At 63.1% G+C, this 191,494-nt stretch carries 207 protein-coding genes, 1 tRNA gene and 3 pseudogenes; 117 read left to right on the forward strand and 94 right to left on the reverse strand.

What is annotated here, in order from left to right; all coding sequences use genetic code 11:
* Window positions 1-176: 176 nt before the first annotated feature.
* Both dgcA and AC2FMM_RS09930 read left to right on the forward strand, forming a co-directional pair.
* Window positions 177-1,142: an N-acetyl-D-Glu racemase DgcA gene (gene dgcA, locus AC2FMM_RS09925; protein ID WP_496796473.1), complete on the forward strand. Its 966-nt coding sequence runs from the start codon at window positions 177-179 to the stop codon at window positions 1,140-1,142.
* 49 nt (window positions 1,143-1,191) lie between these two features.
* Window positions 1,192-2,052, forward strand: coding sequence for a D-amino-acid transaminase (locus AC2FMM_RS09930; RefSeq protein ID WP_496679448.1), 861 nt, complete (start codon window positions 1,192-1,194; stop codon window positions 2,050-2,052).
* Between the two features lie 43 nt (window positions 2,053-2,095).
* Here the strand turns inward: AC2FMM_RS09930 and AC2FMM_RS09935 are convergent, their stop codons facing one another.
* The 3 genes from AC2FMM_RS09935 to AC2FMM_RS09945 form a co-directional block, all read right to left on the reverse strand.
* A complete protein-coding gene (locus tag AC2FMM_RS09935) occupies window positions 2,096-2,410 on the reverse strand; it encodes a DUF1244 domain-containing protein (protein ID WP_496679446.1) in 315 nt (104 codons plus the stop codon).
* A 71-nt stretch (window positions 2,411-2,481) separates the two neighbouring features.
* Window positions 2,482-2,721 carry a DUF6868 family protein gene (locus tag AC2FMM_RS09940; protein ID WP_496796474.1) on the reverse strand — a complete coding sequence of 80 codons (240 nt, stop codon included), beginning with the start codon at window positions 2,719-2,721 and terminating at the stop codon, window positions 2,482-2,484.
* An 87-nt stretch (window positions 2,722-2,808) separates the two neighbouring features.
* Window positions 2,809-3,546, reverse strand: a complete 738-nt coding sequence (locus AC2FMM_RS09945) for an N-formylglutamate amidohydrolase (protein ID WP_496796475.1) — start codon at window positions 3,544-3,546, stop codon at window positions 2,809-2,811.
* Between the two features lie 117 nt (window positions 3,547-3,663).
* Here AC2FMM_RS09945 and pyk point away from each other — a divergent pair, with 117 nt between their 5' ends.
* Window positions 3,664-5,109, forward strand: a complete 1,446-nt coding sequence (gene pyk / locus AC2FMM_RS09950) for a pyruvate kinase (protein ID WP_496679439.1) — start codon at window positions 3,664-3,666, stop codon at window positions 5,107-5,109.
* Window positions 5,110-5,116: 7 nt separating this feature from the next.
* On the opposite strand, the gene AC2FMM_RS09955 is transcribed toward pyk, so the two are convergent.
* Complete coding sequence (locus AC2FMM_RS09955; protein WP_496688703.1) at window positions 5,117-5,590, reverse strand: Lrp/AsnC family transcriptional regulator; 474 nt, start codon at window positions 5,588-5,590, stop codon at window positions 5,117-5,119.
* A 189-nt stretch (window positions 5,591-5,779) separates the two neighbouring features.
* On the opposite strand from AC2FMM_RS09955, the gene AC2FMM_RS09960 reads away from it, so the two are divergent.
* The 8 genes from AC2FMM_RS09960 to AC2FMM_RS09995 all read left to right on the forward strand — a co-directional run bounded on the left by AC2FMM_RS09960 (window position 5,780) and on the right by AC2FMM_RS09995 (window position 13,572).
* Window positions 5,780-6,217: a universal stress protein gene (locus AC2FMM_RS09960; RefSeq protein ID WP_496679434.1), complete on the forward strand. Its 438-nt coding sequence runs from the start codon at window positions 5,780-5,782 to the stop codon at window positions 6,215-6,217.
* Window positions 6,218-6,231: 14 nt separating this feature from the next.
* A complete protein-coding gene (locus tag AC2FMM_RS09965; RefSeq protein ID WP_496679432.1) occupies window positions 6,232-7,785 on the forward strand; it encodes an alanine/glycine:cation symporter family protein in 1,554 nt (517 codons plus the stop codon).
* 181 nt (window positions 7,786-7,966) lie between these two features.
* Window positions 7,967-8,167, forward strand: coding sequence for a 50S ribosomal protein L35 (rpmI, locus tag AC2FMM_RS09970; protein ID WP_039523697.1), 201 nt, complete (start codon window positions 7,967-7,969; stop codon window positions 8,165-8,167).
* Window positions 8,168-8,181: 14 nt separating this feature from the next.
* Window positions 8,182-8,547: a 50S ribosomal protein L20 gene (gene rplT, locus AC2FMM_RS09975; RefSeq protein WP_093965154.1), complete on the forward strand. Its 366-nt coding sequence runs from the start codon at window positions 8,182-8,184 to the stop codon at window positions 8,545-8,547.
* Between the two features lie 328 nt (window positions 8,548-8,875).
* Window positions 8,876-9,826 (forward strand): ABC transporter substrate-binding protein, encoded by a 951-nt coding sequence (locus AC2FMM_RS09980; RefSeq protein WP_496679430.1) that lies wholly within the window; start codon window positions 8,876-8,878, stop codon window positions 9,824-9,826.
* An 84-nt stretch (window positions 9,827-9,910) separates the two neighbouring features.
* Entirely contained in the window at window positions 9,911-10,948 is a 1,038-nt protein-coding gene (locus AC2FMM_RS09985; protein ID WP_496679427.1) for a quaternary amine ABC transporter ATP-binding protein, read from the forward strand.
* Window positions 10,941-12,530, forward strand: a complete 1,590-nt coding sequence (locus AC2FMM_RS09990) for an ABC transporter permease (RefSeq protein WP_496796476.1) — start codon at window positions 10,941-10,943, stop codon at window positions 12,528-12,530. The genes AC2FMM_RS09985 and AC2FMM_RS09990 overlap by 8 nt, the downstream gene beginning before the upstream one ends.
* A gap of 61 nt (window positions 12,531-12,591) precedes the next feature.
* Complete coding sequence (locus AC2FMM_RS09995) at window positions 12,592-13,572, forward strand: arginase family protein (protein WP_496796477.1); 981 nt, start codon at window positions 12,592-12,594, stop codon at window positions 13,570-13,572.
* Here the strand turns inward: AC2FMM_RS09995 and AC2FMM_RS10000 are convergent.
* Window positions 13,569-14,537: an agmatinase gene (locus tag AC2FMM_RS10000; protein WP_496796478.1), complete on the reverse strand. Its 969-nt coding sequence runs from the start codon at window positions 14,535-14,537 to the stop codon at window positions 13,569-13,571. The genes AC2FMM_RS09995 and AC2FMM_RS10000 overlap by 4 nt on opposite strands.
* Window positions 14,538-14,620: 83 nt before the next feature.
* The gene (locus AC2FMM_RS10005) at window positions 14,621-16,138 is read right to left on the reverse strand and encodes a trimethylamine methyltransferase family protein (protein ID WP_496796479.1); all 1,518 of its coding nucleotides are present in this window, start codon (window positions 16,136-16,138) and stop codon (window positions 14,621-14,623) included.
* A gap of 185 nt (window positions 16,139-16,323) precedes the next feature.
* Between AC2FMM_RS10005 and AC2FMM_RS10010 the strand changes: the two genes are divergently transcribed.
* Together AC2FMM_RS10010 and AC2FMM_RS10015 are read left to right on the forward strand one after the other, a co-directional pair.
* Window positions 16,324-18,759, forward strand: coding sequence for a GcvT family protein (locus tag AC2FMM_RS10010; RefSeq protein ID WP_496796480.1), 2,436 nt, complete (start codon window positions 16,324-16,326; stop codon window positions 18,757-18,759).
* A gap of 90 nt (window positions 18,760-18,849) precedes the next feature.
* The gene (locus AC2FMM_RS10015; RefSeq protein WP_496679415.1) at window positions 18,850-19,821 is read left to right on the forward strand and encodes a LysR family transcriptional regulator; all 972 of its coding nucleotides are present in this window, start codon (window positions 18,850-18,852) and stop codon (window positions 19,819-19,821) included.
* A 14-nt stretch (window positions 19,822-19,835) separates the two neighbouring features.
* Here the strand turns inward: AC2FMM_RS10015 and AC2FMM_RS10020 are convergent, their stop codons facing one another.
* Window positions 19,836-20,861 carry a LacI family DNA-binding transcriptional regulator gene (locus AC2FMM_RS10020; protein ID WP_496679413.1) on the reverse strand — a complete coding sequence of 342 codons (1,026 nt, stop codon included), beginning with the start codon at window positions 20,859-20,861 and terminating at the stop codon, window positions 19,836-19,838.
* 135 nt (window positions 20,862-20,996) lie between these two features.
* Here AC2FMM_RS10020 and AC2FMM_RS10025 point away from each other — a divergent pair, with 135 nt between their 5' ends.
* The 11 genes from AC2FMM_RS10025 to AC2FMM_RS10075 all read left to right on the forward strand — a co-directional run bounded on the left by AC2FMM_RS10025 (window position 20,997) and on the right by AC2FMM_RS10075 (window position 30,001).
* Window positions 20,997-21,179, forward strand: coding sequence for a hypothetical protein (locus AC2FMM_RS10025; RefSeq protein ID WP_170365134.1), 183 nt, complete (start codon window positions 20,997-20,999; stop codon window positions 21,177-21,179).
* Window positions 21,180-21,203: 24 nt separating this feature from the next.
* Window positions 21,204-22,349 (forward strand): TRAP transporter substrate-binding protein, encoded by a 1,146-nt coding sequence (locus AC2FMM_RS10030; protein ID WP_496796481.1) that lies wholly within the window; start codon window positions 21,204-21,206, stop codon window positions 22,347-22,349.
* Window positions 22,350-22,445: 96 nt separating this feature from the next.
* A complete protein-coding gene (locus AC2FMM_RS10035; protein WP_496679409.1) occupies window positions 22,446-22,958 on the forward strand; it encodes a TRAP transporter small permease in 513 nt (170 codons plus the stop codon).
* An 11-nt stretch (window positions 22,959-22,969) separates the two neighbouring features.
* Window positions 22,970-24,298, forward strand: coding sequence for a TRAP transporter large permease (locus AC2FMM_RS10040; protein WP_496796482.1), 1,329 nt, complete (start codon window positions 22,970-22,972; stop codon window positions 24,296-24,298).
* Window positions 24,299-24,310: 12 nt separating this feature from the next.
* The gene (hisD, locus tag AC2FMM_RS10045) at window positions 24,311-25,618 is read left to right on the forward strand and encodes a histidinol dehydrogenase (protein WP_496688714.1); all 1,308 of its coding nucleotides are present in this window, start codon (window positions 24,311-24,313) and stop codon (window positions 25,616-25,618) included.
* A complete protein-coding gene (locus AC2FMM_RS10050; RefSeq protein WP_496796483.1) occupies window positions 25,611-26,372 on the forward strand; it encodes an SDR family NAD(P)-dependent oxidoreductase in 762 nt (253 codons plus the stop codon). Before hisD ends, AC2FMM_RS10050 begins: the two co-directional genes overlap by 8 nt.
* A complete protein-coding gene (locus AC2FMM_RS10055; RefSeq protein ID WP_496796484.1) occupies window positions 26,369-27,349 on the forward strand; it encodes a zinc-dependent alcohol dehydrogenase in 981 nt (326 codons plus the stop codon). Before AC2FMM_RS10050 ends, AC2FMM_RS10055 begins: the two co-directional genes overlap by 4 nt.
* 22 nt (window positions 27,350-27,371) lie before the next feature.
* Window positions 27,372-27,782: a universal stress protein gene (locus AC2FMM_RS10060; protein WP_149776325.1), complete on the forward strand. Its 411-nt coding sequence runs from the start codon at window positions 27,372-27,374 to the stop codon at window positions 27,780-27,782.
* A gap of 49 nt (window positions 27,783-27,831) precedes the next feature.
* On the forward strand, window positions 27,832-28,338 hold the full coding sequence (gene comD, locus AC2FMM_RS10065; protein WP_496679396.1) for a sulfopyruvate decarboxylase subunit alpha: 507 nt from the start codon (window positions 27,832-27,834) through the stop codon (window positions 28,336-28,338).
* Window positions 28,335-28,889 carry a sulfopyruvate decarboxylase subunit beta gene (gene comE, locus AC2FMM_RS10070; RefSeq protein WP_005981189.1) on the forward strand — a complete coding sequence of 185 codons (555 nt, stop codon included), beginning with the start codon at window positions 28,335-28,337 and terminating at the stop codon, window positions 28,887-28,889. The genes comD and comE overlap by 4 nt, the downstream gene beginning before the upstream one ends.
* A complete protein-coding gene (locus tag AC2FMM_RS10075; protein ID WP_496796485.1) occupies window positions 28,889-30,001 on the forward strand; it encodes an alpha-hydroxy acid oxidase in 1,113 nt (370 codons plus the stop codon). The genes comE and AC2FMM_RS10075 overlap by 1 nt, the downstream gene beginning before the upstream one ends.
* A gap of 42 nt (window positions 30,002-30,043) precedes the next feature.
* Here AC2FMM_RS10075 and AC2FMM_RS10080 read toward each other — a convergent pair whose 3' ends face one another.
* Entirely contained in the window at window positions 30,044-31,435 is a 1,392-nt protein-coding gene (locus AC2FMM_RS10080; RefSeq protein WP_496688722.1) for an aminotransferase family protein, read from the reverse strand.
* A gap of 222 nt (window positions 31,436-31,657) precedes the next feature.
* Here AC2FMM_RS10080 and AC2FMM_RS10085 point away from each other — a divergent pair, with 222 nt between their 5' ends.
* Window positions 31,658-33,286 (forward strand): acyl-CoA synthetase, encoded by a 1,629-nt coding sequence (locus AC2FMM_RS10085; protein WP_496796486.1) that lies wholly within the window; start codon window positions 31,658-31,660, stop codon window positions 33,284-33,286.
* On the opposite strand, the gene AC2FMM_RS10090 is transcribed toward AC2FMM_RS10085, so the two are convergent.
* The 7 genes from AC2FMM_RS10090 to hmgA all read right to left on the reverse strand — a co-directional run bounded on the left by AC2FMM_RS10090 (window position 33,283) and on the right by hmgA (window position 39,907).
* Window positions 33,283-33,624 carry a DOPA 4,5-dioxygenase family protein gene (locus tag AC2FMM_RS10090; RefSeq protein WP_496711192.1) on the reverse strand — a complete coding sequence of 114 codons (342 nt, stop codon included), beginning with the start codon at window positions 33,622-33,624 and terminating at the stop codon, window positions 33,283-33,285. The two genes, AC2FMM_RS10085 and AC2FMM_RS10090, sit on opposite strands and share 4 nt — an antisense overlap.
* Before the next feature lie 90 nt (window positions 33,625-33,714).
* A complete protein-coding gene (gene maiA, locus AC2FMM_RS10095) occupies window positions 33,715-34,353 on the reverse strand; it encodes a maleylacetoacetate isomerase (protein WP_496796487.1) in 639 nt (212 codons plus the stop codon).
* Window positions 34,350-34,541 carry a DUF2783 domain-containing protein gene (locus tag AC2FMM_RS10100; protein ID WP_149776332.1) on the reverse strand — a complete coding sequence of 64 codons (192 nt, stop codon included), beginning with the start codon at window positions 34,539-34,541 and terminating at the stop codon, window positions 34,350-34,352. The genes maiA and AC2FMM_RS10100 overlap by 4 nt, the downstream gene beginning before the upstream one ends.
* A 5-nt stretch (window positions 34,542-34,546) precedes the next feature.
* The gene (locus AC2FMM_RS10105) at window positions 34,547-36,157 is read right to left on the reverse strand and encodes an FAD-dependent oxidoreductase (protein ID WP_496796488.1); all 1,611 of its coding nucleotides are present in this window, start codon (window positions 36,155-36,157) and stop codon (window positions 34,547-34,549) included.
* 134 nt (window positions 36,158-36,291) lie between these two features.
* A complete protein-coding gene (locus tag AC2FMM_RS10110; RefSeq protein ID WP_496796489.1) occupies window positions 36,292-37,242 on the reverse strand; it encodes an MBL fold metallo-hydrolase in 951 nt (316 codons plus the stop codon).
* A gap of 10 nt (window positions 37,243-37,252) precedes the next feature.
* Window positions 37,253-38,509 (reverse strand): fumarylacetoacetase, encoded by a 1,257-nt coding sequence (gene fahA / locus AC2FMM_RS10115; protein ID WP_496796490.1) that lies wholly within the window; start codon window positions 38,507-38,509, stop codon window positions 37,253-37,255.
* Window positions 38,510-38,551: 42 nt separating this feature from the next.
* Window positions 38,552-39,907: a homogentisate 1,2-dioxygenase gene (gene hmgA / locus AC2FMM_RS10120; RefSeq protein ID WP_149776335.1), complete on the reverse strand. Its 1,356-nt coding sequence runs from the start codon at window positions 39,905-39,907 to the stop codon at window positions 38,552-38,554.
* Window positions 39,908-39,963: 56 nt separating this feature from the next.
* On the opposite strand from hmgA, the gene AC2FMM_RS10125 reads away from it, so the two are divergent.
* Both AC2FMM_RS10125 and AC2FMM_RS10130 read left to right on the forward strand, forming a co-directional pair.
* Window positions 39,964-40,416, forward strand: coding sequence for a MarR family winged helix-turn-helix transcriptional regulator (locus tag AC2FMM_RS10125; RefSeq protein ID WP_496679380.1), 453 nt, complete (start codon window positions 39,964-39,966; stop codon window positions 40,414-40,416).
* A gap of 60 nt (window positions 40,417-40,476) precedes the next feature.
* Window positions 40,477-41,709 carry an adenylate/guanylate cyclase domain-containing protein gene (locus AC2FMM_RS10130; protein ID WP_496679378.1) on the forward strand — a complete coding sequence of 411 codons (1,233 nt, stop codon included), beginning with the start codon at window positions 40,477-40,479 and terminating at the stop codon, window positions 41,707-41,709.
* On the opposite strand, the gene AC2FMM_RS10135 is transcribed toward AC2FMM_RS10130, so the two are convergent.
* Complete coding sequence (locus tag AC2FMM_RS10135) at window positions 41,706-42,515, reverse strand: division plane positioning ATPase MipZ (protein ID WP_496679377.1); 810 nt, start codon at window positions 42,513-42,515, stop codon at window positions 41,706-41,708. The genes AC2FMM_RS10130 and AC2FMM_RS10135 overlap by 4 nt on opposite strands.
* Before the next feature lie 188 nt (window positions 42,516-42,703).
* Here AC2FMM_RS10135 and AC2FMM_RS10140 point away from each other — a divergent pair, with 188 nt between their 5' ends.
* Window positions 42,704-43,021: a Dabb family protein gene (locus AC2FMM_RS10140; RefSeq protein WP_496711198.1), complete on the forward strand. Its 318-nt coding sequence runs from the start codon at window positions 42,704-42,706 to the stop codon at window positions 43,019-43,021.
* Window positions 43,022-43,080: 59 nt separating this feature from the next.
* On the opposite strand, the gene rpmE is transcribed toward AC2FMM_RS10140, so the two are convergent.
* Window positions 43,081-43,302, reverse strand: a complete 222-nt coding sequence (rpmE, locus tag AC2FMM_RS10145; protein WP_496679373.1) for a 50S ribosomal protein L31 — start codon at window positions 43,300-43,302, stop codon at window positions 43,081-43,083.
* Window positions 43,303-43,313: 11 nt separating this feature from the next.
* Window positions 43,314-43,703 carry a 50S ribosomal protein L19 gene (gene rplS, locus AC2FMM_RS10150; RefSeq protein WP_496679371.1) on the reverse strand — a complete coding sequence of 130 codons (390 nt, stop codon included), beginning with the start codon at window positions 43,701-43,703 and terminating at the stop codon, window positions 43,314-43,316.
* A gap of 380 nt (window positions 43,704-44,083) precedes the next feature.
* Here rplS and AC2FMM_RS10155 point away from each other — a divergent pair, with 380 nt between their 5' ends.
* Window positions 44,084-44,887, forward strand: a complete 804-nt coding sequence (locus AC2FMM_RS10155) for a glycoside hydrolase family 25 protein (RefSeq protein ID WP_496796564.1) — start codon at window positions 44,084-44,086, stop codon at window positions 44,885-44,887.
* On the opposite strand, the gene trmD is transcribed toward AC2FMM_RS10155, so the two are convergent.
* The 10 genes from trmD to ffh all read right to left on the reverse strand — a co-directional run bounded on the left by trmD (window position 44,884) and on the right by ffh (window position 51,205).
* A complete protein-coding gene (gene trmD / locus AC2FMM_RS10160) occupies window positions 44,884-45,687 on the reverse strand; it encodes a tRNA (guanosine(37)-N1)-methyltransferase TrmD (RefSeq protein ID WP_496796491.1) in 804 nt (267 codons plus the stop codon). The two genes, AC2FMM_RS10155 and trmD, sit on opposite strands and share 4 nt — an antisense overlap.
* Complete coding sequence (locus tag AC2FMM_RS10165) at window positions 45,684-46,499, reverse strand: hypothetical protein (protein WP_496796492.1); 816 nt, start codon at window positions 46,497-46,499, stop codon at window positions 45,684-45,686. The genes trmD and AC2FMM_RS10165 overlap by 4 nt, the downstream gene beginning before the upstream one ends.
* The gene (gene rimM / locus AC2FMM_RS10170; RefSeq protein WP_496679364.1) at window positions 46,499-47,002 is read right to left on the reverse strand and encodes a ribosome maturation factor RimM; all 504 of its coding nucleotides are present in this window, start codon (window positions 47,000-47,002) and stop codon (window positions 46,499-46,501) included. The genes AC2FMM_RS10165 and rimM overlap by 1 nt, the downstream gene beginning before the upstream one ends.
* Window positions 46,995-47,144: a hypothetical protein gene (locus AC2FMM_RS10175; protein WP_496679363.1), complete on the reverse strand. Its 150-nt coding sequence runs from the start codon at window positions 47,142-47,144 to the stop codon at window positions 46,995-46,997. Before AC2FMM_RS10175 ends, rimM begins: the two co-directional genes overlap by 8 nt.
* Before the next feature lie 6 nt (window positions 47,145-47,150).
* The gene (gene bluB / locus AC2FMM_RS10180) at window positions 47,151-47,786 is read right to left on the reverse strand and encodes a 5,6-dimethylbenzimidazole synthase (protein WP_496711202.1); all 636 of its coding nucleotides are present in this window, start codon (window positions 47,784-47,786) and stop codon (window positions 47,151-47,153) included.
* A gap of 12 nt (window positions 47,787-47,798) precedes the next feature.
* Window positions 47,799-48,176, reverse strand: coding sequence for a 30S ribosomal protein S16 (gene rpsP, locus AC2FMM_RS10185; protein ID WP_496679359.1), 378 nt, complete (start codon window positions 48,174-48,176; stop codon window positions 47,799-47,801).
* A gap of 70 nt (window positions 48,177-48,246) precedes the next feature.
* Window positions 48,247-48,543 (reverse strand): chorismate mutase, encoded by a 297-nt coding sequence (locus AC2FMM_RS10190; protein WP_005981236.1) that lies wholly within the window; start codon window positions 48,541-48,543, stop codon window positions 48,247-48,249.
* Complete coding sequence (locus tag AC2FMM_RS10195) at window positions 48,540-49,091, reverse strand: GNAT family N-acetyltransferase (protein ID WP_496741999.1); 552 nt, start codon at window positions 49,089-49,091, stop codon at window positions 48,540-48,542. Before AC2FMM_RS10195 ends, AC2FMM_RS10190 begins: the two co-directional genes overlap by 4 nt.
* Window positions 49,088-49,696: a GNAT family N-acetyltransferase gene (locus tag AC2FMM_RS10200; protein ID WP_496796493.1), complete on the reverse strand. Its 609-nt coding sequence runs from the start codon at window positions 49,694-49,696 to the stop codon at window positions 49,088-49,090. The genes AC2FMM_RS10195 and AC2FMM_RS10200 overlap by 4 nt, the downstream gene beginning before the upstream one ends.
* Window positions 49,697-51,205 carry a signal recognition particle protein gene (gene ffh, locus AC2FMM_RS10205; RefSeq protein ID WP_496796494.1) on the reverse strand — a complete coding sequence of 503 codons (1,509 nt, stop codon included), beginning with the start codon at window positions 51,203-51,205 and terminating at the stop codon, window positions 49,697-49,699.
* Window positions 51,206-51,463: 258 nt separating this feature from the next.
* Here ffh and AC2FMM_RS10210 point away from each other — a divergent pair, with 258 nt between their 5' ends.
* On the forward strand, window positions 51,464-51,994 hold the full coding sequence (locus AC2FMM_RS10210) for a prolyl-tRNA synthetase associated domain-containing protein (RefSeq protein WP_496711206.1): 531 nt from the start codon (window positions 51,464-51,466) through the stop codon (window positions 51,992-51,994).
* Between the two features lie 70 nt (window positions 51,995-52,064).
* Here AC2FMM_RS10210 and AC2FMM_RS10215 read toward each other — a convergent pair whose 3' ends face one another.
* Window positions 52,065-52,646, reverse strand: coding sequence for an FMN-dependent NADH-azoreductase (locus tag AC2FMM_RS10215; RefSeq protein WP_496741993.1), 582 nt, complete (start codon window positions 52,644-52,646; stop codon window positions 52,065-52,067).
* A 121-nt stretch (window positions 52,647-52,767) separates the two neighbouring features.
* Between AC2FMM_RS10215 and AC2FMM_RS10220 the strand changes: the two genes are divergently transcribed.
* The 3 genes from AC2FMM_RS10220 to AC2FMM_RS10230 all read left to right on the forward strand — a co-directional run bounded on the left by AC2FMM_RS10220 (window position 52,768) and on the right by AC2FMM_RS10230 (window position 55,047).
* Entirely contained in the window at window positions 52,768-53,646 is an 879-nt protein-coding gene (locus AC2FMM_RS10220) for a LysR family transcriptional regulator (protein WP_496796495.1), read from the forward strand.
* Window positions 53,643-54,557 (forward strand): DMT family transporter, encoded by a 915-nt coding sequence (locus tag AC2FMM_RS10225; protein ID WP_496688758.1) that lies wholly within the window; start codon window positions 53,643-53,645, stop codon window positions 54,555-54,557. The genes AC2FMM_RS10220 and AC2FMM_RS10225 overlap by 4 nt, the downstream gene beginning before the upstream one ends.
* A 76-nt stretch (window positions 54,558-54,633) precedes the next feature.
* On the forward strand, window positions 54,634-55,047 hold the full coding sequence (locus AC2FMM_RS10230; RefSeq protein WP_496688760.1) for a universal stress protein: 414 nt from the start codon (window positions 54,634-54,636) through the stop codon (window positions 55,045-55,047).
* Here the strand turns inward: AC2FMM_RS10230 and AC2FMM_RS10235 are convergent.
* Complete coding sequence (locus AC2FMM_RS10235) at window positions 55,044-55,379, reverse strand: ArsR/SmtB family transcription factor (protein WP_496679344.1); 336 nt, start codon at window positions 55,377-55,379, stop codon at window positions 55,044-55,046. The genes AC2FMM_RS10230 and AC2FMM_RS10235 overlap by 4 nt on opposite strands.
* A gap of 231 nt (window positions 55,380-55,610) precedes the next feature.
* Here AC2FMM_RS10235 and AC2FMM_RS10240 point away from each other — a divergent pair, with 231 nt between their 5' ends.
* The 6 genes from AC2FMM_RS10240 to AC2FMM_RS10265 all read left to right on the forward strand — a co-directional run bounded on the left by AC2FMM_RS10240 (window position 55,611) and on the right by AC2FMM_RS10265 (window position 59,256).
* Complete coding sequence (locus AC2FMM_RS10240; protein WP_490359927.1) at window positions 55,611-55,943, forward strand: AtpZ/AtpI family protein; 333 nt, start codon at window positions 55,611-55,613, stop codon at window positions 55,941-55,943.
* A 2-nt stretch (window positions 55,944-55,945) separates the two neighbouring features.
* The gene (locus AC2FMM_RS10245; RefSeq protein WP_496679342.1) at window positions 55,946-56,734 is read left to right on the forward strand and encodes a F0F1 ATP synthase subunit A; all 789 of its coding nucleotides are present in this window, start codon (window positions 55,946-55,948) and stop codon (window positions 56,732-56,734) included.
* 69 nt (window positions 56,735-56,803) lie between these two features.
* A complete protein-coding gene (locus tag AC2FMM_RS10250) occupies window positions 56,804-57,028 on the forward strand; it encodes a F0F1 ATP synthase subunit C (protein WP_005981269.1) in 225 nt (74 codons plus the stop codon).
* An 86-nt stretch (window positions 57,029-57,114) separates the two neighbouring features.
* Complete coding sequence (locus AC2FMM_RS10255; protein ID WP_496688764.1) at window positions 57,115-57,660, forward strand: F0F1 ATP synthase subunit B'; 546 nt, start codon at window positions 57,115-57,117, stop codon at window positions 57,658-57,660.
* Between the two features lie 5 nt (window positions 57,661-57,665).
* Window positions 57,666-58,226 carry a F0F1 ATP synthase subunit B gene (locus AC2FMM_RS10260; protein WP_496796496.1) on the forward strand — a complete coding sequence of 187 codons (561 nt, stop codon included), beginning with the start codon at window positions 57,666-57,668 and terminating at the stop codon, window positions 58,224-58,226.
* Between the two features lie 169 nt (window positions 58,227-58,395).
* The gene (locus AC2FMM_RS10265; RefSeq protein WP_496711207.1) at window positions 58,396-59,256 is read left to right on the forward strand and encodes a glycosyltransferase family 2 protein; all 861 of its coding nucleotides are present in this window, start codon (window positions 58,396-58,398) and stop codon (window positions 59,254-59,256) included.
* A gap of 10 nt (window positions 59,257-59,266) precedes the next feature.
* On the opposite strand, the gene AC2FMM_RS10270 is transcribed toward AC2FMM_RS10265, so the two are convergent.
* Window positions 59,267-60,037, reverse strand: a complete 771-nt coding sequence (locus AC2FMM_RS10270; protein WP_496711208.1) for an FCD domain-containing protein — start codon at window positions 60,035-60,037, stop codon at window positions 59,267-59,269.
* A 159-nt stretch (window positions 60,038-60,196) separates the two neighbouring features.
* Between AC2FMM_RS10270 and AC2FMM_RS10275 the strand changes: the two genes are divergently transcribed.
* The 4 genes from AC2FMM_RS10275 to AC2FMM_RS10290 all read left to right on the forward strand — a co-directional run bounded on the left by AC2FMM_RS10275 (window position 60,197) and on the right by AC2FMM_RS10290 (window position 65,846).
* A complete protein-coding gene (locus tag AC2FMM_RS10275) occupies window positions 60,197-61,390 on the forward strand; it encodes an aminotransferase-like domain-containing protein (RefSeq protein WP_496796497.1) in 1,194 nt (397 codons plus the stop codon).
* A gap of 44 nt (window positions 61,391-61,434) precedes the next feature.
* Window positions 61,435-61,839, forward strand: a complete 405-nt coding sequence (locus AC2FMM_RS10280) for a hypothetical protein (protein WP_496796498.1) — start codon at window positions 61,435-61,437, stop codon at window positions 61,837-61,839.
* A 137-nt stretch (window positions 61,840-61,976) separates the two neighbouring features.
* Window positions 61,977-65,432 (forward strand): chromosome segregation SMC family protein, encoded by a 3,456-nt coding sequence (locus AC2FMM_RS10285; protein WP_496796499.1) that lies wholly within the window; start codon window positions 61,977-61,979, stop codon window positions 65,430-65,432.
* 54 nt (window positions 65,433-65,486) lie between these two features.
* Window positions 65,487-65,846, forward strand: coding sequence for a hypothetical protein (locus AC2FMM_RS10290; RefSeq protein ID WP_496796500.1), 360 nt, complete (start codon window positions 65,487-65,489; stop codon window positions 65,844-65,846).
* A gap of 73 nt (window positions 65,847-65,919) precedes the next feature.
* On the opposite strand, the gene AC2FMM_RS10295 is transcribed toward AC2FMM_RS10290, so the two are convergent.
* From AC2FMM_RS10295 to AC2FMM_RS10310, 4 genes are all read right to left on the reverse strand, one after another.
* A complete protein-coding gene (locus AC2FMM_RS10295; RefSeq protein WP_496679326.1) occupies window positions 65,920-66,453 on the reverse strand; it encodes an extensin-like domain-containing protein in 534 nt (177 codons plus the stop codon).
* 470 nt (window positions 66,454-66,923) lie between these two features.
* Entirely contained in the window at window positions 66,924-68,087 is a 1,164-nt protein-coding gene (locus AC2FMM_RS10300; protein ID WP_496796501.1) for a lytic murein transglycosylase, read from the reverse strand.
* A 14-nt stretch (window positions 68,088-68,101) separates the two neighbouring features.
* Window positions 68,102-69,022, reverse strand: coding sequence for an adenosylcobinamide-phosphate synthase CbiB (gene cbiB, locus AC2FMM_RS10305; RefSeq protein WP_496796502.1), 921 nt, complete (start codon window positions 69,020-69,022; stop codon window positions 68,102-68,104).
* The gene (locus tag AC2FMM_RS10310) at window positions 69,019-69,984 is read right to left on the reverse strand and encodes a threonine-phosphate decarboxylase (RefSeq protein ID WP_496796503.1); all 966 of its coding nucleotides are present in this window, start codon (window positions 69,982-69,984) and stop codon (window positions 69,019-69,021) included. Before AC2FMM_RS10310 ends, cbiB begins: the two co-directional genes overlap by 4 nt.
* A gap of 181 nt (window positions 69,985-70,165) precedes the next feature.
* Between AC2FMM_RS10310 and AC2FMM_RS10315 the strand changes: the two genes are divergently transcribed.
* Complete coding sequence (locus AC2FMM_RS10315) at window positions 70,166-70,528, forward strand: response regulator (RefSeq protein ID WP_490359939.1); 363 nt, start codon at window positions 70,166-70,168, stop codon at window positions 70,526-70,528.
* Here the strand turns inward: AC2FMM_RS10315 and AC2FMM_RS10320 are convergent.
* Window positions 70,510-71,499: a glutathione S-transferase family protein gene (locus tag AC2FMM_RS10320; RefSeq protein WP_496679321.1), complete on the reverse strand. Its 990-nt coding sequence runs from the start codon at window positions 71,497-71,499 to the stop codon at window positions 70,510-70,512. The two genes, AC2FMM_RS10315 and AC2FMM_RS10320, sit on opposite strands and share 19 nt — an antisense overlap.
* Before the next feature lie 181 nt (window positions 71,500-71,680).
* Here AC2FMM_RS10320 and AC2FMM_RS10325 point away from each other — a divergent pair, with 181 nt between their 5' ends.
* Window positions 71,681-72,034 carry a hypothetical protein gene (locus tag AC2FMM_RS10325; protein ID WP_496679319.1) on the forward strand — a complete coding sequence of 118 codons (354 nt, stop codon included), beginning with the start codon at window positions 71,681-71,683 and terminating at the stop codon, window positions 72,032-72,034.
* Between the two features lie 11 nt (window positions 72,035-72,045).
* Here the strand turns inward: AC2FMM_RS10325 and AC2FMM_RS10330 are convergent, their stop codons facing one another.
* Window positions 72,046-73,218, reverse strand: coding sequence for a MalY/PatB family protein (locus tag AC2FMM_RS10330; RefSeq protein ID WP_496796504.1), 1,173 nt, complete (start codon window positions 73,216-73,218; stop codon window positions 72,046-72,048).
* 94 nt (window positions 73,219-73,312) lie between these two features.
* Between AC2FMM_RS10330 and def (AC2FMM_RS10335) the strand changes: the two genes are divergently transcribed.
* Genes def (AC2FMM_RS10335) through AC2FMM_RS10355 form a run of 5 tightly spaced genes read left to right on the forward strand, consistent with a single transcriptional unit; the run spans window position 73,313 to window position 75,723 of the window.
* Window positions 73,313-73,831, forward strand: a complete 519-nt coding sequence (gene def / locus AC2FMM_RS10335; RefSeq protein WP_005981311.1) for a peptide deformylase — start codon at window positions 73,313-73,315, stop codon at window positions 73,829-73,831.
* The gene (def, locus tag AC2FMM_RS10340; protein WP_496796505.1) at window positions 73,828-74,322 is read left to right on the forward strand and encodes a peptide deformylase; all 495 of its coding nucleotides are present in this window, start codon (window positions 73,828-73,830) and stop codon (window positions 74,320-74,322) included. The genes def (AC2FMM_RS10335) and def (AC2FMM_RS10340) overlap by 4 nt, the downstream gene beginning before the upstream one ends.
* A gap of 6 nt (window positions 74,323-74,328) precedes the next feature.
* Window positions 74,329-75,249: a methionyl-tRNA formyltransferase gene (gene fmt, locus AC2FMM_RS10345; RefSeq protein WP_496796506.1), complete on the forward strand. Its 921-nt coding sequence runs from the start codon at window positions 74,329-74,331 to the stop codon at window positions 75,247-75,249.
* Window positions 75,249-75,485, forward strand: coding sequence for a hypothetical protein (locus tag AC2FMM_RS10350; protein ID WP_005981317.1), 237 nt, complete (start codon window positions 75,249-75,251; stop codon window positions 75,483-75,485). Before fmt ends, AC2FMM_RS10350 begins: the two co-directional genes overlap by 1 nt.
* A gap of 1 nt (window position 75,486) precedes the next feature.
* Entirely contained in the window at window positions 75,487-75,723 is a 237-nt protein-coding gene (locus AC2FMM_RS10355) for a GlsB/YeaQ/YmgE family stress response membrane protein (protein WP_149776373.1), read from the forward strand.
* Window positions 75,724-75,732: 9 nt separating this feature from the next.
* Here AC2FMM_RS10355 and AC2FMM_RS10360 read toward each other — a convergent pair whose 3' ends face one another.
* From AC2FMM_RS10360 to AC2FMM_RS10395, 8 genes are all read right to left on the reverse strand, one after another.
* Window positions 75,733-76,149: a hypothetical protein gene (locus AC2FMM_RS10360; RefSeq protein ID WP_496796507.1), complete on the reverse strand. Its 417-nt coding sequence runs from the start codon at window positions 76,147-76,149 to the stop codon at window positions 75,733-75,735.
* The gene (locus tag AC2FMM_RS10365; protein WP_496679304.1) at window positions 76,121-76,324 is read right to left on the reverse strand and encodes a hypothetical protein; all 204 of its coding nucleotides are present in this window, start codon (window positions 76,322-76,324) and stop codon (window positions 76,121-76,123) included. The genes AC2FMM_RS10360 and AC2FMM_RS10365 overlap by 29 nt, the downstream gene beginning before the upstream one ends.
* Before the next feature lie 40 nt (window positions 76,325-76,364).
* The gene (locus AC2FMM_RS10370; RefSeq protein WP_496796508.1) at window positions 76,365-76,988 is read right to left on the reverse strand and encodes a trimeric intracellular cation channel family protein; all 624 of its coding nucleotides are present in this window, start codon (window positions 76,986-76,988) and stop codon (window positions 76,365-76,367) included.
* Window positions 76,985-77,452, reverse strand: coding sequence for a ribonuclease HI (rnhA, locus tag AC2FMM_RS10375; RefSeq protein ID WP_496711219.1), 468 nt, complete (start codon window positions 77,450-77,452; stop codon window positions 76,985-76,987). Before rnhA ends, AC2FMM_RS10370 begins: the two co-directional genes overlap by 4 nt.
* Window positions 77,445-78,029 carry a class I SAM-dependent methyltransferase gene (locus tag AC2FMM_RS10380; protein ID WP_496796509.1) on the reverse strand — a complete coding sequence of 195 codons (585 nt, stop codon included), beginning with the start codon at window positions 78,027-78,029 and terminating at the stop codon, window positions 77,445-77,447. The genes rnhA and AC2FMM_RS10380 overlap by 8 nt, the downstream gene beginning before the upstream one ends.
* Window positions 78,026-78,478 carry a DUF3429 domain-containing protein gene (locus AC2FMM_RS10385; protein WP_496679296.1) on the reverse strand — a complete coding sequence of 151 codons (453 nt, stop codon included), beginning with the start codon at window positions 78,476-78,478 and terminating at the stop codon, window positions 78,026-78,028. The genes AC2FMM_RS10380 and AC2FMM_RS10385 overlap by 4 nt, the downstream gene beginning before the upstream one ends.
* Window positions 78,475-79,425, reverse strand: a complete 951-nt coding sequence (gene ispH / locus AC2FMM_RS10390) for a 4-hydroxy-3-methylbut-2-enyl diphosphate reductase (protein ID WP_496741957.1) — start codon at window positions 79,423-79,425, stop codon at window positions 78,475-78,477. Before ispH ends, AC2FMM_RS10385 begins: the two co-directional genes overlap by 4 nt.
* A gap of 192 nt (window positions 79,426-79,617) precedes the next feature.
* Window positions 79,618-80,190, reverse strand: coding sequence for a LabA-like NYN domain-containing protein (locus tag AC2FMM_RS10395; protein ID WP_496679293.1), 573 nt, complete (start codon window positions 80,188-80,190; stop codon window positions 79,618-79,620).
* Window positions 80,191-80,326: 136 nt separating this feature from the next.
* Here AC2FMM_RS10395 and folK point away from each other — a divergent pair, with 136 nt between their 5' ends.
* The 10 genes from folK to AC2FMM_RS10445 all read left to right on the forward strand — a co-directional run bounded on the left by folK (window position 80,327) and on the right by AC2FMM_RS10445 (window position 88,346).
* Window positions 80,327-80,905 (forward strand): 2-amino-4-hydroxy-6-hydroxymethyldihydropteridine diphosphokinase, encoded by a 579-nt coding sequence (gene folK, locus AC2FMM_RS10400; RefSeq protein ID WP_496796510.1) that lies wholly within the window; start codon window positions 80,327-80,329, stop codon window positions 80,903-80,905.
* 86 nt (window positions 80,906-80,991) lie between these two features.
* Window positions 80,992-81,345: a DNA-directed RNA polymerase subunit omega gene (gene rpoZ, locus AC2FMM_RS10405; protein WP_496679290.1), complete on the forward strand. Its 354-nt coding sequence runs from the start codon at window positions 80,992-80,994 to the stop codon at window positions 81,343-81,345.
* Between the two features lie 26 nt (window positions 81,346-81,371).
* Window positions 81,372-83,504, forward strand: coding sequence for a RelA/SpoT family protein (locus AC2FMM_RS10410; protein ID WP_496796511.1), 2,133 nt, complete (start codon window positions 81,372-81,374; stop codon window positions 83,502-83,504).
* A 16-nt stretch (window positions 83,505-83,520) separates the two neighbouring features.
* Window positions 83,521-84,219, forward strand: a complete 699-nt coding sequence (locus AC2FMM_RS10415) for a DUF2062 domain-containing protein (RefSeq protein WP_496688802.1) — start codon at window positions 83,521-83,523, stop codon at window positions 84,217-84,219.
* Window positions 84,212-84,985 (forward strand): pyridoxine 5'-phosphate synthase, encoded by a 774-nt coding sequence (locus tag AC2FMM_RS10420; RefSeq protein ID WP_496679286.1) that lies wholly within the window; start codon window positions 84,212-84,214, stop codon window positions 84,983-84,985. Before AC2FMM_RS10415 ends, AC2FMM_RS10420 begins: the two co-directional genes overlap by 8 nt.
* Window position 84,986: 1 nt before the next feature.
* A complete protein-coding gene (acpS, locus tag AC2FMM_RS10425) occupies window positions 84,987-85,430 on the forward strand; it encodes a holo-ACP synthase (protein WP_496679283.1) in 444 nt (147 codons plus the stop codon).
* Window positions 85,431-85,459: 29 nt separating this feature from the next.
* Window positions 85,460-86,296, forward strand: coding sequence for a signal peptidase I (gene lepB, locus AC2FMM_RS10430; protein WP_496679280.1), 837 nt, complete (start codon window positions 85,460-85,462; stop codon window positions 86,294-86,296).
* Window positions 86,293-86,973 (forward strand): ribonuclease III, encoded by a 681-nt coding sequence (rnc, locus tag AC2FMM_RS10435; protein WP_496796512.1) that lies wholly within the window; start codon window positions 86,293-86,295, stop codon window positions 86,971-86,973. Before lepB ends, rnc begins: the two co-directional genes overlap by 4 nt.
* 138 nt (window positions 86,974-87,111) lie before the next feature.
* The gene (era, locus tag AC2FMM_RS10440; protein ID WP_496688806.1) at window positions 87,112-88,020 is read left to right on the forward strand and encodes a GTPase Era; all 909 of its coding nucleotides are present in this window, start codon (window positions 87,112-87,114) and stop codon (window positions 88,018-88,020) included.
* Window positions 88,017-88,346: a DUF1491 family protein gene (locus AC2FMM_RS10445; protein ID WP_496711224.1), complete on the forward strand. Its 330-nt coding sequence runs from the start codon at window positions 88,017-88,019 to the stop codon at window positions 88,344-88,346. Before era ends, AC2FMM_RS10445 begins: the two co-directional genes overlap by 4 nt.
* Window positions 88,347-88,358: 12 nt before the next feature.
* Here the strand turns inward: AC2FMM_RS10445 and AC2FMM_RS10450 are convergent, their stop codons facing one another.
* Both AC2FMM_RS10450 and trhA read right to left on the reverse strand, forming a co-directional pair.
* Complete coding sequence (locus AC2FMM_RS10450; protein WP_496796513.1) at window positions 88,359-89,132, reverse strand: FkbM family methyltransferase; 774 nt, start codon at window positions 89,130-89,132, stop codon at window positions 88,359-88,361.
* 98 nt (window positions 89,133-89,230) lie between these two features.
* Window positions 89,231-89,893 (reverse strand): PAQR family membrane homeostasis protein TrhA, encoded by a 663-nt coding sequence (gene trhA, locus AC2FMM_RS10455; protein WP_496796514.1) that lies wholly within the window; start codon window positions 89,891-89,893, stop codon window positions 89,231-89,233.
* A gap of 159 nt (window positions 89,894-90,052) precedes the next feature.
* On the opposite strand from trhA, the gene recO reads away from it, so the two are divergent.
* Complete coding sequence (gene recO / locus AC2FMM_RS10460; RefSeq protein WP_496796515.1) at window positions 90,053-90,778, forward strand: DNA repair protein RecO; 726 nt, start codon at window positions 90,053-90,055, stop codon at window positions 90,776-90,778.
* Here recO and AC2FMM_RS10465 read toward each other — a convergent pair.
* The 3 genes from AC2FMM_RS10465 to AC2FMM_RS10475 all read right to left on the reverse strand — a co-directional run bounded on the left by AC2FMM_RS10465 (window position 90,762) and on the right by AC2FMM_RS10475 (window position 93,645).
* Window positions 90,762-91,154, reverse strand: coding sequence for an META domain-containing protein (locus AC2FMM_RS10465; RefSeq protein WP_496679269.1), 393 nt, complete (start codon window positions 91,152-91,154; stop codon window positions 90,762-90,764). The two genes, recO and AC2FMM_RS10465, sit on opposite strands and share 17 nt — an antisense overlap.
* A gap of 25 nt (window positions 91,155-91,179) precedes the next feature.
* Window positions 91,180-91,707, reverse strand: coding sequence for a hypothetical protein (locus tag AC2FMM_RS10470; RefSeq protein WP_496688815.1), 528 nt, complete (start codon window positions 91,705-91,707; stop codon window positions 91,180-91,182).
* Between the two features lie 246 nt (window positions 91,708-91,953).
* Entirely contained in the window at window positions 91,954-93,645 is a 1,692-nt protein-coding gene (locus AC2FMM_RS10475) for an acyl-CoA dehydrogenase family protein (RefSeq protein WP_496796516.1), read from the reverse strand.
* A 143-nt stretch (window positions 93,646-93,788) separates the two neighbouring features.
* On the opposite strand from AC2FMM_RS10475, the gene AC2FMM_RS10480 reads away from it, so the two are divergent.
* Entirely contained in the window at window positions 93,789-94,553 is a 765-nt protein-coding gene (locus tag AC2FMM_RS10480; protein WP_496796517.1) for a sulfite exporter TauE/SafE family protein, read from the forward strand.
* Between the two features lie 4 nt (window positions 94,554-94,557).
* On the opposite strand, the gene AC2FMM_RS10485 is transcribed toward AC2FMM_RS10480, so the two are convergent.
* The 3 genes from AC2FMM_RS10485 to AC2FMM_RS10495 form a co-directional block, all read right to left on the reverse strand.
* A complete protein-coding gene (locus AC2FMM_RS10485) occupies window positions 94,558-95,100 on the reverse strand; it encodes a hypothetical protein (RefSeq protein WP_496679263.1) in 543 nt (180 codons plus the stop codon).
* Window positions 95,101-95,130: 30 nt separating this feature from the next.
* Complete coding sequence (locus AC2FMM_RS10490) at window positions 95,131-95,421, reverse strand: hypothetical protein (RefSeq protein WP_496679261.1); 291 nt, start codon at window positions 95,419-95,421, stop codon at window positions 95,131-95,133.
* Between the two features lie 404 nt (window positions 95,422-95,825).
* Window positions 95,826-97,424, reverse strand: a complete 1,599-nt coding sequence (locus tag AC2FMM_RS10495) for a phosphoenolpyruvate carboxykinase (protein WP_496688821.1) — start codon at window positions 97,422-97,424, stop codon at window positions 95,826-95,828.
* Between the two features lie 339 nt (window positions 97,425-97,763).
* On the opposite strand from AC2FMM_RS10495, the gene AC2FMM_RS10500 reads away from it, so the two are divergent.
* From AC2FMM_RS10500 to AC2FMM_RS10530, 7 genes are all read left to right on the forward strand, one after another.
* Window positions 97,764-98,468 carry a response regulator gene (locus tag AC2FMM_RS10500; protein ID WP_496679258.1) on the forward strand — a complete coding sequence of 235 codons (705 nt, stop codon included), beginning with the start codon at window positions 97,764-97,766 and terminating at the stop codon, window positions 98,466-98,468.
* A gap of 61 nt (window positions 98,469-98,529) precedes the next feature.
* Window positions 98,530-100,215, forward strand: coding sequence for an ATP-binding protein (locus AC2FMM_RS10505; protein ID WP_496688838.1), 1,686 nt, complete (start codon window positions 98,530-98,532; stop codon window positions 100,213-100,215).
* A gap of 3 nt (window positions 100,216-100,218) precedes the next feature.
* On the forward strand, window positions 100,219-100,689 hold the full coding sequence (locus AC2FMM_RS10510; protein WP_496796518.1) for an HPr kinase/phosphorylase: 471 nt from the start codon (window positions 100,219-100,221) through the stop codon (window positions 100,687-100,689).
* Window positions 100,674-101,567: an RNase adapter RapZ gene (gene rapZ, locus AC2FMM_RS10515; RefSeq protein WP_496796519.1), complete on the forward strand. Its 894-nt coding sequence runs from the start codon at window positions 100,674-100,676 to the stop codon at window positions 101,565-101,567. The genes AC2FMM_RS10510 and rapZ overlap by 16 nt, the downstream gene beginning before the upstream one ends.
* On the forward strand, window positions 101,564-101,956 hold the full coding sequence (locus AC2FMM_RS10520; protein WP_496679251.1) for a PTS sugar transporter subunit IIA: 393 nt from the start codon (window positions 101,564-101,566) through the stop codon (window positions 101,954-101,956). The genes rapZ and AC2FMM_RS10520 overlap by 4 nt, the downstream gene beginning before the upstream one ends.
* A 17-nt stretch (window positions 101,957-101,973) precedes the next feature.
* On the forward strand, window positions 101,974-102,243 hold the full coding sequence (locus AC2FMM_RS10525) for an HPr family phosphocarrier protein (protein WP_040634596.1): 270 nt from the start codon (window positions 101,974-101,976) through the stop codon (window positions 102,241-102,243).
* A gap of 37 nt (window positions 102,244-102,280) precedes the next feature.
* Complete coding sequence (locus tag AC2FMM_RS10530; protein WP_496688827.1) at window positions 102,281-103,180, forward strand: lysophospholipid acyltransferase family protein; 900 nt, start codon at window positions 102,281-102,283, stop codon at window positions 103,178-103,180.
* A gap of 81 nt (window positions 103,181-103,261) precedes the next feature.
* On the opposite strand, the gene AC2FMM_RS10535 is transcribed toward AC2FMM_RS10530, so the two are convergent.
* The gene (locus tag AC2FMM_RS10535; protein ID WP_496711233.1) at window positions 103,262-104,137 is read right to left on the reverse strand and encodes a 3-hydroxybutyryl-CoA dehydrogenase; all 876 of its coding nucleotides are present in this window, start codon (window positions 104,135-104,137) and stop codon (window positions 103,262-103,264) included.
* A gap of 166 nt (window positions 104,138-104,303) precedes the next feature.
* Between AC2FMM_RS10535 and AC2FMM_RS10540 the strand changes: the two genes are divergently transcribed.
* Complete coding sequence (locus AC2FMM_RS10540) at window positions 104,304-105,125, forward strand: DUF6473 family protein (protein WP_496796520.1); 822 nt, start codon at window positions 104,304-104,306, stop codon at window positions 105,123-105,125.
* Between the two features lie 49 nt (window positions 105,126-105,174).
* Here AC2FMM_RS10540 and AC2FMM_RS10545 read toward each other — a convergent pair whose 3' ends face one another.
* From AC2FMM_RS10545 to AC2FMM_RS10570, 6 genes are all read right to left on the reverse strand, one after another.
* Complete coding sequence (locus AC2FMM_RS10545; protein ID WP_496679245.1) at window positions 105,175-106,104, reverse strand: electron transfer flavoprotein subunit alpha/FixB family protein; 930 nt, start codon at window positions 106,102-106,104, stop codon at window positions 105,175-105,177.
* On the reverse strand, window positions 106,104-106,862 hold the full coding sequence (locus AC2FMM_RS10550; protein ID WP_496679244.1) for an electron transfer flavoprotein subunit beta/FixA family protein: 759 nt from the start codon (window positions 106,860-106,862) through the stop codon (window positions 106,104-106,106). Before AC2FMM_RS10550 ends, AC2FMM_RS10545 begins: the two co-directional genes overlap by 1 nt.
* Window positions 106,863-107,173: 311 nt before the next feature.
* The gene (locus AC2FMM_RS10555; protein ID WP_496688832.1) at window positions 107,174-107,746 is read right to left on the reverse strand and encodes a cob(I)yrinic acid a,c-diamide adenosyltransferase; all 573 of its coding nucleotides are present in this window, start codon (window positions 107,744-107,746) and stop codon (window positions 107,174-107,176) included.
* Window positions 107,747-107,950: a twin transmembrane helix small protein gene (locus AC2FMM_RS10560; protein ID WP_040634599.1), complete on the reverse strand. Its 204-nt coding sequence runs from the start codon at window positions 107,948-107,950 to the stop codon at window positions 107,747-107,749.
* Between the two features lie 79 nt (window positions 107,951-108,029).
* Window positions 108,030-108,857, reverse strand: a complete 828-nt coding sequence (locus tag AC2FMM_RS10565; RefSeq protein ID WP_496796565.1) for an SDR family NAD(P)-dependent oxidoreductase — start codon at window positions 108,855-108,857, stop codon at window positions 108,030-108,032.
* Window positions 108,858-108,926: 69 nt separating this feature from the next.
* On the reverse strand, window positions 108,927-109,544 hold the full coding sequence (locus AC2FMM_RS10570; protein WP_496796521.1) for an SH3 domain-containing protein: 618 nt from the start codon (window positions 109,542-109,544) through the stop codon (window positions 108,927-108,929).
* Between the two features lie 200 nt (window positions 109,545-109,744).
* On the opposite strand from AC2FMM_RS10570, the gene AC2FMM_RS10575 reads away from it, so the two are divergent.
* From AC2FMM_RS10575 to tuf, 3 genes are all read left to right on the forward strand, one after another.
* A complete protein-coding gene (locus AC2FMM_RS10575; RefSeq protein WP_496796522.1) occupies window positions 109,745-112,093 on the forward strand; it encodes a DNA topoisomerase IV subunit A in 2,349 nt (782 codons plus the stop codon).
* Between the two features lie 99 nt (window positions 112,094-112,192).
* Complete coding sequence (locus AC2FMM_RS10580; RefSeq protein ID WP_496688836.1) at window positions 112,193-112,783, forward strand: hypothetical protein; 591 nt, start codon at window positions 112,193-112,195, stop codon at window positions 112,781-112,783.
* Between the two features lie 112 nt (window positions 112,784-112,895).
* Window positions 112,896-114,071, forward strand: coding sequence for an elongation factor Tu (gene tuf, locus AC2FMM_RS10585; protein WP_496796523.1), 1,176 nt, complete (start codon window positions 112,896-112,898; stop codon window positions 114,069-114,071).
* Window positions 114,072-114,547: 476 nt separating this feature from the next.
* Here the strand turns inward: tuf and AC2FMM_RS10590 are convergent, their stop codons facing one another.
* On the reverse strand, window positions 114,548-114,844 hold the full coding sequence (locus AC2FMM_RS10590) for a hypothetical protein (RefSeq protein ID WP_496796524.1): 297 nt from the start codon (window positions 114,842-114,844) through the stop codon (window positions 114,548-114,550).
* A 419-nt stretch (window positions 114,845-115,263) separates the two neighbouring features.
* On the reverse strand, window positions 115,264-115,965 hold the full coding sequence (locus tag AC2FMM_RS10595; RefSeq protein WP_496711311.1) for a lysophospholipid acyltransferase family protein: 702 nt from the start codon (window positions 115,963-115,965) through the stop codon (window positions 115,264-115,266).
* Between the two features lie 142 nt (window positions 115,966-116,107).
* On the opposite strand from AC2FMM_RS10595, the gene AC2FMM_RS10600 reads away from it, so the two are divergent.
* The 3 genes from AC2FMM_RS10600 to AC2FMM_RS10610 all read left to right on the forward strand — a co-directional run bounded on the left by AC2FMM_RS10600 (window position 116,108) and on the right by AC2FMM_RS10610 (window position 118,123).
* A tRNA-Trp gene (locus AC2FMM_RS10600) sits at window positions 116,108-116,183 on the forward strand.
* A 127-nt stretch (window positions 116,184-116,310) separates the two neighbouring features.
* Window positions 116,311-117,450, forward strand: coding sequence for an LPS export ABC transporter permease LptF (lptF, locus tag AC2FMM_RS10605; RefSeq protein WP_496711310.1), 1,140 nt, complete (start codon window positions 116,311-116,313; stop codon window positions 117,448-117,450).
* Between the two features lie 82 nt (window positions 117,451-117,532).
* Window positions 117,533-118,123 carry an HD domain-containing protein gene (locus tag AC2FMM_RS10610; RefSeq protein WP_496796525.1) on the forward strand — a complete coding sequence of 197 codons (591 nt, stop codon included), beginning with the start codon at window positions 117,533-117,535 and terminating at the stop codon, window positions 118,121-118,123.
* Here AC2FMM_RS10610 and speB (AC2FMM_RS10615) read toward each other — a convergent pair.
* From speB (AC2FMM_RS10615) to AC2FMM_RS10655, 9 genes and pseudogenes are all read right to left on the reverse strand, one after another.
* Window positions 118,120-118,962 carry an agmatinase gene (gene speB, locus AC2FMM_RS10615; protein ID WP_496796526.1) on the reverse strand — a complete coding sequence of 281 codons (843 nt, stop codon included), beginning with the start codon at window positions 118,960-118,962 and terminating at the stop codon, window positions 118,120-118,122. The genes AC2FMM_RS10610 and speB (AC2FMM_RS10615) overlap by 4 nt on opposite strands.
* On the reverse strand, window positions 118,959-120,128 hold the full coding sequence (gene nspC, locus AC2FMM_RS10620) for a carboxynorspermidine decarboxylase (protein ID WP_496796527.1): 1,170 nt from the start codon (window positions 120,126-120,128) through the stop codon (window positions 118,959-118,961). Before nspC ends, speB (AC2FMM_RS10615) begins: the two co-directional genes overlap by 4 nt.
* A 105-nt stretch (window positions 120,129-120,233) precedes the next feature.
* Window positions 120,234-121,445, reverse strand: a complete 1,212-nt coding sequence (locus AC2FMM_RS10625; protein ID WP_496796528.1) for a saccharopine dehydrogenase family protein — start codon at window positions 121,443-121,445, stop codon at window positions 120,234-120,236.
* 23 nt (window positions 121,446-121,468) lie between these two features.
* Window positions 121,469-123,358, reverse strand: a complete 1,890-nt coding sequence (gene speA, locus AC2FMM_RS10630; RefSeq protein WP_496683395.1) for a biosynthetic arginine decarboxylase — start codon at window positions 123,356-123,358, stop codon at window positions 121,469-121,471.
* 99 nt (window positions 123,359-123,457) lie between these two features.
* Entirely contained in the window at window positions 123,458-124,546 is a 1,089-nt protein-coding gene (locus AC2FMM_RS10635; protein WP_496796529.1) for a DUF1513 domain-containing protein, read from the reverse strand.
* A 3-nt stretch (window positions 124,547-124,549) separates the two neighbouring features.
* The gene (locus AC2FMM_RS10640; RefSeq protein WP_496796530.1) at window positions 124,550-125,560 is read right to left on the reverse strand and encodes an imelysin family protein; all 1,011 of its coding nucleotides are present in this window, start codon (window positions 125,558-125,560) and stop codon (window positions 124,550-124,552) included.
* A gap of 3 nt (window positions 125,561-125,563) precedes the next feature.
* The gene (locus tag AC2FMM_RS10645; protein WP_496796531.1) at window positions 125,564-127,054 is read right to left on the reverse strand and encodes a di-heme oxidoreductase family protein; all 1,491 of its coding nucleotides are present in this window, start codon (window positions 127,052-127,054) and stop codon (window positions 125,564-125,566) included.
* 16 nt (window positions 127,055-127,070) lie between these two features.
* Window positions 127,071-127,556 (reverse strand): annotated as a pseudogene (bfr, locus tag AC2FMM_RS10650) (bacterioferritin).
* A gap of 193 nt (window positions 127,557-127,749) precedes the next feature.
* Entirely contained in the window at window positions 127,750-129,021 is a 1,272-nt protein-coding gene (locus tag AC2FMM_RS10655; protein WP_496796532.1) for an imelysin family protein, read from the reverse strand.
* 255 nt (window positions 129,022-129,276) lie between these two features.
* On the opposite strand from AC2FMM_RS10655, the gene AC2FMM_RS10660 reads away from it, so the two are divergent.
* The gene (locus AC2FMM_RS10660) at window positions 129,277-129,789 is read left to right on the forward strand and encodes a ZrgA family zinc uptake protein (RefSeq protein ID WP_496796533.1); all 513 of its coding nucleotides are present in this window, start codon (window positions 129,277-129,279) and stop codon (window positions 129,787-129,789) included.
* Between the two features lie 17 nt (window positions 129,790-129,806).
* On the opposite strand, the gene speB (AC2FMM_RS10665) is transcribed toward AC2FMM_RS10660, so the two are convergent.
* The gene (speB, locus tag AC2FMM_RS10665) at window positions 129,807-130,772 is read right to left on the reverse strand and encodes an agmatinase (protein WP_496683415.1); all 966 of its coding nucleotides are present in this window, start codon (window positions 130,770-130,772) and stop codon (window positions 129,807-129,809) included.
* Window positions 130,773-131,083: 311 nt separating this feature from the next.
* On the opposite strand from speB (AC2FMM_RS10665), the gene AC2FMM_RS10670 reads away from it, so the two are divergent.
* Window positions 131,084-134,743 (forward strand): flavoprotein, encoded by a 3,660-nt coding sequence (locus AC2FMM_RS10670; RefSeq protein WP_496711299.1) that lies wholly within the window; start codon window positions 131,084-131,086, stop codon window positions 134,741-134,743.
* Here AC2FMM_RS10670 and AC2FMM_RS10675 read toward each other — a convergent pair.
* Both AC2FMM_RS10675 and AC2FMM_RS10680 read right to left on the reverse strand, forming a co-directional pair.
* Window positions 134,740-135,912 (reverse strand): hypothetical protein, encoded by a 1,173-nt coding sequence (locus AC2FMM_RS10675; protein WP_496796534.1) that lies wholly within the window; start codon window positions 135,910-135,912, stop codon window positions 134,740-134,742. The genes AC2FMM_RS10670 and AC2FMM_RS10675 overlap by 4 nt on opposite strands.
* 27 nt (window positions 135,913-135,939) lie before the next feature.
* Complete coding sequence (locus AC2FMM_RS10680; protein ID WP_496796535.1) at window positions 135,940-139,227, reverse strand: adenylate/guanylate cyclase domain-containing protein; 3,288 nt, start codon at window positions 139,225-139,227, stop codon at window positions 135,940-135,942.
* Window positions 139,228-139,820: 593 nt separating this feature from the next.
* On the opposite strand from AC2FMM_RS10680, the gene AC2FMM_RS10685 reads away from it, so the two are divergent.
* From AC2FMM_RS10685 to AC2FMM_RS10725, 9 genes and pseudogenes are all read left to right on the forward strand, one after another.
* On the forward strand, window positions 139,821-140,036 hold the full coding sequence (locus tag AC2FMM_RS10685; protein WP_496683424.1) for a 4Fe-4S binding protein: 216 nt from the start codon (window positions 139,821-139,823) through the stop codon (window positions 140,034-140,036).
* Complete coding sequence (locus AC2FMM_RS10690) at window positions 140,033-140,320, forward strand: chaperone NapD (protein ID WP_496796536.1); 288 nt, start codon at window positions 140,033-140,035, stop codon at window positions 140,318-140,320. Before AC2FMM_RS10685 ends, AC2FMM_RS10690 begins: the two co-directional genes overlap by 4 nt.
* Window positions 140,317-142,550, forward strand: a pseudogene (locus AC2FMM_RS10695) (molybdopterin-dependent oxidoreductase). The gene AC2FMM_RS10690 and the pseudogene AC2FMM_RS10695 overlap by 4 nt, the downstream one beginning before the upstream one ends.
* 27 nt (window positions 142,551-142,577) lie before the next feature.
* Entirely contained in the window at window positions 142,578-142,997 is a 420-nt protein-coding gene (locus tag AC2FMM_RS10700; protein ID WP_496796537.1) for a hypothetical protein, read from the forward strand.
* Window positions 142,994-143,242 carry a hypothetical protein gene (locus AC2FMM_RS10705; RefSeq protein WP_496796538.1) on the forward strand — a complete coding sequence of 83 codons (249 nt, stop codon included), beginning with the start codon at window positions 142,994-142,996 and terminating at the stop codon, window positions 143,240-143,242. Before AC2FMM_RS10700 ends, AC2FMM_RS10705 begins: the two co-directional genes overlap by 4 nt.
* Before the next feature lie 20 nt (window positions 143,243-143,262).
* Window positions 143,263-143,898, forward strand: coding sequence for a quinol dehydrogenase ferredoxin subunit NapH (napH, locus tag AC2FMM_RS10710; protein ID WP_496796539.1), 636 nt, complete (start codon window positions 143,263-143,265; stop codon window positions 143,896-143,898).
* A gap of 53 nt (window positions 143,899-143,951) precedes the next feature.
* Window positions 143,952-144,125, forward strand: coding sequence for a nitrate reductase cytochrome c-type subunit (locus tag AC2FMM_RS10715; protein ID WP_496796540.1), 174 nt, complete (start codon window positions 143,952-143,954; stop codon window positions 144,123-144,125).
* Window positions 144,126-144,152: 27 nt separating this feature from the next.
* The gene (locus AC2FMM_RS10720; protein WP_496796566.1) at window positions 144,153-144,347 is read left to right on the forward strand and encodes a nitrate reductase cytochrome c-type subunit; all 195 of its coding nucleotides are present in this window, start codon (window positions 144,153-144,155) and stop codon (window positions 144,345-144,347) included.
* A gap of 30 nt (window positions 144,348-144,377) precedes the next feature.
* A pseudogene (locus AC2FMM_RS10725) lies at window positions 144,378-144,964 on the forward strand (NapC/NirT family cytochrome c).
* An 81-nt stretch (window positions 144,965-145,045) separates the two neighbouring features.
* On the opposite strand, the gene AC2FMM_RS10730 reads toward AC2FMM_RS10725, so the two are convergent.
* Together AC2FMM_RS10730 and AC2FMM_RS10735 are read right to left on the reverse strand one after the other, a co-directional pair.
* Window positions 145,046-145,846 carry a hypothetical protein gene (locus AC2FMM_RS10730; protein ID WP_496796541.1) on the reverse strand — a complete coding sequence of 267 codons (801 nt, stop codon included), beginning with the start codon at window positions 145,844-145,846 and terminating at the stop codon, window positions 145,046-145,048.
* Window positions 145,847-145,849: 3 nt separating this feature from the next.
* Window positions 145,850-145,981: a hypothetical protein gene (locus tag AC2FMM_RS10735; protein ID WP_496678654.1), complete on the reverse strand. Its 132-nt coding sequence runs from the start codon at window positions 145,979-145,981 to the stop codon at window positions 145,850-145,852.
* A 483-nt stretch (window positions 145,982-146,464) separates the two neighbouring features.
* On the opposite strand from AC2FMM_RS10735, the gene AC2FMM_RS10740 reads away from it, so the two are divergent.
* The 4 genes from AC2FMM_RS10740 (at window position 146,465) to AC2FMM_RS10755 (ending at window position 148,387) form a co-directional block, all read left to right on the forward strand.
* Window positions 146,465-146,866, forward strand: coding sequence for a hypothetical protein (locus AC2FMM_RS10740; RefSeq protein ID WP_496796542.1), 402 nt, complete (start codon window positions 146,465-146,467; stop codon window positions 146,864-146,866).
* Between the two features lie 227 nt (window positions 146,867-147,093).
* Window positions 147,094-147,714, forward strand: a complete 621-nt coding sequence (gene rpsD, locus AC2FMM_RS10745) for a 30S ribosomal protein S4 (protein WP_005981478.1) — start codon at window positions 147,094-147,096, stop codon at window positions 147,712-147,714.
* Window positions 147,715-147,813: 99 nt separating this feature from the next.
* Window positions 147,814-148,065, forward strand: coding sequence for a YqhA family protein (locus tag AC2FMM_RS10750; protein WP_496678650.1), 252 nt, complete (start codon window positions 147,814-147,816; stop codon window positions 148,063-148,065).
* Window positions 148,066-148,144: 79 nt separating this feature from the next.
* Window positions 148,145-148,387, forward strand: a complete 243-nt coding sequence (locus AC2FMM_RS10755) for a hypothetical protein (RefSeq protein WP_496711282.1) — start codon at window positions 148,145-148,147, stop codon at window positions 148,385-148,387.
* A 55-nt stretch (window positions 148,388-148,442) separates the two neighbouring features.
* Here the strand turns inward: AC2FMM_RS10755 and AC2FMM_RS10760 are convergent, their stop codons facing one another.
* Window positions 148,443-148,904: an Lrp/AsnC family transcriptional regulator gene (locus tag AC2FMM_RS10760; RefSeq protein WP_496687204.1), complete on the reverse strand. Its 462-nt coding sequence runs from the start codon at window positions 148,902-148,904 to the stop codon at window positions 148,443-148,445.
* Window positions 148,905-149,007: 103 nt separating this feature from the next.
* Between AC2FMM_RS10760 and AC2FMM_RS10765 the strand changes: the two genes are divergently transcribed.
* The 4 genes from AC2FMM_RS10765 to AC2FMM_RS10780 all read left to right on the forward strand — a co-directional run bounded on the left by AC2FMM_RS10765 (window position 149,008) and on the right by AC2FMM_RS10780 (window position 153,344).
* Window positions 149,008-150,423, forward strand: coding sequence for an aminotransferase class V-fold PLP-dependent enzyme (locus tag AC2FMM_RS10765; protein ID WP_496796543.1), 1,416 nt, complete (start codon window positions 149,008-149,010; stop codon window positions 150,421-150,423).
* 64 nt (window positions 150,424-150,487) lie between these two features.
* Complete coding sequence (hisC, locus tag AC2FMM_RS10770; protein WP_496678645.1) at window positions 150,488-151,573, forward strand: histidinol-phosphate transaminase; 1,086 nt, start codon at window positions 150,488-150,490, stop codon at window positions 151,571-151,573.
* On the forward strand, window positions 151,570-152,490 hold the full coding sequence (locus AC2FMM_RS10775) for a prephenate/arogenate dehydrogenase family protein (protein ID WP_496711279.1): 921 nt from the start codon (window positions 151,570-151,572) through the stop codon (window positions 152,488-152,490). Before hisC ends, AC2FMM_RS10775 begins: the two co-directional genes overlap by 4 nt.
* Window positions 152,487-153,344 (forward strand): extensin-like domain-containing protein, encoded by an 858-nt coding sequence (locus AC2FMM_RS10780; protein WP_496796544.1) that lies wholly within the window; start codon window positions 152,487-152,489, stop codon window positions 153,342-153,344. Before AC2FMM_RS10775 ends, AC2FMM_RS10780 begins: the two co-directional genes overlap by 4 nt.
* Here the strand turns inward: AC2FMM_RS10780 and AC2FMM_RS10785 are convergent.
* Window positions 153,341-154,342: a DUF2125 domain-containing protein gene (locus AC2FMM_RS10785; RefSeq protein ID WP_496796545.1), complete on the reverse strand. Its 1,002-nt coding sequence runs from the start codon at window positions 154,340-154,342 to the stop codon at window positions 153,341-153,343. The genes AC2FMM_RS10780 and AC2FMM_RS10785 overlap by 4 nt on opposite strands.
* A 67-nt stretch (window positions 154,343-154,409) precedes the next feature.
* On the opposite strand from AC2FMM_RS10785, the gene AC2FMM_RS10790 reads away from it, so the two are divergent.
* The 3 genes from AC2FMM_RS10790 (at window position 154,410) to AC2FMM_RS10800 (ending at window position 157,934) form a co-directional block, all read left to right on the forward strand.
* Window positions 154,410-154,940, forward strand: a complete 531-nt coding sequence (locus AC2FMM_RS10790; RefSeq protein ID WP_496796546.1) for a gamma-glutamylcyclotransferase — start codon at window positions 154,410-154,412, stop codon at window positions 154,938-154,940.
* 69 nt (window positions 154,941-155,009) lie between these two features.
* Window positions 155,010-156,188: a biopolymer transporter ExbB gene (locus AC2FMM_RS10795; protein WP_496743465.1), complete on the forward strand. Its 1,179-nt coding sequence runs from the start codon at window positions 155,010-155,012 to the stop codon at window positions 156,186-156,188.
* Between the two features lie 3 nt (window positions 156,189-156,191).
* Window positions 156,192-157,934, forward strand: coding sequence for a peptidoglycan -binding protein (locus tag AC2FMM_RS10800; protein ID WP_496796547.1), 1,743 nt, complete (start codon window positions 156,192-156,194; stop codon window positions 157,932-157,934).
* Window positions 157,935-158,255: 321 nt separating this feature from the next.
* Here the strand turns inward: AC2FMM_RS10800 and clpA are convergent, their stop codons facing one another.
* The gene (clpA, locus tag AC2FMM_RS10805; RefSeq protein ID WP_496678633.1) at window positions 158,256-160,580 is read right to left on the reverse strand and encodes an ATP-dependent Clp protease ATP-binding subunit ClpA; all 2,325 of its coding nucleotides are present in this window, start codon (window positions 160,578-160,580) and stop codon (window positions 158,256-158,258) included.
* A gap of 177 nt (window positions 160,581-160,757) precedes the next feature.
* Window positions 160,758-161,525 carry a hydroxyacylglutathione hydrolase gene (gloB, locus tag AC2FMM_RS10810; protein ID WP_496796548.1) on the reverse strand — a complete coding sequence of 256 codons (768 nt, stop codon included), beginning with the start codon at window positions 161,523-161,525 and terminating at the stop codon, window positions 160,758-160,760.
* 61 nt (window positions 161,526-161,586) lie between these two features.
* On the opposite strand from gloB, the gene AC2FMM_RS10815 reads away from it, so the two are divergent.
* From AC2FMM_RS10815 to AC2FMM_RS10845, 7 genes are all read left to right on the forward strand, one after another.
* Window positions 161,587-162,321, forward strand: a complete 735-nt coding sequence (locus AC2FMM_RS10815; RefSeq protein WP_496678630.1) for a class I SAM-dependent methyltransferase — start codon at window positions 161,587-161,589, stop codon at window positions 162,319-162,321.
* 314 nt (window positions 162,322-162,635) lie between these two features.
* Entirely contained in the window at window positions 162,636-163,196 is a 561-nt protein-coding gene (locus AC2FMM_RS10820; protein WP_496796549.1) for a F0F1 ATP synthase subunit delta, read from the forward strand.
* Entirely contained in the window at window positions 163,197-164,735 is a 1,539-nt protein-coding gene (atpA, locus tag AC2FMM_RS10825; RefSeq protein WP_496678627.1) for a F0F1 ATP synthase subunit alpha, read from the forward strand.
* 12 nt (window positions 164,736-164,747) lie between these two features.
* On the forward strand, window positions 164,748-165,623 hold the full coding sequence (locus AC2FMM_RS10830; RefSeq protein WP_496743473.1) for a F0F1 ATP synthase subunit gamma: 876 nt from the start codon (window positions 164,748-164,750) through the stop codon (window positions 165,621-165,623).
* A gap of 20 nt (window positions 165,624-165,643) precedes the next feature.
* On the forward strand, window positions 165,644-167,068 hold the full coding sequence (gene atpD, locus AC2FMM_RS10835; protein ID WP_490359724.1) for a F0F1 ATP synthase subunit beta: 1,425 nt from the start codon (window positions 165,644-165,646) through the stop codon (window positions 167,066-167,068).
* Window positions 167,069-167,080: 12 nt separating this feature from the next.
* Window positions 167,081-167,491, forward strand: coding sequence for a F0F1 ATP synthase subunit epsilon (locus tag AC2FMM_RS10840; RefSeq protein WP_170365421.1), 411 nt, complete (start codon window positions 167,081-167,083; stop codon window positions 167,489-167,491).
* A 113-nt stretch (window positions 167,492-167,604) separates the two neighbouring features.
* Window positions 167,605-167,955: an H-type lectin domain-containing protein gene (locus AC2FMM_RS10845; RefSeq protein ID WP_496678624.1), complete on the forward strand. Its 351-nt coding sequence runs from the start codon at window positions 167,605-167,607 to the stop codon at window positions 167,953-167,955.
* 85 nt (window positions 167,956-168,040) lie between these two features.
* Here AC2FMM_RS10845 and AC2FMM_RS10850 read toward each other — a convergent pair whose 3' ends face one another.
* Window positions 168,041-169,060 carry a ribose-phosphate pyrophosphokinase gene (locus AC2FMM_RS10850; protein ID WP_496678622.1) on the reverse strand — a complete coding sequence of 340 codons (1,020 nt, stop codon included), beginning with the start codon at window positions 169,058-169,060 and terminating at the stop codon, window positions 168,041-168,043.
* A gap of 107 nt (window positions 169,061-169,167) precedes the next feature.
* On the opposite strand from AC2FMM_RS10850, the gene AC2FMM_RS10855 reads away from it, so the two are divergent.
* Together AC2FMM_RS10855 and AC2FMM_RS10860 are read left to right on the forward strand one after the other, a co-directional pair.
* Complete coding sequence (locus AC2FMM_RS10855; RefSeq protein ID WP_496678620.1) at window positions 169,168-169,770, forward strand: 2-hydroxychromene-2-carboxylate isomerase; 603 nt, start codon at window positions 169,168-169,170, stop codon at window positions 169,768-169,770.
* On the forward strand, window positions 169,767-170,579 hold the full coding sequence (locus AC2FMM_RS10860) for an alpha/beta fold hydrolase (protein ID WP_496796550.1): 813 nt from the start codon (window positions 169,767-169,769) through the stop codon (window positions 170,577-170,579). Before AC2FMM_RS10855 ends, AC2FMM_RS10860 begins: the two co-directional genes overlap by 4 nt.
* Here AC2FMM_RS10860 and AC2FMM_RS10865 read toward each other — a convergent pair.
* The 7 genes from AC2FMM_RS10865 to AC2FMM_RS10895 all read right to left on the reverse strand — a co-directional run bounded on the left by AC2FMM_RS10865 (window position 170,576) and on the right by AC2FMM_RS10895 (window position 176,762).
* A complete protein-coding gene (locus AC2FMM_RS10865) occupies window positions 170,576-171,610 on the reverse strand; it encodes a threonine aldolase family protein (RefSeq protein ID WP_496796551.1) in 1,035 nt (344 codons plus the stop codon). The genes AC2FMM_RS10860 and AC2FMM_RS10865 overlap by 4 nt on opposite strands.
* Window positions 171,610-172,083 (reverse strand): YcgN family cysteine cluster protein, encoded by a 474-nt coding sequence (locus AC2FMM_RS10870; RefSeq protein WP_496796552.1) that lies wholly within the window; start codon window positions 172,081-172,083, stop codon window positions 171,610-171,612. The genes AC2FMM_RS10865 and AC2FMM_RS10870 overlap by 1 nt, the downstream gene beginning before the upstream one ends.
* A complete protein-coding gene (locus AC2FMM_RS10875; RefSeq protein ID WP_496678612.1) occupies window positions 172,080-173,012 on the reverse strand; it encodes a bifunctional riboflavin kinase/FAD synthetase in 933 nt (310 codons plus the stop codon). Before AC2FMM_RS10875 ends, AC2FMM_RS10870 begins: the two co-directional genes overlap by 4 nt.
* Window positions 173,013-173,092: 80 nt before the next feature.
* Complete coding sequence (locus AC2FMM_RS10880; protein WP_496796553.1) at window positions 173,093-173,536, reverse strand: MaoC family dehydratase; 444 nt, start codon at window positions 173,534-173,536, stop codon at window positions 173,093-173,095.
* Between the two features lie 101 nt (window positions 173,537-173,637).
* Window positions 173,638-174,513 carry a TIGR01459 family HAD-type hydrolase gene (locus AC2FMM_RS10885; protein WP_496796554.1) on the reverse strand — a complete coding sequence of 292 codons (876 nt, stop codon included), beginning with the start codon at window positions 174,511-174,513 and terminating at the stop codon, window positions 173,638-173,640.
* Window positions 174,514-174,751: 238 nt separating this feature from the next.
* Window positions 174,752-175,672: a manganese-dependent inorganic pyrophosphatase gene (locus AC2FMM_RS10890; protein ID WP_496795217.1), complete on the reverse strand. Its 921-nt coding sequence runs from the start codon at window positions 175,670-175,672 to the stop codon at window positions 174,752-174,754.
* 109 nt (window positions 175,673-175,781) lie between these two features.
* Window positions 175,782-176,762, reverse strand: coding sequence for a TraB/GumN family protein (locus tag AC2FMM_RS10895; protein ID WP_496796555.1), 981 nt, complete (start codon window positions 176,760-176,762; stop codon window positions 175,782-175,784).
* Window positions 176,763-176,867: 105 nt separating this feature from the next.
* Here AC2FMM_RS10895 and AC2FMM_RS10900 point away from each other — a divergent pair, with 105 nt between their 5' ends.
* The 6 genes from AC2FMM_RS10900 to AC2FMM_RS10925 all read left to right on the forward strand — a co-directional run bounded on the left by AC2FMM_RS10900 (window position 176,868) and on the right by AC2FMM_RS10925 (window position 182,716).
* On the forward strand, window positions 176,868-177,542 hold the full coding sequence (locus AC2FMM_RS10900) for a DUF2161 domain-containing phosphodiesterase (protein WP_496796556.1): 675 nt from the start codon (window positions 176,868-176,870) through the stop codon (window positions 177,540-177,542).
* A gap of 162 nt (window positions 177,543-177,704) precedes the next feature.
* Window positions 177,705-178,016 carry a co-chaperone GroES gene (locus tag AC2FMM_RS10905; protein WP_496678603.1) on the forward strand — a complete coding sequence of 104 codons (312 nt, stop codon included), beginning with the start codon at window positions 177,705-177,707 and terminating at the stop codon, window positions 178,014-178,016.
* Between the two features lie 51 nt (window positions 178,017-178,067).
* Entirely contained in the window at window positions 178,068-179,711 is a 1,644-nt protein-coding gene (gene groL, locus AC2FMM_RS10910; RefSeq protein WP_496678602.1) for a chaperonin GroEL, read from the forward strand.
* A gap of 193 nt (window positions 179,712-179,904) precedes the next feature.
* On the forward strand, window positions 179,905-180,768 hold the full coding sequence (locus tag AC2FMM_RS10915) for a DMT family transporter (RefSeq protein WP_496796557.1): 864 nt from the start codon (window positions 179,905-179,907) through the stop codon (window positions 180,766-180,768).
* A gap of 17 nt (window positions 180,769-180,785) precedes the next feature.
* On the forward strand, window positions 180,786-181,559 hold the full coding sequence (locus AC2FMM_RS10920) for an alpha/beta fold hydrolase (RefSeq protein ID WP_496796558.1): 774 nt from the start codon (window positions 180,786-180,788) through the stop codon (window positions 181,557-181,559).
* Window positions 181,556-182,716 (forward strand): alpha-D-ribose 1-methylphosphonate 5-triphosphate diphosphatase, encoded by a 1,161-nt coding sequence (locus AC2FMM_RS10925; protein ID WP_496796559.1) that lies wholly within the window; start codon window positions 181,556-181,558, stop codon window positions 182,714-182,716. The genes AC2FMM_RS10920 and AC2FMM_RS10925 overlap by 4 nt, the downstream gene beginning before the upstream one ends.
* Here AC2FMM_RS10925 and AC2FMM_RS10930 read toward each other — a convergent pair.
* The 3 genes from AC2FMM_RS10930 to AC2FMM_RS10940 all read right to left on the reverse strand — a co-directional run bounded on the left by AC2FMM_RS10930 (window position 182,713) and on the right by AC2FMM_RS10940 (window position 184,567).
* Window positions 182,713-183,780 carry a 5-(carboxyamino)imidazole ribonucleotide synthase gene (locus AC2FMM_RS10930; RefSeq protein ID WP_496796560.1) on the reverse strand — a complete coding sequence of 356 codons (1,068 nt, stop codon included), beginning with the start codon at window positions 183,778-183,780 and terminating at the stop codon, window positions 182,713-182,715. The genes AC2FMM_RS10925 and AC2FMM_RS10930 overlap by 4 nt on opposite strands.
* Window positions 183,773-184,261 (reverse strand): 5-(carboxyamino)imidazole ribonucleotide mutase, encoded by a 489-nt coding sequence (gene purE, locus AC2FMM_RS10935; RefSeq protein WP_496796561.1) that lies wholly within the window; start codon window positions 184,259-184,261, stop codon window positions 183,773-183,775. Before purE ends, AC2FMM_RS10930 begins: the two co-directional genes overlap by 8 nt.
* 81 nt (window positions 184,262-184,342) lie before the next feature.
* Entirely contained in the window at window positions 184,343-184,567 is a 225-nt protein-coding gene (locus AC2FMM_RS10940; protein ID WP_005981552.1) for a YdcH family protein, read from the reverse strand.
* Between the two features lie 165 nt (window positions 184,568-184,732).
* On the opposite strand from AC2FMM_RS10940, the gene AC2FMM_RS10945 reads away from it, so the two are divergent.
* The 4 genes from AC2FMM_RS10945 (at window position 184,733) to AC2FMM_RS10960 (ending at window position 187,221) form a co-directional block, all read left to right on the forward strand.
* On the forward strand, window positions 184,733-185,146 hold the full coding sequence (locus AC2FMM_RS10945) for an Hsp20 family protein (RefSeq protein WP_149776452.1): 414 nt from the start codon (window positions 184,733-184,735) through the stop codon (window positions 185,144-185,146).
* Window positions 185,147-185,149: 3 nt separating this feature from the next.
* Window positions 185,150-185,374, forward strand: a complete 225-nt coding sequence (locus tag AC2FMM_RS10950) for a DUF1150 family protein (RefSeq protein WP_496678593.1) — start codon at window positions 185,150-185,152, stop codon at window positions 185,372-185,374.
* A gap of 96 nt (window positions 185,375-185,470) precedes the next feature.
* Complete coding sequence (locus AC2FMM_RS10955) at window positions 185,471-186,358, forward strand: PhzF family phenazine biosynthesis protein (RefSeq protein ID WP_496711259.1); 888 nt, start codon at window positions 185,471-185,473, stop codon at window positions 186,356-186,358.
* Window positions 186,355-187,221, forward strand: a complete 867-nt coding sequence (locus AC2FMM_RS10960; protein ID WP_496678591.1) for a hypothetical protein — start codon at window positions 186,355-186,357, stop codon at window positions 187,219-187,221. The genes AC2FMM_RS10955 and AC2FMM_RS10960 overlap by 4 nt, the downstream gene beginning before the upstream one ends.
* A gap of 75 nt (window positions 187,222-187,296) precedes the next feature.
* Here AC2FMM_RS10960 and AC2FMM_RS10965 read toward each other — a convergent pair whose 3' ends face one another.
* From AC2FMM_RS10965 to AC2FMM_RS10975, 3 genes are all read right to left on the reverse strand, one after another.
* Entirely contained in the window at window positions 187,297-189,015 is a 1,719-nt protein-coding gene (locus tag AC2FMM_RS10965; RefSeq protein ID WP_496711258.1) for a bifunctional sulfate adenylyltransferase/adenylylsulfate kinase, read from the reverse strand.
* Window positions 189,016-189,212: 197 nt separating this feature from the next.
* On the reverse strand, window positions 189,213-190,904 hold the full coding sequence (locus AC2FMM_RS10970; RefSeq protein ID WP_496796562.1) for an adenylate/guanylate cyclase domain-containing protein: 1,692 nt from the start codon (window positions 190,902-190,904) through the stop codon (window positions 189,213-189,215).
* A 114-nt stretch (window positions 190,905-191,018) separates the two neighbouring features.
* Window positions 191,019-191,494: NAD(P)/FAD-dependent oxidoreductase (locus AC2FMM_RS10975; protein WP_496796563.1), on the reverse strand; the 476-nt coding region annotated here is incomplete at its 5' end.

Raw genomic sequence — 191,494 nt, forward strand, 5'->3', positions numbered from 1 at the left:
CGAAAGCCTACATCGCCAAGGTCGAGGCCGAGATGGGCCTGCCGGCTACGGATCCGTACCGGTTCGGCGCGGGCAAGCTGGTGGACGCGCTGGCCGCGATGTGATCCAACCGGGGCGCCGATGGCGGGCGTACCCGCCTCCGGCGCTGGAAACTGCAAAGACAAAGGAGTGGGCGCGTGCAGATCGACGTCTCTCGTGATGTGTTCCAGTTGGCGCAGGTGTTCACCATCTCGCGCGGGTCGCGGACCGAGGCAAAGGTATTGACGGTGCGCCTGACGGATGGGGCGCATCAAGGCTGGGGCGAATGTGTGCCTTATGCCCGGTATGACGAAACGCTGGAGTCGGTCGAGGCCGAGATCCGCGGTTTGCCCGACACGTTCACGCGCCAGTCGCTGATGGACCTGCTGCCCGCCGGTGCCGCGCGCAATGCGGTCGATTGCGCTCTGTGGGACCTTGATGCCAAGCGGGCGGGCAAGCGCGCTTGGGAACTGGCCGGCCTGCCCGCGCCCAAGCCCGAGATCACCGCCTATACTCTTTCGCTGGACACGCCCGACGCGATGCGGGCGCAGGCGGCGAAGAATGCGCATCGTCCGCTGTTGAAGATCAAGCTGGGCACGCCCGACGACATGCCGCGGCTCGAGGCCGTGCGAGCCGGGGCGCCTGATGCCCGGATCATCGTGGATGCCAACGAGGGCTGGTCGGCCGAGGTCTATGCCGATCTGGCACCGCATCTGGTGCGTTTGGGCGTCGCGCTGGTCGAACAGCCGCTGCCCGCTGGCGATGACGAGGCGCTGATCGGGCTGGAGCGCCCGGTTCCGGTCTGCGCCGACGAGAGCTGCCACGATCGCGCCAGCCTGCCCGGGTTGAAGGGCAAATATGACGTGATCAACATCAAGCTGGACAAGACCGGCGGTCTGACCGAGGCGCTGGAACTGCGCCGCGCGGCGCAGGCCGAGGGTTATGGCATCATGGTGGGCTGCATGGTCGGCAGCTCTCTGGCGATGGCGCCTGCGACACTGCTGGCGCAGGGAGCGCTGGTGACGGACCTTGACGGCCCGCTTCTGTTGGCCGAAGACCGCGATACTCCGCTGGTTTTCGACGAGGCCGGCGTACACCCGCCGCAGGCGGCGCTCTGGGGGTGACGCGCTGTGGCGAGGAATGGGCGCAGCCCAAGGACGAGAAGGATATGACATGACCCGCACCGTTTACGTGAACGGCGAATACCTGCCCGAGACCGAAGCCAAGGTCTCGATCTTCGACCGAGGCTTTCTGATGGCGGATGCCGTCTATGAGGTGACCAGCGTGCTGGATGGCAAGCTGATCGATTTCGAGGGTCACGCGGTGCGCCTGAAGCGGTCGCTGGACGAATTGCAGATGGCCGAACCCTGCAGCAAGGACGAACTGCTCGAAATCCATCGCAAGCTGGTCGAGCTGAACGGCATCAACGAGGGGCTGGTCTATCTGCAGGTCACCCGAGGCAGCGACGGCGACCGCGATTTCGTCTTCCCCTCGGCCGACACCAAGCCGACGCTGGTGCTGTTCACTCAGAACAAGCCCGGTCTGGCTGACAACCCCGCGGCCAGGAAAGGGGCTAAGATCATCTCGATCGAGGATATCCGCTGGGGCCGCCGCGACATTAAAACGGTGCAACTGTTGTACCCGTCTATGGGCAAGATGATGGCCAAGGCCGCTGGGTGTGACGATGCCTGGATGATCGAAGACGGGTATGTCACCGAAGGCACCAGCAACAACGCCTATATCGTCAAGAACGGCAAGATCGTCACCCGCCCGCTGTCGAACGACATCCTGCACGGGATTACCCGCAAGGCCGTACTGCGCATGGCGGCCGAGGCGCAGATGGAAGTCGAGGAGCGCCTGTTCACCATTGACGAAGCAAAAGAGGCCGATGAGGCTTTTACCACTTCGGCCAGCGCTTTCGTAATGCCTGTGGTCGAGATCGACGGCGTTGCGCTGGGCGACGGCACACCCGGCCCGATCGCCACGCGGCTGCGCGAGATTTATCTGGACGAAAGCCGCAAAGCAGCGATCTGAACACCAAGGCCCGCCGATCTGGCGGGCCTTTTTTGTTTTGGCTTCAGTCTTTTTTGCCGACGTTTTCCTCGAACGCGACCTTGAAGGCGGCCTGTTTTTCGGGGCTGGCCTCGGTCTGGTATTTGGATTTCCACTCATCCATAGTCATGCCATAGAAAATCTTGCGGGCTTCGTCCTTGCCCATTTCGATGCCTTTTTCATTGGCGGCCTCCTGATACCACCGCGCCAGGCAGTTTCGGCAGAACCCGGCCAGGTTCATCATGTCGATGTTCTGAACGTCGGTGCGGTCCTGCATCAGGTGTTTTTGCAGGCGGCGGAAAGCGGCGGCCTGCAGTTCGATCTCGGTCTTGGGGTCCATGGTCGGGCTCCGGTTTGAGGGATTTGATCCAGACCTAGCAAGCCCGTGACCATTGCACAACGCGCGCCGGTTCAGACCAGCTTGAGGGCAATCCAGGGCATCAGGCAGAAGATCAGGGTCAGGATCTTGTAGTTCGCAAGATACTTGAAATAGGCCTTTCTGACCTCGGCCTTGTCCATCTGGAACATGCGGCTGTGAATGGCGGCAATGCGGTCCTGTAGGGCCCCCACCATCAGGGTCGACAGCAGCAGGACCGCAAAGTTCAGAACGGTCATCCAGCCGAAAAAGGCTGTCAGGGTTTCAGGTGTCATGACGGCCTCCTTTCACCCCAAAAAATGGGGATTGCCCGCGCGCCGCGCAAGAGAGCGGGCGTCGTTTGGTCGCGGATTTTACGAGCGTTACAGACCGCTTGCGGCCAGCGCGTCCTGCAGGATCGGTGCCAGCCGCTCGGCCCAGGCGCGTTGCCCGGCATGATCGGCGATCAGGTCGTTGCGCAGCTCGATCAGTGCGTTGGGGCGGCCAAAGGCGGTGGCGTGCCGGTCGATCGCATCCCCCGGCAGCACGCCGGTATAGGGTTCGTTGACGCCGACGCACAGATCCCCCTCGGCCCGCAGCCGGTCGATCAGCGGGGCCGAGAACCGCTCGTCCGCGGTGTGCAGGATGCCGACATGCCACGGGCGCGGCGGGCGGCCCCGCAACTGGCGCGTGAAGGAATGCATCGAGACGATCACGGCGTGGGGCAGGGCGGCCATCTTGGCCAGCGCCTCGTGATAAGGACGATAGCACAGGTTCAGGCGCCGTTTGCGCTCGGCGGCGTCGGCATGACGGTTGGCCGGAATGATCGACCCGTCATACAGCTTCATCAACAGGGTCGGGTCGTCCTCGCCCCGGTTCGGGTCGATCACCAGCCGCGAGAAATTGGCCGCGATCACCGGCGCGTTCAGGATCTCGCCCAGATGTTTCGACACCTCGTAGGCGCCCACGTCATAGGCGATGTGGCGCTCCATGTCCTCACGCGGAAGGCCGAGGTCGCCGCCGTTGATCTGCGGTGGTACGGTGTTGGTGGCGTGGTCGCACGTGATCAGCCAGCGGGACGGGCGATCCGCCCCGTGCACGTAAAACGGAGTGTATGTCATGAGCCTGTCATCTTGTTTGTCGCAGGTGTAGGGCAGTTGCCTCGGAAAGGGAATTGCGCAATAAGCGACCCGAACACTGTTTGCGGTAACATTTGGCCATCAAGGAGAGCAAGCGCGATGCGACGCCTGAGAAATGTGAAAATCGTGGCGACGCTGGGCCCGGCGTCCAACGACTATGATACGATCCGCGCGCTGCACGAGGCCGGCGCCGACGTGTTCCGCCTGAACATGAGCCATGGCAGTCATGACGAGATTCGCGAACGCCACCGGATCATCCGGCAGGTGGAAAAGGATGTGGACCGCCCGATCGCCATTCTGGCCGACCTGCAGGGACCCAAGCTGCGCGTGGGCGTTTTTGCCAATGGCGCCGAGGAATTGGTCGAAGGTGCGCCGTTCCGCCTTGATCTGGATGATGCGCCGGGGGACGCCACCCGCGTCTGCCTACCGCATCCCGAGATCTTCCAGGCGCTCGAGCCCGGCGCGCATCTGCTGGTCAATGACGGCAAGATCCGCCTGATCGTCGAGAAATGCGGCGCCGATTTTGCCGACTGCAAGGTCGAGATCGGCGGCACGATCTCGAACCGCAAAGGCGTGAACGTGCCCGACGTGGTGCTGCCGCTGGCGGCCCTGTCGGAAAAGGACCGGGATGATCTGGAATTCGTCTGCCAACTTGGCGTCGACTGGCTGGCGCTCAGCTTCGTGCAGCGTGCCAAGGACGTGTTCGAGGCCCGCACCCTTGCCGATGGACGCGCCGCCATCCTGTCCAAGATCGAAAAGCCCGCCGCGGTCGAGGCCTTTGAGGAAATCCTGGATGCCTCGGACGGGATCATGGTGGCGCGCGGCGATCTGGGGGTCGAACTGCCGGTCTCGGCCGTGCCGCCGATCCAGAAGCGCCTGGTGCGCCGCTGCCGTGCGGCGGCCAAGCCGGTGATCGTGGCGACGCAGATGCTGGAGAGCATGATCGAAAGCCCGATGCCCACGCGCGCCGAAGTCTCCGACGTGGCGACCGCGATTTATGAGGGCGCCGACGCCATCATGCTAAGTGCCGAATCCGCCGCGGGCGCCTATCCGATCGAGGCGGTCAAGACCATGAACCAGGTCGCCATCGAGGTCGAAGCCGACCCGACCTATGCCGAGATCATCGCCGCCTCGCGCGCCACCAAGGGCACGACCGTGGCCGATGGCATCGTCGCCGCAGCGCGTGAGATCGCCGAGAAGACCGACATCAAGGCGATCTGCTGCTTTACCCAAAGCGGCACCACCGCCCTGCTGACCGCCCGCGAACGACCGCATGTGCCGATCATCGCCATGACCTCGCTGCGGGGCACGGCGCGGCGGCTGTGCCTGTCCTGGGGGTGTCACTGCGTGATGACGCCGGAACTGGAACGCTTCAAGGGGGCGGTGGTCAATGCCGCCCGCGCGGCGCGCGCCAGCGGCTTTGCCAGCCAGTCCGACCAGATCGTCGTGACCGCCGGCGTGCCGTTCAACGTACCCGGCTCGACCAACATCCTGCGCGTCGCGCCCTGTGACGAACGCCTGATCTACGCCACCGACCCGGAATGATGCGCCTTTAGGCGGTACGTGTCTTTGACCCGACGGGTTCCTTCACAGTCTCCATGACCGTGAAGGAACTTGTCTGGTGAATTCCCGGCAACTTGTTGATCTTCTCGCCCAGCACCATGCGGAAATGGGCGATGTCGCGTGTACGCACCGTCAGAAGATAGTCGAATGAGCCCGCCACCATCAGGCAGGTCTCGATCTCGGGCACCCGGCGTACCGCGTCGTTGAACCGGTCCAGAGAGTGATCGGCCGTGGCGGCCAGTGACACCTGAACCACAGTCAGGTGCGCCAGCCCCAGCCTCTCTTTGTCGATCACCGCGCTGTAGCCAGTGATATAGCCGTTTTTCTCAAGCCGTTTCACCCGTTCAGAACAGGGCGTGTTGGTCAGGTTTACACGCGCTGCCAGTTCGACTATGGGCAGGCGGCCATTGGCCTCCAGCTCGGCCAATATGCGTTGGTCGATCTTGTCCAAATCCCTATCCATCAGTCAAATTCCCTGCAATTTTTAGGTGAAGCGGCATTTTTTCCTGAGATTAGACCAAAATCATCCCCTTTCCCTAGTGATTATTCCTGATACTTGACCACAGGGCAGTCTCGACGATGAGTTCCAGGTTCCGGCTGCCCTGCCGGGGGCACGGGCCTCGGCCAAATCAACAAAAAACGGAGGAACGAGATGACAACGAAAATTGTCATAGGACTGGACGGGACAGAGACCGGCGAACGTGCTCTCGAATTTGCCAAGACCCTGGCAAAGCGGATCGGCGAGTGCGAGTTGATTGTCGCCTATGTCATCGAATGGTCGCCCTACACATTCCAGACGCCCGAGGAAAACGCCCTGCGGCACAAGCGGCGCGAGGAAGAGATCGCCCTTGCCAACAGCCGCGTGGTCGAACCCGCAGTGGCAGCGCTGAAGGCCGAAGGCTTCAACGCACACGGCGTCGTCCGGCATGGTGACGTGGCCGAAACGCTGAACGCGATCACCGTCAAGAACGGCGCATCGCAGATCGTTGTCGGCCGGTCATCCGCCGACGGGTTCAAGAAACGCATCTTCGGCAGCTCGACCCAGAATCTGGTCATGCATGCCGACGTCCCGGTCACGGTCGTAAACTGAGGGGAGGAGCAGACATGAAATCGATCAAAACTCTGGGCCTGTCCGGTGCGGCCGCGGCCCTGCTGGCCAACCCCGCACTTGCGCAGGAGGCCCCCGGTCTGGACGAAAAGATCAACCAGACCTTCTCAAATCTGACGGGCCCCTTCGTCAGCTTCATCTTCGCGCCGCTTCCGGGCACGAGCTTCCCGTGGATCGTGCTGTGGCTGGTCGTGGCCGCAACGGTGTTCACGCTGTACTTCGCCTTTGTGCAGATGCGGTTCTTCGGCCATGCGATCAGCCTTGTCAAAGGTGACTATTCCGACCCCAACGATGCGGGCGAGGTCAGTCACTTCCAGGCGCTGGCAACGGCGCTGTCGGGTACGGTCGGCTTGGGCAACATCGCGGGCGTCGCGGTGGCGATCGGCATCGGCGGACCCGGAGCGACCTTCTGGATGATCCTCGCCGGCCTTCTGGGCATGGCGTCGAAATTCACCGAATGTACGCTGGGCGTGAAGTACCGCAACGAGTACGAGGACGGCACCGTTTCGGGCGGCCCGATGTACTACATGTCCAAGGGCTTTGCCGAGCTGGGGCTGCCCGGGGGCAAGATCCTGGCGGTCCTGTTCTCGATCTTCTGTATCCTTGGCGCGCTGGGCGGGGGCAACATGTTCCAGGCCAACCAGGCGCACCAGCAGATCGCGGGTATCGTCGGCGACTATCCCGGCTGGATCACCGGCCTGGTCTTTGCGACCGTTGTCTTCATGGTCATCGTGGGCGGCCTGAAGTCGATCGCTCGCGTGACCGAGAAGGTCGTGCCGTTCATGGGCATCCTGTATGTTGTGACCGCGCTGGTCATCATCGGCATGAATGCCGACAAGATCGGCTGGGCCTTCGGTCAAATCTTCGCCGGTGCCTTCACCGGTCTGGGCGTGGCCGGCGGCATGGTCGGCGCCCTGATCCAAGGCTTCAAACGCGCCGCCTTCTCGAACGAGGCAGGAGTGGGTTCGGCGGCCATCGCGCACTCGGCCGTCCGCACCAAGGAGCCGATCACCGAAGGCTTCGTCTCGCTGCTCGAGCCGTTCATCGACACGGTGGTGATCTGTACCATGACCGCGCTGGTGATCATCATCACCCAGCAGCTGGTGATCGATCCGGCAACCGGCCTGTACATGCTGAACGAAGAGGGCACGGCGATCGCAACCGTGGATGGAAACGCGGGCGTCAGCCTGACCTCGGCCGCCTTCGGCAGCGCCTTCAGCTGGTTCCCCTACATCCTGGCCGTCGCGGTGATCCTGTTCGCCTTCTCGACCATGATCAGCTGGTCCTACTATGGCCTCAAGGCCTGGACCTATCTGTTCGGCGAAGGCCACACCAAGGAACTGGTGTTCAAGATCATCTTCTGCATCTTCGTAGTGATCGGGGCGGCGGCCAACCTGACGCCGGTCATCGACTTCTCGGATGCGGCGATCTTTGCAATGGCCGTGGTTAACGTCTTTGCACTCTACTTCCTGATGAAAGTGGTGCGCCAGGAACTGGCCTCGTACAGTGCGCGGCTGAAAAGCGGCGAAATCCGCAAGTTCGCCGACTGATGATACCAACCGGGGCGGCCCTGCCGCCCCGGTTCCCGACACCGGTGCGAAAAGGGAAAAACCGGGTCAAAAACCCCTTGCCAGCATGACCGAACTTGCGTAAACGGCGCATCTGATCGCGCGACCGGCCGATGTGGCATGCCGAGTCGCGTTTCGGACCGAACCCTGAAAGGAGACGGAAATGCCCAAGATGAAGACCAAATCGAGCGCCAAGAAGCGCTTCAAGGTGACCGCGACCGGTAAGGTCATGTCGGCTCAGGCCGGCAAGCGGCACGGCATGATCAAGCGGACCAAGAAGTTCATCCGCGACGCCCGTGGCACCACCACCCTGTCCGCCCCCGACGCCAAGATCGTCAAGGGCTACATGCCCTACGACCGCTAAGAGGAGATACCGATATGTCCCGCGTTAAAGGTGGAACCGTAACTCACGCCCGTCACAAGAAGGTCATCAAGGCCGCCAAAGGTTACTATGGCCGCCGCAAGAACACCTTCAAGGTTGCCCGTCAGGCCGTCGACAAGGCCAACCAGTACGCAACCCGCGACCGCAAGAACCGCAAGCGCAACTTCCGCGCTCTGTGGATCCAGCGCATCAACGCCGCTGTTCGTTCGCATGACGAAGCTCTGACCTATTCCCGCTTCATCAACGGCCTGAACCTGGCCGGCATCGAAGTGGACCGCAAAGTCCTGGCCGACCTGGCCGTGCACGAACCGGAAGCGTTCGGCGCGATCGTTGCCAAGGCACAGGCCGCTCTGGCTGCCTGATCTTCTTTCGAGAGACAGTGAAAGAAAGGCCGTCCCGCATGGGGCGGCCTTTTTCGTTGGCGCAACCGGCCAGACTGCCGGCGTCAAAATCGGCCGGGCATCATTTCGAAAAAGTCGGAACAGGCATTAGATAAAGTCGCACATGTGACCGCATCAGATCGTGGCGCTTGAAAGGGTTCGGGCCCGCGTGCTTCATTTTTCATGCGGCGGTCCTTTGAATGGCCGTGCGCGAAAACAACCGAGATGCTGGCATGCGCGCGGCGGTCCCAACCGGGCTGGGGGCGTAATGCAAGACCAGCACCGCAGATGACCAACACGGAGAAATGCCATGAAGAAATTGACCATGCTGCTTGGGGGCGCATCGATGGCGATTGCCATGCCTGCGGTTGCCGCGGATATCGTGATCGGCGTACCGAACTGGGCGTCGGTGAATGCCACCGCGCACATTCTTGAAGTTGTCATCGAAGACAACCTCGGCCTCGATGTCGAATTACAGAACGGCACCAACCCCATCGTGTTCGAAGCGATGGATTCGGGTGCGATGCACGTCCACCCCGAAGTCTGGATGCCAAACCAGCAGAACCTGCACGACACCTATGTCAAAGAAAAAGGCACCGTCGTGATGAACGAGAACCCGGTCCAGGCCGAGCAGGGTATGTGCGTTCCGACCTACATTGCCGAGGAATATGACATCAAATCCATCGACGACCTGAGCGATCCGGACAAGATGGCGATCTTTGACACTGACGGAAACGGCACTCCCGAGGTTTGGATCGGCGCGCCCGGCTGGGCGTCGACCGTGGTCGAGAAGATCCGCGCCAAATCCTACGGCTATGACCAGATCTTTGAGCTGACCGAGTACGAGGAAACCATCGCCTATGCCAACCTGGCAAACGCGACCAAGGCCGGTGATCCGTGGATCGGGTTCTGCTACAGCCCGCACTACATCTTTGTGACGCAGGAACTGACCGTGCTAGAAGAGCCACCGCATGATCCGGCCACCTGGACGATCGTTCAGCCCACCGATGACCCGGATTGGCTGGACAAGTCCGAGGCCTCGACCGCGTGGAACGGGGCAACTCTGCACCTGCACTACGCCAAAGAGCTTGAGGAAAGCCACCCCGAGGTCGCGGCCCTGTTCCGCAACTACCAGATGCAGGGTGACGATCTGAGCGCGATGGGAAAGGCGCTGGCCGTGGACAACGTGGAAGCAGCCGATTTCGCCCGCCAGTGGGTGGCTGAAAACGAAGACACCGTTATCGGCTGGCTGACGAACTAAATCAGAAACGCAGGGGGCCGTCGCGACTGATCGCGGCGGCCCTTTGCCTGTTTGCCGGGATGCAACCCCGTAGATGAGGGGCAAATGGACGAACCTGTCGTAAAACTAGAAAATGTCTGGAAAATTTTCGGCGCACGGGCCGAAGAAGCCATGGCCGCAGTCCGAAATGAAGGTATTGGAAAACCTGAAGTTCTTGAAAGATTCAATTGCGTGGTCGGCGTTCAAGGCGCCACGTTCGAAGTGCCACGTGGCGAGATTTTTTGCATCATGGGCCTGTCGGGTTCGGGCAAATCGACCCTTGTGCGCCATGTCAATCGCCTGATCGAGCCCACGGCCGGAAAGATCGAGATCATGGGGCAGGACGTGTCCAAGATCTCCGAGTCCGAACTGCGCCGCATCCGCGCCCAGCAGATCGGGATGGTGTTCCAGCACATGGCGCTGATGCCGCACCGCTCGGTGCGCGACAACGTGGCCTATCCGCTGGAGATCCGCAAAGTCTCGAAATCCAAGCGTTGGGCAGTGTCCGATCACGCGCTGGGCCTGGTGGATCTGACCGGCTATGAGGACCGGCTGCCCAAGGAACTGTCGGGCGGGATGCAGCAGCGCGTGGGCATCGCGCGCGCGCTGGCCTCGGACCCGGAAATCCTGCTGATGGACGAACCGTTCTCAGCACTGGACCCGCTGATCCGGCTGCAGTTGCAGGACCAGTTCAAGGCTCTGGTTGCGCAGCTGAAAAAGACCACGCTGTTCATCACCCATGACTTGGACGAGGCGATCCGAATCGGTCATCGCATCGCCATCATGAAGGACGGTGTGATCGTCCAGATCGGCACGCCCGAGGACATCGTGATGAACCCGGCCGATGACTATGTGCGCGAGTTCGTGCAGGGCATATCCAAGCTCAAACTGGTCAAGGCGCATTCGATCATGGAGTCGTTGGACAGTTACTCCGGCCCGCTGGATGGCGCGCCGCGCGCGGATGAGGGCGCAGACCTAGACCAACTGATCGATCTGGCCGTGAACACCGAGCTTCCGGTGGTGATCACCGACGGCGGTCAGGATGTGGGCGTCGTGACCAAACCACGCCTGCTGCGCGGAATTCAGGGGGGCAAAAATGACTGATGTAACCACGGAATTGAAAGTCACGGCCGCCTCCGACATCGAGGTGGACCGCGAGGCGCTGGATCGGTCGATCCTCGAATTCGCAGGCCCTAATGGTGACTACTACGTCAAAGCCTTTCACAAGATCCATGATGCGACCAGTCCGATCCCGAACACGTTCAACTTGTGGGCGGCGGTGCTGGGGCCGTTCTGGTCCGCCTCGCGGGCGATCTGGGGGATGTTCTGGACCTTCCTGATCCTTGAGATCATCGCTTGGGTGCAGATCGGTCGCGGCGCTTGGGGCAACCCGGGGGCAGATCTGGCCGAACGCGCGGCCCGTCAGCAGGAACGCGCAAACGAGTTGCTGGCTCGCGCGGCGGATGCAACCGAGAAGGCAGACATCGACCGATTCAACAAACTGGCCGCAAATATCCAGAAAGCGGCGGACAGCAGCCTTGAGAAAGCGCAACTGGCGCAGTCCGAAGCCTTGGGGATCATGGTCACCGGTCTTCTGATGCTGCTGGTTTTCAAGCTGGTGCAGGGGTTCTACGCTGACCGGGTGTACGAAAAACAGTATTCGAACTGGCGGATCGACCCCGAAAGCACCGAAAGCGGCCGCTCGACCCGGAACACGGTTCTAGGCGCGGTTCTGGTGGCAGCGATCGGCCCGCTGATCGTGTACAAATTCACTGTGAACGCATCGCTGCCTCTGTTGGACGCTTTCCCTGAAAAGGCAGTGTCGGAAATGATCCTCGGGCCTGATCAGGGCACGCTGTTCTCGGCCCTAGCCAGTTGGATGGAGGCCCGGATCGACGCTGCAGCTGCCGCAGGCGGAGACATTTTCGACGGGATCGTTGCCGGTGTACGCTCGGTTCTGGACGGGTTGACGGTGGCCCTGATCGGGTCGCCCTGGCCGGTGGTCATGCTGGTGATCTGCGTGACCGCGTGGCGCGCGGCGGGACCGCGCGTGGCGATCTTCACTGCCGCGTCGTTGGCCTATATCGCGCTGCTGGGTTATTGGGGCGTGGCGATGGAGACGGTGGCTTTGGTGGGCGCGGCCGTGCTGCTGTGCGTCACCTTCGGTATTCCGCTGGGCATCTGGTTTGGCAAATCAAAACGCGCCTATCGCGCGGCCGAGCCGGTGCTGGACCTGATGCAGACCCTGCCGGCCTTCGTGTATCTGATCCCGATCATCGCCTTCTTTGGCACCGGTAACCCGCCGGGCATCCTGGCTACGATCATCTTTGGTATGCCGCCGGTGATCCGCCTGACGGCGCTGGGCATGCGCGGGGTGCCTGAAAGCATCAAAGAGGCCGCCGTGGCCTTTGGTGCCTCGAAATGGCAGTTGCTGAAGGACGTGGAAATCCCGCTGGCGCTGCCTTCGATCATGACCGGCGTGAACCAGACCATCCTGATGTGCCTGTCGATGGTCGTGATCATCTCGCTGATCGGCGGCGGGGGGCTGGGCAAGGAAATCCTTGAGGCGCTGCAATACGCGGCCAAGGGGCCGGGCCTGCTGGGCGGTTTTGCGATCCTGTTCCTGGCCATGGTCATGGACCGCATCGTTCAGGGCGCCTTCCGACGCGAAGACGAAAAGATCTGACGCGACAGCCGCCCCCCGGGTCACCAGTGGGGGCGGTTTCATTTCAGGGCGGGGAGACACGATGGCGGACCGCTACGAACAATCCATGATGGACAATCTGTACTGGTGGGGCGTGCCCACCCTGTTCCGGTGCCCCCATGTGGGGCCGCAGGATCAGGATATCGCTCTTGTGGGCGTGCCGCATTCCGCCGGCAACGGCACCACCGAGCGCGACCAGCATCTGGGCCCGCGTGCGCTGCGTCATGTCTCGGCCGTGCAGCGCCGGGTGCATTCGTTGTTCCAGATCGATCCGTGGTCAAACGCGCGCATTGCCGATGTGGGCGACGTGCCGTTTCCGCGCGCCAACGACAACGAGGACTGCATCGAGCGCATCACCGCCTTCTACCGTGGCATCGACGCCGCCGGGGCGCGGCCCGTTTCGGTGGGCGGCGATCACTCGATTACGGGTGGGATCGTACAGGCGCTGGGCCGAGGCAAACTGGCGGGCGGGCAACCAGTCAGCTTTCTGCATCTGGACGCGCATACGGATGTGTTCACCAAAGTCGATCATTTCCTGGGGGCCAAGAAGTCGGCTGCGCATTGGGGAGCTTACCTGGCCGATCAGGGGCAGGTGGACCCGACCCGGTCGATGCAGATCGGATTGAGGGGGCATCCGCGCAGCCTGGACTGGCTACAACCCTCGTATGACTATGGCTACAACATCGTCACCATACGCGAGTTCCGCCAGCGTGGCTTGGCCGATGTGGTGGCCCAAACGCGGGATGTTCTGGGCGACCGGCCGGTCTACATCACCTTCGATCTCGACTGCCTTGACCCGACCATCGCGCCGGGGGTGTCGAACCTGGAACCCGGCGAAAAGGGTTTTGACGTCGACGAGGCCGTGGGCATTCTGCATGCCGCGCGGGGGCTGAACATCGTCGGCGGCGATGTGGTCTGCATGATGCCGACCAAGGATAGCCCCAACAACATCACCGCGCTGACGGCGGCTGCGGTGATGTTCGAGATGATCTCGATGATCGCCGAGAACGTCGCCCGGGCCTAGCGCCGCGCGTCGATCGCCTCGGCCAGCACGCACAGCAGTTCGAACATCAGCGAAATGCCCAGCCATGCGGTGCCGCCCGATGGGTCGAAGGGCGGCGAGACCTCGACCAGATCCGCGCCCACAAGGTTCATCCCTTCCAGCTTGCGGATGACCTGCTGGGCCTGAAAGCTGCTGGGGCCGCCGATCTCGGGCGTGCCGGTGCCGGGGGCATGGGTGGGGTCCACGAAATCGATGTCATAGGTGCAATAGCAGGGCGCGTCACCGACGATGGAGCGGACCTCGGCCATGACATCGTCGATGCCGCGGTCGAACAGCTCTTCGATGCGGATGATGCGGATGCCCTGCGCCTCGCCCCATTCGATATCCTCGGTGTTGTAGGCGGTGCCGCGAATGCCCACCTGCACGAAGCGTTCGGGATCGACCAGCCCTTCCTCGACTGCGCGGCGGAACGGGGTGCCGTGGGTATACTTATGCCCGCCGAAATAGCTGTCGAACAGGTCGGTATGGCTGTCGAACTGGATCAGTCCCAGCGGGCCCTCGCTGGCCAGCGCCCGCAGGACGGGCAGGGTGGTCAGGTGATCACCGCCCGCCGTCAGGGGTACTATGCCACGCAGCATCAGGTCGGTGTAGAAGCGGGTGATGCGGTCCAACGTATCCTCGATATCCACTGGGTTGGGGGGCACGTCGCCCAGATCGGCACAGTTGACCAGTTCGAACGGGGCAACCCCGGTCACCGGGTTCATGGCGCGGATCATGGTGGACTGGTCGCGTAACTGCCGTGGCCCGTGCCGCGCGCCGGGCCGGTTGGTGGTGCCCCCGTCCCAGGGGATGCCGACCAGCCCAAGCTCGACCAGATCCATCCGGTCGTCGTCCGGGGTCAGGGCCGGCAGGCGCATGAAAGTGGGGACACCGGCAAAGCGCGCCAGCTCCATCGCCGAGACGGGTTGAAAGAACGCATTTGCCATGGGGCCCCCTGTGTCGTCGTTTGCCCGAGCCTAGCGTCAAGCCCGCGTCAAAAACACCCGGTCCGCGACACAACGGCGTCGGATCAGGACAGAATCCGGAAATTGCTTCGGATCTCGGCCTCCTGTTCGGGGCTGAGGTATTGCGGGTGATGCGTGCGCAGGATTTCACGCGCGCGGTCGCGGGCGTTGGACCAGGCATCGCGTGCGCCGCTGTCCTGCCAGCTGCGCGGCTCGGCCCGATCGGCAAGGGCGGGGTAGAAATAGTCGCGCTCCATCGCTGCATGGGTGTGGGCACTGCCCAGGAAATGGCCCTCGCCCAGAACCGACTGGCAGATCGCGTCAAAGCCCAGGTTTTCTTCGGTCACCTCGATCCCGCGCAGGGCGCGATAGGTGTGCGAATGCATCTCGTCATCCAGCACGAACCCCTCGAAGCTGACCCCCAGCAGCGAGGCCGTCATGCCCGAGCTTTCGTAGATCAAATTGCCGCCGGCCAGTGCGGCGGCCAGCGAGGTGATGCCTTTTTCGGCGCCGTATTGCGCGTCGATTGCCTTGGCATCGGTCATCGAACAGGTCACGCCCGAGGGCAGCCCCAGCCAGTTGGTGATCTGGGCCGAGGCCGCGTTCAACACGGCGGTTTCGCCACTGCCGCCCGAAAAGGCGCCGGTGCGCAGATCGATGATGAACGGCCAGTTCGAAAACACCATGGGAAAGCCCGGCCGGATCGCGTTGACCATGACCAGGCTGGCCAGGGTTTCGGCCAGCGACTGGGCCAGAAAACCGGCCATGGTGGCGGGCGCGGTCGCCCCGGCCTGGGCTGCTGTGATGCAGGACATGGGGATGTTGTGCGCGATGCATTCATAGACCACGTCTACCGCATCTTCGCCGTACCGCAAGGGCGAGATCACCGGGCTGATATGCGCCTTCAAAAACGGGCGTTCCGCAAAGGCGTCTTGGCCTCCGGCGGCGATGTCCAGCATCCGCACGATGGGCGCGACATGTTCGGCCAGCGTGAACGAGGTCGCCACCGGTTTGGTGGTATTCCGGATCAGCGCATAGGCGGTATTCACGTCCAGATCGAAATTGTCCGGCACGTCGGTGGCGACACAGCATCGGGTGAACCAGCTGACATTGGCCAGCGTGTCCTGAAGGCGGGTGAAATCATGCAGGTCGGCCAGGGTCGACGGGCGATAAAGCCCGCTGTCCAGGTCCAGCGTCTGGACCGCCGCTCCGCCGGTGCCGAAATGCACGCGGTCGCCGCCCACCTTGATCGACCGGGCCGGGTCGCGCCCGTGCAGGGTAAAGCGTTTGGCGGCCTGCCGGACCGCGCCTTCGACCATCGTGCGAGGAAAGACCAGTCGCCCCGGCGGGCCTGGCTGCGCACCTGCGGCGATCAGGTCTTGTGCCAGGCGGTCGGGCACCTCGCCCATGCCCAGCGTTTCCAGCAGGCGCAGGGCGGTGTCGTGGATCGCCGCGATCTCGGGCAAGGTCAGGGGTTTGTACTGCCCGCCGATCTGGCCGGGCGCGCAGGGGTCAAAGGCCGGTTTGGCCGCCCGTTGCGCCAGCCTCGCCCGCCGCCCGCCGCGTTTGCCCTGTTCTGGCATCTCCGAAGGCTCCTGATCCGATCCTGCCCTGCAGGTTACGCGGCAACGCGGGGTGCGGCCAAAGCGGAAATGCCGTTTTGAGAAATCTCAATCCCCGTTTCGATTTTTCGGGACCGGTGACTGCACCATTGCCCGCCCGCCGCGCCGTTCGGCAGGGTTTGGGGAACGTCAGAAGGAGCACACCCATGAAATCGCGCACGAAGGTCGTGGTGATCGGCGGCGGAATCGCCGGCTGTTCAACCCTGTATCACCTGACGCAGGAAGGCTGGAGCGACGTGGTTCTGGTAGAGCGCAACGAGCTGACATCCGGCACCACATGGCATTCGGCCGCACAGGTGACGAATTTCGGAATGAACCAGACGATGGTGGGGCTCAAGTCGCATTCAATCCGCCTGTACAAGGAACTGGCCGAGGACCCGGACTACCCGATCAACTACCACCATGGCGACGGCGGCATCCGGCTGGCCAACACCGAGGCGCAGATGCAGGGCTATCGCCATTTCGCTTCGATGGCGCGGGGGATGGACGTGCATTTCGAGGTGATCGACGCGCAGGAATGCGCCCGTCGCCACCCGCTCATTTCCACCGACAATCTGCTGGGCGGGTTGTGGGATCCGCTGGACGGGGACATCGACCCCGCCCAGCTGTGTCAGGCGCTGGCGCGGCGGGCGCGCAAGGCCGGGGCCGAAGTCTATCGCAACACGCCAGTCACGGCCCTGACCCAGCACAAAGACGACACCTGGACCGTTCATACCGAGCACGGCGACATCGACTGCGACATCGTGGTGAATGCCTGTGGCTACCGCGTGAACGAGGTTGGCGCGATGATGGGCGTGCACCATCCCGTGGCCTCGATGGAGCACCAGTATTTCCTGACCGAGGAAATCCCCGCGATCCGCGATGCCGGCCACCGCATGCCGCTGCTGCGTTGCCCAATCAGCGACTATTACTGCCGGCAGGAAAAAAACGGGCTGCTGCTGGGCTTCTACGAACAGGACTGCAAGACCTGGGGCATGGACGGGATCGACCCGAACTTCGTCAACGCGCTGTGCCCGGACGATCTGGACCGGGTGACCGATGTATTGGAAGGCGCGTTTGCCCGCATGCCCGCGCTGATGGAGGTCGGGATCCACACGGTCGTGAACGGCCCGATCACCTATACGATCGACGGTGCGCCCCTGGTGGGACCGATCCCCGGCAAGCGTAACGCATTCTGCATCATCGGCCTGCGGGCCGGGCTAGGCGAGGGGGGCGGCCACGGCTGGCTGCTGGCCCAGCAGATCGTGCATGGCGAGGCCTGTTATGACACTTGGTGCCTCGACCCGCGCCGGTTCGCCGGGCACGCCAATGTCGAGCTGACCGCGCTGAAGGCGATCGAGGACTACCAGAACGAATTCCGCTTTCACTTTCCGCACGAACACCGTCCCGCCGGGCGGCCCGCCAAGACAACGCCGTTGACCCCGGTTCTGGCCGCCGAGGGCGCGGCGTTTACCGTGGTGAATGGTTGGGAGCGAGTCGAGTACATCAAGCCCACGCCCGATTTCACGCCGACGCTCAGTTTCGATTTTGACGAAACATTCGACGTGATCGCCGCCGAGGTCGCCAATGTGCAGCAAAATGTCGGGCTGGCCGAGGTCAACGGGTTCAACCGGATCGAGATTACCGGTGCCGACCGGCATGCGTTCCTCGACCGGATGATCTGCGGCGCGCTGCCCCGTCGACCAGGGCGGGTGGGATTGGCCTATCTGCTGAACCAGAAGGGCATGGTCAAGGCCGAGGCGACCATCGCCAATCTGCCCGCAAGCGATCGGGGGCCGGATCGCGTCTGGTACGGCTCGGCCGCCGCGGCCGAGCTGCATGACATGGATTGGCTGTCCCGACACATCGCCCCCGACGAGGACGTGCAACTACGAAGCCTGACCAACGACCAGACCATCCTGGTCCTGGCCGGACCACGGGCGCGTGACGTGTTGTCGGCCTGCTCGCGCGGGGATTGGTCGCGGGACGCCTTCCCGTGGCTCAGCGTACGCGAGTGCTTTGTCGGGATCGCGCCCGCCACCGTAATGGGCGTCAGTTTCTCGGGTGAGCTGGCCTATGAGATCCATGTACCCAACGCCTCGCTCTACGCGGCCTATCTTGCGCTGCGACAGGCCGGACAGGCCTTTGGCCTGCAATTGTTCGGCGCGCGGGCGGTCGAGTCGATGCGGATGGAGAAGACTTTCCTGCATTGGAAGGCGGATCTGATCACGGAGTTCGATCCGTTTGAAACCGGGCTGAACCGCTTTGTCCGGCTGGACAAGCCGGAGTTCATCGGGCGCGCGGCGCTGATCGAACGGCAGGCCAACGGGCCGTCGCGCAAGTTGGTTGCGCTGCAAGTGCAGGCCACGCACGCGCCCGCGCATCCCGGCGCGTCGCTGATGACCGGGGATCGGGCGGTTGGAACGGTGACCTCGGGCGACTGGGGGCATCGCACCGGGCTGAACCTGGCACATGCCTTTGTCGAGCCGCACCTGTCCACCGAAGGCAGCGAGATGATGCTGGACCTGTGTGGTGACAGGGTTCCGGCGCGGGTGATCCCTGCCTGCCCCTACGATCCCGACTTCACCCACATGCGCAGCTAAAGCGGGTGGCCAACATTCACCATTGCCCGAAAGCCAAAACTCTGTTTCGCTAGTTTCGATGAAATCGAAATTGCGGGAGGGTTTTGCCCCGTGTCCAAACCGCTGAGCCTGCGTTGGCTGGAGGTGTTTCGCCTGGTAGCCAAGTCTGGGTCGATTCAACAGGTGGCCTCGGAAACTGGCCTGTCGATCAGCACCGTGTCCAACCATCTGCGCAGTCTCGAAGACGCTTTGGGCGTCGGCCTCGTCGATCACGGTCGCCGTCCGATGAGCCTGACACCGGCTGGCGAGGTATTTTCGCGTTATGTACGGGATGGCCTGACCGTGTTGAAGCGGGGCGAGGCCGAGATCCGGTCTGGCAACTGGCGCCACGCCACCGATCTGCGGCTGGCCCTGGTGGATGATTTCGACAACCAGATCGCGCCCGAACTGATCCGGTTCCTGGCCCATGCGCTGCCGCGCTGCAATTTCCGGCATTTCACACGGCCCAGCCACGAGATCATCGAGAAATTGCAGGAACACAAGCTGGACGCAGGTGTGGCGACCCGACCGCCGGGCGGCACGCAGGGGCTGATCGAGTACCCACTTCTGCGTGATCCGTTCATCGTGATCGTGCCCGAGAAGTTCAAGGGAGACATTCAGGACCTGTTCTCGCCCCATTCCGACCTGCCGCTGCTGCGGTATTCGCGTGACTACACGATCGGCAAGCAGATCGAGATCCAGCTGACGCGCAACAAGTACAACCTGCCCAACCGGTTCGAGTTGGAATGCAACCAGTCGATCATGGGGCTGGTGGCAGAAGGCAGCGGATGGGCGATCACCACCGCTGGATGCTTCCACCGGGCGCATCGCTATCATGACTCGGTCCGGGCAACGCCTTTTCCGGGTCGAAACTTTGTCAGGATCGTTTCCCTGTTCACGACCGAGGTCTATCCGGACACCACCTCAAAACTGATCCACAAGGCCCTCAGCAGCTTGATCCGGCAGTATTTTACCGAGCCGATGTGCAAACGGCATTTGTGGCTGAAGGGTGATTTCCGGACGATGGAAGACCAGGCCGCCTGATCCAGTCACACGGATCACACCGAGTTGGCAGGACCCAGGGACTGCCGTTTGACGATATGCGTGTACAGGTGTTCACCGGCAGCGGGGGCCCTTTTTTCAACCATTTCGATCAATGCCTTGGCGGCCTTTCCACCCATTTCCCGATGCGGCACATGCACGGTCGTCAGCGCCGGGCGCAGGATCCGGGCCAGTTCGATGTCATCGAACCCGGTGATCGAGACATCCTGCGGCACTTTCAGCCCCATATCCTGAGCCCTGAGCATGGCGCCAGCGGCCAGAACATCGTTGCCGCACATGACAGCAGTCGGTGGCATGTCTTGCGACATGAGATCCGCGAACGCTTCGGCGCCGTTTTCGATCTCGTACGGGGTCTCGATGACCTGAAGCACCTGCGGGTCAAGCCCGTGCTGCCGAACAGCGTCGCGCACCCCGTCCAGTCGAAGGCGCGCGCGGTCGTTGCCGTGAGTGATGCCGGATATCACCGCAAGCCGAATGTGCCCGAGGTCGAGGACCCTTTTCGCCAGCTCGTACATGGCCGCCCGGTTGTCGAAACCGATGGAGGGCAGACGCCCGTCCGGGGAAAACGACCACGCAACCAGCGCCGGAATATCGCGGCGTTGAAGGAATTCGTAAATGTGCGGCGCCCGGTCGTGACCGATCAGCAGCAGGCCATCGGCGCCGCGGGCGACCAGAGTTCGGATCTGCTCTTCTTCGGTTGCCGGTTTGTAGGCCGAACTTGACACCAGAAGCGTATATCCATGTTGGTGCAGCTCTTCCTGAAAGGCCTGCAGACCGCGCGCAAAGATGGCGTTTTCCATCGTCGGGATGATCGCGCCGATGGTAAACGTGCGCTTGGCTGCCATGACCCGAGCCGCGAAATTCGGTGTATAGCCCAGGGCCTCGATCGCCGACTGCACGCGTTTGCGGGTCGCTTCGACCACCCTGTCCGGGGTGTTGATGCAACGCGAAACCGTAGCCGTGGAAACGCCCGCCTTTCTGGCAACGTCATCCAATGTCGGGGCGGCTTTCTGCTTTGGCATTTCCGAACCTGATCTTCGTTTTATTCAATTCTATCCGGTTCCATTTGGGGTTGAAAGTCGAAATGTAATCGCTTGCATTTTTCATGTAAGCGCTTACAAATGTAGCCAGAGCCGATTCCATTCAAGGTCCCGAACATGTTTCTTGCCGCTTCCGCCATCGTATTCGTCGTCTATTTCGCGAACGTGGCGCTGGGTGCGTTTGCAGGCCGCGCGTTTCTTGGGGATGTGGGTGAGATGTTGGTTCTGTTCGCGGCGTCGATCCTGTTCGTTGTCGCAATTCTGAAAAAAGAGGCCGAACGCGAGGAGAACGGCGGCTGAATTTTTCCAATGGGAGGGCAACCAATGAACAAAGATCAAATGGAACTGGCGTCAGCTGAACGCCGCAATTTCCTGAAACTCAGTGCCAGTGGCGCGTTCACGGCCGCACTGGTGGCGGGCGCAAGCGGCGTGTTGTGGTCATCCGAGGCTGCGGCGCAGACCGCGAAGGAGGAAAAGGAGCGCGAACAAGCTGCCGAGCATGTGATGACGGTGGCCACGGCCTATGTTCTGGGTGCCTCGCGCAGCTATCCGATCATGCAGCTGGATCTGAAGGAGAACATCCAGAACGCAACCAACGGCAAAGTCTATGTCAAGCTGGCCCCGGGCGGGCAGCTGGGCGCGGGCGGCGCGTTGGTGCAGAAGGTGCAGGGCGGAACCATCCAGGCCGCGCAGCATTCGCTGTCGAACTTCGCACCCTTCGCTTCGACCGTGGACCTGATCAACATGCCGTATCTGTGCGGCTCGAATCAGCGGTTCACCAATCTGGTGCATTCCGACACCTGGAAGAACGAAGTGCACCCCAAGGTCGAGGCCGCAGGCTTCAAGGCGCTGTTCTATGTCGTGATCGACCCGCGCGTTGTGGCTGTACGCCAGGGCGGAAATGCCATCATTACCCCCTCGGACATGAGCGGCGTGAAATTCCGCGTGCCCGGGTCCAAGATGCTGCAGCAGTATTATCGCATGGTCGGTGCCAACCCGACGCCCGTTGCCTGGGGTGAGACCCCCTCAGCCATCAAGCAGGGTGTGGCGGATGCGCTCGACCCGTCGGTCGGTGCGCTCTATGTGTTTGGCTTCAAGGACATTCTGTCTCACGTCACCTTCACCCAGGCGGTGCCGGACAGCCAAGTCTATTCCTGCAACCTGGAATGGTTCAACTCGATGCCGGCCGATGTGCAAGAGGGCATCATGTGGGGCTCGGAGATGACCAGCCATCAGAACCTTGCCAAGGTCCCCTCGGCCCGCGCCTATGCCATGGCCGAGCTGAACAAGGCCGGGGTCGAGTTCCATTCTTTGACCGACGATCAACTGGCCGAGTGGCAGGAGGCCGGCGGTTATCAGCGGTCGGAATGGGACCCCTTCAAGACCGAGTTGGCCGGATCGATGGACGCCTTCGAAAAGCTGGTCGAAGCGGCCGGCACCCAAGTTAAATACTACGTCCACGACGCCTGATACGGACCGGGTGGGCGCCGGACGTGCGCCCGCCTTTTCCAGACCTGCACGGCCTGATCCTTCAGGCCCATCCCCCCAGCCTTGCCGAGGGAAGCGATGTCGTTACTCAAAACCATAGACCGCAACGCCGAACGCTGGCTGCTGCTGGTGTTCTACGTGATGCTCGTCATCACGATGGCAATCGAGGTGCTGCGGCGCGAGATCTTCGCCTATTCCTCGATCTGGGGCGAGGAGATCGTCCGCTATTCCTTCATCTATCTGGCCTGGGTCGGCGCTGCGGCGGCGGTCAAGGAACGCGCCCATATCCGGATCGACGTGATCATGCATTACCTCGGCCCGCGGCCCAAGGCGGTGCTGTATATCTTCGGTGATCTGGTGATGTTCGCGGTGGCGGTCATCGCGCTCTACTGGTCCTACGAGGCGGTGCATGTCTCGGCCAAGTTCGGCTCGGTCACTGACGGGCTGCGGGTGTCGAAGGTTTGGTTCCTAATGGCGGTGCCTATGGGCTTTGCCCTGATGATCTGGCGCCTGATCCAATCGTTGATGAACGACATCAAAAGCCTTCGTGACGGCACGCCCGTCTTTGAAGGCGATAAGCTGTTTGACTGAGGAGAAACCGGATGCTGTGGAGTTCTCTCAACCAAACAGTCGAACTGGGCTGGGATTTCTACCTGCCCGTGATTCTGTTCGTTGGCCTGATCGCGCTGGCGGTTCCGGTCTGGGCCGCGATCGGCTCGGCCGCGATCGTGATGCTGGTCATGTCGGGGGACCTGCCGCTGAGCCTTGTGGGCGAAAGCCTGTTCACCGGTATCGACGCCTTTGCGCTGACCGCGGTGCCGCTGTTCATCCTGACCGGTGACGTGCTGGTGCGCACAGGGCTGTCTCGCAAGTTTCTGGACGTGGCCGAGGCGCTGACCTGTTTTGCCAAGGGCGGGTTCGGTTCGGCCACGGTTCTGGTCTGCGGCATGTTCGCGGCCATTTCGGGGTCTGACGCGGCGGGGGCGGCGGCAGTGGGTCGGATGACGATCAACCGACTGGTCGAAAGCGGCTATCCGCGCCCCTATGCCTGTGCGCTGGTGGCGGCGGGGGCCTGTACCGGGATCCTGATCCCGCCCTCGATCGCCTATATCATCATCGGGCTCGTGCTGGGCATCTCGGCCTCGACCCTGTTCCTGGCCGCTCTGATCCCGGGGCTGGCGATCCTGATCTCGATCCTCGTGACCAACATCATCATGAACCGTCTCTATGGCTATGAGGGCGGCGGCTTGATGACCATGGGCGAATGGCTGGCCAATCTGGGCAAGGCGCTGAAATCGGGCTGGTATGCCTTCATCGTGCCGGGCATCATCTTCTATGGCATCTTCTCGGGTCGCCTGACCCCGACCGAGGCGGGCGCGACTGCCGTTGTCGTCACCATCATCATGGGGTTCATCCTGCGGACGCTGACGCTGGCGGACTTCCCGTCGATGCTGGTCAGCTCGGCCAAGGTGAACGGGGTGATCCTGCCGATCATCGCTTTCTCGGCCCCGCTCGCCGAGGCGTTGGCGATCATGGGCGTGCCGCAGGGCTTCGTGGCCTCGGTGACCTCGCTGACCGAGGATCCCTTCCTGCTGATCCTGCTGATGATCGGCATTCTGATCGCGGCCGGCTGCGTCATGGAGACGACACCGAACATCGTCATCCTTGCCCCGATCCTGAAACCGCTGGCGGACAATATCGGCATGAACGAGATCCAGTTCTGCATCATGATGATCACCGCACTGGGCGTTGGCTTCATCACGCCGCCGCTGGGGCTGAACCTGTTTGTGGTGTCGGGGATCACGGGTGAATCCATCCTCAAGATCGCAGCCCGCGCCGTGCCCTTTGTGCTGACCATGCTGATCGTCGTCATCCTGATCGCCTACGTTCCGGCGCTGTCGACCACTTTGCTTCCTGAAATCTACCAATAGGATCTTCTGAACATGTCGCGTGAATACCTCAAGAAGGCCACCCTGACCGCACAATCCCACGCGTCCGAGGTGCATGACACGGTCAAGACCATCCTGGCCGACATCGAGGCCGGCGGAGACGCCAAGGCGCTGGAATACGCGGCCAAATTCGACAAGTTCGAGGGCAACGTGCTGATGACGCCCGAGGAAATCGAAGCCGCCTGCGCCCGGGTGCCGGAAAAGCTCAAGGCCGATATCCGCTTTGCCCAGGACAACGTGCGCCGCTTTGCCGAGGCGCAGAAGGCCACCGTGTCGGATGTGCAGCTGGAAATCGTGCCGGGCTTTATCGCGGGTCAAAAGGCCATCCCGGTCGATGCGGCGGGCTGCTATGTGCCCGGCGGGCGGTATAGCCACATCGCCAGCGCCATCATGACCGTGACCACCGCCAAAGTGGCGGGGTGCCGTCACATCACCGCCTGTTCGCCGCCCCGCCCGGGTGAGGGCGTGGCCCCGGCGATCGTCTACGCTGCCCATATCAGCGGCGCTGACAGCATCCTGGCCATGGGGGGCGTGCAAGGTGTGGCCGCCATGACCTATGGCCTGTTCGGGCTGCCGCGCGCCAACATCCTTGTGGGGCCGGGCAACCAGTTCGTGGCCGAGGCCAAGCGCATTCTGTACGGCAAGGTCGGCATCGACATGATCGCCGGCCCGACCGACAGCCTGATCCTGGCGGATGCCACGGCCGATCCCTTCGTCGTGGCCACCGACCTGGTCAGCCAGGCCGAGCATGGCTACAACTCGCCCGTCTGGCTGGTGACCGATGACCGCGATCTGGCGACCCGGGTGATGGATCTGGTTCCGACCCTGATCGCCGATCTGCCCGAGCTGAACCGCGACAACGCTGCCGCCGCCTGGCGCGACTATGCCGAGGTGATCCTGTGCGCGGACCGCGAAGAGATGGCCGCGTGTTCAGACGACTACGCCCCCGAGCATCTGACCGTGCAGGCCGCGGATCTGGATTGGTGGCTGGATCGTCTGACCTGCTATGGCTCGTTGTTTCTGGGCGAAGAAACGACCGTGTCCTATGGCGACAAGGCCACCGGTACGAACCACGTCCTGCCCACCTCGGGCGCGGCCAGCTATACCGGCGGGCTGAGCGTGCACAAATACATGAAAATCGTCACCTGGCAGCGGGCCACGCGCGAGGGCTCGAAACCCATCGCCGAGGCGACCGCGCGGATCTCGCGGCTGGAAGGGATGGAGGGCCACGCCCGCGCCGCCGATGTGCGTCTAGCCAAGTATTTCCCGGACGAAAACTTTGACCTGACCGCAGATGAATGACCCCCGCGACCTGTTCAATCTGACCGGCCGGGTGGCCTGCGTCACGGGCGCCAGTTCGGGTCTGGGCCGGCGCGTTGCGCAGGTGCTGGCGGCTGCGGGCGCGCGGGTGGTGGGCGTTGCCCGCCGGGCCGAGGCACTGGCCGAGTTGCAGGCCGAGATCGGTTCAAGCGCTGCGGTGGTCGCAGGTGACGTAGCCGACCGAAGTGGCTTGCCATCGTTAGTCGAACAAATCTCGGCCCCGTTCGGCGCGCCGGATATCGTGGTTCATGCCGCCGGGGTGAACACGCGACAGGCCGCTGATGATGTCACGCCGGAAGGCTGGGACGCGACGCTGGGCCTGAACCTCGGTGCCCCGTTCTTCCTCAGCCAGGCCATGGTGCCTGCGATGAAGGCGCGCGGTTGGGGTCGGATCGTGAATTTCGCCTCGCTGCAGACGACGCGGGCCTTTCCCGGCGGGATCGCCTACGGGGCCAGCAAGGGCGGGATCGCCCAGCTGACCCGCGCCATGGCCGAGGCCTGGTCGCCGCACGGGATCACCGCCAACGCCATCGGCCCGGGCTTCTTTCCGACCGAGCTGACGAAGGCGGTGTTCGATGACCCCGCCCGCGCGGCCCGCAACGCGGCGCAGACCTGCATCGGTCGCAATGGCCGCATGGACGACATCGACGGGCCGATCCTTTTTCTGTGCTCGCAGGCATCTGACTATGTCACCGGGCAGATCCTGATGGTTGACGGGGGGTTCACGGCGAAATGAAGGCTCTGGTCTATGAAGGCGTCGAACACCTGGCCTACCGTGACGTACCGGACGCTGCGCCGCAACCCGGCGAGCACCTGATCCGGGTCGAGGCCGTCGGGATCTGCGGGTCCGACATGCATGCATATCTGGGCCATGATGCGCGCCGCCCGGCGCCCTTGATTCTGGGGCACGAGGCGGCGGGCACTGTGGTCGGCGGTCCCAAGGACGGAACGCGGGTCACGATCAATCCTCTGGTGACTTGCGGGCAGTGTCCGGCCTGCAAGGCAGAGCGCGAAAACCTGTGCCCCGACCGTCAGATCATCTCGATGCCCCCGCGCGAAGGCGCCTTTGCCCAATATGTTTCGATGCCTTGGGGCAACCTGGTTGAGGTGCCGGATCACGTTCCCTTTGCCAAGGCCGCCCTGGCCGAGCCGCTGGCCGTCAGCTGGCACGCCGCACGCCTCGCGCTCGAGGCGCTGCACCCGGCAATGCAGCGTCGTGCGCTGGTGATCGGGGGTGGGGCGATTGGCCTTGCGGCAGCGCTGGCTTTGCGAGCGATGAATGTCGTGGATGTGACCGTGGTCGAACCCAACGACCTGCGGCGGACGTTCTTGCAAGGGCTGGATTGCGCCAAGGTCGTGCCCGAAGCGCAAGGCGATTTCCCGATCGTGGTCGACGCCGTGGGCTTTGCCGCCACCCGTGCGGTGGCATCGGAACGGGCCCGACCCGGCGGGGTGATCGCGCATGTGGGCCTGGGCGAGGACACCGGTGGGCTGGACGTGCGGCGCATGACCCTGCAAGAGATCACCTTCATCGGAACCTACACCTATACCGCGCAGGATTTCCGTCAGACCGCCCAGGCCATTTTTGACGGCGCACTGGGTCCTCTGGACTGGATCGAAGAACGCGATCTGGCCGATGGCGCCCGGGCCTTTGCCCAGCTACGCTCGGGCGAAGTCGCGGTTCCGAAAATCGTGCTGTCCCCGTGGGCCTGACCGCCCGGAACTGGAGGTAAACATGTATAAAAAAATTCTTGTCCCCATGGCGCTTGATCACGGCATTTCGCCGCAAACGCTCGAGATCGCCCGTGCCTTGGGCGGCGGATCCGCCGAGATCGTGGCTCTGCATGTCTATGAGATGCCTCAGGGCTCGGTCAGCGTCTATCTGGACAAGGATGCCGTGGCCGAAGGCTTTGCCCGGGCCCGCGAAGTCCTGATGGAAAAGCTGAAAGGCCTGCCGGATGTAAAGCCCGAACTGGTCAAGGGCCACACCGCGCGCACGATCATCGACTATGCCAATGACCACGGGTTCGATTGCGTCGTCATCGGCTCGCACCGGCCCGGCCTGACCGACTATTTCCTTGGCTCAACCGCGTCGCGCGTGGTGCGGCATGCAAAATGTGCCGTCCACGTCCACCGCAGGGCCTGACCCGTCCATCGCGCCCTCGGCGCCCCAACCCAGGAACAGAAGTTTGGACATGAACATAGACAAGAAGATCACCGAAGATCTGGTGGCCAACGACATCTCGTTCGTCACCACGGTGCCGTGCAAGCAACTGGCCGGCGTCATCGCCGAGATCGACGCCCATGACGCCATCTACCACATCCCCTCGAACAAAGAGGACGAGGGCATGGGCCTGTGCGCCGGGGCCTGGATGGGCGGCAAGCGACCCGCGATCATCATGCAGAACACCGCGATCGGGGTCACGATCAACACGTTGGCGACGCTGATCCAGTATTACCGGATGCCGCTGCCGATGCTGATCTCGTACCGGGGCGAACTGCGCGAGCCCATCGCCTGCCAGGTCGAGATGGCCGTTCACACCAAGGCCCTGCTGGCGCAGATGCACATCCCGACCTACCATTTCCACCATCAGGAAGACGTGGCCGAGCTGGATGCGATCCTGAAATACACCTTCATGTGCAACAAGCCCGTCGCGATCCTGACCGACGCCAATTTCTGGGGAGGCTATGGCGACCAATGATCCGTTCTGAAATCCTGAAGGAAATCGCCCCGATTCTGCGTGACCAACTGGTCGTGTGCAACATCGGCATCCCCAGCCAGGAACTGCATGCCATCGACGATCAGCCTACCAATTTCTACATGCTGGGCACGATGGGGCTGGCCTCGAGCATCGGTCTGGGGCTGGCGCTGGCCCAGCCAAAACCGGTGATCGTCATCGACGGCGACGGCTCGATCCTGACCAATCTGGGGACGCTGCCGACTATCGCCAACAACGTGGCCGACAACTATATCCTGCTGATCATCGACAACGGCTCCTACGGCTCGACCGGTGATCAGCCGACCTATGCGGGGCAGAAGACCTCACTGGCCAAGATGGCCGAGGCGGCGGGCTGCGAGCGCGTGATCGAATGCCAGGCCGAAGAGACCGGCCGCGTGCTGCAAGAGGCGCTGGACGCCCGCCAGATGACCATCATCGTCAGCAAATGTGAAAGCGGAAACGCCAAGATGCCGCCGATCACGATGGACCCGGTCGTCATCCGCGACCGCTTCATGAAGGCCGTTCAGGCCTGATGGGCGCAAGCGCCATCCACAGCGCCGAAGATGCCCGCCGGTTGGCCCGGCGGCGTCTGCCGTGGATGGTGTTCGACTATATCGACGGGGCCGCCGGGTCCGAGGCCGGCGCCCGGCGCACCCGAGCGGCGCTGGACGCGATGACCCTGCGGCCCCGGATCCTGCGCGATGTCAGTACCCGGTCTCTGGCGACCCGCGTGTTCGGGCAACCGGCCGAAAGGCCCTTCGGCATTGCGCCCATGGGCATGTGCAACCTGTCCGCACCGGGCGCCGACCTGATGCTGGCGCGGCTGGCGGCGCAATACCGGGTGCCGTTGGGCGTTTCCACGGTGGCCTCGACACCGATGGAGGTGCTGATCGAAGAGGCCCGGGGCCATGCCTGGTTTCAGCTGTATTTCAGCGGCGATGGCAGCGGCACGTTCAAGCTGGTCGATCGGGCAAAGGCCGCGGGCTACAAGACCCTGATCCTGACGGTTGACGTGCCCGAAGTCGGCCGCCGCCCGCGCGAACTGCGCCACGGCTTCCGCATGCCGTTCCGGATCGGGCCGCGGCAGTTTCTGGATTTCGCGCTGCATCCGCGCTGGTCGATCTCGACCCTGCTGCAGGGCAAACCGCAGATGGCGAATTTCCTGATGGAGGGGTTCGCGTTCGACCGCACCGAAAGCCGTGCAAAGGCCGATTGGGACACGCTGGCGCGGTTGCGGGACCGGTGGCCGGGCAAGCTGGTGGTCAAGGGCGTACTGGATGTCGAAGACGCGGTTGCGCTGAAGGCTGCCGGTGTCGACGCCATTCAGGTCTCGAGCCACGGCGCCCGTCAGTTGGAGAGCGCGCCCGCGCCGATCTCGGTCCTGCCGCAGATCCGGGCGGCGGTCGGCGAAGACTATCCGCTGTTCTACGACAGCGGCCTGCGGTCGGGTGAAGATGCGCTCAAGGCGCTGATGGCTGGTGCCGATTTCCTGTTCTTTGGGCGTGTCCTGCAATTCGCCATCGCGGCGGGCGGCGAGGCCGCCCTGCACCGTTTGTGGGAGGTACTGTCCGAGGAGATGGACATCGCCATGGCCCAGATCGGCGTCACCTCGCCGCGCGGTGTACGAGGTGGCCTGGGCCAGTGAAAGACCGGCGCGCCGAACGCGCCGGTCGGCCGTCAAACGCCGTCAGCCGAACACGCGGCCCAACGCGCCATCGACCGCGTCGGTGATCTGGTCGATATCGTCGGCCGTCGCGATCAGCGCGGGCGAGAAGCACAGCGTGTTGTTCTTGCCCGGCACCGAGCGGTTGGTGACGCCGATGATCACGCCCTGCGCCATGCAGTCGGCCACGACCGCCTGGGCCAGTTTCTCGTTCACCGGTTCCTTGGTCGCACGATCCGCCACCAGTTCGGCCCCCAGGAACAGGCCCTTGCCGCGCACGTCGCCGATGACCTTGTGCTTGTCCATCAGCGCCCGAAGGTTGCCCATCATGCGATCTCCCATGGCGGCGCAATTGGCCAACAGGTTCTCGTCTTCGATGATGCGCATGTTCTCGATCGCCGCCGCCGGCCCTGCGGTGCAGCCGCCAAAGGTCGAGATGTCGCGGAAGTAGTTCATCGGATCGTCGGCATTGTCCTTGAACATGTCAAAGACTTCTTCGGTGGTCACCATGCAGGCAATCGCCGCATAGCCCGAGGCCACGCCTTTGGCCATGGTCACGAAATCGGGTTTCACGCCATATTGCTGGTACCCGAACCAGGTGCCGGTGCGACCCACGCCGCAGACGACCTCGTCGATATGCAGCAGGATGTCGTATTTCTTGCAGATCTCCTGCACGCGCTGCCAATAGCCCTCGGGCGCTTCGATCACGCCGCCGCCGGCGGTTACCGGCTCAAGGCACAGCGCGCCCACGGTGTCGGGGCCTTCGCGCAGGATTACGGCTTCGATCTGATCGGCGGCCCATTCGCCAAAGTTCTCGTCAGGTGCGCCGTCCAGTTCGTGCTTGCGGTATTCCATGCAGTGCGGAACGCGTACGAAATCTGGCGCGAAGGGGCCGTATTGCGCATTGCGCTCGTCCTGGCCGCCCGCCGACATCGCGGCCAAGGTCGAGCCGTGATAGTCGCGGTCGCGATAAAGGATCTTGGTCTTCTTGCCTCCGTATTTCTTGTGGGCGATCTGACGGACCATCTTGAACGCCTTCTCGTTCGCCTCGCTGCCCGAGTTCGTGTAGTAGACCCGGCTCATGCCCGGCATCTTCTCGATCAGCTTTTCGGCAAAGATCGCGCCAGGGATCGAGCCCGCCGACTGGGCGAAATAGCACAGCTTCATCAACTGGTCGTAGACGGCCTTGCAGATGGATTCGCGGCCATAGCCAACGTTCACTGTCCAGACACCGCCCGAGACGGCATCCAGGTGTTCCTTGCCCTTTTGATCCCAGACGCGCATGCCCTTGCCTTCGACGATAATGCGCGGATCGTTCGTCTCAAACGGCTTGTGCTGGATCAGGTGGTGCCAGATATGGGCGCGGTCGGCCTCGACCACGCGGGAAAGATCGTTTTCGTTGAACGTGCCGTCCATGACATGTCCTTTCACTAAGATGCGACGCGCAGGAATCACGAGACCCGGCGGGCGCGGATGAACCAGATACCGCAGATCAGCCCGAAAGCCCGGTACGCAGTAGGGCCAGATTACCCGATCGCGTAGCTCCAGTATATTCGCCGCACGTAGTTTTACGGGTTTGTTTTGCGGCAACCTTTGTGCTCAATACGAAAAATCCGACGATTTGGGGAGGAGAGGCGGATGGCGACCCACAACATCTATCAGCGCGATCTGGACAAGTGCCCGGCCAATTTCACGGCCCTGTCCCCGCTCAGCTATATCGAGCGGACGGCAGCCGTTTACCCTGACTATCCGGCCGTGGTTTATGGCGACCGACGCCACAGCTGGGCGCAGACCTATGCGCGTTGCCGCCGGTTGGCGAGCGCGCTGGCCGCGCGTGGGGTGGGCACGGGCGATACGGTATCGATCATCGCCGCCAACATCCCCGAAATGTACGAGGCCCATTTCGGCGTGCCCATGGCGGGCGCGGTGTTGAACGCGATCAACACAAGGTTGGACGCACCGATCATCGCCTTCATCCTGAACCACGCCGAATCCAAGGTTCTGCTGGTCGATCCCGAGTTCTCGGGCGTGGTGAAACAGGCGCTGGAGCAGGTGGATCACGACATTCTGGTCATCGACATCGAGGATTCGAGTTTCGATGGCGGTGAGAAACTGGGCGCGCTGACCTATGACGCCCTACTGGCCGAGGGCGACCCGGAATTCGACTGGTCGCTGCCGCAGGACGAGTGGGACGCTATCACGCTGAACTATACCTCGGGCACCACTGGCAACCCCAAGGGTGTCGTATATCACCACCGTGGCGCGGCGCTGAATGCCACGTCGAACATCCTGACATGGGGTATGCCGCAGCATTCGGTCTATCTGTGGACGCTGCCGATGTTCCACTGCAACGGCTGGTGTTTCCCCTGGACCATGGCCGCGAATGCGGGCACGTCCGTGTGCCTGCGTGCGGTGCGGGACGAGCCGATCTACCGCGCGTTCCGCGACGAGAAGGTTACCCATTTCTGTGGCGCCCCGATCGTGCTGAACATGCTGGCCAACGCGCCCGATCACCTCAAGGATTTCGACCATGAAATCAAAGTGATGACCGCAGGCGCCCCGCCCCCCGCCGCGGTGATCGCCGCGATGGAGGGGATGGGCATCGAGGTCACCCATGTCTATGGCCTGACCGAGACCTACGGGCCGTCGGTCGTCTGCGCGTGGAAGGACGAATGGAATGACAAGCCCGCCGAGGAACGCGCCGCGCTCAAGGTGCGGCAGGGGGTGAAATACGTCGCCCTGTCGGGGCTGATGGTGGCTGATCCGGAAACGCTCGAACCGGTGCCGGCCGATGGCGAGACCTTGGGCGAGATCTTCATGCAAGGCAACATCGTGATGAAAGGGTATCTCAAGAACCCCGAGGCCACGCAGAAAGCGTTCCGCGGCGGCTGGTTCGCCTCGGGCGATCTGGGGGTGATGCATCCCGACGGCTATATCGCGCTGAAGGACCGGTCAAAGGACATCATCATTTCGGGGGGCGAGAATATCTCGTCGGTCGAGGTCGAGGATATCCTCTACAAGCACCCCGCCGTGATGGAGGCCGCCGTGGTCGCCAAACCGGACGAGAAATGGGGCGAGACGCCTTGCGCCTTTGTCGAACTTAAGCCGGGCGCCGAGGCGACCGAGGCCGATCTGATCGCGTTTTGCCGCGACCACATGGCCCATTTCAAGGCACCCAAGACGGTGGTGTTCGGGCCGCTGCCCAAGACATCGACGGGCAAGATCCAGAAATTCAAGCTCAGGGAACAGGCGCGGGCGCTGGGCTAGGCGCCCAGCCGGTCAAAGATCGACAGGTCCAGGTCCAGCATCTCGCCCATCCAGATCGCCCGGTCGCGATGGTCGGGCAGGTGCTCGCCGGTTTCGGGGTGGGTGAACACGGTCAGCCCCTGCCGGTTCAGCATCAGCCACGGGATCACCTTGTCGAAGGAATCGGCGGCAAAGCTCAACTGGCAGCTCCAGCGCGGGTGGGGGCCGACATTGCGGCTGTGCATGTGGCCCATCTGGGCGGGGAACAGGCGTGCAGCCTCCTCGCAGACACGGCGGGCGGTGTCCTGCGTTTCGGCGTCGAAATAGACATGGGCGTGATAGCCGGTGATCTGTGGCATCGGGGGTCTCGTGCGGTGATTTCCGGCATAAGGCTAGGCCTGATAGGCGCCGGTGCACAGACGCATCGGCACACAGAACCTGTGCGCGGCTCAGCCTGGCGCGTGGGCGTCCGGGTGGGCCGCTGCAAAGGCGGGGTGGTCGGCACAGGTCGCCTCGACCGCCAGAATGCGCGGCATGTCCGACAGGTCGACCTGCCAGCGCCGGGCGTTGTACATCTGCGGGATCAGGCACAGATCGGCCAGCCCGGGCGCCGGTCCCGTGCAATAGGGGGTTTGTTCGAACTCGGCCAGCATCGCCTCAAAGGCCATCAGGCCGGGGCGGATGAAATGGCGCATCCAGTCGCCGGGCATGTCGCCCCGTCCGCCGCTCAACTGCGTGGCGTGGAAGGCGACCTTCAAGTTGCAGACCGGGTGCAGATCCACCGCAATGGATTGGGCCAGCGCCTGCGCCTTGGCCCGCGCAACCGGTTCGTCCGGCAGCAGGTTCAGGGCCCGCGTCCGGTCGAGATAGTCCAGAATGGCCAGCGACTGGGTCAGCTGCACGCCGTCGATTTCGAGCACCGGCACAAAGCCCTGCGGGTTTCGGGCCAGATGCGCGGGCGCGGTCTGCTCGCCCTTGACCAGATCGACGGTCTGCGCGCGATAGGCGATCCCGGCCAGGTTCAACGCGATGCGCACCCGGTAGCTGGCCGAGGACCGCCAGTAGTCATACAGGACGACGTCACTCATCGGGCTTTGGCCGCGTCGATTGCCTGTTTCAGGATGGTCCGGTCACCGATGTGATTGGCCAGCACCAGCACCAGCCGCGCATTCAGCGCATCGCTTTCGGCCTTGTCCAGACCGTCGTGCGCGGCCAGTAGATCGGCATAGAAATCATCCGCGCCGTCGATATTCGGGGTGAGGATCAGTTCATCCATTGTGCCTACTCCTTGCCGATGGCCCGGCGGATCGCCTGCCGGAACGCGTTGTCTTCATAGCTGTCGCGCCGCGCCGCCACATGCTGGTCGGGCCGGATCAGATAGACCGCGCCTGCCGCGTCGCCCAGATACCGCCGCTTCAGCGCCAGCGTCCGGTCATCCTTGACCGACAGCGCCAGCCGCTCGACCATCACACCCTCTTCCTCGATCCTGTCTGGGGCGTCGGCGTCGATGGTCAACAGGGTGAACTTTCCCGCCAGCTTGGGCAACAGGAACGCATCCCCCAGCGGAGCATCGGGGCAGGGCGAGCCGGGGCGCGTTTCGGCCGGACCATTCAGCGCATCGGCCGAATTCAGCGGCGAGCCGTCATAAGTGCAGGGCACGCTCAACCGCCCGGAATTCACCAGCGGGCGGGCGAACTCGTAATGTTCGCTCAGGTCCAGAACCGCGTCGCGCAGGATGCGTGACATTTCCGATTTCGGCGTGATGAAATCGGTCGAGCGGGTCGAGTTCAGGATGTTCTCGTCCGCGCCATGGATGCGCTCGACATCATAGCTATCCAGCAGTCTGTCGGGCGCGGTGCCGTCAAGGACCATCTTCAGCTTCCAACACAGGTTGTCGGTGTCCTGCAGGCCCGAATTGGCCCCACGCGCGCCGAAGGGGCTGACCTGATGGGCGCTGTCGCCAGCAAACAGGACGCGGCCGTGGCGGAATTTCTCCATCCGGCGGCACTGGAAGGTATAGATGCTGACCCATTCCAGCTCGAACTGGACATCCTCGCCCAGCATCGCCTTGAGGCGCGGGATCACGTTTTCGGGGCGCTTTTCGCGTTCCTTGTCGATGTCCCAGCCCAGTTGCAGGTCGATGCGCCAGACGTTGTCGGGCTGTTTGTGCAGCAGCGCCGACTGGCCGCGGTTGAAGGGCGGGTCGAACCAGAACCAGCGCTCGGACGGGAAATCGGCCTCCATGACCACATCGGCGATCAGGAAGTTGTCCTCGAACACGCGGCCCACGAAATCCAGCCCCAGCATCCGGCGGGTGGGTGAGTTTGCCCCGTCACAGGCGATCAGCCAGTCCGCCTCGACGGTGTACGACCCCTCGGGCGTTTCCACCTCGAGCTTGACGTGGTCGCCATGGGTGCCGATCGCCTCGACCTTGTTGCGGCCACGGATCTCGATCGGTACGCCCTGGGCCTGTAACTCGCGGACCCGTTCGACCATGAACTGCTCAAAGTAGTATTGCTGAAGGTTGATGAAGGCTGGATGGGCATAGCCCTCATCGGGCTGCAGGTTGAATTCATAGACCTTGCGGTCGTCGAAAAACACCTTGCCCGTGTTCCACTGCACGCCCTTGTCCACCATCGGCCGGGCGCAACCCAGCCGGTCGGCGATTTCCAGCGTGCGCTGGGCGAAACAGATTGCGCGGCTGCCGAAACTGACCTTGTCGTTGTCGTCCAGCACCACCACCTCGACGCCCTGCTGGGCCAGGTCGATGGCGGCAGCCAGCCCGACCGGGCCCGCGCCGATCACGATCACCTGATGCCGCACCGGGGTGGGGGCATCCTGATCGGGGCTGCGGGCATAGGCATAGAGCGGCTGTTCAAAAATCTTGTTCATGGGCTCTCTCCCCAAGTTCTGTGCGCCGGGCGCACAACCTCCGCCCACCGGCGCGGGGCGCCGATGGCTCTCCTCCATGGTTGCATCGTTTTCAGGCCGGCGACACGATCTGGATCAAGTCGCCGGGCCATTTCTTAGCCCTGCAGGGCCTCCCACATCTCCAGATCGCGCTGGGCGGTCCAGATGCGCGGGGTGTCGATGCCGCGCGCCTCGTCATAGGCACGGGCCACGTTGAAGGGCAGGCAGTGCTCGTAGATGGCATAGTCCGAGAATTTCGGATTGCACTCCGCCCGCACTGCGTCCCAGGCCTCTTTCAGGCTGCCGCCGCGCGCGGCCACCTTTGCCGCCGGGCGATAGGTGCTTTCGACGAAGTCGCGGGTGTTCTCGATGGCGGCATTCACCATTTCCTTGCCGACCAGCGCATCGCCGCGCCCCGGCGCGATGGCATCCACGTCGAACCACTGGATCTGATCCAGCGTGTCGCCCCAGTCGCCGAAATGCCCGTCGCCGCAATAGCAGGCCGAGTGATATTCGACGATGTCGCCGGTGAACATCACGTTCTGGTCGGGCACGTGGATCACGATGTCGCCAGCCGTATGCGCCCGCCCCAGATGCATCAGATCGACCCGGCGGTTGCCCAGATAGACCGTCATCGTATCGCTGAACGTGGTGGTGGGCCAGGTCAGGCCGGGGATGCTTTCATGCCCTTCGAACAGGCGCGGAAAGCGCTGGAATTCGCTGTCCCAGTCCTCTTGACCGCGCTCGACGACCATGGCGCGGGCTATGTCCGACATGATGATCTGCTGCGCGCCGAAGGCGCTGGCGCCCAGCACGCGGACCGCGTGGTAATGGGTCAGCGCGACATGAGTTATCGGCTTGTCGGTTACGGACCGGATGCAGTCGATCACCTTCTGCGCCAGGCGCGGCGTGGCCTGGGCCTCGACCACCATCACGCTGTCATCGCCGATGATCACGCCCGAGTTCGGATCGCCTTCGGCGGTGAAGGCGTACAGACCTTCACCCACCTCGGTGAACGAGATTTTCTTTTCGGTCATGTCCCCCTGGGACGCGAATGCCTTGGCCATGTGGCGCTCCTTATCGTGCGTATGGGTCTTCAAGGGCGGGCAGCACTGTGCCGGTGCAGTCGCCGAAGCCGATCGTATAGCCGTCGCCCCGGGCAGCGCCTTTGAGGGTCAGCGTGTCGCCGTCCTCGATGAAGCTGCGGGTTTCTCCGGTCTCCAGCGTGATCGGCTCCTTGCCGCCCCAGCTAAGTTCCAGCAATGAGCCGCGGCTGTCCTTCGTCGGCCCCGAGATGGTGCCCGAGCCGAGCAGGTCGCCCACGTTCATCGGGCAGCCCGAAGTGGTGTGGTGCGCCAGTTGCTGCGCCGACGAATAATACATTTCCTTGTAGTTGGTGCGGGCGATGGTGGTCGCCGGTTTGCCCGGGGGCGCCATCGTCACCTCCAGCTCGATGTCATAGAGCATCGGACCGCAATCCTTGAGGTGATCCAGCAGTTCGACCTCGCGCGCGGGCGTGTCGCAGCGGAAGGGGTCCAGCGCTGCCTTGGTCACGATCCACGGGGAAATCGAGGTGGCGGTGGCCTTGGCCTGGAACGGGCCAAGCGGCTGGTATTCCCAGGCCTGGATGTCGCGCGCCGACCAGTCGTTCAGCAGGACATAGCCAAAGATGTGGTCGTCGGCCTCCTGCACGGTGATCGGGCCGTCGGACGGGGTGCCGACGATGGCCCCCATCTCCAGTTCGATGTCGAAACGGCGGCTGGGCAGGAAGGCGGGTCGGTCATGGTCGGGGGATTTCAGCTGTCCCCACGGGCGGCGGATATCGGTGCCCGAGACCACCACCGACGAGGCGCGGCCGTTGTAGCCGATGGGGATGTGCAACCAGTTGGGCGGCAGCGCATTTTCCGGGCCGCGGAACATGGTGCCCACATTGGTGGCGTGGTGCTTGCCCGCGTAGAAATCGGTGTATTCGCTGACGGCAAAGGGCATGTGCAGTTGGGCCTCGGCCTGCGGAACCAGCAGCGGTTCGACCTTGTCCTGTTCTTTCGACCCTTTCGCCAGCAGGGCGGTCAGCCGCTCGCGCAGTGCGGCCCAGACGGCCGGTCCCTGTTCCATCAGCGGGTTCCAGAAGGGCAGATCGAACAGCGGCTCGTCGCCCAGCGTGATCAGCCCTTCGGCCTCGGCGGCGGACACGTCGAAAATCATGTCGCCGATGGCCACGCCGCAGCGCGGCTCAGTGCCCTCGGTCGAAAAGACGCCATAAGGCAGGTTGTTCAGCGGAAACGGGTGGTTCGCGTCATTGGCCGAGGCCACCCAGGATTTCATCAAAGGCATTGCGTTTCCTTGTGCGGTGCAGTGGCCGTGGGGCCACCGGTGTCATTTCTTGCCGGGCGTGCCGTCGAATTTCTTTTCCAGATCCGTCCAGCAATCGATGTAGTCATCCTGCAGCGGCGCCTCGTTCGCGGCAAAGGCGGTCAGGTGCTGCGGGAAGCGGGTCTCGAACATGAAGGACATGGTGTTGTCCAACTTGTCCGGCCCCAGATTGGCGTTGGACGCCTTTTCAAAGGCTTCCTTGTCGGGGCCATGCGGGATCATCATATTGTGCAGGCTCATGCCGCCCGGCACGAAGCCCTGCGGCTTGGCGTCGTACTGGCCATAGATATTGCCCATCAGCTCGGACATGATGTTCTTGTGGTACCACGGCGGGCGGAACGTGTCCTCCATCACCATCCAGCGTTCGCGGAACAGGACGAAATCGATATTGGCCGTGCCCGGTACGCCCGAAGGCGCGGTCAGCACGGTAAAGATTGACGGATCGGGGTGGTCGAACAGGATGGCTCCGACCGGGCAATAGGTGCGCAGGTCGTATTTGTACGGCGCGTAGTTGCCGTGCCAGGCCACCACGTCCAGCGGGCTGTGGCCGATCTTGGTGGTGTGGAACTGGCCGCACCACTTGATCGTCACGGTCGAGGGCACTTCGCGATCTTCGAACGCGGCCACGGGCGCCTTGAAGTCGCGCGGGTTGGCCATGCAGTTTGCGCCGATCGGGCCGCGGCCCGGCAGCTCGAATTTCTGGCCGTAGTTCTCGCAGACGAAGCCGCGGCAGGGGCCTTCCAGCACCTCGACCCGGTACACCAGCCCGCGCGGGATGATGGCGATCTCCTTGGGTTCCAGGTCGATGATGCCCAACTCGGTCGCAAAGCGCAGCCGGCCTTCCTGCGGCACCACCAGCAGCTCGGAATCGGCCGAGAAGAAATAGTCGTCCACCATCGATTCGGTGACCAGATAGATATGGCTGGCCATGCCGACCTGGGTGTTCACGTCCCCGGCGGTGGTCATGGTGCGCATGCCAGTCAGCCAGGTCAGCGGTTGGTCGGAATGGGGCACCGCGTCCCAGCGGTACTGGCCCAGGCTGATCACGTCCGGATCGACATTCGGGGCGCTTTTCCAATACGGCAGGTCGATCTTTTCATAGCGGTGCGAATGCTTGACCGACGGCCGGATGCGATAGCACCAGGTGCGCTCGGGCGGGTTGGCGGTGAAGGCGGTGCCGCTGAGCTGTTCGCCATAAAGGCCATAGTTGCATTTCTGCGGGCTGTTCATGCCCTGCGGCAGTGCGCCCGGCAGCGCCTCGGTTTCAAAGTCATTTCCAAATCCGGGCATATAGCCTGCGTGGGTGCCAACGGGCGTGCTGGCTTGGGTCAGAGCGTGCGGGTCAGTCGGACGATTCATCTGGGTTCCTCCGTTTGCTGCTTGTCGGATAATAGTTGATTTTGTAACTAACAAGCATGACACAGCCAGATTCCGCCGAAAAAGATGACTTCGACCTGCGAAATTTCCTGCCCTTCCTGCTCAACCAGGCGGCCGAGGAAAGCTCGTTGGATTTTCAGAAGGTCTACAAGAACCGCTATGGGATGCTGCGCACCGAATGGCGCGTGTTGTTCCACCTGGGCAACTACGGAGAGATGACCGCCAAACAGATCGGGGAACGTGCCAAGATGCACAAGACCAAGATCAGCCGCGCGGTGCATAAGCTGGAACAGCGCCGATACCTGCGGCGCACCCGCGACGAAAACGACCGCCGGATGGAGCGGCTGACCCTGACCCCCGCCGGTCTGGCGGTGTACCGCGAATTGCGCGACATCGCCCGCGACTATGACGCCCGGCTGGCGGGCATGTTCACCACGGGCGAGGCGGCGCTGTTGCGGATGATGCTGCGGCGGCTGGCCGGGATGGACTGACCTCTGGTATTCTGGCCCCGCAACCCCCAAGTGGGGGGTCAGACCAGACGGAGCCCCAAGATGCCATCCACCGACCCCAAAGCCCGCGCCGATGACCTGATTGGATGGTTGCTGGACCGGGGGCTGGAAGGGGCCGAACAGTCGGAAATACTCGAAGGCTATTGCCTGCGGCTTGTGGATGCGGGCGTTCCCCTTATGCGGTTTCACGCCGCCCAGAGCGCCTATCACCCCATTTATGGCGGCACCGGCTTCAACTGGTACCGGGACGAAGGGGGCAGCGTCGAGAATTACGAGCACCGCGAGGAATTGCCCGATCAGTGGGTTTCAAGCCCACTCTACGCGATGCTGCAGAGCGGGGCGAAGGAGCTGCGTGAAAGGTTGAAAGATCAAAACGAACCCAGCCGATTTCCCTTTCTGAACGAGTTGCATCAGAAAGGCGCCACCGATTACTTTGCATCCGGTCTGGTTCTGCAGAAGGTCGAGCCCGAAAACCGGATTGCCCTGGACCAGATGCCCGAGGGCGTTCTGATGTCCTGGACGACGGACCATGCCGAGGGGTTCGAGGAAATTCACCTGGATCTGATCCGATATGCCCTGCCGCATCTGGGGCTGGCCTTAAAATCGGCCTCGAACCGAAAAATGGCGCAGGATCTGCTGCGCGTCTATTTGGGGGGGGATGCGGGTCGGCGCGTGTTGTCGGGGGAAATCCGGCGCGGATCGTTGCAGCAGATCGACGCCGTGATCTGGAATTTCGACCTCGAGGGCTTTACCGGCCTCGCCGAACGCCTTCCCGGGTCGGACATCATCGCAATGCTGAACGACTATCTGGCCGTGGCGGTCGAGGTCGTTCAGGGCTGTGGCGGCAATATCCTGAAATTCATGGGCGACGGTCTGATGGCCATGTTCGACGTGGGCGAGATTGACGAGGACGCCCGCGCCGCGCTGGCCGCTGTGACTGTTCTGCAAGAGCGCGTTGCGGTGCTCAACGCGGAACGGGCCGCCGCCGGCTTACCGATCGCCAATTTCACCCTTGCCCTGCATTCGGGCGAAATCCTGTATGGCAATATCGGCGCTGAAAGCCGGCTGGATTTCACCGTGATCGGACCAGCAGTGAACCAGGCTGCGCGCATCGCAGGCATGCACCGGTCGCTAGACCGGCGTATCTTGATCTCGGATGACGTTGCCCGCGCCGCTCAGCCCTGCGAACAGGAACTGATCTCGGTCGGGCGCTACATGCTGCGCGGCGTTCCCGAGCCCAAAGAGCTGTTCACGATCTACGCGCCGACGGCTTAGAAATCGATCTCGACCCCTGGCAGGTTCAGCTCGCGCATCATGTCGCGCAACTCCTGCCGGGCGGCGATATTCGAGATGTTGAGCTGTTTCACCCCGACATCCTTGAGGTCCAGCAGAGTCAGCCCGCGCGGGAACAGTTCGCGAAAGATCACACGCTCGGAAAAGCCCGAGGCAACGCGGAAGCCGATCCGTTTCGACAGCATCTCGATGGCGCGCTGCATCTTTTCCTTGTTGACCATGCGCTGGGTGCCCACGCGGTTGCGCACCACGACCCAGTCTATGGGCTTCAGCCCTGCCTGCGCCCGAAGTTGCCGGGCGTTCCACACCATCTCGGAATAGACCGAGGGGCCGAGGATCTTTTCGCCCTTCGAGTCGATCCGCGCCAGAAGGTCGAAATCAATGAAACTGTCGTTCAGCGGCGTGATCAGCGTGTCGGCCAGGGAATGGGCCACCTGGCTAAGCCTTGTGTGTGACCCGGGGCAGTCGATCAGGATGAAATCGCTGTCGCTTTCCAGCTCGGCCACGGCGGCGGACAGGCGGTGGTCATAGATATTCTCGCCGGGTTTGAGCTTGCTTGCGTCGATCTCGGGCAGGTCGTGGTGGCGCGGGCTGGGCAGGTCCAGATGCTCGTTGGCCATAAAATTGCGCCGGTTCTCGAAATACCGGCCCAGGCTGCGCTGCCGCAGATCCAGATCCAGCGTGCTGACCTTGTGTCCCAGCCGCGCCAGCGCGGTGGCAACATGCATGGAGACGGTCGATTTGCCTGCGCCGCCCTTTTCGTTCCCCACCACGATGATATGTGCCATGCCAGTGTTCCCCGGTTCCGTCGTGTTTGACTACACGTTGTTTGCAGCCACTATATGTTGTGTGTGCGCCAAAGGAAAGCGGTCGAATCGGCTTCCTGCGTCAAGATCAGGCACTGTCATTTGGGGGCGGACGCCTTGGACCACCGAAGACGACCCGACCACCCGCGCGTCAGAGAAAGGGACGGCCGATGATCCTGCACTGCGTTTTCTTCACCTTTCGCGCCGACGCGCCGCAGCAGGCCCGGCGGGATGTGGTGCAAGGGCTCTCGGATTTGTGCGCCGAATTGGAGGGCGCACTTGGGTTCGAACATGGCCCCAACCGCGATTTCGAGGGAAAGTCGCAGGCCTGGCGCGACGGCTTCGTGATCCGGTTTGCCGATGCCGAGGCGCTGCGTGTCTATGCAGAACATCCGGTGCATCGGCAATTGGGCGGCCAACTGTGTGCATTGTGCGAGAATGGAGCCGAGGGGATCATCGTGTTCGATCTGGACGTGCCCGACAATTGAGCCACACAAACAAAAAAGGCCGTCCCGACGGGACGGCCTTGAAACGCGATAGCGTGGGATCAGAAGCCCAGACCTTCGTATTTCTTCTTGAATTTCGACACACGGCCGCCCGCGTCCATCAAGCGCGACGAACCGCCGGTCCAAGCCGGGTGCGAGGACGGGTCGATTTCCAGGGCCAGCTGGTCGCCCTCGGCGCCCCAGGTGGATTTCATTTGAACCACGGTGCCGTCGGTCATCTTGACGTCGATGATGTGGTAGTCGGGATGGATGTCTTTTTTCATGGGTCCGCTCCTTACGCTTCGGCCTCGGCGTCAGCCTTGGGCTTGTAGTTGGTGACCTCTGCGATCCGGGCCGATTTGCCGCGGCGCGAGCGCAGGTAGTACAGTTTGGCGCGGCGGACGCGGCCGCGGCGGACAACGGTGATGCTGTCGATATTGGTCGAATACAGCGGGAACACGCGTTCCACGCCTTCGCCGAACGAAATCTTGCGGACGGTGAACGAACCGGCAATGCCATTGCCGTTCTTGCGCGCGATGCAGACGCCTTCGTAGTTTTGCACGCGGGTGCGCGAGCCTTCGGTCACCTTGTAGCCGACACGGATGGTGTCACCGGCTTTGAAATCGGGGATCTCTTTCCCCAGGGCGGCAATCTGTTCCGCCTCAAGCTGTGCGATCAGGTCCATCGCAGGTACTCCTATCTGCTCGTGGTTGGTCCACGAAGTTGGCACGGCCCGAGAGCTCTTGGTCTTCCCCGGGTCCCGCTTGCGCAGCCCGCCAGAGATCAGGTCGACTGTTCCTTCCGTCCGGTTTCGTGTGCAGCTTCCCCGATCCGAAGAAAGCCGGGTGCGATCCTGCGACACAAACCAAAACACCGGAGTCGCCGCAGGGCGCCACCGGATTGCGCCCGTTTAGGCAATTCGCGGAGGTAGATCAAGCCCGATTCACCGGGTTTAACTGGCGCAGCGGTGAAAATCCGCCGCCGTGGAACGCAAATGTTGCGATATTCGGGCACTCAGGCATGCTGGTGATGATCGGGCAACGTTATCTGGGGCAGGACGATAGGATGCGCAAAGTCATACTCGGTGTGGCCATCGGCCTGTTGCTGCTGTCTTGCGGACGCCGCACGCCCGCGCCGCAGGTGACCGACCTGCCGGCCGGGTACGACCGCTCGGCGCCGCAGGCCCTGTATCCAGCCTTTGCCGATGCCGATCCGCATGACTGGGACCGCCGCCGACCAGAGCATTATCCCGTTCACGGGCTGGACGTGTCGCGCTGGCAGGGCCAGATCGACTGGCGCCAGGCCAAGGCCGCGGGCATCAGCTTTGTCTTCATCAAGGCGACCGAGGGCGGCGACGTGGCCGACCCGATGTTCGAAAACCACAGCAGCGGCGCGGCGGCGGCGGGTGTGCCCTGGGGCGCCTATCACTACTACTATTTCTGTCGTCCCGCGGCCGAGCAGGCCCGATGGTTCATCCGCAACGTGCCGCGTGGGGCCGACCTGCCGCATGTGCTCGACATGGAGTGGACGCCGCATTCGAAAACCTGCACCTTGCGCCCCGACGGCAAAACCGTCCGGGCCGAGGCGCAGCGGTTCCTTGATATCCTCGAACGTCACTACGGCCGCCGGCCGATCGTCTACACCACGGTCGATTTCTACGCGGACACTAGCATTGGCCGACTGCCCAAGACCGAGTTCTGGCTGCGCTCGGTCGCGGGGCATCCGCGCAATGTCTATCCCCGGGCGGTCTGGCGGTTCTGGCAGTACACGGGCACCGGGCTTGTACCGGGCGTGCAGGGGCGGGTGGACATCAACGCCTTCAACGGCTCGCCCGATCTGTGGGCGCGGTGGAAGGCCGGCGGGCCCTAGTCCTCGCCCTGTTCCTTGCGATAGGAAGCCCAAAGATCGGGGCGGCGTTCGCGGGTGATCTGTTCCGACATCTGCTGCCGCCATTCGGCGATGCGGCCGTGATGGCCCGACATCAGGACCTCGGGGATCGGGCGGCCTTTCCATTCGGCCGGGCGGGTATATTGCGGGTGTTCCAGCAGCCCCGAGGCAAAGCTCTCCTCCTCGGCCGAGGCTTGGTTGCCCAGAACGCCGGGAAGCAGCCGGACGGTGGCGTCGATCAGCGCCTGCGCGGCGATCTCGCCGCCTGTCATCACGAAATCGCCCAGCGAGACCTCTTGGATGCCGTAGTGCTCCAGCACCCGTTCATCCACGCCTTCGAACCGGCCGCACAGCAGGGTCAGGCCGTCGCAGCGGGCGAAATTCTGCATCATGCGCTGGTCCATCCGGCGGCCGCGCGGGCTGAGATAGACCAACGGCCAGTTGCCCTGCACGCCGTCCATCGTGTGTTCGATCGCCGCGCCCAGCACGTCGGCGCGCAGCACCATGCCGGCGCCGCCGCCTGCGGGCGTGTCGTCGACATTGCGATGCTTGCCGATGCCGAACTGTCGCAAATCGACGGTTTCCAGCTGCCAAAGCCCGTCTTGCAGGGCCTTGCCGGTCAGGCTTTCGCCCAGAACACCGGGAAAGGCCGAGGGGAACAGCGTGATCACCTTGGCCTTCCACACGCCGTACAGGTCCGGCGTCGGCGTCAACAGCTCGCGCGGCTTCAGGGTGGGGCGGATGGCCTTGCGGCCGTGGGATTTGGCGGGTTTGTCCGTCATGGCTGAGGGGTCAGGCTGTTCCGGGCGTCTTCGACGATGCGGGCCTTCTGCCGGACCAGCGCCGCCTCGTCCAGCCCCGATCGGTTCAGATCCAGCATCGCCTTCAACGTGGCCTCGGGCAGGGCGGGGTTGGACCGGGTCGGCGTGATCAGCTGCGCGGTCTTTTCGCGCGGCAGGTTCAGGAATTCGGCGAAGGGCGTGCCGGGGCCAAACGGGCGTTCGCGCAGTTCTTCCAGCCATTCCGTCTGCACGCGGACCGAAGGCAGCCGGTCGCGGATCGCTTCGGCGGTCTGCTGGGGCGAGGGCAGGTCGGCCAGCTTGTCGCGGAAGGCGTCGAAATCCAGAACCAGCCGGGTGCGCTGAAGGTCGTGTGCCCACAGGCTGCGCAGCCAGCTGCCGCGCTGGCGCAGCGACAGATAGACGGTGATGTCCAGCGGATCCCCCGCCAGCCGGTTGCGCACCATGTCCACGATGCAGGCCGCCAGTTCGGGCGCCGCGTCATAGCCCACCGCCGGATTGCGACTAGGCCGAAGCCCGGCGAAATTCTCCTCGCTCAGCACCAGCCCGCGCTTTTCGCCGAAATCCAGCGAGTCGAGAAGGGCATGAAACTGCGAACCGAACTCGGCCAGCGTGCCCACCGTGCCATAGAGCGAATGGCGGGTGGCCGCCTCGGACAACCCGCGCTTGCGGGTGACATAGGGCAGCACCAACGCGTGGTGTGGCCAGATGAGTTCGCGGTTTTCGAACAGAAACGACTGGGCCGCCGTGGTGCCCGTCTTGTGCAGGCCCAGATGCAGCAGGATGCGCCGCATCACAGCAGCCCTTCGGGCGGGTCGGCGACGATGCGGCCGGCCTCAAGGTCAACCGTGGGTACTGCCGCCTTTGTGAAGGGCAGCAGAACGGTGGTTTTCAGCCCCGGCCCGTGCAGTTCCAGCAGGTCGTCGGCGCCGTGGTTCTGCACTGACTTGACCTTGCCCAGCAGGGTGCCGCCGGTGTCATAGACCTCAAGCCCGATCAGGTCGGCGTGATAGAATTCGTCATCCGGCAGCGACGGCAACTGATCGCGCCGGGCAAAAAGGCGCAGCCCCTTCAGGGCGTCAGCCTGCTCCTTGGTCTCGACCCCGCCCAAGCGCGCGGCAAACCCGTTCTTGATTGCGCGCGTGATGATCAGCGGATAGCGCTCGGTGCCGGTCTCGTCGGTCAGGGGGGAGTAGTTCTCAATATCCTCGGGAACCGCGCAATAGCTTTTCAGGCGGACCTCGCCGCGTACGCCGAAGGACCCGGCGATGCTGCCGACACAGATCAGATCAGTCATTGGGCATTTCCGTCGTCACACAAGTTCCGTTCATCCACCGGCCGATTTCGGCGCAGACTTCGCGTTGATTGCTGCGTTCAAAGAACACGCCCACAATAAAGGCGATCAGCAACAGGATGGGAAGGCGTATCAATCCGAACATGGCATCCTACCGCACGTCCACCGGCAGGCTGCCGCGGCGGGCTTCCCAGCCCAGAGTTTCCAACTCGGGCGTGTCCGAGCTTTCCTCGGGCCAGCCCACGCAGAAATAGCCGATCAGCCGCCAGTCGTCGGGCACCGACAGGTCGCGGGCCAGCCGGTCGGGATCGAGGATCGAAACCCAGCCCAACCCCATCCCATGCGCGCGCAGCGCCAGCCAAAACAAAGTGACGGCCGAGACCACCGAATAGCGGCGCATTTCGGGCATGGTGCCCGCGCCCAGCCCCTGGCCCTTGTCGGTGGCGTCATCGCAGAACACCGCCAGCTGCACCGGAGCCTCTTGCATACCCGATAGCTTCAACTGGCTGTACAGATGCGCCCGGTCGCCGAAATAGCCCGCAAGCGCGGCGTCATTGGCGGCCTTGAAATTCTCCAGCGCCGCGGTACGGGCCGCGTCGCTTTCGACGCGGATCACGCGCCAGGGTTCGCTCAGACCCACCGAAGGGGCCAGCTGAAACGCGTCGAGGCAGCGCGTCAGCACTGCCTCGTCCACCGCGTCGGTGCGGAACCGGCGCACGTCGCGCCGGAGCCGCATCAACAGATCGAACTGCGTGCGGAATTCGTCGGTAAAGGCCTGATCCTGCACGCGCCCGCCTGTTTATTCTTCTGCAGCGGCTTCTTCTGCCGGAGCAGCGGCTTCGGCTGCCTTTGCGGCCTTCTCTTCGGCGCGCTCCTGGGCTTTCTTGCCCGGGGTGCCCTTCTTGGGGTTGTTGCGCTCGGTCTTCTCCTTGGCGCCGGCGGCTTCCAGCATGCGGGCGATCCGGTCGGTCGGCTGCGCGCCCTGGTCCAGCCAGTACTGGATGCGCTCCATGTTCATCTTCACGCGCTCTTCGCTGTCTTTCGGCAGCAGCGGGTTGTAGGTGCCCAGCTTCTCGATGAAGCGGCCGTCACGCGGCATGCGGCTGTCCGCTGCAACGATGCGGTAGAAGGGGCGCTTTTTCGAGCCGCCACGGGCCAGACGAATTTTCATTGCCATTGTGGTATCTCCTTTGGATGGCGTTGGCCGGATTGCTCCGGCTATTTCTGGTGTTTGCTGAACCTCGGGTTCACTTCTGGTGTTTCTTGTGGTGTCGAATGACTTCCTGAATGATGAAATTCAGGAAAGCCTTGGCAAAATCGGGGTCCAGATCCGCCTCTTTCGCCAGGTCTTCAAGCCGTGCGATCTGCGCGGCCTCGCGCGAGGGATCGGACGGGGGAAGGTCGTGTTCGGCCTTTAGCTTGCCAACGGCCTGCGTGTGCTTGAACCGCTCGGCCAGCGTATAGACCAGGATCGCGTCCAGCCGGTCGATGCTTTCGCGGTGGTCTTTCAGCAAGGCCGCGGCCCGCGTCACGGGATTGTTCATTGGCCGGTCCTTTCGGTGGTTAGATCGGTCGTTGACGTGTCGAGTTTCGGGTGCCGCCAGATCTGTGCGGACTTGCCCAGCACTTCGCCCTCGCGCTCGTAGGTCGCGCCGAGGCGCTGTGCCAGAGCGCGCGAACGGTCATTGGCGTGGGCGATATAGCTGATGACGCCGTTCAGTCCCTGATGGCGCGCCGCGTGGTCGCGGGCGGCCTGCGCGGCCTCGAAGCCCAGCCCCTTGCCCTCGGCCTGTTCCATGAGGGTCCATCCTAGCTCGGGTTCGTCCCAGCCCGGTACATCGATCATGCCGGTCCAGCCCACGAAAGCGCCGCTGGCCTTTTCGGTCAGGTGCCACAGGCCATAGCCACGAAGTGCCCAGTGGCCCAGACGGTTCGCCAGCACGCTCCAGCAGTCTGCCGCATCCCTTGGCCCGCCCACCATGTGGCTGCGCTCGGTCGCGTAGAAGGCGGTCATGGCCGGCAGGTCGTCCAGATGCGGCGCCCGCAGGATGAGGCGTTTGGTCTCAAGGGTTGGGATGGCGAAGGTCGTCATGCGTAGGCCTCCATCCTGCCATCGCCGTCGCCGGGCAGGTGGCGATAGACCAGAACCGGCTCGCCGAACCCGGCCTCGGCCTGCAGGTCGCGCTGGGCGCCCAGGCGCTCGGCCACGCGGGCCGAGGCCGCGTTGTCGTGGTCTACATAGCTGACCAGTGACGGCAGGGCCTGCGGACCCAGCGCAAAGTCGCGGGCGGCTTCGGCCGCTTCGGTTGCGATGCCACGCCCTTCGGCGGCTTCGGTCAGCAAATAGCCCAACTCGTGCTCGCGGTCGCCGAATTCCATGCCGATCGACACGAAGCCCAGAACCTGACCGCCTGCGCGGTCCTCGATGGCCCAAATTCCCGCGCCACGCTGCAGCCAGCCCGCGACGTATTGCGAGAAACCCAGCCAGGCCGCCTGCCGGTCAAACGGGCCGTCCATGTGTTTGGCGCGGTCCGACATCAGGATGTCCGAATAGGTGTCGAAATCCCCGATCCGCGGCGCGCGCAGCACAAGCCGCACGGTCTCCAGCTGCGGCAAGTCCGCCGCCAGCCGCGCCCACAGGGCGGCAGCGGGGCCGGAGGCCGGAGCCTCCCAGGGATATGCGACGGGCGCGGTCACTTACTTCTTCTTTCCGAATCCGCTCAGGCCGGGGGGCAGGGCCATGCCGCCGCCCATGCCGGGCATGCCGCCGGGCACCTTGCCGCCCATCGCCTTGGCCGCGGCTTCCAGCGCCTTGGGGTCCATGCCGGCGGCCATTTCCTCGGGGCTGGGCCCGCCTTTGCCGAACATGCCCTTCATGGCCTGTTTCAGCATCTTGCCTTTGCCCATCTTGCCCATCTTCTTCATCATGTCCGACATCTGTCGGTGCATCTTGAGCAGCTTGTTGACGTCGCTGACCTCCATGCCCGAACCGGCCGCGATGCGTTTCTTGCGGCTGGCCTGCAGCAGCGCGGGGTTGGCGCGTTCCTTCTTGGTCATCGACTGGATCATGGCGATCTGCTGGCGCAGGATCCGGTCGTCCAACCCGGCCTGATCCATCTGCTTGGCCATCTTGCCCATGCCCGGCATCATGCCCATCAGGCCTTGCATGCCGCCCATATGGATCATCTGTTCCAGCTGCATCTTCAGGTCGTTCATGTTGAACTGACCCTTCATCATGCGCTTCATCATGCGCTCGGTCTGCTCGAGCTCCATGGTCTCCTGGGCTTTTTCGACCAGGGCCACGATGTCGCCCATGCCCAGAATACGGCCCGCGATGCGGTCGGGCTCGAAGGTTTCCAGCGCATCCATCTTCTCGCCCAGACCGACGAAGCGGATGGGCTTGCCGGTCACTGCGCGCATCGACAGCGCCGCGCCGCCGCGGCCGTCACCGTCCATCCGGGTCAGGACCACGCCCGTGATGCCGACCTTGGCGTCGAACTCCTCGGCGACCTCTACGGCGACCTGACCGGTCAGGCCGTCAACCACCAGCAGGGTCTCGCGCGGGTCGACCACGTTGCGGACCTGCTCGACCTCGTCCATCAGGACTTCGTCGATATGCAGACGGCCCGCGGTATCCAGCATGTAGACGTCATAGCCGCCCAGCGTGGCCTGCTGTTTGGCGCGCTTGGCGATATCCACCGGCTTCTGCCCCGGCACGATCGGCAGGGTGTCCACCCCTATCTGGGTGCCCAGAACCGCCAGCTGGTCCATCGCCGCCGGGCGGTAGACGTCCAGCGAGGCCATCAGGACCTTCTTGCCCTCTTTTTCTTTCAGGCGTTTCGCCAGCTTGCCGGTGGTGGTGGTTTTACCCGAGCCCTGCAGGCCGACCATCAGGATCGGCGCGGGCGGGTTGTCGATTTTCAGCTTGCCGGGGTCTTCCTCGCCGCGCAGGGTATCGACCAGCGCATCATGCACGATCTTGACGACCTGCTGGCCCGGCGTAATCGACTTGGTCACCGCCTGGCCGGTCGCCTGTTCCTGCACCCTCTTGACGAACGCACGCGCCACCGGCAGCGAAACGTCAGCCTCAAGCAGCGCCACGCGAACCTCGCGCAGGGCGGTCTTGACGTCTTCCTCGGACAGGGCGCCCTGTTTGGTCAGCCGGTCAAAGACGCCAGAGAGGCGTTCGGATAGATTTTCAAACATGCCTTCGGCCTCCTTCGCCGGTTGTCGGTTGGCGCCCCATAGATAGGGGCGGACGAGTCAATGCACAAACGCCCCCACGGGCGAAACTCGCTGGTGGGGGGCGATCCCTGAACGACTCAAGGGACCGGAAGAACAGACGCTTCCGGATGTTGCGTTGGCGTTTAGGCCCATTGGCTGCCTGAGTCAACCATCCGCGCTTGCCGGGTTGCATCGTCTTGCCCCGTCGGCCATGACTGGCGCGATATTCGGGAGAAGACCATGGACGCCTCATCCGCCTTTCAGGACACATTGCCACTCAGTTCCGATGCACTGCTGGCGCAGCTGGACGATTGGGGGCTGCCCTATCGCCTGCACAGCCACGTCCCGCTACGGACGGTTGAAGAGTCGAAGGCGGTCGAGGATCAGTTCATGGTTCCGGGCGAAAACGCATTGCGACTCAAAAACCTGTATCTGCGCGACAAGAAAAAGCGGAACTACTTGGTGACGCTGGAACAGAGCCGCGAGATCGACCTCAAGGCGCTGGGCTCCGAACTGGGGGTGGGCAACCTGACCTTCGGGTCGGCGGATCGGCTGATGCAGAACCTTGGCATTCGTCCTGGCGCGGTCAGCCCGCTGGCGATGATCAACGGTGTCGGCAACGGTGTACGGTTCTTCATGGACGACGCGGCGCAGCGCGTGGGCGTGATCTATATGCATCCGCTGGTCAACGACCGGACGGTGGCCATGGCGCGCGACGACCTGATGGCCTTCTTCGACCGGATCGGGTGCGAGGTCACCTGGCTGCCCTGAGAGGCGCGCCCGTCCGAGCGCGCCTGACGGAGAGTGGAATACCGGGCGCCACCGGCGGCGCCCGGTTGCATCATGCGGCCAGTTCGGCGACGGCTTTCTGCGCGTTGCTCAGCGTGGCTTCCGGGTCCAGGGCCATGCGGTCGGCGGCCACCACATCCACGTCGTGGATGCCGATGAAGCCCAGAACATGGCGGGCGTATCCGGTTGCAAAGTCGATCTCGGACCCCACGGCGGTTCCGCCCGAAGCGATGGCGAGGATGGCGCGCTTGCCCTCCAGCAGGCCCTTGGGGCCATTCTCGGTATACGAGAACGTCAGCCCCGCGCGGGCGACCAGGTCGATCCAGGCCTTGAAGGCGGCGGGGACTGAGAAATTGTAGATCGGCAGCCCGATCACCACCGTGTCGGCCTGCTGCAGTTCCTTGACCAACTCGTCCGACAGGGCCAGCAGGTCGCGCTGGGTGGCGTCGCGTTGATCGGCGGGGGTGAAGTTTGCGGTGATCCAGTCCTCGGTCAGCAAGGGCAGGGGCGTGGCCAGGTCGCGTCGGATGATGCGGTTGGCGCCCAGGTGCTGGACGATGCGGGCCGACAGGTCGCGGGTGGCCGAGCCGGTGCGGCGGGCCGAGGCGTCGATGTGCAGGATGGTCTTTGTCATGGTGTGTGTCCTTCTCAGGCTTCGGATTTTGCGTCTGAACCCAATATGAGTATTGCGTGAGCGAACGAAACTGGGATAATTCAACAGGCATTGTTGGAAATTGCACAGAATTGGTTTTGTCATGGACAATTGGGACGAGGTCCGCACCGCCTATCAGGTTGCGCGTATGGGCACGGTCAGCGGCGCGGCCGAGGTTCTGGGGGTGCACCACGCCACGGTGATCCGCCATATCGACGCGATCGAGGCCCGGCTGAAGGTCAAGCTGTTCCAGCGCCACGCGCGCGGCTACACCCCGACCGAGGCGGGCGAGGATCTGCTGCGTGTGGCCCAGGCCACCGAGGATCAGTTCAACCAGCTGGTCGGGCGGCTGAAGGGGCGCGGAGACGATGTCTCGGGCGAGCTGGTGGTGACCTCGCTGGCCTCGCTGGCGCCGCTGGTGGTGCCCACGCTGACCGCGTTCCAGCAGGACCATCCCGACCTGATCGTGCGCTATCTGACCGGCGACCGCCTGTTCCGCCTGGAATATGGCGAGGCGCATGTGGCCATCCGTGCCGGTGCGGCCCCCGACCAGCCGGACAATGTTGTGCAGCCCTTCATGACGCAAGAGGTGGGGCTGTATGCCAGTCAGGACTACATCGCGCGGCGCGGCCTGCCTGCGGGCGTCGAGGATTTCCCCAACCACGCCTTTGTCGGGGCGGATGACGAGAACAGCCGCGCGCCCTTTTCGCGCTGGCTGCGCGCCAATGTCCCGGCCGAGGCGATCACCTTCCGCTGCTCCAACAACTTCACCGTGGCCGAGGCGGTACTGGCCGGGGCGGGGATCGGCTTCATGGCCCGCTGGGAGGCCGCCCGCCATCCGCAGTTGCAGGAGGTGATGGAGACGCTGCCGGAATGGGCCGGAAATCTGTGGCTGGTGACCCATGTGGATCTGCACCGCACCAACAAGGTGCAGACCTTCTTGAAATTCCTCAAGGAGCAGGCCAAGGACTGGCTGCCATGAGCCCGCAGGCGCGTGGCCATCTGGCCATGCTGGTGTTCTCGGCGCTGGTGGCGGGCAGTTTCTCGCTAGGCTCGATGATTGCCAACGAGATCGCGCCGGCGGCGCTGAACGCCGCGCGGTTCGCGATTGCCGGCGTGGTGATCGGCATCGCGGCGCTGATGACGACCGGCCTGCCGCGCAGCGCGGCGCGCGCGCCTTGGCGGTATCTGGTGCTGGGCGGGCTGTTCTCGGCCTATTTCGTGCTGATGTTCTACGGGCTGAAAACCGCGCCGCCGGTCAGCGCGGCGGCGGTGTTCACCCTGACGCCGATCCTGTCGGCGGTGGCGGGTTGGGTGTTGCTGCGTCAGATCACCACCCCGCACATGGCCCTGGCGTTGAGCGTGGGCGCGGTTGGCGCGCTGTGGGTGGTGTTCCGCGCCGATTGGCTGGCCTTTCGCGCCTTCGAGATCGGGCAGGGCGAGATCATCTATTTCTGGGGCTGCGTGGCCCATGCGATCTATACGCCCATGGTGCGCAAGCTGAACCGGGGCGAGCCGCCGGTCGTGTTCACTTTCGGCACGTTGTTGGCCGGGTGCGCGGTGCTGACGGTGTTCGGCTGGTCCGACATCCGCGCGACCGACTGGGCCAACCTGCCGGCGATCGTCTGGATCGGCCTGCTCTATGTCGCCATCTGCGCCAGCGCGGCCACCTTCGTTCTGTTGCAATATGCAACGCTGCTGCTGCCATCGGCCAAGGTCATGGCCTATACCTACCTGACGCCAAGCTGGGTGATCATCTGGCAGATCGCGCTGGGCCAGCCGGCGCCGGACCTTTTGGTGCTGGTGGGAATCGGGCTGACGATCCTGGCCCTTGTGCTGCTGCTGAAGGGCGACGATCTGCGACGCGCCGACCGGCAGCCCGTGGCGCGCTGACGCCTACCTGTTGAGGCAGATCAAGGGGCAGACCGCGCGGCTCGGCTAGGCTGATACAAGGTCAAGGAGGTGTCCCATGTTCAAGCACATCATGTTTCCCGTCGATCTGCACTTGCCGCCCGAAGTGCGCAAAGCCGCCGAGGTTGCGGCCCAAGTCGCCCGATGGCAGGGGGCCCGGATCACCATCGTCAGTGTCACCAGCAACCAGCCCGGTGACCCGACCCAGACCGAAAGCGCGATCCACGATCATCTGTCCGATCTGGCGGACGAGCTGTCCCAAGCCAGCGGCGGCGGGGTCGATTTCCGCAATATCCATTCGGTGGACGTGGCGGCCGAGGTCGATGGCGATCTGGCCCGCACCGCCGAAGAGATCGGCGCCGACCTGATCGTAATCGGCACCCATGCGCCGCGGATCACCGATTTCATCCTGTCCAGCCATGCCGGATACCTGGCCAAACATGCCAGCATGTCGGTCTTCGTGGTGCGCTAGGCCTCGTCACCCGCGGACAACTGGTTTTCCAGGAACCGCTCGAACGCGTCCAGATTGACCGGTTCGAACTGCCCGAACCCTTGCATCCAGACCGAGGCCGCGCGCAGGGAGTCGGGTTCCAGCTTGCACCATTTCACCCGGCCGCGCTTCTCCTGGCTGATCAGCCCGGCCCGGGTCAGAATCGTCAGGTGTTTCGAGATCGCCGCCAGCGACATCTCGAACGGCTCGGCCACGTCGGTGACGGCCATGTCATCCTCGAGCAGCATCGCCAGAATTGCGCGCCGCGTGGGGTCGGCCAGGGCCGCAAAGACGGTATCGAGGTCATCGGACATGACCCCGCTGAACCACAGCGGGAAAGTTTGGTCAACCATTTGGTTGAATATGCGGATTCAGGGCTTTTGGGGCTGACGCGGACCCGATGCTCGGACGGTGAGACTGGCAGATACGAGAAAAGTGATGAAAAAACAAAGTCTTGAGCTGCGTCAATTGGGTCCATCAAGGCCGTTGACTCTGCGCCGCGTGCCGCTTAGCAACTGCGCCAAGACTGTGCGAGGAAACCGCCCGTGACCGATGACGACCCAAAGCAGCGCCTGACGCAGCTTGAGGCGCGGATCGAAGCGGCGAAAAAGGCCAAGCAACCGCAGGCCCGCGCAGACGCCGACATATCCGGGGGCGAACTGGCCTGGCGGATGGTCATCGAGATGGTATCCGGTCTGGGGATCGGATTTGGCATCGGGTACGGGCTGGACAGCCTGTTCGGGACGATCCCGATCTTCCTGGTGCTGTTTACATTGCTGGGTCTCGTCGCCGGGGTGAAGGTCATGCTCCGCAGCGCACAGGAGGCCCAAGAGAAACAAGCGGCCGCGACAAGGGCCGAGAAGGACGAGAGGGACTGAACGTGGCAAGCGAGACCACCGCAGCACACGGCGCCGCAGGCGCAGAACACGCAGCAGAAGGCAGCAGCCTGGTGTTCCATCCCATGGACCAGTTCATCGTCAAGCCGCTGTTCGGCGGCGACACGATCGCCTGGTACACGCCCACCAACGTGACCCTGTGGCTGTTCTTCGCGGTTCTGGCCATCATCGGTCTGCTGGTGCTGAGCACTTCGAAGCGCGCCATCGTCCCGACCCGCATGCAGTCGATCGCCGAACTGGCCTATGGCTTCATCTACAAGATGCTGGAAGACATCTGCGGTAAGGAAGGCGTCAAGTTCTTCCCCTATGTCATGACCCTGTTCATGTTCATCGTCACCGCGAACTTCCTGGGCCTGCTGCCCATGTCGTTCACAACCACCTCGCATTTCGCTGTGACCGTGGTGCTCGCGCTGGCGGTGTTCCTGACCGTGACCGTGCTGGGCTTTGTCAAGAACGGCGCCGGGTTCCTCAGCCTGTTCTGGGTGTCGAGCGCACCGCTGGCCCTCCGCCCAATCCTGGCGATCATCGAACTGATCTCGTATTTCGTGCGTCCGGTCAGCCACTCGATCCGTCTTGCGGGCAACGTCATGGCGGGCCACGCCGTGATCAAGGTTTTCGCCGGTTTCGCCGCGATTGCCGCGATCTCGCCCGTGTCGGTCCTGGCGATCACCGCAATGTATGGCCTCGAGGTCCTGGTGGCCTTCATCCAGGCCTACGTATTCACCATTCTGACCTGTGTTTACCTGAAGGACGCTCTGCATCCGCATCACTGATCGGGGCGTGACCCCGGCACAGGAACGATAACCCAAAATCGAAACTTCCAATTCGTAAGGAGATACATCATGGAAGGCGATCTCGCACACATCGGCGCAGGCCTGGCAGCAATCGGTTCCGGCGCGGCCGCAATCGGGGTGGGCAACGTGGCTGGCAACTTCCTGGCCGGCGCTCTGCGCAACCCCTCGGCGGCTGCTTCGCAGACCGCAACCCTGTTCATCGGTATCGCATTCGCAGAAGCCCTGGGGATCTTCGCATTCCTGGTCTCGCTGCTGCTGATGTTCGCCGTATAATCTGCGGAACCTGATCCTTACGCGCAGGTGGGCCCAAGCCATAGCGGCCCACCTGTTGTAAAGACAACGTTCCGACGGAGGACATCATGGCGACTGAAACAACCGGAGCAGTAGGAACCTGCGTCGACTCTCATGGCTCTGCCATCGGGATGCCGCAGCTTTGCTTCGACTGGTTCCCGAACCAGATCTTCTGGCTCGTCGTTACGCTGGTCGTCATCTTTCTGGTTCTGTCCCGCGTGGCCCTGCCGCGCATCGCGGCGATCCTGGCCGAGCGTCAGGGGACCATTACCAACGACCTGGCCGCGGCCGAAGACCTGAAGGCCAAAGCGGTCGAGGCCGAAGAAGCCTACAACAAGGCGCTGGCCGATGCCCGTACCGAGGCGCAGCGGATCGCAGCCGAAGCGCGCGCCGAAATCCAGGCGGACCTGGATGACGCGATCGCCAAGGCAGACGCGGAAATCGCGGCCAAGGCGGCCGAGTCCGAAAAGGCGATTGCCGAGATCCGGGCCGGAGCGCTGGAAAGCATTCAAGTGGTTGCCAAGGACGTGGCGGCCGAGCTGGTCACCGCACTGGGCGGCAAGGCGGATGCCGATGCCATCGCAGGTGCCGTAGAAGCACAGCTGAAAGGATAAGTGACATGCGGAACATCCTTGCCCTTGTCCTGACTGCGGGCGCCGCCAGCCCGGCCTTTGCCGCAAGCGGCCCGTTCTTCTCGCTGGGCAACACCGACTTCGTGGTGTTGCTGGGCTTCATCGTCTTCATCGCGGTGCTGTTCTATTTCAAGGTGCCCGGCATGATCGGCGGGGTGCTGGACAATCGCGCCCAGGGCATCCAGGCCGAACTGGACGAAGCCCGCGCCTTGCACGAAGAAGCGCGCGGCCTGCTGGCCTCGTACGAGCGCAAGCAGCGCGAGGTGCAGGCCCAGGCTGATGCCATCGTGGCCGCTGCCAAGGAAGACGCCGTTCTGGCGGCCGAGCAGGCCAAGGCCGACCTCGAGAAGTCGATTGCCCGTCGCCTTGCGGCTGCTCAGGATCAGATCGCCTCGGCTGAGGCCGCAGCGGTCAAAGAGGTTCGCGATCAGGCCGTCGCAGCGGCTGTCGTCGCCGCACAGTCGGTACTGGCCAAGCAGATGACCGCGGCCCAGGCCAACAAACTGATCGACGAGGCCATCGCGACCGTGGCGCAGAAACTGCATTGATCCGGCGCAGAGGCGGTCTCGGCTACTGGCGGCGAACGCGTCTCAGACTTCCTCGACGGTTGTAGGAGTTTCGGCGGGGGCAGAATTTGCCCTCGCCGTTTTATCGGATACTGTAGGTTCATCATATTAACACGTTTCAAGGCTTGCCCGATTGAGCCACGAGTAACACATGACACGACTGCCCCGGATCAGCGTTGTGATCCCGAACCTCAATTGCGCCGAGTTTCTCGAACGCACGATTCGGTCTGTCATCGATCAGAATTATCCAGACCTCGAACTGATCCTTTCGGATGGCGGCAGTACGGATGGGTCCCTCGAAATCGTCGAGAGGTACCGCAATTTCTTCTCTACGGTTCTGTCCGAACCGGATGACGGACAAGCCCACGCAATAAATCGGGGCTTTGCGGTGTCGACCGGAGATGTGATGGGATGGATCAACTCGGACGATGTCCTGTTGCCCGGAAGTCTGTCACTTGTGGGCTCGATATTTGCGTTCAATTCCTCGGTAGAATGGTTGACCGGTCGGGTGACCTGTATCGACGAGGCCGATCAGGTTTTGAGCATCCACCGCCCGCGACTTGTGACCCATACGCGGTTTCTTGCGGCCGACTATCAATGGATTCAGCAGGAATCGACTTTCTGGCGCCGCAGCCTGTGGGAAGTCGCAGGCGGTAGGTTGAACGAGTCGCTCCGCCTTGCCGTGGACGGAGAACTGTGGCTGAGGTTTTCGAAGCATACAACGATGTTGTCCGTTCATGACCAAATTGGCGCGTTCAGGTTCCGCAACGGACAACGGTCGGAAGATATCGAAGCCTACCATGCCGAAATGCTCGAGGTGATCGATGCCGAGCGCGCTTCGGTCGTGCCGCAGGATGATCTGGTCCGCCGTATCCTCGACGAACCACTCAAGTTGCGGACCCGCAAAGAGGCCGAAGCGACCTTTCCCGATCTGCGTAAATGCGACCCCAAGCCTTTTGCGCGACCCCAGCTGTGGAAGCACAGACTGATGCGAAAGTTGCATCGGATCTGACAACTGGCGCTTAACGGCCGGCGGTTTCGTGTTCCAGGCGCTGGCGCGCGATACGCTCGTTGCGCTGCGCTTTCTGCTGGTCCTGCATACAGCGTTCGACGAAGCTCAGGTGCTGTTCCACCGCCTGCCGGGCGGCCTCGGGGTCGCGGGCCTGAAGGGCTGTGTTGATTGCCCTGTGCTGGTTCAGGATTGCGTCGCGCGTGGTGCGCTGGTGGAACATGATCTGGCGGTTGTAGAACACGCCCTGCCGCAACAGATCGAACATCGACCGCATCATGTGCAGCATCACCACGTTGTGGCTGGCTTCGATGATCGCCATGTGGAACTGCGCGTCCAGATGGGCCTCGTCATCGGCCGCGTTGCGGGCATGGGCGGCCTCCATCTTGTCGAAAATCGCTTGGATCACCTTCAGGTCGCTGTCCGAGCCCAGACGCGCGGCGCGTTCGGCCGCCAAACCTTCCATGTCGCGCCGGAAGGAAAGGTAATCGAACACGGCCTCGTCATGGCTGCTGAACAGACGGATCAGCGCCGGAGAAAAGGCCGAGCCCAGAACCTCGGCCACATAGATGCCCGACCCGGCCTTGGCAGACAGCAGGCCCTGATCCTGCAGTTGCGAGATCGCCTCGCGCAGCGACGGGCGCGATACGCCCAGTCGGTCGGCCAGTTCGCGCTCGGGCGGCAGGCGTTCACCGGGGCGCAGGATCCCGCGCAGGATCAGCAGCTCGATCTGTTTGACGACGGCCAGGGACAGTTTCTCGGTCTGGACTTTCTGAAAGGGCATCGGAACATCGCTGGAAATTGGTCAAATCATATGACCACACAAGCCTGGCCTGCGCAAGAACGGGCCGCGATCACATTGCCTGAAACAATAGGTCAGTATTATTGACTTTAAGCGCGGAGGTCATAGCGTCGGTCCGACCCAGCGGAGGAGGCTCGGCCCATGCATCAGCTATTTGCCACGCGCGCCAAGCGAATGAAGGCGTCTGAAATCCGAGAGCTGCTGAAACTGCTGGATCAACCCGGCATTATTTCCTTTGCCGGCGGTATCCCCGACCCGGCGCTGTTTCCGGCCGAGGCCTTTGCCCAGGCATTCCAACAGGCGTTTGGGGCTGGCAGCGGCGCGCAGGCGCTGCAGTATTCCGTGTCCGAAGGGTACCTGCCGTTGCGGGAATGGATCGCCGACCACATGCGTCTGATCGGCATCGACTGCGGCCCCGATGACGTTCTGATCACCTCGGGCTCGCAACAGGCGCTGGACTATCTGGGCAAGCTGTTCCTGTCGCCCGGCGACACGGCGCTGGTCGGATGGCCGACATATCTGGGAGCCTTGGCGGCCTTCAACGCCTATGAACCGCGCTTTGACCGGTTGCGCGCAGGCGGCAACGCGGGCGCGGCGCAATATCGGGCCGCGGCGGGGCCGGGGGCGGTCAAATACGCCTATCTGTCGCCCGACTTTGCCAACCCGACCGGCGAGACAGTCGATCGGCGGGGGCGTGAGGCCCTTCTGGATTTGGCCGAGGAGTTGGACTGCGCCCTAATCGAGGACGGTGCCTATCAGGCCCTGCGCTATGACGGGCAGGCGATTCCACCGATCCTTGCGCTGGAACTGGAGCGGAAGGGCGATCTGCAAGCGTGCCGAACCATCTATTGCGGCAGTTTTTCCGAGACTCTGTCGCCCGGGTTGCGAGTTGGCTGGGTCGTGGCGGCGCGGCCCGTCATCTCGCAGCTTGTGTTGATGAAACAGGCCGCCGACCTGCATTCGGCCACCATCAACCAGATGGCCGTGCACCAAGTTGCCCAAACCTGTTTCGACAGCCACATCCCGAAAGTGCGCGCAACCTACCGCGCGCGCCGCGACGCGATGCTGGCGGCGTTGGAACGGCACATGCCCGAAGGCGTGCAATGGACCCGGCCCGAGGGTGGCATGTTCATCTGGCTGACCCTGCTGCCCGGCTCGGATGGCGCACAGCTACTGGCCCGCGCGCTTGCGACGGTCAAGGTCGCCTTTGTGCCCGGACAGGCCTTTCACCCAGATGGCAGCGGCACCAATACGATCCGGCTGAGTTTCTCCAACTCGGACGAGGTCAGGATTGCCGAGGGCATTGCCCGGTTGGGCACGGTCCTGCGCGGGTAAGTTCGGGAAAGCTTTCGTTAACCATTTTGCCGCAAAGCTGCGGTATGATCCGGTTCCTCGCCTTGCTGTTGCTGGCCGGCTGCTCGGCCGGCACGCCCCATTTCCGCGACCTGCCCGCAACCCGCGTGGCCATAAACGGCAGCGTGTTCGACGTGCGCCGGCGCGGAGACCTGGCCGAGGCGGTCCGCGTCAGCAGCCAATATGCCCCGCGGCTGGGGTCGATCCGGGATCGGGCCGCGTTGGCCATGGCGCAGGTCTCGGGCTGTCCGGTCGCCGACGTGCTGGGCGACGCGGCGGTGACCGTGGGAATCCTGGCCTGCGACCGCAGGGCGTCGGACCGGCTGCTGATGGCTGCGGTCACGCCGACCAACTATGAATGCATCGACTTCGGCACCCATGACAGCGGGTCGGACACTGGGTACCAGGTGTTCGAGTGTTCGCCTTATTAAATCCGCGCGATTCCGCCCAAATCAGCAAGATATTGTGGATAACTTGGCCCAATATCCCATATCCTGCGCAACTTCGTTGACTCGCGGCCATTCCCTTGTCCAGACTTTGAAGGAACGGGAATCATGGAAACCGGCCTTTGCGCTTTACCAAACTCAAACTCACCGGCTTCAAAAGCTTTGTCGATCCGACCGATCTGATCATCGCGGACGGGTTGACCGGTGTTGTGGGGCCCAACGGCTGCGGCAAGTCCAACCTGCTCGAGGCGCTGCGTTGGGTGATGGGCGAGAACCGCCCCAAATCGATGCGCGGCGGTGCGATGGAGGACGTGATCTTTGCCGGTGCCGCCACCCGTCCGGCGCGCAACTTCGCCGAGGTCGTCCTGACCATGGACAACTCGGAACGTCTGGCTCCGGCCGGGTTCAACGACAGCGATCAGATCGAAATCGTGCGCCGCATCACCCGCGACGTGGGCAGCGCCTACAAGGCCAACGGCAAAGACGTGCGCGCCCGCGACGTGCAGATGCTGTTCGCCGATGCTTCGACCGGTGCGCATTCGCCCGCGCTGGTGGGGCAGAACCGGATCGCCGAGCTGATCAACGCCAAACCCCGCGCTCGCCGCCGCATTCTGGAAGAGGCCGCCGGTATCTCGGGCCTATACCAGCGCCGGCATGAGGCCGAACTGAAGCTCAAAGGCACCGAGGCCAACCTGACCCGCGTCGATGACGTTCTGGAACAGTTGGGCACGCAGCTGGCGCAGCTGGCGCGCCAGGCCCGTCAGGCCGCGCGGTATCGCGAGATCGGCGAGCAATTGCGCCAAGCCGAAGGCATGTTGCTGTATCGCCGTTGGAAAGAGGCCGACATGGCCCGCCAGCAGGCCGAAGAGCGTCTGCGTGACCGCATCACCGAAGCCGCGCGCGCCGAGGCCGAGGCCCGCGCCGCCAGCGCGAAACGCGCCGAGATCGAAGAAACTCTGCCGCCGCTGCGCGAGCAGGAGGCCATCGCCGCCGCCGTCCTGCAGCGCCAGCAGGTGCAGCGCGATCAGCTGTCCGATCAGGAAACCCGCGCGCGCCAGACCATCGAAACCCTGACTGCCCGCATCCAGCAACTGGGCCGCGACATTGAGCGTGAAACCGGTTTGAACCGCGACGCCGGCGAGATGATCGAACGGCTGGAATGGGAAGCCCGCGAACTGGCCAAGGCCGCCGAGGGCCATGACGACAAGTTGGCCGAAGCCGCCGAAATTGCCCGAGAGGCCGCCGCGGTTCTGCAGGAGCGCGAGGATCTGCTGGCGCAGGAGACCGAGGACACCGCTCGTCTGGTCGCGCGTCACCAATCGGCGCAGCGCCTGGTCGAGGACAGCCGCAAGACGCTGGCACGCTCAGAGGCCGAAGAGGAAAAGGCCCGCGCGGCCGTTGCCGAGGCCCGCGCCGCGCTGACCCGCGCCGACGAAGCGTTCGAGGCCGCGCAAGCCGCTGAGGAAGAGGCGCGCGAGGCCGCCGAAGCCGCCGAAGAAGCGCTGGCCGCCGCCGACGAACTGCGCGGCGAGACCCAGGCGCGCGAGGCCGAGGTCCGCGCCCAACGGTCTGAGGCCGAGGGCGAGCTGGGGGCGATCCGGGCCGAGACCACTGCGCTGGCCAAGCTGGTCGAGCGCGACACCGCCGAGGGCGGACAGGTGCTGGACTTGCTTCGGGTCGAGCCGGGCTTTGAAAAGGCGCTGGGGGCCGCGCTGGCGGATGACCTCCGCGCCCCGCTGGTCGAAGGCGATGGGCCGTCGGGTTGGGTGCAGGTGCCGGGCTATGACGCCGATCAGCCTTTGCCGGACGGGGCCGAGCCGCTGGCGCTGCACGTATCGGGGCCGGACCGTCTCAGCCGTCGCATCGCACAGATCGGCCTGATCGACGCGGATCAGGGCGCGCGGCTGCAACCTTTGTTGAAACCCGGCCAGCGGCTGGTGTCGCGCTCGGGCGATCTATGGCGCTGGGACGGGTTCCGCGCCTGGGCCGAGGATGCCCCCAGCGCCGCGGCGCTGCGGCTGGAGCAGCTCAACAAGCTCGAGGTGCTGAAACAGCAGCTGGCGCAGGTCGAAGCGCAGGCCGACGGCGCCCGCGCCGCGCACGAGGCCCTGTCGCGACAACTGGCCGAGGTGACCGAGGCCGACCGCCGCGCCCGCGAGGCCCGCCGCGCCGCCGACCAACGCATGGCCGAAGCGGCCCGAGCGCTCAGCCGTGCCGAGGCCGACCGCAACCTGGCGCAGGGCAAACTGGAGAACCTGACGCTTGCGGTCGACCGTCACAAGCAGGATGCGATGGCGGCCCGCGCCCAGCTGCGCGAGGCCGAGGCCGCGCTGGCCGAGCTGGGCGATATGGACACTGCCCGCGCACGGGTCGAGGATATCAAGCAGACGGTCGAGGCCGCGCGGATCACCATGCTGACGCACCGCTCGACCCATGACGAGCTGCGCCGCGAAGGCGAGGCCCGCACCCGCCGCGCGCAGGAGGTGGCCAAGGACCTGAGCGGCTGGAAACACCGCTTGGAAACCGCCGAGAAGCGCATCGCCGAGCTGGCCGAGCGCAAAACCAGCTCGGAAGAAGAACTGACCGAGGCGATGGCCGCGCCCGCCGAGATCGCCGAGGCGCGCGAAGAGCTGAACGAGATGATCGAGGCCGCCGAGGCCCGCCGCGCCGAGGCCACCGACAAGCTGGTCCATGCCGAAACCCTGCAACGCGAAGCCGTGCTGGCTGAGCGCGAGGCCGAGCGCAAGGCCTCGGAGGCGCGCGAAGCCCGCGCCGCGGCCGAGGCGCGGTTCGAGGCGGCCAAGGAAAGTGTCGCTGCCGCCGCCGAGCGCATCGCCGAGGATCAACAACTGACACCGAACCAGCTGTTGAACCAGTTGGACGTGAACCCTGAGGACATGCCCGCCGCCGATGCCCTGGAAGCAGAGGTGAACCGCCACAAGCGCCAGCGCGACGCGATGGGTGCGGTGAACCTGCGCGCCGAGGAGGATGCCAAGGAGGTTCAGGAGGAGTTCGACACGCTCAACAGCGAGAAATCCGACCTGGAAGAGGCGATCAAGGCGCTGCGCAGCGGTATCGCCAGCCTCAACCGTGAGGGCCGCGAGCGCCTGCTGACCGCATTCGAGCAGGTCAACGCGAACTTCGCCATGCTGTTCAAGCATCTGTTCGGTGGCGGCGAGGCCAACCTGGTGATGGTCGAGAGCGACGACCCGCTGGATGCGGGGCTCGAGATCATGTGCCAACCGCCCGGCAAGAAGCTGTCGACGCTCAGCCTGCTGTCGGGCGGGGAACAGACCCTGACCGCCACCGCACTGATCTTCGGCGTGTTCTTGGCCAACCCGGCGCCGATCTGCGTGCTGGACGAGGTCGACGCGCCGCTGGACGATGCCAACGTGACCCGGTTCTGCGATCTGCTGGACGAGATGTGCCGCCAGACCGACACGCGGTTCCTGATCATCACCCACCACGCGGTGACCATGGCCCGGATGGACCGTCTGTTCGGCGTGACTATGCAGGAACAGGGCGTCAGCCAACTGGTCTCGGTCGATCTGAAGAAGGCCGAGCAGATGGTCGCCTGACCGCTCACCGCAACGTTATTCCGCGATCGTGCCGGACCGGGCTAGGCTGGCCGCATGAAACATCTGTTGCTGATCGGCGCGGCTTGCGCCGCCTCGCCTCTCTGGGCTGCCGAATGGGCCACCCGCCCCGGCGACGTCCCCTTGAGCCCCGCTGAACTGGATGCGTTGGCAGGCTGCACGCTGACCTTTCATGACGACGGTCAGTCGAAATACTCGGCCGGTGGGTCTTATTCCTATACCTATTCAGCGGCCAATGGCGGCGGAACGGCCTTCGGGACCTACAGCATCGCCGCTGATGGCAGCATCTGTGTGCAGTATCGAAATGGGTTCGACCGCTGCGATCTGTATGTGCGCAACAAAGACCGGCTGATCCTGATCACCGAAAAAGGCGAACGATTCCCGGTGCGGCCTTGATGTCATGGCGTTCAGATCCATCGGGCTCGGCCCCGATGCGTGGAGCCTGGCAGTGCATGGCTTTGGCCGGATGCTAGCGGCACAGCGCCCCCTTGCGGCGCTGTGCCGTGTCGAAGTGGAAGTGATCACGGTGGTACTTGTCCGCCGCCGGGCCGAGCACGGTACCGAACAGCCCGCAGGCTTCACGATGTAGGCGGCGTAGAATGGGGCCGAATTCGAGTGTATTCCACCCATCCCGCACGGACACGATCGTGCCATCCCTGAGTTGAAACGCCGAAATGTCGACGGCCCGACCGCGCGCATGTTCGGACAACGGCGCATAGCGGTGGTTGTTCTGCGTCCGGCAGGAATAGTGTCCGACAAGCCGGACCTCGTCCAATCCGCCGCCCAGATCTGCAAAGGCCGGTTTGGCCATGGTCTCGATCCATGTATTGAGGGTGATTGCCGTTCGGCAATCCATCAACGCCTTCTGGCTCAGTCGGATGTCCGACATGCTGTGGACCTGAACCGGGCGGCCGATTCCGCAGCCCCGGTACGTTCCGGCGAAGCGTCTGCGAGGTTCGCCAACGATGGTCCAGTCATCGCACAAGGCGCCACGTTCGCGCATGCGCTGGCGGCCCTCTCCGATCTTGGAAAACTTGCACGGTCGTAAGGCAGGGCGGGGCGAGACGGCGACGGGCGTGCGGACAATGTCAGCGGGTACAACGACTGCTGCAGGCTGCGCGGTGTCGCCGGGATCAGGCGGCGCGGGAATGTCAAATCCTTGCAAGTTGGGTACCGGACTCTCGGCGCAGTTGGGGGCGGCAAATGCCGGCCCGACACCGAGACACAGCAGAACACTCAGAACACGGATCACACCAACCTCCAGACAGCCGGGCAGGGTGCTTGCCCGATTGCAGCCGGACCGCACCGGGTGCGGATCGCCGCGTCCGCCCCTGCGATCCGGTCCGGGAAACTTTTCACCTCTGGAAGTTAAGCGGATGCCGCGCCGTCGGATCAACCGTTTTCTGCCGTCGGTCATCGGGCCGCCGGTTCGAGCGGTTGGCTTCGCACTGGCCTTTCCTGTGCCGCGCCCGCTCAGAGCTGGTTCAGCAGATCCACCGTTGGCCAAGCATCTGCGGGCAGGCCCAGCCGGGCCTGCTCGGCCTGAACTGCGGCCCGCGTACCGGCGCCAAGAATACCGTCGATCTTGCCCACGTCGTGCCCGCGCGCCTGCAGCTTGGCCTGCAGCTGCTTCATCTGAGCGCCGGTCAGGCCCGGTTCGGGGTTGCCCGCAGCATAGACTTGTGCGCCCTCGAGACGCGTTCCGAAATAGGCCGCGGTCAGGACATAGACAAAGCTCTGGTTCCACTCGAAATAGACATCGAAATTTGGATAGGCCAGAAAGGCCGGCCCCTTGCGCCCCTGCGGCAGGATCAGCGAGGCCGGCAGGTTGGCCAGCGACCCGCTACGCGCCTGCACACCCACCGCCTGCCAGTCCGAGACCGGGCGCGGTTTGCCCGGCCCGCTTAGCGACCAGTCCATCTGCGCAGGCACGGTGACCTCCTGCAGCCAGGGCTGACCCGGCTGCCAACCCAGATGCGACAACATCTTGCCCCCGGACATCAGCGCGTCGGGGGCCGACGTTTTCAACCGCACATGCCCGTCGCCATCACCGTCCACGCCGTTTTCCAGAATGTCACGGGGCAGCATCTGCACCATGCCGATCTCGCCCGCCCAGGCGCCGGTGGTGCGGTTCGGGTCGAAATCGCCGTTCCGGAACAGCTCGATCGCGGCGAAGATCTGCGGCCGGAACAGCTCGGGGCGGCGGCAATCGTGGGCCAGCGTCACCAACGCATTGCGGGTGTTGAAATCGCCCTGGAAGGCGCCGTAATCCGTCTCGAACGCCCAGAAGGCCAGCAGGACCCCGCGCGATACACCGTATTCGGCTTCGATCCGGTCGAACACGGCGTCGTATTTCTGCGCCATCGCCTGGCCGCGCCTGATCCGGTCCTGCGAGATCAGGCGGCGCGAGAATTCGATGAACGGTTTCTGGAACACGCCCTGTGCGCGGTCGGCCTTCAGCACCTTGGGGTCCTGTTGCACACCGTTGAAGAACGCATCGACCGTGGCCGTATCGTAGCCCTGCTGTGCCGCTTCGGCCTTCAGTCCGCGAACGAAGGCGTTGAAGCCGCCGCCGCATTGGGCAAGGGCCGGGGCGGCGAACAGGCAAGCGGCCACTAGGCCCGAGACAAAGCGCATGACGAAAACCATCCTCAGAAAACCGTGTTCAGACCAACCCACACCGTCAGCCCCGCCAACGCAAGCCCCCAAACCTGCCAAAGCATTCTGCATGCGCGGAAAACCTCCGTTGCGCCGATCGAGCGCCGGGCTTCGCCGTTGACCCAGGCCAGATCGCGCATCTGCCCGTCATAGCTGCGCGGCCCGGCCAGTGCCACGTCCAGCGCGCGGGCCATTGCGGCCTCGGGCCAGCCGGCATTGGGCGAGATGTGGCGCCGCGCGTCCGCGACGATGGCCCGCCATTGGCGCCACTGCCCTGACAGGGCCACGATCATCAGGCAAGTCAGCCGCGCCGGGATCAGGTTCAGCAGATCGTCCAGCCGGGCGGCGGCCCAGCCGAAGTCTCGGTACGTGTCGTTGCGGTACCCGATCATGCTGTCGGCGGTGTTCACCGCCTTGTAGACCAGCAACCCCGGCAGGCCGCCCAGCAAGAACCAGAAGGCGGGGGCGATCACCCCATCACTCAGGTTCTCGGCGGCGCTTTCGATGGCCGAGCGCGCCACCTGTGCCTCGGTCATCTGCGAGGTGTCGCGCGACACGATCATCGCAACCGTGGCGCGGCCCTCGGGCAGGGACTGCCGCAGTGCGACGCCCACGGCGCGGACATGCGCCACCAGAGAGTTCTGCGCCAACAGGATCGCACAGACCACGACCTCGACCACCCAGCCAAGCCACGTCAGCGCCGCACCGACCACCCAGCCGTTCAAGAGCAGCAGAAGGGCGACGAAAACACCCTTGGTCCGTCGATGCGTGCCGTGGTTCAGATGGCGGTCCAGCCAGCCGATGGCGTTGCCCATCAGCACCGCCGGGTGCCGCAGGCGCGACCACAGCCAGTCGGGCTCGCCCAATGCGGCGTCCAGCAGCATCGCCAGGGCCAGCGTCAGCGCGGCGCTCACAGCGCCGCCTCGAGCCGCAACCAGCCATGCTCGGGGGGCAGGCCCAGCCGCAGGAACCGGTCGGAATAGGGGAAGATGCGGCTCCAGATATGGGCCTGTGCCAGCCGGTCCTGCCAGGCGGCGGCATCGTCCACGTCATACAGGCGGAACAGGGTGGTGCCGCCGACCAAATGCGCGCCCTTGCCAGTCATCAGCGTATCTAGCCAATCCGCATCACGGACCAGCCGGGCGCGTGTGGCCTCGGCCCAGGCCGTGTCATTCAAGGCCTGCGCGCCGATGCGCAGGGCCGGGCCGGACACCGCCCAGGGGCCGATCAGATCGTTCAGACGCGCGATCAGGTTGGGGTCCCCGATGGCAAAGCCCAGTCGCAGGCCCGCAAGACCCCAGAACTTGCCAAAGCTTTTCAGAACGATCACGCCGGAGCGTTCCGACAGGCGGATCAGAGATGCCTCGGGCGTCACGTCGCAAAAGCTTTCGTCGATCACGGTCAGCGGCGCGTCGGCGTCCTCGGCCCGCCAGATCCGGCCGTCGGGATTGTTGGGATGCACGATCACCCGTGCCGGCGCCGGACCGTCAGGCTGCACCCTCCAGCCCTGCGCGGCAAAGGCGGCAGCATGTTCGTTGTAGGTAGGCGTGGTGATCTGGACCGCACCAACGGGGGCCAGCGCCGGGATCCGCGCGATCAGGGCCGAGGCGCCCGGCGCGGGCAGGATTGCCGCGCCCTCCGGCACGCCCCAGAAGCGACGGGCCGCATCGCTGAGCCGGGCAAAGGCCCCGTGATCCGGCAGGGCGGTCCAGTCTTCAGGCATGAGGTCCGCCATAGGATAAGGATGCGGGTTGATCCCGGTCGACAGGTCGATCCATTCCGCTCGCGCACCGCCATGGCTGGCGATGGCTTGGTCCAGGCCGCCGCCATGGTCGCGCTGGTTGCGCGGGTTCAAATCCTGGATGCTGTCCGTCATGCGTTTTCTTGCCTGTTCGCGCGATTTACCCAGGTTCAAGCGGATTCACGCCGAATTTACAAGGGAATCCGCCCGTTCTGGAAATGTGGAAGTGGCCGTTAACACTTTGTTAACGAAATCGCGGGATCAGGGGCGTAGGGGATGGCACTTCGGACTGTATCAAGTGCCAAGGTTGTTGCAAATGAAAGTTTTGATTGTTGAGAGTAACCCTGACCTCGGTCGGGTGTGGCAGCGGCACCTGGAACGCCAGGGTGCCGAGGTAACGCTGGTTGACAGCCAAGAGACCGCGATCTTGGCGCTGTATGCGACGCCGTTCGAAGTCATCATTCTGGATTTGGTGCTGGAGTCCGGCAGCGCGCTGGCCGTGGCGGATTTTGCCAACTATCGCCGGCCGGACGCGCGGGTGATCTTTGTCACCAATACCACCTTCTTCTCGGACGGGTCTATCTTTGCGCACAGTTCGAACGCCTGTGCCTATGTCCAGAGCAACACGCCGCCCGAGGATCTGGCGGCCATGGTCGAACACTACGCAGCGGGGCGCTGATCGCGTCCGTGCGGCTGCCAATAGTCCAGAACCGGGTTGATCGGGATGATCCGGTGCGGATTGATGCTGTCGTGGCTGTAGTGATAGTGCCGCACGATGTGATGCAGGTTCACTGTGCCTTCCACCCCCGGCCACTGATACAGCTCGCGCGTGTAGGCCCACAGGTTGGGATAGTCGATCAGCCGCCTTCTGTTGCATTTGAAATGCAGGTGATAGACCGGGTCAAACCGGATCAGGGTCGTGAACAGGCGCCAGTCGGCCTCGGTCAGGCGATCCCCCATCAGATAACGGTTCGTGGACAGCCGGTCCTCCAGCCAGTCCAGCGTGTCGAACAGGGGGTGCACGGCCGTGTCATAGGCCTCTTGCGTGGTTGCAAAGCCCGACTTGTAGACACCGTTGTTCACGTTTGAATAGACCCGCGCGTTGACCTCTTCGATCGCGTCGCGCATTTCGGCGGGCCAGTAGTCGTCGGTGTTGCCGGTGATTTCGTCGAAGGCCGCATTGAACATGCGGATGATCTCGGAGCTTTCGTTCGACACGATGGTCTGTTGCGCCTTGTCCCAAAGGATCGGTACCGTCACCCGGCCCGAATACTGCGGATCGGCGCGGGTGTAGACCTGATAGGCATAGTCCAGGCCATAGAGCGTGTCTCCGGTGGCGCCGTGGTCGTCCGTCTGGAAGGTCCAGCCGTGCTCCAGCATGTCGGGATGAACGACCGATACGGTGATCAGGTCCTGCAGCCCCTTAAGCTGACGAAAGATCAGCGTGCGATGCGCCCAGGGGCAGGCCAAGCTGACATAAAGGTGATACCGGTCGGCTTCGGCCTTGAACCCGCCCTTGCCCGACGGGCCGGGGCGGCCGTCGGCTGTGATCCAGTTGCGGAACTGGGCGGCCGAGCGTTTGAAGGCCCCACCGGTGGATTTTGTGTCATACCATTTGTCGTGCCACACGCCGTCGATCAAAAGGCCCATCCCGGCTCCTCCACTTTGCGTCTGGCCACAATGATAAGACGCATAGTCCTTCGTTCCTATGAGGTTCAGCGCGCAAGGTCCCTGCGCGGATGCACAACGCCGCCCGCGCTCATGCGACCAAGTTCACTGGATTTTTACGAAAATGAGGTCAGAATGGAATCGGCAACCGGGGGAGTTTTTCATGAGTACCTATGTTTCCAAGGAAATCAGCGCGGAATTGGACGCCGCCCGAATCGCCGCCCTGAAGAAGGCCAGCCGTTTGCGGGTGGAAGTGGGCGACAAAACCTACAGAGTCCTCAGATTGTGGAAGGACGGGTTCACGGTCGAATCTGATACCACGCCGCGCCTGCGCGGGCTGGTCGACATCTATGACGGAGCGCGGCATCTGTATCAGTGCCTGATCATTGCGGCAGATACCGAAGGCCCGGAAATGCGGTATGAGTTCAAACGCAGCACGGCCCATGTCGACACTGCACCACTGGACTATGCGCGTGACCCCGACGCCCCGATTGCCCTGCTCGGGCCGGCGGAGTAGGCCTGCCAAGTCTACTGCAAATCGCTGAAGGCCGCCTTCAACCGCGTGCAGGCCTCTTCGACCCGCGTGCGTTGGGTGGCCAGGTTGAAGCGTTCGAACGTCTCGCCCCCAGTGCCAAAACCTGGCCCGGGTGAGGTGGCGATCCGTGCGTCCTGCCGCAGACGTCGCACGAATTCGGCATGGTCCATTCCGGTGCCCGAGAAATCGACCCAGGCCAAGTAGGTCGCCTGCAGGGGCATCGACCACAGGCCGGGGATCTCGGAAATCGTCTCATCGAACAGCGCACGGTTGCCGTTCAGGTAGTCGATCTGGGCATCCACCCATTCGGCGCCTTCGGGCGTGTAGGCCGCGGTGATCATGGCCACGCCAAGTGCGCTGGGGTCATAGTCCAAAGTGTTCAGCCGGTGGCGCATCTGCGCCCTCAGCGTGTCGTCTGGAATGATCATGTTGCCGGTGCGCTGGCCTGCGATGTTGAAGGTCTTGGACGCCGCTGTCAGCGTCACCGTCCAGGGCCGCGCATCCGGCGCGGCCACGTCCATCGGCACGAATTTGTGGCCCGGATAGACCAGATCGTGATGGATCTCGTCCGAGATCAGGATCAGCCCGTTGCGTTCGGCAAAGGCCGCCACCGCACGCAGCTCGTCCACTGTCCAAACCCGCCCGGACGGGTTCTGCGGCGAACACCAGATCAACATCCGTTCGGACCCGTCCAGCCGCGACTGTGCGTCGTCCAGGTCGATCTCATAGGTATCGCCGGCCCGCACCAGCGGGCATTCCACCACCCGGCGGCCGGTCTTGTTCACCTTGTGCGCAAACTCGTGGTAGACCGGCGTGAAGATCACCACTCCGTCCCCCGGTTCGCTCCACACATCGAGGCTCAGCGCGATGGCGTTGCCCAGACCCTGTGTTGTCAGAACCCAATCGGTCTCGATCGCCCAGTCGTGGCGGTTCTGCATCCACCACTGCACCGCCTGCAGATAGGCCGGGTGCTGCCAGGAATAGCCGAACACCCCGTGATCGGCCGCGCGGCGCACCGCGTCGATCACGCAGGGCGCGGTGGCATAGTCGGAATCGGCGGTCCACATGGCCAGCCCGTCCTCGGGCGAGACGCCGAACAGCTGCTCCATCTTGTCCCATTTCGAGCTGAAGGTGCCCCGGCGGTCGATCAGGTCGTTGAAAGTCATGTCTGCTCCATTTGTTGGCTTGAAAGCTATCGGGAAATTCGCCCGGTGCAAGGGGGGCGTTGCGGCCGCGCCCGCGATGACCTAAATCAGCCCCATGAAACGCAACATCCTGATCCATCCCGATCCCCGCCTGAAAAAGGTCTGTGCGCCCGTGGACGACCTGTCGGACGAGCTGCGCGCGCTGGCCGACGACATGCTGGAAACCATGTATGACGCGCCGGGCATTGGGCTGGCCGCGCCCCAGATCGGCGTGCTGGAACGATTGATCGTGCTGGATTGCGTCAAGGAGGAAGGCGCCACCCCCCGCCCGCTGGTGATGTTCAATCCCGAGATCATCTCGGCCTCGGACGAAACCAGCGTCTACGAGGAAGGCTGCCTGTCGATCCCCGATCAGTTCGCCGAGGTCACCCGCCCCGCCGAGGTCGAGGTTGCCTGGATGGACCAGAACGGCAAGGCGCAGCGCGAAACCTTCGACGGTCTCTGGGCAACCTGCGTGCAGCACGAGATCGACCACCTGAACGGAAAGCTGTTCATCGACTATCTCAAGCCGCTGAAACGGCAGATGATCACGCGCAAGATGGTCAAGCTCAAGCGTGAGCTGGCCCGCGCATGACCGTCCGTCCCTGCCTGCCGTGGCCCGACAAGCGCCTGCGCACCAAGGCCGAGCCGGTGGCCGAGATCACCGATGAGATCCGCGCCATCTGGGACGACATGATCGACACGATGGAGGCAATGCCCGGCGTCGGCCTGGCGGCGCCCCAGATCGGCGTGATGCTGCGGCTGGCGGTCGTGGATGGCTCGACCGAGCGTGGCCGCGCGGTGCGCCTGGCCAACCCCGAAATCCTGCACAGCTCAATCGAGCTGCGCGAGCATGACGAGGCCAGCCCGAACTTGCCGGGCGTGTCGGCCAAGATCAAACGTCCGCGTGCGGTGACGGTCCGATTCCTCAATGAAAAAGGCGAGATCGACCAGCACGATTTCGTCGGCATCGAAGCCACCAGCGTGCAGCACCAGATCGACCATCTGAACGGTCGGATGTATTTCGACCGTCTCAGCAAGGTCAAACGCGACATGCTGCTGCGCAAGGCGAAAAAAGCGGGGTAGGGCGGCATGCGCGTCATCTTCATGGGAACGCCCGAGTTTTCGGTGCCGGTGCTGGATGCGTTGGTGCAGGCCGGGCATGAGATCGCCGCCGTCTATTGCCAGCCCCCGCGCCCGGCCGGTCGCGGCAAGAAGGACCGGCCCACACCGGTGCATGCCCGCGCCGAGGCGCTGGGCCTGCCGGTGCGCCATCCCACCTCGCTGAAATCGCCCGAGGAACAGGCAGCCTTTGCCACGCTGAAGGCCGATGTGGCGGTGGTCGTGGCCTATGGGCTGATCCTGCCGCAGCCGATTCTGGACGCGCCCCGGCATGGCTGCCTGAACATCCACGCCAGCCTGCTGCCGCGCTGGCGCGGGGCCGCGCCGATCCACCGTGCGATCATGGCGGGCGATGCCGAGACCGGCATCTGCATCATGCAGATGGAGGCCGGTCTGGACACCGGCCCCGTTCTGCTGCGTCAGGCCACCCCGATCGGAGCCGAGGAAACCACCGCCCAGCTGCATGACCGCCTGTCGGCGATGGGCGCCGATCTGATCGTGCAGGCACTGGACCGCCTGCCCGAGCTAACCCCCGAACCGCAGCCCGAGGTCGGCGTGACCTATGCCGCAAAAATCGACAAGGCCGAGGCCCGCGTGGACTGGTCGCGCCCCGCTGTCGAGGTCGATCGCCAGATCCGTGGCCTGTCGCCCTTTCCCGGCGCCTGGACCGAGATCGAGGGCGAGCGCGTCAAGCTGCTCGCCTCGCGCCTGTGGGACGGGCAGGGCGTACCGGGCGAGGTACTCGACGACGCGCTGCGCGTGGCCTGCGGCACCGACGCGGTCGAGTTGCTGCGCTTGCAACGGGCGGGCAGGGCGGCGCAGGATAGGGAAACCTTCCTGCGGGGCTGGTCGATCCCGGCCGGAACCCGCCTCAGCTCGGAGACGTCCTGATGTTCATGGTGATGATGGGCACCGTAGTGATTGCCGGCATCGTCGGCTATCTGTCCGAGGTGACGGGCTTTACCCACAACGGTTATCTGCAATCCATCATCATCTGCGTGGGCGGGGCGTTCCTGTTCTACTTTATCCGCATCATGTTCGGCATCAGCTTTGGGCCGCCGGGGCTGGATGCGGTGATCTCGTCGGTGGGGGCCTTGATCATCGTGCCCACGCATTGGAGGAAATGAGATGCCCGTCCTTGCCCTGATCGTCATCGGAGCCGCAGCCGGATTTCTGGCCACCCGCCTGATGCGGATCGAGGCGGACATCCCCACCACCCTGCTGATCGGTATCGCCGGGGCCGTGGTGGGCGGGCTGATCATGCGTGCCTTGCTGACGGTCATGGGTTGGATGCCCGGATTCGTCGGCGCGGTGCTGGGCGCGCTGCTGCTGATCTGGATCTGGAAGACCTATTTCCGGCGCTGACCCGAGGCCCTAGCGCGCGTCACAGATGTCCGCGGATCCAAGGCGCTGAACGGGCTGGGTTGTCATGTCGAACCGGTTCGCTTCGCCCGCAGTCATCCAGTGCATGTCCTCGGCCGAAGCCGCATCCAGAGTGAACCAGTAGAAATCCTCGTCCACGTCGATATCGCGGAAATAGTCCAGATACCTGTCATGCTCGGGGTGATCTTCCGGCAGCTCTGCGGCTATGAACCCACCGCCCGCCCAGCTGTGGACCCCGACACAGGCGCCCGGTTGCAGGGTCCGTCGATTGCCCGCCAGAAACAGATCGGTTCCGCCCGATGCCACCAGACCGTTTGACGGAACGACGGTATCGAACCCTTCGGCCCGTACGACGCGGCCGAAGATCACGTTGGCGTCGTCATCCACCGACCCTTCGATGTTCTGCAACACCAGCGTCCTGCAACCCCGGATTATGGGCGATGACCTCCTCGAAGGCGCTGAGCGAGGTGTGGTCGATCGTTCCCGTCACAATGATCTTGTCCCCGCGCGCAACGAAACTCAGCGGCGTGTAGTCCTCGGCGCATCCAGCCAGCAGGGGCAGGCAGATCAGCAACCGTGTCATCGGATGATCATTGCGCCTTTTGCCCTTGTCCGGCGGGCGGTCATTGCCGCGGCGGGCGTGTCTTGTAGACCGGCAACTGCCAGCCGAACAGCAGCGATCCGGCCCGCAGCGCCCAACAGGACAGCGCGCAAAGGCCCAGCGCCAGCAGCGTCTCCAGCCCCAGACGGGTCGCCATCACCGCCACCAGCGCCCCCGTGAAGGCGCAGGAGACATAGAGTTCGCCCTGTTTGAGCACCAGCGGCACCTCGTTGCAGACCACGTCGCGCATCAGCCCGCCCAGGCAGCCGGTGGTCACACCCATCAACACCACGATCACGCCCGACTGGCCAAGCGCCAGCGCCGCGCCGGTTCCCGCGGCCACGGCGATCGACAGCGCGAAACTGTCCAGCCAGACCAGCCAGTTGTAGCGGCTTTCGACCAGATGCGCGGTGAAGAACACGACCACCGCCGCCGCCACCGCGATCAGGATATAGTCGGGCTGACCCACCCAGAAGACCGGGTGCCGATCCAGCAGCAGATCACGCACCGTGCCACCGCCCACCGCCGTCAGACAGGCGATGAAGGCAAACCCCACAAGGTCCAGCTGCGCCCGGCTGGCCACCAGCGCCCCGGTCAGCGCAAAGACCAAAACCGAGGTATAGTCCAGCAGGGCCAGACCGCTCATGTGCGGGCCTTTTTCGGCTTGAACGGGGACATGCCCGCGCGTGCCAGTTCGTCGGCGCGTTCGTTTTCGGGGTGGCCGGCATGGCCCTTGACCCATTCCCAGGTCACGTCATGGCGCTGTTGCGCTTCGTCCAGCCGCTGCCACAGGTCCACGTTCTTGACGGGCTTCTTGTTTGCGGTCTTCCAGCCGTTGCGCTTCCACCCGTGGATCCAGCCCGTCACCCCGTTTTTCACATAGGCGCTGTCGGTCACGATGGTGATTTTCGAGGGCCGCTCCAATGTCTCGAGCGCGCTGATCGCAGCCAGCAGCTCCATCCGGTTGTTTGTCGTCTCGGCCTCGCCGCCGCTCAACTCGCGCTCTTTCAGGACGGTTTCGCCATCCATGGCCCGCAGCAGCACGCCCCAGCCTCCGGGGCCGGGATTGCCGGAACAGGCACCATCGGTATAGGCAAACAGATCAGGCATGGGCCAGCACCAGAATGAAACCGTCATACGATCCGGCCAGCCCCTTTCCCATACCGGTGGTGACACGGTGAATGACGAACCCGGCCTCGACCAACGCGGTCTCGATCTCGGGGCGCGTGAAATAGGTGTAGTAGCGGTCAAGTTCGTCGCGATGCTCTCCGGTGCCCAGTTTCAGGCCCAGAAAGAACACACCGCCCGGCTTCAGGGCTTGGTGGATGGCGGCCAGGTGTCGCGGGAAATCGGCGCGCGGGGCGTGCAGCAGGGAAAAGCTGGCATAGACCCCATCGTATTCGGCTGTTTCGGTCACGTCGTCGAACGTGCCCAGATACGCCTCCACGCCATTTGCGCGGGCGTGTTCGACAAAGGCCGGTGTGGCGTCCAGCGCCCGAACCCGAAGCCCCTGGCGCAGAAAGAATCCGCTGTCCAAACCCGGACCCGACCCCAGATCCAGCACCAGCCCGTCGCCGACCGCCTGCGCGAATGCTGCGCGCGATTCGATCTGTTCGGGCGGCAGCGGCACTTTCAGATAGTCGTCCACACGGGTTGTGTAGGCGTCGATGGTTCGTTTGTCGCTCACAAGAATACTCCAACGGCCAGGCAGGCCAGAACGACGGCGCTCAGCAGTAGCCGCAGTTTCATCCACCAGCGCGGGGTCAGGCCCCAGGACCAGAACAGCGCGTCCAGCACCAGCAGACCGGCAAAGCCGATCATCAGGTTGGTGCCCGCGTCGACCGGCCCGCCGCCGGTGGTGAAGAACGCCCACAGCGCCGGCAGGACCGACAGCCCATAACACAGCGCCGCCCGGTTGCCCGAGGTCTTGGTGGCAAAGCCCCACAGAACGCCGGACATGAAGCTGAGGATCACAGCGCCATAGAACAGCTGCACATAGGGCCCCACGAACCGGGGGCCCAGCGCGCGGCTGCCCCAATCATTCAGGTCTCCGCTCAGGTAGGTCAGCGCGCCCCATACAAAGGGGATCAGACCGGCCAGGCCCAGAACTAACGGTGCGCGGGGGATGCCGCTCATGCGGGCACGCGCAGAATGCGAGGCACCTTGAACTCGACATTCTCGGTGGCGGTTTCGACGGTTTCGACGGTCACGTCATAGCGGTCGCGGAAGGCGTCGATCACCTCGTTCACAAGGACTTCGGGCGCCGAGGCGCCGGCGGTGATGGCGATGCTGGAAATCCCTTCCAGCGCGCGCCAGTCGATGTCGGTGGCCCGCTGCACCAACTGGGCATAGGTGCAGCCCGCTTTGGACGCCACTTCGACCAGACGGCGCGAGTTTGAGGAGTTGGGCGCACCCACCACCAGCAGCGCATCCGACTTGGGTGCGACGGTCTTCACCGCCTCCTGACGGTTGGTGGTGGCATAGCAGATGTCTTCCTTGTGCGGGCCGACGATGGCCGGGAAGCGGTCCTGCAGCGCGGCCACGATGTCGCGCGTGTCGTCCACTGAGAGGGTAGTCTGGGTGACAAAGGCCAGTTTTTCGGGGTCGCGGACCTGCACCTCGGCCACATCGTGAACCGTTTCCACCAGCAGAACCTCGCCCTCGGGCAGCTGGCCCATGGTGCCGACGGTTTCGGGGTGGCCCTTGTGCCCGATCATGATCATCTGTAACCCGGCCTCGGCGTGGCGCTGGGCCTCGATATGGACCTTGGATACCAGCGGGCAGGTGGCGTCGACAAAGAGCATCTCGCGCGCGGCTGCGGCGGCGGGCACTGACTTGGGCACGCCATGGGCGGAAAAGATCACCGGCCGGTCATCGGGGCATTCGTCCAGCTCTTCGACAAAGACGGCACCCTTGGCGCGCAAGCCGTCCACGACGAACTTGTTGTGCACGATCTCGTGCCGGACATAGACCGGGGCGCCCCATTTCTGCAGGGCCATTTCCACGATCTTGATCGCGCGGTCCACACCAGCGCAGAACCCGCGCGGGGCGGCCAGATACAGGGTCAGGGGGGGCTTGGTCATGCGTCTGTCTCCTTGACAGGGACAGGTAAGGCTTTTCCGCCCTCGGGTCCAGACGGGACGGGTGTCATTTCGCTGACACAAACACATGCCAAGGTGCCGGTGTTTGAGCACAGGTTCTTTTTTGAAGACGCGCGGCTGGGGCTTTCCGTCCCGGCCGCGCCATTGATCCGCAGGTGTGGGCCGTGAGAGACGTTACTTCCCGGCCACCGCCACATTGCGCGGCTCGTCCGACGCCTCGCGCGGCGGGCGCCCGATCACGTCGCGCAGATCGTCCAGTTCGATGAAGTTGTCGGCCTGGCGCCGCAGTTCGTCCGAGATCATCGGCGGCTGGCTGCGGATGGTCGAAACCACCGACACGCGCACGCCCTGACGTTGCAGGCTGGCAATCAGCGGGCGGAAATCCCCATCGCCCGAGAACAGCACGATATGATCCACCCGTGGCGCCAGTTCCATGGCATCGACTGTAAGTTCGATATCCATGTTCCCCTTGACCTTACGGCGCCCCATGCTGTCGGTGTATTCCTTGGCCGGTTTGGTCACCATGGTGAAACCGTTGTAGTTCAGCCAGTCGACCAAGGGGCGGATCGGCGAATATTCGTCGTTTTCCAGCAGCGCTGTGTAGTAAAAGGCCCTCAGAAGCTTGCCGCGACGCATGAACTCCTGACGCAGCAACTTGTAATCAATATCAAATCCCAGGGCTTTCGCGGCGGCGTACAGATTCGAGCCGTCGATGAACAGCGCCAGCCGTTCGTCCTTGTAAAACATAAAATCGTCCTTCCGGTATTGACCAGCGCGCGGTGGTGTAAGTGAGTGAGTGATGAGAAATCACGCGCCGGTCGCTTTAAAATAAGAGATTCCGCATGTATCGCAAGTGCGCTCAGGTCTGAACATAGGGTTATTTATGGTCAACTCCACGTCAAAAGCGGTCATCGCGCTGGGAGCAAATCTCAAACTGAGATCAAATGAACCCAAGGTGACACTTCGCAGGGCTGTCGACGCGTTGGCCGGTGAGGGCTTGGTGATTCGCGCTGTCAGCCGGTTCTTTTCGACCCCGTGTTTTCCGGCGGGCGCCGGACCAGATTATGTCAATGCCGCCGCGCTGGTCGAGACCGAGGCGGCCCCGCAGGAGGTTCTGACCCTTCTGCACAGGGTCGAGGCCGATTTCGGCCGTGCCCGCCAGCAGCGCTGGGGGATGCGCACACTTGACCTGGACCTCGTCTGCTGGGGCGATCGCGTTCTGCCCGATGCTGCCGCGTTCGACCATTGGCTGAACCTGCCGCTCGACCGGCAGCGAGAGGCGGCTCCCGAGCAGTTGATCCTACCCCATCCGCGCCTGCAGGACCGCGCCTTCGTTCTGGTTCCGATGGCGGAGGTGGCGCCGGGCTGGCGGCACCCGGTGCTGGGCCTGACGGTTAATGAAATGATCGAACGCCTGCCGCCGGACGATGTCGCCGCGGTCACGCCGCTGGATGCCGCGTGAAAAAGGGCATTTCCCGCTTGTCATGGCGGGGATTCGCGCTTAGATAAGCGTCTTCCTGACATGGATTCATTAGTGGAGAGCGCCTCATGGCCCGCGTGACGGTCGAAGATTGCGTAGACAAGGTTCCGAACCGGTTCGAACTGGTGATGCTCGCTGCCCACCGCGCGCGCGAAATTTCCGCCGGCGCGCCGATCACGATCGACCGCGACAATGACAAAAACCCGGTCGTAGCCCTGCGCGAGATTGCCGAGGAAACCCAGACCTCGGACGAACTGCGCGAGCGTCTGATAGAGGCCAACCAGACCCAGATCGAGGTCGACGAGCCTGAAGAGGATCAGATGGCGTTGCTGATGGGGGCCGAATCGGACAAGCCCGCAGATGACGACATGTCGGAAGAAAAACTCCTGCGCGCCCTGATGGAGGCTCAGGGCCAGGGGTAAGCCCTGAACACGAAGGTGCGGACCGGATGATTTCAGCTGAAGACCTGGTTGCGCTGGTCCGCAACTACAACCCCAAGACAAATGCCGATCGCATCATCCGGGGCTACGAGTTTGGCAAGAAGATGCACGAAGGCCAGTTCCGGCACTCGGGCGAGCCCTATTTCTCGCACCCAGTCGCGGTGGCGGCCATTCTGACCGAACAGCGTCTGGACGATGCGACCATCATCACGGCGCTGCTGCACGACACGATCGAGGACACCAAGGCGAGCTACTCCAAGATCGCCGAGTTGTTCGGTGACGAGGTGGCGATGCTGGTCGACGGTGTCACCAAGCTGACCAATCTCCAGCTTTCCAGCCGCGAAACCAAGCAGGCCGAGAATTTTCGCAAGCTGTTCATGGCCATGTCCAAGGACCTGCGGGTCATTCTGGTCAAGCTGGCCGACCGTCTGCACAATATGCGCACGATCAAGGCGATGCGCCCTGAAAAGCAGGTGCAGAAAGCGCGCGAGACGATGGACATCTTCGCGCCTCTGGCCGGCCGGATGGGCATGCAGTGGATGCGTGAAGAGCTTGAGGATCTGGCCTTCCGTGTCCTCAACCCCGAAGGCCGCCAGTCGATCATCCGTCGTTTCATCACGCTGCAGCGCGAAACCGGTGACGTGATCCACCGCATCACAGGGGACATGCGGCACGAGTTGGAGAAAGCGGGGATCGAGGCCGAGGTGTTCGGCCGCGCCAAGAAACCCTATTCGATCTGGCGCAAGATGCAGGAAAAGGATCAGGGCTTCTCGCGCCTGTCCGACATCTATGGCTTCCGCATCATCACCCAGACCGAGGAAGACTGCTATCGCGCGCTGGGCGCGATCCATCAACGCTGGCGCGCGGTGCCGGGGCGGTTCAAGGATTACATCAGTCAGCCCAAATCGAACGGCTATCGCTCGATCCACACGACCGTTTCCGGGCGTGACGGCAAGCGGGTCGAGGTGCAGATCCGAACCCGGCAGATGCACGATGTTGCCGAGTCCGGTGTGGCGGCGCATTGGTCCTACCGGGACGGGGTGCGGACCGAGAACCCCTTTGCGGTGGACCCTGCCAAGTGGATCGCGAGCCTGACCGAACAGTTCAACGCCGAGGAAGACCACGAGGATTTTCTCGAAGCGGTCAAGCTCGAGATGTATTCCGACCAGGTGTTCTGCTTCACGCCCAAGGGCGATGTGGTCAAGTTGCCGCGTGGGGCAACGCCGATCGATTTCGCCTATGCGATCCACACCCGCATCGGCCATGCCTGCGTGGGGGCCAAGGTCGACGGCATCCGGGTGCCGCTGTGGACCCGGCTCAAGAACGGCCAATCGGTCGACATCATCACCGCAGACGGCCAGACGCCGCAGGTGACATGGCTTGAGATTGCCGTGACCGGCAAGGCCCGCACCGCCATCCGCCGCGCCCTGCGCGAGGTCGACCGCGAAAGATTCATCAAGCTGGGCCGCGAATTGGTGCGCGCGGGGTTCGAGCACGTGGGCCGCAAGGCGACCGACAAGGCGCTGGAGACCGCTGCCAAGCAACTGCGGATCAAGGACAGCGACGAGTTGCTGGCCCGGGTCGGCAGTGCCGAACTGACAGCCCATGACGTGGTCGCCGTGGTCTATCCCGAGCTGACCAAGGATGAGGGCGAGGCGATCCCGCTGCGCCGCGCGGTGATTGGCCTGGAACCGGGCCAGAAATTCGAGCGTGCGCCCTGTTGTCAGCCGCTTCCGGGGGAAAGGATCGTGGGCATCACTTCGCGCGGGAAAGGTGTAGTGGTGCATGCCATCGACTGCGGTCGCCTGACCGAATTCGAAGACCAGCCGCAGCGCTGGGTTGATCTGCACTGGCATTCGGGTACGCACCCGGCGGCGTACGGCGCCACGCTGGATCTGACCATCGGCAACGATGCCGGGGTGCTGGGGCGTATTTGCACATTGATCGGCGAGAAAAAGGCCAATATCTCGAACTTGGAATTCGTGGACCGCAAACCGGATTTTTACCGCCTTTTACTCAGTGTCGAGGTGCGCGACCTGCAACAGCTGCATTCGCTGATGCTGATGCTCGAGGCCGAAAGCGATGTCGCGGCGGTCGAACGGTATCGAAACACGCGGGACGCTGCGGTCGCAGCAAGCTGAGAGGGGACACGCAGGAGTGGTATTCAAGCGCCGTGATCGCCGCTCTGCTCTTCAGGCCGCCTCGGAGTTCGTTTATCCGCGCGGCGGTTGGACCCGGGCCTTTCACTATGTCAAACACCGCGTCCGGCGTCTGCCCGATACGCCCGAGCGTATCGCGCGCGGCATTGGCGCCGGAGTGTTCGCCTCGTTCACGCCGTTCTACGGGTTGCATTTCGTGGTGGCTGCGGTGCTGGCCCGGCTGATCAACGGCAACATTCTGGCCGCGCTCAGCGGCACGTTTTTCGGCAACCCGCTGACCTATGTGCCGATCGGGGTGATCTGCCTGCAGACCGGGCATTTCCTGCTGGGCACAAAATATGATGAGGGCGACACCCAGGGGCTGATGCGCAAATTCGCCGATGCGCTTGGGGATCTGAAGAACAATTTCGTGGCTCTGTTCACCGACCGCGTCGCCGACTGGCATGGCTGGGCGCAGTTCTATGACGGCGTATTCTACCCTTACATGATCGGCGGTATCATCCCGGGTATCGTGGCCGGAGTGATCTGCGGCTATATCAGCCTGCCGCTGATCCGCACCTATCAACAGCGCCGCCGAGCCAAGATCAAAGCCAAGTTCGAGGAAATCAAACGCCGCGCCGAAGCAGCCCCTGCCGTTTCGCAAACAAACCCTCTAGGTTCGGCGCGGGCGACCAGAAAGGAATCGAAAGATGTCTGACACTCACCTGCGTCTGGGCGTGAACATCGACCACGTGGCCACCGTGCGCAACGCGCGCGGCGGGGCATATCCCGACCCGCTGCGCGCGGCCAAACTGGCCGAAGAGGCCGGTGCCGATGGCATCACCGCGCATCTGCGCGAAGACCGCCGCCACATTTCCGACGCTGACATCGAAGGCTTGATGCAGGTGCTGTCTGTGCCGCTGAACTTTGAAATGGCTGCCACCCCCGAGATGCAGGCGATTGCCCTGCGCCACAAGCCGCACGCGGTCTGCATCGTCCCCGAAAAGCGCGAGGAGCGCACCACAGAGGGCGGGTTGGAAGTCGCGCGCGAGGAAAATCGTCTTGCCCATTTCATCGCGCCGCTGCGTGACGCGGGCTGCCGCGTATCGATCTTCATCGCCGCCGACCGCAAGCAGATCGAGGCCGCCCACCGCATCGGCGCGCAGGTGATCGAGCTGCACACTGGCGCCTATTGCGACGCCCATGCCGAAGGCCGGATGGATGACGCGCGACGAGAACTGGACGCGCTGCGCGAGATGTCCGCCTTTGCTCATGCGCTGGGGCTCGAAGTACACGCCGGCCACGGTCTGACCTATGACACGGTGCAGCCCGTGGCAGCCTTCCCCGAACTGCGCGAACTCAACATCGGCCATTTCCTGATCGGTGAGGCCATCTTCCGCGGTCTGGGTCCGGCCATCCATGAAATGCGCCGCCTGATGGACGAGGCGCGAGCGCCGTCGCATTCAGGAAAGGTCGACGCCTGACATGATCCTCGGCATCGGCACCGATCTGGCGAATATCGACCGTATCCAGGGCACGCTTGACCGGTTCGGCGACCGGTTCCGCAACCGTGTCTTCACCGAGACCGAGCAGCGCAAGGCCGAGCGGCGCGCCGACACCGCCGGCACCTATGCCAAGCGCTGGGCCGCGAAAGAGGCCTGCTCCAAGGCGCTGGGCACCGGCTTGCGCATGGGCATCGCCTGGAAGGACATGGCCGTGACCAACCTGCACACCGGGCAACCCGTGATGCACGTCACCGGCTGGGCGGCTGAGCGGCTGCGCGAGATGACGCCCGATGGGCACGAGGCCATCATCCACGTCACCCTGACTGATGACCACCCCTGGGCCCAGGCTTTCGTTGTGATCGAGGCCCGCCCCGTGGCCGATTCGGACGCGGCCTTGACTTGGCCTCGATCGCCCCGCATGTAGCCCCAACGACGCAAGGACTGGAGAGCAGTATGGCCGAGCAAGCCAAATCCGGAAACGCCATCTGGGAGACGATCAAGACCATCGTCTATGCCCTGCTGATCGCGGGCGTTTTCCGCACTCTGTTCTTTCAGCCTTTCTGGATTCCGTCGGGATCGATGAAACCCACGCTGCTGATCGGCGACTTCCTGTTCGTCAACAAGATGGCCTATGGCTACTCCTACGCCTCGTGCCCCAGCCTGATCATCCCCAGTGTCGGACTCAACATCGATGCCGAAGACATCTGCGGCTGGATGGGTGGAGACAACACCCGTCTGCTGGGCGGAGAGCCGGAACGCGGCGATGTGATCGTGTTCCGCCACCCGGTCACCGGCCGCGACTACATCAAACGGCTGATCGGCCTGCCGGGCGACCGCATCCAGGTGCGCGGTGGGGTGGTCTACATCAATGGGGTCGAGGTCAAGCAGACCCCCGACGGCACCTTCACCGAGATCGCCGAGCCGCAAGGCCCGCAGCGCCTGCGCCCGCGCTGCGAAAACGGCCCGGTCGGTGTCGGCGGCACCTGCGAGAAGTCACGCTTCATCGAAACCCTGCCCAACGGCGTTCAGCACGAAATCCTGAACATCGGCAACCAGGGATCGGACAACACCGGTATCTACCTCGTACCCGAGGGCCACTATTTCTTCATGGGTGACAACCGCGACAACTCGGCCGACTCGCGCCTGCCGCAATCGGCTGGCGGGGTCGGTTACGTGCCTTATGAAAACCTGATCGGTCGCGCCGATCGCATCATGTTCTCGTCTGCGGGCCGGTCGATGCTGTTCTTCTGGACCTGGCGGGGCGACAGGTTCTTCAAGGCAATCCATTGAAGCTGTCGGCTGACATGAAGGCGTTCCAGAAACGCCTGGGGCACCAGTTCGCCAATCCCGAACTGCTGGTGCGGGCGCTGACGCACGGGTCGGTCTATTCGGCCACGCGGCCCGACAACCAGCGGCTCGAATTCCTCGGTGACCGGGTGTTAGGCCTGGTGATGGCCAGCGCACTGCTCGAGGCCGACAAGACCGCCACTGAAGGCCAGTTGGCGCCGCGGTTCAACGCGCTTGTGCGCAAGGAGACCTGTGCCGAGGTCGCCCGTCAGATCGACCTGGGCGCAGTGCTGAAGCTGGGGCGGTCCGAGATGATGTCGGGCGGCCGCCGCAAACAGGCGTTGCTGGGCGACGCGATGGAGGCGGTGATTGCCGCCGTCTATCGCGATGCCGGGTTCGAGGCTGCACGTGACGTGATCCTCAAGCTCTGGGGAGATCGGATCCATACGGTTAAGGCTGATGCCCGCGACGCCAAGACTGCGCTTCAGGAATGGGCCCAGGCCCGCGGTCAGAAACCGCCCAGCTATGTCGAGCTGTCGCGCACAGGCCCTGATCACGCTCCGGTCTTCACCATCGCCGCCCGGCTAGAATCCGGCCACGAGGCTCAGGCCACTGCGCCCTCCAAGCGTCAGGCCGAACAGGCCGCCGCACGTGCCTTGCTGGACAGTCTGCCCAAGTAATCGGCCCGCCTTCATCTGGCTGAAAATATCCCGGGGGGTCCGGGGGGCTGGCCCCCCGGCTCACGACGCAGTCCAGGGCTGGCCCCCGACGCCGTTCTGCGCTAGGGAAACAGACTTGCAACCAGGACCAACGACACCATGACGACACGCGCCGGATTCATCGCCCTGATCGGAGAGCCCAACGCAGGCAAATCCACCCTTCTGAACCGCATGGTCGGGGCCAAGGTCTCTATCGTGACGCACAAGGTGCAGACCACGCGCGCCCGTATCCGCGGCGTTGCGATGGAGGGTGATGCGCAACTGGTCTTCGTCGACACGCCGGGTCTGTTCAAACCCCGCCGCCGACTTGACCGCGCGATGGTCGCGGCGGCCTGGGGCGGGGCGGCCGATGCTGACATCATCGTTCTGATGGTCGAGGCGCATCGCGGTATCACCGAAGGCGTTGAGCGTATCCTGGATGGCCTGTCCGAGATCGCGCAAGGCCGCAAGGTGGCGCTGGCGATCAACAAGATCGACCGGGTCGAGGCCCCCGCGCTGCTGTCACTGACCCGCGAACTGAATGACCGCTTCCCCTTTGCCGAAACCTTCATGATTTCGGCTGAAAAAGGCCACGGCGTCGATGACCTGCGCAAATGGCTGGCGCAGCAATTGCCCGAAGGCCCCTGGCTCTACCCTGAAGACCAGATCGCCGATCTGCCGCTGCGCATGATCGCGGCCGAAATTACGCGCGAGAAGCTGACCCTGCGCCTGCATCAGGAATTGCCCTATCAGCTGACTGTCGAGACCGAGAACTGGGAAGAACGCAAGGATGGTTCGGCCAGGATCGACCAGGTGATCTATGTTATGCGCGACGGCCACAAGGGCATCGTGCTGGGCAAGCGCGGCGAGACGATCAAAGCCATCAGCCAGGCCGCGCGGGCCGAGTTGGAGGATTTCCTTGATCGCAAAGTCCACCTGTTCCTGCAGGTGAAGGTCCGGCCCAACTGGCTGGAAGAGGCCGAGCGCTACTCGGAGATGGGTCTGGATTTCAAAGACGGCAACACATGACCCGCCTGACGGCCGAGTTCTGGGTCCACGCCTACCTGGCCCGGCTGCGCCTGCACGAGATCCCCGCCTTTGTCGTAGCCCATGGCGACGACACTGCCGGCGCGGTTCTGGTCAAGCTCAACACGCTCGACGGCAATGCCACCGCCTTTCAGCGCAGCTTCGACCTGCTCAGCGGCGCACGCAAATGGATCGAGCTGGCCAAAGGTCCCGAGGCTGAGGTGGACGAGGCGATCGCCCGCCAGCGCAGCTTTGACCCCGACCTCTGGGTAATCGAGGTCGAAGACCGGCAAAGCCGGCATCTTTTGAACGAGGAAGGGCTGGACTGAGACCTGGACCTTTCAGGTCAGCCGATACAGCGCGTTGCGCCCGAATTTACCGCGTAATTCATATCCGTTTTGCTCCAAAAGACCCGCAATATCGACCGACCAGAAGCGTTCGTGCTGGAGTTCGAAGAAGATAGATTTGGGTTTCTGGGTGGCCGAAGCTTCGGTGATCAGCGGGGCAAGCACCCGGTCTTCCTGGCCCTCGACATCCACCTTGACCAGGTCGATCGGCATATCCGGGTCCGGTGGCAAAAACTCGGTCAGCGTCCGCACCTGAACCGATATGCCGTTGGCGCCGCGCATCGGTTCGCCCAGTCTGGCCAGCCCCAGGTTTCCCTGCGCTGGCACAAACAGCTCCATCTCGCCGCTATTGTCCGAAATCGCGCAATCATGGACCCGGATGCAGTCAAATGCGTTCAGGTGGATGTTTTCTTCCAGCCGCGCCCGCATGACAGGGTTGGGTTCGAATGCATGGATCACTGATCCGGGTGCCGCGACCGCTGCCAGGCGCAGGGTGTGAGCCCCGGCATTGGCGCCAACGTCATAGGCCACGATCGGGCGGTCTTTGGGCAGGTCTTTCAGAATATGCCGCAAAGCACGTTCTTCCTGGGTGCGCCCCATGCGCCAGATCTGAAATTCCGTGTTGTTGTCGGCGGGATGAATGCGCATCCGGCACCCGCGATAGTCGACCTCGGTGGGTTTCAATTCGCGGCGGATGCGTTTTCTGATCTTGTTGGGGGTGTCCGGGTCATTGAAGATGTCGCGTAGAAGGTCATTCGGCCAGTCCATGGCGGTAGATCCCGTTTTAGTTCCCCGTTCCGAGTGCTTTCTATCAGTGGGATCTGCGCTGAAAAACACTTATTCCTGATCGGGCCTTTCCGCGCCCGTCAGGATGCTCCGGGCACCCACAGGGGCGACAGTGCCAGCCAGACGCCCGCGAACATGGCGACCCCGCCCAGGTTCACCCAGACGTGCCAGATCGCATAGCGGTAGGGCAGCGTCTTGCGGGCATAGAACGCGGTTCCGACTACATAGCAGCCCGACCCGGCCAGAATGCACCAAAGTGTCGCTACGGGTACGCTCCGCAGGTCGGGCAGGGCCAGCAGCCCCAGCGCTCCCAGTCCTAGGTAGGACGCGGTCGACCAGCGCGATTTCACGGTTTCATTGGTTTTCTTGTTCCAGACCGCCACCGCCGTCAGAGCCCAGCACACCACCAGCAGACCCATCGTCCAGGGCGTGCCAGCCAGAACGAAGAACGGCGTGAAGGTGCCGGCGATGCTGGGATAGATCGCCGCGTGGTCGATGCGCCGCAGCAGCGTCCGCCGCTCGTGCAGCGGCAGAAAGTGATAGGCCCAGGACGCCAGGTTCGACGCCAGCGCGCAAGCCACATAGACCAAGACCGCAGCCACCAGCGCACCTTGCAGATGGGCCATCGCTTTTGACAGCAGCGTGCCGCCCGCGCCCAAGATCAACGCCAGTCCCAGCGCATGCACCGCCATGTCCGCCCGGCGGAAGGCGGGGGAAATGCTGGGAAAGGTTGCGTCGGTCATGTCTGGCCTCGTGGCTGCCCGTTCCGGGTAATGCCGCTGCGAATTCAAGTCCACAATTCCGGCGCGTTAGTTGGAGTTCTTCGATTGAATTTGCTTCTTTTTGCGCCGCGCCGTACCGTCACGGTTCGACGCGACCTCAAGGCAAACCAAAGGCCCCGCATGGACTGGCGCGACCATGGCATTCTTCTGACCACCCGCCGCCACGGCGAAACTGCGGCCATCATCGAGGTGTTCACCGAAACCCATGGCCGCCATGCGGGCGTGGTGCGCGGGGGTGCCAGCCGCAAGATTGCGCCCATCCTGCAACCCGGCGCGCAGTTGGACGTGCTATGGCGGGCGCGATTGCAGGAACATATCGGCACCTTCCAGGTCGAGCCGCTGCGCTCGCGCGCGGCGGCGGCGTTTTCGGGGCGGTTGGCGTTGTCAGGGCTGAACGCGGTCGTAGCGCTGCTGTCTTTTTGTCTACCTGAACGAGAACCGCACCCGGGCCTCTTCCGGCAGACGGAACAGCTGATGGATCTGCTGGGCCAGGACGAGATCTGGCCGCTGGCCTATCTGCGCTGGGAACTGGCCTTGCTTGAAGAGTTGGGCTTTGGGCTGGACCTGACAAGCTGCGCCGTGACCGGCACGACCGAGGGGCTGGCCTATGTCTCACCCAAGACAGGTCGGGCGGTCAGTGCCGAAGGCGCCGGGGATTGGGCCGACCGGCTGTTGCCTCTGCCGCCGGTGTTGCGCGGGCAGGGGGCCGCCCCGGATGACGAGGTCGCCGCCGGGCTGCGCACAACCGGCTATTTCCTGGCGCATCGCGTGGCGCCATCGCTGGGTCACACGCCGCTGCCCGAAGCCCGCGCCCGCTTTGTCGATCAGTTCACTCGGCGGCTTTGAACACCATCTCGTGCCCGTCCTCGTTGCGCAGGATCAGCACGTCGCCCGACACCTCGGACTGCGTCATCGCCAGCAGCGCGGCGAAATAGAACCCTTCGGCCTCAAGCCCGGCGCAAGCGGCGCGGGTGGCGGTCAGGTCGGCGATTTCGAACCACGGATAGGGCGCGCTCAATGTGCCCGAGTAGCTGTTGCAGGGCGCGTTGCCGGCAATCTTGCCTTCTTCGGGAAAGCGCAGCAAGGCGCTCGCGTCATAGGACTGGCCGTTCACTTCCTGCAGCACCCAGGTGCGGTCGGCCGCGCCATAGGCGGCGACGCTTTCGTCGCGATCACATTGCAACAGGGCAAGGGCGGGCAGGATCAGGCTCAGGCGCAGCATGAGGGCTTTCTATCCCGACTTGGCGTCATTGCGCCAGCAGTTCGGTGCGCACCTCCATCCGTGGACGCCAGTTGTAGCGCGTGTCCTCGCGCACCGGCGCCCAGAACAGGTCACCCCCGTTGCGCCAGCCGTCCAGCACGATCGCGTCATAGGGCCCGTCGCCCTTGGCGCTGATCGCGGCGGAGTGGTGGATGATGCGGAACGGGGTCGGTGGCGAGGTGATCCAGTGCAGGTCCAGCGTGCGGAAGTTCTCTTGCCGCAGCCGCTTCAGGATATCCTCGGCCCAGTCATTGCACAGCCCGCGTTCGCGAAAACCGTTGATGACCTTGGCGTTGTGAATGATCGCCGGATCGGTGACCCGATACTCGGCCCTCAGCTGCAGCGCATAGTCATGAGCGATTCGTGCCGCGCGGGCGGCTTCCTGCGGATCGACATCGGGGCCGAGGTTCTGAATGGCGCGGGTCAGACCGGCAACATCGCCCGAGGGTGTGCCGGACGGCGTGCTGCATCCCGCAAGCAGGAAGCCAAGAACAAGGATCAGAAGGCGCGCCATCGTCACTCCGCAAAGATCAGGTCGGCATCTGCGTAGCCGCGGCGCAGCATGATGCGGTTCGATAGCTACTTAGCTGAAACCTGTACCGGGGCCCAAGCGGGAATTTAGCGCGCCATCGTGTCTGGTGGGTCGAGTTGGGTGAATTGAATACGGCAGATCTGGTCATTCGGCACTACTGGATTGCCACAAAAGAAAAGACCCGGCACCCGGCCGGGTCAAGTTGGGGAAACCGCGACGTACTGGCGCTCAGGCCAGCAGACGCCGCGCGATGACTTGCGCCTGGATCTCGGCGGCGCCTTCAAAGATGTTCAGAATGCGGGCGTCGCACAGAACGCGGCTAATCTTGTATTCCAGCGCGAAACCGTTGCCGCCGTGGATCTGCAACCCGTTGTCGGCCGCCGCCCAGGCAACACGCGCGCCCAGCAGCTTGGCCATCCCGGCCTCCAGGTCGCAGCGGTGGCCGTTGTCCTTCTCCCAGGCGCTGAAATAGGTCAGCTGACGGGCGATCATGATCTCGACCGCCATCATCGCCAGCTTGCCCGACACGCGCGGGAAGTTGATCAGGGCCTTGCCGAACTGCTTGCGCTCCTGCGCGTATTGCATGGCGATGTCCAGCGCGCTTTGGGCCACGCCGATGGCGCGGGCGGCGGTTTGGATGCGCGCGGATTCGAAGGTTTCCATGAGCTGCTTGAAGCCCTTGCCTTCCTCGCCGCCCAGCAGGTTCTCGCCCTTGACGTGGAAGCCGTCGAAGGCCAGCTCGTATTCCTTCATGCCGCGATAGCCCAGCACCTCGATCTCGCCGCCGGTCATACCGGGGGTCGGGAATGGGTTGTCGTCGGTGCCGGGCGTCTTTTCGGCCAGGAACATCGACAATCCGCGATGGTCGGTGGTTTCGGGATCGGTGCGTGCCAGCAGCGTCATCACATGGGTGCGCGCGGCATGGGTGATCCAGGTCTTGTTGCCGGTGATCTTGTAGTCGCCGTTCTCGTCCTTGACCGCGCGGGTGCGCAGGCTGCCGAGGTCCGAGCCGGTGTTGGGTTCGGTGAACACGGCGGTGGGCAGGATCTCCGCACTCGCGATCTTGGGCAGCCATTGGGCCTTTTGTGCATCGGTGCCGCCCGCCAGGATCAGCTCGGCCGCGATCTCGGACCGGGTGCCCAAGCTGCCGACGCCGATGTACCCGCGGGACAGTTCCTCGGAAACCACGCACATCGACGCTTTGGACAGGCCGAACCCGCCATATTCCTCGGGGATGGTCAGGCCAAAGACGCCCATCTCGGCCAGTTCCTCGATGATTTCCATCGGGATCAGTTCGTCCTTCAGGTGCCACTCGTGCGCGTTGGGCTCGACCCGATCCAGCGCATAGCGGCGGAACTGCTCGCGGATCATCTCAAGCTCTTCATCCAGGCCCGAGGCGCCGAACATCGTGGCCCCGGACTGGTCTTGCATCAGCTGAACCAGACGGCTGCGCGCGGTCTGGCTGTTGGCCTGTGCCATCAGCGTCTGCACCTCGGCGCATTGGAAGCCCGACAGCGCATCCCAGCCCAGCCCCAGATCCTGCAGGCGCACGACCTCGCCCTGGTTCATCGGGATGCCGCCGGCGACCTGGTGCAGGTATTCACCAAACGCGATTTGGTGCAGCAACTGCTCCATCTCGCCGAACTTGCCCTGGGCGTCCAGCGCCTCGGCCCATTTCTGCATCTGCTGCAGCGACTGGTTGTAGGTGGCCAGCCAGGCCAGCCCATGCGCGGCGGTCTGGTTCGCTTCGACCAAGGTGCCCGAGACGCGACCTTCGGCCGTGACCATCTCGCGCACTGCATCGCGCGCCCGGTCAAAGACGGACTGAACCGCCGGCAGCGCGGCCCCCGTTAGGGTCAGAAGATCGGGCAGAACCGGCTGAGAAGTCATGTTCGTCATATCTTGTCCGTCATGGGCCATGAATCACGTCCTTTGCTGGGTTGTCTGGTCATATCATGCTGCAAGTGCAGCGCAACAAAAATTCACAAAATGCGTCGAAAAGGTCCAAAAATTACGCAACGATTTTTGCGATGCAGAAGAAATGCAGGGTGTTATTTAAGGGCATGACACTGTTTTCGATGCTGAGTTGGCCCGAGCTCTGCCTTGCCTTCGCGGTGGCCTTTCTGGCCGGTGCGGTCAAAGGCATGGTCGGGTTTGCCATGCCGATGGTTCTTGTTTCGGGGCTGAGCATGATGCTGCCGCCGCAACTGGCCCTGGCCGGGCTCATCCTGCCCACGTTGGTCACGAACGGGTTTCAGGCCCTGCGCGAAGGGCGTGCGGCGGCGGTGTCGGCCATTCGGCAGTTCCGGGTGTTCCTGATGGTGGGGCTGGTGTTCCTGCTTGCCAGCGCGCAGTTGGTCAGCCTTGTGCCGGCGCGGGCGTTCTTGTTGCTGGTCGGTCTTCCCGTCACGTTTTTTGCCGCGATGCAGTTGCTGGGGTTCGGGCTGAGCCTGCCCCGGCCTTCGGCGCGGATCGAAGCTGCGATTGGCGCGATGGCCGGGTTCGTCGGGGGCATTTCCGGGGTTTGGGGGCCGCCAACCGTGGCTTATCTGACCGCGCTGAACACGCCCAAGTCCGAGCAGCTGCGGATACAGGGGGTGATTTACGGATTGGGTGCCGTGGCGCTGGCCGTGGCGCATGTGGGATCGGGGGTGCTGCGCGCCGATACGGTGCCGTTTTCCATGGCGCTGACAGTTCCCGCGGTGGCAGGCATGTGGTTGGGGCTGCGCTTGCACGACCGGATCGATCAGGCCACATTTCGCAAGGCAACGCTGCTGGTGCTGATGGTCGCCGGTGCAAACCTGTTGCGGCGCGGTCTGGTCGGGTGATCGGTCAGGTCTGGCGGTCGACTACGCGAAAGGCGAAATACAAGCCGAACATCAAAAACAGCAACCCTGACATGTCACCAATAAGAAACGCAACATATTCCGAGGTCGAACTGCCGAAGGCCAAGTTGGTCAAGATGGACACCAGAATCGATGTGATCACACCGACCCCCATGATGCAGGCCCAGCACGGGCTGCGGCCAGGGGCGGGAAACAGATCCCACCCCGCCCATTTCAGCAGGTAGAACACCGCCGGTGCCGTCGTGACCGCGATGGCAATCGCCAGCAGTCGGTTTGCCAGAAACACATCCGCGCCGCCCAGCAGTGCGAATACGATGAACACTCCGGGAAACAGCGCCGGAATGGCCCGCCATCCAAGCAGCCAGGCCGCCAGAACCCGCACGCCATGTGGCAGAAACAGCAGGCTGGCGCGGCTTGGGTATTCCGGGAAGAAAACGTTCTGCAGAGGCATCAGAACCGAAAACGTCAGAAATGACGCTCCGACATATGCCAGCGAGGCGAAAAACGTGTCAGTGATCCACGATCGCATGAGGTTCAGCTGAACGAGCGCAGCAGCAGGTCAACGCGGCGCATTGACGATATAGCGGCCCCTGTTTGCGTTTCCGCTGTGCGCCAGATAGCCTTTTTGCACCAGCGATTTCAGTGCGCGGAAAAAAGTCGGTCTGGATATGCTTTGCACCAGGGTGTGTTCGATCAATCCATAGGTGCGGATCTCGGAACCGTTCTTGGACAATTCTTCGGCCGCATAATAAATGTCACGTTCAACCGGAGATAGTTCCTCGAGACCCAGTGTACGCTCCATGCTGTGTACCAGTTTGCGCAATTCGGCCAGTTTCGAGATTTCGGTCATGTTCATTCCTGATATTCTTGCTGCCAACATAACGCCCCGTTTGGGTGGAACAGTTTCGGTGGAACACTTGGCACGCCCCGAAGCGGCATTCCGCTGTCACGTTGACACTAGCCCCCTACTAGTCCACTATACTCTTGATTAGACGGCCTGTTCTTGTGGTGAGTGAACAGATGCAGGTCGCCCTCAAGGTATTTTCAGTGTGTCTTCAGTCCCGGCCCGGTGCGCAAGCGCCGGGCTATTTGCGAGTTGAGAAGTTTCTCTATCGCAAGTTCGCATGCCAAGCAACGCATTTGTATGCGCAACATTGGAACTGCAACCATAGGGATAGTGAGGTTCCGTTGAGTTCCGCCACACGAAGAACGGGGGCCGCGTGGCCCCCGTCTGCTGAAGTGGTCTGCGCGGTATCAGCCGATCGCCACGGCCCGGATATCTTCGTCGATGAAAGGCAGGTACTGCTCGAAATTCTCAGCGAACATCTGCACCAGCTTTTCGGCCTGTTTGTCGAAGGCGGCCTGATCATCCCATGTCCGGCGCGGATCCAGCAGCACTTCGGGGACGCCCGGTACCGCCACCGGTACATCAAAACCGAAATTGGCATCCTTGCGGTATTCCGCGTCGGCCAGCGAGCCGTCCAGAGCTGCGGTCAGCAGGGCGCGGGTGGCCTTGATCGGCATCCGGCTGCCTACACCGTAGGCGCCGCCGGTCCAGCCGGTGTTCACCAGCCAGCAGGTGGCGCCGTGCTGGGCGATCTTGTCGCGAAGCAACTTACCGTATTCCTCGGGGCGGCGCGGCATGAACGGGGCGCCGAAGCAGGTCGAGAAGGTGGGTTGCGGCTCGGTCACGCCGCGCTCGGTTCCGGCGACCTTCGAGGTGAAGCCCGACAGGAAGTGGTACATTGCCTGCGCCGGGGTCAGCCGCGCGATGGGAGGCAGCACGCCGAAGGCATCGCAGGTCAGCATGATAATGTTCTTCGGATGGCCGCCCAAAGCGGTTTTCGACGCGTTCGAGATGTATTCCAGCGGATAGGCGCAGCGCATGTTCGCGGTCAGGCTGTCATCGTCGAAATCAAGTTCCCGGGTCTCAGGGTCAAAAACCATGTTCTCGACCACGGTGCCGAATTTCGAGGTGGTCGCGTAGATCTCGGGTTCGGCCTCGGGGTTTAGGTTGATGGTCTTGGCATAGCAGCCGCCTTCGAAGTTGAAGGTGCCGCGGTCGGACCAGCCGTGTTCGTCATCACCGATCAGAACGCGCGCCGGGTCCGCCGACAAAGTGGTCTTTCCGGTGCCCGACAAGCCAAAGAACACGGCTGTGTCGACCGGATTGCCGACGGCGTGGTTGGCCGAGCAGTGCATCGGCATCACACCTTTTTCCGGCAGCAGGTAGTTGAGCAGCGTGAACACGGATTTCTTGTTCTCGCCGGCGTATTCGGTGCCGCCGATCAGAATCAGTTTGCGGTCGAAGTTCAACGCGATCACGGTGTCGCTGCGGCAGTCGTGCCGGGCCGGATCCGCCTTGAAGCTGGGGCAATTGATGACGGTGAAATCGGCGACGAACTCGTCCAGGTCCTCGCGGTCGGGGCGGCGCAGCATGTGGCGGATGAACAGGCTGTGCCAAGCCAGCTCGGTGACCATGCGCACGTTGATCGCATAGGTGGGATCGGCCCCACCGACCAGATCCTGCACGAAGTAATCCTTGCCCCGCATGTGCGCCAGCATGTCGTCGTAAAGGGCGTCAAAGCCCTCGGAGCTCATGGCGGCGTTGTTTTCCCACCAGATGCTGTCGGCCACGCTGTCGGTCTTGACCACATGCTTGTCCTTGGGTGAGCGGCCGGTGAACTTGCCGGTCGAGACCAGGAAGGCCCCGCCGTTGCCCAGCGTGCCTTCGCCCCGTTTGAGGGCCTCTTCGATCAGCGCCGGTTCGATGAAGTTGTAATAGACATTGCCCAGACCCCCGATGCCCTGATCTTCGAGGCGAAATTGCGGGTTAACCCGTCCAGATGTCATGCGTGTCTTCTCCTGTGGCGGCGCCGGAAAACATCCTTCAGCGCACTTTGGGCATTTTTGCCGGGAAACCGGCGGATGCTCGTGTCTTAACATGGGCGCCAAAGGCATGAACAGGACGGTTTGGCACAGTTAGCGCCATCACATCCAAGTTTAGCGCAACCACGAATTTCCTGTCGGAAAGCGCGACCACTTTCGGCCATCCGTTACGACCTTTTTGTCTCAGCTTCGTGAACAATGTGGCGCGATTCGTACATCCGGATTGATTCGCGGCCTTAAAAAAGCCAAGAATGCCCTACAAAAGCACAAGATAACTTCAGTGAGCAGGTAGAGGGCAGCCCTATGTCTAAGATTGCACTGGTGGACGACGATCGGAATATCCTTACGTCCGTGTCCATGACGCTCGAGGCCGAGGGATTCGAGGTCGAAACCTACAATGACGGGCAGGCCGCACTGGATGCCTTCAACAAGAAACTGCCCGACATGGCGGTTCTGGACATCAAGATGCCCCGGATGGACGGCATGGACCTGTTACAGCGTCTGCGTCAGAAAACCCAGATGCCGGTCATCTTCCTGACCTCGAAGGACGACGAGATCGACGAGGTTCTGGGCCTGCGCATGGGGGCGGATGACTATGTGAAAAAGCCGTTCTCGCAACGTCTTCTAGTCGAACGGATCCGCGCCTTGCTGCGCCGGCAGGAAGCGATCTCGGGCGATGCGTCGGCGTCGGCGCCCGGCGAGACCAAGGTCATGGAACGAGGCCACCTGCGGATGGACCCGTTGCGCCACGCGGTCAGCTGGAAAGGCACGGACGTGTCCCTGACGGTGACCGAGTTCCTGTTGCTGCAAGCCTTGGCCCAGCGGCCGGGTTTCGTCAAAAGCCGCGATCAGCTGATGGATGTGGCCTATGACGATCAGGTCTATGTGGACGACCGCACGATCGACAGCCATATCAAACGTCTGCGCAAGAAAATGCGCGCGGCCGATCCAGAATTTTCGGCCATCGAGACGCTTTATGGCATAGGATACCGGTACAACGAAGAATAAGCCGGACTGGCTTTAGCAAAGGTGATTGGGTTTCGTGAGGGACACCCAGCAGGGCAGCGAAATGCGCGACGGTGGCGTCGTATTGGGGGATGACTGGGTCATCCCACAGGACCCCGAATCGGCCGAATTGCGCGCGCGTCGCTCGCGCCGGACGCTGTTCACGTTGCGCAACTCGCCGCTGGCCCGCAAGATCATCACGTTCAACCTGATCGCCCTGGTGACCCTCGTCGCCGGTCTTTTGTATCTGGATGACTCCCGGGCCGAGCGGGTCCAGCAGACGGCACGCGACCTGATCGGCGACGCTAAGTTGGTGTCGAATGTCTTTGAAGCCCAACTGCGGCGGACCGAGGGCGCTCGGGCGACGGCGGATTTGAACATCAAGGACACGCTGTCGTTGCTCAGCATACCCGAAGGCGGCGAGGTATTCGTCTATGATGACACAGGTACCCTGATCGGATGGACGCGGGGCGAATCATCCGTGGCCAGGGTGCCGGGGCTGATCCCGACCGAGGCCGATGCGCCCACGGGCAGCACTCTGATCAGTGACGCCCTGAACGCGGTTTGGAACGGTTTGTACAAGGTCTTCACCGGTGCGGCGCAGGATCAGGCCCCGACGCTGGCCCAGCGCGTTCAGGAAATCGTGCCTGGCGCACTGAACGGCCAGTTGCAGGTGCAGGCGGTTAGCGACGTCATGGGCGACACGGTGATCGTCGCGGCTTCGCCGATCCTGCAGGCCGGGGATCCGATCGGTGCCGTTGCCATCACCGGTCCGCCCGGCGAGATCGACGCGCTGGCCCGCAAGGAGCAGGAGCGCATCCTCCAGATGTTCGTTGTCGCATTGCTGGTTTCGATCGGCCTCAGTCTTGTTCTGGCTTCGACCATCGCCAACCCGCTGGCCGATCTGGCTGCGGCGGCCGAGATGGGCAAGGATCGGGGCACGGGTGTCAATCCGGGGCGCATCCGCATGCCCGACCTCAGCGCCCGCCCGGACGAGATCGGACGCCTGAGCCGGGCTCTGCGTGGCATGGTGACGGCGCTGTACAATCGCATCGACGCCAACGAGCAGTTCGCGGCCGACGTCGCCCACGAGATCAAGAACCCGCTGGCCAGCCTGCAATCGGCCGTCGGCACCCTGCGGATGGTCAAGCGCGACGACCAGCGCGAGAAACTGCTGGGCGTGATCGAACATGACGTTCGGCGGCTGGACCGGCTGGTCAGCGACATTTCGAACGCTTCGCGTCTGGATGCCGAACTGGTCAAGGAAGAGGAGCAGCCCTTCGATCTGCTCAAGCTGCTGGGCAACATCGGACAATATCTGGGTGAGGACGCCCGGTCGAAGGGGATCGACTACATCACCGATCTGCCGGCGAAGCCGATCATCGTCAACGGGCTCGAGGCGCGTCTGGCCCAGGTGTTCGTCAACCTGATCACCAACGCCATTTCGTTCTGCGAAAAGGGGGACGCGATCCGTGTCTGGGTGCGGCAGCGCGAAAACCGGGTGTTGGTCGTGGTCGAGGATACCGGGCCGGGCATTCCCGATCAGGCGCTGACAAAGGTGTTCAAGCGTTTCTATTCGCAACGCCCGCCCGAGCATTTCGGCAACAACTCGGGGCTGGGACTGGCGATTTCCAAGCAGATCGTCGAAGCCCATGGCGGCGTAATCTGGGCCGAGAACATCCGGCCGACCGACGCCGACCCGACATCGGATCCGTTGGGCGCGCGCTTTGTCGTAGGCCTGCCCGTCTGACCCATGGGCGTCGGAGATCTTCCGCAGGACCCGGTCGCAGGCAGGGTGGTCGTGCATGGCTCGTGCGTCGCGGTCGGCGGGCACGGGGCTCTGATCCTAGGGCGTTCGGGCGCAGGGAAATCCGCGCTGGCTTTGCAGATGATGGCCCATGGCGCCTGGCTGGTCGGCGATGACCGGATCGCCCTGTGGCTGCACGGGCAGGACGTGGTGGCCGATGGGGTTGACCCGTTACGCGGCCTGATCGAGGCGCGCGGCATCGGGCTGCTGCGCGCCGAGGTAGCCATGGCCACGCCCGTGCGCTGGTTGGTCGATCTGGACCGTCCCGAACCCGAGCGCCTGCCCGAACCGATGCGGTTTCCTCTGTTGGGGCAGTCCTTGCCCTTGCTTCGGGCCGCCGACACGCCCAATCTGGCGGCAGCCTTGATGCAACTGATGAAGATGGGACGAGTCGACCCGCAATGGCCCAGCAAATGAACACGCAGCGCCGCGTTGTCCTGGTGACCGGCCCCTCCGGAGCCGGGCGTTCGACCGCCATCCACGTGCTTGAGGACCTGGGCTATGAGGCCATCGACAACCTGCCCATGGGGCTGCTCATGCGGTTGATGGAGGGGCCTGGCCCCACCCGCCCCCTTGCGCTGGGCATCGATGCGCGCAACCGTGATTTCTCGACCATCGGCTTCATCGAACTGGTCGCCAGGCTGGGGCGTATGGCGCAGGTGGATCTGACCACGCTGTATTTGGATTGCAGCGACGAGGTGCTACTGCGGCGGTTTTCGGAAACCCGGCGACGCCACCCGGTCGCGGCGGATGCCAGCCCCGAAACCGGCATCCACCAGGAAAAAGAGCTGTTGGCCCCCATCCGAGAGGTCGCGGATACTCTGATCGATACCAGCACGCTGAACATCCATCAGCTGCGCGAAGAGGTCGAACGCTGGTTCGCCCCGGAAGGGGGGCGACACCTTGCGGTTTCGATCGAGTCGTTCTCATACAAGCGGGGGCTGCCCCGGGGGCTCGATATGGTGTTCGACTGCCGGTTTCTGGCCAACCCCTACTGGCGCCCCGAACTTCGCTCGGCGGATGGTCGAAATCCGGACGTGGCAGCCTATGTACAGTCTGACATGAACTATGCTCCGTTTTTCGAGCGGGTCGTCGACCTGCTGCAGGTTCTGCTGCCGGCCTTTCGGGCCGAGGGAAAGGCCCATCTGTCGGTCGCCTTCGGATGCACCGGAGGACAGCATCGGTCGGTCGCGGTGGCCGAGGCCGTTGCAAAGGCCCTTGCGGACAGGGGCCAGCCGGTGGCAACTAGGCACCGGGAAATGGAACGTCGATCGTTGAATGTGAGGCCGGATTGATCGGAATTGTAATCGTGGCGCATGGCGGATTGGCACAGGAATACCTGGCGGCCATGCAGCATGTCGTAGGCCGGCAACCCGGGCTGGTGGCGATCGCGATCGAGCCGGATCATGACCGCGAGGAAAAACAGGCCGAGATCTGCCGCGCTGCCGATGCGGTGGATGTCGGGGATGGCGTGGTCGTCGTGACCGATCTGTTCGGGGGCAGTCCCTCGAATCTCAGCCTGCGGGCCTGTGCGCCGCAGGACCGGCGAATCCTCTACGGAGCCAACCTCCCGATGCTGATCAAGCTGGCCAAAAGCCGCCACCTGCCCGTAGGCGATGCCGTTCGCCAGGCGATGGAGGCTGGACGAAAGTACATCAATACGCAAAATGTGACGCTGGACTGAGACCGGATCGAATGGACATGGCCACCAGAACTTTGAAAATCATCAATGAAAAAGGGCTGCACGCGCGCGCGTCGGCCAAGCTGGTCGAGGTGGTCGAAGGCTTTGACGCCCGCGCCGAGGTTTCGAAGGACGGTTTGTCCGCTTCGGGCGACAGCATCATGGGGCTTTTGATGTTGGCAGCCTCGCGCGGAACCACTATTGACGTCGAAACGTCCGGGCCGGATGCTGAGGCGTTGGCGGATGCGCTGGAAGCCCTGGTGAACGACAAGTTCGGCGAAGGGTACTGAGCCCGGCACCGCGACACAGGAACGGGAAGACCAGGAATTGGCGGAAACCACGCACGAAACCAAGACAAGCCCGGTTGCGGATGGGGCGTCGCAACAGGGCGAAGTCTACGACCGCAGAACGCTGACCTACGCAAATTCTTTCGACGATCCCTGGACCGCGACCGCGATCAAGGCGATCGAGTGGTGCACGGGCAAGCTCACCATCCTGCGGATGGTCAACAAGTTCGAAAAGCAGAACGAGAACTACCGTGGCCAGAAGTTCTGGGGCGGCGCGCTCAGGACCATGGGCATCGACCTGACCACGCCCGAGGACCAGATCGCACGCATTCCCAAGGAAGGTCCGGTCGTGGTTGTCGCCAACCACCCGCACGGGATGGTGGATGGCATGATCTTGGCAGAACTTATCGGTCGCGTTCGCCAGGACTATCGTATCCTGACCCGCTCAGTCTTGACCGGGCTCGACGAGGCGGCGACCTCCTTCATGATCCCGGTGCCGTTCCCGCATGACCCTGAAGCCCAACCCAAGATGCTCGAGATGCGCGCCAAGGCGATGGAACATCTGAAGAACGGGGGCGTCGTCGCCCTGTTTCCATCGGGGGTGGTGATGTCATCTGACACCTGGTTCGGACCTGCGCAGGAACGTGAATGGAACGTGTTCACCGCCAAGATGATCCGCCGGTCCGGGGCCAGAATCCTGCCGATCTTCTTCCCGGGAAGCAACTCCCGCTGGTACCAGATCGCCAACAAACTGTCGCCGATTCTGCGTCAGGGCCTCTTGCTGCACGAAATCGTCCGCTCCTGCAACAAGCCGCAATCGCCGGTAATCGGAGAGCCGATTTCCGATGCTGACATGGAGCTGCTTGAACGAGACCCCCGTGGCTTCATGGCCTGGCTGCGCCAGCACACCTTGGCGCTCGGCCAATCGCGCACTTCGTGACCCTCGAGTTCATCTGGCCATAAATATCCCGGGGGTGAGCCCGGATGAAGTCCGGGCGAGGGGGCTGGCCCCCTTGTTCCGTCAGCGTGTGGGAACGGGCACCTCGCCGCGATAGTCATAGAACCCGCGGTCGGTCTTGCGCCCCAACCATCCTGCCTCGACATATTTCGTCAGCAACGGGCATGGGCGGTATTTGGTGTCCGCCAGCCCGTCATGCAAAACGTTCATGATGGCCAGGCAGGTGTCCAGCCCGATGAAATCGGCCAGTTCCAATGGCCCCATCGGATGGTTGGCACCCAGTTTCATCGACTGGTCGATCGACTGCACGCTGCCGACCCCTTCATACAGCGTATAAACCGCCTCGTTGATCATCGGCATCAGGATGCGGTTTACGATGAAGGCCGGAAAATCCTCGGCGCTGGCGGCGGTCTTTCCCAACCGGTCCACCACCGTCTTGCAGGTGGCAAAGGTCTCTTCGTCGGTGGCGATCCCCCGAATCAGCTCGACCAGTTGCATCACCGGGACCGGGTTCATGAAATGGAAGCCCATGAAACGTTCCGGCCGGTCTGTCCGGCTGGCCAGCCGCGTGATCGAAATCGACGAGGTGTTCGACGTCAGAATTGTGTGCGGCAGAAGGTGCGGTTGCAGGTCTTCAAATATGGCCTGTTTGATCGTCTCGCGCTCGGTCGCGGCCTCGATCACCAGGTCGGTTTTGCCGATGTCGGGCAGGTTCAGCGTGGTTTTGATCTTGGACAGTGCCGCCTGCATGTCGTCCTCGGTGATTTTCCCACGCGAAACCTGCCGGGCCATGTTGCCTCTGATCGTTTCAAGCGCCGAATCCAGCGCCTCTTTGCTGATGTCGTTCAACAGAACGTCATACCCAGCCAACGCCATGACATGAGCGATTCCGTTGCCCATCTGACCAGCGCCGATCACTCCGACTGATTTCACGTCCATGCTGAGCTGCCTTTTGCGTTGAGGTTCAGGGGCGACCTTATCGGCAGTCCGGGCAGGGCGGCAAGGGGCAGTGACCTGTAGAATTCGCGTAAAAGTCGACCATTGAGATTTTCTTAGTACCTGTGGCCCGACAATGGCATCCGGGTGAAGAAAATGGGTGGATGACATGAGTTATCACGAATCCGGCGCGCTGAGCGCCGAAGAGCCGCTGTGCCGCTATGCAGGCTCGGAGCGATGGTATCGCGGGCCAAAACTGGCACTGGACCGACCATATCTGGCCTGCGTTGGCGCCGATGAAACCTATGGCCGTTTCGTTGCGCGCCCATTTCCGTCTGTCCTCGACGACAAGCTCGACATGCCATGCATCAACCTAGGCAGCCTGTTTTGCGGAGTCGACGGGCTGACGCTGGACACCTGTCTGCTGGACCTAATGAACAACGCCAAGACATGTGTTTTGCAGCTGCCGGGGATTCTGGGCCAAACCAACCCTTTCTATAGGGTGCACGTCCGGCGCAATGACAGGGTGCTTGAAGCGACTGCGGATCTGCGCGCGCTCTACCCCGAGGTGGATTTCGCCGAAATCCACTTCGTCCGACATCTGATTTTGCGACTGGCCGAGTTTCAGGATGCCCGCTTCGAAATGGTGGCAGACTCGCTGAGGCGGGGGTGGCTGACCAAGCTGAGCGATTTTCTGACCGAGGTAAAACCGCCGGTCGTGCTGTTGTGGTTGGACATCGTGCACAGCCCCGACGCGCAGCACCTCAGCCTGCCGGAAACGGTGCAGGTCTCCGCCTCAATGGTCTCGGAACTGGCGCGGCACTGTGCTGGGAAGATCGAGATGGAGGTGCGCCCATCGGGTGAGTCTGACGATCTCGAGGATATGCTTTTTGGCACGATGCAGCAGCCGATGGCGGAGTACATGATCGGACCGGCCACGCATCGCGCTATTGCCGAGCGGTTGCTGTCCGCGATCCGGGATCTGGACTGAGAAAGGCCCGCCAATCGGCGGGCCTTGATCGTTTCGAAGTCGGGCTTTTTCAGGCCAGCTTTTCGGTAAGCTCCGGCACGGCCTGGAACAGGTCGGCGACCAGGCCGTAATCGGCCACCTGGAAGATAGGAGCCTCTTCGTCCTTGTTGATCGCGACGATGATCTTCGAATCCTTCATGCCAGCCAGGTGCTGGATCGCGCCCGAGATGCCAACCGCGATGTACAGATCCGGTGCCACGACCTTGCCGGTCTGACCCACCTGCCAGTCGTTGGGGGCATAACCCGAGTCAACTGCGGCACGCGAGGCACCAACCGCCGCGCCCAGCTTGTCGGCCAGGGCTTCGATCAGTTTGAAGTCTTCTTCCGAGCCGACGCCGCGGCCGCCCGACACCACGGCCTTGGCCGAGGTCAGCTCGGGGCGGTCGCTTTCGGCGACCTTGTCCTCGACCCATTCCGACAAGCCGGGGTTTTCACCGACCGATACAGTCTCGACCGGGGCCGAGCCGCCTTCGCCGGCCGCATCAAAGCTGGCGGTGCGGAAGGTGATGACCTTCTTGGGATCGTTCGACTTGACGGTCTGGATCGCGTTGCCCGCGTAGATCGGGCGCTCGAAGGTCGAGCCATCGACCACGCCCGACGCGTCCGAGATCACCATCACGTCCAGCAGCGCGGCCACGCGCGGCATGACGTTCTTGGCGTCGGTGGTTGCCGGCGCCACGATATGCTCATAGCCGTCGGCCAGGCTGACGATCAGCGCGGCGGTCGATTCGGCCAGACGGTGGCCCAGCGACGGGTCTTCGGCGACCAGGACCTTGGACACGCCGTCGATCTTGGCGGCGGCTTCGCCGGCAGCGGCGGCCGAGCCGCCCGCGGCCAGAACGGTCACGTCACCCAGCTGCTTGGCAGCGGTGACCGCCTTGGCGGTTGCGTCCATCGCCAGTTCGCCATTGTTGACTTCGGCAAGCAGAAGTACAGCCATTACACAGCCCCCGCTTCTTTGAGTTTCCCGACCAGCTCGTCGACCGAGCCCACGATGATGCCAGCGGCGCGTGCCGGCGGCTCTTCGGTCTTGACGACTTCGAGGCGCGGCGTGACGTCGACGCCGTAATCGGCGGCGGTTTTTTCATCCAGCGGCTTTTTCTTAGCCTTCATGATATTCGGCAGCGACGCATAGCGCGGCTCGTTCAGGCGCAGGTCGACGGTGACGATGGCGGGCATCTTCACGCTGATGGTCTGCAGACCGCCGTCAACTTCACGCGTGACTTTGGCGGTGTCCCCTTCGATGTCCAGCTCAGACGCGAAGGTGCCCTGGCTCCAGCCCAGCAGTGCCGCCAGCATCTGGCCGGTTGCGTTCATGTCGTTGTCGATCGCCTGCTTGCCGCACAGCACCAGGCCCGGCTGCTCTTCTTCGACCACCTTGGCCAGGATCTTGGCGACGGCCAGCGGTTCGATGTCCTGGTGGACGTCATCCGCGGCGACCACCAGAATGGCGCGGTCTGCACCCATCGCCAGCGCGGTGCGCAGCGTTTCCTGCGCCTGCTTGACGCCGATCGAAACGGCCACAACCTCGTCGGCCTTGCCGGCTTCTTTCAGGCGGATCGCCTCTTCGACGGCAATCTCGTCAAACGGGTTCATCGACATTTTGACATTGGCGAGATCAACACCGCTGCCGTCCGCCTTGACGCGAACTTTCACGTTGTAGTCGATCACGCGCTTGACAGGCACAAGTACCTTCATTTTTGCGTATGCTCCTTACAAAAACGGCAAGCCGCAATGCGACTCCACCAATGCTCTCGTCGGCCTAGATAGCGCCTTGCGGGGCGTCGGGACAGGGCAAAATCGTCACGTCATGTCGTGGGGACGTCGCGTTTCACGCTTTTTGACGTGAAGGAACGAAATATTGTTACCCGGCCGATGGGCGGTTTTGCCGCGCCGGATGGTGCGAAAACGCATTCAAGAGTCTCGGGTTCCAGCGGTTTGCGCCCGCCCTTCGGGCCGGCGCTTCGCTATTCCGGTCGCCACACCGTCCAGTGGACGTTGTGGCGCTTTCAGCGGTTCGCGCCCGGAACCCACAAGACGTCATCGTGGCCGCCGTTGTTGGCGCAGCGGGCTGCCACGAAGAACCAGTCGCTGAGGCGGTTGAGGTATTTCACCGCGGCCTCGTTCACCGGCTCCATGTTGGTGAGTTCGACGGCCAGGCGCTCGGCGCGCCGCGAGACGGTGCGGCAGACATGCAGATGCGCCGCCAGCTTTGATCCGCCCGGCAGGATGAAGCTGCGCAACGGTTCGAGGTCGGCATTCATCGCGTCAATTTCCGTTTCCAGACGGTCGATCTGGGCCGGGGCGATCCGCAGGGGCGGGTAATCGGCCTCGGCGTCTTTTTCCATGTCGGGGCGGCACAGGTCAGCGCCCAGGTCGAACAGATCGTTCTGGATGCGGGCGAGCGCCGCATCGACCTCGCCCTCGGCCTCGGTGCGAGCCACGCCGACAAAGGCATTCAGCTCGTCCACAGTGCCATAGGCCGCCACGCGGCCCGAGTATTTCGCAACCCGTTCGCCATTGCCCAGCGCGGTTTTGCCATCGTCCCCGGTGCGGGTATAAATCTTGTTCAGAACGACCATCTACTGCACTCCCTGTCCACGCAGATAGACGTAGAGCACGATCAGCACCACGGCAATGAATTGAAACAGGATGCGCAGCCGCATCATCTTGTTGCTTTTCTTGGCGGCCTCCATGCCGCCCTTGCCGAAATTGGCCACACCAAGCGCCAGCACGACGACGACCGCCGCCATCGCCAAAAGCAGCACACCCATCAAGATATCCATTTCGCCCTCATTCGCGCCTTTGTTCCGTTGCCGAACCATCTAGCCGGACAGGCGGTAAAAGCGAACGGGTAATTTCGCCTCAGATGCGGGACAGGATCCGGTCGATGGCGCCGGTCGGCAGCACGCGCCGCAGATAGCCGGCAATGTAAGTGGGTGTCGTGACATAGTAGCGCGCCTTGGGCGATTTCGCCTCGAGCGCGCGCGCCAGCTTGTTCGTTACGGCCGAGGCGGGCAACTCGAACCGGTCGGGGCCGCTGTCCTCGTAGAGCCGTTTGAGCAGCGCGCCCTCGTATTTCTCGCGTAGGGCCGAGTTTTCCCAGTCGATGAACCGTTCGAAGATCGGAATGGCCTTCTCGCGCAGCTTCGAGGTGACCGGGCCGGGTTCGATCAGAATGACCTTGATGCCGGTGTCGCGCAGTTCCAGCCGCAGCGTGTCGGTCAGGCCTTCGATGGCGTATTTCGTGGCCACATAGGCACCGCGCCACGGAAAGGCGACCAGCCCCAGAACCGACGAGTTCTGGACGATGCGGCCATGCCCCTGCGCACGCATGACGGGAATCACCTGACGCGTCAGTTCGTGCCAGCCGAATACATTGGTTTCGAAGATATGGCGCAGGCCTTCGGTCGGTACGTCCTCGACGGCGCCGGGAAGCCCATGTGCTCCGTTGTTGAACAGCGCATCCAGCGCGCCGCCCGTGGCCTCCAAAACCTCGGCAAGGCCAGCCGTGATGCTGGCGGTGTCGGTATAGTCGATGCGTGGGCTCTCAAAGCCTTGGGCACGCAGGCGGTCGCAATCGCGCTGCTGCCGACACGCGGCAAAAACGCGCCAGCCGCGTGCACGCATTCCGTGTGCCGCGTCCAGCCCAATACCCGAGGAGCACCCGGTAATGAGGATGGATTTCTGCATGTCGCCCCCGTGGTCTTCCGTCAGCAACAGCTATTGCGGGGAACATGGCAGGGCAATGACGGCATCGCGTCAATTCGCGGTTTTGCGGATCAATGAGGCGGAAATCCATCCGACCTGTTGCTCGGGCAACACGCGCAGGCGCAGCCAGCCGGTGCCCGAGTCGCTCAGCACTTCGACCTTCTGGCCCATCCGGGCCTTGCCGATGATCGGATAGATCGTGCCCGGGCCGTCGCGCATATTTACTCGTGTGCCGGACACTTCGCGAATGTCCTTGGGTGCGGGTGCCACTTGGGTTGGTGTGGCCTCGGGGCCGACGGGCGTCTCGCGCAGCGCCGGGGGTGGGGTCTCATCAAGCGATGCCAGCGAGAAGGTCTGGCCCTGGCTTTTCAGGCCCGCAAGGGACGCGCCCATTCCGGCGGCGACCTGCGCCAACACGGCGCTTGCATCGGGTGTCTGCGCAACGGGCAGCGGTTCGGGCCTTGGCTCGACCGGTTTTGCAGGGCGCGCAACGGCGCGGGTTACAAGCTCCTTCGGCTTCGCGGCGACCAAGCGGTCAGCGGTTCGGGCTTGGGTAACCAGACTGTGCGTGGCAGCGCGTGTGCCGCGCGGCTCGAAATCGGGGCCTCCGCTCATCACGTAGAAGGCCCAGCCCAAGGCGGCGAAGGTAACAACAATCAGGCGCGTCATGGCGCATCCCCCGGCAATCGCATCAACAAAGAAATCGGCAGCATTCAATGGTTGAGATACTACCATAATCGCGCGCCCGAGTCGAAAGTCGGGGGAAATCGCGGGGTTGGGTCCCCCTGTTGCAAAAAGCCGGACTTGTCCCCAGCAAAATATGCGCTGATTGCTTTACCAAGGGCGTCGGGCATCGTATCACATCATCTATGAACGACACGATTGACGACCCCAATATGGAGGCCCCCGACGCGGGGGGCGAGGTGGCAGAACCGCTGCGCCGGGCAATTGGCGAGCGTTATCTGACCTATGCGCTTTCGACCATCATGCACCGGGCCTTGCCCGATGCGCGCGACGGATTGAAGCCGGTTCACCGGCGAATCCTCTACGCGATGCGCGAGTTGCGACTCAGTTCCTCGGGCGGGTTCCGCAAGTCGGCCAAGATCTCGGGCGACGTGATGGGTAACTACCACCCGCATGGTGACGCCGCGATCTACGACGCGATGGCGCGCCTGGCGCAGGATTTCAACGTCCGTTACCCGCTGGTGGACGGGCAGGGCAATTTCGGCAATATCGACGGCGACAACCCGGCGGCCTCGCGCTATACCGAGGCGCGGATGACCATCGTCGCCGAGGCGCTGCTGGAGGGGCTCGACGAGGATGCCGTCGATTTCCGCGACAACTACGACGGCACGCTGCAGGAACCGGTGGTGCTGCCGGCGACCTTCCCAAACCTGCTGGCCAATGGCGCGTCGGGGATCGCCGTGGGCATGGCCACGAACATCCCGCCGCACAACATCGCCGAGCTGTGCGACGCCTGCCTGCATCTGATCAAGACGCCCGACGCACGTGACGACACGCTGCTGAACTATGTGCCGGGGCCGGATTTCCCGACGGGTGGCGTGATCGTCGAGCCGCCCGAGAACATCGCACAGGCCTATCGCACCGGGCGCGGATCATTCCGGCTGCGCTGCAAGTATCAGATCGAGGATCTGGGCCGCGGCCAGTGGCAGATCGTGGTCACCGAGATCCCGTATCAGGTCCAGAAATCCAAGTTGATCGAAAAGCTCGCCGAGCTGATCCAGACCAAGAAGATCCCGATCCTGGGCGATGTGCGCGACGAATCCGCCGACGACATCCGCCTGATCCTCGAGCCGCGTTCGAAAAACGTGGACCCCGAGGTGCTGATGAACATGCTCTACCGCAACTCGGATCTCGAGCTGCGGTTCAGCCTGAACATGAACGTGCTGATAGACGGGGTGACGCCCAAGGTCTGCTCGATGAAGGAGGTGCTGCGCGCCTTCCTCGATCACCGGCAAGAGGTGCTGCTGCGCCGCTCGCGTCACCGGATGGCCAAGATCGACCACCGTTTGGAGGTGCTGGAGGGCTTCATCGTCGCCTTCCTGAACCTTGATCGGGTGATCGACATCATCCGCTATGACGACGACCCCAAGGCCGCGCTGATGTGCGAGAACTGGGGCATCGACCATGTCCGCGCCACCAGCGAGGCCGACTATGTCTCGCCCGCGCCGGGCGATGGCGAGCTGTCCGAGGTTCAGGTCGACGCGATCCTGAACATGCGCCTGCGCAGCCTGCGCCGTCTGGAAGAGATGGAGCTGATCCGCGAGCGCGACAAACTGATGGAGGAACGCGCCGATCTCGAGGATCTGCTGGCCGACGAGTCCCTGCAATGGGCGCGGATCGCCGAGCAGATCAAGGAGACCAAGAAGAAGTTCGGCAAGGATTACGAGGGCGGTGCCCGCCGCACCCGCTTTGCCGAGGCCGGCGCGGTCGAAGAGGTGCCGCTCGAGGCGATGATCGACCGCGAGCCGATCACGGTGGTCTGTTCCCAGATGGGCTGGATCCGCGCGATGACCGGCCATATCGACTTGAACCGCGAACTGAAGTTCAAGGACGGCGACGGGCCGCGTTTCATCTTCCACGCGGAAACCACCGACCGGCTGCTGATCTTTGCCTCGAACGGGCGGGTCTACACGGTCAGCGCCGCGAACCTGCCCGGCGGGCGGGGCATGGGCGAGCCGTTGCGCCTTATGGTGGATCTGCCCAACGAGGCGCAGATCGTCGACATCCTGATCCACAAGCCGGGGCGCAAGCTGCTGGTGGCATCTGACGCAGGCAATGGGTTCATCGTGCCCGAGGATGACGTGCTGGCCCAGACCCGCAACGGCAAGCAGGTGCTGAACGTCAAGGATGACGAGCGCGCGGTGATCTGCAAGCCGGTCGAAGGCGACCACGTCGCCGTGGTGTCGCAGAACGGCAAGTTCTTGGTGTTCCCAGTCTCGGAACTGCCCGAGATGACGCGGGGCAAGGGCGTGCGTCTGCAGAAATACAACATGGCGCGGGGCCGGCAGGGCACTCTGGAACTGGATGGCGGCCTGTCCGACCTGACCACCTTCAACTGGGAAGAGGGTCTGAAATGGTCGATGGGCGGCGACAAGACCCGGCACGAGCCGGACATGTCGCCGTGGCTGGCCAAGCGGGCCAGCGTCGGGAAAAAGCCGCCCTACGGCTTCCCGCGCGACTACAAGTTCTCGTGATGCGGTTGCGGCCTGCAGGCGAAAACTGCCGATACGGCTTGGCACGGGCCGCATCGGTGCGCTAGATCAGAAAAAACAGGCCTTATCGAGACGGAACCCATGCGCAAACTGCTGATACTTTTCGCCGGACTGGCCATGATCGGGGCCTGCACCCAGACTTTGGTTGACGAGGCGCCCGAGGACCTTGGCGCCTTCAAGCTGCGGGTCAACTATGCCTATGCGGAAAAGGCGGTACAAGGACCGGTGAGCCGGGACGCGACCCCGCAGGAATGGGTGGATGCGATCCAGAAGGCCGTGGACATCCGGCTGGGCCGGTATCAGGGCACCCAGGAATATGATATCGGCATCAGCCTCGAAGGGTACATGCTGGCGCCGCCGGGCATCCCGGTGATTTACAACCCCAAGAGCACCGCCATCGTCCTGGTCAATGTCTATGATGTGGGCAATAAGCAGTTCTTGGCCAAGGGCAAGCAATTCCAAGTGCTGGAAGACACCACCAGTGACAGTGCGGTCGTGGGGTCGGGCAACAGCCGCACCCGCGAAGAGCAGATGAGCGGGTTGGCCCTCAAGATCGCCGACCGGGTCGAGGAATGGCTGGCCGAAGAACACAAAGAAAACGGTTGGTTCGACCCGCGGCCTGGGCTGATCCAGCCGCTTGAGTCGGGCGAGGCAATACAAAATCCGGCCTGACGCCCGTTTTCATGATGGTTGTGCTTGATTTTCCGTTGTGAACCCAATATCTCGCGCGCGCAGATGCAAACCGGGACCAAGGGTCCCCCAAACCGCAAAGGGCGCCTGAGGAATGGCAAAGGAAAAGTTTGAGCGTACAAAACCGCACGTCAACATCGGCACGATTGGCCACGTTGACCACGGCAAGACGACGCTGACCGCAGCGATCACCAAGTATTTCGGCGACTTCAAGGCGTATGACCAGATTGACGGTGCGCCGGAAGAGAAGGCGCGCGGCATCACCATCTCGACCGCCCACGTGGAATACGAGACCGACAACCGCCACTATGCGCACGTCGACTGCCCCGGCCACGCCGACTACGTCAAGAACATGATCACCGGTGCGGCGCAGATGGACGGCGCGATCCTGGTTGTGAACGCAGCTGACGGCCCAATGCCTCAGACCCGCGAGCACATCCTGCTGGGCCGTCAGGTTGGCATCCCGAAGATGGTCGTGTTCCTGAACAAGGTTGACCAGGTTGACGACGAAGAGCTGTTGGAACTGGTTGAGATGGAAGTCCGCGAACTGCTGTCCAGCTACGAATATCCTGGCGACGACATTCCGATCATCGCGGGTTCGGCTCTGGCCGCGATGGAAGGCCGCGACCCGGAGATCGGCGAGAACAAGATCCGCGAGCTGATGGCGGCCGTTGACGAGTACATCGACACGCCCGAGCGCGCCGTTGACCAGCCGTTCCTGATGCCGATCGAAGACGTGTTCTCGATCTCGGGCCGCGGCACCGTTGTGACCGGCCGCGTGGAGCGTGGCGTGATCAACGTCGGCGACGAAATCGAGATCGTCGGCATCCGCGACACGCAGAAGACCACCTGCACCGGTGTCGAGATGTTCCGCAAGCTGCTGGACCGCGGCGAAGCCGGCGACAACATCGGCGCGCTGCTGCGCGGCATCGACCGTGACGGCGTCGAGCGTGGCCAGGTTCTGGCCAAGCCGGGTTCGGTGACCCCGCACACCAAGTTCGAAGCCGAAGCCTACATCCTGACCAAGGAAGAGGGCGGCCGTCACACCCCGTTCTTCGCGAACTACCGTCCGCAGTTTTACTTCCGTACGACTGATGTGACCGGCACGGTTCAGCTGAAGGAAGGCACCGAGATGGTCATGCCGGGCGACAACGTCGGCTTCACCGTCGAACTGATCGCTCCGATCGCGATGGAAGACGGCCTGCGTTTCGCCATCCGCGAAGGCGGCCGCACCGTCGGCGCCGGCGTCGTGTCGAAAATCATCGAATAATTCGCACAAGCGAATGATCAGACGGAAAGGGCGTCCCTCGGGGCGCCCTTTTTTGCGTCTGGGGCTCGGAAAACGACCGCTTCGACCCGGGAACCAGAGAGAATTGGTGGTTATGCAGGACACAATCGCCCGCGCATTGCACGACATGTTTTGCCAATGGGGTAGAAGGTTTAGAGACTAACCAATATCGAAGTCGACCAGCGGCGACTCCATGTAAATTCGACAGCCCGGATACAGTACAGAACCCGGTTTTTTGCACGTTTTCACGTTGGTGATTGGACCGCTGGAATTGCGGGAAATATACAGCTCTGTATCGCCGTAGGCGCTGGTTTTTTGGATCTCAGATGGGCGGCGCACCAGACACTGACGTTTTCAGCCCAAGTGATAGACTCGACCGCATAAAACGCTGGTACATCAGTGGCTGTATACCCGCGAACAGGGGTGACATGATATGCAGTGAGGTCATCCATCGGGACTTAGTCGGTCGACAACGTTTCGACATAGGGCCCCTCCAGGTTTTTGGGCAAAAGCTCAGGTTGCCAGGGGGTGAAAGCTTCACCTTGAATCAGTAAAACTTGGTCTTGCCGCGTCGCGTTGTTTCGAAATTTAAGTCGTGGATCGAAATAACCGCGCGGGGTGCTAAAGCAAACCTTTTCGATGTCCGGCTGAAATTCCAGGAAAACGGTTATATTGTCCGACTGAACGGTCGGGTAAATGAAATCAGATGGCTCGAATGTGGATGCGTCGTAGGGGTCTGCCTTGCCCTTCACCATGCGCTAAATCTGAGCCGCCGGTGCTTTCTGTTTCTGGCTTGGGAGAAATGGACCAACAAAAAGTGCGGCGCAAATTGCCCCCCAGCGCAACAATAAAAAGCTTTGTAGGAATTATTGCATTCTACTTAAGGTAGATATGAGTGTGTCAAGGGCGCTGGTATTGATCAAGACAGCTCATAGTGCCGTCGAGACCCGGCGGCTTTCTCAGCAGACCGCCTTGCGATCAGTTTCATATTGATGAGAGACGGCTGACGAACGCGACAAATCCCTCCCAGCCTCTGGTGCGCGTTCTCATGCAGAACGTAAAGGCGGCGGCATGCGCAGCGTTTGGGTTCCATGGGGCTTGGAGCAGCATGACCGATATCAGGTCGACGGCCGTGGTCGCGGAGGAAACGCTGCCCAAGGCAAACCGGACAGCCCTATTCCGGCGCCCAGGGTTCTCGATCGACGATCCGGTCTGCTTCGGCGGTGATGTCATTCATGTGCTGTTCAAGACTGAGACGAAGCGATTCGATCTCTTGTTCCGTCGCCTTGCGCGGGACGGTTTCAGTCCATTCGCGGCACAGGAACACCCCTTCGTTTCGCCAGGGGCGAGGCAGCAGGAGACGATCCCAAGTGCCGGCCTCACGGCCATGGCGCACGGAATATGTGATCCCGAACACTCGTTTGCCCGAACTGCGTGCCCATACCAGCGGAACAGTTGAACAAATCCGCTCGGGTCCTCGTGGGCCGTCTGCGGCTATGCCGATTGAGATGCCCTGCTTCATCTTGCCCAACACTTCGCGCGAGAGCGCCACATGACGTTTGTGGCTGGACATGGCGATGGTGTCCATTCCGAACAGTTTCTGCACCCGCCCCACCATGCTGCCGGCGCGCGCGGCCGAGGTGATGGAACAGATGCGCCCCTTGTCCAGCGGGAAGAAATAGGGGGACTGCGCCAGACGCTGATGCCACAACACCACGATGACCGGCTCGCCCTGTTCGGCCAGCTTGTCCAGCTCTTCATAGCCGATCCGTTGCCATCGCGTGTTGCGATGGACCAGTCGAATATATCCGGCGATGCGCCGAGCCAACCAGTTCAGAACGGCTTCGCTGTCTGCAATCTTCTTGCGCAGGCTCACGGCGGGTATCCTCTTTCTGGCCGAGCCCTGTCTTAGCGAACTGCACGGCCTGCGCAACTTGTTTGTCGAAACCGGAAGGCGCGGGAAACTGCAAAAAGCCTCTTGAGTCCGCCGCGTGGCTGGCATATCTGAGGCGCAGTACAGGGGTATAGCTCAGTTGGTAGAGCGACGGTCTCCAAAACCGTAGGTCGCGGGTTCGAACCCTGCTGCCCCTGCCATTTCCCTTACATCGACCGTTGTTTTGCCGCCGAACCCACGCGCGCAACGAACGTGCAATCATGGTTTCTTCCGCCTTGCAAATGGCCTATTGTCCGCGTGATCGCAGGAACAGCTGAACGAGGTCACATGTCGCGCTTTGACGGATATTTCCTGCGGCAATTGCTGGTGCTTTTCGGCTTTTTCACCTTGGTGCTGGTGGGGGTCTTCTGGATCACCCGCTCGGTCAGCCTGTTCGAGCGGGTCATCAGCGGCGGTCAGTCGGCTATGGTGTTCCTCGAGTTCACCGCGCTGACTTTGCCGACGCTGATCCGCACGGTAATGCCGATGGCCGTGTTCGCGGCGGCCGTATATGTCACCAACCGCCTGACCCGCGAAAGCGAGCTGACGGTGATGCTGGCCACGGGCTCAAGCCCATGGCGGTTGGGGCGCGCGGTTTTCCTGTTCGGGGTGGTCACAGGGGTGATGATGGCGATCATCAGCGTGTTCCTGCGCCCCGCTTCGGTCGATCAGCTCGAACGGCGCGAATCCGAAGTGGCCGCCGATGTCACTGCGCAGTTGCTGAACGAAGGCGAATTCATGCATCCGGTGCCGGGCGTCACGGTCTATATCGGCCGAATCGATCTGGACGGCACGTTGCACGAAGTCTTCGTGTCGGACCGGCGTGACAGGGCCAATCCGGCTACCTATTCCAGCACCTCGGCCTATCTGGTGAACAATGGGTCGGGCGTGCATCTGGTCATGGTTGACGGGCTGGCACTAAGGCTGAACCGGGCCGGCCGAACGCTTGCATCGACGCGGTTCGAGGATGCCGCCTATGACATCTCGGAGCTGACGCGAAAATCGGACTTGGGACAGCGCAGCATCGAAGCCATCTCGACGGCCGAACTTCTGGGCGACCTGGATACCTTGGCCGCGCAAGAGGGCCATTCCATCGGGCAGTTGGTGGATGAGCTGCATCAGCGGTTCTCGTGGGTTGCGATCTGTGTGGCCGTTGCCATGGTAGGATATGCAACGCTGATGCTGGGCAGTTTTTCGCGTTTCGGTCTCTGGCCGCAGATATTCGGGGCCTTCACGATCCTTGTTCTGCTTGAAGGCGTGCGTGGGTTCGTTTCGCCGATCGTCATCGGCGACCCGCAGTTGTGGCCGCTTCTCTATGCGCCAGCGGCGCTTGGCGTGATTGTGTCGGGAGTGTTTCTGGCCCTGGCTGGCCGGCCGTTGACCCGTAGACGCGGCCGGTCCGATGCAGCTTGTCAGGCGGCGGCCTGACGGAGACTGCGCGGGTCATTTCGCTTTGAGGATGCAATCCGCCGCGCTACTCTCGGGGCAATATCCAACCGAGGGGCGCGCCATGCCAGACAATCGCCACACACCCAACTGGACCAGTTTCGAAGAGGCAACGAAGGCCGACTGGGATGCGGTCATGGCCTACGAGGACGCCTACAACGCTGCCCTGCCGGACCGCATCCTCGACGCCATCCGGTCACTGGACGAGGACTGGACGCCCTATCCGATCAACCGCTACCGGCATTGCCTGCAGGCCGCGACGCGCGCCTACGAGGATGGCGCGGACGAGGAAATCGTGATTGCGGCACTGGTGCATGACGTGGGCGACATCCTGTCGCCCTACAACCACGGCGAGCTGTCAGCGGCGATGATGAAGCCCTACGTGAGCGAAAAGGCTTATTGGATTTTGAAACATCACTGCGTGTTTCAGGGTTATTACTATAACCACCATCTGGGCGGAGACCGCAATGCGCGCGACAAGTATCGCGACAGCCCCTATTGGGAGGACTGCCGCTATTTCTGCCATGAATACGACCAGAAGGCGTTTGACCCGGACTATCCGACCAGGCCCCTGGAGTTTTTCGAGCCTATGTTGCGCCGCATCCTGAACAGGGGCGAGGGGCACATGGAGCTCAACGAAACCGCCGAGGACTAGCAGGAGGCCATCAGGCGATAGACGATCTGCGCGGCGGTGAAATCCCACGCCGCGTTGCCGTCCGGGGCCAGTTCCACCACGTCGAAGCCGACGCAGCGGCGGCCCTTCAGGGCGTGCTCGACGAGGTGCAGCGCCTGATAGTATCCCAGCCCGCCCGGAACCGGCGTGCCGGTTGCGGGCATCAGCGACGGGTCCAGCCCGTCGACGTCAAAGCTGACATAGACCAGTTCGGGGAAATCCTCGGGCAGATCGACGGCATGGATGTTGCCGGTCACCAGTTCCTCGGCATCAACGTGAAAGACGTGGTGGCGCAAACGGCTCTGGGCCTCTTCCTCGCAGAAGGCGCGGACGCCGAACTGGGCCAGGCGGATACCTTCTTCGGCCAGCAGGTGCATGACCGAGGCGTGGCTGTGCTTTTCGCCCTGGTAGGCATTGCGCAGGTCGGCATGGGCGTCGATCTGCACGATGCCGAGAGGCTGACCCAAGGCGCGGGCTACACCCATGACCGCGCCGTAGCTGAGCGAGTGTTCGCCGCCCAGCGTGACCGGCACCTTGCCGGCGCGGACGGCCACCTCGGTGCGCAGGGCCAGACGCTCCATGACGTCCGGCAGCGGGCCTTCGCAGTCCAGCGGGGGCTCGGTGAAGATGCCTTCGACACAGGGTTCGGCATGCCCGGTGATGCGTTCGAGTTCATTGCTGGCCTCGATTATCGCGGCGGGTCCGCCTGCCGTGCCCGAGCCGTAGGAGACCGTGCGCTCCAGAGGCACCGGGATCACGCGGAACCGGGCGTCTTCGCTGCGTTCGGCCTCGGTCAGTTCGCTGTCGAGGAAAATGCTCATGAAAGCCTCTCTTTGAAGTCGTCGTAGCCGAATTGCCTGATGATCTTCAGCTCATCGGTTTCGCTGTTCCACAGGGCGATGGTGGGCAGGGGAACGCCGTTGAACGTATTGGTCTTGACCATCGAGTAATGCGCTTGATCGAGGAAGGCAAAGCGCTGCCCGATCCGCAGCGGCTCGGCCCAGGTGTAATCGCCGATCACGTCGCCCGCCAGGCACGAGGGGCCGCCCAGACGATAGGTGTGGCCGGTTTCGGCCTCGTCCATCAGGGCGGGGCGATAGGGGGCTTCGATCACGTCGGGCATGTGGCAGGTGGCCGAGATGTCGGTGATCGCCAGATCCATGCCGTTGTGTGGCAGGTCCAGGATTTCGCCCACCAGGATGCCCGCATCCAGCGCCACCGCCTCGCCGGGTTCCAGATAGACCTCGACGCCGTATTTTGTGCGGATGTGTTTGATGAAGTCCACCAGCCCGTCGCGGTCATAGTCGCTGCGGGTGATGTGGTGGCCGCCGCCGAAATTCAGCCATTCCAGGTCGTTCAGGAAAGGCGCCAGCTTCGGTTCGACCGCGGCCCAGGTGCGCGCCAGCGGTTCGAACCCCTGTTCGCAGAGCGTGTGCATGTGCAGGCCATCCACGCCTTCCAGCGCCTTGGCGTCCAACTGGCTGACCGGGGTGCCGAGGCGCGAGCACGGAGCGCAGGGGTCGTATTGCGCAACCTCGCCTTCGGAGTGTTCGGGGTTGATGCGCAGCCCGACCTGCCGCCCGGCGGCCTGAGCCTTGGCCAAGAAGCGGTCTTTCTGCGCGGGGCTGTTGAAGATGATGTGATCCGACAGGGCGAGGATTTCGTCGATGTCGGAATCCTTGTAGCCCGCGCAGAAGGTCGCGACCTCGCCGCCATATTCCTCGCGGCCCAGCCGGGCCTCGTAGATGCCGCTGGCGCAGGTGCCGCCGAGATACTGGCGGACAAGCGGGGCCAGGGCGAACATCGAAAATGCCTTGAGCGCCGACAGGATATGCGCGCCGGACCGCTCGCCGATATCGGCCAGAACCGCCAGGTTTCGCTCCACCGCTTTTTCGTCGACGACGAAGCAGGGGGAAGGGACGCGGTTCAGGTCGAAGTGGCGGAAGGCGCCGGCATCTCCGGCCTGTGTCTGCATCAATTGGGTCATGTCCGGCATCTCCTGAAAGTGGAGAGGCCGGGGGCGCTGCCCCCGGACCCCCGGGATATTTTGGGCCAGATGAAGCAGGACGGTCGCGCGGACCGCCCCGAGGGATCAGAACTCGACGGGGCCGTCGAGTTCGTGGACCTGCCAAGGCAGGCCGTGCTTGTTCAGCATGTCCATGAAATCATCCGGGTCGAGCTGTTCCATGTTCCACACGCCCGGCTCGCGCCAGTTGCCCTTCAGCACCTGTGCCGCGCCGATCATGGCCGGGACACCGGTGGTGTAGCTGACGGCTTGGCTGCCGACCTCGCGGTAGCATTCCTCGTGGTCGCAGATGTTGTAGATGTAGTAGGTCTTTTCGCCCGAACCGTCCTTGGCCTGGCCGGTGGCGATGTCACCGATGCAGGCCTTGCCCTTGGTTTCGGCGCCCAGATCGCCGGGGTCGGGCAGCAGCGTCTTCAGGAACTGGATCGGGATGATCTCGACCCCGTTATGCACCACCGGGTCGATCCGGGTCATACCGACATTCTGCAGCACCTTGGCATGGGTGATGTAGGCATCGCCGAAGGTCATCCAGAAACGGGCACGCTCGATCTCGGGGAAGTGGGTCGAGAGCGACTCCAGTTCCTCGTGATACATCAGGTACATGTTCTTCGGCCCGATGCCGGGGAAGTCGAACTCGACCTTGTGGCTCATGGCCGGCGTCACCTTCCACTCGCCGCCTTCCCAGTGGCGGGCGTCGGCCAGCACTTCGCGCAGGTTGATCTCGGGGTTGAAGTTGGTGGCGAATTCCTGATCGTTCTGGCCGCCATTGGCGTCCAGCACGTCGATCTGGCGGATCGTGTCCAGCTTGTGCTTCTTGAGCCACTTGGCGAAGACGGATGTAACGCCCGGGTCAAATCCCGAACCGAGGATCGCGGTCAGGCCGGCCTGTTTAAACTTGTCCTGATAGGCCCATTGCCAGTGGTATTCGAACTTGGCCTCGTCCTCGGGCTCGTAATTGGCTGTGTCCAGGTAGTGGCACCCGGCCTCGAGGCAGGCATCCATCAGCACCAGGTCCTGATAGGGCAGGGCAAGGTTCACCAGGATCTCGGCCCCGGTTTCCTTGATCAGCTTGACGGTGTCGGCGATCTTGTAGGCGTCAAGCTCGGCCGTCTTGATGTCGACGCCGGTGCGTTCCTTGACCGACTTGGCGATGGCGTCGCATTTCGCCTTGGTGCGGCTGGCCAGCGTGATCTCGGTGAAGATGTCGGAATTCATCGCCATCTTGTGCACGGCGGCGTGGCTGACGCCACCCGCGCCAACAACCAGTGTCTTGCCCATGGGAAAATCTCCTTTCGCCGGGGTTATTCGTAATAGGTATAGCCGTTGATGCTGTCGCGGTAAGCGCTCATCAGGGTTTTGCGGTCCTTGGCCTTGAGCGTGCCGGTCGAAATCGCCTCGTCCACCATCTTGCGGAAGGCGGCAATGCAATCGCTGGGGTCGAACTCGACATAGGACAGGACTTCGCTGATGGTGTCGCCCTCTTGCTCGTGCAGCAGGTCGAACCCGCCATCGGCGCGCAGGTCGATGGTGACGACATTGGTGTCGCCGAACAGGTTGTGCAGGTCGCCAAGGGTTTCCTGATAGGCGCCGACGAAGAACACGCCCATGTAATAGTCGCGATCTTCGGGCAGGGAATGCACGGGCAGGCTGGGCGAGACGCCGTCAGCCAAGATGAACCGGTCGATCTTGCCGTCGCTATCACAGGTGATGTCGGACAGCACCGCGCGGCGGTCGGGGGCTTGATCCAGCATCTGCAGCGGCACGATCGGGTGCAGCTGGTCGATTGCCCAGACGTCGGGCAGCGACTGGAATAGCGAGAAGTTGCAGTGATAGATATCGGCCAGCTTCTCCAACTGGTCATCCACATCAGTATCGACCTCGTCCGAGGCCGCCAGCGCCTTGATCCGTGCCATTAGCGACAGGTAGATGCGCTCGGCCCGGGCCATCTGACGCAGGTCCACGTAACCGCGGCGGAACAGGGCCCGCAACTCGTTGCGGTAGAAGGTAGCGTCGTTCCAGCATTCCTGCAGGCGGTCGTGGCTGAGATAACCGTTCACCGCCGCCAGATCTGACACAAGGTGGTGGTCGTCGGGTTCCACCTCGGGGCCGTTGGGTGCGTCATAGAGCGTGCTTTCCAGCACGTTGAACACCAGCATCGACGAGGTCGCCACCACCGCGCGGCCGCTCTCGGTCACCAGCGTGGGATGGTCCACTTCGGCTTCGTCCATGGCATAGGCCACGGTTTCCACCACATTGGCGCAGTATTCCTCGACCGTGTAGTTGATCGAGTTCTCGGTCGCCTTCTTCTCGCCCGTGTAATCGACGCCCATGCCGCCGCCCAGATCCAGGTGCGTCAGCGGCACGCCCTCGCGGGTCAGTTCGGTGTAATAACGGCAGGCCTCGCCCACGGCGCGGCGCACGTCGTTCACGTCGGGCACCTGGCTGCCCAGATGCGAATGCTGCAGCTTCAGGCAATGCAGCAGGCCCGCATCGCGCAGCTTGTCGACGACCGCGACCAGCTGATCGGTGTTCATGCCAAAGGTCGACCGATCCCCCGAGCTTTCCTGCCATTTGCCGCTGATCTGGTTGGTCAGTTTCACTCGCACGCCAAGCAGCGGCTCGATGCCCAGCTCGTTGTAAACCTCGATGACCGTGTCGGCCTCTTTCGGGCTTTCCAGAACGATGACCGTGTTGAACCCGATCTTGCGGCTGAGAATGGCCAACTCGATGAACTCTGCGTCCTTGACCCCGTTACACACGATCAGCGCCTCGGGGGCCAGACGGTGCGCCAGAGCGATCACCAGTTCGGGCTTCGAACCGGCTTCGAGCCCATAATTGTATTGCTTGCCGAACTCGACGATCCGGTCGACGACCTGCGCCTGCTGGTTCACCTTGATCGGGAACACGCCGCGATAGGACCCCTTGTAGCCGGTACGCGCGATCGCATCGCGGAAGCTTTCGTTGATGTGCGCGATCTCGCGTTCCAGATACGAGCTGATGCGCAGGATCATCGGCGCTTTGATCCCGCGCTGATCAAGGTCGTGCAGAATGCCGGGCAGGCTGATGGCCGCCGCATCGGGTGCCATGGGATTGCGCAGACCGATCTCGCCGTCCTCCGTCACCTCGATGAGACCCTTGCCCCATTTTTCAACTCCGTAGATGGAATGCGGTGCGACGGGCGTCTGTTTCAATCCAGTCAGTCCTTGCGTTGCAGGCGTGAAAATTTCGCCCGCCAATACGGCAGCTGTTCGATTCTTCCAAGTGTAATCTGTTTCGGAGGTTAGCCCAATTCAGATCACGGGTCGAATGGGAACCAGATGGTTGTCCCAGTGGACCCGAGGATGGGGCGATACCGCCGGGGTTGGCCCAGCCAAATGCCCCACATCGCCGTGCCCGGTGGTAAAGACAAAGCCGGATGGCCCAGGGCCCAACCCGCACACGTCGCTGAACGAATGGGCGCGGTCAAAACGGACCGCCTCGGCATCAAAGACGAGCAGCGCGTTGCCGCGCGGGCAGGTGATGGCGACCTGTCGTCCCTCGGCGGAAAAGGCGACACTGCCCGCATAGCCGGCTAGCGTCGCCTGTATGTCTTCCGGCACAGACAGCAGGTGGTAACGGCCACCCCGCCGATGCAGCCCCAGCAGGGCCGGCTTGTGGGAGAAGTCGCCCTGCCACTGCATTGCAAAGGCCAGCAGGCCATCCGCGCGAACGGCCAGATGTCGGATCGAATTCTTGTGCAGCGCCGCGGGGAGTTCGACCTGCTCTAGAACCGATCCGTCGAGGCTGACATAGGTCAGGTTCGAGCGCATGGTCGGCAGGTTCAGCTTGGTGCGCCCTGTGTCCGGATGGGTTTCGATGCCGCCGTTGGCGATGGCCAGAGACTTGCCGTCGGGCATCAATACCACGTCATGGGGGCCGACCCCAGACGAAGAAAACTCGCCCATCCGGGCATAGCCCTCAGCCGCGTCCCAGACGCCGATGACCCCGGTGCCTGCCTCGTAGTCGTTTTCGGTGGTGAACAAACGGCGGCCGTCGGGCGAAAACGCGCCGTGGCCGTAGAAGTGACGCCCGTCGGGCGCGTCGAGCCGGGCCAGCTGGTTCCCGGTCGCGCAATCGACCACCAGCGCAAACCGCCCCGGGCGGCGCGCGAATGCAACGGCCCGCGCGAGATGCGGATGGGCGGCGGCGGCATGCCCGCGGCCGGGCAGGGGGACCAAGAACCGCAAATCTCCCGAACTGGTCAACCCGAGCAGGCGGTACGACCCGTCGTCGAACAGCGCAGCCGACAAGAAATCGGGCGAACCGACCGCAGCCCAGCCAGGCAGGGGGGCAAGAGCGGCGGCTGCCAGACCGGCCAGAAATCCTCGGCGGCTGGTCATGGGTCAGTCTCCGTCCAGCGAATTGAACCCGGCGCTGATACCCAGGGTCGGACCCAGCTGTGCGGCGGCAAGGCTGCGGATGTCGTTGATCGACTGCCGTAGCGCCTCGACCCGAAACCGCCCCTGTGGCTCGGCCACGCCGGCCAGCGCGGGATCATCCAGCGCCTGCGCCCGGGCGATGCTGCGGGCAAAGGCATCGTCCAGCGAGGCCGCAATCTGCGGGTGGTCGGCCGCCAGTCGCGCCGCCAGATCGCGCAGCGCCACCAGCGACAGTTCCACATGCCGCAGAGACCGCAGCGATCTGCGGGCCTCGGCCCGGTTGGGGCGGGGGCGGTCGAAACTGCCCATCGGGCGGCCCAGACGGGTATCGGCCGTGAATTCGAGCCCGATGACAAGGGCCTTGTAGAGCTCCTGCAGGGCTTCGTTGGACGACCGATAGGGGCTGTCCGGCCCGGGTTGGGTAATGATGCGGGCATAGCCGTGCCAGTCCCGGTCGATGGCCCGGGTGGTGCGATGGATGTCGGCGGCGATGGCGCGGATCAACCCGCAGCGATAGGCCGCATCGCCCTGATCGGCAAAGGCCGGGTCGTACAGCATCCTCTCGAGCGCGAGGAAACCGCGCCCGGCGATCGAGGTTTCGGCAAAGGCATCGGGGTCGGCAATGGCCGGGTCTTCGGCCGCGATCATCGCCGACAGCGCCTTGGGCGTGAACCCTTTGCTGTCGGGCCAGAAGGCCAGGGCAAAGGCACGGTTACCGACTTCGGTCGGGCCGAACCGCAGGTGGCTGGCGGATATCCAGGCGTCGAAGGCGGCGTGATAGGCCGCGCGCAGATCGGCGGACCCCGGCGCGCAGTCGGCCCGTGCAGCGGCATCCAGCGTGGCCGTCGCTTCGACAAGGCGGTCGAAACGCGGCAGGATATGGGCCTTGGTTACGTCGACCAGGACCGCATCGCAGTTCTGTGCCACCGCGCAGAGCGTGATCAATGCGGAAAGGATCACGGCAATCAGGCGCATCGGTCACAGACTTTCGAGGAACCGGATCAACGCATCGCGGTCGGGCTTGGGCATGGAAACGACCGCATCGCGCGCGGCTTGGGCCTCGCCCCCGTGCCACAGGACCGCTTCGAGAAGCGAGCGCGCGCGGCCGTCATGCAGGAACTGAGTGTGCCCCGAAACCCGTTCGGTCAGGCCGATGCCCCATAGTGGCGCGGTGCGCCATTCGCGGCCCGTGGCGCGGGCCTCGGGGCGGTTGTCGGCCAGTCCCTCGCCCATGTCGTGCAGCAGCAGGTCCGTGTAGGGCCAGATCAGTTGGAAACTGTGCTCGGGCCGGTCGGGCAGGCGGTGGGTGACGAAAGCGGGCGTGTGACAGGACGCGCAGCCAATGGTGTGGAACACCTCTTTCCCGCGCAGAACCTGCGGGTCATCCACATCGCGCCGGGCGGGAACGCCCAGGTTGCGGCTGTAGAAGGCCACCAGATCCATGCCCTGCTGGTCGATCTCGAAGCTGCGTTCGTCGCCGTCACCATGCGGGGCGGCCTGGCAATCGGCCTGCGCCGGGGTGCAGTCGCCAAAGGGCGCGGGGTAGAGCGGGCTGGAAATGCCGATATCGCCGGCGAAGGCTGCGGCTGACTGCTCCATGATCGTCGGCATGCCCGCCTTAAGCCCGAACCGGCCCAGCATGGGTTCGCCGAATTCCCTCGACCACACGATGTTGGGCCGCCCCGAGATCCCGTCTCCATCGGTATCTTCCGGGTCGGCCTGGGCCAGGATGTCCTCGGCCGGGATCGCCTCGAGCAGGCCCAGACCGATCATTTGCGGCGCAACGCGCGGGCTGAGCATCGCGTCAGGGTGCAAAGGCCCATAACCCAGATCGGCCGCTCTGTAGGTGGGCTTGCGCAGCGACACGGTTTCGCCGCCGGACAACTCCACCGGTATCTCCTCGTAGGTGATGTCCAGCCGGTACTCGGCCTTGTGGCCGGGCAGGGCAAAATCCTGCATTTGGCCGCCATAGGTGGGTTCGGGCAGGGTGGCGAGATAACCCTCGATCCCTTCCGGCGCGTCTGCGGGCGTCCCGGGGATGGAAACGCGCAGGAACATCGAAATGGCGTTGTCCTCGGGTCCGGCAGGGGGGTGGCCACGCCCGTCCTTGATGTGACAGCGCTGGCACGACCGCGCGTTGAACAGCGGCCCCAGCCCGTCCGAGGTCACGGTCGAGGACGGGGCCGACACCCAGACCTTCTTGAACAGCCCGTTGCCGACCTTGAAATCCAGCTCCTGCTCAAAGCTCAGGTTGGCCGAGGGTTGCGAGAACGCATCCGCATTGGTACGAGCGCGCACCGTCGCGGCGCCTGCCGGCAGGTCTTCGTAGCGCTGGGACTGCGAGAAATCCGACGGCACCGCGGTGGCTGCGGCGATACGTGCCCTTTCAGCGTCGGTTCGGGGGAGAGGGGTCAGGTGGGTGTCCCGCAGATCCTGAGACAGGGAGGGGGTGGCTGCAAGAACGGCCACCACGAAGAGGCCCGCCTTATTCGGCCTCGTCCATTTTCGATGTATTGAGTTGCGCATAATTTGCTTCGCCAAGCCTTTCATACAGGTCAAGCTGGGTTTCGAGGAAATCGATATGCCCTTCCTCGTCCGCCATGAGTTGTTCAAACAGCGCCATCGACACAAAGTCGCCGGCCTGTTGGCAGTATTCGCGCGCTTCCTTGTGCAAGGCCCGAGCGTCGATCTCGGCCGGCAGGTCGCATTCCAGCGTTTCCTTGGTCGTCTGACCGTTACGCAGCGGGTCGAGCTTCTGCAGGTTGGGGTGGCCGCCCAGGAAGATGATCCGTGCGATCAGCTTGTCCGCGTGCTGCATCTCTTCGATGCTTTCCTCGCGGCTTCTCCTGGACATGTGGCCCCGGCCCCAGTCCTCTTGCAGGCGGTAGTGCAGCTAGTACTGGTTGACCGCCGTCAGTTCATGCCGCAGGGACGTGTTGAGGTATTCGATGACCTTTGGATCGCCTTTCATTTACGCTCTCCTGTGTTGACCCCGCACGAAGAGTACGGAGTTGCATGGGTGCCCCAAGGGTATCGGTTGTGCGTATCGTGTCGAGAAACAGTGGAATGCAGCCGCCGCAATCTGCCGATTTCCCCAGAGCGTGGTAGATTTTTCCCGGCGTGAAGATCGCTTGCGGATCTGCCGCGCTCTGGCTGGTGGCGTTTCAGTGAAAAACGGCATCAGGGTTGTCGAGGCTGTCAGACCCCTCGAACGCGATCTGGTCCAGATCCAGCGCTGTCACGATCCGCTCGATGGTCTTGGTCTGGTCGATCAGGGCGTTGACGCCCCCCATGATCAGCGCTTCGCCACCCGCATGGCCGCGTTCGAGCATCTGGTCATAGGCCAGCCCGGCTTCGGCCGTGGTCTTGATCCGGCCCAGGGCCTGCATCGTGTTGGCCAGCTTGGTCTTCATCTCGTCGTCCAGTTCAGGGGCCGAGGCCAGAACCAGATCCGACAGGGAGGGACCGGAAACCAACGTGCCGTCGATGCGGACATAGCTGCCCAGATACACGTTCTGGATGCCCAGCCCGTCATAGTAGTGGCTGTTGTGGGTGTTGTCCGAGAAACAGTCATGTTCCTCTTCCGGGTCGTTCAGCATCAGGCCCAGGCGCATCCGCTCACCGGCTTGTTCGCCGTAGGACAGCGACCCCATCCCGGTCAGAATCGCGGTCAGACCAGCGCCTTCATTTTCGAACAGGGCTGCGCGGGCGGCGCCGCCATCGTGCCATTGGGTGGCCATCCATTCCAGGTCATTGACCAGCAGATCGGTTGCGGCCTGAAGGTATTGCGCACGCCGGTCGCAGTTCCCGTTGGTGCAGGCATCGCCCTGCGCATAGTCAGTCCACGGGCGGTTTCCGGCGCCGGGACCATGGCCGTTCATGTCCTGTCCCCACAGCAGAAACTCGATGGCGTGATATCCGGTGGCCACGTTGGCCTCGATCCCGTCCGCCTCGTGCAGGGTTTCGGCCAGCAGAGTCGGGGTGATCTCGCTTGCATCGATGGTTTCTCCCGACAGTTGGAAGGTCGGGTTGGCGATCACGTTCAGGGCCGCAAGCGCGTTTTCGTCGGTGGCCCCGCCATAGGCCGCATCGACATAGTCGATCAGGCCTTCGTCCAGCGGCCAAGCGTTCACCTTGCCTTCCCAGTCATCGACGATCGGGTTGCCGAACCGAAAGACCTCGGATTGTTGATAGGGCACCCGAGCCGCGATCCAAGCCGCGCGAGCGGCCTGCATGGTCTGGGCCGAAGGGCGTTCGATCAACGCACCCACGGCCGCCCGCAGGCGGTTGGCTGCGGTCAGGCTGTCTTCGTAAGTGGCTTGGGCGATATCGGCATAGGTGTCCAGCACGGCTGAGGTCGCCGGAGCGCCTCCGGCTGATGCGGCCGAGGCGATCAGCAAGGTCAAGGTGCTGGCGGCGGAAAGAAAACGGGGCATATTTTCGGAGTCCTGTTTCAATGAAAATTCGGCGCGCGAAGTCGATGCGCGGCACCGAATTACTGAGTTAAATTGTCAGGTATGTCAATCTGAGTTTTTTTGTCAGCTTTTTGGGCGCGGCGATGCCGGGGCTTTGCATGGCGCGCCTCACTCGCCTCCCCATATCCGGCTAGGCTGAGACCCGCCGTTCTTTATTGCCTGACGGTCCGGGCCGGGTAGAATGATACGGTGATTTCGGGGTGAGTGGTGCCGGTCGTGTTCAAGTATCTGGTGGTTTCTTTGCTGGTTCTGTCCACCGCATCCCGGGCGCAGGAGGCCAAAAGCGAAACGGGTCCCGCAACGCTTAAGATCGGCATCCACGCCATGGACCTTACACTGTCTCTCTCGGTGCCCGGTCTGGATATCGTCGGCTTCGACCTGCCCGCGGGCGACAATGCCCAGCGGGCCCAGGTGGCGGCGGCGGTCTCGGAACTCTCGCGACCGCTGAAACTTTTTGTCGTGGCGCCCGAGGCGGACTGCGTCACGGTTTCCGCCAATGTGGCGCTTGTCGAAACGCCCGGCGGCGAGGGCCGCAAGGCGCCCGAGTTCGAGGCCGAGTATTTGATCCGTTGCCGCGACATCAGCGCGATCAGCGCCCTGCGCACCGCCTATTTCGACCGATTCCCCAAGGCCCGCCGTCTGGTTGTGCTCGTCCGGTCCGAAACCGGCACGCGACGGTTCGAACTGACGCCCCAGAGTCTGGCAGCCGATCTGTCCGGGTTGACCTGACTCCAGCCATTCGGGTTCTAGGTCCTTTCGTGAAAGATGAAGCCTAAAAAGTTCAGCAGAATTTGCGCGGCCAGAATCTGGGTGCTTTCCGTTGGGTCATAGGCCGGAGCAACCTCGACCAGGTCGATGCCGACGACATTGCCGTGGCGGGCCAGCCCCTGAAGCAGTTCCAGCACATCATAGTACAGAAATCCGCCATGGCTGGGCGTTCCGGTGCCTGGCGCGATCGAGGGGCAGAAGGCGTCGATATCGATCGTCACATAATACCGTGCCCCGGCGGGAATGCGGTCGAGAACTGCTGGTGTTCCCAACTTGCGCACTTGCCGGACCGACAGGATGTCGGACCCGCGGGCGCGTGCGTCTTCGTATCCGTCCCGAGCGGTGGACGAGACGTTGCGAATGCCCAGTTGCGTCATGCCCGAGACATAGGGCTTCTCGATCGCGCGCCGCATCGGGTTGCCGTGTCCGGCCGTCACGCCGTGCCGCTCGTCCACAAAGTCCAGATGGGCGTCGATCTGGATCACATGGATCGGTCCGTTGCGGGCGCAATCATCGGCAAAGGCGTTGATGCAGGGAATGTTGACCGAATGATCGCCGCCGATCACGACCGGCAGCGCGTCTGCCTTCAGTATCTTGCGCACCCCGTGTTCGATGTTGGCATGGCTGGCTTCGGTTCGCGTGTGGATGATGTCGGCATCGCCCAGATCGACGATGCGCACGTCGCTGCCCAGATAGGTGGCGTCGTCTTCGTGGTCATAGGCGCCTGCATGGCCAAAGCTGAACAGGGTCGAGGCCTCGCGCACCGCCCTCGGGCCGAAACGGGCGCCACTGCGGTACTGGCACCCAAAGTCGAAAGGAGCGCCCAGAATGGCTACATCCGCGTCGATCCGGTCCCAATCCTGCACATAGGGTTTCTTCGCAAAGGTCGGAATGCCCACGAAAGGCAGGTTCAGGCGACCGGTCTCGTATCCGTGATCTGACATCTTGGCTCCGTTTGTTGCGTGCGCTGGCGGCGATCACGAGGCTAACAGCAACGTTGGCGCAATCAACACGCCTGTCGCGGGCGGATCCTGAGCAGACATATAAGGAACAAATATCAGTGATTTTGCTGCCATTATGCATTAATCTAGCGCGATATGGCTCATTTAGCCTGTGCGTAATTTGAAGGTGGCACTTTCATTTGCCGGTCCGCGGGTCTGGGCCTTACGATTGGGCAGATCCGCCGTTTCCGATTTCTGGAACGTGAAAACCCGACACAAGAGATTGCGCCATTTGTTTGGGGAAGGGAACGGCCATGACCACGGAAGCGATTTCAAATTCTAAGCCGATCAACGCCACTGCGGAAGACTGGGGCAAGATCTTTGCCGTTCTGCCCAGCGAATTGGCCAAGAATAACCCCGACCAGTTGCAGAGCCGTTTTGAATTGTTCGAGGTGACCGAGGATGCGGTCCTTGCGCCGGACGGAATGTATGTCGTGCTGGACGGGATCGTGAAGCTGCGGCAGGGCGGGGTCAACCTGGCGACGGCCGATGATGGTGACTATTTCTATGAGGAACATCTTGAAATCCCGGATCTCCCTGTCAGCTTGCAGGCCGTCGCGCTGCCGGGGACGCGGATCGCCTATCTCTCGCGCGGCAAGTGGCATGAAATTCCGTCCGAGATCCGCGCCGAGTGTTTCGCGACCCTGTTCGGCGATCTGGTCAGTGTGCACCTGCAGAATTTCCAGCAGCCGATCAACTGCTGCAGCGTGACCGCGGCCGCGCTGAGCATGTCCGCGCTGGGCTTCAGTTGCGAGGTGAACGACATTTTCCGTGTCTGCGAACTACCCACCAGCTTTGTCGTCAATGACGGCATCTCGCTGGGTGAACTGTTCGACGTGGCCTGCACCTATATCCATTCGCAGGGTCTGCGCGACCTGGTGCAGGTCCAGGCCTATTTCATGGACGAGGCCACGACCTCAGTGCCGCTGCTGCTTGAGGCGATTGACGAATCCAATCGCCTGGGCGGGGACAACGACATTCTGGTGGCGAATTTTCAGGTTGGGGTCGCGCATGGCAAGCCCACCATGCCCGGCGGCCATTTCGCGGTGATCGCCAAGTGCAACCCCAGCACCGGTCTGGTGCACATGATGGACGTGCATCCCGAAAAATACGGCAAGCTGTGGGTCACCACGATCGACCGCTTGTACGCAGCCATGTCCGACCGAGACGGCACGTCGATGCGGGCGCGCGGTCTGTTGCGGTTTTCCGCGCGCGAGGCGGTCAAGACCACGTTGCAGACCTTCCGTCAGGACTGCAACTACGTGGACAGCACCCGGTATCTGGCCCGAGACCCCAAGAAACGCCGCAACCTGTTCCGGCGGGCCAGCCCGAACATGAACAGTCTAGGCGTTCTGGCCGAAAGCCTGCAGATTCTTGGCGATGTCCAGGTCACCGAAGACAAGCTGCTGATCGCGACCCAGACCTCGTACACCGAGGCGCTGAGCCGGGTATCGACCGCCAAGAAGATGAGCGAGATGGCCCAACGGTATCTGGCCGGCACTTCCGAGGTGCATATCGGCAGCACGTTCCGCAGCTATGCGGAGCGACCCGGCAAGGACAAAAGATCGCCGCAAGACTGGTTCCGGGATCAGCTGCGCAGTCTGAACGAACATGAGGGGCGCCACCTGATGATCAACATCGACTTCAACCGCGTGTTGGGGTTCGAGGTGATCCGGCCGCCTGAAAACGTGTTCCGCGAGACGGCGCTGCTGGAAGAGTTCTGGTGCCTGTGCATCGCCTATGACGAAAAGGCCGACCTTGTCACCGTCGTCGACATGAGCCCGGCCACGTCGCAGGTCTGGCAGGCGCCGCGGGGGCATATCTTTCGCGGGCTGCGCGACCTGAAGAGTCCGGCCATGCTGGTGATCGAGGAGACCCAGCCCCCGGAAGACCCCAGCGACGTGGCGCGGATTGTCCGAGAGAACCCGCTGGTTCTGTTTTACGAGGACGAGGACCCGTGGTCGCATATGTTGAAGAACATCCTGGCCAATATCGGCGCGACCTCCGTTAGGCTTGTCGATGTCGCTGGGCACGGGGCCAATGCCATGAAAATGCGCCGGCAACTGGTGGCGGAAAGTGGCAAGGAAAAGGTGCCTTATCTTTTCTTCAAGGGGAAATGTCTGGGCAAGCGCAGCGACATCGTCGACATGATCTTGGACGGCAGCCTGCAGGAAGAGATGAAGAAGGCTGGTCTGCCGGTCTTGCTGCGCCAAGAGTCGCCGAGCCTCGACAAGAACATCTTCGGCTACCCCAAGGGCGGGTTGACCGCGCCGCCGAACGGGCGGCGGAACGTTCTGTTGTGCGCCTGCGGCTCGTCCGCGGCCGACAAGGTGCCGGAACTTGTCGCCCGGATCACCAAGGCGGGCCACAACGTGAAACTGATCCCCTCGGTCGCCGCCGAGAAATTCTTTCGCGACATCGGATCCGACAAGGACGCCGAGGCCCGGAAAGCAAAGCGGAACCGCAAAAAGTCCAAGACCCAGAAGGTCGAGGACTACATCACCCACAACGATTACTACCGTGACGATGACGAGTGGAATTTCCGCTATACCGAGTTTGCCATGCCGTTGCGCGCCTCGCATCTGGCTTTGTGCGACTGGGCCGATTGCGTGATCGTCGCGCCGGTCACCTGCAACACGATGGGTAAAATCGCCAACGGCATTGCAGACAACTTGCTGACCTCGGTTTTTGTGGCCTGGCAGTACCGCAACAAGCCGGCGATCCTCTGCCCGGCCTGTAATACCAACATGTGGAACAACGTCACCACCCAGAAAAACGTCGAAAAGCTGCGCGATCTGGGGATCGATCTTGTCGGTCCCCGCAAAGGGCGCCTTTCGAACGGGATGATGGGCATCGGAATGATGGCCACGCCCGACCAGATCATGGAGGTGTTGGAAGAAGCGTTCGAAGAGCTGGAAAACCACGAACACAACATCTGCAAATGGGCGCAGGAGGCCGCGGCTTCGGATGATTTCAAGCGGTGGGAACCCGTGCTCAAGGCCATCGACGACGGGATTGCCGGCATCGACATCGTGGACGACAACAATGGCGACACGCTGCTGCACTATGCAGCCGGCGGCGAGGGCGAACTGACCGAGAACGGGCAGGACCTGGGCAAGCCGGACATCGAGGCCGCCAAGGCTCTGATCGCCCGCGGTATCAACGTGAACGCAACCAACGATCACGGCTTTACCAGCCTGCATGTGGCGGCGATGAACAACTCGGCCGAGATGGTCGCAACCCTGCTGGCGGCGGATAGCATCGATGCAAGCCCGCTGATCCATTTCCTGCAGGATCCGGTGCGTTCCAGGGGCATCAGGGTGTCGGACGAGATCCGCGCAATGTTGGAAAACTGGGCCAACACCCATGGCCTGTCAGAGCCGGAAGAAGTGGAAGACGAAGACGACCTGATCGAAGACCGCGAGAAGACCTATCTGTACTTCACCTACGGATCGCTCAAGAAAGGATTTCCGAACCACGACGCGCATGCGGATGTGCTGGATGATCTGGTCGGGCCTGCGATCACCCGGCAGCCGATGCCCCTGATCGTTCCCAAGGAGCCGTTCTGTGACAACCCGAACTGTGCCTATCTGCACCGCATGGCCACGCTGGTCGACCGCAAGGGCACCGGGCGTCCGATCAAGGGCGAGGTCTATCGGGTCACCTCGGGCGGGTTGAAGGAGTTGGACAAGCTCGAGGGCTTTCACGGGCCGGGCGCGGCCGAAAACGTCTATGTCCGCAAGCGGATCAACGTTCTGATGGATGGCGTGAAAAAGCCCGCCTATGTCTATGTCATCGCCAATCCGGAAAAATACCTGGCCGATCTGGAGCGCGGCGCGTCCGAGTTGGTGGACGAGTATACGATCGACATGGCGACGGGCACACTGAAGCCGGGGTACGAGGCGGTGACCTAACCGCTCTGGTGCGCCACTGCCGGGGGCGCGCCGGTGGCCGGTCGCGCCTTCACGCTGAGGTTCCAGCCGGTGATCGCGATCATGCAGATCAGGACGAAGGGCCAGAAGGCGGCCTTTGGGATCAGATTGTCCCTGTAGTGGATGACCCACAGCGACGGCGCGGATTCCGAGGCGAACAGATAGGTGTTCACCGAGACAGCCAGCAGCATGAAATACATCAGGAAAAAGAACGATTCCATGTAGATGACCGGCGACCCGGCAAAGCCTTCGCGCAGTTGCACATGAGCCAGCAGGATCACGAAGAACAGGACCGAGCAGGTTCCGATCACGCCCGATGTGCTGAAATCGTGCCGCTCGACCAGGCTGGGCTTGCGCGTAACGGTCATCACCGCGCCGAACAGCAGCATCGTCACCACGATCAGCGGAATCATGTGCACCACGAAAGCGTTGGCGAAATTGCGTTTGATGACGAAATTATAGTGCAGTTCCGGAAGATTGGTCTGAAACTCGTTCTCGCCGATGCCCAGCGTCGTATCCAGATCGGACAATTTGTAGTCGAAATAGGTGTTCTCACGCTCCCACGTCCCCATGACGATGCGGTTGTCGATGCCAAAGATGTCCTGCGGTCCCGTGGCGGGGTAGGCGGTGAAATCCGGTACCAATGCCACGTTGACGTCGAAGCGCCCCGGCCAGAACCGGACCCAGACGGTTTTGTGATCGAACGGATAGCTGGTGTAGTCGAAAGACTGGCGCAGGGTCTGTTCGAAATACCACCCGATCAGCGTACTGCCGTCCCTTTTCATTCGGTAGGCCTCTTGGATCACGCCATTCGCGACATCGACCGCTTCGGGCAGGAGAAAGCCCACCTCGTCCCGGTCCGGCCGGATCGCATCGTGTTCGCCATCCAGATAGTGTTGCCAGACATAGCCCGAGACCCGCACGTCGCTGGCGCCTTCGAAGCTGAAGCTCTTGATGAAGATGCCGGTCTTGACCCGCAGGTCCGGCGCGTTGTCCAGCCCGGCTAAAATGGTATCGACGGCGGCCACATCCGGCAATTGCGTTGGATCGTTGTCAAACCGGTTCAACGCGACCCAGAGCTTGAACAGAACCAGCATCAAGACGGCGGACAGGATGCCCGACAACAGCCAAACCTTTTTTTCGATCGTCATCCGGGCCCTTTCGGTCTGATGTATCTGTCACTCCGCGGGTTCCGGCGCCAGGAAATCCAGGCTGCCGGTCAACGACCGCGATATGCCCATCTGTGCGAACCCGGATTGCAGCGCGTCGAATTCCGCATGGGTGCGGGGGTCCATCCCGGCGCGTCCGGCCTCGGCCAGAATACGGGTCTGGCGGATGGACAGATCGACCATCGGCAGGGGCTCCGAGGCGGTAAAGGTCGCAAGATCGTCGGCGAAGGCAACCGCGCGGTCCCACTCGTGCCGCGCCAGCATCACCGCGCTGGCGTCGGTATAGAAATGCAGGTGGCTGTGGCCCACGCAACCCTCGGCGATGATGGCGGCGCCCTGCGCCAGCAGATCGTCTTGCCGATCGGGATCATCCAGCGCCAGCGCCAGTGCCGAAAGGGCTTTGGGGCCGACGAAGTTGCGTCCGTGTTCCAACGCGATGTCAACGGCCTGTCCCCCCGTTTCGCGCGCCGCGCTGACCTCTCCGATATAGGCCTGAGTCCGGGCAAGATGCTCCAGCGCCTGCGCCTCAAGCCGTTTGGCCCCAACGCGCTGGGCGATCGCGGCAGATTGGGCGAATGCGTCACGCGCGCCGTCGAGGTCTCCCTGAAAAGTACAGGCCACACCCAGACAGGTCTGGGCCACGCATTCGGGGACGAAGGCAAAGTATTTCTGGCTGATCTCGATGGCTTCCTGCGCGTCGGCGCGGCCCTGGGCGACGTCTCCGGAGTAGCTGCGGGCAACGCTCAGATTGTGCAGGTTGGCGGCCAGATCGCGCACCAGACCGTGTTCGCGTGCCCGCTCGACCGCCTGCGTGTAAAATGTGGCAGCCGTCTGCATGGTGGCGTTCATGAAATTGGCGTCGCCAAAGCCGCTGAGCGCACCGACCTCCAGCCGCGCCGATCCCAGCTTGCGGGCCAGCTTCAGGGCGATTTCGTTGCTGTCCATGGCGTCCTGAACCCGGCCGAGCGGGAAATAGATGTTGCCCCGCACATAGTTGATCTGCGCCAGATCCCGTTCCAGACCGCTGCGTCTGGCGGCGGCTTCGGCAATCTCCAGGCTGTTCAGCGCATCCTGATACCGGCTGGCCTGACGGGCGGCCTGGGCCAGGCCGATATGGACCCGGCAGATCTGTTCGTCGCTGTCGGCCAGCGCCGCCGCTTCGCTGAATTCCCGCAGGGCGTCGTCGGAAAGCCCCTGCAGCCGGTGGATTTCGGCGCGCGCGCAGTACAGGTCCAGCCGAACGTCCGGCGAGGCAGGCAATTCGAGGGCGCGCTCGATCAGGGGATTGGCATCGTCGAACTGGAACGACTGGATCAGGTTTTCTGCCGCCTCCAGATAGGCCAGGGCCGCATTCGGGGCGCCGGCCCGGTCCAGATGCCTTGCCCGCAAGGTGGCGTCTTTGCCTTCGTACCACCGGGCGGCCTGTTCATGCAGCCGGGCGCGTTCGGATTTGACCAGCGTCGCGTACGAGCCGTCGCGGATCAGGGCGTGAGCGAACATCAGATCGGACCCGGTTTCGCGGATCAGCGCGGTGCGGGTCAGGGTCGAGATGTCCAGTTGATCTTCGCCCAGCAGAAAGCTCAGAACCTCGGGCGAGAACCGTTGCCCCAGAACCGAGGCCGACTGGATCGCCGCCCGGCTGCTCCGGTCCAGCCCGTCCAGCCGCGATTGCACGATACCCTGGATGCTGCCCGGAACGGTTTCGCGGGTCAGGGCATCGATGTTGCGCAGCAATTGTTCAAGAAACAGGGGGTTGCCGCCCGCACGCTGAACGCAGGTTTCCAGAAGCGCGGGGTCGATGGCAGTGAATTCCTCGACCAGCATGCGGGCCTGCGCGTCACCCATCGGGGACAATTCCAGTTTCGAGATCAGCGCGCCGTCGGTGGCCATTTCCCAATCGCGATCAATCGGATCGCCTTCCACCCGACTTGTCATCTGAAGGACACAGGGCAGATCCCGCGTTGCCGAAGCGATCTGGCAGCATTGGGTCAGGATCTCGGGCGAGGCCCAGTGGATGTCCTCGACCTGGATCAGCAGGGGGGTCTCGCGGCTGCGGGCCCTCAGCAGATCTTCGATTACCTGACGCCGGCCGCGCATGCGCGCGGCGTTGTCCATCGCCGCATACACCTCGGCCAGGCCGGGCTCTTGTTCGAGGTCGAGCAGGGCGCTCAGATGGGCCGAACCGGCCGGGCTGACCCAGCCCCGGTCGATGGCTTGCCGGACGGCGTCGGCTCCTGCACCGCGGGCGTCCGATGGGTCCAGTCCCATCAGGCTGCGGGCGATGGACTGGATGGCGGAATGCCCTTCGCGGGTCCCGAAATCCATCACCACGCCGGAATGCACGGCGTAGGACAGGCTTTCGGCCAGGTCCGCCACCTGTTCGGAAAAGTGGGTCTTGCCGATGCCGGGTTCGCCCAGAACGATATGCACCTCGCCCTTGCCGTGTTGCTTGCAGCGGTCGAATGTGGCCGAGAACAGCGACAGCTCGCGGGCGCGTCCGATGAACTTGTGCCGGCGCGCGCGGATGTTCCGGGTCAGGCGATCCAGGCGCCAGACTTCGACATCCTTGTTCAGGCCCTTGATGGCCTTCGTGCCGATCGCCTCGCCGACGAACAGCGGCCCCAGGGCCCTCTGGATGTCGTGCGACACCAGTGTCTCGCCCGGGGCCGAGATATCGGTCAGGCGCGAGGCCAGGTTCACGCCGTCGCCCGTCACCGTGTATTCGGTATGGGCCGCGCTGCCGGTGTTGCTGGCGATGACCTGCCCCGAGGCGATGCCGATATGGCACGACAGCGGCGGGTCCAGCGTGGGCAAGGCGGCGTGGATCTCCAGCGCGGCGCGTGCGGCCCGTTCGGTGTCGTTGGTATGCGAGATCGGTGCTCCGAACACGGCCATCACGGCGTCGCCGATATGCTTGTCGATCCGGCCACCGTACTTTTCGACCGCGCGATCGACCTTGCCGAAGAATGCGTTCAAAAGGGCGTGGATGTCCTCGGCGTCGCGCTCGCTGGACAGTTTCGTGAACCCGGTCAGGTCGGCGAACAGAACGGTGACCTGCCGTCTCGCCGGTTCCGGCGCGGTCGCAGGCTGGTAGGGGGTAACGGTTTCGGGTTCATCCAGTTCGGCGATGGCGCGCAGCAGCCGCCGGCGGTCGCCCACGGCGGTGACGCCGATCTCGCGCAGGTCCTCTCCCGTCAATTCGGGAAGGATCGCCAGATCGATCTTGTTGTCCGTGAACGCCTGGGCGTAGTCCGACAACCCAAGCGCGCTCAGCCATTCCTTCAGGTCGCCAGACATCGGGGCCCTCAGAAGCATCCACCCAAGCTCAGCCTAGACCAGAACACAGGGCCGAGTCTGCATTTTTCGTGCCATAGGCGCATGATGTCTATGCATTTACTAGGGCGCCCTTCCCGAGACCGAGCCATACCTACAGGCAGATTCCAAGCTCTCAGCCTTGCAAAAACCTGAGTGCAGGCCTGTCGATTCGCCAGGGCAATACCGGCTGCGACCTGATCCAGATCAAGTCGACATTGACTCGCGCAGACTATGCACGCAGCACGAACGGAGTACCACGCATGTTGAACAAACCGGTGGGCGGCACGTGTCTGCAGTCGCAAGCAGGCGGGCGTTCCTGACGGTGCGCCTGTCTTGCGAAGACGACGGAGCAATGTGGCCGCCGGGAGCGGACCGCGACAATTTCCCCGATCTCTAAACGAGCTGCGGCGACTGTGTCGCGGCTTGCCCCGAGAAGGGTCTGGTGCTGAACGCCCGCGCCTGCCGGTTTTCCAGCCGCAGGATGCGGGCTGTACCTTCTGCGGCGACTGCACCAATGTGTGCAAGACCAAGGCGCTGGACCTGGCCCGGTTTGCCTATGGCCGTGGCGCGCGCAGGTGGCCGCTACCAGCCTGTCTATGAACGCGGTCAGCTGCCGGATCTGTCAGGACTGTTGCGACCAGGGCGCCATCGGGTTTCGTTTGAAGACCGGCGGATTGGCCGACCCCGTCCTGAACGAAGACGCCTGCATCGGCTGCGGAGCCTGCGCCACCGCATGTCCTGCGGGCGCGATCACGTTGCAGCGGGCACAACATCTGGAGGCCGCCGAATGAATATCTGCGGATGCCTAGGTCATGTCGCGCCGACCTACACCGCCTCGGCCCGGTCGGCAATTGCCGGGTTCGACGGGGTCGAAATCCATGCCGAGGCCGAGGATGGCCGGTTCGTGGTGATCGTCGAGGATACGCCCGAACGCCTAGCCTCGGAGACGATCATGGACCTGCACCAGATCCCCGGGGTCGTGTCCCTGACCTATCACCATTTCGAAGATCTCGCGGAGACCCGCCCGCGTCCTGAAACTCCCAGCCAAGATTCCAGCCGGCGGCCCTCGTCATGACCATTACCGAATCTCGCCGCACGTTTCTGAAAGCAACTGCCGCCGCCGCGACAGCTTCCGCGGCCGGTATCCCGCTGGCAACGGGCCAGGCTGCGGCCCAAGTCGCCAATGCTGACATCCGCTGGGACAAGGCACCGTGCCGGTTCTGCGGTACGGGCTGCTCGGTTCTGGTGGGCAACAAGGATGGCCGCGTGGTCGCCACCCAGGGCGACCCTGACGCGCCGGTGAACCGGGGGCTGAACTGCATCAAGGGCTATTTCCTGTCCAAGATCATGTACGGCAAGGACCGTCTGACCACCCACTGCTGCGCAAGTCGAACGGCGTCTACGACAAGAACGGCGAGTTCTAGCCCGTCAGCTGGGACGAAGGCTTCGACGTGATGGCCCAGAAGTGGAAAGAGGCGCTGGTCAAGAAAAGTCCGACCAGCGTGGGCATGTTCGGCTCAGGGCAGTGGACCGTGTGGGAGGGCTATGCCGCGGCCAAGCTGATGAAGGCCTGGTTCCGATCGAACAACATCGACCCGAACGCGCGGCACTGCATGGCCTCGGCCGTGGTGGGCTTCATGCGCCCTTCGGCATCGACGAACCCATAGGCTGCTATGACGACCTCGAACATGGCCGAGATGCACCCGATTCGGTGGTCGCGCCTGACTGATACGCGCCTGACCAAGCCGGCGCGCAGGTGCATGTGCTGTCCACCTTCGAGCACCGCTCGCTCGAGCTGGCCGACAACGGCATCATCTGCAAGCCGCAGACCGACCCGGCGATCCTGAACTACATCGCCAACTACATCATCCAGACCGGCGCGGTGAACGAGTAGTTTGTCAAGAACCACATCAACACTACCAAGACCGCCACCGACATCGTCTACGGCCTGCGCGAGACCAACCCGCTGCAACAGGCCGCCGCGCATCCGGACTCGGGCAAGCTGGAGCCGATCTCGTTCGAGAAATATGCCGCCTCGGTCGCCGATTACACGCTGGAATACGTGTCCGAACTGTCGGGCGTGCCGGCGAGCCAGCTCGAGCAACTGGCCAAGGAATATGCCGATCCGAACCGCAAGATCGCCGAGACCAATTGGAACATCCCCGCAGGCACCATCCCGGCCAAGCTGGGTTTCCACGCGGTTCTGCAGCACCGCAAACTGAAGGATGGCGACCTGAACGTCTATTGGGTGCCGTGCAACAACAACATACAGGCCGCGCCCAACATGAACGAAGAGGGCGATCCCGGCTATCGCAACCCCGACAACTTCATCGTCGTGTCGGACCCGTACCCGACCGTCACCGCGGTTTCGGCCGACCTGATCCTGCCCACCGCCATGTGGGTCGAGAAGGAGGGCGCCTATGGCAACGCCGAACGCCGCACCCAGTTCTGGCGTAAGCAGGTCAAGGCCCCCGGGCGATGCCAAGTCGGACCTGTGGCAGCAGATGGAGTTCTCGAAACGCTTCACCGTCGAGGAGGTCTGGGACGAAGAACTGCTTGCCAAGATGCCCGAGCATCGCGGCAAGACCCTGTTCGAGGTGCTGTTCGCCAACGGTAAGGTCGACAAATATCCGCTGTCGGAGACCGCTGAAGGGGTCCACAACGACGAACCCGAGCATTTCGGGTTCTAAGTCCAGAAGGGCCTGTTCGAGGAATATCCCAGCTTTGGCCGCGGCAAGGCGCATGACCTTGCACCGTTCGAAACCTATCATCAGGCGCGCGGGCTGCGCTGGCCGGTCGTGGACGGGAAAGAGACGCTCTTTCGCTTCCGCGAAGGCTATGACCCGTATGTGCCCGAAGGCGCCGAGGTGAAATTCTATGGCCACAAGGACGGCAAGGCCAAGATCATCTTTGCGCCCTACAAGCCGGCGGCCGAGGAGCCGGACGAGGAATACGATCTGTGGCTGTGCACCGGCCGGGTGCTGGAGCACTGGCATTCCGGGGCGATGACCCGCCGCGTGCCCGAGCTGCACCGCGCCTTCCCCGCCGCCGTGGTGTTCATGCACCCCGAGGACGCCAAGGAACGCGGCGTGCGCCGCGGGCAAGAGATCGTGCTGTCCACCCGCCGCGGCGAGGTGATCAGCCGGGTCGAGACCCGCGGGCGCAACAAAGTGCCGCGTGGCCTCGTGTTCATGCCGTGGTTCGGCGAGGGCCAGCTGACCAACAAGCTGACACTGGATGCGACCTGTCCGTTGTCGAAAGAGACGGACTTCAAGAAATGCGCCTGCAACGTTGAGCGGGCGTAAGGGCAGGGGTCGCAAAGGTCGGGTGTGATGTCTTTGGTCGGCAAACTTCTTTCGCCGCAACGGCGCCGGTTCCTGCAGGATTCGGCGCGCGCGGCGGGTGGCTGTCTGGTCGCCGGGTCGTTGCTGGCCTTTCTGGCCCGCGACGCACGCGCCCTGCCGGCCGAGGCCCTGCGGTCGCCGGGGGCGTTGCCCGAATATGGCTTTCTGGACGCCTGCATCCGCTGCGGGCTGTGCGTCCGCGACTGTCCCTGTGAAACGCTGGAGCTGGCCGAGTTGGGTCTCGATGCGGTGGCGACCGGCACGCCGTACTTCATCGCCCGCTACGTGCCCTGCGAGATGTGCGAAGACATCCCCTGTGTCGCGGCCTGCCGGACCGGGGCGCTGGACAACCTTGCCGCACCGGGCGGGTACGAACCGGGTTACAACCTTCCAGGGGCAGGCCAATGACGGCGCGCGCGCATATGCCCGTCGGGCACGAGGCCCGCGAGGTCAAAGGATGGGTCGGCGCGCATCGTTTCCTGCTGCTGCGGCGCTTCAGTCAGGTTTTCTTTCTGGCGCTGTTCCTGCTGGGGCCGTGGTTCGGCATCTGGATCGTCAAGGGCACGCTGGCCGGATCGCTGACGCTGGACCTGCTGCCGCTGACCGATCCGTTCATCCTGCTGCAGGAGCTGGTGGCTGGCCACTGGCGCTGATCCGCGGGCTGATCGTTCTGGTGGCCTATGCGCTGATTGGCGGGCGGGTCTGTTGTTCGTGGGTGTGCCCGATCAAACCTGTTACGGACGCCCCGCATTGGCTGCACCGTCAGCTGGACCTGCCCAAGGGTTGGCAGCCCAAACGCAGCACCCGGTTGTGGATACTGGTGACGGTTCTGATCGTGTCGGCCATGACCGGCGTGATCGCATGGGAATTGGTCAACCCCATCACCATGCTGCACCGCGGGCTGGTCTTTGGCATGGGTTTTGTCTGGGCGATGGTCGTGGCGATCTGTGTCTTTGACCTGTTCGTGGCCCGGCATGGCTGGTGCGGCCACATCTGCCCGGTCGGCGCCTTCTACGGCCTGATCGGCGCCAAAAGCCTTCTGCGGGTCAGCGCCACCAATCGCGCCGCCTGTGACGACTGCATGGACTGCTATGCTGTTTGCCCGGAAAACCAGGTGATTTCGCCCGCACTAAAAGGCAAGCCGGGATCCAGCCCGCTGATCCTGTCGCCCGATTGCACAACATGCGGCCGCTGCATCGATGTGTGCTCGGTCGATGTCTTCAAACTTACCCACCAGTTCGATGACGCCGTCGTCGCGCCACCCGATCCAGCCGCCGCGCCTCGGGCGTGTGCCGCCAGACCTGTATAAGGGAGTGCCAAGATGAGAAAATCGATAGCGACAGGCGCAATGGCCCCGAGCCAGTGCTTCTTGTGGGTGGGCTTGCCTTTGCGCAATCCGCCAAGGTGTCGACCTTGCGCGGTGCGGATGTGAAGGAGCCCGTCATCCTGGACGAGGTCCACCGCAACGTCGAGGGCCGCATGCAGCGCAACTATCGCCAGCAGCCGGCGTTGATCCCGCACAAGATCGTCCAGTAGCAGATCGACATCCGCACCAATCAAGGCCTGTCTTGCCACGACTGGACCAAGGCCGGTGAGCGCAACGCGCCGACCCTGTCGATGACCCACTATCTGGATCGCGAAGGCAACGAGCTCGATCAGATCGCGGGCACTCGGTATTTCTGCAACCAGTGCCACGTGCCGCAGGCGGATGTGCCAGCCCTGATCGACAACCTGTTCCAGCTCTCGGCCGGAAACTGATCCAGCTTCGGACTGAAAGGAGCACCCGAAATGGCAGACTCTCCTGAAAAGCGCGGCTTGATCGGCCGCATCTGGGCGTGGATCTGGACACCGGCCGCCGCGTTCAGCGCAGGCTTTCTGGTCTTGGCGGGCTTTCTGGCCGGCATCCTGTTCTGGGGTGGTTTCCACTGGACGCTTGAGATGACGAATACCGAAGAATTCTGCGTCTCGTGCCACACGATGGAAACCAACCTTGGCAATACCGGGAAACGATCCACTACAACAACCACTCCGGCGTACGGGTCATCTGTTCCAATTGCCACGTGCCCAAGGAATGGAGCTTTAAGATCGAAGCCAAGATCATGGCAGTGAAAGACGTCTATCACGAGCTGGTCGGCACCGTCAGCACGCCCGAGAAATACGAGGATCACCGCCTGCAGATGGCCTCGGCTGTCTGGAAAAAGATAAAGACTTCGGACAGCCGCGAATGCCGCAACTGTCACAATTTCGAATACATGGACTTCACCATTCAGGAAACGCGCGGCGCCAACGAGCACCAGCGTGCGATCGACGAGAACATGACCTGCATCGACTGCCACCAGGGCATCGCGCACAGCCTGCCGCCGGGTTATCTGTAAGAGTATCAGAAAGTGGTCGCATCGCTGGAGCCGGTGACCGGCACCGAGGTGGCGCAAAGTATCGGCGCGGCCGAGATCCGGTCATTCCTGAACAGCAGAACCGACTAGGAGTGGCACGGCATGCTTGAGATTTTGGGAACGATCGGCGGCAACATCCTGAGCCTGCCCGGCATTCTGGGCCTTGCGCTGGGCATGATGACGCGCAAGCTGTGGCTGGGTGCGGTTCTGTGTGCGGCCGTGGGTTTGCTGGAAACCCTGGCCTTTGCCAATTGGCAGTTCAACAATGTCGAAACGCTGGAGTTGTCGATCGGAGTTCTGGTCGGTTTGCTGGCAGGCACCGTGGGCAGCGCCATCCGGATCAAGGGCGCCACGGTCTGAGGTTCGGGGCGCGCGCGGGGGCGGCGACCAAGTCTCAGTCCTAGCGCTTCTTGAGGTGCCGGATAATCGCATGGCAAGCAGTCGGGCCAGCCCCGGGGTCATGGTGCCAAGCGGGTCGCGCAAAACGGCCTTGAGGCCCTGCACCGTATCGCGGGCTTCGGCCGGCGTGTCCTGAAATTCGGCCTCGATATCCGCGATCGCCATGTTGCGCAGCTTGGCCACCGGCGCGGTGTCGGTTTCGGCGCTGATCGAATTGGCAACGACCAGAAAAACCAACGCCACACCAAGATTGACCACCCCAGCGACCAGAGGGGCCACCGGTTTCGACATGGTGGTCGTCAGGGCAAAATAGCCCGCGATGTTCAGCATCACGACGGCCAGCGCCGCCGCCAACCCCGCGGCTGCGAAAAAGCCCGTACTTTTCGCCAGAACCGTCAGGTTGCGCTGGGCAATCAGGCGTTCGGTTCGCAGAATGATGGACGCGTTTCGTGAAATGCGGCTCATCTGTCACCCTCCTGGCGCGCGGCCTATCATGTAGCGCAGGGCACACACCCCGAGGGCGAACAGGATCGCCTTCTTGTGGGGCAGCGAATCCAGTTCGGTCAGGACGTCATCAAGCTCGCTGGACCATTCGTCCAACGTTTCCGGCAGCTTCTCGGAGAGGTCGCTTTTCGCGGCCTTCGCGTCGGACTCTGACGAGGCCTAGGGGCTGTTGTTTCGACCGTTCTTCGAGCTGGCGTTTCAAATTTTCGACCTGCTTTTCAAGCTCGGCCTTGGTGACCATGGGTCTTTCTTTCTGCTGTCCGAGGGGTGCGTCGCCGTGTCGGTGGAATTTATGACTACGCGACAGTCCCATGTTGAGACATCGGGCAAGCAGCAGCACGCCCCGGGCTGAAGATCCGTTTTTCGCAGCGGGAATTTTCATCTTGATTTGACAGAGGTGCAACATTTTCGTGATAGCTGCATTTCCGTCTCTTTTCCGCCCGATTCTTCCTTGATAGGTGTGCCCGCGTAAGGGGTGATACGTTAAAAGGTTTGGGCAGGCAGATGAACGCCAAGTATGACAATCGCGCAGCGGTTTTTTGGTCGCAGACGGAAATCGACGGTTTGGAAGCGGCGCCCTTGGCCGATTTGACCGTCGGGTCCGCCTGGTCTTTGATGGGCCGGGTCACCTATCTGCGCGATGTCGGGCACGTGATGTCCGCGCAAGCGGTGGCATCAGCAAGCAGGGCGGCGCAGTCACGGTCGGCTTCGCAGCTGTCCGGGTTTGAACCGTACGCGCCGATTGCCAGGGTTGTGCTGACAAATGGCGCTCAGAGTTTCGAGGCGGAATTGGCGCTTGTCGATGGCGCCAAAGAGCCGGTGTTGTTCTTCGAAAACGGATGCCCCGCCCGTGGTCAGGAATTCTGGGTCAGCGCGGTGAACGCGGTCACCCGGACCGACGCGCACGGCGCGTCCCAAGCGAACGTGCTTGCTTTCCCGCCGAAGGCGGCAAAGGGCCGGGGGCGGGTTTGCGCGACATAGGTTGCAGTCTTCGGCGCGGATTTCCTTGGTCCGCCGAGACCGGCCGTTCACCCTTTTGGCGGAATTGTTACGCATGCGTGTTGACTCTGCGGGTTCGGCAGATATAAGCGCGGCTCCATTGGTGTTGGTGGCCCCCGCAAGGGGATGCCTGTCATGGGGGAGACCTCAAGAGGACAACGCCCTTCATAGTGGCCCGCTGGGCCTCGACCTAACGAAGGAGATCAGCCGTGACCAAACGCACGTCTGCCAAGTACAAAATCGACCGCCGGATGGGCGAAAACATCTGGGGTCGTCCGAAATCCCCGGTCAACCGCCGCGAATACGGCCCCGGCCAGCACGGCCAGCGCCGCAAGGGCAAGCTGTCGGACTTTGGCCTGCAGCTGCGCGCCAAGCAGAAGCTGAAAGGCTACTACGGCGACCTGACCGAAAAGCAGTTCCGCCGCATCTACGCCGAAGCCGAGCGTGTGAAGGGCGATACCGGTGAAAACCTGATCGGCCTGCTCGAGCGCCGTCTGGACGCCGTCGTCTACCGCGCCAAGTTCGTGCCGACCGTGTTCGCCGCACGTCAATTCGTGAACCACGGCCACGTCAAGGTGAACGGCAAGCGGGTGAACATCCCCAGCTACCGCGTCAAGGAAGGCGACGTGATCGAGGTCCGCGACAAGTCCAAGCAGCTGGCCGTCGTTCTGGAAGCGGTTGCCCTGGCCGAGCGTGACGTGCCGGATTACTTGGATGTCGACCACTCGAAGATGACCGCGACCTTCGTGCGCACCCCGTCGCTGGGCGACGTGCCGTACCCGGTCATGATGGAACCCAACCTGGTCGTCGAATTCTACGCCAAGAACTAAGACGGCGGCATTCGCGAATTTGGGGCCGTACGCTGCAAGGCGTGCGGCCCTTTTCGTTGTCATGTCCGTGCGCGCTTCCTGTCAAGGAAAGGGAGTCCCGTGCCCGCCAAACTCAGAATCGAGCATATCCTCGAACGAACCATCTGTGCGCTGCGTTGGCTCATGGCGCAGGTCTATCTGGGCCTCGGCCTAACCATCGGTCTTTTGATGGTCGTGTTCCTGCGCGAGCTTGCCCACTATCTGCCGCAGGCCATGGAGATGAGCGCTGAAACCGCGATCCTGACGGCTCTGACGTTGATCGACCTGTGTCTGGTCGGCAACCTGATGGTCATTGTGCTGATGTCGGGCTAAGAGAATTTCGTGTCGAAATTCGATCTGGACAGCGTCGACGACTGGCTGGCCTGGTTGGACAAGATCGATTTTTCCGAGCTTGAAGATCAAACTTCTGGGCTCGATCGTGGAAATTTCGGCGATCCATCTTCTGAAGCTGTTGATGGAGATCAGCAAGGAAAAGGATGCGCCTGTTGATGCCAAGCAGATCCGGTGGTTTTCTGCGATTCATGCGGTTCTGGTCGCTTCGGGCCTTCTGCTGGGGGGTATGGATTGGCTGAAGGAGCGGGCCGTCCCGGCCAATCACGGCACAATCAAGAACGGCCGGGCGTCGGATCACTGACACCCCGCGCGGGCCGGCGGGGCCGTATATCGGCCCGGCCTCGGCCACGCAGAGTTTACAGAGGCAGCGGTCGTCCTTCGGCAATGGCCTCCATCGCGAAATACGAGGTCACGCTGTCCAACTCGACCTTCTCGATCAGGCGCTGATAAACCTTGTCATAACTCGCCATATCCTGCGTGACGACCTTGAGCTGATAGTCATAGTCGCCGCCGATCCGGTGGAAATCCACAACCTCGGGAATGGTGAGGACATGGCTGCGAAAGGCCTTCAGCCACTCAGCCGAGTGGTGACGCGTGCGCAGCATCACGAACACCACCAGGTTCAACCCCAGTTTTTCGCGCGCGATCCGGGCTGTTGAGCCCGTGAGCACACCCGCGTCGTTCAGCGCCTTGAGGCGTCGCCAGCACGCGTTTTGAGACAGGCCGACACGCTCGGCCAGTTCCCGTTGGGACAGAGTCGCGTCCTTTTGCAGTTCGCGAAGAAGGCGTGTGTCAATTTGATCTATTTTTTCGATCATGATGGATCATATGACCCATGATCTCGGTAAATCAAGCAAAGAAAGGTGAAATTCTCTCGCGAAAACCCGATCATATTAAGAGGCACAATATGGAGCCGATGACATGACCCTGTCCCATTTTCGTGCAGAAATCCAAGCCGCCACTCGCAAGTCGACCCTGCGCGACGGGCTGATCGGAGAGAACGTTCTGATCCCGGGTCTGCATGGGGACGTGCCGCTTGTGTACGCGGATTACGTTGCCTCGGGCCGCGCATTACGGCAGGTCGAGGATTTTGTGGCCCAGCAGGTGTTGCCGTTCTATGCGAACAGCCACACTGAGGCCTCCTATTGCGGTTCCTACATGACGCGACTGCGCCGCGAGGCGCGCGCGGAAATAGCCCGCATCGTTGGCGCGAGGGGAGATGACGCGGTGATCTTCACCGGGTCCGGTGCCACTGCGGGGCTCAACCGGCTGGTCAGTTTGATGGGAGTGCAAGAGGCTGACCGGCCGGTTGTCTTGATCGGCCCGTACGAGCACCATTCGAACATCCTGCCCTGGCGCGAGAGCAAGGCGCAGGTCATCGAGATCCCCGAAGGCCCCGAGGGCGGGCCGGACATGGCGGTGCTGGAACAGACGCTGATCGAGCATTCGGATTCGGATCTGGTGATCGGGTCATTTTCGGCGGCGTCGAACGTTACGGGCGTGATCACCGACCCCGATCCGGTGACGCGGCTGCTGAAACGGCACGGGGCGCGCGCGGTCTGGGATTACGCCGGGGGTGGGCCCTATCTGCCGATGGATATGGGGCCGGACGAAGCGCGCAAGGATGCCATCGTCGTTTCTCCGCACAAGTTTCCGGGAGGGCCGGGGGCTTCGGGTGTTCTGATCGTGACCCAGAGCGCCGTGCGCCGCACCTGTCCCAGCTGGCCGGGCGGGGGCACGGTCAGCTTCGTTTCGCCCTGGCGCCACGACTACAGCTCCGATCTGGCCACCCGCGAGGAGGCGGGAACCCCGAACGTGATCGGCGACATCCGCGCAGCCCTGGCCTTCATCGTCAAGGATGCCGTGGGCACCGACGAGATCGCCCGGCGCGAGGCGCTGTACAACCGCATGGCGCTGGAGGGATGGCGTGACAACCCGAACCTGACACTGTTGGGTGTGGATCACCCGCACCGCCTGCCGATCTTTTCCTTCCTGGTGCGCGACAACACCGGGCAACCGGTGCACCAACAGCTATTCACCCGGATGCTCAGCGACATCTACGGGATTCAGGCGCGCGGCGGGTGTGCCTGCGCCGGCCCCTATGCGCATCGGCTGCTGGGTATCGACAAGGCGGCCTCGGAGGCGCTGCATGCGGCGTTGTCGGCCGGGGAAGAGATGAAGAAACCGGGTTGGGTGCGGCTGAACTTCTCGTACATGATGACCGAGGACACGGTTAAGTTCATCATCGACAGCGTCAATGACCTGTCGCGCCGCACGCAGGAATACGCCCCGTTCTACGCCGCCGATCCGGCAACCGCCCGCTTCAAGGCGGCGTGACGGAATTGCCGCTTTTCCCAAGGCCTTGAGACCTGTATGAGGGGCGCAACGAACGGAGCCCCTCATGAACAAGATCACCCCACAACCCGGCATCATGGACATCGCGCTGTATCAGGGCGGCCAGTCGCATGTCGAGGGCGTGGAAAACGTCATCAAGCTGAGTTCCAACGAAAACCCCTTTGGCCCCAGCCCCAAGGCGATCGAAGCCGTGCGCGACAGCGCCACGATGCTGCATCGCTATCCGGTGACCGATCACTACAACCTGCGCGCCGCGATCGGCGAGCGGCACGGGCTGGACCCCGACCGGATCATTTGTGGCGTGGGCAGTGACGAAGTGCTGCAATTCGTGGCCCAAGCCTATGCCGGGCCGGGGGACGAGGTGATCCATACCGAGCATGGATTCTCGATGTACCCGATCATCGCCCGTATGGCCGGCGCGACCCCGGTCGAGGTGCCCGAGCGCGACCGCAAGGTCGATGTCGATGCGATCCTCGCCGCGGTGACCGACCGCACCCGGATCGTTTTCGTGACCAACCCGGGCAATCCGACCTCTACCATGATCTCGGACGCCGAACTGACGCGCCTGGCCGAGGGCCTGCCGCAGACCTGCCTGATGGTCCTGGATGGCGCCTACGCGGAATTCGTACCGGGCTTTGACGGCGGCGCCGGTCTGGTGGACCGGTTCGAGAACGTAATCATGACCCGCACCTTCTCGAAGATTTACGGGCTGGGCGGCATGCGGGTCGGCTGGGGCTATGCGCAACGCGAAATCATCGACGTGCTGAACCGCGTTCGCCAGCCCTTCAACCTGTCGCTGACGGCCATCGCAGCAGCGGAGGCCGCCGTGGCCGATGTGGAATATGTCGAGTTCTGTCGGGCAGAGAACGCGCGCTTGCGCGAATGGCTGTCGGCCGAACTGGCCAAGATCGGCGTTCCGTCTGATCCGTCCTGCACCAATTTCATCCTCGCGCGGTTCGTGGATCAGGCCGAGGCTGAGGCCTGCGACGCCTATCTGCAATCGAAAGGTTTGATCGTGCGCCGGGTTGCGGGCTACAAGTTGCCCAACGCACTGCGGATCACCGTGGGCGACGAAAAGGCCTGTCGCCGCGTGGTTGCGGCCATCACCGCGTTCAAAGGGGGCGCCGCATGAGCCAGATCTATGATCGCGTGGCGCTGATCGGGTTGGGCCTGATCGCCTCTTCGATGTACTGGGCGATCAAGCGCGCTGGGCTGGCGGGCGAGGTGACAGGCTATGCCCGGTCCGAGGCCACCCGCGACACTGCGCGGCGCATCGGGCTTTGCGACCGGGTCTGCGACACCGCGCAAGAGGCGGTCGAGGGCGCCGATCTGGTTGTCCTGTGTGTTCCGGTCGGGGCGATGGGCGCCGTCGCCAAGGACATCGCGCCGGTGCTAAAGCCCGGCGCGACCGTGTCGGATGTCGGCTCGGTCAAGCGGCACGTTATTCAGGATGTCGGTCCGCATATCCCCGAAGGCGTGCATTTCGTCCCCGCCCACCCGCTGGCCGGGACCGAGCATTCCGGCCCCGAATCCGGCTTTGCCGAGCTGTTCGACAACCGCTGGTGCCTGCTGGTTCCGGTCGAAGGGTCTGACACCGGCGCCATCGCCCGCCTGCGCGCCTTGTGGGAAGGGATGGGGTCCAATGTCGACGAGATGGATGCTGATCACCACGATCTGGTTCTGGCCGTCACCAGCCACGCGCCGCACCTGATCGCCTATACGATGGTGGGTGTGGCCGACGACCTGCGGCGCGTCACCGACTCCGAGGTCATCAAGTACTCTGCCGCCGGTTTCCGTGATTTCACCCGGATCGCGGCCTCGGACCCGACCATGTGGCGCGACGTGTTCCTGACCAACAAGGACGCGACGTTGGAAATCCTCGGTCGCTTTACCGAAGAGCTGTTTGCCCTCCAGCGCGCGATTCGCACGGGCGATGGTCAGCAGCTGTTCGACTATTTCACCCGCACCAGGGCGATCCGGCGCGGCATCATCGACGCGGGTCAGGACACCGACGCCCCCGATTTCGGACGGGTAAAGGCCAAGTCATGAGGGCGGCTCGGGGAACGATCTTGTCGATGGTGGCGGCGGTTCTGGCCCAGGCTGCCAGCGCCGCGGCGCCCGATTCTTCCTTGGTTCCGATTGCACGGCCTGTGCCCGACACGAACCTGGTCACGGCGGCCTATGTCCCGGCAGGGACCGCAACCCCGATCACCGTTTCAGAAAGGACGCGACCCGTGTTGCGGCCCGTTTCCGCTCAGTTTCTGGCTGTTGCCGCGCGCCCGGCTGCACTGCCGTTCCTCGCGCCGGATTCGTCCTTGAAACCTTATCTGCGACCCGAAACGCTGGAACAGGAAATCCTTTTCAGGAAACGCAAACTGCAAAAGGGATCGGTGTGCGGCGACATTGCCATACAGGGCAAGCCGGTCGGCACCGTACCCGGCAAGATCCAGGCCTGCGGGATCAAGGATGCGGTCCAAATCACGTCCGTGTCGGGCGTGGCGCTCAGCCGGCCGTCGAAGATGGATTGCGGCACGGCCATCGCGTTGAACAAATGGGTCGACAAGACCGTCAAACCGACGTTCAAACGGCGCGGTCCAGTGGTCGAACTGCAGGTTGCCGCACACTACGCTTGCCGCACCCGGAACAACCGGAAAGGCGCCAGGATCTCGGAACATGGCAAGGGTCGGGCCATTGATATCTCGGGGTTCAAAATGGCCGATGGCGAGGTGGTGACAGTTCTGGACGGGTGGCGCAAGAACCCCTCGAAGAAGCAGCTGACCAAGATCTGGCGCGGAGCGTGCGGGCCGTTCGGAACGGTTCTGGGGCCGAATTCCGACCGTTATCACCGGGATCATTTCCATCTGGATACCGCCCGTTACCGCCGCGGCCCCTACTGCCGCTAACGCAGGATCAGGCGCGGAGCAGGCCCCAACGGCAACGGGCCGAGCGCCACGAACCCGTCGCGGAAATTCAGCTGCAGATCCAGCGCATTTGGATTACCCCCCAGTCCGGCCAGCAGGTTCAGTGCCCGCGTGACCGGATCAACGGCTTGATCGGGCAGGGCACCCGCAGCATTGGCCATGGCGATCATGTCGCGCCAGTTCTCGGCCTTGATCGCCATTTCGCCGACTGGGATACCCTGTTCATCAACCTCCAACGCGCCGGTTGCCAGCAGCCGCAGTTCGCCCCATTGCACCTCGGCAAGGTGCAGGTCGATCAGGCGGGGTTGCGGACGGCGTTGCTCCAGCGCGGAACGGTCCCAGGTTTTGTCGAAGGTTACGTTCATGTCCAGCTTCAGCGTCTCGAACGCCTGCGGCAGGGACGTGGCCGAGCGCATGAGTGCGCGCAGATCGTCCCCGGGCGAGAACGCATCCGAGTTGATCTTGACGGCATAGCTCTCAGGTGTCTCGACCTGCTCCATCATCAGATGCAGCGATCCGGCGGCCGCGGACTCGGTTCCATCGCGCATGACCGACCACGGACCCACTGACAGGGCCATCCGTTCCAACTCCAACGCCACGCCCGGTCGCAGGTGAAGTTCGGCCTGTAGGTCCCGGGCCTGAATGGTCGCCGTCTGGTCGAAATACGACAGCCTCTGCGGCGTGTCGGCAAACCGCAACACTTGCCGCCCGGGCCAGATGGCGGGACTTTGCAACTCGATCCAGTCGGCGCTCCAGGCCGTGCCTGTCGCCGGATCCGCCAGCGCCGGGCTGTCCAACCGGGTGCGGTGATGCAGTGGATAGCCCGAGGTATGGACCTGTGCGAAATCCGCCAGCCAGCCCCGGGCCTGCTGATGGTCGAACCATCCGGTGATCGCGCTGCGCAACCCGTACCCGGCGATGGCCCAATACGCGCTCCAGACGACCGCAAGAAAAATCAGAACTCGTATCAGTCGGCGCATGGGGAATGGCCCTTTTTCCTGCCTCGGAATTGATGTTTATAGGCCCAAACGGGCAAGGGCCAGAACTATGACGATGTGGGTATTCGGATACGGGTCGCTTTTGTGGAATCCGGGCTTTCCGGTAGCCCGGCGCGAACACGCGACGCTGCATGGCTATGCCCGGTCGTTCTGCATGCGGTCGATCCACCACCGGGGAACCGAAGAAAACCCCGGGCTGGTCCTGGCGCTGGATGAACATCCCAGTGCGCACTGCAAGGGTTTGGCGCTGGCGGTCGAGCCGGGCCACGAGGCGCGCACGCTGGACGAACTGCGCGAGCGGGAGTTGATCTCGTCGGCCTACGTGGAAAAGATGCTGGACGTTCAGTTGGATGCCGGAGGAACCGTGAATGCGGTGACCTATGTGATCGACCCCGACCATGTGCAGTATTGCGGCGGTCTGCCGCTGGAAGAGCAGGCGCAGATCATAGCCGTGGCCGTCGGCGGGCGCGGCCCCAACACCGAATATCTGTACAACACCGCCGCACATCTGGCCGAGATCGGCCTGCACGACCCGGAACTCGAGTGGTTGTCGAGACGCGTGCGCAACCTGACCGCATAAAGCCTTGGCGTCGCCGGCGGAAATTCTGTAGATTCTCGACAAAGCAGGCAAAAACCGGGAACAACGCGCATGGCGCAGGCACAGCACGGCGCGAGACCACATTTCTCGCAACCGATCCGGCAAATCGTGATGATGCTGATCGCAATCGGGCTTTCGGGGCTGGGCGTGTTTCTGGCGCTTCCCTATGTGCGGCCGGTCTTCGAAGCGAACCCCTATCTGAACGGATTCATCCTTCTGGTCTTTTTCATCGGGGTGTTGGCCTGTTTCTATCAGGTGACGCAGTTGATCGGTTCGGTTCGCTGGATCGAGGCCTTCGTCGGCGGCGTCGTCCGCGAGGACGCCCAGACCCCGCAATTGCTGGCCCCGTTGGCGTCGCTGCTGCGGTCACGCGGGGCGCGGTCCCAGCTAAATGCCAGCTCGGCCCGGTCGATTCTGGATTCGGTGGCCGTGCGGATCGAGGAAGAGCGCGAGTTCACCCGCTACATCACCAACCTTCTGATCTATCTGGGGCTGTTGGGCACCTTTTTCGGTCTGGCCACGACCGTTCCGGCCATCGTCGATACGATCCGCAGCCTGAACCCGCAGGAAGGTGAAGAAGGCCTGGCCGTGTTCAACCGTCTCATGTCCGGTCTGGAAAGCCAGCTTCAGGGCATGGGCGTGGCCTTTGGATCATCGCTGCTGGGGCTTGCGGGGTCGTTGATCGTCGGGCTGCTCGAGCTGTTTGCGGGCCACGGCCAGAACCGGTTCTACCGCGAGCTTGAGGAGTGGTTGTCCTCGATCACCCGGGTGGGGTTTGCCGCCGGCGACGAAGGCGGCGCAGAACTGGCCGTTCTGACGCCGGTTCTGGATGCGATGTCAGAACAGATGGACGCGCTGCAGGATCTGTTCGTCGCCCAGCAGGAAGACCGGGCCGAGGTCTCGGCCAGGTTGAGCAGCCTGGTCGAGGTCATTGCTGAGATGAACCAGCGCCAGGCGCAGGGCGAGGACGTAACCGCCGCGCTGGAACGTGTGGCGCTGGGGCAAGAGGCGTTGTTGGACCACATGCGCGAACATGGCACGGGCGAGGGGATCGATGCTGAAAGCCGCATGCGCCTGCGGTCGATGGACGTGCAGTTGCTGCGCATTCTTGAAGAGATTTCGGCCGGCCGCCAGGACAGCATGAACGAGTTGCGCAAGGATTTCGAGGTACTGATCAAGGCGCTGACCTCCTCGCGCGGGGGGGTGCGACCGGCCCCGGGAGGAGACTAGATAATGGCCCTGTCCCGCCGCACCGGTCAGCGTTTTCAGGGCTCGGTCTGGCCCGGATTCGTTGATGCGATGACAGGGCTGTTGATGGTGCTGACCTTCATGCTGACCATCTTCATGGTGGTCCAGTTCGTTCTGCGCGAAACGATTTCGGGGCAGGAGGATGAACTGACCCTGCTGTCGGACAAGGTTGCGGCGCTGGCCGACGCGCTGGGGCTGGAAGAGCGGGAAAACAGTCGCCTTCAGGCCCGCCTGGGCGCCTTGAATGCAACCCTGTCGCAGACGGAACAGGATCTGGCACAGGCACAGGCGCTGGTGTCTTCGTTGACCGCCGAGCGCGACCAGCGCGCCGCCGAACTGGAGGCCGCCCAGACGCGGATCACCGGGTTCGAGGCGCAGGTGGCCGCCCTGCTGGCCGAACAGCAGCGCACGCAGGCCCGGATCGGCGCGTTGGAAGATCAACGTCAACAGTTGCTGTCCGAACAGGAGGCGCTGAACCTGGCGCTGGCGCAAAGCCGAAACGAGATCGACGCCCAGACCGAGGCCGCGCGGCTGGCGGCGGCGCGGCGCGAGGCGCTCGAGGCGATGGTGGCGGATCTGGAACAGGCCGGCGATGAGCAGGCGGCACGGATTTCCGAGTTGCAGTCCCGGTTGACCGACGAAGAAGCCGCCCGCTTGGCCGAGGCTGCGGCCGCCGAAGCGTTGCGTGAGAAACTGCAGGACGCGGATGCCGAACTGACGGCGATGACGCTGGCGCTCGAGGCGCAGCGGAAGGAGGCCGAAGAAACCCTGACTCTGCTGGCGGCGGCCGAGGCCGCCAAGGCCGAGCTGGAGCGGCAATTCGGTGAATTGAACCTCGAGGAACTCAAGGCCCGGCTGGAGGCGGCGCTGGCCGCCCGAACCGAGGCCGAGACAGAGGCCGACCAACAACGGCGGCTGGCCGCTGAGCGCGTGGCCCTGTTGGAGATAGCCCGTGAGACGCTGGCCGAGGAAAAGGCCATTTCGACCGAGGCGCAGCGCCAGACGGCTCTGCTGAACCAGCAGATAGCCGCTTTGCGCAATCAATTGGGGTCGCTGCAGGCTCTGTTGGATGACTACAAGGAACGCAACGCTGCCGCCGAGGTGCAGATTCAGACGCTTGGGCAGGACCTGAACGCGGCGCTGGCGCGGGCTGCTTCGGAGGAGAGGAAACGGCGGCTTCTGGAAGAGGCGGAACGGATCCGCCTTGAGGCCGAGGCCGAGAAACTGGCCGGCCAGAACCAAGAGCTTGCGCGGCAGGCAGAGGATTTGCAACGCTATCGTTCCGAGTTCTTCGGCCGGCTACGGGACGTTCTGGGCAACCAGGAAGGGGTGCGCATCGAGGGCGACCGTTTCGTGTTCTCCTCCGAAGTTCTGTTCCCGCCGGGGTCGGCCGTCCTGTCGGAAGACGGCAAGCGCGAAGTAGCCAAGGTGGCCAACATCCTGCGCAGCGTGGCGGCGGAAATCCCATCGGAACTGAACTGGGTGATCCGCGTGGACGGTCATACCGACAACGTTCCGGTGACGCCCGGCGGGCAGTATCGCGACAATTGGGAGCTGAGTCAGGCGCGGGCCTTGTCGGTCGTGCGCTACATGGTAGACGAACTGGGAATCCCGCCCAATCGGCTTGCCGCCAACGGGTTTGGTGAGTTTCAGCCAGTGGATACCGCCGACACGTCCGAAGCCCGCGCAAGAAACCGCCGGATCGAGCTGAAGCTGACCGAACGCTGACACGGCGAATTTCGAACGGACGTCGGCAGCGGGTTGTTCGTCTCAATGCAGTTGCATCTCGAAGAAAAACGTCGCGATGGTCCTAGGCGCATCGCCTGGGCCGGTTCCTGCCATGGCAATGCAGCCTATGGCTGTGGTCGCAAGGGCAATTGTCCAGATAATTGCGATTTGGCGGGTCATACCGTTTTCCGAATTGGATGGCTGTTTCGGATTATACGGTTGGCTGGTGCCGATCCGTCGCTGGGCCCGCCAAACGGGAGCAACGAATGAAAAAACCCGGCAGCAGCGCTGCCGGGTCCCATGTCTGATGTCCCATCGGGGTCAGTCCGCTGTCAACAGTGGCGGTTTGTTGCCGGAAATCCGCGGGTTTTCAGGGCCGAGAATCTCCAGATCCAACTCGCCCTTCTTGACCGACACGCGAACCACGCCGCCCTTTGCCAGCTTGCCAAACAACAGCTCTTCGGCCAGGGGCTTCTTGATGTGCTCCTGGATCACGCGACCCAATGGGCGGGCGCCCATCTTGTCGTCATAGCCCTTGTCAGCCAGCCATTCGGCAGCCTTCGGGGTCAGGTCGATGGTCACGCCACGATCCAGCAACTGCGCCTCGAGCTGCAGAACGAATTTCTCGACCACCTGCAGGATGACCTCTTTCGGCAGCGGGGCGAACGAGATCACCGCGTCCAGACGGTTGCGGAATTCGGGCGTGAATGTCCGTTCGATGGCGGCCGTATCCTCGCCCTCGCGCCGGTCGCGGCCAAAGCCGATGGCGGCCTTAGCCTGTTCCTGCGCGCCCGCGTTCGAGGTCATGATCAGAACCACGTTGCGGAAATTCACCGTCCGGCCGTTGTGATCGGTCAGCTCGCCGTGGTCCATCACCTGCAGCAGGATGTTGAACACGTCCGGGTGGGCCTTCTCAATCTCGTCCAGCAGCAGCACGCAATGCGGGTGCTGGTCGACGCCGTCGGTCAGCAGTCCGCCCTGATCGAAGCCGACATAACCCGGAGGCGCGCCGATCAGACGGCTGACCGCGTGTTTCTCCATGTATTCCGACATGTCGAAACGCAGCAGTTCCACGCCCAGTTGGTCGGCCAGTTGCTTGGCGACCTCGGTTTTGCCGACACCGGTCGGACCAGCGAACAGGTAGTTGCCGATGGGTTTTTCCGGTTCGCGCAGACCGGCCCGCGCCAGCTTGATCGCGCTGGACAGAGCTTCGATTGCCTGATCCTGCCCGAACACCACCCGTTTCAACGAGTTCTCAAGGTCCTTCAGAACCTCGGCATCGTCCTTTGTGACGTTCTTGGGCGGGATGCGTGCGATCTTGGCCACCACGGCCTCGATTTCCTTGACGCCGATGGTCTTGCGCCGTTTGCTTTCGGCCACCAGATGCTGAGCGGCACCGGCCTCGTCGATCACGTCGATCGCCTTGTCGGGCAGCTTGCGGTCGTTGATGTAACGCGCGGACAGCTCGACCGCGGTCTTGATCGCGTCGGCGGTGTATTTGATGTCGTGATGCTTTTCGAAATAGGGTTTGAGGCCGCGCAGGATCTTCACGCTGTCCTCGACCGAGGGTTCGTTCACGTCGATCTTCTGGAACCGGCGCGACAGCGCGCGGTCCTTCTCAAAGTGCTGTCGGAACTCCTTGTAGGTGGTCGAGCCCATGGTGCGCAGCTTGCCGCCCTGCAACGCGGGTTTCAGCAGGTTCGAGGCATCCATGGCCCCGCCCGACGTGGCACCCGCACCGATCACGGTGTGAATCTCGTCGATGAACAGTACGGCGTCGGGGTGGTCCTCAAGCTCGGTCACCACGGCCTTGAGCCGCTCTTCGAAATCGCCGCGATAGCGCGTGCCGGCCAGCAACGCGCCCATGTCCAGCGAATAGATGGTCGTGTTCGACAGCACCTCGGGCGCGTCGCCCTGAACGATCTTGTAGGCCAGTCCTTCCGCAATCGCCGTCTTGCCCACACCCGGATCACCCACCAGCAGCGGGTTGTTCTTGCGTCGGCGGCACAGAACCTGAATGCAGCGCTCGACCTCGTCGGCGCGACCGATCAGCGGATCGACATCGCCTGCGCGGGCCTTGGCGTTCAAGTCCACGCAATACTTGCCCAGCGCGCTTTCCTTCTGGTCGGCTTCGCCGGCAGAGGACTGGGTTTCCTCTTCGCCCTGATCAGCCCCGGTGACCGGGCGATTTTCGCCATAGGCCGGGTCCTTGGCCACACCATGCGCGATGAAATTCACCGCGTCATAGCGGGTCATGTCCTGCTCTTGCAGGAAATAGGCGGCGTTGCTTTCACGCTCGGCGAAAATGGCCACCAGCACGTTCGCACCGGTCACCTCGGTCCGACCCGAACTTTGGACATGAATCGCCGCTCGCTGGATCACGCGCTGGAATGCCGCGGTCGGCACCGCCTCGGACCCGTCGATGTCGGTGACGAGGTTCGACAGGTCTTCGTCGATGAATTCGACCAAAGACCGGCGCAATTCTTCCAGATCCACGCTGCACGCCTTCATGACGCGCACCGCGTCAGGCTCCTCAAGCAACGCCAGCAGAAGATGTTCCAGCGTTGCGAATTCGTGACGCCGTTCGTTCGCCGCCGCCAGGGCCGCATGGATGGCTTGTTCAAGTGTGCTCGAGAATGAAGGCACGCGGGTGCTCCTCTAGTATTGGGCCGGACAGGGGGTTCGAGAATGGGTCGGATCCCCATCCCAACCATGACCTCATACTATTAGAGTTTGGTTGATCAGGCCGACGCTTCAAGGGTTTTCTTTCACTTGACAGTCACATTTACTGCGACCGTGTCCGTGATGAAGGGCATTTAGGCATCAAAAATGGTCTTTTCTAGCCCTGATCTCGGCAAAAACCTGGACGGGGTCTGCGCCGACCATGCCCAGATGCGCCTGAATCGCGGGATCCCTGGCGCGCAGAAACGGGTTCGTTGCCTTTTCCAGGCCCAATGATGACGGAACGGTCGGTCGGCCTGCCGCCCGCGCCGCGTCGATTTCGGCAGCGCGTCGTTGCAGGGCGGGGTTTTCCGGATCGACGGTCAAGGCAAACCGCGCGTTGGACTGGGTATATTCGTGCCCGGAACAGACCAGCGTATCGTCGGGCAGGGCGGCCAGTTTGGACAACGAGGACCACATCTGCTCGGCGTTGCCCTCGAACAGGCGGCCGCAGCCCAGCGCCATCAGGCTGTCGGCGGTGAACACCGCATGGCTTTGCGGCATGTAATAGGCAACATGGCCCACCGTGTGTCCCGAAACGTCAAAGACCTCGACAGGTTCGCCGCCGATTTCGAACAGGTCGCCCTCGGCCACCTGCATATCCAGGCTGGGAAGACGATGCGCGTCGGCCGCGGCGCCGACGACCTGGGCTGGGTGCCGGTCCAGTATGTCGGCCAAGCCATCGACGTGGTCCCAGTGGTGATGGGTCAGTAGCACATGGGTCAGGCGCCAGCCGCGTGCGTCGAGTTCGGACAAGATCGGGCCAGCCTCGGGGGCGTCGATCAGGGCCGTTTCGCCGGTGGTCGCGTCATGGGCCAGAAAGGCGTAGTTGTCGCTGAGGCACGGAACGGTGACTATTTCAAGAGGCATGGCCTTTTGCCCTTTCGTTGCTAGACTGCGGCCAGCTAAGCCGATTGACCGGGTGTCCGCAATGCATCTCGATGTGCAGGATCTGAGAAACTTCTACTATCGCAGCACGTTGGGGCGGGCCGCGCAGGCCGCCATTCGTGGGCGGTTGGTCGAGTTTTGGCCCGAGGCCAAAGGACAGACGGTTGCGGGGTTCGGCTTTGCCGTTCCGCTGTTGCGTCCGTATCTGGCGGATGCGAGGCGTGTGGTGGGCTTGATGCCCGGCCCGCAGGGGGTGATGCCCTGGCCCGCGGGAATGCCCAATGTGTCGGTGCTGACCGAAGAAACCGCGTGGCCCATTGAGACCGGACATGTGGACAAGCTGGTGGTGATGCACGGGCTGGAAACCTCGGAACGGCCCAGCCAGTTGCTGGAGGAATGCTGGCGCGTGCTGGGCCCTGGCGGACGCGCCATATTCGTAGTGCCCAACCGGGCCGGGCTGTGGTCGCGGACCGATCGCACGCCGTTCGGGTATGGCCACCCGTACTCGGCGACCCAGTTGGACAAACAGCTGCGGGCTCACCATTTCCTGCCCGAAAAACACTGCTCGGCCCTCTACATGCCGCCGTCGTTTCGGCGCTTCTGGCTGCGCTCGGGCAGTCTGATCGAGAAAGCCGGCCAGCGCATTCCGACGATCATGGCCGGCGGGGTGCTGATGGTCGAGGCCGGCAAGCAGGTGTTTCCCCCCAGCGGCAGCGTCACGAAAGATCGGCAAAAACGCCCGATCAAAGCGCTGGACGGGCTGTTGAAGCCGGCGTGATGGCCTGGGCGCGGAAGGTCAGGCACAGAGGCGAAAAGCTGAGGGAAATCGGCCACAGGAATCGCAAAAACCCGCAACCTGGTAACATTTTTCACCGCGCTAGATGGGTTCAAAGGGTCGCACTTGACGTAAGTGCATGAAATCAAAGGTTTTGTGGATAAACTGCCATCCGGCATAACATATTGCTAGGTTGGATTGGCTCTGCTACATCCCCGGTGATTTTGATCCCCGCCCTTCAAGGACGGGGTTTCTTCACGCCCCCGGGCTGGCTGTTGCCGTGCAGATCCGGGGCCTAATATATCGGAAGGGTGGACGTGTCCGAACCAGCTTCGATTTCCACGGGCATCGCCAAGCGCTATGCCACGGCGATCTTCGAGATCGCAAAAGAGAACAATGACCTTGCGGGCCTGGAATCCGGCATCAACGACCTGTCGGAGGCCCTGAGCGAAAGCGCCGAGTTGCGCGACGTGATTTCTTCACCTTTGATTTCGCGCGCCGACCAGCAGAGGGCGATCACTGCCGTTGCCGACAAGATGGGGCTGAACCCGATCCTGCGCAACACGCTGGCGCTGATGGCGCAGAAACGCCGGCTGTTCGTGCTGCCGCAGTTGATCAAGGTCCTGCGCGAGATGCTGGCCGAGGAGCGCGGGGAAATCACTGCCGAAGTCGTGTCGGCCAAATCGCTGACCAAGACCCAGCTTGAAAAGCTGTCCAAGACACTGTCCGAGCGCGTGGGCAAGGACGTGACCATCCATGCGACCGTCGATGAAAGCCTCATCGGTGGTCTTGTCGTCAAAGTGGGCTCGCAGATGATCGACAGCTCGATCCGCTCCAAGCTCAACTCCCTACAGAATGCAATGAAAGAGGTCGGATAAATGGGTATCCAAGCTGCAGAGATTTCTGCGATCCTGAAGGACCAGATCAAGAATTTTGGTCAAGAAGCCGAAGTGGCCGAAATCGGCCGTGTGCTGAGCGTCGGTGACGGTATCGCCCGTGTGTACGGCCTGGACAACGTGCAAGCAGGCGAGATGGTCGAGTTCCCCGGCGGCATCATGGGCATGGCGCTGAACCTCGAGGCCGACAACGTCGGTGTCGTGATCTTCGGTTCGGACCGTGACATCAAGGAAGGTGACACCGTCAAGCGCACCAAGTCGATCGTGGACGTTCCGGTTGGTGACGAACTGCTGGGCCGCGTTGTTGACGGCCTGGGCAACCCGCTGGACGGCAAGGGCCCGATCAATGCCAAGCAGCGCGGCGTCGCCGACGTCAAGGCGCCGGGCATCATCCCGCGTAAATCGGTGCACGAGCCGATGGCGACCGGCCTGAAGTCGGTTGACGCTATGATCCCGATCGGCCGCGGCCAGCGCGAGCTGATCATCGGTGACCGTCAGACCGGCAAGACCGCCGTGGCTCTGGACACCATCCTGAACCAGAAAGTCTACAACGACGCCGCCGGCGACGATGAATCGAAAAAGCTGTACTGCGTCTACGTGGCCATCGGCCAGAAGCGTTCGACCGTGGCCCAGCTGGTGAAGAAACTGGAAGAATCCGGCGCCATCGAATACTCGATCGTCGTGGCCGCAACCGCGTCCGACCCGGCGCCGATGCAGTTCCTGGCACCCTATGCCGCAACCGCGATGGCTGAATACTTCCGCGACAACGGCCGCCACGCCCTGATCATCTACGATGACCTGTCGAAACAGGCCGTCGCCTATCGTCAGATGTCGCTGCTGCTGCGCCGTCCGCCGGGGCGTGAAGCCTATCCGGGCGACGTTTTCTACCTGCACTCGCGCCTGCTGGAGCGTTCGGCCAAGCTGAACGAGGACTTCGGCGCCGGTTCGCTGACCGCCCTGCCGGTCATCGAAACCCAAGGTGGGGACGTGTCGGCCTTTATTCCGACCAACGTGATCTCGATCACCGACGGCCAGATCTTCCTGGAAACCGAGCTGTTCTATCAGGGTATCCGCCCCGCCGTGAACACCGGTCTGTCGGTTTCGCGCGTGGGTTCGTCGGCTCAGACCAACGCGATGAAGTCGGTTGCCGGTCCGGTGAAACTGGAACTGGCCCAGTATCGCGAAATGGCTGCCTTTGCGCAGTTTGGCTCTGACCTCGATGCCGCAACCCAGCAGCTGCTGAACCGTGGTGCGCGTCTGACCGAGCTGATGAAGCAGCCGCAGTACTCGCCGCTGACCAACGCGGAAATCGTCTGCGTGATCTTCGCCGGTACCAACGGCTATCTCGACAAGATCGACGTTTCGGACGTTGGCCGTTATGAGGCCGGTCTGCTGGCGCATCTGCGCGGCAAGCATGCCGATCTGCTGCAGTGGATCACCGACGAAGATCCCAAGATCAAGGGCGAGGCTGCCGACAAGATCAAGGCTGCGCTGGACGAATACGCCGCAACCTTCGCTTAAGGAGACGCGGCGATGCCAAGTCTTAAGGACCTTAAAAACAGGATCGAGTCGGTCAAATCGACCCGCAAGATCACCAAGGCCATGCAGATGGTCGCGGCCGCGAAACTGCGCCGCGCCCAGGAAGCTGCGGAACAGTCGCGCCCCTACGCCGAGCGGTTCAATGCCGTGATGGCGGGGCTGGCAGCATCGGTCGGGGGCAGCGACAGCGCCCCCAAGCTGCTGCGCGGCACGGGCAGCGACGATGTCCACCTCCTGGTCGTGATGACGGCCGAGCGTGGGCTCTGCGGCGGCTTCAACTCGAACATCGCCCGCCTGGCCCGCGCCAAGGCGGACGAGCTGCGCGGCAAGGGCAAGACGGTCAAGATCCTGACCGTAGGCAAGAAAGGTCGCGACGCGCTCAAGCGTGACTATGGCGATCTGTTCGTCGGTCACATCGACCTGAGCGAAGTCAAGCGCATCGGCTATGCCAATGCGCAGGACATCGCAAAGGACATCCTGTCGCGTTTCGACGCGGGCGAGTTCGACGTTGCCACGATCTTCTACGCGAAGTTCCAGAACGTCGTGACCCAGATCCCGACGGCCCAGCAGATCATCCCCGCCTCGTTCGAGGATGCCGAAGGGGACGACGGCGGCGCCGTGTTCGACTACGAGCCCAGCGAAGAGGCCATTCTGGCCGATTTGCTGCCCAAGGGGGTCGCCACGGCGATTTTCTCGGCTCTGCTTGAAAACGGGGCCTCGGAACAGGGTGCACGGATGTCCGCGATGGACAACGCGACGCGCAACGCGGGCGAGATGATCGACAAGCTGACGATCCAGTTCAACCGCTCGCGTCAGGCCGTGATCACCAACGAGCTGATTGAAATCATTTCCGGCGCCGAAGCGCTGTAGAGACAAACCGGAGACGAAACATGGCGAATGCAAAAGGCAAAGTCACACAGATCATCGGGGCCGTCGTCGACGTGCACTTCGACGATCAGCTGCCTGAAATTCTGAACGCGCTGGAAACTGAAAACAACGGCAAGCGCCTGGTGCTGGAAGTTGCCCAGCACCTGGGTGAGAACACCGTCCGTACCATCGCGATGGACGCAACCGAAGGCCTGGTCCGCGGGGCCGAGGTTGTTGACACCGGCGCACCGATCTCGGTGCCGGTCGGCAACGCCACCTTGGGCCGCATCCTGAACGTGGTCGGCGAGCCGATCGACGAAAAAGGCCCGGTCGAAGCGACTGAAACCCGCGCCATCCACCAGCCCGCCCCCTCGTTCGACGAACAGTCGACCGAGTCGGAAATCTTGGTCACCGGCATCAAGGTCGTTGACCTGCTGGCCCCCTACGCCAAAGGCGGTAAGATCGGTCTGTTCGGCGGCGCCGGTGTGGGCAAGACCGTTCTGATCATGGAGCTGATCAACAACATCGCGAAAGTGCACTCGGGCTTCTCGGTGTTCGCCGGTGTTGGTGAACGGACCCGTGAAGGGAACGACCTGTACCACGAGATGATCGAATCGAACGTCATCAAGCCCGACAACCTGTCGGAAAGCCAGGTGGCCCTGGTCTACGGCCAGATGAACGAGCCTCCGGGGGCGCGTGCCCGTGTTGCTCTGACCGGTCTGACCCTGGCCGAGCAGTTCCGCGACCAGTCCGGTACCGACGTTCTGTTCTTCGTCGACAACATCTTCCGCTTCACGCAAGCGGGCTCCGAGGTGTCGGCTCTGCTGGGTCGTATTCCTTCGGCTGTGGGCTACCAGCCGACGCTGGCCACCGACATGGGCGCCCTGCAGGAACGCATCACCTCGACCAAGAAGGGCTCGATCACCTCGGTGCAGGCGATCTACGTGCCCGCGGACGACTTGACCGACCCTGCGCCGGCAACCTCGTTCGCGCACCTGGACGCAACCACCGTTCTCAACCGTGCGATCTCGGAAAAGGGTATCTACCCGGCCGTGGACCCGCTCGACTCGACCTCGCGCCTGCTTGACCCGGCCATCGTCGGCGAGCGTCACTACAAGGTTGCGACCGACGTTCAGCAGATCCTCCAGCGCTACAAGTCGCTGCAGGACATCATAGCCATCCTCGGCATGGACGAACTGTCGGAAGAGGACAAGCTGACCGTGGCCCGCGCCCGTAAGATCGAGCGCTTCCTGTCGCAGCCGTTCGACGTGGCCGAAGTCTTCACCGGTTCGCCGGGTGTTCAGGTTCCGCTGGAAGTTACCATCGACTCGTTCGAGCGCGTCGTGGCCGGCGAATTCGACCACCTGCCCGAAGCGGCCTTCCTGATGGTTGGTGGCATCGACGAAGTGATCGCCAAAGCCGAGAAGATGGCCGCAGCAGCTGCCTAAGGAGTATCCCCGATGGCAAACACGATGCAATTCGACCTCGTCAGCCCGGAGCGGAGCCTTGCTTCGCTTCAGGCCAGCGCGGTCCAGATTCCCGGCGCGGACGGGGACATGACGGCGATGCCCGATCATGCCCCCACGATCACCACGCTGCGTCCGGGCATCCTGAAGGTCGAAGCGCCCGAAGGGACCAGCGAATACCTGGTCACCGGCGGGTTTGCCCAGATCAACGGCGATGCCCTGTCGGTGCTGGCCGAAAAGGCCATCCCGGTTGACGAAGTGACCCGCACCCATCTGGACGAGCTGATTGCCGAGGCACGCGCCTCGCACGAGGCGGCGAAGGAAAACGGCGAGCAGACCATTGTCGACGAGGCAGCCAAGCTGTTGGCCGACATGGAAGCGCTGGGAACGCATATGAGCCTGTAAGGCCACTGCACTATCGGAATTGGAAACGGCCCTGCTGCTGCGGGGCCGTTTTTTTGTCGTGATTTTGTCAGGGTGCAGGGCTAAGCTTCGGAAATTCAAGCCAAAGAAGAATGATGAAGAAATTTCTGACTCACCCTATTGGAATTGACCAAGGCGAGACGGTCTTGTTTTCGGAATTCGCCGACGGCGGCGATATGTGGACAGGCGAAGGGCCGCGCGAGCGGCGCGCCGCCATTCGCTTCAACGAAGCTTTCCGCTCGGCCCCGGTCGTGCAGATTGGCGTTTCTCTTTGGGATGTCGATACGTCTTCGGCCCTGCGCGCCGAATTGTTGGCCGAGAACATCACCCCGCAAGGTTTTGACGCTGTGTTTCGCACATGGTCCGACACCCGCATCGCCCGAATTCGGGTCGCATGGACGGCAACCGGCGAGGTTTCGCATCCGGATGACTGGGACATCTCGTGACCGGCTTTGTCGGGCAACGAAAAAAAGCGAAAACCGGCTGAGTGGTTTTCGCTTTGGGGTCGTGAAGGTCCAGGCGACCGCCCGGTCAGCTCGTGTGGTACAGCGTCTCGTAGATCGGGGTCAGGGTTTTGTCTTCGAACAGGGACGACACTGAGGTTCCGTTCCAGATGTTCAGGATCGCCTGAGTAAAGATCGGCGCGGTCGGAACCGTGCGGATGTTCTTGGCATCCTGGATTTCCTTGGTGGGCTGGATCGTGTCGGTCAGAACCAGCGATTTCATCGCCGAGTTCGATACCCGCTCGACGGCGGGGCCGCTCATGACGCCATGGGTGATGTAGGAATGCACTTCTTTGGCCCCGTTGTCCATCAGGACCTGCGCCGCCTTGCACAGGGTCCCGGCGGTGTCGCAGATGTCATCCACGATCAGGCAGATCTTGTCGGTCACGTCGCCGATCACGGTCATCTCGGCCACTTCTCCGGCCTTTTCGCGGCGCTTGTCCACGATCGACAGCGGGGCGTTGATGCGTTTGGCCAGTTCGCGGGCACGGGCCACGCCGCCCACGTCGGGCGAGACGACCATGATTTCGTCCAGCCGGTCCTTGAACTGGTTTTTCACGTCCAGCGCAAAGATCGGCGAGGCATAGAGGTTGTCGACAGGGATGTCGAAAAAGCCCTGGATCTGGGCGGCGTGCAGATCCATGGTCAGAACCCGCTCGATCCCGGCACCGGTCAGCATGTTGGCCACCAGTTTGGCGCTGATCGGGGTGCGGGCCTTGGTGCGGCGGTCCTGACGAGCGTAGCCGAAATAGGGGATCACAGCCGTGATCCGACGCGCCGAAGACCGGCGCAATGCGTCGGCGATGATCAGCAGCTCCATCAGGTTGTCATTGGCCGGGTTCGAGGTCGGCTGGATGATGAACATGTCCTCGCCGCGGACGTTTTCGAACACCTCGACGAAGATTTCTCCGTCGTTGAAGCGTTCGACGCGGGCATCGACCAACCCCTGCTCGACACCGCGGTGCAGGCTCATGCGGCGGGCAATGGATTCGGCAAGCGGAAGGTTTGCGTTCCCAGCGATAAGCTTGGGTTCGTGACGTGTCGGCATCGGCTGAGGTCCCCGGGCAGCAGTGGCAATGTGACAGATTCGTGATGTTGACACCGCTTAGCATGGCCTTACCGTCACGCAAAGATAACAGGGTGGAGAAAGTGCACATGGCCGACATTGACTACTTTTTTGCGACACTGTCGCCCTATTCCTACCTCGCCGGACTGCGGCTGGAGGAGATCGCGGCCAAGCACGGCGCCACTATCGCGTACAAGCCTGTTGACATCATAGCGCTGTTCGGGCGCACCGGCGGCGTGCCCCCCAAGGACCGCCACCCGTCGCGCATCGAGTATCGTGCGCAGGAACTGGTGCGCCAAGCCAAGAAGACGGGCCTGCCGTTCAACCTGCAACCTGCACATTGGCCGACCAACGCAGCGCCGTCCTCATACGCCATCATCGCGGCCATTCAGGATGGATCGGGCGACGTGGGCAAACTGTGCCATTCCTTTCTGCGCGCCTGCTGGGCCGAGGACAGGGACATCGCGCAGGATGACGTGATCCGCGACTGTCTGGCCGGGGCGGGCTTTGACCCGGCGCTGGCCGACAGCGGCCTGCTGATCGGGGCCGAGACCTACGCCGCCAATCTCGAAGAAGCGGTGGACCGCGGCGTGTTTGGCGCGCCTTTCTACATCACGCAAGACGACCAAAGGTTCTGGGGGCAGGACCGGCTTGAGGATCTGGACCAGCATCTGGCGACGCTCAAGGCATGACCAAGGCCAAGCCCGTGCTGCCGCCCGTTCACGTTCGCACTCTTGGGGCGGGCACCCGCATGGCGCTGGCGCTGCATTGCACGATCGCGCATTCCGGTGCGTGGTCGGGTCTGGCGGCCGCTTTGGGCAACCGGGCCACGCTGATCGCACCCGACATGCTGTCGCACGGGCGCAGCCCGGATTGGGACGGGCAGGGAGATTTCTTCGACCTGACCACAGCCCTGTCGCGGGCGCAGCTGAGCGAGCCGATGGACGTGATCGGGCATAGTTTCGGTGCGATGGTCGCGCTGCGGCTGGCCATCGAATGCCCGGACCTGGTGCGCAGCGCCGTTCTGATCGAACCCGTGTTCTTTGCCGTCGCCCACCAAGACGCGCCTGCGCTTGCGGCGCAACACGCGGCCGAGTCTCAGCCCTACAAAGCCGCCCTTGCTGAAGGCGACGCGCCCCGGGCCGCCCGCCTGTTCAACCGCATGTGGGGCACGACCGACCGTAGCCCGCGCTGGCCGGATCTGCCCGAGCGGACCCGAAATGCGATGATCCGGGGTGTTGGCGTGGTTGGCGCGGTCGAGGGGCCGCTGTTCCGCGATACCACTGGCCTGCTGGCCCCGACGGCCATGGCGCGGGCTACGATGCCGATCCTGCTGCTGCATGGTTCGGCCTCGCACCCGATCATGGCCGTGGTCAATGCCGGGCTGCGCGCCCGCTTGCCCGATGCGCTGCAGGCTGTTCTTGAGGGGGCAGGGCACATGCTGCCCATCTCGCACCCGGGCGAGACGGCAGCGCAGGTCGAGGCGTTCTGGCGCGCCTAGAGCAGCGCCAGGAACCGGTCGATTTCTTCGGTCGGTGTCGACCAGTCGCAGACGAACCGGCAGGCGAGCATCTCGTCCTCGTCCGGGCCGTCCAGCGAGTCGCCCCACAGGTGATAGACAGCACCGGCCGCGTGTAGCCGCTTGTGTAGGCTGCGGGGAAAGCTGGCAAAGATGATGTTGGCCTGGGGTTCATGCAGAAACTGCGCACCCGCAGCCCGCAGCCCATCGGCCAGACGCGCACAGTTGGCGTTCGCCTTTCGGGCCGATCGCAGCCACAGATCATCGCGCAGATAGGCCGCCATCTGGGCCGACAGATACCGGTGCTTGGAAAACAGATGCGCCCCGCGCTTGCGGCGCAACTCGAACTCCCAGGCCTTGCTTTCGTCGAAGAAGATCACCGCTTCGACCCCCATCAGCCCGTTCTTGGTGCCGCCAAAGCTGACCGCATCCACGCCCGCCTTCCACGTCATCTCGGCCGGAGAGCAGTTCAGCGTGACCAGCGCATTGGTGAACCGTGCGCCATCCATGTGGACGGGCAGGCCGAACTCCTTGGCGACCCCGCACAGCGCCTGCAGCTCGGCCAGCGAATAGACCGAGCCCCGCTCGGTCACCTGCGTGATCGACACCGGGCCACGCTGAGGACCGTGCACGCCGCGGGTCTCTTCTGCGGCGATGGTGCGGCGCAGTGCATCCGGCTGCATCTTGTCGCCGCCCGGAACCAGCGTCAGCTTGGCGCCAGTGTAGAATTCGGGCGCGCTGCACTCGTCCTCATGAATATGCGCGACGGGCGAGCAGAATATGGTCTCCCACGGTTGCGACAGGGTCGCCAGGGCCAGCGAGTTGGCCGCCGTTCCGGTCGCCACCAGATAGACCGCTGCCCCGGGCGCCTCAAAGATGGCCCGAATCCGGTCGCGCACTTCGTTCATCAGATCGTCGGCGCCGTAAGCCATCTGATAGCCCTGATTGGCCTCGGCCAGAGCGGTCAGGACCTCGGGGTGGACGGGCCCGGAATTGTCAGAGGCGAAATGCATCAGGTTGGCTCCTCGATGATATAGTCTTCCCACTCTTCCTGGGGCGTCTCGAATTCGGACACGGTCAGGCCCTGAACCGAAACGCCAACGGCGTGGACGCTGTCGGGCGACCCTGACAGCAACGGGTGCCAATCGTAAAGGGGCTTGCCCTCCCACAACAGGCGGTAGGCGCAGGTCTGCGGCAACCAGTAAGCGTGTTCGTGAATGTTGTCCGGGCGCATGACGATGCATTCCGGTACGAACTGGTGGCGGATGTCATACTGGGTGCAGCGGCAAGTCGCGTCATCCAGCAGCCGGCAGGCGACACGGGTCAGGGCAACCTCGCCGCTGTCCTCGTCCTCGAGTTTGTTCAGGCAGCACTTGCCGCAGCCGTCGCACAGGGCTTCCCATTCACGCGGAGTCATCTTTTGCAGGGGTTTGCGCTCCCAAAAACGTGGGGTCAGCCCGGCGCGGTCGATCGGATCCTTGCTCATGTCGCGGCCAGGATCTTGCGCGCGCGATCGCAGTCTTCGGTCATCTGGGCGATCAGAGCATCGAGGCCGTCAAAGGTCATCTCAGGGCGCAGGAATTCGACCAGGCCCACCGAGAGGGTCGCACCATAGAGATCGCCGGAGAAGTCAAACAGGAAGGTTTCGATATTCGGGACCTCGCCATGGAACATTGGCCGCACCCCGACCGAGGCCGCCCCGTGATAGCTGCCGGCATGCGGGCCATCCAGCACGTCGACCAGAACCGCATAGACGCCGAATTTCGGGGGGTGGATTCCTTCGATCGACATATTGGCCGTCGGAAAGCCTAATTCGCGGCCGCGCTGTTCGCCGCCGATCACCTCGCCTTCGATCCGGTGCCAGTGGCCCAGCATGGCCGCCGCGTCCCGCGGGCGACCATCGCTCAGGGCTTGCCGGATCGCGGTGGACGAGACCACGTGAGCGGATTGCTGCATCAATGGGGCGATGGTGACGCCGAACCCCATCTGCCGGCCGAACTGCACCATATCCTGCGCGGTGCCGCTGCGGCCTTTACCGAAACAGAAATCGGCCCCGATCACCACATGGGCCAGACCCAAACCTTCGCAGATCACGTTGCTGGCGAATTCCTCGGGCGTCAGCCCGGCGAGCGCTGCGTTGAACGGCAGTTCGTACAGTTTCTGCACACCCAGCTTCTCCAGCCGGTGCGCACGCGCATTGCCGCGCATCAGACGAAAGGGCGGGGCTTCCGGGGCGAAATATTCGCGCGGGTGCGGCTCGAAGGTCAGAACGCCCAAGGGCGCATCGGGGCATGCCTTCCGGGCCAGATCGATCACCGACTGGTGGCCAATATGAACGCCATCGAAATTCCCGATCGCGGCGCTGGCGCCGCGGTCCTCTGGATCGACATACTTGTAGTCCCGGATGATCTGCATGGGGCTTGCCTAGCGGGACTGTCCACCGGGTTCAAGCGGCAGTTCCAGACCGGGGCTTGGCTGGTCAATAAAACCTGCCGTCAGTCGAACTTCCTCGAGGGGGCCAGAACCATGGCCTCGCCTACCAGGACCTTCTTGCCTTCGACCGAGCAGTGGCAGTCCAGCTTGACTCGGCGCTTGGCAAAGTCGATGTCGATCACCTTGACCTCGGCATAGACCATGTCGCCGGGGCGGACCGGCGCAAGGAATTTGAGCGACTGACCCATGTAGACAGTCCCATGGCCCGGAAGCTGTTCGCCGATCACGGCCGAGATCAGACCAGCGGTCAGCATCCCGTGGGCGATGCGCCCTTCGAAAATCGTATCGCGGGCATAGTCGTCATCCAGATGCACCGGGTTCCGGTCGGTCGAGACCTGGGCGAACATCTCGATGTCTTCGTCCGTTACCACTTTGCGCAGGTGCCGGGTCATACCCATTTCGATGTCTTCGATACAGATCGTTCCGCGCGGAAGATTGTCCAACATGTCGCCCTCACTATGCATCGGTCCGGCAACAAAAAATCACCAACGACCCAAGATTGGTAACTTTATTACTTCGCAACTGCAGAAAATCAAGCGTTTTCTGCTTAGCGTAGGCGGCCGATCGTATAGGTTGGGTTAATCTTTTCCTTGAGAATATAATCGCTCAAGGCATCCGGATCCGGCTGGTGCGACGTTTTTGTTTCCGATGCCGCCAGCCCGCCGCTGATGAAAAGGGAATCAATGCCCTCACCCATGGCGCCCGCGATATCGGTATGCGGCCCGTCGCCGATCGCGAGGATCTCGTCGTCTGATATGTCCACTCCCAGCGCGCGAAGGCGGCGCCGTGCCAGATCGTAGATGGGCGGATGCGGTTTGCCGAAATACAGGCTCTCTCCACCCATCTCGGTGTAGAGCTTGGCCAGCGCACCGGCGCACCATTCCCGCACCTCGCCCCGATCGACGACGATGTCAGGGTTGGCGCACAGCAGCTTCAGGCCTTTCTGCTTGGCGTACAGGAAGTCCGGCCGGTTCACGGCCGGATCGGCCATCGGATCGAACGGGCCACAGCAGACGATCCCCTCGGCCTGGTCCAGCGGCACGCGTTCGATGTGGATCGGGTGATCCAGAATTTTCAGTGGCTCGAAAAAGCCCGCGTCCCGATCCCATTCGCCCATTAAATAAACTTTTTCACCAACTGCACCGCGAAACATTGCCGAGCGCGCGGAATCACCGCTGGTCGCGATCGTGTCGTACGCATCCGAAGGAACGTTGAACTGTTTCAGTTGCTCGGCTACGCCAGCTCGCGGTTTTGGTGAATTGGTCACCAAAACCACCTTTCCCCCTTTGCTGCGGTAGGCTTTCAACGCGTCGACGGCCTCTGGGAAGGCGGTGATACCATTGTGCACGCACCCCCACAGGTCCACAAAAAGGGCTTTGTAGCGGTCGGATACCGCGTCGAGAGCAGGGATGATCTGGGTCATGATTGTCTCTTCTGGCTTGGGCCTCGCATCAACCCAAGCCTATGGCAGAGCCGGACCGAATTTGCCAGAGGGGGCTCTGCCCCCGCCGCCTTGGGACGGCTCCACCGGGATATTTGCCGCCAGATGAGGGGCGACACCTTGACTTCATCTGGCCCAAAATATCCCGGAGCGCGAGGCAGAGCCTCGCAAATGAAATGGCACCCGCACAGCGGGTGCCAATCCTTGTGTTTCGGCGAAGTCAGACCTTCAGGTTCGGAATGATCTGCTTCTTGCGGCTCATGATTCCCGGCAGAACGACGGTGTCGCCGTCAACCGAGGCGCCAAAGCTCTTTTCGGCGACGGATTTGACCAAGTCGTTGGGCACCAGCAGGGTGGCCTCTTCATTCAGGATGTCAACGACGAAGAGCAGAACCTGGTCCACGCCATCTTCCTTGGCCACTTCGAGCATCGACTGGGCGAGGCTGTCCTTGCGGTCCAGCACCACGCTCGGCGCGGTGGTTTCCAGAACGGAGACGCGGAACTTGGTGCCGTCGACTTCGTATTCCTTGCTGTCCATGCGGATCAACTCGGCGTCCGAGAAAGACGACACATCGGATTTGGCTGCGAACATTTCTGCGGCGTAGGCCGAGATGTCCAGGCCCAAGTCGGAGGCCAGCTTCTCGGCAACGTCTCGGTCATGTGTGGTTGTGGTTGGAGAGCGGAATTCGAGTGTGTCCGACAGAATGCAGGTCAGAGCGGCGCCTTTGATGGTGTCGGGCATCTTGGCGGCATCGTCGCCCATGAGGTCGATCATGATGGTTGCGGTACAGGCCAGCGGACGCACGGTGATGTCGATCGGGCCTTTGGTTTCAAGCCCGCCGACCAGCTTGTGGTGGTCGATGATGGCCCGGATATCGGCGTTGTTAACGTTGGCCGGCAACTCGGCCGGGTTGTTGGTGTCGACGATGACAACCGGAGCATCGGTCTCGACATCCCCGATGATGCGCGGCTTGGGCAGGTCCCAGCGCTGCAGCATGAAGGCGGCCTCGGTGTTGGGTTCGCCCAGCAGGACGGCCTCGGCCTTTTCGCCTTTGACTTCGTTGAGATACCAGGCCCACAGGATCGGAGATCCGGTCGAGTCGGTGTCGGGGGATTTATGGCCAAATACTTGGATGGTCATTTTGGATTCCTGATGCTGGATGTTTGCGCGCCTTATAGAAGGCGGGGCGGGCCTTGTCACCCGGCAGAAAAGGGCCTGCGACCGTTGGTCTGACGCCCGCCGCGCCTGATCAGAACGGCGCCCGGGTCAGGCTGTACCCGGCGAGTGAGAGTTGGTTCAGCAGCCCGTGCCGCCCGGGCAGGTGTCCGGCGCCAACCGCAACCACTGCGGTTTGGCTGTCAAGCGCCAGAATCTTTTGCATCCAGTTGGCATTGCGCTGGACCAGCATCTGATCTTCGAAACCGGCCCATTCGCGGGCAAACACCTCGGGCGACAGCCCCGAAGCATCGCGCCCCAGAATTTTCGCCAATTGCAGGATTTCGGCGTGTTTCTCCTCGATATACGCGTTGGCCATCGTCGCCATCTGGTCGTCTTCGGCCTGCAATGCATCGGCCATGCGAACCAGCGACTGCACCTGGTCTTCCAGGGGGTGGCTCTGGAAGATTGCGATCAGGTCCTCGATCCTTTCCAGGGAATATTGCGGGATCCCTCGCGCCTGCGCCAGTTCGGCCAGGCGCACGTCCATACCGTAGTCGGCGTCGGGCATCTGCAGCATGCAAGGCGGCATGCCCAGCATCATCGAAAGGAACCAGGGCTGCATCTTGGCCGCCATCCACCCAGGTATGCCGCGCGCGGCAAGAGAGGCCGAGATCCGCGCCCAGTCCGATTCGCTCATCATCTCGATCAGGGTGGGGCCGGAGGTGATCAGAACCGGGCTAAGATCCGTCGCCAAGGTCTTTTCAAATTCAGCCATGTCGGATTGGGTGATCTCGAAATAGAATGCGTCGGCCCGGCTCAGCGTCGGGGTCAGCCGCTCGATGATCGGGCCCATGCGCGGGTCGTTGATGTGGAGCGTTCCGATCAGGTGCAGGACCGTGTCCCCCTTGCGCGCAATCCAGTGGTTGCCTTCGGGAAATGGCGTCTGGCTGACGGCGGCCTCCAGTTCGGCGCGCGTTTCAGGCGCCATGGCCAGCCGCAGATCGCGCCCGTCGCAGGCGGCCTTGCCCACGACAGGGGACAACAGAAACAGTGCAAGCAGGAACAGGCGCATGGAACGATCCGATTGCAGGAAATCTCGCCCGTCCTTAGACCCCGCGCATGCGCCATGCGCAACCCATCCACTGGCATTCCCCGAGATTCCCCGTAGCATGAGCGCATGAACCGCGAGCAGGACCTCTATCCCCCGATCAAAGCGCTTCTCGAGCGCCAGGGCTACGTCGTCAAGGGCGAAGTCGGCGCGGCCGACATCGTCGCCGTCCGGGGCGCTGAGGACCCCGTCATCGTCGAGTTGAAGCTGCGATTCTCGCTGGCGCTGTTCCATCAGGCAGTAGCGCGCCAGAAGATCACCGATCATGTCTATATCGCCGTTTGCAGACCGACAGGGCGGACGGCAAGGCGCGCGCTGCGGGACAACCTGTCCCTGTGCCGGCGGCTGGGGTTGGGTCTGATGACCGTCCGCGGCGACGGTGCGGTCGATGTCCATTGTGATCCGGGGCCTTACTCGCCGCGCAAGGCCAAGCGCAAGGCTGCCGGCCTGCTGCGCGAGTTCGATCGGTTGCAGGGCGATCCGAATGCTGGGGGCGCCACCCGCCATGGCATCGTGACAGCCTATCGCCAGGACGCATTGAAATGCGCTGCCCATCTGGCCGAAAACGGTGCCACCAAGGGCGCCGAGGTGGCCCGCGCCGCGCAAGTGCCCCACGCCACACGCCTGATGCGCGACAATCACTATGGCTGGTTCGAGAAGGTCGAGAAGGGCATTTATGCCCTTTCAGCCGCAGGGCGTGCGGGCTTGAAACACTGGGCCTGCAGCTGGGAAAACGGTGACTAATCCGCGCTGGGCGCGGCGAAAAAATTTTTCATCGGGATTGTTGACAGCTTCCGGGCGACCGCCTAGCTATACGCCGTTAGCACTCGCCGAGTGTGAGTGCTAACGCCTCGCTAAGCCGCGAGGAGGGGATTAACAACCTTTGAGCCTCAAGGAGCTGCAAAGATGGCATTCAAACCACTTCATGACCGGGTGCTGGTGCGCCGCGTGGAAAGCGAAGAGAAGACCGCCGGCGGTCTGATCATTCCCGACAGTGCAAAAGAAAAACCCAGCGAAGGTATTGTCGTTGCTTGTGGCGAAGGCGCCCGCAAGGACAGCGGCGAGCTGATCCCGATGGCCGTTTCCGAAGGCGACAAGATCCTGTTCGGCAAATGGTCGGGCACCGAAGTCACCGTCGACGGTGAAGAGCTGCTCATTATGAAAGAGAGCGACATTCTGGGCATTGTCGAGGCGTCGTCCGCCGCGAAGGCCGCCTGAACGCCTCGGATCATCTGAGACACGCAATTTACCGAAGATACGGAGAGAGACATGTCTGCAAAGGACGTCAAATTCGATACCGATGCCCGCAACCGCATGCTGAAGGGCGTCAACATCCTGGCTGATGCCGTCAAAGTGACCCTGGGCCCCAAAGGCCGCAACGTGGTGCTGGACAAATCGTTCGGCGCGCCGCGGATCACCAAGGACGGTGTTTCGGTCGCCAAAGAAATCGAACTGGAAGACAAGTTCGAAAACATGGGTGCGCAGATGGTGAAGGAAGTCGCCAGCCGCACCAACGACGAAGCCGGTGACGGCACCACCACCGCAACCGTTCTGGCTCAGGCCATCGTCAAGGAAGGCCTCAAGCAGGTTGCAGCCGGCCTGAACCCGATGGACCTCAAGCGCGGCATCGACATGGCAACCGCCAAGGTCGTCGAAGCCATCAAAGCCGCTGCCCGCGAAGTCAAGGACAGCGACGAGGTTGCGCAGGTTGGTACCATCTCGGCCAACGGCGAAGCTGAAATCGGCCGCCAGATCGCAGACGCGATGCAGAAGGTCGGCAACGAAGGCGTCATCACCGTCGAAGAGAACAAAGGTCTGGAAACCGAGACCGACGTCGTCGAAGGCATGCAGTTCGATCGCGGTTACCTGTCGCCCTACTTCGTGACCAATGCCGACAAGATGATCGCCGAGCTGGAAGACTGCATGATCCTGCTGCACGAGAAGAAGCTCTCGTCGCTGCAGCCGATGGTTCCGCTGCTGGAGCAGGTGATCCAGTCGCAGAAGCCGCTGCTGATCATTGCCGAGGACGTTGAAGGCGAAGCGCTGGCAACCCTGGTTGTCAACAAGCTGCGTGGCGGCCTGAAGATTGCTGCCGTCAAGGCTCCGGGCTTCGGCGATCGCCGCAAGGCCATGCTGCAGGACATCGCAATCCTGACCGGCGGTCAGGTCATCAGCGAAGAACTGGGCATGAAGCTGGAAAACGTCACCATCGACATGCTGGGTTCGGCCAAGAAGGTCACCATTTCGAAAGACGAAACCACGATCGTCGACGGTGCTGGCGAGAAGGCCGAGATCGAGGCACGCGTTGCCCAGATCCGCGCCCAGATCGAAGAAACCACCAGCGACTATGACCGCGAGAAGCTGCAGGAGCGCGTTGCCAAGCTGGCCGGCGGTGTTGCCGTGATCCGCGTCGGTGGCATGACCGAGGTTGAAGTGAAAGAGCGCAAGGACCGCGTGGACGACGCTCTGAACGCAACCCGTGCGGCCGTTCAGGAAGGTGTCGTCGTGGGTGGCGGTGTTGCCCTGGTTCAGGCCGGCAAGGCGCTGGGCGACGTGAAAGGCGCAAACGCCGATCAGGACGCAGGCATCAACATCATTCGCAAGGCCATTGAGGCTCCGCTGCGCCAGATCGCCGAGAACGCAGGCGTCGATGGTGCCGTGGTTGCCGGCAAGGTCCGCGAATCGACCGATCCGGCCTTCGGCTTCAACGCCCAGACCGAAGAGTATGGCGACATGTTCAAGTTCGGCGTGATCGACCCGGCCAAAGTGGTGCGGACCGCTCTGGAAGACGCAGCCTCGGTTGCCGGTCTGCTGATCACCACCGAAGCCATGGTTGCCGACAAGCCCGCCAAGGAAGGCGCTGGCGCCGGTGCCGGCATGCCCGACATGGGCGGCATGGGCGGCATGATGTAAGCAATCGAATTCGCCTCGGCGAATTCGACCTCCCGATCAGGGAGCATCTGCTGAAGATGATGCGGGGTCGCCTTCGGGCGACCCCGTTTTTTTGCCGCGCACCGATGCACGCGGCGGACCGGTCGAAAGCAGAAGATGTCGCGGGCGAAAGGAATGGGGTGAGTGTCGGCGATGAAACGGCTAAGGAGGGGGCATGCGACTGATTGCTCTGACCACTTTGACCATGTGCGCCTTTGCGGCCAACTCGGTCCTGACCCGGGCCGCCATTGACGGTGGCGCCAGCGACCCGGCCGGGTTCGCGGTCGTGCGGGTTATGTCCGGAGCCGTGGTTCTAGCCTGCCTTGTGATGCTGCGCTCTGACCGGTTGCGGCTGTGGCATCCCCGCCGCATCGTCGGGGCAGGGGCGCTGTCCCTCTACATGGTCGGATTTTCCACCGCCTACCTGACATTGGATGCCGGGCTTGGGGCACTGATTCTGTTTGGCGTCGTGCAATTGTCGATGTTCGCGGCCAGCAGCCTTAATGGGGCGGCTGCGGATAGGCGGCAGGTGGCGGGAGCGGTGGTCGCGATGGCCGGGCTGACTTGGGTCCTGTGGCCATCGGGCTCTGTTCGGGTGGATCCGACAGGCGCGGCTCTGATGGCCGCCGCGGGGGTCGGCTGGGCCGCGTATTCCCTTGCGGGTCGCACTGAAGGTGATCCGCTGGCGGGTACGGCCGCCAATTTCGTATGGGCGCTTCCGGTCACTGCGACCGTGCTGCTGGCGATCGGTGGCACATGGCACCTAACCCCTTGGGGTTTTGCGTTGGCCGCTCTCTCTGGCGGTGTCGCCTCGGGGCTGGGGTATGCTCTGTGGTATCGCATCCTGCCGTTGATGGCCCCGGCTCAGGCGGCGGTCGTGCAACTCAGCGTGCCGGTGATCGCCATCGTCGCGGGGGCGGTTTTGCTGAACGAGGCGCCCGGAGCGCGGCTTGTACTGGGCGCCGGTCTTGTTCTTGGCGGTATTCTGGTGGCGGTCTTGCAGCCGAAAGCCAGCCAGACCTTTCCTCGGTCGGGATAAAGCATTATCTGGCGGGAATGCGTTTTCTGATCGTCATCCTTCTGTGCCTGGCGCCTTCGCTGGCGCACGCCAAATGCGTGGTTCTTCTGCATGGGCTTGCCCGGACCGAGGCATCCTTTTCGGTCATGGAGGAATTGTTCGAACTGCACGGTTATGACGTCGTGCGCCCGGGCTACCCTTCCACCGACCTGCCGATTCCCGAATTGGCGGACCAGACCTTGCCAGCGGCCTTTTCGGCCTGCAACGGCGACACGGCGAACGTGGTGGCGCATTCGATGGGCGGCATCCTGCTGCGCTATTGGCTGCAGGATCATCGCCCGGAAAACCTGGGCCGCGTGGTCATGCTGGGCCCGCCCAATCAAGGAAGCCAGCTGGTCGACGAACTAGGCGATCTCGAGGCGTTCGGCCTGTTGAACGGGCCTGCGGGACTGCAGCTGGGAACAGGCTCCGAGGGCATCCCCCGACGCCTGCCACCGGTGGATTTCAAACTCGGGGTGATCGCCGGGGAAAACTCGTTGAACCCTGTCTTTTCGGCGCTGGTCGACGGGCCGGACGACGGCAAGGTCGCGGTCGAGGAAACCAAGGTCGAAGGCATGGCCGACCACATCGTCTTGCCGGTGACACACACCTTCATGATGAACAACCCGCGGGTCATGGCCCAGGCGCTGCATTTCATCGAATACGGATCTTTCGACCGCAGCATCACCTGGCTGGACGGTGTTCTCGATATCATCGATGAGATCTGCATCGGCCAGGACTGCGGCGAACCCAACTCGGAGCCCACGCGGTGACCGCATTGGAACTGACCTTTACCGGGGCGCAGGTCCTGCACCCTGACTGCGGACTTGTCGGTGACGACCTCTCGATCGCCGATGGCTTGATCCAAGAAGGCGGCGGTGCGCAGGTCGTTGATCTGAACGGCTATCTGGTCCTGCCGGGCATCATCGACCTGCACGGCGACGGGTTCGAGCGTCACATCGCCCCGCGCCGGGGGGCCATGAAGCAGATGGACGAGGGCATCCGTGCCGCCGAGGCCGAGCTGGCGGCCAATGGCATCACCACCGCCGTGCTGGCGCAATTCTACAGCTGGGAGGGCGGCGTGCGCGGCCCTCGTTTCGCCGCCGACGTGTTCCGCGCGATCGCGGCGGTGAAGGGCAGTGTGGTCACTGACCTGATCCCGCAGTTGCGGTTCGAAACCCACCTGCTGGACGATTATGCCCACCTGCCGAGGCGCATCGCCGAGTGGCAGGTGCCCTATGTCGTGTTCAACGATCACCTGCCGCATGACCGTCTGGCGCAGGGGCGCACCCCGCCGCGTTTGACAGGGCAAGCGCTCAAGGCCGGTCGCAGCCCCGAGGCGCACCTGAAGATGCTGCAGGCGATGCATGCCCGGACCTCCGAGGTACCCTCTGCGCTTGATGCGCTGTGCGCGGCGCTGGCCCGGCAAGGCGTGCGTCTGGGCAGCCATGACGACGCGACGGCAGAGGCCCGTTCCCACTGGCGCAAACGCGGCGTGCATATCGCCGAATTTCCCGAAACGCTCGAGGCGGCCGAGGCAGCCAAGGCTGCGGGCGATCACGTCATTCTGGGCTCGCCCAACGTGGTGCGGGGCGGATCGCACAAGGGCAATGTCAGCGCGCTGGACCTGCTCGCCATGGGGCTGTGCGATGTGCTGGCGTCGGATTACCACTATCCCAGCCCGCGCAGGGCGGCGCTGACGCTGATGAAATCGGGGCTGATGGATCTGGCGGGCGCATGGGCGCTGGTGTCGTCGGGGCCCGCGCGGGTACTTGGCCTTGAAGACCGCGGGTCGCTGCAACCCGGCAAACGCGCCGATCTGGTCATTCTGGACGCTGAAACGCAGCGCGTGGCGGCAACCATCGCCGGCGGCCGGGTCAGTTTCCTGTCGGGGGATATCGCCGGGCGGTTCGTCGCCGCGGCGCGCTAGCGTTTGATCCGGTTGAAATGGCCCATCTTGCGGCCCGGCTTGACCTCGGCCTTGCCGTACAGGTGCAGGGCCACGTCACGCTGTTGCGCAAGCTCGGGCACGCGGTCCATGTCGTCGCCGATCAGGTTCTCCATCACCACATCCGCGTGACGCTGCCCGTCGCCCAGCGGCCAGCCGGCAACGGCGCGGATATGCTGCTCGAACTGATCGACCGCGCAGCCGTTCTGCGTCCAGTGACCCGAGTTGTGAACGCGCGGCGCGATCTCGTTCACGATCAGGCCCTGCGGTGTCACGAACAGTTCGACCCCCATGACGCCGACATAATCCAGCGCGTTCAGGATATTCGCGGCCAGCAGCACCGCGTCGGTCCGCAGGGCGGGGGACAGGCGCGCGGGCACTGTGGTCGTGTGCAGGATGCCGTCGCGATGCACGTTCTCGCCGGGGTCGAAACAGGCCACCTGGCCGTCCAGCCCGCGGGCGGCGATGATCGACACCTCGTGGCTGAAATTCACGAAGCCTTCCAGGATCGCGGGTGCACCCTGCATGTCGGCCAGCGCGGCCCGGGCGTCCTCGGGCGTCTTCAGCCGCGCCTGCCCCTTGCCGTCATAGCCGAAGCGGCGGGTCTTGAGGATCGCCGGCGTGCCGATCCGTTCGATGGCGGCCTGCAGGCTGTCCAGGTCGGTCACATCGGCAAAGGGTGCGGTGTTCAGGCCCAGACCTTGCAGGAATGTCTTTTCGGTCAACCGGTCCTGGCTGACCCGCAGCGCCTCGCGGCCGGGCCGGATGGGGCGGTACAACTCCAGAACGTCCAGCGCCTCGGTCGGGATGTTTTCGAACTCGTAGGTGATGACATCGACGGATTGCGCAAAAGCGGCCAGCGCCTCGGCATCCTCATAGGATGCGGTGGTCACGCGATGCGCCACCTGGCCCGCGGGCGGGTTGGCGCCCGGCTCAAAAATATGGGTCACGAAGCCCAGTCGCGCCGCGGCCATCGACAGCATCCGGCCCAATTGGCCGCCGCCCAGAATTCCGATCACCGCGCCGGGCTGCAAGGGGCTACTCATCGCGGGGCTCCTCGGGGATCGAGTCCGACAGTGCCGCACGCCAGGCGTCCAGCCGGTCGGCTAGGGCTGCGTCCTGCAGGGCCAGAATGCCAGCGGCCATCAGGCCGGCATTGGCGCCGCCGGCCGAACCGATGGCCATGGTCGCAACCGGAAAGCCCTTGGGCATCTGCACAATGGAATAGAGCGAGTCGACACCGGACAGCGCCCGCGTCTGAACTGGAACGCCGATCACCGGCACCCGCGTCTTGGACGCAATCATGCCCGGTAGGTGCGCGGCACCGCCAGCGCCGGCGATGATCACCTGAAGCCCGCGCTGCACGGCGCTCTTCCCGTACTCCCACAGACGGTCCGGCGTACGGTGGGCCGAGACGATCTTGGCCTCGTAGGCCACACCCAGTTCGTCCAGTATCTCTGCAGCGCCTTTCATTGTGGGCCAGTCCGACTGGCTGCCCATGATGATTCCGACCTTGATCTCGCTCATCTGCCCTGTTCCCCGCCTGCGTTAGGAAGCGCGCACTATAGTGAAATCCGCTTGCGTGGCAATGCGGTTGACCGCGCCGGATCAGGCGATGATGTCAGGGGTCAGGCGATCCTCGATCAGCCGGATGATGTCCTTCAGGCGCAGCTTCTGTTTCTTCAGCCGCTTCACCGTCAGCTGATCGGCGGTGCCGGTCGCCTCGAGCGCCTTGATCGCCTCGTCCAAGTCGCGGTGCTGCTGGCGGAACACCTCCAGTTCGACGCGCAGAACCTCGTCGGTTTTCATCGAAATGTCGGTGGGCGCATTCATGGGCGACTCATTCGTGGCTGGTGGAGCGTGACCCACAGAATAGTGCGTTCGGGTGAAATCTCCTAGACCTTGTGGTCGGCCGTATTTCACCCCATATTCTGATGTGTGCGGTTGCCGACTTGGGGCCGCGCATCACGTCGCTTTGACAAAGAAGGACGAGAAAACGTGTCAAAACTTACTCTTGGCTCATACCCGCATCTTCTGGGGTTCGAGCAGTTGGAACGCCTTCTGGAACGGTCCGCAAAGGCCGGAAACGAAGGGTATCCGCCCTACAACATCGAACAGACATCCGATCACTCGTACCGCATCACCCTGGCCGTGGCCGGGTTTTCCGAAGACGACCTGTCGATCACCATCGAGGATCGGCAACTGGTGATCCGGGGCCGTCAACGCGACGACAGCGAGGGGCGCGTGTTCCTGCATCGCGGCATCGCGGCCCGTCAGTTCCAGCGCATGTTCGTTCTGGCCGACGGGGTCGAAGTGGGCGAGGCCATCATGGAAAACGGTCTGCTGCACATCGACCTGACCCGCGCCGTGCCGGAAGCCGTGGTGCAGACGATCAACATCAGGAAAGGGTAAGCCATGAATACACCGTATGAAATCAACACCGAAGGCGATCGGATCGTCTATGTGAAAGCCGTGGACGTGGCCAAGCTGCCGCATGAGGTGCGCGCGCAGGCCGGAGATCTGGAACATCTCTATGCCGTCCACAACTCGGATGGGCAGCAATTGGCGCTGGTTGCCGACCGCAAGCTGGCCTTCGTTCTGGCCCGCCAGCATGACCTGTCGCCGGTGGCCGTGCACTGACACGGCCCGCGACGGCGCAGTTCAGGCCGCGCGAATGGACATACTCCCACCCGCAGGGCCCGGCCCTGAGCACAGACCGACAGGGCACGAGGGCATATGAGCTGGTTCGAATTCGATTGGGTGGACGCCTTCAGCGACCGCGCCTTTGGCGGAAATGGATGTGCGGTCGTGCATGAGGGCGCGCATCTGCCGGAGCCCGTTTGCACCGCTTTCGTCCGCGAAACCTCGTTGGTGGAATGCACCTTTACCGGCCCTTCGGACGTGGCCGATGTCCGGGTGCGCTATTTCCTGGCCAGCCGTGAAATTCCCTTTGCCGGTCACCCGACCATAGCCACCGTGGCGGCGATGCGCAGTCGCGGGCTGATCTTGGGCAACACCCTGACCCTGGAAACCGGTACGGGGATCGTGGGCATCCGTTTGGATGGCGACCAGATCGAGATGACGCAGGTCGCGCCGGAGTTCGGCCCGCATGTCGCGCCCGAGCTGGTGGCGGCCGCCATCGGGCTGCCCGCCAGCGCGATCGTTTCGCCGCCGCAGTTGGTTTCGACCGGGCTGCCGTTCTGCATTACCGTCCTGCGCGATCACGCGGCCCTGCGCGCGGCACAACTGAACCTGGATGCGCTGCGCCAAGTGGCGCAGACGGCGGGCTATTCAGGCGCCGACATGGCCGAACCTTTCCTGGTGACGCTGCAAGGCGCAACCGAGGCGGGCGACACGTTCTCGCGCCTGCTACTGGCCCCGCCCAGCCCGCCGGAAGACCCGTTCACCGGATCGGCCACCGGCGCCATGGCGGCGTATCTGTGGAAATACGGGCTTATGGCCAAGGACAGCTTTGTCGCCGAACAGGGCCACGACATGGGCCGCCCGGGGCAGGCCGTCGTCACCCGCGTGGGGCCGCCGGATGCGATGACGGGCATCAAGGTCGCCGGGTGCGGGTTCGTCCTGATGCGCGGCCAGACCGACCTGCCGGACACCCTGCAATGACCGAATCTGCGATCGCGATTCTGCCCTACGGCCACCGTCTGGGGCCGAAACTGACATCGGTGCCGCTGTCCGATCTGATCTGGCCTTTGGGCTGCCCCGAGCGGTTGACGGGCAAGACCGTGGGCGACCTGACACCATCGGACCATCTGCTCATGTATCCCAACTCGACTGTGCATTTGCGGCTGCGGCGCGGCACGCGGGCGCGGATATCTCTGATGATGGGCGAGCCGTCGGCCATCCATGGCAAGCATGACCGGATGCTGCGATGGACCTGGCGGCGATTCTTCCGGGTGTTCACCTTCCACGAGGTGTTGCTGGACAGCTTGCCCAACGCGGTGTTCCTGCCCTATGGCGTGACCCAGGTGCCCGATTGGCGCGACTTGGACGTGACCAAGCACCGGTCGTGCTCGCTGATCGCCTCGGCCAAGCGCGATCTCGAGGGGCATCAGCTACGCCATGCGGTGATCGACTGGGCGCGCGAAGCGGGGGCCGATGTCGACATCATGGGCCGTGGCTACAACCCGTTCGAGCGCAAATCCGACGGGCTGGCGCCTTATCGCTATTCGGTCATCATCGAAAACGTGCGTGAGCGGAACTACTTTTCAGAAAAACTGACTGACGCGATCCTGTGCGCGACCGTGCCGATCTATTGGGGCTGCCCGAATATCGGTGATTTTTTCGATACCAAGGGCATGATCCTGTGTAACAGCCAAGCCGATATCCAGCGTGCGATTCAATCGGCGTCCGAAGAGGATTATCAATCACGCCTGCCGCATCTGCGGGCCATACAGGACAAGGCGGCGTGGTTCGGCGATTTCGAAACCCGCGCGGCACAGGCCCTGCGTGACGCCTTGCGCGGCTGACGATCACCTTTGGCGCCGGACCAAAAAGAAAGGCCCCCGGAAACCGGGGGCCTCTGAACTTTGGGGCAGCTCGGATCACGACGCCGCGATCAGCCCCATGCTTTCCAGCTTCAGCAGAACCTGGTGGGCGCAGTTGTCCACGTCCACATTCTCAGTCTCGACCCGAAGTTCCGGGTTTTCGGGCACGTCATAGGGGTCCGAAATTCCGGTGAATTCCTTGATCTTGCCTTCGCGCGCTAGCTTGTACAGGCCCTTGCGGTCGCGGCGCTCGCATTCCTCGAGGCTGGTGGCCACGTGGACCTCGCAGAAGGCGCCAAACTGCTCGATCTCCTCACGCACGGCGCGGCGTGTGGCCGCGTAGGGTGCGATCGGGGCACAAATGGCAATGCCGCCATTCTTGGTGATCTCGGAGGCCACATAGCCGATGCGGCGGATGTTCAGGTCGCGGTGTTCCTTCGAGAAGCCCAGTTCCGAGCTGAGGTTCTTGCGGACGATGTCACCGTCCAGCAGCGTGACGGGACGGCCGCCCATCTCCATCAGCTTGACCATCAGAGCGTTGGCGATGGTCGATTTGCCCGAGCCCGAGAAACCGGTGAAGAAGACGGTAAAGCCCTGCTGGCTGCGCGGCGGATAGCGGCGGCGCAGCTGCTCGACCACCTCGGGGAACGAGAACCACTCGGGGATCTCGAGCCCTTCGCGCAGACGGCGGCGCAGTTCGGTGCCCGAGATGTTCAGGATCGTGACGTTGTCCTTGTCCTCGATCTCGTCCGCGGGTTCGTACTGGGCGCGCTCCTGCACATAGACCATGTGTTTGAAGTCGACCATCTCGATGCCGATCTCGTCCTGGTATTTGCGGAACAGGTCCTGCGCGTCGTAGGGACCATAGAAGTCCTCGCCCTGGCTGTTCTTGCCCGGGCCGGCATGGTCGCGGCCGACGATGAAATGGGTGCAGCCGTGGTTCTTGCGGATAAGGCCGTGCCAGACCGCTTCGCGCGGGCCTGCCATGCGCATCGCCAGGTTAAGCAGGCTCATCGTAGTTGTCGAGGCCGGGTATTTGTCCAGCACCGCCTCATAGCAGCGTACGCGGGTGAAGTGGTCGACATCGCCGGGCTTGGTCAGGCCTACGACCGGATGGATCAGCAGGTTGGCCTGCGCCTCACGCGCGGCACGGAAGGTCAGTTCCTGATGCGCGCGGTGCAGCGGGTTGCGGGTCTGAAACGCGACGATGCGGCGCCAGCCCAGCTTGCGGAAATAGGCGCGCAGCTCGTTCGGCGTGTCGCGGCGGGCTTTGAAGTCGTAATGCACCGGCGGCTGGATACCGGTCACGGGACCGCCAAGGTAAACCTTCCCGGCCACGTTGTGCAGATAGTTGACGGCCGGGTGCGCCAAGTCGTCAGCACCGAAAACCTTTTCGGCCTCGCGCGACTTGTCCGGGGTCCAGCGGTCGGTCACCGTCATGGTGCCCAGGATCACGCCTTCTTGGTCGCGCAGGGCGATGTCCTGACCCAGCTCGATCTGTTCGGCGAACTCTTCACTGACATCCAGTGTGATCGGCATCGGCCAAAGGCTGCCATCGGCCAGGCGCATTTTCTCGACCACGCTGTCATAGTCGGCTTCGGTCAGGAAACCCTTGAGCGGGTTGAACCCGCCGTTCATCAGCAGTTCCAGGTCGCAAATCTGGCGCGGGGTCAGATCCCAGCTGGTCAGGTCGGCGGCTTCGACCTTCAGCTTCTGTGCGGATTCATAAGAAACATACAGCTCCGGGATCGGGGCCAGATTACTCAACATCGTCATTGCAATACTCTTGTCGCAGTGTGGTTGCTTGGTGATTCAGGTGCGTTCCGTGGGGGCATGTGCCCCGGTCGGTGAGCAAAGTCCACACCGTTTCATGAAACAAAGGAGGATATGCGCGGTTTTTGCCGGTTTTGGAAGAATTTTCCCCGAAAATCTCGCGAACGTAGCCAGATTTCTGCAAATCGCCGACAATCGGGTCAGTCGGCGATGATTTGTTCCGCGGGCGCCAGCAAAGTGTTCAGATCGCTGGCACGTTCAACCGCCAGCGCGGCCAGCGGTTCCGACACGCCGCGCAGCAGGAAACTTCGCAAGGTCAGCGCATCGGTCGCGACCCCCGCCGCGCGCAACACGATCTCCGAGGCCAGAAGCTCGACCCCAAGGGCTTTGGTTTCGCTCTCCAAGCGGCTGGCCACGTTGACCGCGTCGCCGATGATCGTGCGGGCTGCATGACCGGCAGCGCCGATTTCGCCCAGGACCAGATCGCCCAGATGCAGGCCCATGCCGATGCGGATCTCGGGGCTGTTTTCCGCAGCCAGCTTATGGTTGAACCGCTGCAGGGCCCGGCTGATATTTGCTGCGGACTTCAATCCGGCTCGGGCCGAACTGGCCGCATCCGCCGTTTCGTAGACCGCCAGCAACCCGTCGCCCATGTATTTGTCGACGGTGCCCCCGTCGGCGGTGATGGCCGGAACGATCGCATCGAAGAACCGGTTCAACAGAAACACGATGTCGTAGGGCAGTTGCCCGGTAGTGCGCGCCGTAAAGCCGCGCATGTCGAGAAACAGCACGGCCAGTTTCCGTTCCTGCCCCTGGCTGGCATGGGCGCGTTGCCGCCCGCCGTCGGGCCGGAACACCCGGAACACGGTCAGCGGATCCTGGGGGCGGACCTGGCAGGCGAGGCGCGTGCGGTCGGCGGCACCAACGGCCTTCAGGCTGCGCGCTTCGGACGAGCTGGGCGCGGGCAGCCGGTCCGCGCCGTCTTCGACGATCACCCGGCAGGTGGTGCATCGCCCTTTGCCGCCGCACAGGGCGGTATGGGGAACGCCGTTGGCCCGCGAGATTTCCAGCAGGGTCAGCCCTTTTTCCGACACCACCTCGGGGCCGTCCACATAGCGCACCCGGACCGAATGCCGCCTGCGCCATATCTTGCGCCCGAAATGCACCGCGAGCGCCGCGCCCAGCGCCACCCAGAACACCATCAGCACGTTGTCTTTCACGCCGAGCATGGTTTCAAAGGCTTCGGGGCCGGGCCAGTTGTAATGTTCGACATACTGCTCGCGCAGGTCGGGATCGGCGAAATCGGCCCAGATGCGCCTCCCCTCGGTCAGCAGGCCGGCCAAGGCAAAGCCGGGAATGAACACGGCGACGCCGATCAGATAGGGCACCAGCTTGCCCCACCAGCGGGTCAGTCTCAGCCACATGTGCAGCCCGATGCAGCCGTGGATCCAAACCACCAGCATCAACGTGCTCTGCATCCAGATGGCCACGTTGGGCCACATCAGGATGATGATGTAACCCATCTCGTCATTGACGCCGAAAACCTCATGCGCATAGCGCGTGTGCACGATATGCGAGATCAACTGTAGGGGGATCAACAGTCCCAGCACCACTTGCAGGGCTGTTTGAAAAGGCATGCGCAGCGTCCGGCGCCGGGCGATCGAAACCAGGGCAAGCCCGGCATGGGTCAGCAGTGCAGAATACAGCAGAACGCCGCCCAGAACATGCCGGGTGACCTCCTGCCGCGCATCCTGCATCCCGTGCAGGTGGTCGGTGTGAAACAGACCCAGCCCTATATTCAGGAAATGAAAGAAGGCGAAGGTGAACAGAACCAAGCCGCTAGCGATGCGCAGGCGGGTCGTCCAACTGCCCTGCCAAAGAGGGTTGCCCAATCTATCACCCGTTTCTTACGTGCGTGCCGTAAGTCTGCGGCGCGGGGGTACCCCGGGTCAAGCGTAGGGCAAAACGAAAAAAAAACGCGGCACCTGCGTGCCGCGTTTTAGGGGTTATTCCTGTTCGGCCAGGAACCGTTCGGCATCCAGCGCCGCCATGCAGCCCATTCCGGCCGAGGTCACCGCCTGCCGATACACATGGTCGGTCAGGTCGCCGGCCGCGAACACGCCGGGGATCGAGGTCTGCGTGGTGCCGGGTTTGGTTTTGACATAGCCGCCCATATGGGTTTCCAGCACGTCCTTGACCAGCTCGTTGGCGGGCGCGTGGCCGATGGCGACGAACACACCCTTGCAGGGGATCTCGGTGATCTCGCCGGTCTTGACGTTTCTCACCCGCACGCCTTCGACGCCCAGCGGATCCTCGGTGCCGAACACCTCTTCCAGTTCGTGGAACCACAGCGGCTCGATCTTTTCGTTCTTGAACAGGCGGTCTTGCAGTATCTTTTCGGCGCGCAGCTCGTCCCGGCGGTGGATTAGCGTGACCTTGCTGGCGAAATTGGTCAGGAACAGCGCTTCTTCCACGGCGGTGT

It is taken from the genome of Ruegeria sp. BHSC043, from assembly GCF_059612985.1.

Bases quoted from the DNA above. Each gene is read 5' to 3' on its own strand.
- AC2FMM_RS10265 (WP_496711207.1), top strand. From the start codon at position 58,396: ATGACACGACTGCCCCGGATCAGCGTTGTGATCCCGAACCTCAATTGC.
- AC2FMM_RS10125 (WP_496679380.1), top strand. From the start codon at position 39,964: ATGACACAGCCAGATTCCGCCGAAAAAGATGACTTCGACCTGCGAAAT.
- lepB (WP_496679280.1), top strand. From the start codon at position 85,460: ATGGCCGAGCAAGCCAAATCCGGAAACGCCATCTGGGAGACGATCAAG.
- AC2FMM_RS10795 (WP_496743465.1), top strand. From the start codon at position 155,010: ATGGCGCAGGCACAGCACGGCGCGAGACCACATTTCTCGCAACCGATC.
- AC2FMM_RS10465 (WP_496679269.1), bottom strand. From the start codon at position 91,154: ATGCTGCGCCTGAGCCTGATCCTGCCCGCCCTTGCCCTGTTGCAATGT.
- AC2FMM_RS10020 (WP_496679413.1), bottom strand. From the start codon at position 20,861: ATGCCAAAGCAGAAAGCCGCCCCGACATTGGATGACGTTGCCAGAAAG.
- AC2FMM_RS10480 (WP_496796517.1), top strand. From the start codon at position 93,789: ATGACACTGTTTTCGATGCTGAGTTGGCCCGAGCTCTGCCTTGCCTTC.
- AC2FMM_RS10705 (WP_496796538.1), top strand. From the start codon at position 142,994: ATGACGGCGCGCGCGCATATGCCCGTCGGGCACGAGGCCCGCGAGGTC.
- AC2FMM_RS10930 (WP_496796560.1), bottom strand. From the start codon at position 183,780: ATGAGTAGCCCCTTGCAGCCCGGCGCGGTGATCGGAATTCTGGGCGGC.
- AC2FMM_RS10040 (WP_496796482.1), top strand. From the start codon at position 22,970: ATGCTGTGGAGTTCTCTCAACCAAACAGTCGAACTGGGCTGGGATTTC.
- rnhA (WP_496711219.1), bottom strand. From the start codon at position 77,452: ATGCCTGATCTGTTTGCCTATACCGATGGTGCCTGTTCCGGCAATCCC.
- AC2FMM_RS10050 (WP_496796483.1), top strand. From the start codon at position 25,611: ATGAATGACCCCCGCGACCTGTTCAATCTGACCGGCCGGGTGGCCTGC.
- AC2FMM_RS10550 (WP_496679244.1), bottom strand. From the start codon at position 106,862: ATGAAGGTACTTGTGCCTGTCAAGCGCGTGATCGACTACAACGTGAAA.
- hisC (WP_496678645.1), top strand. From the start codon at position 150,488: ATGAACAAGATCACCCCACAACCCGGCATCATGGACATCGCGCTGTAT.
- def (WP_005981311.1), top strand. From the start codon at position 73,313: ATGAAACGCAACATCCTGATCCATCCCGATCCCCGCCTGAAAAAGGTC.
- AC2FMM_RS09980 (WP_496679430.1), top strand. From the start codon at position 8,876: ATGAAGAAATTGACCATGCTGCTTGGGGGCGCATCGATGGCGATTGCC.
- AC2FMM_RS10850 (WP_496678622.1), bottom strand. From the start codon at position 169,060: ATGCCGACACGTCACGAACCCAAGCTTATCGCTGGGAACGCAAACCTT.
- AC2FMM_RS10155 (WP_496796564.1), top strand. From the start codon at position 44,084: ATGCGCAAAGTCATACTCGGTGTGGCCATCGGCCTGTTGCTGCTGTCT.
- AC2FMM_RS10055 (WP_496796484.1), top strand. From the start codon at position 26,369: ATGAAGGCTCTGGTCTATGAAGGCGTCGAACACCTGGCCTACCGTGAC.
- AC2FMM_RS10445 (WP_496711224.1), top strand. From the start codon at position 88,017: ATGACCCGCCTGACGGCCGAGTTCTGGGTCCACGCCTACCTGGCCCGG.
- AC2FMM_RS10690 (WP_496796536.1), top strand. From the start codon at position 140,033: ATGAATATCTGCGGATGCCTAGGTCATGTCGCGCCGACCTACACCGCC.
- AC2FMM_RS10470 (WP_496688815.1), bottom strand. From the start codon at position 91,707: ATGGCGCGCCTTCTGATCCTTGTTCTTGGCTTCCTGCTTGCGGGATGC.
- AC2FMM_RS10220 (WP_496796495.1), top strand. From the start codon at position 52,768: ATGGACAATTGGGACGAGGTCCGCACCGCCTATCAGGTTGCGCGTATG.
- AC2FMM_RS09935 (WP_496679446.1), bottom strand. From the start codon at position 2,410: ATGGACCCCAAGACCGAGATCGAACTGCAGGCCGCCGCTTTCCGCCGC.
- AC2FMM_RS10365 (WP_496679304.1), bottom strand. From the start codon at position 76,324: ATGACACGGTTGCTGATCTGCCTGCCCCTGCTGGCTGGATGCGCCGAG.
- rplS (WP_496679371.1), bottom strand. From the start codon at position 43,703: ATGGACCTGATCGCACAGCTTGAGGCGGAACAGATTGCCGCCCTGGGG.
- AC2FMM_RS10670 (WP_496711299.1), top strand. From the start codon at position 131,084: ATGACCACGGAAGCGATTTCAAATTCTAAGCCGATCAACGCCACTGCG.
- nspC (WP_496796527.1), bottom strand. From the start codon at position 120,128: ATGACCCAATTGATGCAGACACAGGCCGGAGATGCCGGCGCCTTCCGC.
- AC2FMM_RS10295 (WP_496679326.1), bottom strand. From the start codon at position 66,453: ATGCGCGAACGTGGCGCCTTGTGCGATGACTGGACCATCGTTGGCGAA.
- AC2FMM_RS10780 (WP_496796544.1), top strand. From the start codon at position 152,487: ATGAGGGCGGCTCGGGGAACGATCTTGTCGATGGTGGCGGCGGTTCTG.
- AC2FMM_RS10310 (WP_496796503.1), bottom strand. From the start codon at position 69,984: ATGACGGACAGCATCCAGGATTTGAACCCGCGCAACCAGCGCGACCAT.
- AC2FMM_RS10845 (WP_496678624.1), top strand. From the start codon at position 167,605: ATGAAGAAATTTCTGACTCACCCTATTGGAATTGACCAAGGCGAGACG.
- gloB (WP_496796548.1), bottom strand. From the start codon at position 161,525: ATGCCTCTTGAAATAGTCACCGTTCCGTGCCTCAGCGACAACTACGCC.
- ispH (WP_496741957.1), bottom strand. From the start codon at position 79,425: ATGACCAAGCCCCCCCTGACCCTGTATCTGGCCGCCCCGCGCGGGTTC.
- ffh (WP_496796494.1), bottom strand. From the start codon at position 51,205: ATGTTTGAAAATCTATCCGAACGCCTCTCTGGCGTCTTTGACCGGCTG.
- AC2FMM_RS10610 (WP_496796525.1), top strand. From the start codon at position 117,533: ATGCCAGACAATCGCCACACACCCAACTGGACCAGTTTCGAAGAGGCA.
- AC2FMM_RS09955 (WP_496688703.1), bottom strand. From the start codon at position 5,590: ATGGATAGGGATTTGGACAAGATCGACCAACGCATATTGGCCGAGCTG.
- AC2FMM_RS10230 (WP_496688760.1), top strand. From the start codon at position 54,634: ATGTTCAAGCACATCATGTTTCCCGTCGATCTGCACTTGCCGCCCGAA.
- AC2FMM_RS10030 (WP_496796481.1), top strand. From the start codon at position 21,204: ATGAACAAAGATCAAATGGAACTGGCGTCAGCTGAACGCCGCAATTTC.
- rplT (WP_093965154.1), top strand. From the start codon at position 8,182: ATGTCCCGCGTTAAAGGTGGAACCGTAACTCACGCCCGTCACAAGAAG.
- AC2FMM_RS10280 (WP_496796498.1), top strand. From the start codon at position 61,435: ATGATCCGGTTCCTCGCCTTGCTGTTGCTGGCCGGCTGCTCGGCCGGC.
- AC2FMM_RS10210 (WP_496711206.1), top strand. From the start codon at position 51,464: ATGGACGCCTCATCCGCCTTTCAGGACACATTGCCACTCAGTTCCGAT.
- AC2FMM_RS10965 (WP_496711258.1), bottom strand. From the start codon at position 189,015: ATGACGATGTTGAGTAATCTGGCCCCGATCCCGGAGCTGTATGTTTCT.
- fahA (WP_496796490.1), bottom strand. From the start codon at position 38,509: ATGCCTTTGATGAAATCCTGGGTGGCCTCGGCCAATGACGCGAACCAC.
- AC2FMM_RS10545 (WP_496679245.1), bottom strand. From the start codon at position 106,104: ATGGCTGTACTTCTGCTTGCCGAAGTCAACAATGGCGAACTGGCGATG.
- rapZ (WP_496796519.1), top strand. From the start codon at position 100,674: ATGGCCCAGCAAATGAACACGCAGCGCCGCGTTGTCCTGGTGACCGGC.
- AC2FMM_RS10905 (WP_496678603.1), top strand. From the start codon at position 177,705: ATGGCATTCAAACCACTTCATGACCGGGTGCTGGTGCGCCGCGTGGAA.
- AC2FMM_RS10785 (WP_496796545.1), bottom strand. From the start codon at position 154,342: ATGCGCCGACTGATACGAGTTCTGATTTTTCTTGCGGTCGTCTGGAGC.
- AC2FMM_RS10190 (WP_005981236.1), bottom strand. From the start codon at position 48,543: ATGAACAATCCCGTGACGCGGGCCGCGGCCTTGCTGAAAGACCACCGC.
- AC2FMM_RS10495 (WP_496688821.1), bottom strand. From the start codon at position 97,424: ATGACATCTGGACGGGTTAACCCGCAATTTCGCCTCGAAGATCAGGGC.
- era (WP_496688806.1), top strand. From the start codon at position 87,112: ATGACGACACGCGCCGGATTCATCGCCCTGATCGGAGAGCCCAACGCA.
- hmgA (WP_149776335.1), bottom strand. From the start codon at position 39,907: ATGAATCGTCCGACTGACCCGCACGCTCTGACCCAAGCCAGCACGCCC.
- rpmI (WP_039523697.1), top strand. From the start codon at position 7,967: ATGCCCAAGATGAAGACCAAATCGAGCGCCAAGAAGCGCTTCAAGGTG.
- groL (WP_496678602.1), top strand. From the start codon at position 178,068: ATGTCTGCAAAGGACGTCAAATTCGATACCGATGCCCGCAACCGCATG.
- AC2FMM_RS10090 (WP_496711192.1), bottom strand. From the start codon at position 33,624: ATGCCACAGATCACCGGCTATCACGCCCATGTCTATTTCGACGCCGAA.
- AC2FMM_RS10080 (WP_496688722.1), bottom strand. From the start codon at position 31,435: ATGGACGGCACGTTCAACGAAAACGATCTTTCCCGCGTGGTCGAGGCC.
- atpA (WP_496678627.1), top strand. From the start codon at position 163,197: ATGGGTATCCAAGCTGCAGAGATTTCTGCGATCCTGAAGGACCAGATC.
- AC2FMM_RS10830 (WP_496743473.1), top strand. From the start codon at position 164,748: ATGCCAAGTCTTAAGGACCTTAAAAACAGGATCGAGTCGGTCAAATCG.
- AC2FMM_RS09945 (WP_496796475.1), bottom strand. From the start codon at position 3,546: ATGACATACACTCCGTTTTACGTGCACGGGGCGGATCGCCCGTCCCGC.
- trhA (WP_496796514.1), bottom strand. From the start codon at position 89,893: ATGACCGACGCAACCTTTCCCAGCATTTCCCCCGCCTTCCGCCGGGCG.
- AC2FMM_RS10920 (WP_496796558.1), top strand. From the start codon at position 180,786: ATGCGTTTTCTGATCGTCATCCTTCTGTGCCTGGCGCCTTCGCTGGCG.
- AC2FMM_RS10915 (WP_496796557.1), top strand. From the start codon at position 179,905: ATGCGACTGATTGCTCTGACCACTTTGACCATGTGCGCCTTTGCGGCC.
- AC2FMM_RS10420 (WP_496679286.1), top strand. From the start codon at position 84,212: ATGTCTGACACTCACCTGCGTCTGGGCGTGAACATCGACCACGTGGCC.
- AC2FMM_RS10135 (WP_496679377.1), bottom strand. From the start codon at position 42,515: ATGGCACATATCATCGTGGTGGGGAACGAAAAGGGCGGCGCAGGCAAA.
- AC2FMM_RS10025 (WP_170365134.1), top strand. From the start codon at position 20,997: ATGTTTCTTGCCGCTTCCGCCATCGTATTCGTCGTCTATTTCGCGAAC.
- lptF (WP_496711310.1), top strand. From the start codon at position 116,311: ATGTCGCGCTTTGACGGATATTTCCTGCGGCAATTGCTGGTGCTTTTC.
- AC2FMM_RS10315 (WP_490359939.1), top strand. From the start codon at position 70,166: ATGAAAGTTTTGATTGTTGAGAGTAACCCTGACCTCGGTCGGGTGTGG.
- AC2FMM_RS10105 (WP_496796488.1), bottom strand. From the start codon at position 36,157: ATGAACAAGATTTTTGAACAGCCGCTCTATGCCTATGCCCGCAGCCCC.
- AC2FMM_RS10855 (WP_496678620.1), top strand. From the start codon at position 169,168: ATGGCCGACATTGACTACTTTTTTGCGACACTGTCGCCCTATTCCTAC.
- tuf (WP_496796523.1), top strand. From the start codon at position 112,896: ATGGCAAAGGAAAAGTTTGAGCGTACAAAACCGCACGTCAACATCGGC.
- AC2FMM_RS10950 (WP_496678593.1), top strand. From the start codon at position 185,150: ATGAATACACCGTATGAAATCAACACCGAAGGCGATCGGATCGTCTAT.
- AC2FMM_RS10215 (WP_496741993.1), bottom strand. From the start codon at position 52,646: ATGACAAAGACCATCCTGCACATCGACGCCTCGGCCCGCCGCACCGGC.
- AC2FMM_RS10325 (WP_496679319.1), top strand. From the start codon at position 71,681: ATGAGTACCTATGTTTCCAAGGAAATCAGCGCGGAATTGGACGCCGCC.
- recO (WP_496796515.1), top strand. From the start codon at position 90,053: ATGGACTGGCGCGACCATGGCATTCTTCTGACCACCCGCCGCCACGGC.
- AC2FMM_RS10250 (WP_005981269.1), top strand. From the start codon at position 56,804: ATGGAAGGCGATCTCGCACACATCGGCGCAGGCCTGGCAGCAATCGGT.
- AC2FMM_RS10260 (WP_496796496.1), top strand. From the start codon at position 57,666: ATGCGGAACATCCTTGCCCTTGTCCTGACTGCGGGCGCCGCCAGCCCG.
- AC2FMM_RS10500 (WP_496679258.1), top strand. From the start codon at position 97,764: ATGTCTAAGATTGCACTGGTGGACGACGATCGGAATATCCTTACGTCC.
- comD (WP_496679396.1), top strand. From the start codon at position 27,832: ATGAACATAGACAAGAAGATCACCGAAGATCTGGTGGCCAACGACATC.
- AC2FMM_RS10060 (WP_149776325.1), top strand. From the start codon at position 27,372: ATGTATAAAAAAATTCTTGTCCCCATGGCGCTTGATCACGGCATTTCG.
- AC2FMM_RS10540 (WP_496796520.1), top strand. From the start codon at position 104,304: ATGAGTTATCACGAATCCGGCGCGCTGAGCGCCGAAGAGCCGCTGTGC.
- AC2FMM_RS10875 (WP_496678612.1), bottom strand. From the start codon at position 173,012: ATGCAGATCATCCGGGACTACAAGTATGTCGATCCAGAGGACCGCGGC.
- speB (WP_496683415.1), bottom strand. From the start codon at position 130,772: ATGTCAGATCACGGATACGAGACCGGTCGCCTGAACCTGCCTTTCGTG.
- purE (WP_496796561.1), bottom strand. From the start codon at position 184,261: ATGAGCGAGATCAAGGTCGGAATCATCATGGGCAGCCAGTCGGACTGG.
- folK (WP_496796510.1), top strand. From the start codon at position 80,327: ATGGTCAACTCCACGTCAAAAGCGGTCATCGCGCTGGGAGCAAATCTC.
- def (WP_496796505.1), top strand. From the start codon at position 73,828: ATGACCGTCCGTCCCTGCCTGCCGTGGCCCGACAAGCGCCTGCGCACC.
- AC2FMM_RS10195 (WP_496741999.1), bottom strand. From the start codon at position 49,091: ATGACGACCTTCGCCATCCCAACCCTTGAGACCAAACGCCTCATCCTG.
- speB (WP_496796526.1), bottom strand. From the start codon at position 118,962: ATGAGCATTTTCCTCGACAGCGAACTGACCGAGGCCGAACGCAGCGAA.
- AC2FMM_RS10860 (WP_496796550.1), top strand. From the start codon at position 169,767: ATGACCAAGGCCAAGCCCGTGCTGCCGCCCGTTCACGTTCGCACTCTT.
- AC2FMM_RS10175 (WP_496679363.1), bottom strand. From the start codon at position 47,144: ATGTTCGGATTGATACGCCTTCCCATCCTGTTGCTGATCGCCTTTATT.
- AC2FMM_RS10815 (WP_496678630.1), top strand. From the start codon at position 161,587: ATGCATCTCGATGTGCAGGATCTGAGAAACTTCTACTATCGCAGCACG.
- AC2FMM_RS09995 (WP_496796477.1), top strand. From the start codon at position 12,592: ATGGCGGACCGCTACGAACAATCCATGATGGACAATCTGTACTGGTGG.
- AC2FMM_RS10730 (WP_496796541.1), bottom strand. From the start codon at position 145,846: ATGAGCCGCATTTCACGAAACGCGTCCATCATTCTGCGAACCGAACGC.
- AC2FMM_RS10350 (WP_005981317.1), top strand. From the start codon at position 75,249: ATGTTCATGGTGATGATGGGCACCGTAGTGATTGCCGGCATCGTCGGC.
- AC2FMM_RS10275 (WP_496796497.1), top strand. From the start codon at position 60,197: ATGCATCAGCTATTTGCCACGCGCGCCAAGCGAATGAAGGCGTCTGAA.
- AC2FMM_RS10940 (WP_005981552.1), bottom strand. From the start codon at position 184,567: ATGAATGCGCCCACCGACATTTCGATGAAAACCGACGAGGTTCTGCGC.
- AC2FMM_RS10505 (WP_496688838.1), top strand. From the start codon at position 98,530: ATGCGCGACGGTGGCGTCGTATTGGGGGATGACTGGGTCATCCCACAG.
- AC2FMM_RS10100 (WP_149776332.1), bottom strand. From the start codon at position 34,541: ATGGATGAACTGATCCTCACCCCGAATATCGACGGCGCGGATGATTTC.
- AC2FMM_RS10005 (WP_496796479.1), bottom strand. From the start codon at position 16,138: ATGCCAGAACAGGGCAAACGCGGCGGGCGGCGGGCGAGGCTGGCGCAA.
- AC2FMM_RS10635 (WP_496796529.1), bottom strand. From the start codon at position 124,546: ATGACCAGCCGCCGAGGATTTCTGGCCGGTCTGGCAGCCGCCGCTCTT.
- AC2FMM_RS10270 (WP_496711208.1), bottom strand. From the start codon at position 60,037: ATGCCCTTTCAGAAAGTCCAGACCGAGAAACTGTCCCTGGCCGTCGTC.
- rpoZ (WP_496679290.1), top strand. From the start codon at position 80,992: ATGGCCCGCGTGACGGTCGAAGATTGCGTAGACAAGGTTCCGAACCGG.
- AC2FMM_RS10655 (WP_496796532.1), bottom strand. From the start codon at position 129,021: ATGCCCCGTTTTCTTTCCGCCGCCAGCACCTTGACCTTGCTGATCGCC.
- AC2FMM_RS10330 (WP_496796504.1), bottom strand. From the start codon at position 73,218: ATGACTTTCAACGACCTGATCGACCGCCGGGGCACCTTCAGCTCGAAA.
- AC2FMM_RS10775 (WP_496711279.1), top strand. From the start codon at position 151,570: ATGAGCCAGATCTATGATCGCGTGGCGCTGATCGGGTTGGGCCTGATC.
- AC2FMM_RS10000 (WP_496796478.1), bottom strand. From the start codon at position 14,537: ATGGCAAATGCGTTCTTTCAACCCGTCTCGGCGATGGAGCTGGCGCGC.
- AC2FMM_RS10235 (WP_496679344.1), bottom strand. From the start codon at position 55,379: ATGTCCGATGACCTCGATACCGTCTTTGCGGCCCTGGCCGACCCCACG.
- rpmE (WP_496679373.1), bottom strand. From the start codon at position 43,302: ATGAAAAAAGACATCCATCCCGACTACCACATCATCGACGTCAAGATG.
- AC2FMM_RS10395 (WP_496679293.1), bottom strand. From the start codon at position 80,190: ATGTTTTACAAGGACGAACGGCTGGCGCTGTTCATCGACGGCTCGAAT.
- AC2FMM_RS10680 (WP_496796535.1), bottom strand. From the start codon at position 139,227: ATGTCTGGCGACCTGAAGGAATGGCTGAGCGCGCTTGGGTTGTCGGAC.
- AC2FMM_RS10880 (WP_496796553.1), bottom strand. From the start codon at position 173,536: ATGTTGGACAATCTTCCGCGCGGAACGATCTGTATCGAAGACATCGAA.
- rpsP (WP_496679359.1), bottom strand. From the start codon at position 48,176: ATGGCAATGAAAATTCGTCTGGCCCGTGGCGGCTCGAAAAAGCGCCCC.
- AC2FMM_RS10890 (WP_496795217.1), bottom strand. From the start codon at position 175,672: ATGACCATCCAAGTATTTGGCCATAAATCCCCCGACACCGACTCGACC.
- AC2FMM_RS10320 (WP_496679321.1), bottom strand. From the start codon at position 71,499: ATGGGCCTTTTGATCGACGGCGTGTGGCACGACAAATGGTATGACACA.
- AC2FMM_RS10800 (WP_496796547.1), top strand. From the start codon at position 156,192: ATGGCCCTGTCCCGCCGCACCGGTCAGCGTTTTCAGGGCTCGGTCTGG.
- acpS (WP_496679283.1), top strand. From the start codon at position 84,987: ATGATCCTCGGCATCGGCACCGATCTGGCGAATATCGACCGTATCCAG.
- comE (WP_005981189.1), top strand. From the start codon at position 28,335: ATGATCCGTTCTGAAATCCTGAAGGAAATCGCCCCGATTCTGCGTGAC.
- AC2FMM_RS10255 (WP_496688764.1), top strand. From the start codon at position 57,115: ATGGCGACTGAAACAACCGGAGCAGTAGGAACCTGCGTCGACTCTCAT.
- AC2FMM_RS10575 (WP_496796522.1), top strand. From the start codon at position 109,745: ATGAACGACACGATTGACGACCCCAATATGGAGGCCCCCGACGCGGGG.
- AC2FMM_RS09985 (WP_496679427.1), top strand. From the start codon at position 9,911: ATGGACGAACCTGTCGTAAAACTAGAAAATGTCTGGAAAATTTTCGGC.
- AC2FMM_RS10570 (WP_496796521.1), bottom strand. From the start codon at position 109,544: ATGACGCGCCTGATTGTTGTTACCTTCGCCGCCTTGGGCTGGGCCTTC.
- AC2FMM_RS10955 (WP_496711259.1), top strand. From the start codon at position 185,471: ATGAGCTGGTTCGAATTCGATTGGGTGGACGCCTTCAGCGACCGCGCC.
- AC2FMM_RS10410 (WP_496796511.1), top strand. From the start codon at position 81,372: ATGATTTCAGCTGAAGACCTGGTTGCGCTGGTCCGCAACTACAACCCC.
- AC2FMM_RS10385 (WP_496679296.1), bottom strand. From the start codon at position 78,478: ATGAGCGGCATCCCCCGCGCACCGTTAGTTCTGGGCCTGGCCGGTCTG.
- AC2FMM_RS09965 (WP_496679432.1), top strand. From the start codon at position 6,232: ATGAAATCGATCAAAACTCTGGGCCTGTCCGGTGCGGCCGCGGCCCTG.
- AC2FMM_RS10675 (WP_496796534.1), bottom strand. From the start codon at position 135,912: ATGACGATCGAAAAAAAGGTTTGGCTGTTGTCGGGCATCCTGTCCGCC.
- AC2FMM_RS10535 (WP_496711233.1), bottom strand. From the start codon at position 104,137: ATGGACGTGAAATCAGTCGGAGTGATCGGCGCTGGTCAGATGGGCAAC.
- atpD (WP_490359724.1), top strand. From the start codon at position 165,644: ATGGCGAATGCAAAAGGCAAAGTCACACAGATCATCGGGGCCGTCGTC.
- AC2FMM_RS10290 (WP_496796500.1), top strand. From the start codon at position 65,487: ATGAAACATCTGTTGCTGATCGGCGCGGCTTGCGCCGCCTCGCCTCTC.
- AC2FMM_RS10450 (WP_496796513.1), bottom strand. From the start codon at position 89,132: ATGGACTGGCCGAATGACCTTCTACGCGACATCTTCAATGACCCGGAC.
- AC2FMM_RS10085 (WP_496796486.1), top strand. From the start codon at position 31,658: ATGGCGACCCACAACATCTATCAGCGCGATCTGGACAAGTGCCCGGCC.
- AC2FMM_RS10165 (WP_496796492.1), bottom strand. From the start codon at position 46,499: ATGCGGCGCATCCTGCTGCATCTGGGCCTGCACAAGACGGGCACCACG.
- AC2FMM_RS10895 (WP_496796555.1), bottom strand. From the start codon at position 176,762: ATGCGCCTGTTCCTGCTTGCACTGTTTCTGTTGTCCCCTGTCGTGGGC.
- trmD (WP_496796491.1), bottom strand. From the start codon at position 45,687: ATGACGGACAAACCCGCCAAATCCCACGGCCGCAAGGCCATCCGCCCC.
- rimM (WP_496679364.1), bottom strand. From the start codon at position 47,002: ATGACTGATCTGATCTGTGTCGGCAGCATCGCCGGGTCCTTCGGCGTA.
- AC2FMM_RS10565 (WP_496796565.1), bottom strand. From the start codon at position 108,857: ATGCAGAAATCCATCCTCATTACCGGGTGCTCCTCGGGTATTGGGCTG.
- AC2FMM_RS10640 (WP_496796530.1), bottom strand. From the start codon at position 125,560: ATGCGCCTGATTGCCGTGATCCTTTCCGCATTGATCACGCTCTGCGCG.
- AC2FMM_RS10885 (WP_496796554.1), bottom strand. From the start codon at position 174,513: ATGACCCAGATCATCCCTGCTCTCGACGCGGTATCCGACCGCTACAAA.
- AC2FMM_RS10300 (WP_496796501.1), bottom strand. From the start codon at position 68,087: ATGCGCTTTGTCTCGGGCCTAGTGGCCGCTTGCCTGTTCGCCGCCCCG.
- AC2FMM_RS09940 (WP_496796474.1), bottom strand. From the start codon at position 2,721: ATGACACCTGAAACCCTGACAGCCTTTTTCGGCTGGATGACCGTTCTG.
- AC2FMM_RS10130 (WP_496679378.1), top strand. From the start codon at position 40,477: ATGCCATCCACCGACCCCAAAGCCCGCGCCGATGACCTGATTGGATGG.
- hisD (WP_496688714.1), top strand. From the start codon at position 24,311: ATGTCGCGTGAATACCTCAAGAAGGCCACCCTGACCGCACAATCCCAC.
- AC2FMM_RS10010 (WP_496796480.1), top strand. From the start codon at position 16,324: ATGAAATCGCGCACGAAGGTCGTGGTGATCGGCGGCGGAATCGCCGGC.
- AC2FMM_RS10525 (WP_040634596.1), top strand. From the start codon at position 101,974: ATGGCCACCAGAACTTTGAAAATCATCAATGAAAAAGGGCTGCACGCG.
- AC2FMM_RS10865 (WP_496796551.1), bottom strand. From the start codon at position 171,610: ATGCATTTCGCCTCTGACAATTCCGGGCCCGTCCACCCCGAGGTCCTG.
- AC2FMM_RS10625 (WP_496796528.1), bottom strand. From the start codon at position 121,445: ATGGGCAAGACACTGGTTGTTGGCGCGGGTGGCGTCAGCCACGCCGCC.
- AC2FMM_RS10870 (WP_496796552.1), bottom strand. From the start codon at position 172,083: ATGAGCAAGGATCCGATCGACCGCGCCGGGCTGACCCCACGTTTTTGG.
- AC2FMM_RS10580 (WP_496688836.1), top strand. From the start codon at position 112,193: ATGCGCAAACTGCTGATACTTTTCGCCGGACTGGCCATGATCGGGGCC.
- AC2FMM_RS10475 (WP_496796516.1), bottom strand. From the start codon at position 93,645: ATGGCCCATGACGGACAAGATATGACGAACATGACTTCTCAGCCGGTT.
- AC2FMM_RS10225 (WP_496688758.1), top strand. From the start codon at position 53,643: ATGAGCCCGCAGGCGCGTGGCCATCTGGCCATGCTGGTGTTCTCGGCG.
- AC2FMM_RS10700 (WP_496796537.1), top strand. From the start codon at position 142,578: ATGTCTTTGGTCGGCAAACTTCTTTCGCCGCAACGGCGCCGGTTCCTG.
- AC2FMM_RS10760 (WP_496687204.1), bottom strand. From the start codon at position 148,904: ATGATCGAAAAAATAGATCAAATTGACACACGCCTTCTTCGCGAACTG.
- maiA (WP_496796487.1), bottom strand. From the start codon at position 34,353: ATGAGTGACGTCGTCCTGTATGACTACTGGCGGTCCTCGGCCAGCTAC.
- AC2FMM_RS10590 (WP_496796524.1), bottom strand. From the start codon at position 114,844: ATGGTGAAGGGCAAGGCAGACCCCTACGACGCATCCACATTCGAGCCA.
- AC2FMM_RS10765 (WP_496796543.1), top strand. From the start codon at position 149,008: ATGACCCTGTCCCATTTTCGTGCAGAAATCCAAGCCGCCACTCGCAAG.
- AC2FMM_RS09960 (WP_496679434.1), top strand. From the start codon at position 5,780: ATGACAACGAAAATTGTCATAGGACTGGACGGGACAGAGACCGGCGAA.
- pyk (WP_496679439.1), top strand. From the start codon at position 3,664: ATGCGACGCCTGAGAAATGTGAAAATCGTGGCGACGCTGGGCCCGGCG.
- AC2FMM_RS10370 (WP_496796508.1), bottom strand. From the start codon at position 76,988: ATGAGCGGTCTGGCCCTGCTGGACTATACCTCGGTTTTGGTCTTTGCG.
- AC2FMM_RS10960 (WP_496678591.1), top strand. From the start codon at position 186,355: ATGACCGAATCTGCGATCGCGATTCTGCCCTACGGCCACCGTCTGGGG.
- AC2FMM_RS10110 (WP_496796489.1), bottom strand. From the start codon at position 37,242: ATGGCCAAGGCATTCGCGTCCCAGGGGGACATGACCGAAAAGAAAATC.
- AC2FMM_RS10840 (WP_170365421.1), top strand. From the start codon at position 167,081: ATGGCAAACACGATGCAATTCGACCTCGTCAGCCCGGAGCGGAGCCTT.
- AC2FMM_RS10075 (WP_496796485.1), top strand. From the start codon at position 28,889: ATGGGCGCAAGCGCCATCCACAGCGCCGAAGATGCCCGCCGGTTGGCC.
- AC2FMM_RS10140 (WP_496711198.1), top strand. From the start codon at position 42,704: ATGATCCTGCACTGCGTTTTCTTCACCTTTCGCGCCGACGCGCCGCAG.
- AC2FMM_RS10555 (WP_496688832.1), bottom strand. From the start codon at position 107,746: ATGGTCGTTCTGAACAAGATTTATACCCGCACCGGGGACGATGGCAAA.
- AC2FMM_RS09930 (WP_496679448.1), top strand. From the start codon at position 1,192: ATGACCCGCACCGTTTACGTGAACGGCGAATACCTGCCCGAGACCGAA.
- AC2FMM_RS09990 (WP_496796476.1), top strand. From the start codon at position 10,941: ATGACTGATGTAACCACGGAATTGAAAGTCACGGCCGCCTCCGACATC.
- AC2FMM_RS10035 (WP_496679409.1), top strand. From the start codon at position 22,446: ATGTCGTTACTCAAAACCATAGACCGCAACGCCGAACGCTGGCTGCTG.
- AC2FMM_RS10490 (WP_496679261.1), bottom strand. From the start codon at position 95,421: ATGACCGAAATCTCGAAACTGGCCGAATTGCGCAAACTGGTACACAGC.
- fmt (WP_496796506.1), top strand. From the start codon at position 74,329: ATGCGCGTCATCTTCATGGGAACGCCCGAGTTTTCGGTGCCGGTGCTG.
- AC2FMM_RS10510 (WP_496796518.1), top strand. From the start codon at position 100,219: ATGGGCGTCGGAGATCTTCCGCAGGACCCGGTCGCAGGCAGGGTGGTC.
- AC2FMM_RS10900 (WP_496796556.1), top strand. From the start codon at position 176,868: ATGAACCGCGAGCAGGACCTCTATCCCCCGATCAAAGCGCTTCTCGAG.
- AC2FMM_RS10485 (WP_496679263.1), bottom strand. From the start codon at position 95,100: ATGCGATCGTGGATCACTGACACGTTTTTCGCCTCGCTGGCATATGTC.
- AC2FMM_RS10790 (WP_496796546.1), top strand. From the start codon at position 154,410: ATGACGATGTGGGTATTCGGATACGGGTCGCTTTTGTGGAATCCGGGC.
- AC2FMM_RS10560 (WP_040634599.1), bottom strand. From the start codon at position 107,950: ATGGATATCTTGATGGGTGTGCTGCTTTTGGCGATGGCGGCGGTCGTC.
- AC2FMM_RS10355 (WP_149776373.1), top strand. From the start codon at position 75,487: ATGCCCGTCCTTGCCCTGATCGTCATCGGAGCCGCAGCCGGATTTCTG.